This window comes from Paenibacillus sp. FSL P2-0322 (assembly GCF_037975315.1).
Lineage (GTDB): Bacteria > Bacillota > Bacilli > Paenibacillales > Paenibacillaceae > Paenibacillus > Paenibacillus polymyxa_B.
The window spans coordinates 3,507,745-3,738,430 of record NZ_CP150243.1; the positions used below are offsets into that span (position 1 = coordinate 3,507,745).

At 46.2% G+C, this 230,686-nt stretch carries 228 protein-coding genes, 1 riboswitch and 2 other annotated features (2 of these 231 running past the window's edge); of the genes, 32 read left to right on the plus strand and 196 right to left on the minus strand.

Translation table 11 applies throughout. From position 1 onward, the window contains the following. The 29 genes from MKY24_RS15300 to mtrB form a co-directional block, all read right to left on the minus strand. On the minus strand, positions 1-270 hold the 5' portion of the coding sequence (locus MKY24_RS15300) for a GNAT family N-acetyltransferase (protein ID WP_264453641.1). The gene continues 627 nt to the left of window position 1, outside the view; the window shows 270 of its 897 coding nt (coding positions 1-270); its start codon is at positions 268-270; the stop codon falls past the left edge of the window. Positions 271-272: 2 nt separating this feature from the next. Continuing rightward, a complete protein-coding gene (locus MKY24_RS15305; RefSeq protein ID WP_339200285.1) occupies positions 273-917 on the minus strand; it encodes a DUF1405 domain-containing protein in 645 nt (214 codons plus the stop codon). Positions 918-1,090: 173 nt separating this feature from the next. Continuing rightward, a complete protein-coding gene (locus MKY24_RS15310) occupies positions 1,091-1,270 on the minus strand; it encodes an IDEAL domain-containing protein (RefSeq protein WP_013371655.1) in 180 nt (59 codons plus the stop codon). A 22-nt stretch (positions 1,271-1,292) separates the two neighbouring features. Next, positions 1,293-1,799 (minus strand): gamma carbonic anhydrase family protein, encoded by a 507-nt coding sequence (locus tag MKY24_RS15315; RefSeq protein ID WP_025723088.1) that lies wholly within the window; start codon positions 1,797-1,799, stop codon positions 1,293-1,295. Positions 1,800-1,851: 52 nt separating this feature from the next. Then, the gene (locus MKY24_RS15320; RefSeq protein WP_053325667.1) at positions 1,852-2,961 is read right to left on the minus strand and encodes a hypothetical protein; all 1,110 of its coding nucleotides are present in this window, start codon (positions 2,959-2,961) and stop codon (positions 1,852-1,854) included. A gap of 165 nt (positions 2,962-3,126) precedes the next feature. Then, the gene (locus MKY24_RS15325; RefSeq protein ID WP_264453639.1) at positions 3,127-3,729 is read right to left on the minus strand and encodes a histidine phosphatase family protein; all 603 of its coding nucleotides are present in this window, start codon (positions 3,727-3,729) and stop codon (positions 3,127-3,129) included. A 68-nt stretch (positions 3,730-3,797) separates the two neighbouring features. After that, a complete protein-coding gene (locus tag MKY24_RS15330; RefSeq protein WP_071558551.1) occupies positions 3,798-4,424 on the minus strand; it encodes an anti-sigma factor in 627 nt (208 codons plus the stop codon). Then, a complete protein-coding gene (locus MKY24_RS15335) occupies positions 4,421-5,017 on the minus strand; it encodes an RNA polymerase sigma factor (RefSeq protein ID WP_013310707.1) in 597 nt (198 codons plus the stop codon). Before MKY24_RS15335 ends, MKY24_RS15330 begins: the two co-directional genes overlap by 4 nt. An 808-nt stretch (positions 5,018-5,825) precedes the next feature. Beyond that, a complete protein-coding gene (locus MKY24_RS15340) occupies positions 5,826-6,914 on the minus strand; it encodes a prephenate dehydrogenase (protein WP_339200287.1) in 1,089 nt (362 codons plus the stop codon). Between the two features lie 26 nt (positions 6,915-6,940). Continuing rightward, positions 6,941-8,044, minus strand: a complete 1,104-nt coding sequence (hisC, locus tag MKY24_RS15345) for a histidinol-phosphate transaminase (RefSeq protein WP_023989160.1) — start codon at positions 8,042-8,044, stop codon at positions 6,941-6,943. Between the two features lie 57 nt (positions 8,045-8,101). Next, entirely contained in the window at positions 8,102-8,908 is an 807-nt protein-coding gene (gene trpA, locus MKY24_RS15350; protein WP_023989161.1) for a tryptophan synthase subunit alpha, read from the minus strand. After that, positions 8,905-10,101, minus strand: coding sequence for a tryptophan synthase subunit beta (gene trpB, locus MKY24_RS15355; RefSeq protein WP_013310713.1), 1,197 nt, complete (start codon positions 10,099-10,101; stop codon positions 8,905-8,907). The genes trpA and trpB overlap by 4 nt, the downstream gene beginning before the upstream one ends. Beyond that, a complete protein-coding gene (locus MKY24_RS15360) occupies positions 10,098-10,769 on the minus strand; it encodes a phosphoribosylanthranilate isomerase (RefSeq protein WP_028540642.1) in 672 nt (223 codons plus the stop codon). Before MKY24_RS15360 ends, trpB begins: the two co-directional genes overlap by 4 nt. Next, a complete protein-coding gene (gene trpC, locus MKY24_RS15365; RefSeq protein ID WP_028540641.1) occupies positions 10,766-11,560 on the minus strand; it encodes an indole-3-glycerol phosphate synthase TrpC in 795 nt (264 codons plus the stop codon). The genes MKY24_RS15360 and trpC overlap by 4 nt, the downstream gene beginning before the upstream one ends. Next, the gene (trpD, locus tag MKY24_RS15370) at positions 11,550-12,596 is read right to left on the minus strand and encodes an anthranilate phosphoribosyltransferase (RefSeq protein ID WP_075154393.1); all 1,047 of its coding nucleotides are present in this window, start codon (positions 12,594-12,596) and stop codon (positions 11,550-11,552) included. The genes trpC and trpD overlap by 11 nt, the downstream gene beginning before the upstream one ends. A gap of 34 nt (positions 12,597-12,630) precedes the next feature. Continuing rightward, the gene (gene trpE / locus MKY24_RS15375; RefSeq protein WP_028540639.1) at positions 12,631-14,181 is read right to left on the minus strand and encodes an anthranilate synthase component I; all 1,551 of its coding nucleotides are present in this window, start codon (positions 14,179-14,181) and stop codon (positions 12,631-12,633) included. A 386-nt stretch (positions 14,182-14,567) separates the two neighbouring features. Continuing rightward, the gene (gene aroH / locus MKY24_RS15380; protein WP_013310718.1) at positions 14,568-14,942 is read right to left on the minus strand and encodes a chorismate mutase; all 375 of its coding nucleotides are present in this window, start codon (positions 14,940-14,942) and stop codon (positions 14,568-14,570) included. 2 nt (positions 14,943-14,944) lie between these two features. Next, entirely contained in the window at positions 14,945-16,039 is a 1,095-nt protein-coding gene (aroB, locus tag MKY24_RS15385) for a 3-dehydroquinate synthase (RefSeq protein WP_023989167.1), read from the minus strand. Between the two features lies 1 nt (position 16,040). After that, positions 16,041-17,210, minus strand: a complete 1,170-nt coding sequence (gene aroC / locus MKY24_RS15390; RefSeq protein ID WP_028540638.1) for a chorismate synthase — start codon at positions 17,208-17,210, stop codon at positions 16,041-16,043. A 228-nt stretch (positions 17,211-17,438) separates the two neighbouring features. Further along, the gene (locus tag MKY24_RS15395) at positions 17,439-18,239 is read right to left on the minus strand and encodes a protein-glutamate O-methyltransferase CheR (protein WP_023989169.1); all 801 of its coding nucleotides are present in this window, start codon (positions 18,237-18,239) and stop codon (positions 17,439-17,441) included. 30 nt (positions 18,240-18,269) lie between these two features. Continuing rightward, positions 18,270-18,713, minus strand: coding sequence for a nucleoside-diphosphate kinase (ndk, locus tag MKY24_RS15400; RefSeq protein WP_209942701.1), 444 nt, complete (start codon positions 18,711-18,713; stop codon positions 18,270-18,272). A gap of 110 nt (positions 18,714-18,823) precedes the next feature. Continuing rightward, entirely contained in the window at positions 18,824-19,798 is a 975-nt protein-coding gene (locus MKY24_RS15405) for a polyprenyl synthetase family protein (protein ID WP_013310723.1), read from the minus strand. Continuing rightward, entirely contained in the window at positions 19,795-20,661 is an 867-nt protein-coding gene (locus MKY24_RS15410) for a menaquinone biosynthesis protein (protein ID WP_279832730.1), read from the minus strand. The genes MKY24_RS15405 and MKY24_RS15410 overlap by 4 nt, the downstream gene beginning before the upstream one ends. Beyond that, positions 20,618-21,277, minus strand: coding sequence for a flavin prenyltransferase UbiX (locus MKY24_RS15415; RefSeq protein ID WP_339200288.1), 660 nt, complete (start codon positions 21,275-21,277; stop codon positions 20,618-20,620). Before MKY24_RS15415 ends, MKY24_RS15410 begins: the two co-directional genes overlap by 44 nt. After that, positions 21,277-22,149, minus strand: a complete 873-nt coding sequence (locus MKY24_RS15420) for a UbiA-like polyprenyltransferase (RefSeq protein ID WP_028540635.1) — start codon at positions 22,147-22,149, stop codon at positions 21,277-21,279. Before MKY24_RS15420 ends, MKY24_RS15415 begins: the two co-directional genes overlap by 1 nt. Beyond that, the gene (locus MKY24_RS15425; RefSeq protein ID WP_023989173.1) at positions 22,142-22,870 is read right to left on the minus strand and encodes a demethylmenaquinone methyltransferase; all 729 of its coding nucleotides are present in this window, start codon (positions 22,868-22,870) and stop codon (positions 22,142-22,144) included. The genes MKY24_RS15420 and MKY24_RS15425 overlap by 8 nt, the downstream gene beginning before the upstream one ends. Positions 22,871-22,879: 9 nt before the next feature. Beyond that, positions 22,880-23,749: a heptaprenyl diphosphate synthase component 1 gene (locus tag MKY24_RS15430; RefSeq protein ID WP_339200289.1), complete on the minus strand. Its 870-nt coding sequence runs from the start codon at positions 23,747-23,749 to the stop codon at positions 22,880-22,882. A gap of 116 nt (positions 23,750-23,865) precedes the next feature. Then, on the minus strand, positions 23,866-24,417 hold the full coding sequence (locus tag MKY24_RS15435) for a hypothetical protein (RefSeq protein WP_023989175.1): 552 nt from the start codon (positions 24,415-24,417) through the stop codon (positions 23,866-23,868). A gap of 98 nt (positions 24,418-24,515) precedes the next feature. Next, positions 24,516-24,746 (minus strand): trp RNA-binding attenuation protein MtrB, encoded by a 231-nt coding sequence (gene mtrB / locus MKY24_RS15440; protein WP_013310730.1) that lies wholly within the window; start codon positions 24,744-24,746, stop codon positions 24,516-24,518. Between the two features lie 37 nt (positions 24,747-24,783). Between mtrB and MKY24_RS15445 the strand changes: the two genes are divergently transcribed. Next, positions 24,784-25,077 (plus strand): hypothetical protein, encoded by a 294-nt coding sequence (locus tag MKY24_RS15445; RefSeq protein WP_339200290.1) that lies wholly within the window; start codon positions 24,784-24,786, stop codon positions 25,075-25,077. 71 nt (positions 25,078-25,148) lie between these two features. Here MKY24_RS15445 and MKY24_RS15450 read toward each other — a convergent pair whose 3' ends face one another. From MKY24_RS15450 to MKY24_RS15470, 5 genes are all read right to left on the minus strand, one after another. Next, the gene (locus tag MKY24_RS15450; protein ID WP_013310732.1) at positions 25,149-25,421 is read right to left on the minus strand and encodes an HU family DNA-binding protein; all 273 of its coding nucleotides are present in this window, start codon (positions 25,419-25,421) and stop codon (positions 25,149-25,151) included. A 247-nt stretch (positions 25,422-25,668) separates the two neighbouring features. Then, the gene (locus tag MKY24_RS15455; protein ID WP_013310733.1) at positions 25,669-26,655 is read right to left on the minus strand and encodes an ABC transporter permease; all 987 of its coding nucleotides are present in this window, start codon (positions 26,653-26,655) and stop codon (positions 25,669-25,671) included. Then, complete coding sequence (locus MKY24_RS15460; protein ID WP_339200291.1) at positions 26,652-28,169, minus strand: sugar ABC transporter ATP-binding protein; 1,518 nt, start codon at positions 28,167-28,169, stop codon at positions 26,652-26,654. The genes MKY24_RS15455 and MKY24_RS15460 overlap by 4 nt, the downstream gene beginning before the upstream one ends. A 66-nt stretch (positions 28,170-28,235) precedes the next feature. Further along, positions 28,236-29,351, minus strand: a complete 1,116-nt coding sequence (locus tag MKY24_RS15465) for a sugar ABC transporter substrate-binding protein (RefSeq protein WP_023989178.1) — start codon at positions 29,349-29,351, stop codon at positions 28,236-28,238. 333 nt (positions 29,352-29,684) lie between these two features. Beyond that, positions 29,685-30,617: a zinc-binding dehydrogenase gene (locus MKY24_RS15470; RefSeq protein ID WP_339200292.1), complete on the minus strand. Its 933-nt coding sequence runs from the start codon at positions 30,615-30,617 to the stop codon at positions 29,685-29,687. A gap of 131 nt (positions 30,618-30,748) precedes the next feature. On the opposite strand from MKY24_RS15470, the gene MKY24_RS15475 reads away from it, so the two are divergent. After that, positions 30,749-31,660 carry a hypothetical protein gene (locus MKY24_RS15475; RefSeq protein ID WP_023989180.1) on the plus strand — a complete coding sequence of 304 codons (912 nt, stop codon included), beginning with the start codon at positions 30,749-30,751 and terminating at the stop codon, positions 31,658-31,660. Between the two features lie 331 nt (positions 31,661-31,991). On the opposite strand, the gene spoIVA is transcribed toward MKY24_RS15475, so the two are convergent. The 16 genes from spoIVA to MKY24_RS15555 form a co-directional block, all read right to left on the minus strand. After that, positions 31,992-33,470 (minus strand): stage IV sporulation protein A, encoded by a 1,479-nt coding sequence (gene spoIVA / locus MKY24_RS15480; RefSeq protein WP_023989182.1) that lies wholly within the window; start codon positions 33,468-33,470, stop codon positions 31,992-31,994. A gap of 38 nt (positions 33,471-33,508) precedes the next feature. Further along, positions 33,509-33,646: a hypothetical protein gene (locus tag MKY24_RS15485; RefSeq protein ID WP_013371690.1), complete on the minus strand. Its 138-nt coding sequence runs from the start codon at positions 33,644-33,646 to the stop codon at positions 33,509-33,511. Between the two features lie 244 nt (positions 33,647-33,890). Then, on the minus strand, positions 33,891-34,241 hold the full coding sequence (locus MKY24_RS15490) for a 2Fe-2S iron-sulfur cluster-binding protein (RefSeq protein ID WP_076295283.1): 351 nt from the start codon (positions 34,239-34,241) through the stop codon (positions 33,891-33,893). A gap of 39 nt (positions 34,242-34,280) precedes the next feature. Next, complete coding sequence (locus tag MKY24_RS15495; RefSeq protein WP_264453634.1) at positions 34,281-34,931, minus strand: hypothetical protein; 651 nt, start codon at positions 34,929-34,931, stop codon at positions 34,281-34,283. 178 nt (positions 34,932-35,109) lie between these two features. After that, positions 35,110-35,385: a stage VI sporulation protein F gene (locus MKY24_RS15500; RefSeq protein ID WP_013310741.1), complete on the minus strand. Its 276-nt coding sequence runs from the start codon at positions 35,383-35,385 to the stop codon at positions 35,110-35,112. Positions 35,386-35,550: 165 nt separating this feature from the next. Continuing rightward, positions 35,551-36,591, minus strand: a complete 1,041-nt coding sequence (locus MKY24_RS15505; RefSeq protein WP_339200293.1) for an NAD(P)H-dependent glycerol-3-phosphate dehydrogenase — start codon at positions 36,589-36,591, stop codon at positions 35,551-35,553. Beyond that, positions 36,584-37,192, minus strand: a complete 609-nt coding sequence (gene plsY / locus MKY24_RS15510) for a glycerol-3-phosphate 1-O-acyltransferase PlsY (protein ID WP_023989186.1) — start codon at positions 37,190-37,192, stop codon at positions 36,584-36,586. The genes MKY24_RS15505 and plsY overlap by 8 nt, the downstream gene beginning before the upstream one ends. Before the next feature lie 11 nt (positions 37,193-37,203). After that, entirely contained in the window at positions 37,204-38,526 is a 1,323-nt protein-coding gene (gene der / locus MKY24_RS15515; RefSeq protein ID WP_013310744.1) for a ribosome biogenesis GTPase Der, read from the minus strand. Between the two features lie 147 nt (positions 38,527-38,673). Next, positions 38,674-39,900 carry a 30S ribosomal protein S1 gene (gene rpsA, locus MKY24_RS15520; RefSeq protein WP_013371699.1) on the minus strand — a complete coding sequence of 409 codons (1,227 nt, stop codon included), beginning with the start codon at positions 39,898-39,900 and terminating at the stop codon, positions 38,674-38,676. 120 nt (positions 39,901-40,020) lie between these two features. Beyond that, complete coding sequence (locus MKY24_RS15525) at positions 40,021-40,614, minus strand: lysophospholipid acyltransferase family protein (protein WP_013310746.1); 594 nt, start codon at positions 40,612-40,614, stop codon at positions 40,021-40,023. Then, positions 40,611-41,318 carry a (d)CMP kinase gene (gene cmk, locus MKY24_RS15530; RefSeq protein ID WP_023989187.1) on the minus strand — a complete coding sequence of 236 codons (708 nt, stop codon included), beginning with the start codon at positions 41,316-41,318 and terminating at the stop codon, positions 40,611-40,613. Before cmk ends, MKY24_RS15525 begins: the two co-directional genes overlap by 4 nt. Positions 41,319-41,446: 128 nt before the next feature. Next, positions 41,447-42,106, minus strand: coding sequence for a flagellar brake domain-containing protein (locus MKY24_RS15535; protein WP_023989188.1), 660 nt, complete (start codon positions 42,104-42,106; stop codon positions 41,447-41,449). Between the two features lie 165 nt (positions 42,107-42,271). Beyond that, complete coding sequence (gene ypeB, locus MKY24_RS15540) at positions 42,272-43,657, minus strand: germination protein YpeB (RefSeq protein ID WP_023989189.1); 1,386 nt, start codon at positions 43,655-43,657, stop codon at positions 42,272-42,274. Between the two features lie 264 nt (positions 43,658-43,921). Continuing rightward, complete coding sequence (gene prsW / locus MKY24_RS15545) at positions 43,922-44,617, minus strand: glutamic-type intramembrane protease PrsW (RefSeq protein ID WP_023989190.1); 696 nt, start codon at positions 44,615-44,617, stop codon at positions 43,922-43,924. A gap of 89 nt (positions 44,618-44,706) precedes the next feature. Beyond that, positions 44,707-45,321 (minus strand): genetic competence negative regulator, encoded by a 615-nt coding sequence (locus tag MKY24_RS15550; protein ID WP_013310751.1) that lies wholly within the window; start codon positions 45,319-45,321, stop codon positions 44,707-44,709. 197 nt (positions 45,322-45,518) lie between these two features. Then, complete coding sequence (locus MKY24_RS15555) at positions 45,519-45,896, minus strand: hypothetical protein (RefSeq protein ID WP_023989191.1); 378 nt, start codon at positions 45,894-45,896, stop codon at positions 45,519-45,521. A 94-nt stretch (positions 45,897-45,990) separates the two neighbouring features. Here MKY24_RS15555 and MKY24_RS15560 point away from each other — a divergent pair, with 94 nt between their 5' ends. After that, positions 45,991-46,923: a polysaccharide deacetylase family protein gene (locus tag MKY24_RS15560; protein WP_264453632.1), complete on the plus strand. Its 933-nt coding sequence runs from the start codon at positions 45,991-45,993 to the stop codon at positions 46,921-46,923. A 140-nt stretch (positions 46,924-47,063) separates the two neighbouring features. Here MKY24_RS15560 and MKY24_RS15565 read toward each other — a convergent pair whose 3' ends face one another. Beyond that, positions 47,064-47,405, minus strand: a complete 342-nt coding sequence (locus MKY24_RS15565; RefSeq protein WP_025723058.1) for a hypothetical protein — start codon at positions 47,403-47,405, stop codon at positions 47,064-47,066. Further along, positions 47,402-47,989 (minus strand): type II CAAX endopeptidase family protein, encoded by a 588-nt coding sequence (locus MKY24_RS15570; RefSeq protein ID WP_339200294.1) that lies wholly within the window; start codon positions 47,987-47,989, stop codon positions 47,402-47,404. Before MKY24_RS15570 ends, MKY24_RS15565 begins: the two co-directional genes overlap by 4 nt. A gap of 185 nt (positions 47,990-48,174) precedes the next feature. After that, positions 48,175-48,424: a binding site (T-box leader), on the plus strand. Between the two features lie 261 nt (positions 48,425-48,685). Here MKY24_RS15570 and serA point away from each other — a divergent pair. Next, positions 48,686-50,278 (plus strand): phosphoglycerate dehydrogenase, encoded by a 1,593-nt coding sequence (gene serA, locus MKY24_RS15575; protein ID WP_028540623.1) that lies wholly within the window; start codon positions 48,686-48,688, stop codon positions 50,276-50,278. 215 nt (positions 50,279-50,493) lie between these two features. Here serA and MKY24_RS15580 read toward each other — a convergent pair whose 3' ends face one another. The 6 genes from MKY24_RS15580 to MKY24_RS15605 all read right to left on the minus strand — a co-directional run bounded on the left by MKY24_RS15580 (position 50,494) and on the right by MKY24_RS15605 (position 56,202). Then, complete coding sequence (locus tag MKY24_RS15580) at positions 50,494-51,936, minus strand: ATP-binding protein (protein WP_023989196.1); 1,443 nt, start codon at positions 51,934-51,936, stop codon at positions 50,494-50,496. 1 nt (position 51,937) lies between these two features. Then, positions 51,938-52,654, minus strand: coding sequence for a response regulator transcription factor (locus MKY24_RS15585; RefSeq protein WP_013310758.1), 717 nt, complete (start codon positions 52,652-52,654; stop codon positions 51,938-51,940). A gap of 109 nt (positions 52,655-52,763) precedes the next feature. Continuing rightward, positions 52,764-53,522, minus strand: coding sequence for a pseudouridine synthase (locus MKY24_RS15590; RefSeq protein ID WP_023989197.1), 759 nt, complete (start codon positions 53,520-53,522; stop codon positions 52,764-52,766). Positions 53,523-53,600: 78 nt separating this feature from the next. Next, positions 53,601-54,131, minus strand: a complete 531-nt coding sequence (locus MKY24_RS15595; RefSeq protein ID WP_023989198.1) for a spore maturation protein — start codon at positions 54,129-54,131, stop codon at positions 53,601-53,603. A 7-nt stretch (positions 54,132-54,138) separates the two neighbouring features. Then, positions 54,139-54,882, minus strand: a complete 744-nt coding sequence (locus tag MKY24_RS15600) for a nucleoside recognition domain-containing protein (RefSeq protein WP_023989199.1) — start codon at positions 54,880-54,882, stop codon at positions 54,139-54,141. Positions 54,883-54,939: 57 nt separating this feature from the next. Continuing rightward, positions 54,940-56,202, minus strand: a complete 1,263-nt coding sequence (locus MKY24_RS15605) for a D-alanyl-D-alanine carboxypeptidase family protein (RefSeq protein WP_069079977.1) — start codon at positions 56,200-56,202, stop codon at positions 54,940-54,942. A 208-nt stretch (positions 56,203-56,410) separates the two neighbouring features. Between MKY24_RS15605 and MKY24_RS15610 the strand changes: the two genes are divergently transcribed. Continuing rightward, positions 56,411-57,133, plus strand: coding sequence for a protein-glutamine gamma-glutamyltransferase (locus MKY24_RS15610; protein ID WP_023989201.1), 723 nt, complete (start codon positions 56,411-56,413; stop codon positions 57,131-57,133). A 91-nt stretch (positions 57,134-57,224) separates the two neighbouring features. Here the strand turns inward: MKY24_RS15610 and ytfJ are convergent, their stop codons facing one another. The 20 genes from ytfJ to MKY24_RS15710 all read right to left on the minus strand — a co-directional run bounded on the left by ytfJ (position 57,225) and on the right by MKY24_RS15710 (position 76,805). Next, positions 57,225-57,716 carry a GerW family sporulation protein gene (gene ytfJ / locus MKY24_RS15615; RefSeq protein WP_023989202.1) on the minus strand — a complete coding sequence of 164 codons (492 nt, stop codon included), beginning with the start codon at positions 57,714-57,716 and terminating at the stop codon, positions 57,225-57,227. A 129-nt stretch (positions 57,717-57,845) separates the two neighbouring features. Then, positions 57,846-58,559 (minus strand): DUF2953 domain-containing protein, encoded by a 714-nt coding sequence (locus MKY24_RS15620; RefSeq protein ID WP_069079978.1) that lies wholly within the window; start codon positions 58,557-58,559, stop codon positions 57,846-57,848. A 167-nt stretch (positions 58,560-58,726) separates the two neighbouring features. Next, entirely contained in the window at positions 58,727-59,338 is a 612-nt protein-coding gene (scpB, locus tag MKY24_RS15625; RefSeq protein ID WP_069079979.1) for an SMC-Scp complex subunit ScpB, read from the minus strand. Beyond that, complete coding sequence (locus tag MKY24_RS15630; protein ID WP_034095057.1) at positions 59,307-60,101, minus strand: segregation/condensation protein A; 795 nt, start codon at positions 60,099-60,101, stop codon at positions 59,307-59,309. The genes scpB and MKY24_RS15630 overlap by 32 nt, the downstream gene beginning before the upstream one ends. Positions 60,102-60,273: 172 nt before the next feature. After that, the gene (gene ribE, locus MKY24_RS15635) at positions 60,274-60,738 is read right to left on the minus strand and encodes a 6,7-dimethyl-8-ribityllumazine synthase (RefSeq protein WP_209942716.1); all 465 of its coding nucleotides are present in this window, start codon (positions 60,736-60,738) and stop codon (positions 60,274-60,276) included. 79 nt (positions 60,739-60,817) lie between these two features. Next, the gene (gene ribB, locus MKY24_RS15640) at positions 60,818-61,501 is read right to left on the minus strand and encodes a 3,4-dihydroxy-2-butanone-4-phosphate synthase (protein WP_339200295.1); all 684 of its coding nucleotides are present in this window, start codon (positions 61,499-61,501) and stop codon (positions 60,818-60,820) included. A 60-nt stretch (positions 61,502-61,561) separates the two neighbouring features. Further along, entirely contained in the window at positions 61,562-62,227 is a 666-nt protein-coding gene (ribE, locus tag MKY24_RS15645; protein ID WP_028540619.1) for a riboflavin synthase, read from the minus strand. Between the two features lie 331 nt (positions 62,228-62,558). Then, positions 62,559-62,732, minus strand: a riboswitch (FMN riboswitch). Between the two features lie 68 nt (positions 62,733-62,800). Continuing rightward, positions 62,801-63,268 (minus strand): IDEAL domain-containing protein, encoded by a 468-nt coding sequence (locus tag MKY24_RS15650; protein WP_013310772.1) that lies wholly within the window; start codon positions 63,266-63,268, stop codon positions 62,801-62,803. 219 nt (positions 63,269-63,487) lie between these two features. Next, complete coding sequence (locus MKY24_RS15655; protein ID WP_028540618.1) at positions 63,488-65,776, minus strand: thiamine pyrophosphate-dependent enzyme; 2,289 nt, start codon at positions 65,774-65,776, stop codon at positions 63,488-63,490. Continuing rightward, positions 65,776-66,789: a 2-oxoacid:acceptor oxidoreductase family protein gene (locus tag MKY24_RS15660; protein WP_023989209.1), complete on the minus strand. Its 1,014-nt coding sequence runs from the start codon at positions 66,787-66,789 to the stop codon at positions 65,776-65,778. The genes MKY24_RS15655 and MKY24_RS15660 overlap by 1 nt, the downstream gene beginning before the upstream one ends. Before the next feature lie 251 nt (positions 66,790-67,040). Next, positions 67,041-67,475, minus strand: a complete 435-nt coding sequence (locus MKY24_RS15665; RefSeq protein WP_013310775.1) for a peptidylprolyl isomerase — start codon at positions 67,473-67,475, stop codon at positions 67,041-67,043. Positions 67,476-67,638: 163 nt separating this feature from the next. Continuing rightward, complete coding sequence (gene lysA, locus MKY24_RS15670; RefSeq protein WP_028540617.1) at positions 67,639-69,006, minus strand: diaminopimelate decarboxylase; 1,368 nt, start codon at positions 69,004-69,006, stop codon at positions 67,639-67,641. Positions 69,007-69,116: 110 nt separating this feature from the next. Beyond that, positions 69,117-70,811, minus strand: a complete 1,695-nt coding sequence (locus MKY24_RS15675) for a spore germination protein (protein ID WP_028540616.1) — start codon at positions 70,809-70,811, stop codon at positions 69,117-69,119. Positions 70,812-70,837: 26 nt separating this feature from the next. Further along, the gene (locus tag MKY24_RS15680) at positions 70,838-71,260 is read right to left on the minus strand and encodes a stage V sporulation protein AB (RefSeq protein ID WP_023989211.1); all 423 of its coding nucleotides are present in this window, start codon (positions 71,258-71,260) and stop codon (positions 70,838-70,840) included. Further along, on the minus strand, positions 71,257-71,910 hold the full coding sequence (locus MKY24_RS15685; RefSeq protein WP_053325683.1) for a stage V sporulation protein AA: 654 nt from the start codon (positions 71,908-71,910) through the stop codon (positions 71,257-71,259). The genes MKY24_RS15680 and MKY24_RS15685 overlap by 4 nt, the downstream gene beginning before the upstream one ends. Positions 71,911-72,086: 176 nt before the next feature. Beyond that, a complete protein-coding gene (gene sigF / locus MKY24_RS15690; protein ID WP_023989213.1) occupies positions 72,087-72,842 on the minus strand; it encodes an RNA polymerase sporulation sigma factor SigF in 756 nt (251 codons plus the stop codon). An 11-nt stretch (positions 72,843-72,853) separates the two neighbouring features. Then, the gene (spoIIAB, locus tag MKY24_RS15695) at positions 72,854-73,309 is read right to left on the minus strand and encodes an anti-sigma F factor (protein ID WP_023989214.1); all 456 of its coding nucleotides are present in this window, start codon (positions 73,307-73,309) and stop codon (positions 72,854-72,856) included. Next, entirely contained in the window at positions 73,306-73,659 is a 354-nt protein-coding gene (gene spoIIAA / locus MKY24_RS15700; protein WP_013310782.1) for an anti-sigma F factor antagonist, read from the minus strand. The genes spoIIAB and spoIIAA overlap by 4 nt, the downstream gene beginning before the upstream one ends. A 96-nt stretch (positions 73,660-73,755) precedes the next feature. Next, positions 73,756-74,949 carry a D-alanyl-D-alanine carboxypeptidase family protein gene (locus MKY24_RS15705; RefSeq protein ID WP_068941575.1) on the minus strand — a complete coding sequence of 398 codons (1,194 nt, stop codon included), beginning with the start codon at positions 74,947-74,949 and terminating at the stop codon, positions 73,756-73,758. 212 nt (positions 74,950-75,161) lie between these two features. Further along, on the minus strand, positions 75,162-76,805 hold the full coding sequence (locus MKY24_RS15710; RefSeq protein ID WP_076264834.1) for a glycosyl hydrolase family 28-related protein: 1,644 nt from the start codon (positions 76,803-76,805) through the stop codon (positions 75,162-75,164). Positions 76,806-77,010: 205 nt separating this feature from the next. On the opposite strand from MKY24_RS15710, the gene MKY24_RS15715 reads away from it, so the two are divergent. Next, a complete protein-coding gene (locus MKY24_RS15715; protein WP_076264833.1) occupies positions 77,011-78,222 on the plus strand; it encodes an O-antigen ligase family protein in 1,212 nt (403 codons plus the stop codon). A gap of 123 nt (positions 78,223-78,345) precedes the next feature. Here the strand turns inward: MKY24_RS15715 and MKY24_RS15720 are convergent, their stop codons facing one another. The 7 genes from MKY24_RS15720 to MKY24_RS15750 form a co-directional block, all read right to left on the minus strand. Further along, positions 78,346-79,170 carry a purine-nucleoside phosphorylase gene (locus tag MKY24_RS15720; protein ID WP_023989218.1) on the minus strand — a complete coding sequence of 275 codons (825 nt, stop codon included), beginning with the start codon at positions 79,168-79,170 and terminating at the stop codon, positions 78,346-78,348. A gap of 72 nt (positions 79,171-79,242) precedes the next feature. Beyond that, positions 79,243-80,187, minus strand: a complete 945-nt coding sequence (xerD, locus tag MKY24_RS15725; protein ID WP_053325686.1) for a site-specific tyrosine recombinase XerD — start codon at positions 80,185-80,187, stop codon at positions 79,243-79,245. A 102-nt stretch (positions 80,188-80,289) separates the two neighbouring features. After that, complete coding sequence (locus MKY24_RS15730; protein WP_023989220.1) at positions 80,290-80,532, minus strand: YqzK family protein; 243 nt, start codon at positions 80,530-80,532, stop codon at positions 80,290-80,292. Positions 80,533-80,698: 166 nt separating this feature from the next. Next, positions 80,699-81,196, minus strand: a complete 498-nt coding sequence (locus tag MKY24_RS15735; protein WP_023989221.1) for a Fur family transcriptional regulator — start codon at positions 81,194-81,196, stop codon at positions 80,699-80,701. Positions 81,197-81,295: 99 nt separating this feature from the next. Beyond that, entirely contained in the window at positions 81,296-81,949 is a 654-nt protein-coding gene (gene spoIIM / locus MKY24_RS15740; protein WP_023989222.1) for a stage II sporulation protein M, read from the minus strand. A 188-nt stretch (positions 81,950-82,137) separates the two neighbouring features. Then, positions 82,138-83,334, minus strand: coding sequence for an endonuclease Q family protein (locus MKY24_RS15745; protein ID WP_339200298.1), 1,197 nt, complete (start codon positions 83,332-83,334; stop codon positions 82,138-82,140). 4 nt (positions 83,335-83,338) lie between these two features. Continuing rightward, positions 83,339-83,950: an NUDIX hydrolase gene (locus MKY24_RS15750; RefSeq protein WP_076264831.1), complete on the minus strand. Its 612-nt coding sequence runs from the start codon at positions 83,948-83,950 to the stop codon at positions 83,339-83,341. Positions 83,951-84,075: 125 nt separating this feature from the next. Between MKY24_RS15750 and mciZ the strand changes: the two genes are divergently transcribed. Beyond that, positions 84,076-84,219, plus strand: coding sequence for a Z-ring formation inhibitor MciZ (gene mciZ, locus MKY24_RS15755; protein WP_076159536.1), 144 nt, complete (start codon positions 84,076-84,078; stop codon positions 84,217-84,219). A 71-nt stretch (positions 84,220-84,290) separates the two neighbouring features. Here mciZ and MKY24_RS15760 read toward each other — a convergent pair whose 3' ends face one another. After that, positions 84,291-85,424 carry a tripeptidase T gene (locus MKY24_RS15760; protein ID WP_023989225.1) on the minus strand — a complete coding sequence of 378 codons (1,134 nt, stop codon included), beginning with the start codon at positions 85,422-85,424 and terminating at the stop codon, positions 84,291-84,293. 85 nt (positions 85,425-85,509) lie between these two features. On the opposite strand from MKY24_RS15760, the gene prli42 reads away from it, so the two are divergent. Next, positions 85,510-85,614, plus strand: coding sequence for a stressosome-associated protein Prli42 (gene prli42, locus MKY24_RS15765; RefSeq protein WP_023989226.1), 105 nt, complete (start codon positions 85,510-85,512; stop codon positions 85,612-85,614). A gap of 121 nt (positions 85,615-85,735) precedes the next feature. On the opposite strand, the gene lipB is transcribed toward prli42, so the two are convergent. The 6 genes from lipB to MKY24_RS15795 form a co-directional block, all read right to left on the minus strand. Then, positions 85,736-86,434, minus strand: a complete 699-nt coding sequence (lipB, locus tag MKY24_RS15770; RefSeq protein ID WP_068941567.1) for a lipoyl(octanoyl) transferase LipB — start codon at positions 86,432-86,434, stop codon at positions 85,736-85,738. 45 nt (positions 86,435-86,479) lie between these two features. After that, positions 86,480-87,871 carry a dihydrolipoamide acetyltransferase family protein gene (locus MKY24_RS15775; RefSeq protein WP_076159528.1) on the minus strand — a complete coding sequence of 464 codons (1,392 nt, stop codon included), beginning with the start codon at positions 87,869-87,871 and terminating at the stop codon, positions 86,480-86,482. 89 nt (positions 87,872-87,960) lie between these two features. Continuing rightward, a complete protein-coding gene (locus tag MKY24_RS15780) occupies positions 87,961-88,947 on the minus strand; it encodes an alpha-ketoacid dehydrogenase subunit beta (protein ID WP_068941564.1) in 987 nt (328 codons plus the stop codon). 2 nt (positions 88,948-88,949) lie between these two features. Next, on the minus strand, positions 88,950-89,978 hold the full coding sequence (locus MKY24_RS15785) for a thiamine pyrophosphate-dependent dehydrogenase E1 component subunit alpha (RefSeq protein ID WP_339200300.1): 1,029 nt from the start codon (positions 89,976-89,978) through the stop codon (positions 88,950-88,952). Between the two features lie 140 nt (positions 89,979-90,118). Continuing rightward, positions 90,119-91,540, minus strand: a complete 1,422-nt coding sequence (lpdA, locus tag MKY24_RS15790) for a dihydrolipoyl dehydrogenase (protein ID WP_339200301.1) — start codon at positions 91,538-91,540, stop codon at positions 90,119-90,121. Between the two features lie 126 nt (positions 91,541-91,666). Further along, complete coding sequence (locus tag MKY24_RS15795; protein ID WP_013310799.1) at positions 91,667-91,900, minus strand: hypothetical protein; 234 nt, start codon at positions 91,898-91,900, stop codon at positions 91,667-91,669. Between the two features lie 208 nt (positions 91,901-92,108). On the opposite strand from MKY24_RS15795, the gene MKY24_RS15800 reads away from it, so the two are divergent. Continuing rightward, positions 92,109-92,705 (plus strand): thymidine kinase, encoded by a 597-nt coding sequence (locus MKY24_RS15800; RefSeq protein ID WP_023989232.1) that lies wholly within the window; start codon positions 92,109-92,111, stop codon positions 92,703-92,705. Between the two features lie 171 nt (positions 92,706-92,876). Next, a complete protein-coding gene (locus MKY24_RS15805; protein ID WP_023989233.1) occupies positions 92,877-93,653 on the plus strand; it encodes a sporulation protein in 777 nt (258 codons plus the stop codon). A 108-nt stretch (positions 93,654-93,761) separates the two neighbouring features. Here MKY24_RS15805 and MKY24_RS15810 read toward each other — a convergent pair whose 3' ends face one another. The 33 genes from MKY24_RS15810 to MKY24_RS15970 all read right to left on the minus strand — a co-directional run bounded on the left by MKY24_RS15810 (position 93,762) and on the right by MKY24_RS15970 (position 123,888). Further along, positions 93,762-94,166 (minus strand): hypothetical protein, encoded by a 405-nt coding sequence (locus MKY24_RS15810; RefSeq protein ID WP_023989234.1) that lies wholly within the window; start codon positions 94,164-94,166, stop codon positions 93,762-93,764. Positions 94,167-94,530: 364 nt separating this feature from the next. Further along, entirely contained in the window at positions 94,531-95,085 is a 555-nt protein-coding gene (locus tag MKY24_RS15815; protein WP_233903742.1) for a hypothetical protein, read from the minus strand. Between the two features lie 113 nt (positions 95,086-95,198). Next, the gene (locus MKY24_RS15820) at positions 95,199-96,899 is read right to left on the minus strand and encodes a methyl-accepting chemotaxis protein (protein WP_339200302.1); all 1,701 of its coding nucleotides are present in this window, start codon (positions 96,897-96,899) and stop codon (positions 95,199-95,201) included. A 299-nt stretch (positions 96,900-97,198) separates the two neighbouring features. Further along, positions 97,199-97,948 carry a class I SAM-dependent methyltransferase gene (locus MKY24_RS15825; RefSeq protein WP_068941555.1) on the minus strand — a complete coding sequence of 250 codons (750 nt, stop codon included), beginning with the start codon at positions 97,946-97,948 and terminating at the stop codon, positions 97,199-97,201. Positions 97,949-98,474: 526 nt separating this feature from the next. After that, positions 98,475-99,278 (minus strand): sporulation transcription factor Spo0A, encoded by an 804-nt coding sequence (spo0A, locus tag MKY24_RS15830; protein WP_023989239.1) that lies wholly within the window; start codon positions 99,276-99,278, stop codon positions 98,475-98,477. Positions 99,279-99,494: 216 nt separating this feature from the next. Beyond that, positions 99,495-100,655 (minus strand): SpoIVB peptidase, encoded by a 1,161-nt coding sequence (gene spoIVB, locus MKY24_RS15835; protein ID WP_023989240.1) that lies wholly within the window; start codon positions 100,653-100,655, stop codon positions 99,495-99,497. A 123-nt stretch (positions 100,656-100,778) separates the two neighbouring features. Next, positions 100,779-102,497 (minus strand): DNA repair protein RecN, encoded by a 1,719-nt coding sequence (gene recN, locus MKY24_RS15840; protein WP_023989241.1) that lies wholly within the window; start codon positions 102,495-102,497, stop codon positions 100,779-100,781. A gap of 58 nt (positions 102,498-102,555) precedes the next feature. Then, positions 102,556-103,005, minus strand: a complete 450-nt coding sequence (gene argR, locus MKY24_RS15845) for a transcriptional regulator ArgR (RefSeq protein ID WP_013310809.1) — start codon at positions 103,003-103,005, stop codon at positions 102,556-102,558. Positions 103,006-103,021: 16 nt separating this feature from the next. Continuing rightward, positions 103,022-103,498, minus strand: a complete 477-nt coding sequence (locus tag MKY24_RS15850; RefSeq protein WP_076264825.1) for a hypothetical protein — start codon at positions 103,496-103,498, stop codon at positions 103,022-103,024. Positions 103,499-103,653: 155 nt separating this feature from the next. Further along, positions 103,654-104,505: a TlyA family RNA methyltransferase gene (locus tag MKY24_RS15855; protein ID WP_023989243.1), complete on the minus strand. Its 852-nt coding sequence runs from the start codon at positions 104,503-104,505 to the stop codon at positions 103,654-103,656. 76 nt (positions 104,506-104,581) lie between these two features. Then, positions 104,582-106,480 carry a 1-deoxy-D-xylulose-5-phosphate synthase gene (gene dxs / locus MKY24_RS15860; protein ID WP_023989244.1) on the minus strand — a complete coding sequence of 633 codons (1,899 nt, stop codon included), beginning with the start codon at positions 106,478-106,480 and terminating at the stop codon, positions 104,582-104,584. 107 nt (positions 106,481-106,587) lie between these two features. Then, positions 106,588-107,511 carry a polyprenyl synthetase family protein gene (locus tag MKY24_RS15865; RefSeq protein ID WP_068941553.1) on the minus strand — a complete coding sequence of 308 codons (924 nt, stop codon included), beginning with the start codon at positions 107,509-107,511 and terminating at the stop codon, positions 106,588-106,590. Beyond that, positions 107,483-107,743, minus strand: a complete 261-nt coding sequence (xseB, locus tag MKY24_RS15870; RefSeq protein ID WP_013310814.1) for an exodeoxyribonuclease VII small subunit — start codon at positions 107,741-107,743, stop codon at positions 107,483-107,485. Before xseB ends, MKY24_RS15865 begins: the two co-directional genes overlap by 29 nt. Then, the gene (xseA, locus tag MKY24_RS15875) at positions 107,733-109,097 is read right to left on the minus strand and encodes an exodeoxyribonuclease VII large subunit (protein ID WP_023989246.1); all 1,365 of its coding nucleotides are present in this window, start codon (positions 109,095-109,097) and stop codon (positions 107,733-107,735) included. Before xseA ends, xseB begins: the two co-directional genes overlap by 11 nt. Before the next feature lie 12 nt (positions 109,098-109,109). Then, a complete protein-coding gene (gene folD / locus MKY24_RS15880) occupies positions 109,110-109,967 on the minus strand; it encodes a bifunctional methylenetetrahydrofolate dehydrogenase/methenyltetrahydrofolate cyclohydrolase FolD (RefSeq protein ID WP_071558532.1) in 858 nt (285 codons plus the stop codon). 37 nt (positions 109,968-110,004) lie between these two features. Next, positions 110,005-110,454, minus strand: coding sequence for a transcription antitermination factor NusB (nusB, locus tag MKY24_RS15885; protein WP_013310817.1), 450 nt, complete (start codon positions 110,452-110,454; stop codon positions 110,005-110,007). Positions 110,455-110,589: 135 nt separating this feature from the next. After that, on the minus strand, positions 110,590-110,823 hold the full coding sequence (locus tag MKY24_RS15890; protein ID WP_023989248.1) for a DUF2273 domain-containing protein: 234 nt from the start codon (positions 110,821-110,823) through the stop codon (positions 110,590-110,592). A gap of 15 nt (positions 110,824-110,838) precedes the next feature. Further along, positions 110,839-111,378, minus strand: coding sequence for an alkaline shock response membrane anchor protein AmaP (gene amaP / locus MKY24_RS15895; RefSeq protein ID WP_013310819.1), 540 nt, complete (start codon positions 111,376-111,378; stop codon positions 110,839-110,841). Between the two features lie 73 nt (positions 111,379-111,451). Then, positions 111,452-111,865: an Asp23/Gls24 family envelope stress response protein gene (locus tag MKY24_RS15900; protein WP_028540595.1), complete on the minus strand. Its 414-nt coding sequence runs from the start codon at positions 111,863-111,865 to the stop codon at positions 111,452-111,454. Between the two features lie 125 nt (positions 111,866-111,990). Next, positions 111,991-113,334: an acetyl-CoA carboxylase biotin carboxylase subunit gene (accC, locus tag MKY24_RS15905; RefSeq protein ID WP_339200305.1), complete on the minus strand. Its 1,344-nt coding sequence runs from the start codon at positions 113,332-113,334 to the stop codon at positions 111,991-111,993. Between the two features lie 61 nt (positions 113,335-113,395). Beyond that, positions 113,396-113,881: an acetyl-CoA carboxylase biotin carboxyl carrier protein gene (accB, locus tag MKY24_RS15910; RefSeq protein ID WP_068941548.1), complete on the minus strand. Its 486-nt coding sequence runs from the start codon at positions 113,879-113,881 to the stop codon at positions 113,396-113,398. 138 nt (positions 113,882-114,019) lie between these two features. Continuing rightward, on the minus strand, positions 114,020-114,844 hold the full coding sequence (locus tag MKY24_RS15915; protein ID WP_053325695.1) for a SpoIIIAH-like family protein: 825 nt from the start codon (positions 114,842-114,844) through the stop codon (positions 114,020-114,022). Between the two features lie 62 nt (positions 114,845-114,906). Continuing rightward, on the minus strand, positions 114,907-115,548 hold the full coding sequence (gene spoIIIAG, locus MKY24_RS15920) for a stage III sporulation protein AG (RefSeq protein WP_023989253.1): 642 nt from the start codon (positions 115,546-115,548) through the stop codon (positions 114,907-114,909). Between the two features lie 16 nt (positions 115,549-115,564). Beyond that, positions 115,565-116,335, minus strand: a complete 771-nt coding sequence (gene spoIIIAF / locus MKY24_RS15925) for a stage III sporulation protein AF (protein ID WP_339200307.1) — start codon at positions 116,333-116,335, stop codon at positions 115,565-115,567. A 39-nt stretch (positions 116,336-116,374) separates the two neighbouring features. Continuing rightward, positions 116,375-117,565 carry a stage III sporulation protein AE gene (gene spoIIIAE / locus MKY24_RS15930; protein WP_023989255.1) on the minus strand — a complete coding sequence of 397 codons (1,191 nt, stop codon included), beginning with the start codon at positions 117,563-117,565 and terminating at the stop codon, positions 116,375-116,377. 12 nt (positions 117,566-117,577) lie between these two features. Beyond that, a complete protein-coding gene (spoIIIAD, locus tag MKY24_RS15935) occupies positions 117,578-117,967 on the minus strand; it encodes a stage III sporulation protein AD (RefSeq protein ID WP_013310826.1) in 390 nt (129 codons plus the stop codon). A gap of 8 nt (positions 117,968-117,975) precedes the next feature. Next, complete coding sequence (gene spoIIIAC / locus MKY24_RS15940; protein ID WP_010345636.1) at positions 117,976-118,179, minus strand: stage III sporulation protein AC; 204 nt, start codon at positions 118,177-118,179, stop codon at positions 117,976-117,978. 12 nt (positions 118,180-118,191) lie between these two features. Continuing rightward, positions 118,192-118,710 carry a stage III sporulation protein SpoIIIAB gene (spoIIIAB, locus tag MKY24_RS15945; protein WP_023989256.1) on the minus strand — a complete coding sequence of 173 codons (519 nt, stop codon included), beginning with the start codon at positions 118,708-118,710 and terminating at the stop codon, positions 118,192-118,194. Continuing rightward, positions 118,703-119,698, minus strand: coding sequence for a stage III sporulation protein AA (gene spoIIIAA, locus MKY24_RS15950; protein ID WP_053325697.1), 996 nt, complete (start codon positions 119,696-119,698; stop codon positions 118,703-118,705). The genes spoIIIAB and spoIIIAA overlap by 8 nt, the downstream gene beginning before the upstream one ends. 411 nt (positions 119,699-120,109) lie before the next feature. Beyond that, complete coding sequence (locus tag MKY24_RS15955; RefSeq protein WP_071558530.1) at positions 120,110-121,363, minus strand: aspartate kinase; 1,254 nt, start codon at positions 121,361-121,363, stop codon at positions 120,110-120,112. A 197-nt stretch (positions 121,364-121,560) separates the two neighbouring features. Then, positions 121,561-122,118 carry an elongation factor P gene (gene efp / locus MKY24_RS15960; protein ID WP_023989259.1) on the minus strand — a complete coding sequence of 186 codons (558 nt, stop codon included), beginning with the start codon at positions 122,116-122,118 and terminating at the stop codon, positions 121,561-121,563. A 33-nt stretch (positions 122,119-122,151) separates the two neighbouring features. Next, positions 122,152-123,225 (minus strand): Xaa-Pro peptidase family protein, encoded by a 1,074-nt coding sequence (locus tag MKY24_RS15965; protein WP_053325698.1) that lies wholly within the window; start codon positions 123,223-123,225, stop codon positions 122,152-122,154. Positions 123,226-123,306: 81 nt separating this feature from the next. After that, on the minus strand, positions 123,307-123,888 hold the full coding sequence (locus tag MKY24_RS15970; protein ID WP_339200308.1) for a YqhR family membrane protein: 582 nt from the start codon (positions 123,886-123,888) through the stop codon (positions 123,307-123,309). 285 nt (positions 123,889-124,173) lie between these two features. Between MKY24_RS15970 and MKY24_RS15975 the strand changes: the two genes are divergently transcribed. The 3 genes from MKY24_RS15975 to MKY24_RS15985 all read left to right on the plus strand — a co-directional run bounded on the left by MKY24_RS15975 (position 124,174) and on the right by MKY24_RS15985 (position 126,746). Next, the gene (locus tag MKY24_RS15975) at positions 124,174-125,175 is read left to right on the plus strand and encodes an iron-siderophore ABC transporter substrate-binding protein (protein ID WP_339200309.1); all 1,002 of its coding nucleotides are present in this window, start codon (positions 124,174-124,176) and stop codon (positions 125,173-125,175) included. Between the two features lie 250 nt (positions 125,176-125,425). Further along, complete coding sequence (locus tag MKY24_RS15980; RefSeq protein WP_071641501.1) at positions 125,426-126,418, plus strand: DUF1385 domain-containing protein; 993 nt, start codon at positions 125,426-125,428, stop codon at positions 126,416-126,418. Positions 126,419-126,425: 7 nt separating this feature from the next. Beyond that, positions 126,426-126,746 (plus strand): hypothetical protein, encoded by a 321-nt coding sequence (locus MKY24_RS15985; RefSeq protein ID WP_339200310.1) that lies wholly within the window; start codon positions 126,426-126,428, stop codon positions 126,744-126,746. 117 nt (positions 126,747-126,863) lie between these two features. Here MKY24_RS15985 and MKY24_RS15990 read toward each other — a convergent pair whose 3' ends face one another. The 3 genes from MKY24_RS15990 to mntR form a co-directional block, all read right to left on the minus strand. Then, positions 126,864-127,853 carry a patatin-like phospholipase family protein gene (locus MKY24_RS15990; protein ID WP_023989266.1) on the minus strand — a complete coding sequence of 330 codons (990 nt, stop codon included), beginning with the start codon at positions 127,851-127,853 and terminating at the stop codon, positions 126,864-126,866. 95 nt (positions 127,854-127,948) lie between these two features. Beyond that, a complete protein-coding gene (locus tag MKY24_RS15995) occupies positions 127,949-129,691 on the minus strand; it encodes a family 10 glycosylhydrolase (protein ID WP_339200312.1) in 1,743 nt (580 codons plus the stop codon). Positions 129,692-129,827: 136 nt separating this feature from the next. Further along, entirely contained in the window at positions 129,828-130,253 is a 426-nt protein-coding gene (gene mntR, locus MKY24_RS16000; protein WP_007430946.1) for a transcriptional regulator MntR, read from the minus strand. Positions 130,254-130,505: 252 nt separating this feature from the next. Between mntR and splB the strand changes: the two genes are divergently transcribed. Beyond that, on the plus strand, positions 130,506-131,570 hold the full coding sequence (gene splB, locus MKY24_RS16005; protein WP_023989268.1) for a spore photoproduct lyase: 1,065 nt from the start codon (positions 130,506-130,508) through the stop codon (positions 131,568-131,570). Here the strand turns inward: splB and MKY24_RS16010 are convergent. The 8 genes from MKY24_RS16010 to adhE all read right to left on the minus strand — a co-directional run bounded on the left by MKY24_RS16010 (position 131,563) and on the right by adhE (position 144,359). Then, a complete protein-coding gene (locus MKY24_RS16010) occupies positions 131,563-132,279 on the minus strand; it encodes a cytochrome c biogenesis protein CcdA (RefSeq protein WP_023989269.1) in 717 nt (238 codons plus the stop codon). The two genes, splB and MKY24_RS16010, sit on opposite strands and share 8 nt — an antisense overlap. Before the next feature lie 157 nt (positions 132,280-132,436). Further along, complete coding sequence (metG, locus tag MKY24_RS16015) at positions 132,437-134,455, minus strand: methionine--tRNA ligase (protein WP_339200314.1); 2,019 nt, start codon at positions 134,453-134,455, stop codon at positions 132,437-132,439. A gap of 412 nt (positions 134,456-134,867) precedes the next feature. Further along, complete coding sequence (gene yidD / locus MKY24_RS16020) at positions 134,868-135,158, minus strand: membrane protein insertion efficiency factor YidD (protein ID WP_023989271.1); 291 nt, start codon at positions 135,156-135,158, stop codon at positions 134,868-134,870. Position 135,159: 1 nt separating this feature from the next. Beyond that, the gene (locus tag MKY24_RS16025; protein ID WP_013310843.1) at positions 135,160-135,651 is read right to left on the minus strand and encodes a Fur family transcriptional regulator; all 492 of its coding nucleotides are present in this window, start codon (positions 135,649-135,651) and stop codon (positions 135,160-135,162) included. 253 nt (positions 135,652-135,904) lie between these two features. After that, a complete protein-coding gene (locus MKY24_RS16030; protein ID WP_028540587.1) occupies positions 135,905-138,127 on the minus strand; it encodes a copper amine oxidase N-terminal domain-containing protein in 2,223 nt (740 codons plus the stop codon). Positions 138,128-138,346: 219 nt separating this feature from the next. After that, positions 138,347-139,105 (minus strand): pyruvate formate-lyase-activating protein, encoded by a 759-nt coding sequence (gene pflA, locus MKY24_RS16035; protein WP_013310845.1) that lies wholly within the window; start codon positions 139,103-139,105, stop codon positions 138,347-138,349. Between the two features lie 51 nt (positions 139,106-139,156). Continuing rightward, the gene (gene pflB, locus MKY24_RS16040) at positions 139,157-141,418 is read right to left on the minus strand and encodes a formate C-acetyltransferase (RefSeq protein WP_025722256.1); all 2,262 of its coding nucleotides are present in this window, start codon (positions 141,416-141,418) and stop codon (positions 139,157-139,159) included. Positions 141,419-141,746: 328 nt separating this feature from the next. Beyond that, positions 141,747-144,359 carry a bifunctional acetaldehyde-CoA/alcohol dehydrogenase gene (gene adhE / locus MKY24_RS16045; RefSeq protein WP_023989274.1) on the minus strand — a complete coding sequence of 871 codons (2,613 nt, stop codon included), beginning with the start codon at positions 144,357-144,359 and terminating at the stop codon, positions 141,747-141,749. Between the two features lie 258 nt (positions 144,360-144,617). Here adhE and MKY24_RS16050 point away from each other — a divergent pair, with 258 nt between their 5' ends. Next, positions 144,618-145,334 (plus strand): Crp/Fnr family transcriptional regulator, encoded by a 717-nt coding sequence (locus MKY24_RS16050; protein ID WP_013310849.1) that lies wholly within the window; start codon positions 144,618-144,620, stop codon positions 145,332-145,334. 139 nt (positions 145,335-145,473) lie between these two features. On the opposite strand, the gene MKY24_RS16055 is transcribed toward MKY24_RS16050, so the two are convergent. Beyond that, positions 145,474-146,241 carry a class III extradiol ring-cleavage dioxygenase gene (locus MKY24_RS16055; protein WP_075154407.1) on the minus strand — a complete coding sequence of 256 codons (768 nt, stop codon included), beginning with the start codon at positions 146,239-146,241 and terminating at the stop codon, positions 145,474-145,476. A gap of 317 nt (positions 146,242-146,558) precedes the next feature. On the opposite strand from MKY24_RS16055, the gene MKY24_RS16060 reads away from it, so the two are divergent. Next, positions 146,559-146,858 carry a hypothetical protein gene (locus MKY24_RS16060; RefSeq protein WP_226887755.1) on the plus strand — a complete coding sequence of 100 codons (300 nt, stop codon included), beginning with the start codon at positions 146,559-146,561 and terminating at the stop codon, positions 146,856-146,858. 125 nt (positions 146,859-146,983) lie between these two features. On the opposite strand, the gene MKY24_RS16065 is transcribed toward MKY24_RS16060, so the two are convergent. The 7 genes from MKY24_RS16065 to MKY24_RS16095 all read right to left on the minus strand — a co-directional run bounded on the left by MKY24_RS16065 (position 146,984) and on the right by MKY24_RS16095 (position 151,739). Then, positions 146,984-147,328, minus strand: coding sequence for a helix-turn-helix domain-containing protein (locus tag MKY24_RS16065; protein WP_013371810.1), 345 nt, complete (start codon positions 147,326-147,328; stop codon positions 146,984-146,986). 246 nt (positions 147,329-147,574) lie between these two features. Continuing rightward, positions 147,575-148,306: a ThuA domain-containing protein gene (locus MKY24_RS16070; RefSeq protein ID WP_339200317.1), complete on the minus strand. Its 732-nt coding sequence runs from the start codon at positions 148,304-148,306 to the stop codon at positions 147,575-147,577. Positions 148,307-148,326: 20 nt separating this feature from the next. Next, entirely contained in the window at positions 148,327-149,295 is a 969-nt protein-coding gene (locus tag MKY24_RS16075) for a sugar phosphate isomerase/epimerase (protein ID WP_013310854.1), read from the minus strand. Between the two features lie 77 nt (positions 149,296-149,372). Then, positions 149,373-150,455 (minus strand): Gfo/Idh/MocA family oxidoreductase, encoded by a 1,083-nt coding sequence (locus tag MKY24_RS16080; protein ID WP_339200318.1) that lies wholly within the window; start codon positions 150,453-150,455, stop codon positions 149,373-149,375. Further along, positions 150,448-151,215: a sugar phosphate isomerase/epimerase family protein gene (locus MKY24_RS16085; RefSeq protein WP_023989277.1), complete on the minus strand. Its 768-nt coding sequence runs from the start codon at positions 151,213-151,215 to the stop codon at positions 150,448-150,450. The genes MKY24_RS16080 and MKY24_RS16085 overlap by 8 nt, the downstream gene beginning before the upstream one ends. An 18-nt stretch (positions 151,216-151,233) precedes the next feature. Then, the gene (locus tag MKY24_RS16090; protein ID WP_023989278.1) at positions 151,234-151,404 is read right to left on the minus strand and encodes a hypothetical protein; all 171 of its coding nucleotides are present in this window, start codon (positions 151,402-151,404) and stop codon (positions 151,234-151,236) included. After that, positions 151,401-151,739 carry a Gfo/Idh/MocA family oxidoreductase gene (locus MKY24_RS16095; RefSeq protein ID WP_339200320.1) on the minus strand — a complete coding sequence of 113 codons (339 nt, stop codon included), beginning with the start codon at positions 151,737-151,739 and terminating at the stop codon, positions 151,401-151,403. The genes MKY24_RS16090 and MKY24_RS16095 overlap by 4 nt, the downstream gene beginning before the upstream one ends. A gap of 127 nt (positions 151,740-151,866) precedes the next feature. Here MKY24_RS16095 and MKY24_RS16100 point away from each other — a divergent pair, with 127 nt between their 5' ends. After that, on the plus strand, positions 151,867-152,685 hold the full coding sequence (locus tag MKY24_RS16100; RefSeq protein ID WP_023989280.1) for an AraC family transcriptional regulator: 819 nt from the start codon (positions 151,867-151,869) through the stop codon (positions 152,683-152,685). Positions 152,686-152,770: 85 nt separating this feature from the next. On the opposite strand, the gene MKY24_RS16105 is transcribed toward MKY24_RS16100, so the two are convergent. The 5 genes from MKY24_RS16105 to MKY24_RS16125 all read right to left on the minus strand — a co-directional run bounded on the left by MKY24_RS16105 (position 152,771) and on the right by MKY24_RS16125 (position 157,141). Continuing rightward, on the minus strand, positions 152,771-154,255 hold the full coding sequence (locus MKY24_RS16105) for an alpha-N-arabinofuranosidase (RefSeq protein ID WP_053325705.1): 1,485 nt from the start codon (positions 154,253-154,255) through the stop codon (positions 152,771-152,773). A 320-nt stretch (positions 154,256-154,575) separates the two neighbouring features. Next, positions 154,576-154,854 carry a hypothetical protein gene (locus MKY24_RS16110; protein WP_023989282.1) on the minus strand — a complete coding sequence of 93 codons (279 nt, stop codon included), beginning with the start codon at positions 154,852-154,854 and terminating at the stop codon, positions 154,576-154,578. Between the two features lie 96 nt (positions 154,855-154,950). Further along, positions 154,951-155,271 (minus strand): hypothetical protein, encoded by a 321-nt coding sequence (locus tag MKY24_RS16115; RefSeq protein WP_023989283.1) that lies wholly within the window; start codon positions 155,269-155,271, stop codon positions 154,951-154,953. Positions 155,272-155,343: 72 nt separating this feature from the next. Beyond that, positions 155,344-156,288, minus strand: coding sequence for a Gfo/Idh/MocA family oxidoreductase (locus MKY24_RS16120; protein WP_053325706.1), 945 nt, complete (start codon positions 156,286-156,288; stop codon positions 155,344-155,346). 163 nt (positions 156,289-156,451) lie between these two features. Beyond that, entirely contained in the window at positions 156,452-157,141 is a 690-nt protein-coding gene (locus MKY24_RS16125) for a TerC family protein (protein WP_025722249.1), read from the minus strand. 351 nt (positions 157,142-157,492) lie between these two features. Between MKY24_RS16125 and MKY24_RS16130 the strand changes: the two genes are divergently transcribed. Next, complete coding sequence (locus tag MKY24_RS16130; RefSeq protein ID WP_023989286.1) at positions 157,493-158,110, plus strand: VTT domain-containing protein; 618 nt, start codon at positions 157,493-157,495, stop codon at positions 158,108-158,110. Between the two features lie 179 nt (positions 158,111-158,289). Continuing rightward, complete coding sequence (gene msrA / locus MKY24_RS16135) at positions 158,290-159,261, plus strand: peptide-methionine (S)-S-oxide reductase MsrA (RefSeq protein ID WP_028540577.1); 972 nt, start codon at positions 158,290-158,292, stop codon at positions 159,259-159,261. A gap of 105 nt (positions 159,262-159,366) precedes the next feature. Here msrA and MKY24_RS16140 read toward each other — a convergent pair whose 3' ends face one another. Next, positions 159,367-160,170 (minus strand): lipid II flippase Amj family protein, encoded by an 804-nt coding sequence (locus tag MKY24_RS16140; RefSeq protein ID WP_023989288.1) that lies wholly within the window; start codon positions 160,168-160,170, stop codon positions 159,367-159,369. Positions 160,171-160,321: 151 nt separating this feature from the next. Here MKY24_RS16140 and MKY24_RS16145 point away from each other — a divergent pair, with 151 nt between their 5' ends. Next, positions 160,322-160,711: a DUF2188 domain-containing protein gene (locus MKY24_RS16145; RefSeq protein ID WP_053325707.1), complete on the plus strand. Its 390-nt coding sequence runs from the start codon at positions 160,322-160,324 to the stop codon at positions 160,709-160,711. A 66-nt stretch (positions 160,712-160,777) separates the two neighbouring features. On the opposite strand, the gene MKY24_RS16150 is transcribed toward MKY24_RS16145, so the two are convergent. Together MKY24_RS16150 and MKY24_RS16155 are read right to left on the minus strand one after the other, a co-directional pair. Next, a complete protein-coding gene (locus MKY24_RS16150) occupies positions 160,778-161,482 on the minus strand; it encodes a YitT family protein (RefSeq protein WP_023989290.1) in 705 nt (234 codons plus the stop codon). A gap of 463 nt (positions 161,483-161,945) precedes the next feature. Next, positions 161,946-162,836, minus strand: a complete 891-nt coding sequence (locus tag MKY24_RS16155; protein WP_023989291.1) for a DMT family transporter — start codon at positions 162,834-162,836, stop codon at positions 161,946-161,948. Positions 162,837-163,143: 307 nt separating this feature from the next. Here MKY24_RS16155 and MKY24_RS16160 point away from each other — a divergent pair, with 307 nt between their 5' ends. From MKY24_RS16160 to MKY24_RS16175, 4 genes are all read left to right on the plus strand, one after another. Continuing rightward, on the plus strand, positions 163,144-163,545 hold the full coding sequence (locus MKY24_RS16160; RefSeq protein WP_053325708.1) for a hypothetical protein: 402 nt from the start codon (positions 163,144-163,146) through the stop codon (positions 163,543-163,545). Between the two features lie 218 nt (positions 163,546-163,763). Continuing rightward, on the plus strand, positions 163,764-165,227 hold the full coding sequence (locus tag MKY24_RS16165; protein ID WP_339200322.1) for a spore germination protein: 1,464 nt from the start codon (positions 163,764-163,766) through the stop codon (positions 165,225-165,227). Beyond that, complete coding sequence (locus MKY24_RS16170) at positions 165,220-166,218, plus strand: GerAB/ArcD/ProY family transporter (protein WP_339200323.1); 999 nt, start codon at positions 165,220-165,222, stop codon at positions 166,216-166,218. Before MKY24_RS16165 ends, MKY24_RS16170 begins: the two co-directional genes overlap by 8 nt. A gap of 84 nt (positions 166,219-166,302) precedes the next feature. Next, a complete protein-coding gene (locus tag MKY24_RS16175) occupies positions 166,303-167,424 on the plus strand; it encodes a Ger(x)C family spore germination protein (RefSeq protein ID WP_339200324.1) in 1,122 nt (373 codons plus the stop codon). Between the two features lie 14 nt (positions 167,425-167,438). Here MKY24_RS16175 and MKY24_RS16180 read toward each other — a convergent pair whose 3' ends face one another. Then, complete coding sequence (locus MKY24_RS16180; RefSeq protein ID WP_339200326.1) at positions 167,439-169,964, minus strand: transglycosylase domain-containing protein; 2,526 nt, start codon at positions 169,962-169,964, stop codon at positions 167,439-167,441. 216 nt (positions 169,965-170,180) lie between these two features. Between MKY24_RS16180 and MKY24_RS16185 the strand changes: the two genes are divergently transcribed. Further along, complete coding sequence (locus MKY24_RS16185) at positions 170,181-171,449, plus strand: DNA polymerase IV (RefSeq protein WP_069080002.1); 1,269 nt, start codon at positions 170,181-170,183, stop codon at positions 171,447-171,449. 148 nt (positions 171,450-171,597) lie between these two features. On the opposite strand, the gene MKY24_RS16190 is transcribed toward MKY24_RS16185, so the two are convergent. The 4 genes from MKY24_RS16190 to MKY24_RS16205 form a co-directional block, all read right to left on the minus strand. Continuing rightward, positions 171,598-171,885, minus strand: coding sequence for a stage VI sporulation protein F (locus MKY24_RS16190; RefSeq protein ID WP_013310877.1), 288 nt, complete (start codon positions 171,883-171,885; stop codon positions 171,598-171,600). Between the two features lie 111 nt (positions 171,886-171,996). Beyond that, on the minus strand, positions 171,997-174,045 hold the full coding sequence (gene recG, locus MKY24_RS16195; RefSeq protein WP_034095059.1) for an ATP-dependent DNA helicase RecG: 2,049 nt from the start codon (positions 174,043-174,045) through the stop codon (positions 171,997-171,999). A gap of 1 nt (position 174,046) precedes the next feature. Beyond that, positions 174,047-174,916: a DegV family protein gene (locus MKY24_RS16200; protein WP_023989297.1), complete on the minus strand. Its 870-nt coding sequence runs from the start codon at positions 174,914-174,916 to the stop codon at positions 174,047-174,049. A gap of 49 nt (positions 174,917-174,965) precedes the next feature. Continuing rightward, positions 174,966-176,750 carry a DAK2 domain-containing protein gene (locus tag MKY24_RS16205; RefSeq protein WP_023989298.1) on the minus strand — a complete coding sequence of 595 codons (1,785 nt, stop codon included), beginning with the start codon at positions 176,748-176,750 and terminating at the stop codon, positions 174,966-174,968. A gap of 509 nt (positions 176,751-177,259) precedes the next feature. Here MKY24_RS16205 and rpmB point away from each other — a divergent pair. After that, positions 177,260-177,448 (plus strand): 50S ribosomal protein L28, encoded by a 189-nt coding sequence (gene rpmB, locus MKY24_RS16210; protein WP_013310881.1) that lies wholly within the window; start codon positions 177,260-177,262, stop codon positions 177,446-177,448. Between the two features lie 224 nt (positions 177,449-177,672). Here rpmB and spoVM read toward each other — a convergent pair whose 3' ends face one another. From spoVM to MKY24_RS16305, 19 genes are all read right to left on the minus strand, one after another. Beyond that, positions 177,673-177,753 (minus strand): stage V sporulation protein SpoVM, encoded by an 81-nt coding sequence (spoVM, locus tag MKY24_RS16215; RefSeq protein WP_010345573.1) that lies wholly within the window; start codon positions 177,751-177,753, stop codon positions 177,673-177,675. 391 nt (positions 177,754-178,144) lie between these two features. Continuing rightward, positions 178,145-178,813 (minus strand): ribulose-phosphate 3-epimerase, encoded by a 669-nt coding sequence (rpe, locus tag MKY24_RS16220; protein ID WP_023989299.1) that lies wholly within the window; start codon positions 178,811-178,813, stop codon positions 178,145-178,147. A 4-nt stretch (positions 178,814-178,817) separates the two neighbouring features. Then, entirely contained in the window at positions 178,818-179,735 is a 918-nt protein-coding gene (gene rsgA / locus MKY24_RS16225) for a ribosome small subunit-dependent GTPase A (protein WP_023989300.1), read from the minus strand. 73 nt (positions 179,736-179,808) lie between these two features. Then, the gene (gene pknB / locus MKY24_RS16230; protein ID WP_028540564.1) at positions 179,809-182,079 is read right to left on the minus strand and encodes a Stk1 family PASTA domain-containing Ser/Thr kinase; all 2,271 of its coding nucleotides are present in this window, start codon (positions 182,077-182,079) and stop codon (positions 179,809-179,811) included. Next, the gene (locus MKY24_RS16235; RefSeq protein WP_053325713.1) at positions 182,076-182,852 is read right to left on the minus strand and encodes a Stp1/IreP family PP2C-type Ser/Thr phosphatase; all 777 of its coding nucleotides are present in this window, start codon (positions 182,850-182,852) and stop codon (positions 182,076-182,078) included. Before MKY24_RS16235 ends, pknB begins: the two co-directional genes overlap by 4 nt. A 6-nt stretch (positions 182,853-182,858) precedes the next feature. Further along, positions 182,859-183,899, minus strand: coding sequence for a 23S rRNA (adenine(2503)-C(2))-methyltransferase RlmN (gene rlmN / locus MKY24_RS16240; protein WP_013310887.1), 1,041 nt, complete (start codon positions 183,897-183,899; stop codon positions 182,859-182,861). A 187-nt stretch (positions 183,900-184,086) separates the two neighbouring features. Beyond that, the gene (rsmB, locus tag MKY24_RS16245) at positions 184,087-185,502 is read right to left on the minus strand and encodes a 16S rRNA (cytosine(967)-C(5))-methyltransferase RsmB (protein ID WP_028540563.1); all 1,416 of its coding nucleotides are present in this window, start codon (positions 185,500-185,502) and stop codon (positions 184,087-184,089) included. Continuing rightward, entirely contained in the window at positions 185,499-186,458 is a 960-nt protein-coding gene (fmt, locus tag MKY24_RS16250) for a methionyl-tRNA formyltransferase (RefSeq protein ID WP_339200327.1), read from the minus strand. Before fmt ends, rsmB begins: the two co-directional genes overlap by 4 nt. 6 nt (positions 186,459-186,464) lie before the next feature. After that, the gene (gene def / locus MKY24_RS16255; protein WP_023989305.1) at positions 186,465-186,962 is read right to left on the minus strand and encodes a peptide deformylase; all 498 of its coding nucleotides are present in this window, start codon (positions 186,960-186,962) and stop codon (positions 186,465-186,467) included. Positions 186,963-187,094: 132 nt separating this feature from the next. After that, positions 187,095-189,671 (minus strand): primosomal protein N', encoded by a 2,577-nt coding sequence (gene priA / locus MKY24_RS16260; RefSeq protein ID WP_339200328.1) that lies wholly within the window; start codon positions 189,669-189,671, stop codon positions 187,095-187,097. Then, positions 189,671-190,975, minus strand: coding sequence for a bifunctional phosphopantothenoylcysteine decarboxylase/phosphopantothenate--cysteine ligase CoaBC (gene coaBC, locus MKY24_RS16265; protein ID WP_339200329.1), 1,305 nt, complete (start codon positions 190,973-190,975; stop codon positions 189,671-189,673). The genes priA and coaBC overlap by 1 nt, the downstream gene beginning before the upstream one ends. A 90-nt stretch (positions 190,976-191,065) precedes the next feature. Beyond that, positions 191,066-191,269 (minus strand): DNA-directed RNA polymerase subunit omega, encoded by a 204-nt coding sequence (gene rpoZ / locus MKY24_RS16270; RefSeq protein ID WP_013310893.1) that lies wholly within the window; start codon positions 191,267-191,269, stop codon positions 191,066-191,068. Positions 191,270-191,391: 122 nt separating this feature from the next. Next, complete coding sequence (gmk, locus tag MKY24_RS16275) at positions 191,392-191,964, minus strand: guanylate kinase (RefSeq protein ID WP_013310894.1); 573 nt, start codon at positions 191,962-191,964, stop codon at positions 191,392-191,394. Between the two features lie 14 nt (positions 191,965-191,978). Then, a complete protein-coding gene (locus MKY24_RS16280) occupies positions 191,979-192,239 on the minus strand; it encodes a DUF370 domain-containing protein (protein ID WP_005548256.1) in 261 nt (86 codons plus the stop codon). A gap of 56 nt (positions 192,240-192,295) precedes the next feature. Then, positions 192,296-193,183, minus strand: a complete 888-nt coding sequence (locus MKY24_RS16285; protein WP_013310895.1) for a YicC/YloC family endoribonuclease — start codon at positions 193,181-193,183, stop codon at positions 192,296-192,298. Positions 193,184-193,218: 35 nt separating this feature from the next. Further along, the gene (locus MKY24_RS16290) at positions 193,219-195,105 is read right to left on the minus strand and encodes a bifunctional homocysteine S-methyltransferase/methylenetetrahydrofolate reductase (protein ID WP_023989309.1); all 1,887 of its coding nucleotides are present in this window, start codon (positions 195,103-195,105) and stop codon (positions 193,219-193,221) included. 155 nt (positions 195,106-195,260) lie between these two features. Beyond that, on the minus strand, positions 195,261-196,286 hold the full coding sequence (locus tag MKY24_RS16295; protein WP_023989310.1) for a hypothetical protein: 1,026 nt from the start codon (positions 196,284-196,286) through the stop codon (positions 195,261-195,263). A gap of 207 nt (positions 196,287-196,493) precedes the next feature. Beyond that, positions 196,494-197,327, minus strand: coding sequence for a diaminopimelate epimerase (gene dapF, locus MKY24_RS16300; protein ID WP_023989311.1), 834 nt, complete (start codon positions 197,325-197,327; stop codon positions 196,494-196,496). Positions 197,328-197,436: 109 nt separating this feature from the next. Then, a complete protein-coding gene (locus tag MKY24_RS16305) occupies positions 197,437-200,235 on the minus strand; it encodes a calcium-translocating P-type ATPase, SERCA-type (RefSeq protein ID WP_220025420.1) in 2,799 nt (932 codons plus the stop codon). Positions 200,236-200,464: 229 nt separating this feature from the next. Here MKY24_RS16305 and MKY24_RS16310 point away from each other — a divergent pair, with 229 nt between their 5' ends. Continuing rightward, on the plus strand, positions 200,465-202,210 hold the full coding sequence (locus MKY24_RS16310; protein ID WP_339200331.1) for an NFACT RNA binding domain-containing protein: 1,746 nt from the start codon (positions 200,465-200,467) through the stop codon (positions 202,208-202,210). A gap of 93 nt (positions 202,211-202,303) precedes the next feature. On the opposite strand, the gene MKY24_RS16315 is transcribed toward MKY24_RS16310, so the two are convergent. The 9 genes from MKY24_RS16315 to MKY24_RS16355 all read right to left on the minus strand — a co-directional run bounded on the left by MKY24_RS16315 (position 202,304) and on the right by MKY24_RS16355 (position 211,606). Continuing rightward, complete coding sequence (locus tag MKY24_RS16315; RefSeq protein WP_053325719.1) at positions 202,304-203,173, minus strand: PHP domain-containing protein; 870 nt, start codon at positions 203,171-203,173, stop codon at positions 202,304-202,306. Continuing rightward, positions 203,173-204,129 carry a selenium metabolism-associated LysR family transcriptional regulator gene (locus MKY24_RS16320; protein ID WP_049828338.1) on the minus strand — a complete coding sequence of 319 codons (957 nt, stop codon included), beginning with the start codon at positions 204,127-204,129 and terminating at the stop codon, positions 203,173-203,175. Before MKY24_RS16320 ends, MKY24_RS16315 begins: the two co-directional genes overlap by 1 nt. 209 nt (positions 204,130-204,338) lie before the next feature. After that, complete coding sequence (locus tag MKY24_RS16325) at positions 204,339-204,776, minus strand: hypothetical protein (RefSeq protein ID WP_023989315.1); 438 nt, start codon at positions 204,774-204,776, stop codon at positions 204,339-204,341. Between the two features lie 230 nt (positions 204,777-205,006). Continuing rightward, positions 205,007-205,267, minus strand: a complete 261-nt coding sequence (locus tag MKY24_RS16330) for a YlbG family protein (protein WP_023989316.1) — start codon at positions 205,265-205,267, stop codon at positions 205,007-205,009. 39 nt (positions 205,268-205,306) lie between these two features. Continuing rightward, complete coding sequence (locus MKY24_RS16335) at positions 205,307-205,747, minus strand: YlbF family regulator (protein ID WP_013310906.1); 441 nt, start codon at positions 205,745-205,747, stop codon at positions 205,307-205,309. 109 nt (positions 205,748-205,856) lie between these two features. Further along, positions 205,857-207,881, minus strand: a complete 2,025-nt coding sequence (locus MKY24_RS16340) for a helicase-associated domain-containing protein (RefSeq protein ID WP_339200333.1) — start codon at positions 207,879-207,881, stop codon at positions 205,857-205,859. A gap of 6 nt (positions 207,882-207,887) precedes the next feature. Further along, entirely contained in the window at positions 207,888-209,711 is a 1,824-nt protein-coding gene (locus tag MKY24_RS16345) for a DNA repair helicase XPB (RefSeq protein WP_339200334.1), read from the minus strand. 176 nt (positions 209,712-209,887) lie between these two features. Continuing rightward, positions 209,888-210,316 (minus strand): CBS domain-containing protein, encoded by a 429-nt coding sequence (locus MKY24_RS16350; RefSeq protein WP_023989320.1) that lies wholly within the window; start codon positions 210,314-210,316, stop codon positions 209,888-209,890. Between the two features lie 84 nt (positions 210,317-210,400). Further along, positions 210,401-211,606 (minus strand): M20 family metallopeptidase, encoded by a 1,206-nt coding sequence (locus MKY24_RS16355; RefSeq protein ID WP_339200335.1) that lies wholly within the window; start codon positions 211,604-211,606, stop codon positions 210,401-210,403. Between the two features lie 250 nt (positions 211,607-211,856). On the opposite strand from MKY24_RS16355, the gene ftsW reads away from it, so the two are divergent. After that, the gene (gene ftsW, locus MKY24_RS16360) at positions 211,857-213,116 is read left to right on the plus strand and encodes a putative lipid II flippase FtsW (RefSeq protein ID WP_339202342.1); all 1,260 of its coding nucleotides are present in this window, start codon (positions 211,857-211,859) and stop codon (positions 213,114-213,116) included. A 225-nt stretch (positions 213,117-213,341) separates the two neighbouring features. Here the strand turns inward: ftsW and MKY24_RS16365 are convergent, their stop codons facing one another. Continuing rightward, positions 213,342-213,707 carry an Asp23/Gls24 family envelope stress response protein gene (locus MKY24_RS16365; protein ID WP_013310912.1) on the minus strand — a complete coding sequence of 122 codons (366 nt, stop codon included), beginning with the start codon at positions 213,705-213,707 and terminating at the stop codon, positions 213,342-213,344. Positions 213,708-213,899: 192 nt separating this feature from the next. Here MKY24_RS16365 and cax point away from each other — a divergent pair, with 192 nt between their 5' ends. Beyond that, positions 213,900-214,970 (plus strand): calcium/proton exchanger, encoded by a 1,071-nt coding sequence (gene cax, locus MKY24_RS16370; protein ID WP_028540551.1) that lies wholly within the window; start codon positions 213,900-213,902, stop codon positions 214,968-214,970. Between the two features lie 140 nt (positions 214,971-215,110). On the opposite strand, the gene MKY24_RS16375 is transcribed toward cax, so the two are convergent. The 5 genes from MKY24_RS16375 to MKY24_RS16395 form a co-directional block, all read right to left on the minus strand. Next, the gene (locus MKY24_RS16375; RefSeq protein ID WP_007431028.1) at positions 215,111-215,401 is read right to left on the minus strand and encodes a YlaN family protein; all 291 of its coding nucleotides are present in this window, start codon (positions 215,399-215,401) and stop codon (positions 215,111-215,113) included. Between the two features lie 141 nt (positions 215,402-215,542). After that, complete coding sequence (locus MKY24_RS16380) at positions 215,543-215,785, minus strand: HPr family phosphocarrier protein (RefSeq protein WP_013310915.1); 243 nt, start codon at positions 215,783-215,785, stop codon at positions 215,543-215,545. A gap of 89 nt (positions 215,786-215,874) precedes the next feature. Then, entirely contained in the window at positions 215,875-216,990 is a 1,116-nt protein-coding gene (locus MKY24_RS16385) for an aminopeptidase (RefSeq protein WP_013310916.1), read from the minus strand. Between the two features lie 76 nt (positions 216,991-217,066). Further along, positions 217,067-217,894, minus strand: a complete 828-nt coding sequence (locus tag MKY24_RS16390) for a hypothetical protein (RefSeq protein WP_339202344.1) — start codon at positions 217,892-217,894, stop codon at positions 217,067-217,069. A 219-nt stretch (positions 217,895-218,113) separates the two neighbouring features. Further along, positions 218,114-220,099, minus strand: coding sequence for a sensor domain-containing diguanylate cyclase (locus MKY24_RS16395; RefSeq protein ID WP_339200337.1), 1,986 nt, complete (start codon positions 220,097-220,099; stop codon positions 218,114-218,116). Positions 220,100-220,535: 436 nt separating this feature from the next. Here MKY24_RS16395 and rpsD point away from each other — a divergent pair, with 436 nt between their 5' ends. After that, complete coding sequence (gene rpsD, locus MKY24_RS16400) at positions 220,536-221,135, plus strand: 30S ribosomal protein S4 (RefSeq protein ID WP_025723468.1); 600 nt, start codon at positions 220,536-220,538, stop codon at positions 221,133-221,135. An 80-nt stretch (positions 221,136-221,215) separates the two neighbouring features. Here the strand turns inward: rpsD and MKY24_RS16405 are convergent, their stop codons facing one another. Both MKY24_RS16405 and tyrS read right to left on the minus strand, forming a co-directional pair. Further along, positions 221,216-222,085 carry an effector binding domain-containing protein gene (locus MKY24_RS16405; protein ID WP_069080012.1) on the minus strand — a complete coding sequence of 290 codons (870 nt, stop codon included), beginning with the start codon at positions 222,083-222,085 and terminating at the stop codon, positions 221,216-221,218. A gap of 201 nt (positions 222,086-222,286) precedes the next feature. Then, a complete protein-coding gene (gene tyrS, locus MKY24_RS16410) occupies positions 222,287-223,540 on the minus strand; it encodes a tyrosine--tRNA ligase (RefSeq protein WP_013310921.1) in 1,254 nt (417 codons plus the stop codon). A 66-nt stretch (positions 223,541-223,606) separates the two neighbouring features. After that, positions 223,607-223,873 (minus strand) — a binding site (T-box leader). A gap of 135 nt (positions 223,874-224,008) precedes the next feature. Here tyrS and MKY24_RS16415 point away from each other — a divergent pair. Continuing rightward, positions 224,009-227,032 carry a penicillin-binding protein 1A gene (locus MKY24_RS16415; RefSeq protein WP_023989330.1) on the plus strand — a complete coding sequence of 1,008 codons (3,024 nt, stop codon included), beginning with the start codon at positions 224,009-224,011 and terminating at the stop codon, positions 227,030-227,032. A 123-nt stretch (positions 227,033-227,155) separates the two neighbouring features. On the opposite strand, the gene acsA is transcribed toward MKY24_RS16415, so the two are convergent. Continuing rightward, positions 227,156-228,871, minus strand: a complete 1,716-nt coding sequence (gene acsA, locus MKY24_RS16420) for an acetate--CoA ligase (RefSeq protein ID WP_028540545.1) — start codon at positions 228,869-228,871, stop codon at positions 227,156-227,158. Between the two features lie 246 nt (positions 228,872-229,117). Between acsA and MKY24_RS16425 the strand changes: the two genes are divergently transcribed. Further along, entirely contained in the window at positions 229,118-229,750 is a 633-nt protein-coding gene (locus MKY24_RS16425; protein WP_028540544.1) for a GNAT family N-acetyltransferase, read from the plus strand. 12 nt (positions 229,751-229,762) lie between these two features. Here MKY24_RS16425 and MKY24_RS16430 read toward each other — a convergent pair whose 3' ends face one another. Next, positions 229,763-230,461 carry a 5'-methylthioadenosine/adenosylhomocysteine nucleosidase gene (locus tag MKY24_RS16430; RefSeq protein WP_028540543.1) on the minus strand — a complete coding sequence of 233 codons (699 nt, stop codon included), beginning with the start codon at positions 230,459-230,461 and terminating at the stop codon, positions 229,763-229,765. Between the two features lie 114 nt (positions 230,462-230,575). Then, positions 230,576-230,686, minus strand: the 3' end of a protein-coding gene (ccpA, locus tag MKY24_RS16435; protein WP_023989333.1) for a catabolite control protein A. 897 nt of this gene lie beyond the right edge of the window; the window shows 111 of its 1,008 coding nt (coding positions 898-1,008); the start codon falls outside the window, past its right edge; its stop codon occupies positions 230,576-230,578.

Consider the following 230,686-nt stretch of genomic DNA (forward strand, 5'->3'; position numbering starts at 1 on the left):
CGTCATTACAGTTCCGATTTGGATACACTTTCTCATTTCACTCGACAAACAAAAATCCATCAGACTTATAGATACATTAGCCACAACAACCTCCCCATCTAAAAGTACGTAAGGGATATATTTATCATTCCAAAAGCCCAATTGATACCAAGCCTCAAAATCAAAACCAAAGCTTTGTTTGGCTAATTGATTAAAGCTCTTTCTTATTTTAAGATCATCACGGATTCCTTTTTTAAATATATATTCTTTTTGGTTTATAACAATATTCATCTCTATTTCTCCACTTCTACTCCCTTTCGATTGCGCCCAAACATGGCAAGCCATGTCGCTATGATACTGACAAGGGTCAGCATATAGGTAAAAGCACGCACTTGCGGTACATCATCCGTTAGCGTCTTCGGAAGATACGGATATATGCCAAATGTATAATCCATCGTATCATTTAACAATGTCCAGAGTGCAGCTAGGCATAAAGCAGTCCATTTGCAGGTGAAAAAACGCACGAACAGTAACACTTCGACCGCCATTGCCGTGTGAGATGCCACCAGCATCCAATCCTGCCATATCATGTGTCCCCCCTGCGCGACTCCCCAAAAAATAATAGCCGAAGCCCAGATGCCATATTTTACACTCGTGACAACAGCCAACGCCTCCATGATCTGGCGAATGACCTTTAAGCTCTTGAGATGCGGAGAATAGAGCAAAAATGCTATAGAGATCGTAAAAAACAGACTCGCCGTCGGACTATCAGGCACAAATACAATCTGCCACAACTGGTGATAATTTAGTGTATATTCCAACTGCCCCCCATACCATATGTACCCATACACTGTTCCCACAAAATTACACCAGAACAGCAGCCACAAAAAAGGCCGGCTCGTCAAGAACGACCGGCTCCACAAATAAGATAACGACACGTCCTTCATCCTCCGTTCATACGACAGTTACCTTGTACAGGCTCCATCCTACAAAGACTATATCATATCCAAGCGTATCAAAAAAACCTGACCGCCGCTACAGTCAGGTTTGATGATTATAATCTCGAACTAACGATTTGTCTGAAATCCAACTTAGGGTTCCTAAAATTGTTCTAACTCATTGCTTTCAGCTCATCCGTAAGATGACGAAAAGCTACTTCATCTCCGGAGGCTAGCGCCTCATCAATATCCTTGTAGAGTTTTTCACTCCGGTGTTTACGTAATGCCTCGTCCAAAACCATCTCAGCAGACAGGCCCAACATTACTTCATAAGTAACCTTCATTTTATCCATAGGATGCACCTCCAACATGAGTTTAAGAGATCCTATATTCTTTTCCTTTCGCCACATAGCTGAGTGCCGTTCGTGACATCCGCTGCAAATCTGCATCTGTCAATTCGCGCACCACTTTGGCAGGTGTACCGAGAGAAAGAGTATAGGGTGGTATTTTGGTATTTTCCGTAACGACCGACCCTGCTCCTATTAAAGCATATTCACCAAGCTCCGCTCCGTTGAGTACAATGGCCCCCATACCGATTAAAGTGCCTTTGCCTACCGTACAACCGTGGATTATTGCAGCATGACCTACCGAAATGTCATCCGCCAGCAACAGGGGCTGATCCGTGTTCACATGTCCCACGACACCGTCCTGAATATTGCAGCGTTCACCGATGATGATAGGCGCCATATCTCCGCGCAGTACGGCATTAAACCATACAGAGGAATCTTGACCGATCGTTACTTTTCCGACAATTTTTGCTCCTTCTGCCACATAGACAGATGAATGGAGCTGTGGCATGTTTCCGTTATAGTGAATCAGCATCAACTTCACCCTCTCATTTTGGGTGAAATTCTATCAACATGTGTGCTGCTTGTCAATGGAGCCGTATACCCGAGTCGTTCCGCCCAATGCGGCACTCTCCCGCCAACTTCAGCCCCCAGGCCGTCATCTGTACAGATGGTCCTGTCGAATGTTCACCCTGACGAAGCATACCCAAGTGAAGCATCATTCGTATAATCCTCTGATCAAAGACCGAACGGGGCGTATCATAGTAAAACGGTCGAATCAGTGGGCCGATATGTACAAAAAGCGACTCTGAGGACGTCCAAGGCCTGGCACATTCTCCAATCCAGTAGACTAGAGAGAGCAAATTAGGAACGGCTCCTTTATACAATCTTAACCAAAACCTGAATAGCTGTATCATTTCCTGCTCAATTGTATGCTCCTGATGCGCTTCTCCCTTTGCCGTCAGCACAACTTGGTCCCCTTTCTCCTCAATGTACTTGGAGTGACGGGCATAATCATACAGTAGTGCCATTCGGTCTGGATAAAACTTAAAAGAGGAGCCATACCCGAAACGCCATCCTCCCTTACCCAAAAGCGGCTCCGCAATGTGCAAATGCTCCATCAGCTGCTGCTGATTGCGACGATACCAAGCTCCCTCGGGATTTAGCGGAACCTCATGCTGCCCCATGTATTGAAGGAAAAGCCGTAAATCCTCTGCCAGCAGATGCCCTTCATCCCGGTACGACGACGGTTCGCTCACCCGTGTCATTCCGCTTTGGAAGTCATGTACCATAACACGTCGAAAACGCTCCTTCATATCCAACGGAATTTGGAACAAATACCTCGTATTGTGCGTCGAACCATTGAACAACCAGCCACTAGAACGCAGACGGGTCACAATATCCCTTGGCCGCTCACCAGGACTTTCGTCCTCCTCAACAGACTGTTTGGCTATTGCAACCAATTCCTCCATGCTGAAATACGGTCGGTCATCGAACAGCAGCGCGTTCAAAAACCTTACCTCTGACAACCTCAGCTCCTTGACCTGCGTCTCAAAAAAACTACTGCTGCCGAGCTTCGTCAAAATCCCCTGGATCAACTCATGCTTGGAATTAGGTTTACAGTCACAATCGTAATACACCGCGATTCTGTTCAAATGCACAATATCCGCAAATGTCAGCATATCCGCCAGATTCATTGTTCCATCGCCTCGTCACTGGACTGTCATCCGGAATTGATTCTTACCTGTTGTACCCACAGCTTTGACGGATTGTTCAGACTCTAAACCTTTTTTTTGCAAAGCTATAATTAAAAAATAAAAAAGACCACGACTCCTACAATGAGTAGAAGCCATGGTCTTTTACTAACTTTTTGAGTTACAGTCACTTTTCTCTTGCAAATGCTTCGTGCAGTTATACAAAAGTGGTGCCCAATCCATATCCTCACGCTGGAGTACACTAAGTGACAAATTGCCGATTCGTTCCGTGAATTTTTCCTGATACAGAGCCTTATACAAATTAGCCAAAAAACCGCCGTGGGAAACGACCAGCAGATTCTTGTCCCGATTTCCCGTCCAAATGGCCTCCATAAAAGCTAGCCCACGAAGCTGAAGATCTGCATCGCTTTCCTGCCCGAGATCCAGCAGATGCCAGTCGACTCCCCACTTCTCTTCACGCTCGGCCTGCGTCATGCCCTCGACCTGACCATAAGCACGTTCTCTTAGTCGATCATCAGACTCTAACAACGGGAGATGCAGAGCAGAAGCAATAATCTCCCCGGTCTCTTTCGCTCTGGAGAGACTACTTGTAATAAGCCCGTCCCAATGATAAGGCTCTTCCTTTAATCGTTCTGCTAGCAAGCGTGCCTGTCGGCGCCCTTCCTCATTCAACGGAATATCACTGTGGCCCTGGATTTTCCCTACCGCATTCCAATCCGTCAATCCATGTCTGATCAAGCCAATAAGCATCGTGTCGTTTCCTCCGCTGTTTTGTTATTCAGTCATTGTTATGAATTCATATTGGACCAGCTGTCCTGCTAATTTCTGACCCTTCTCGCCCGATGGATCCAGCCCAGAGAAAATAAAGCAAGCGCAAGTGCCAATACAGACAACAGCATCCAGTATTGCGGATAAGTAGGAACAATGCTAGCAACCAGCGGGTCCATAATGCCACTATTCACATCTTTAATGTGGTATTGATATTGTGGAGATGTACTTGTAGTTTCCAACAGGCCTGTCGGTAAAATACCAGTGTCCATGACAGGAGCTGCTTGAGGGGGATTTTCCTGAGAGGAGCTTCCATTCCAGTTCAAAAACAAAAAGCTGCATAAAAATACGGCCAAGAAGCCGGCGATCCATACAGACATATACTTACGGGCTGCTGGGTTCACACGCGCACGTCGATGCTCGCCCGGAACAAGCCACGGTGATTCTTCATAAATTCGATCCATGACCCTGCGATTCATTGCCTCTAGCTTATCATCTGTTATTTCAAAGGAAATATCACGAATGGTGGATCGATTTTCTTTTGACAAATCCCACTCTTTTTCTTCCGAACCATGCTCCCACCCAGCAGACGAGCTTTTGGCCCGTCTGCGCTCCGAGTCTTGTTTCGATACATTTTTGCCTGTAGCGAACAAATCCTCAGTGTCCCTGGATTTCATTGGCTGCTCATCCCTTCGTTTTCCTCATAGAGAGGCTCAAAAAAATAAGGCTCCAACTGCGTCTTCACACTGGTTCTTGCCCGGAAAAGCAATGACTTCACCGCACTGACCGTCTGTCCTAAAATAGTCGCAATCTCCTGATAATCTAATTGCTCATATTCACGCAAAATCAGCGCAGATCGCTGCTTCTCAGGCAATCTATTGATCGCTTCACGAACCATCTCTACCTTCTCACCGCGAAGGACGGCCTGCTCCGGAATTACATCCGATGGAGCTACCGGTACATAACCGCTCTCCTCCAATGGAACCTGACCGCTACGGTGCTTGCGAAGCTCACTTAGCACCGTATTGCGTGCAATTGTATATAACCAAGTGGAGAACGATGCGTCTACCTCGCGAAAAGAGTGCAGGCTCCGATACGCTTTATAAAACGTTTCTGAGCATAAGTCCTCAGCAATCATTTCCAGGTTCGAACTTTTCAGCATATGATAAACAAAAGCTAAAATTTTACGTTGGTGCCGCCTCATTAATTCTGAATAAACCTCAACATTACCTTGTTTGATTTCCTGAATCATCTGGGAATCTGTCATCATCCGAGTGAGACCCTCCTCGCCCATACATGTGCTGTTTTCCCGTTCGATTCTGTCTATATATACCGAACAGGTCAAAAAAAGTTGCGCACTCTGCGCAAATGGATGAAACAGCATCATGGAACATTTGTTATTTTCTTACCCTATGTAGTGCCAACATTAACGGTGCTATCCCCAACAATATTCAACATCCAAAATGGACTTACCCATTGTACCACAAAATGACCGCCAGTAAAAAAGTCCAAAATCCCCACGATTTCCATCAATGCCTCCCTAACGCTGGCAACTAATTCATTTATACAGCTTTTCAATGGATTTTAAATTTTTTCAAGATTAAATGACTAACCGATTGAAAGTGTTCTATTCAAATGCACCAATAAGGATAAATACACAAAAAGAAAACGCTTTAAAAAATTATTGACAAAATGAAAACGTATACATATAATAAAAGTACAGTATGGTTTCTCTCCACTCCTATCCTACTCAGCTACTTCACTAAAAGTAGCTACCACCCGGGGCTTTACCCGGGTGGTCTTTTTTTTATTCAAAAAAAGGAGCTTTAAAAAAAGCGGACGAAGAAACCTTCGTCCGCTCTAAATCTTTTCTACTACTTCACTCCCAGAAAGTGCGTGTTGCTTTATAGGCGGTCAGTAGCGCAGAGGTTCATTTGAATCTGGAGAAGCGGAGCGTTCGCCTTTGCCACCGGATTTTCCCATTAAAGAATCTGATCGAAAAAAATCCGGCGGCAACAGCGATCGTAAGATTAAATGAATCGCGAAGCGGCCTCCTTACACAACACACACTTTCCTTTCTAAACCACCACTTTATAGCCCATCGAATCCAGCAGAGTCTTAGCACGCTCCCAATCCTGCTCTTGACGGAAGGAAAGCCGCATGATGCCTGGGACATCCTCCCGGCTTTCAATGATTTGCATATTGCTCAGATTAATGCTGTGATTACCGAGTTCCATAGCAATTCGCCCGATAATCCCTGGGGTATCCGGTACATCAATATACAGATCAAACGTGGAGACGATGACTCCTTTGCGACGCTCTGGCAGTTCACTGCGGAAGTGCCCAGCTGTCAAAAACTCGTCAGCTATTCCCTCACCGTCTTGTATTCTCAGTAAATGGGTAAAACGCTCAATCTGTCCGTTCCATTCTTCCAACAGACCTAGTAAAACTTCACGATTGCTCAGTAAGATGTCCCGCCACACAACCGGATCACTAGAGGCTATCCGTGTAATATCACGGAACCCACCGGCAGCCAATGTACGGTACAACGGATTTTCATCATTGTGCTTTCGCACCTGATTCACCAGCGCCGCTGCAATAATGTGCGGAAGATGGCTAATCGCGCCGACAATGTCATCGTGCATATCAGGTTGGACACGCACAACATGAGCACTAGTATATTTTAACAAACGTTCCAGTGAACTGTATGCTTCCTCTGGCACACCCTCTGCCGGGGAAAGCACATAATATGCGTTTTCAAACAGCAACGCGGAAGCAGCCTTTACACCGGAACGCTCTGAACCGGCCATTGGATGACCACCGATAAAGTAAGCGTTGCGCAAAGAAATTTCTGATGCTTTCTTGGCAATTGCCGATTTCGTGCTGCCTACATCAGTGATAATACAACCCGCTTTAAGCGGTAACTTGCTTAACAGTTCGAGATAATGCTCCAGTAAGCCCACAGGTACGCATAAAAAAATAAAATTGGCATCCGCTGCCGCTTCTTCAACCGAGAGAGTCGCGGTGTCCACGACACCACGGCTTAACATCGGTTCCATCAGTTCAGGGAGATGAGCATGGCCGACAACAGTAATATTCGGCTTCCCTTTAAAACAAAGTGCGAGGGACCCACCAATCAGTCCCACGCCGAAAATGGCAATCTTCATCAATTATCAAATCCCATCTGCGGAAATTATAGGCGTACTTTCGCCGCTTCCGCCCCCAGGACCTGTTCCAGCGCACGAATAAACAACTCATTTTGCGGCTGTGATCCAACCGACACCCTAATATATGTCGGATATTTGTGATGACCTGCGCGAATAATCACACCTTTACGAAGCAACTCCTGGAATACTTCACCGGATGGACGACGTACATCCAGCATAATAAAATTACCATGTGCCGGGAAAGACTCCAGTCCCAGACGCTTCAGCTCATTTTGCAAATAAGCTCTGCCCTCCGCATTACGATCCCGGCATTCTTGAACAAATTCCTGATCTTCCAAGGCAGCAATGGCCGCAGCCTGTGCTACCCGTGATGTATTAAACGGTTCACGAACCTGATTTATCAAGCGAATGATTGACTCAGCTCCCATACCATAACCAATGCGCAGCGAAGCAAGCCCATAGATTTTGGAGAAGGTGCGTAGTACAACCAGGTTTTCATACGCTGGCAACAAACGAATGCCGTCGGGATACGAGCGATCCGTCACAAACTCGGCGTAGGCTTCATCCAGTACAACCATGATATGCTTTGGTACTTGGTCCAAAAACGCAATCAGCTCTGCTTCGGGTACAATCGTGCCCGTCGGGTTATTTGGATTACAGATCCAAATAATTTTCGTACGGTCATTGATGTGGGACAGCATAGCATCCAGATCATGTACACCGTCACGCAAAGGCACCTCAACTGCAACCGCTCCCTCAATTTCTACGTTACTTTTGTATACGGAAAATGTCTGATCGGCCATAATGCTTTCTTCCCCGGGAAGGAGAAAAGCACGCGTAATCAACGCAATTATTTCGTCAGATCCGCAGCCATAGATAAACTGTTCCTCTTTTAAACCCGTCCGTTTAGCTAGTGCCTGTGTCAAAGCTACGGCACTTCCGTCAGGATATACACTAATGTTAGCAAACTCCTGCTGAATGGCCTGCAACACTTTGGGAGAGCTACCATACGGATTCTCGTTCGAGGCGAGCTTGATGACTTCATCGAGTCCCAGCTCACGTTTTACGTCTTCAATCGGTTTACCGGGCTGATATACTGGCAAATGTACAATATGCGGTTTAGGTTGCATGCCCCTACCTCCTCTATCCAATCAGAACATATTTATTACTTTCTATTTTGACAGCCATTACTGCTTTAATTGTGCCACAAAATTATGAATTTGCAAAAGACCTTCTTGCCTGCGCGCAGAATCATTCAGCAATGGAATGGCTTCTTCCACCTGACGTACAATAGCACTGCCGACCACAACTCCATCGCAAATGTTTGAAAACCGGGCTACCTGCTCTTGAGTAGAGATCCCAAAGCCGACCGCTACCGGAATATCCGTATGCCGTTTGACCTGCGCGATAAAGCCCTCTATACCTTCAAAAAAGGAAGCTCTTTCCCCGGTTACACCCAGCGAGGATACACAGTATACAAATCCTCTGGCCTGACGGACAATTCGCTCGATCCGCTGTTCAGAAGTTGGAGCCACCAGAGGAATCAGATGCACACCCACCTCTGCTGCCCGTCCTCCCAGTTCCTCCGCTTCCTCAAGCGGAAGGTCCGGAATAATCAGACCACTGATACCGTGCTCCTGCAAGCCTGCAAAGAAAGCATCCATACCCATCTGTAATACAGGGTTATAATACGTGAACAGAATAAAAGGCAGGCTTGAACCTGCCGCCCTAGCCAGAGAAGCTGTCTCCATGCACGTGCGGATGGAAATTTGCCGTTTCAGTGCACGCTCAGACGCGCGCTGAATTACAGGACCGTCAGCCAGTGGGTCGGAATAGGGTACACCCAGTTCCAATATGTCAGCTCCGGCCGACTCTAACTGCCTAATGATCTCTATTGTAGTATCCACATCCGGGTCGCCTACCGTCAGAAAAGGAATTAATGCCGTTTTGCCTTCATTTTTAAGGCGACCAAACGCCTGATCAATTAAATTCATGACGGATTTCCTCCCAAATACTTGATAATGGAGTCCACATCTTTATCCCCGCGTCCAGACAAACATATGACGATAATATCATCTGCCGTCAACGTAGGTGCCAGCTTGACGACCTGTGCAACTGCATGTGCCGACTCTAATGCAGGAAGTATTCCTTCGGTACGGCAGAGAAGCTGAAGCGCATCCAGCGCTTCCTGATCGGTAATCGGAACATACTTGGCCCGCTCAATATCTTTCAGGTATGAATGCTCCGGTCCAACACCTGGATAATCCAGTCCAGCCGAGATGGAATGCGCAGGCTGCACTTGTCCGTACTCATCCTGAAGCAGATAACTCATAGATCCTTGGAAGACCCCTTGTGTTCCCTTGGTCATTGTAGCTGCATGGAATTCCGTTTCGACACCTTTTCCAGCGGCCTCCACGCCAATCAAAGCGACGCCCTGATCCTCAATAAAAGGATAAAACATGCCGATGGCATTGCTTCCGCCACCGATCGCTGCCACGATGACATCCGGAAGTCTGCCTTCCTTCTCTAGGATCTGGCGACGTGTTTCATCACCAATCACACGTTGGAAGTCCCGCACCATCATCGGATACGGATGCGGGCCGACAGCTGAACCCAAAATATAGAACGTATCATGGACATGGCTGACCCAGTAACGCAAAGCTTCATTCCCGGCATCCTTAAGTGTACGTGTACCCGATGTCACCGGAATGACCTCTGCACCCAAAAGCTGCATCCGAAAGACGTTCAGCTGCTGGCGCACAGTATCCTCTTCGCCCATAAACACCTTGCATTCCAATCCGAGCAACGCAGCCACAGTCGCTGTCGCGACACCATGCTGTCCTGCGCCTGTCTCAGCAATGACCTTCTGTTTACCCATACGCTTCGCCAACAAACCCTGAGCTAATGCATTATTGATTTTGTGGGCACCGGTATGATTTAAATCTTCGCGCTTCAAGTAAATTTTAGCCCCGCCCAAATGCTGACTCAGACGCTCCGCATGATAAAGCGGCGTTTCCCGACCAGAATAGTCCTTTAGGAGCCCGTTCAACTCTGCTTTAAACTCGGGATCATCCGCGTACTTACGGTAGGATTCCTCCAATTCAATCAGTGCGTTCATCAACGTTTCCGGTACAAAACGTCCTCCAAATGTTCCAAAACGTCCGTTGTTATCAGGTAATTGTGTCATGCCTGCTTCACCCTTTCTACGAATGCTGTGATTTTTGCAATGTCCTTGACTCCGTTCGTCTCTACACCGCTGGATACATCCAGCCCATCGGGATGATACTCATGAACTAGCTTTTCCGCATTATCGGCAGTCAGCCCGCCGGCTACAAACAAAGGAATTCCATGTTGATGAGTCCAAGCCTGATAGGCAGGAATTCGATCCCACGCAAACGTTTTTCCGGAGCCGCCACCATACAGGGGATCGTATGTATCCAGCAGTAAAGCGTCAATTGTCCCGACATAGGCATCCAATTCGTCCGCCGAGCGTTCTAGCTGCCCTTGACTGTCCACAGACCATGCCTTGAATACCTGTATACCAAAACGCTCCCTGATCTCCCGACAGCGCTGCGGACTTTCCTGCCCATGCAGCTGTATGACATCCAAGGGTGCTTTCTCCATCACATCATTTAACAGTGCATCACCAGGGTTCACAAATACACCCACGCTGCGCGGTCTGCTGCCTGAGGTCCATTCATCCAATACGCGAAGCAGCTCTCCAGCCTGTACGCCGTCAATCCGGCGCTTGCTGTCGGCAAACACAAAACCTATATAATCGACCGGTAAGTTTACCATAGATTTTAGCACTTCAACGCTTTGAAGTCCACAAATTTTTATGCCCGTTTTGTTCATGCTTTAACCCCGTCCATCAATTCGGCTACAGCCTGTCCTACATCTTCCTTGCGCATCAGATGCTCCCCGACCAGGATACCGTGTGCACCTACCGAATACAGATACTTAACATCTTCCGGTCCCGCAATTCCGCTCTCACTGATGAACGTAATCCCTTTAGGAATTAGTGAGATCAGCTCCTCTGTCGTCTGGAGACGAGTCTCGAATGTCCGCAGATTTCGGTTATTTACACCAATCAAGGTTGCTGTCCCCAGCTCCAGCACCGCTTTAAGCTCCTCGCTGTCATGCACCTCTACCAATGCGTCCAGCCCGAGGTCCTTGGCGATCTGTAAAAAGGACCCTAATACACGCGGTTCCAGGATAGCGGCAATCAACAGCACCGCATCCGCTCCCAGCAGACGAGCTTCATATATTTGCCGTTCATCAATGATAAAATCCTTTCGCAGCAGCGGAATCTTCACCTGATCGCGAATTTGCTGTAAATATTTAGGGCTCCCCTGAAAATACGTCACATCTGTCAGTACAGAAATGCAATCCGCTCCTGCTCCCTCATATGCACGTGCAATGTCCACAGGATGGAAATCCGGTCGAATCAACCCTTTGGATGGGGAAGCCTTCTTCACCTCAGCAATCAGTCCGAGCGGACGGTTGCGTCCGCTCGCGATCGCATTTTCGAATCCTCTCGTCGCAGGTAAATCAGCAATTAATCGTTCAGCTTCACTTATTTGAAAATGCTTCTTAAGCTGCTCCACTTCTTGTCGCTTCGTCACCACAATTTTATCAAGATACATATTGATATTCCCCCGTTGCCTGTATTAATTGATCCAGCTTGGAGAGTGCCAGTCCCGAGTCAATGGCTTCTGCCGCTCGTGCTACTCCGTCCGTCAAGGTGTCTGCTGCCCCTGATACATAAATGCACGCTCCTGCATTCGCTAGCACAACATCCCGATAAGCTCCATGCTCTCCGTTCAAAATTCGTCGTATGATATCTGCGTTAACCTGTGCGTCGCCACCCAGCACCTGATCGAGAGAATGCGTCTGCAAGCCCAGATCCGACGGATGAAGCTCGAACGTGCGAACCTTGCCGTCCTTCAGCTCGGATACTCGTGTCGCAGCTGAAATACTAATTTCATCTAGCCCATCCAGACTACTGACAACCATGGCCCGTTTGGAGCCGAGCTGGTTCAATACCTCGGCAATGACTTCCGTTTTGTTGGCGTCATAAATGCCCAACAGCTGCCGATCCGCACCAGCCGGATTCGTCAATGGACCAAGCATATTAAATACCGTCCGTACACCCAGCTCGCGACGCGGCGCGGCGGCATGCTTCATAGACGGATGATACAGCTGCGCGAATAAAAAGCAGATGCCGATTCGGTCCAGACATGACCTAGCCTGATCACTCGTCAAATGAATGTTGACTCCCAATGCCTCCAGGACATCAGCGCTCCCAGCACGGCCACTTGCAGAACGATTGCCATGCTTTGCTACCCGCACTGACACCGAAGCTGCGATGATCGCGGATATCGTGGAAATATTAAACTTGTGAATACCCGAACCTCCAGTGCCACATGTGTCCAGCAAACGACCACTACCTTCTTCAGCTTGCACTGGACTAGCGTAGCTACGCATAGCCTCGGCAAAACCAGTGATTTCATCTACCGTTTCCCCTTTGAGGCGAAGAGCCGTCAGCAGCCCGCCAATTTGCGCCTGTGTAGCACTTCCACTCATAATCTGTTCCATTACGCTACGGGCCTCCGTACGCGAAAGATGCTGTCCCTCAATGATCCGGCTTAACCCCACTTGCATCATGTCATGTCGTTCCATTGTCGTCTCCTCCTCAAAATCAGATTTTTGTGTGTTACGGAGTATACAAATAATCCTGGTTGATGACGCTGTTATAGGGCTGTGTCGTTGCCGGGAACATCACTTCTGCCGTGCGGATTGCCTTCAGCAATGCCTTTGCTTTGTTTACCGTCTCCTGATACTCGCTTTCCGGAACCGAGTCCCACACAATTCCAGCGCCTGCCTGGACATAGGCCCGGTTCTTTTTAAACACAATCGTGCGAATCGTAATGCAAGCGTCCATATTGCCCGAGAAGCCCAAATATCCAATCGCCCCTGCATAGGGTCCGCGTGCTTCCCGCTCCAACTCAGCAATAATCTCCATGGCCCGTAGCTTCGGAGCCCCCGATACAGTGCCAGCTGGCAGACAAGACAGGAAGGCATCGAAGAAATCTTTGTCCTCACGTAGCTCACCTGACACATTGGAAACAATGTGCATGACATGGGAATAGCGTTCAATTTCCATAAACGTATCGCATTTGACTGTGCCAAACTGTGATACACGGCCCAAATCATTTCTTCCCAAATCGACCAGCATCAGATGTTCTGCACGCTCTTTTTCATCGTTTAACAGTTCTTCAGCAAGTGCCGCATCTTCTGTCTCCGTTACCCCACGCGGTCTCGTTCCTGCAATAGGACGGGTTTCTACCCGGCCGTTTTCCACCTTGACGAGTGCCTCAGGCGAGGTACCTACGATGATCTCGTCATCCATTTTCAAATAATACATATATGGCGACGGGTTCATCGTGCGCAGCACGCGGTATACCTGTAAAGGAGAGGCCTCTGTATCAATGTGAAAACGCTGGGATAGTACAACCTGAAAAATATCACCGGAGCGGATATACTCCTTCGCCTGCTCTACGTTTGATATAAATTGTTCCTTCGTCATATTGGATTGGATCTCACCTAGTTCCACATCATCAGGAATGGAAGCCGATCCTAATCGCTCAGGCGGGGTCTGCTTGCGCAGATACTGCGCCGTTTCCTCCAACCTGCGTTCCACATCAGCATAAGCAGCACGAATGTCCTCATCGCGAAACCCTTCGCCTATATGAACATTGCCGACCAGCAAAATTTGCTGTTTCACATGATCAAAGACAATTACTTGATCGCAGAACATAAAACGAATATCATCCATATTCAAATCATCTACCGAATGCTCTGGCAGCTTTTCATAGTATTGAAGCAAGTCATATCCAAAAAATCCGATAGCCCCGCCTGTAAATGGAGGCATTTCTTTCAGTTTCGGACTACGGTATTTACGAAGCAATGCTTTGAGCGCTTCAATCGGCTTGTCGTTTAATATTTGCCGTTTACCGTGTTGCTCCAATATCAAACGTCCTTTTTTACCCGAGACCATTAGAAACGGGTCTGTACCGATGAATGAATGTCGCGCCCACTGTTCGCCTCCCTCTACACTCTCTAGCAGAAAGGCACGGTCCCGCTCGGCATACCGACGGAAAATCCGAATCGGCGTCTCCATATCAGCCAGCACTTTTTTGTACACAGGAATCAGGTTAAATTCACTCGCCATCGTTATCACTTGCTCCACATGCGGCGTTAACATGAGATCACTTCCTTTCCAAATTGGCGCAGAACCAAAGGAGAGAATATAAAAAAGCCTCTACCGATAAGGTAGAGGCTGTCAGTTATCGAAATTATAAGAATGCTCCATATGTAAAATGACTACAGCAAATAGATAAGTATACACTCATCCCTTTTGTATAACCGCACAGGTTGCCTCAAATAAGCTTCTCTGTAGAAGAATATCTCTTCATAGACAAAAGCTTACCCGCTACCGCCGATCTCTGTAATCTCATATGGAATTGGCTAAGGCTGCACTCTTCTCATCTCAACTCTGTCTCTGGCTAACTCTACTCTACTTAACTCTGCTACACACACTATATCTCATGGGATGTTACTTTGGCAACCATCAACTTTAAAAACGGGCACTTATTTCCCTTGGGAAGCCAGATCCGGTCTTAACGCCTGTGCTCCGTTCAAATATACATGTTTAATTTCCCGCTGGGATTTATCGGTGTTCACCTGTACCATCAAACGGATGCACTTGGGTAAACTGCCTGCCACAGGAATTTCTAATGCACACATGAGCGGAACCATATCCCAGCCATCAAGCTGACGAATGGCCTTGGCTGGAAAGGCAGTATCCAGGTCATGGGTCACCGTAATCCATACGTTACTAATATCCTCCGGCTGAATTTCATTGTAGGATACAATTTCCTCCAGTAGTTGGCATGTTGCTTCCAAAATTTCGTTTTCTTCATTATTCACTACGGTCGTCGCGCCACGAATTCCCCGATTGTACATCGTTACGCCCCCTCTTTTAACTGTTCAATAACTCGTCGGATGTAAGAGACGGAAATATCCTTCACAACCTCCACGTGCCCGATGCTACGTGGGACGACAAAAGTAATGCTGCCTTCTTTGAACTTTTTGTCATGCATCATCGCGTCCAGCAGCCGATCTGTATCGAGATGTGACGGAAGGGAGGTCGGTAGCCGTAGCGAAGACAACATATCCTTCGTTTCATCTACCAAAGAAGGATCTGCCCCCAGCTTCACGCCCAAAAGTGCGGAGCCGACCATACCAATAGAAATGGCTTCCCCGTGTAAAAACTCACCATATCCCGCAATGGCTTCAATCGCATGACCAATCGTATGACCTAGGTTTAGAATAGCGCGTAAATCATTTTCTCGTTCATCGCGCGACACCACTTCGGCTTTTACGGAACATCCCTTTTCCAGACCGTACTCCAGAGCTGTCGCATCCAGCGCAAGTAAATCAGTCGCATGGTCACGGCACCACTGGGCGAAATCAGCATCCCAGATCAAACCATGCTTGATCATTTCAGCAAGCCCCGCAGATACCTCACGAGGAGGCAAGGTAGACAACGTATCTACGTCATATAACACAAGTTCCGGTTGATGGAAGGCTCCTATCATATTCTTCGCCAAAGGATGGTTGATGCCGACCTTACCACCCACGCTACTATCATGGGCAAGGATCGTAGTGGGGATCTGTACAAACTTGACACCTCTCATATAAGAAGCTGCCACAAATCCAGCCAAATCACCCACCACACCACCACCAAGTGCAATAACGGCTGAATTGCGATCCAAACCGCCCTCAATGGCTGCTGTTATGACCTGCTCAAATACAGCAAGCGACTTGGAGGTTTCACCTGGCTTAACGACAAAGGACACTGTCTTGTAGCCAGATGCCTGAAGATTGCTCTCCAATGTTGCCAAGTAGAATCCCGCTACATTTTCGTCAGAAACAATCAACAACGGGCTTTTTTGCGCAATTCCTCGTTCCTTCAACAACTCTCCGGCTCGATGTAACAGCCCTCGTCCGATATGAATAGGATAAGAACGTTCGCCAAGTTGTACCGTCAGCGTACTCATCTTAGTACCGCCCCAGTTGTTCTTCGTAGGATGCAATATTCGCGCGAATCTCTTCAATCGAATCCCCACCGAATTTTTCTAGCAAAGCTTTCGCAATCTCCCAAGCTACGACATGCTCCATGACTACGCTTGCCGCTGGCACTGCACATGCATCCGAACGCTCAACCTGTGCGGTGAACGCTTCCTTTGTATCAATGTCGACGCTTTGCAACGGCTTGTAGAGTGTGGGAATCGGCTTCATTACGCCACGAACCACAACTGGCATTCCATTCGTCATACCACCCTCAAAACCACCCAAACGATTGGTACGACGGTGATATCCACGTTCCTCATCATATAGAATCTCGTCATGCACCTGTGAACCGCGCAATTCCCCTGCTTCAAAGCCGATGCCAATCTCCACGCCTTTAAATGCATTAATCGACATGACGCCTTGTGCGATACGTGCATCCAGTTTCCGATCATACTGTACATGACTGCCCAGACCAATCGGAACACCTTCTACAATACACTCCACTACCCCACCGACTGAATCACCTTCTTGCTTGATCAGATCAATGTATGCTTCCATTTTCTTTTCGGTTTCTGGATCGGTTACTCTCACCGAGGAGGCTTCTGTCACGGCAATCAGCTCATCAATCGGCAAATCACGGTAAGGAGCTTCGATTTCCCCAATACGGATGACCTGACCTGCCACCTTGATTCCGAACTCAGCCAGCAATTGACGGGCCAAACCGCCGCATGCCACACGAATTGCTGTTTCACGTGCACTGGAGCGCTCCAGCACGTTACGAAGGTCCTTCAGGTTGTATTTCATTCCGCCATTCAAATCCGCATGACCCGGACGTGGCCGGTGAACCCGACGCTTGTCTTCATCACTGCCTTCAATAGGCTCAATATTCATAATGTTCTGCCAGTGCTTCCAATCGTTATTTTCCACAACCAGCGCAATCGGTGCACCTGTGGTATAGCCGTGACGTACGCCTCCGGCAATCTTCGCCGTATCTTTTTCAATCTGCATACGCCGACCCCGTCCATACCCTTTCTGACGACGGTGCAGCTGAAAATTCAATTCCTCAAAATCCAATTTTAAATTGCTCGGCATACCCTCTACAATGGCAGTTAGCTGGGGACCATGCGTTTCCCCCGCGGTTAAATAACGTAAACTCATGACGCGTTCCCCCTTTAAACTGTTAAACTGTGCATCGCTAAAATCTTTAACTGTGCTTCATTATAGTATACGCACCTTTCTTTGACAAGAAAAGCCACGTGTATGCAGATAAACAAAAACACGCCTCTTAGCCAAAGGGGCTAAAGGACGTGCTTTGCTGATAAGCCAACCATCAATTACTCAAGGATATAAATAAGTTCCTACAAACTTTGGATGATATATGCAGGCTTATGCTTTTTTGCGATAAAAAAAGGTTTCCGTCGATTCCAGACCATATTGGTTAGGAGAAAAGATTTGCTCTGTACTACCGACAAATAACACACCGCCGGGACGAAGACTGGCTGCAAACTTTTGATACAACGTATGTTTTGCCTCTTCTGTAAAATAAATCATTACATTTCGACAGATAATGAGATCATAACCATCCTCAAACCGATCCAGCAGCAAGTTTTGCTTTTGAAATTTCACGGCTTGTTTCAAACGGTCATCAATTCGATACATCGCACCATCCGGCTTAAAATATTTGCTAGCCACCTGCTCAGGTACATCCTTGAGCGAACGCTCCAAATATTTGCCTTCCTTGGCTTTTGCCAATGCACCGTCATCAATGTCGGAAGCTGTAATGGAACAATTTCCTAAAATCCCTTTACCGTCGAGAACCATAGCCAGGCTATAAGGCTCTTCACCAGTCGAGCAGGCCGCACTCCACAGCTTAAGCTTCTGCTTCCCCACAAGCAGCTGTGGCAAGATTGTATCCCGCAGCACTTCCCACCGATTGGGATTTCGCCAAAATTCCGAAACATTGATCGTCATTCGATCCAGAAATTCATAGAATAGAGGTTTTTCCTTCATCATGGCATCATAAAAAGAAACAAAACTGGGAAACCCGTTTTTGTTGCGAAGCGTAGTTAACCGCCTTTTCATCTGTGCTTCTTTGTATTGTGCAAGATCAATACCTGTGCTGTCCTTGATTTTGCGGATAAACGCTGTGTAATCGGGGTCCGTCTGACCCAGTTCCATATCCGTCATGCTACCATCCTTCTTCATACGTAATTTAACTTACATCCAGGTCGCCACACTTTTTTCATACCGAACGGATTCTTCCGGCATGAAAAAATTTGCAATCTCGCGCTCTGCGCTCTCCGGTGAATCTGAACCATGAATGAGGTTAAACGGTGTATGTGCTGCAAAGTCTCCACGAATTGTGCCCGGAAGAGCTTCAGTTACTTGTGTTTTACCAATCAACAAGCGGGAAAGCGTAACGATGTTATCCCCTTCCCATACCATAGCAAACACAGGACTTGATGTGATAAAACCTACAAGCTCTTCAAAAAAAGGCTTGCCCACATGCTCCGCATAATGCCGTTCTGCCTGTTCTCTAGATACTTGCACAAGCTTGCCAGCCGTCATTTTGAAGCCTTTGTCTTCCAGTCGACTGATGATACGTCCAATCAATCCACGTTGTACACCATCCGGTTTAACCATCAAAAAAGTACGATCCATCGGCTCACTCCCAATCCAATCTAATGTATTTATACAGTACTAAACTGTATTGTAACAGAAAGCTTGGAACCGGTTAAAGCATTTTGTCACAGCAAACCCAAAACACAACTTTAGTAGGAGCGGCGTGTTACAAAATGAGCAATATCGCGTAGCGTCTTTTTTGTTTTGACATCTGGTAGTAAGTCCAGCGCGTTTAGCGCTTTATTAATATATCGGTCGGCGAGAATTTCAGCTTTAGCGATTCCTTCACTTTTTTTGATCATATCCACCGCTTTGCGTGCGTCTCCTTGCCCATCTCCATCCTGAATGCGGCGGATTTCAGCCAGTAGATCGGCACGCAACTCAGGCTGTTCAAGCGCATAAATCACCGGAAGCGTAATATTCCCCTGTCTCATATCGCTGCCCGGCGGCTTGCCAATCTTTTTTTCCGTGCCACACAGATCAAGCAGATCATCCTGAATTTGAAAAGCCATACCTACGTTATAGCCGTAGCTGTACAGCAGGGAATTGACACTTTCTCGTGCCCCTGCAGCCATAGCTCCCAGCTGGCAACTAACCGCAATCAACAATGCCGTTTTTCGCCGTATGCGAAGCAAATAATTCCGCACACTCTGATCCACATTAAAAAAATCACGAATTTGTTCCATTTCACCAATGGACATCTGCACCAGCGCTTTAGACAGTACCCGGTGAATGTCGGGATTCGGCAGTCCAGCAGCAATAGACAGCGCACGTGCATATATGTAGTCTCCGGTGTACATAGCCACCCGATTGTCCCATTTGGACTTCACGGTGGGTTGACCGCGTCTCATTTCCGCATCGTCAATCACATCGTCGTGAACGAGAGAGGCAGAATGAATCAGTTCCAGAGGTACCGCTATACGCTTGAGCTTGTCCAGATCATATTCTCCAAACTTGCCTCCCAGCAATACAAATACGGGACGCAAACGCTTGCCCCCTGCTTTAAGCAGATGAAGCGACGTATCATTAATCAACGGCTCCGTACTGTCGATACTGCGATACAACTCTTCTTCTATAAAGTTCATATCCTTCTTTAATAAACCGAACAAATCCAATCGTTTCATTCTTTCACCCGTGTCAGCGTATTGTCACTCCAGAGAAGCGGCTTCACTCGTCGGTCAAGCAGCCCCAGTTCATGCGCATACTGAAAATAAAGCTCTAAACCTTGTTGTTGCTTCTCTCCAAAATCATAACACAGATTAGTAAAGTAGCGCTCCCAATAATCTCGCAGACCTCCAATTTCCTCGCATGCTTCAGAAATAACAGGCGTCAGGTCCGACAGACTATGCTGCTTGCTTGCGCGGAACGCACTTGCAATTTCAGCCACCGCCGCAGGATTTTGAGCAGCAACAGCACGTCGTACTGCCCATACAGCAAAAGTCATACTATAGCCCGTCCAGCGCTTCCACTCTTCTCCGAGGTCCGTAACATACAGACCTTCGCTTCGCCAAGATGCCTTAATCGCGTGATCTCCAATCAGTAGCCCTGCATCTGCCTGTTCCAGCATCAAGTCAAGATCCGGTTCACAGTCAAAATAGGAAGGCTGACCTTCCCATGCCTTTTGCATCAAAATTTTCAACAAATTCACGGATGTAGCAGACGTATTCGTTAGTGCAATGGTTCCGTTTTTGATTTCGTCCAGCGGCTTGCGTGAAAATAGTAAAATGGATTGCACAGGACCATCTGCACTGACGGATAAATCCGGCAACAATAGCATTTCCTCAGCACCCGATGCATACGCAAATGAGGACATCGCACTGATATCCAAACTCCCATTCAGCATACCTCGATTCAATTCAGCCGGAACTTTAGAAACCATCTCCGCCGAATGGAGAAGCTCAGAAGGATTAAAATAATGAAAAATAGGCCAAGCGTTTGTATATTTAATTTTTCCGATTGTGATTGTCTTGGTGTCCGGCGTCGGCATCGGAATCCCCCCATCTCGTAAACAGTTGATGTTCTATACGCAAGCTGTCCAATACTTTGCCTACGAGGAACAGCACAATATCATCCAGCGTCTTCGGATGAAAGTAAAAAGCCGGCATAGCCGGAATCATTTTGACGCCGAGTCTCGCAAGCTTAAGCATGTTTTCCAAATGAATGGCATGTAGAGGTGTTTCACGAGGCACAAGGATCAGCGGACGACCTTCCTTCATCATCACGTCCGCTGCTCTCGCCATAAGGTTATCGGACGAACCGTGTGCTACTGCTGACAACGTCCCCATCGAGCATGGCATAATAATCATCGCATCCACCAAATAAGAGCCGCTCGCAATCGAAGCTCCAATATCTGTGAACGGATGGTATACAAGAGAACCGGGAAGGCCTCCGAATTGTTCATTCAAAGCCCCTTCCCGGTCAGTCACATTCCAGCCCAACTCCTCTTTCAATACCCGCCAGCCAGCATTGGAAACGATCAGGTGAACTGTGTATTGCAAGTCCAGCAAAGTCTCTACCAGTCGCACACCATAAATGCTTCCGCTCGCGCCTGTAATGCCAATAACGATTCGTTTGCCTTGATGTCCGCTCACCTGATTATTCATTAGTATTGACGCACCACCAAATCAATCAGTGTAAAGGCAAACACGACAGTGCTAAGTACACCGTTCATAGTAAAGAATGCCGTCTGCAAACGACTCAAATCTTTTGGAGATACGATATAGTGTTCATAAAATAAAATAATGTACGAAATAATCATGCCCGCCAGATACCACCAGCTTAAATCTGCAATAAAGAACAGTACAATAAATCCGATTGCCGTAATGACGTGGAATGCCCGAGCGATGTTCAACGCACCTGCTACACCAAAACGGGCAGGAATAGAATAAACTCCTTCGTTTTGGTCAAAATCTATATCCTGACAAGCATAAATTACATCAAATCCCGCCGTCCAAAATGCAATCGTGAGATATAGTACGATAGCAGTCAAATCTATTTGTCCCGTTACTGCAACCCACGCGCCGAGTGGCGCCAAACCAATGGTCAGACCAAGCACAATATGGCAAAGCCAAGTGAAACGCTTGGTGTAAGAATAAAAAACGAGCATAAAAAAGGCCAGCGGGAACAGCTTGAACGCCAGCGGACTTAACTTGAATGATGCCCAGAATAACAACACCAAACTGACGATAATGAAAATCACCACTTCGCTCGATTTGAGCAACCCCGCCGGGATAGCGCGTCCTGCTGTGCGCGGATTTTTCCCGTCAATCACCCGGTCAATCATACGATTGAAGCCAAAAGCCGCGCTACGTGCGCCAACCATAGCTAGCAGAATCCAGCCGATCTGCGGCCAGGAGGGAAGGTTGCCTGTCACGATAACAGACCCCAATACAGCCCCCATGAATGCAAATGGGAGCGCAAATAACGTATGTTCAATTTTAATCATTTCCAAAAAAATAGCAATTTTCTTAAACATGCTGACTCTCCTTGATTCCAATGTGCAATGCCGCAATGCCTCCGGTGAGAGAATGAGCCTGAACATCCTTCAATCCGACTTCACGGAAGATGCCAGCCAACTCATCCCTTCCTGGAAAAAGCGCCAACGAATCAGGGAGCCATTTATACTGCTCATAACGTTTGGCGAACAATTTGCCGAGCATGGGCAAGATGTGTTGAAAATATGTGTAGTAAATTCCCTTGAACGGCTGCCAAGTAGGTTTGGACAATTCCAGACATACGACCTGCCCGCCAGGTTTGACGACTCGTTGCATCTCCTGTAACACGTGGCGCAGATCAGGCACGTTGCGCAGACCGAAACCAATCGTCGCATAATCAAATGAATTATCTTCAAAAGGTAGTTCCATCGCGTTGCCTTGAACAAGCTTAATTTGCTTTTCACGGGATTCTGATGTAATCTTACGCTCGCCAACATTGAGCATGTTCTGACTAAAATCGAGTCCTACGATGTGACCACTTTCACTTGCTCGTGCCATCGCAAGCGTCCAGTCACATGTACCACAGCAAAGATCAATTGCCGTATCGCCGCGATGCATGTTCATTTTTTTCATCGTAAATTTCCGCCAAGCCTTATGTCTGCGAAAGCTCAGTATATCGTTCATCAAATCGTATTTACCTGCTATGCTTTCAAACACGCCATGAACGAATTGCTCTTTCGGCTTGGTGTCGCTTGATCCCATCACGTTCACCTAACCTTCCCTCACAACTGGGTGCGGACTATTTAGCAGCTTCAGGTAAGGCTCAAGCATGCGTTCAAATTCCTCGATCCCCGTATTTTGATCATCTGACAGGATCTGCCGGATGTGTGTAACAGCCGTGCGAAGCTTGTCCAGTATCGCATCCTCGGCTTTGTATTTCAGAACAAGCTTACGCCATGCTTCAGTGTCAGTACCACTCTCTGAAAGCAATGCCTGCTCGTTCCGGTCCCCGTTACCATAAATATGCCAGAACATATATCCGAAACGGGACTTGTCCGGTTCTGTCCGCTTGCCCCATTCCTCCACCAAGGTGTCACAGAGGGCAAATTTGTTGAGAAGCTGCTTCCAAATTTCCTGATCCTGTTCTGCTACAAGTGAAGTGAATGATAAAAAAAGCTCCTTTTTGAAACGAACCATCTGAGTTAAATACTGAGTTGCATCCAATCGGAATTGCTTCATCCCCCAGTACAGACTCATTTTCCCTGCGTTCACTTCACATACAGCATCACTCAGCTTCGAAATGGCCGTGATGCGGCCTGCCAGTGCAAGTAGCTGATAGAAACGACTGCTAAAATAGTCCCCAGCTAACACTTTCAGCTGTCTGGAACGCATCTCCTTCGGGCTCCGTATACCCGATAAAGTATCAATCATATCATGCGTATCCAGCCCCATCTGCACAAGTGAGGTTACCAATGCGTACAGTTCGTCCTCACTGGCATGCAGCTCCTGCGCATTCCGGTTCAAAAACACAAACATCAAACGGGTACGGCTGTCAGGAAAAGCCGGCATTTCCGTATGTTGTTGAATCATGTCGTATTCCACATATTTCCTTGCTAATTGGGGTACGCGATACGGTTTCATCCTAAGCCTCCGAGACATGACTTTCTGCTATACTCAAATAATTGCAATGCCTTATATTATATCACAATTTAAAATGATTCGCGACTAAAGTACTGTAGGTCCACCGGCAGAAACATCTAATCTGTATATACACCGTTAAACCTGTTTTGCCACATGGGCGTTACCGTAATGCGGAAACGGGACTTCAAATCCTCTGGCAATTCCGCGCCTTCCCGGCTTCTCAGCTGTTCCAATGCCTCGTTCGTCCACTCGTTCCGGCGTATATCGGATGCAAGCAGCAAATGACGTTCTCCTGACCATTCATCCTGTGTCACCACCCGAAGCAGCAATTGCCGTACATTCGTCGTTCCGTAAAAGCTAAAAGCGGCAAGCTCCGCCATGTTTTGATAAATCTCTAGTGGGGCAGTTTCTTCCTTAGACAGCTTGACATCCAGGGTCAGGACTGAATGTTCCCAGCTTGCGCTTGCAATCGGTGTGGTCAACGGCAGCTCATTCAGCGTATCCACCAGATTGTCATCCGACAGCAGCACCCGTTGCTGAGGCGAAATCGTCGCCTGTGTCTCGCGAACTGCTGCGGTTCCTGAGTCCAGCACCTGTAAGGACGGCAGCAACACAGCTGCTGCGATGGTTATGAGAATGGAGCCACCGAATACAATCCAAGGTTTCATCAGAGCCTCCCCTGACCTCTACCTCATAATGTGGGTTTGCTACGGTAAAGGTCCTCACTCTCATTCTACAACAAAAAAAAGCAGGCTATGCCTGCATTTTAATCCTCCGTATCTACTACCCCGTGCTTGGTCATCACAACGGCTTTGCCGCGAATTTTAATAGCAGAAGTATGATCCGTAAATTGGACGATCAGTACTTCGCCCTTGTCCAATTTTTCTGAATGATGCAAGCGTGTATCCTGACCTCTGGTCAGACCAAAAACCTGACATCCGTTGCTTTTCGCTTTAATTACGACGTACTCACTACTACCCGTCACATTATCTTCCATGTCCTTTTCCTCCCTGAGAGCCGAAGCTATACTTTTTATGATGGAGATTCAAGCTTGTTTTGTCAACTACATGCTTCCTTCGCCACCTGCAACAATTAGCGTGTCCCGAGCCATACTATCCGTGCAGTCCCATCCATTAAAGAAAGGAACGGATCTGATGAAAAACTATCTTCCCGCCAATCTCAGTCCTGCCCAAATCGAACGACTTCAACAGCTGGAGCATGAATTTGCTGAGCTAACAGGTGAACCCCTAGTGCTGATCGCTTATGCCTCGCGAAACGGCAGAACAGCTTCCTCTTCTCCAGTCCATAGCACCTCTACCACGAAGTAAACAGGACAAAAAGAAAAGGCCGTGAATCAAATTCACGGTCTTTTCAGCGCATTGGGAATATGTAAGAAATCTTATTTAATTCCGTCTTTGAGCGCTTTACCCGGTTTAAATGCCGGAATTTTACTCGCAGGGATTTCGATTTCTTCTCCTGTTTGCGGGTTACGTCCTTTACGTGCGGAACGTTCACGAACCTCAAAGTTCCCGAAACCTACCAGTTGCACCTTATCTCCGCTTTGCAGCGCTCCAGAGATCGCCTCAAATACTGCATCGATTGCTTTGGTTACGTCCTTTTTGGACAATTCAGTGCTTTCAGAAACCTGATTGATCAAATCCGTTTTATTCATAATATTCACCTCCCAATTCAAGTGTAGTCCAGCATTAAGGTTATCGGTGTTAATGACCGATATGAGGTCGCCTGTATAAAATAACCCGGGCGGCGTACTGCCTTCCATAATGTTATCATCTGTTTCCGTTTCGTCGTTAAATATACATAGAATATACCTAACCTCCGCAATATAGGCCGAAACTGGCGTTTTATGGCACCCTTCTTGCGTGGAACAAGGTTTATAGTAATACAGTCCACAGACAATTTCAAGTACGACGACGGTTTAACACGTAAAAAGTAACGGCCAGCGCAAGTACCAGCACTACTCCTTTGACAATATCATGGGCAAAATATTGCACATTCATCATCGTTAGTCCATTAACCAACACACCGATCAACACTGCACCAATAAATGTACCAATGACATTGGGTTTACCAGCACCAAAGACCGAAAAACCGACGAATACTGCAGCTACCGCCTCCATGAGTAAGGGGGAACCCGCGTCAATTTGGCCTGAGCCTACTCGCGAGGCATACAAAATACCGGCAATCGCCGCAAATACGCCTGAAGCAACATAGGCCAAAGTACGGACTTTTTTTACCCGTATGCCCGACAGACGAGCAGCTTCCTCATTTCCACCCGTTACATACATTTGACGCCCATGCTTTGTATAGGTCAAGAAAACATGCACCGCTGCCACAGCCAGCAACAGTAAAATAACTGAAATCGGGATACCCAACCATTTACCTTGCCCCAGCAAAAGAAATGCAGGAGATATCTCCCCCGGCGCCTTGCTGCCATCGGGAAACTGCATATGATTGTATATGGTATAGCCCTGGGCGTACGTTTTGTGAATCCCGCTTACAATATACATGATTGCAAGGGTTGCGAGCAAATCAGGAATACGCAGTTTAATAATCAGTAATGAATTCAACAGTCCTACCAAAGCACCGACAACCAGAGACACAATAATGACCACCGCAACAGGCTGCTCATACCAGACCATCAAAGAAGCTGAAACGACCGTTGTCAAAGATACTGTAGCTCCCACCGATAGGTCAAAACCGTCCACAATAAGTGACAACGTCACACCAATGGCAACGAAAGTCACAATGGCAATTGAGCCAAGAATGTCCATTAAATTATCATACGTCCAGAAATAAGGTAATGTAGATGAAAAAAACGCTAACACACCTATAATGACAACTACGGCACCGTAACGAAATGAGACGTTTAACCATTTTTCCTTCATGAATGCACCTCTTCACCGCCGCTGGCATACAACAGAAGCTGTTCCTGTTCCACTTCGCCCCGCGCAAATTCCTTTATAATTTTGCCATCATACATCACTGCAATCCGATCACCAATACCAATCCCTTCAGCAAATTCACAGGTTAGATAAATGATCGCTTTTCCTTGCTCCGCCAACTCGCCAATGATACGGAAAATATCACTTTTTGCCCCTATATCTACACCTTTGGTTGGCTCGTCAAAAACAAATACATCCGCTCCAGAATGTAACCATTTTCCAATCGCAACTTTTTGCTGATTCCCACCACTTAAATATTTAACATTCTGGCGGAGCGATGGCGTCTTAATACCGAGAGAGGCGACAATCCCATTACCGTTATTTCGTTCTTTATGCCGACTGATGAAACCAAGGACACTCAGTTTGCCCAAAAGCGGAAGGCTGAGGTTTCTTTCCACACTCTCCTCAATTAGCACCCCCTGCTTACGCCGCTCCTCAGGTATGGACACAATTCCTTGAGCTACCGCGTCCGCTGGCTCTTTCAATCGAATGGAGCGACCTTTAAAGGTCAGCTCTCCCTTATCCGGCTTGTCTGCTCCTGTAAGAAGTCGTGACAGCTCTGTCTTGCCTGCACCAACCAAACCCACAATAGAGAGAATTTCACCACATCGGACCTGTAAATCAACGCCGTGCACTCGTAAGCCTTTGTGAAGCCCTTTCGCTTCCAATACCGTTTCACCAATCGGTGCCTCTGTTTTTGGGAACTCCTCTTCAAATGTTTTCCCAAGCATATGCGTTACGATGTCGCCTACACTTAAATCAGAGGCAGGCCCCGTGAACACGCGCTCACCATCACGCATCACCGTAACATGGTCACTGTGTTCGATAACCTCCGGCAATCGGTGTGTGATGAGGATACATGCAACTCCTTCATCCTTGAGTGTATGGATTGTGCGGAACAAACGTCGCGTTTCTTCCTCGCTGAGCGGCGCCGTAGGCTCATCAAAAATGATGGTATTTGCTTGCTGTGTCAGAATGCGTGCAATAAGCACAAGCTGTTTTTCTGCCAACGTCAATTCAGACACATATCGTCTTACGTCAATATCTACCTCCAGACGTGCTAATGCCTCACGCGCTCGTCTGCGCATAGAACCCGGTGCAGCCCACCATCGACCATCAGGTGCAGATAAATCGTCCATTACAATATTTTCAGCGACACTTAACTGAGGTACAAGCGCTGAATCGACCTCCTGATACACACAGTGAATTCCCGCCCTTTTGGCCTCCCACGGTGAACTAATGTTCAGTTCCTTCCCACCAACTACGATAGCTCCCTGATCGGAACGATACGCACCGGACAAAATCTTCATCAATGTGCTTTTCCCTGCCCCGTTGGCGCCCAGCAGAGCGTGAATTTCGCCACCCTGCACCGTAAAATCCACAGCTCGCAGCGCATCTACACCAGCAAACTGTTTGCTGATTTTTTTCATTTCCAATGTATATACTTGTGAACTCATGGTGCCCCCTCACGCCTGCTTATGATAAAAGCGCGCCGAAGCGCGCCTTTGCGTTATGCAAACATTTTATTTGGACGTTTCATATTCCTTCATCCAATCCTTATAGCCCTGCTCGCTTTGGCCCCATCCCTTCACATATTGGGACAGCTCGGATGTGGAAATTTGCTTATCTGGCAGCGCTTCGCGTTGCACATATACAGCCTTCAGTACGACTTTCTCCTCCGGATTATCCCCATGCAGCTTCTGATATGCATAGCGCACTTGTACGCGCCCGATATCTGTTGGATCTACGGCTGCCGAGGCCACCCAAGGATTTTTCGGGTCCTGGATCATTTGCAAGTCCTCGTCGCTCATGTCAATGCCGTAGACTTTAATTTCCGTACGTCCCGCTTGTTGGATGGCACGGGCTGCACCTTTGGCAAACTCATCCCACGCCGCCCAGACGGCTGTAATTTCGCCCTTAGGATATTGCTTTAATACAGCTTCCATTTTGGCTTGCGTATCCAACGCAGGATTCTGAGCCGAACCAAAAGTCGCAATTTCTTTAATATCTGGATTGGATTTCAAAAATGCACCATAAGCAACCTGACGACGTTCCATCGGTGCAAATCCGGCAACCCATACTTTCACAATGTTGCCTTTGCCACCGATATCCTTTTTCATTTGCTCCAGCGTCAGCTCAGCCATGCTTTGGTCATCCTGTGAGAGCACTACCGCACCCGGAACATTGACGGCAGCATCAAACACGATAACCGGAATATTGCGGGAAATTGCTTTTTTCAGCCCTGTCTCCAGCAATGCATCACCATGATCAGTCAAAATGACATCAAACTGCTGGTTAATCGCACTATCAAGCAGAGAAGCCATTTTAGCCTTATCGTTATCTGCCACAAACTTAGTCAGCGTACCGCCGAATTTCTTAACTTCCTCTTCCACACCTTGAACATACTGTTGCGAAAATGTGCCCGTGTTAAACTCCATGATCAACGCAACCCGTTTACCCTTTAGATTTAAATTGTCCGGTTTTCCGTTTGTTGTATTCGATCCCTCAGTGCTTGTCCCTTGAGTGCCGCTCTCTGTTTTCGGCACGCCACATGCAGTGACCAGCAAAACCAGCACCAGTAGCATGATAGCCCCCAGCCCTAGCTTTTTGTTTCTTTGGAGCTCTTTTTGGATATTCATAATTTCATTTCCCCCTCGTTCAATCCACAAAATAATTCAAATTTGATACTTAATATATCGCTTTAAACCAAGTATGTAAATAGGTTTTATGAAATATTGAAAAAATCCCGACTACATATGACAAAATACGACAATTCCACAAAAAAATTAAACAACCGCCCCCGATTGAATAACGGGGAACGGTTGCTGCATAGAGGTGTCTTTTTAGTTCTCTATTTGACAGGGTACGCCACAGGGTCGATTTTTGCTTATGCTTAAAATGTGAACATCATGAGCGGAGACTAGCCTGGAGATACAATCTCCTTGTCATTTTCAATATGAGGACGCTCCCATCTAACTTATTTGGAGCACTGCTTTACCAGAAAACTTCCGATCTATCAGTTGTTGGGCAATAGTTCCAATTTCCTTCCACGATGCCTCCACTTCGATCCTTGGTACTAACTGGCCTTTTGAAACAAGCTCACCTAGTAATTTCAGATCTTCCGCTGGCGAATAGCGATTTATCTCCTCTCCTAGAAAGAAGCTATACAAGGTCCTACCCCCTAAGCCCCTGATATTAATCGTTGCGTAAGGTGAGGACGAATGTCCCATAGATACACATATCCCCTCTGGCACAAGCTGAGGTAGTAATGCAGCTAGCGTATCACCACCTACTGAATCCAAAATTAGATGATAAGGTCCAAATGTATCAACCGATAAAATCGCCGTATCTCCAACGACAACCTCATTAGCACCAGCCTCTTGAACAAGTAGAGCCTTTTCCTTTGTTCTGGCTACACCTACTGTAAAAGCTCCTGATTGCGCTGCTAGCTGGTGTGCAAAAATCCCCACTCCGCCAGTCGAGCCAGTTACCAATATCCGCTTACCGAGCAGCATTCCTCCTTTTCTAAGCGTATAGAGCGCTGACAGACCGGCTACCGGTAAAGTAGCAGCCTGGGCGAAGGTAATATCATCGGGAAATTCAGCCAGTAATGAAGTAGGGGCAGCAACTTGTTCGGCCCATGCTCCCATTTGGAGAAGGCCTACCACACGGCTTCCTTGTTTCGGACCCGTGCCATCTTTGGCCTGCTCGATGACGATCCCAGCAAAATCCCAGCCTGGTCTGATCTGTCTTCCATTATTCCTTGCATCTACAACTTCACCCCGATTAAGAGAGAAGGCCTGTACTTGAACGATCGCTTCCCAAGGCTGGGCCTGTGGGGCGACAGCTTCCTTTATCGCGAAATATCCTGAAGCAAACGGATCTGTTACAATTGCACGAATCATACGATCTCCTCCATGATTATCATTGAGAACCTCTTGTAAATAGCTCACCTTTTTCACAATGTAGTATACTGTAGGGAATCATCTGCACCAAGTGTAGAACTACACCTCATTATGAAAAGGATTGAAAAAGGATGACCATGCACAAGGACGAGGACTTCCAATATAAAACATTAAAAATCGTATTGGGAGAGATTGAAGCTGTTCGCATGAAACGTCAACGGGAATATACTGAGCTATCTCACCCGTTATTGAAACGATTTACTCAGCAGGAGCTTAATGATGAGGCATGTCCTACGTATAAAAATCTATTGGTTGGACGGTCTCGTCGAATACCGGATCGGCAAACGATGATCCATATTGCTGAGTATCTGGAGTGCACTTCAGATGAGCGCAATGATCTTCTTCTCGCCGCTGATTATCTTCCGATCCATTACGAATTGGAGGGACGGTCTCTGGAGCTGGCTCTGGAGCAAGCGCAGCAGATCATGAGTAATTTGCCATTTCCGGCAATGATCGTTACTCATACCTTAGATATCAAGGGGTTAAATGAGCCGTTTCGCCATTTATTTGATATCCCCTCCGATTCTTTTATGAATGGAAAACTGAATAAAGTTGATTTTCATTTTAACTCCGATTTTTCCATTCGTCCCCGTTCTACCTTCGATGCTGAGTCGTTCGAAGAGTGGGAGTCTCATGCTATTTACGGGATACAAGCTTTCAAAAGGTATAACATGTTTTCCCGATACGACCATTGGTATAAAAAGTTAATTGACAGATTTCGAAAATACGACGATCTTAATAAATATTGGAGTATGCAGCCAAAGGACTCATCAAATGAAGTTGAGCACTCTAAAATCATTTTGGCCAGAATGGGAGCCATGGCCGATTTAGCCCCCATTCGCTACAAGCAAATTCATCTTTCTGTAAGCAGCCACATGTATCCTGGAATTGAAGTGTACTTACCGATTGACGAACCTGGACGCAGAGTATTTGAATATTTGGGGTGTCCTGCCGAATGCCAGAACAACGCTTTTAATAAATAGCCAGTCAATTGCTATATCGATTATAAGAATCGTTCATTGCAAATTAAATAAGCCTCGGTGCTACGTTGAAAGAGACCAAATATGAAAATGACTACCAGGGTAATCACGTTGTGAAACTCATTAATCGGATTGTTACATTTGAACCTAAATCCCGCTAGGAGAAACGAAAAGCTCAATAAAAACAGAGGTAGTCTAGGACTTTATTTTCTCGTCCATGGCTACCCCTGTCTGGTTTTAGAGGTCAGTCTAATATTTTGTTTTTGCGAACCATAGAGAGCCAATTGCTCTCCACGGTATTTCTCTTATACATTTTTTTGGGTGTGGCTTAGCCTTAAAGAATAATAGCAATGAGACCGCCGGAGCCTTCATTAATGATACGACCCAGCGTTTCCTGCAGCTTATAGCGTGCATTGTCCGGCATCATAGCGATTTTACCCTGAATGCCTTCCCGTACAATGGAATGCAGCGAACGTCCGAAAATGTCTGACTCCCAAATTTTGATTGGGTCATTCTCAAAATCCTGCATCAGATAGCGCATAAGCTCCTCACTTTGCTTCTCTGTTCCGATAATCGGAGCAAATTCCGATTCCACATCCACACGGATCATGTGTATGGAAGGTGCTGTTGCCTTGAGCCGCACACCAAACCTTGTGCCCTGACGAATCAACTGCGGATCGTCTAGTGCCATTTCGGACAATGACGGCGCTGCAATGCCATATCCCGTTGTCTTGACCATTTCCAGCGCCTCGGCGAAGCGGTCGTACTCCCGTTTGGCATGGGCAAAATCCTGCATCATTTGCAGCAAATGATCCTTGCCGCGAATCTCTACCCCGACGACTTCGACCAAAATCTGGTCATATAGCTCATCGGGAGCATACAGATCAATTTCAGCTACGCCCTGCCCCATATTCATCCCGCTCAATCCGGCCCTGTCGATGAATTCATATTCCATAAACTGGCCAACCACTCGATCTACATCACGCAGACGTCGAATATCTTTAACCGTATCGCGAACGGAATTTTCATAATTGCTACGCAGCCAGTGCTCTTCGTTCAGTACCATGACCCAGCTCGGCAGGTTTACATTCACCTCATGCACCGGAAATTCATACAATACTTCACGAAGTACGCCTGTAACATCATCTTCCGTCATAGTCGCCGCGCTGAGTGTCATAACTGGTATATCGTACTTGGCAGCCAGCTCACTGCGAAGCTGGAGTGTTTCATCACTGCGCGGATGCGTGGAGTTGATAACCAAAACAAATGGCTTGCCAACTTCCTTCAACTCCTCAATGACGCGTTCCTCCGACTCTACATAAGAGCTGCGAGGGATTTCCGCAATCGTGCCGTCTGTAGTGACTACCACACCGAGCGTCGAATGCTCCTGAATAACCTTGCGTGTACCAATTTCCGCCGCTTCCTGAAAAGGAATGGGTTCTTCGAACCATGGTGTGGAAATCATCCTCGGACCATTTTCATCCTCGTACCCTTTTGCTCCTTCTACTGCATATCCTACACAGTCAACCAGACGTACATTCACGTCCAGTCCTTCCGTTACTTTGATCTGGACGGCATTATTCGGTACGAATTTAGGCTCCGTCGTCATGATCGTCTTGCCTGCCGCACTTTGCGGCAACTCGTCTACGGCGCGGGCACGGTCCGCCTCACTTGTAATGTTCGGCAGAACAATCGTCTCCATAAACCGCTTGATAAACGTTGATTTTCCTGTTCGGACTGCGCCGACGACCCCAAGATAAATGTCTCCTCCGGTGCGTTCGGCAATGTCTTTAAAAATGTCCACTTTCTCCAATGAAATCCCCTCCTCAAAAGTCTCCGAAGGAAAAATGCTTAAAGAGCATCCGCTTCGTGTTCAACCAACTGCTTGATCCCAGATGCGGCAGAACAGCCTTTAAAATGCCCGGAAGTCGTCCGCCGCCGAGATTCAGGAGACTGATGGAATCGGCGAAACGGCGTAAACTCGTACATGCATTTGGACTGATACCATCATATGTATCCCCTCCGTAAAATATGTTTAGTTTTTTAAAAAATAGATTACGACACAGCGATCATTGCAGAAACGATATTTTACGTTTGGGTCCACTCACCTAATATATGCGGGGCAAGACTCTCCCATGACTTCGTCGCTAGATTAAATAAAAAAAGGATGTTTCTCCTGACCGTTTAGAGTCGTCGGAAACCATCCTTTTTTATTCTCCTGATATAATCGGCATTACCACAGTTCATCATCCATCGCCTGACGCTCCAGTTGCCGCCTGATAGCCGCCTTAAGCCTATCCTCCGGTACGGTTACCTGCATATCGCCTTGGACACGCACCTGGCAGGATAAGCGTATTCCCTCATCCAGTAAAGGTCCCAGCTTACGCTGCTCTGCATCGCTGGGTTGGCCTGCGAATTCAGCCCATTCCGGTGATATCTGTACCTTACACATCAGACAGGCTGCTTTTCCGTCACAACGAGTGGGAATATATACACCCGCTTTACGGGCAGCCTGAAGCAATGACGTACCCTGACCGACCTGTACGCGCCTGCCTGACGGCTTGAACATAATCTGCACATTCATGAACGGTCCTCCAGTCGTCTTTCTCCTAACACACACAGCTTATACTTCATTGCCCATCAGGATGACGGAGTGCAACTCTGGCCAAGGCAGAAGTTCTGCAAGCTTGTCCAATTGCTCCTCATTCCAAATATTACTGACTAGTAGCTGCTTCAGTACAATGATATGACGTCGCGGGTCGCGCTTCATAACATCTGCAATCGCTTTATATCGGTCGGGTCGATTTCGCAATATATTGAATAAAAGTTCATGACTGAGCGGCATCAGACGCAGTGGAGCACTCCCCAGCTCAAGCTGAACCCCAGCCGACCAAAGTAGTCGCTCGATCTCTAAGCGGTATAACGCTCCGCCACATAATACCTCAAATCCCCCCACCAACTCGACTGGAAATCCCTCCAAGTCATAGTGGCTCAGCAATGAAACGTAAGAGCCGCTACGGTCAACCTGCTGTCGATCTATACTCATACCCAGGGGGTGCGCATGGAGCTGCTTTGCAGCATGAATATCCGCATAAATATCAATGTCCCGAGGCAGGCGATCCAGTTCAACTTCTTGCACAAGTAGTGAACAGCTCCCCCCCAGCATCCACGGAACCGACACTGTTGACCAGCTCTCAGCCAAGCTACTCAGCGCAACTGCCAGATTGTGAGGAAGCCTGTCTACTAACACTGATGATATTGCCTCCTTCAACATCGTTTCCTCCTTTGCTGTCTTTCCTTCCGTTTCCTGATGGGCATCATTATAACATGTTCGACAGGGCAGTTCGATATTTTGTGTACTGAAAAAGAGGTTAGCTGCTCCAAAATATAAAAAAAACCGCGAACCTTCCCGGTTCACGGTGAATAATACTAACCGGCGTGCCGCCAGCGGTCTATTTTTTCATCATCATTTTCATCAACGCTTCCATATTGGAAGGATTCATTCCGCTCTTTTTGACGGCACCAACGATATCCCTTACTGTATCTTCCGACACCGGAATGTTGGCCATCGCAGACACCTGCTTGATAAGCTGACGCAGTTGCGCTTCGCTTTGAAGCGTGTCCGCCTTTACCGTGCCTGCCAGCTTTTTCACTGCATTTTCGGATATGTTTTTGCCACCTTTTTTGTTAATGGCCTTCAATGCATCTTTCGGAAAGTTTTTATTCACAATCTCCCCTCCTCCGCCATTGCTCAACTCAGTCTATGAGTGGCGGAGACAAAAGGTGATTAAGCGTACATAAGACATGCCAAACGCCTAACTAAAAAAGGCTATCTCATTATAGAAAAAATCTACCATGAGACAGCCTTTATATTATTAAAGCTCATCCGACCCTTAAGAATGCCATTGCTCCCAAGTTTGAAGTGGCATGACTTCCATCTCGGTCTTAGGATCGCGACCCATCAGCGCCTCAACGGCCTTACGGACGTCACGTCCTTCAAACAGTACTCCATACAGCACCTCTGTAATAGGCATCTGAACACCTAATTTTTGAGAGATGGCGTATGCAGCTTTTGTCGTTCGAATACCTTCTACGACCATGCCCATCGATTCTAGCACAGCATCAAGCTGCTGGCCCTGTCCCAATAGGGACCCTGCACGCCAGTTGCGACTGTGACGACTCGTTGCAGTGACCACTAGATCGCCAATACCAGCCAGGCCGGCAAAGGTTAATGGATTAGCACCCATCTCAACTCCGGCACGGGTAATTTCAGCCAATCCACGAGTCAATAAAGCCGCTTTGGCATTATCACCGAAACCAAGTCCGTCTGACATTCCCGCACCCAATGCGATAATGTTTTTTAGCGCCCCGGACAGTTCCACGCCGAGCAAATCACGGTTTGTATAGACGCGGAAATAGGAGTTCATGAACAGCCCCTGTGCGGCCTGTGCAGCCTTCTCATTGGAGGAAGCTACAACGACCGTTGTAGGACACTTCTTCACCACTTCTTCCGCATGACTCGGACCAGACAGCACGGTAATATCGCCCTCCGCGACTTCCAGTTCTTCCGAGATCACCGTGGACATACGTTTAAGCGTTTCAGTTTCAAACCCTTTAATGGCATGCACTACCAGCATATCCTTGCTAAAATGAGCTTTCAGACTACGTGCTACCTGACGAGCAGCAGCCGAAGGAGATACGATAATCACTGCTCTAGCACCAGATACCGCAGTCTGCATGTCAGTTGTAGCTGAAATGCGATCAGACAAAATGGAGCCTGGTAAATAATGCTCATTCGTATGCTTCTCATTGATTTCAGCTGCTTGCTGCTCGTTTCTCGTCCAGACAGAGACATTGTTGTTATTGGCCGCAAGAACGGAAGCCAGGGCTGTTCCCCAACTCCCCGCGACCAGCACAGCTATTTTCTCAGACAAGACGATCTCCTCCTTTGGAGCCAAGCTTATTCTCATTCCCCCGTACCAGCTTGACTATGTTGGTACGGTGTCTCCACACAGCGAACAGACAAATGATTAGAGCCGTCCAGAATAACGGCCATGCATAACCAAGCACGAGTAATATCCAGGGGGTCAAAATGACAAAAATGAGCGATCCCAAGGATACGTAACGCGTCATTACGATTGCAAGTATCGCAATGATTCCGGCATATAGTGCGGGCAGTAAGGCAAGCGATGCCAATACACCAATAGCAGTCGCAATACCTTTTCCTCCACGGAAGTGAAAATATACCGGCCAGTTATGGCCCGCAATCGCCGCAATGCCGCACAAACCCGGTCCCCAGGATGATTGTCCACCTAACCAGTGCCCTATTAGCACTGCAATAACCCCTTTAAGTACGTCCAGCAGCAGCACCAGAATAGCTGGGCCTTTTCCAAGCACACGCAGCGTATTCGTCGCACCGGCATTGCCGCTTCCATGCTGGCGAATGTCGATTCCTTTTAATTTTCCATACAGCAAACTAAAGCTGACAGAGCCAAGCAAGTAACTGAGTACGATGGCAACGATTTGTAAAATCAACCTATTCGCTCCTAACTTTCGTCAGACTTGCGCCGTGTAAAGATACGAATTGGAGTTCCTTCAAAATTGAAGGCGGCGCGAATTTTGTTCTCCAGATAACGCTCATACGAGAAGTGCATTATTTCTGGATCGTTTACGAATACAACCATCGTAGGCGGCTTAACAGCAACCTGGGTCACATAGTTAATGCGCAGACGACGTCCCTTGTCTGTTGGTGGAGGATTGATGGCAACCGCATCGGAAATTACATCATTCAGCAAATGTGTCTGAATACGCAACACATGCTGCTGCGCCACATGCTGTACAACAGGAAGCAGCTTTTGCAGACGTTGCTTCGTTTTTGCAGACAAGAACACAATCGGAGCATATGTCATAAACAGAAAGTGATCGCGAATTTTCGTTTCAAACTGGTGCATCGTTTTATCGTCCTTGTCCACGACATCCCATTTGTTAACGACAAACAGCGATGCTTTACCCGCTTCATAAGCATAGCCAGCAATGTGCTTATCCTGCTCAATAATGCCTTCCTCGCCGTTAATAACGACCAGTACAACATCTGCACGCTCAATGGCACGCATGGCACGCATTACACTATATTTTTCGGTCGTTTCATAAACTTTACCACGTTTACGCATACCTGCCGTATCAATCAGCACATACTTTTGACCGTCTTTTTCAAAAGGTGTATCAATTGCATCACGAGTCGTGCCTGCAATGTCACTAACGATAACCCGTTCTTCTCCCAAAATGGCGTTAACCAGTGAAGATTTACCTACATTTGGGCGGCCGATCAAGGCAACACGAATAACGTCTTCATCATAGTGATCTTCTTCCAGCTCAGGCAAATTGGACGTAATGGCATCTAACAAGTCGCCTATCCCTGTTCCATGACTACCAGAAACAGCGATTGGATCACCAAATCCATAAGAATAAAACTCATAAATCAGATCGGCGCGACTGAGGTTGTCCACCTTGTTGACAGCTACGATGATCGGTTTACCCGAACGATATAGCATTTGAGCTACCTCTTCATCTGACTGTGTAATTCCTGCTTTCGCATCACTCATGAATACAATTACATCTGCTTCTTCTATTGCGAGTTCGGCCTGCATACGGATGGATTTTAAAATGACATCCTCACCATCAATCTCAATGCCGCCGGTGTCAATAATACTGAAGGATTTACCATTCCACTCCGATATACCGTATATACGGTCACGAGTGATTCCGGGTTTATCTTCCACGATGGACAAACGATCCCCGATAATCCGATTAAAAATAGTGGACTTACCCACATTCGGACGACCAACGATAGCCACAACGGGTCTTGCCATAAATTCACTCCTCCTGTCAATTCTTCCGCTATCATCATAGCAAAAAACATACCTATTGGCGATATGGTCACGTAACAACAATCGGCGAACCCTCTGGGTCCGCCGATGGTGTACGTTATGCTTATTATAAAATGTATTGATTTAAACTCATTTAAATTTGTTCAGCTTATCGCCAAAACGCTCGCCGAGCGTAATGCTCAGACCGGAATTATTGAGGGAAACGTTAGGATTATTCAGTTCCTCACGAGGTGCACGAGATGCACGTGGTGCTCTTTCTGCTTTAGGAGCAGCTTCAGGAGCTTCCTCAGTTTCTTTAATGCTCAGGCTAACACGTTTTTCGGAAGGATTCATTTCAAGAATTTTAACTTTCACTTCTTGTCCTTCTTCCAGAACTTCTTGTGGAGTTCCAATGTGTTTGTGGGAAATTTGGGAAATATGAACCAAACCTTCCACGCCAGGAGCGATTTCAACGAATGCGCCGAAGTTAACCAGACGTTTTACAACACCTGTTACGATGTCATTGTTGTTGAATTGTCCAGCAGCCGATTCCCAAGGACCAGGCTGTGCAGCTTTCATGCTCAGGCTGATTTTTCCTTTTTCAGGATCTACTTTCAAGACTTTCACTTTCACTTGATCTCCTTCAGAAACTGCATCAGAAGGCTTATCGACATGAGTCCAAGCAATTTCAGATACGTGAACCAGACCGTCCACGCCGCCAACATCTACGAAAGCACCGAACTGTGTAAGACGTTGAACCGTACCTACGATTTCTTGACCTTCTTTCAGCTCAGCCATTACTTTAAGCTTGTTGGCTTCGAATTCTGCTTCCAGAACGTCTTTTTGAGAAAGGATCACTTTGTTATTTTCACGATCCAGTTCTTTTACAACAACACGCAATGTGCGGCCTTTGTAATCACTGAAATCTTCAACGAAGTGACGTTCTACCATGGATGCAGGGATGAATCCGCGCAGACCTACGTCTACCACGATGCCACCTTTAACGACATCATTTACAACGACTTCAAATACTTCTTTGCTTTCGAACAGTTGCTCCAACTTTTCCCAAGCATTTTCACTGTCGATTGCACGTTTGGACAGAACAAGTTTTTCTTTGCCATCGTCGATGCTGATAATTCTAGCTTCAACCTCTTGGCCTACTTGTACTGCTTCTTCTGCGTTATCCAGACCAGAAGACAACTCGCGAATTGGAATAACTCCATCGTATTTATATCCAATGCTTACTACCGCTTGGTTATCTTCCAATTTCACGATTGTACCCTTAACGGTGTCACCTTTTTTCAGGGAGACGATTTGATCGAGCTCGTCTTGATTTGCCGCTTCAGCAGCTTCTTGATTTTTAATTTCTTCCGACATGTCAATACCCTCCTCAATTCAAAAAAAACCATTTATTTAAACCTGCGCATGGCAGAGTTCAAAACATAAATAAACTTTTGTTCTAGTTTTCCGAGCTTAGACACAATTCATGCAAGCCTTTCAGTTATTCGTAGGCTTACCCGTTTCCTTCATCGTGCGAATACGAGACATAATTGCTTCTGTTGCCAGTTCAAGCGGATCTCCTTCGATATCGGCACCCTTTTGGTAAGCGTCCAAATTGACAGGTTTACCGTATAACACTTTCGTTTTACGGAAAAGCTTGTAATCACCAATGATGGCGACCGGAACGGCAGCCGCTCCACTGCGTAGCGCAAAGCTTGCAGCACCCTTTTTACCGATTCCCCCAGCTCCTCTGGAGCCTTCGGGAAAGATCCCCATAACCTTACCGTCACGCAAAATGTTCAATGCCAGCTTAATGGATTCCTTACTTACACCACCGCGTTTGACTGGAAAAGCTCCCAGTTTCCCAATTAGCGGACCTAGTACAGGAACATTAAACAGCTCGGCTTTTGCCATAAAGTGAACCTTTCGCTTCAACAAAATACCGACTGTAGGAGGGTCAAGATTACTAATATGATTAGAACACAACAGTACTCCGCCCTCGGCAGGAACATTTTCCCTGCCTACCGCCTCAAGTCTAAACAGAACGCGGTAAATGAGACGCAAAATACTGGCGCATACAGTATATATCATTGGCTGATCTCTCCATCCTTCTCCGTTAAGCAATAAGATACGATCGTATCAACGACATCCTGAATGCCCATATGGGTCGTATCGAGCACGATGGCGTCCTCACTGCAACGAAGCGGGGATACCTCCCTCTCCTCGTCAAGCTTGTCACGTGCCGCAATGTCACGTTCTAGCTGCTCCAGAGTGATATCATCAGTTTCGCTCAGTTCTTTAAAACGGCGAGAGGCACGTTCCTGAACACTTGCGGTCATGAACACCTTGACTTCCGCATCGGGAAGTACAGTTGTTCCAATATCGCGACCATCCATAACGACACCCTTGCGTGCAGCCATTTCACGCTGGTTTTCAGTCAAACGTGTACGTAAACCAGCAATACTTGAATACTGAGACACGTTGCTAGTCACTTCCATCGAACGGATCACAGTGGTTACATCTTCCCCGTTACAATAAACCTTTTGGCCTGTGGGGTCCGGTACTAATTCAATCACCAGCTCAGGTACATGCTGAAGCACTTTTTGTACATTTTCTGCAGGAATTTCCTTACACATCATGTACCACGTTGCTGCTCGGTACATGGCGCCGGTATCTACATATACATAAGAAAGTGCTTTCGCCACCAGGCGGGCCACTGTACTTTTCCCTGCACCAGCAGGTCCATCAATGGCTACATTTATTTTGTTACTTGAAGATACATGTTGCCTTGCCAACAGGGAATTCCTCCTAACCTAACCTCAAGAAAAAAGCAGGCATTGCCTGCGACGTGAAAATTATACCACACATTTATAGGCGATGCAAAATAAGCGACAGGTTACTAAAAAAGAAAAATTTCGGATGATTAAGATTTTTCCCTGAATTCCAGCTGCCGTTCAAAACAATATTTAATCAGTTTTTGGCGCTCCTGATCAGCAATTTTCTCATATTTCAGCATAATGAGTCTGCGGCCGTTTTCCATCTGCTGAATACGTACAATTTCAGATTGGAACGGAACATGCTCTTGAGTTCCGTTTTTATAAGGGACCAAAATCCAGCAAGATAATGATTCTCCTTCTTCAAGATGATGAGCTCCCTGGGTCTGAAAAGAAACGCCTCCGCCTCCCACATCATGTGTCTCTGCTACAAATCTGGACTCGTTCTCACCATGCTTTACCGCAATTTCCAAGTTGGCCTTAACCCGAAGAAAGTTTCGGCGCTGAATTTTGCTGATGCTGTCTGGAGCAGGTTTGTGGATGCGAACCATCCGGAGGATATCCTCTTTAAAACCCGTAACGTGGGTATTGAAATAATTTTTAATCCCACCCTCGCTCATAAAAAATATAGACAGCTCTTCCCCTAGAAACAATTTTTTCAAGTGTCCACTTGTTTGTGACATAGGAATTTCAATTAGAAAGTTCTGTGACTCCTCTTCCGCAATACGAGACTTAAATTCAAAAATCTCGTCCTTATGGTCAGTACCAGCCACTTGTATGTATAACACATCATTAATTTTGGGAAACAAATGATCCACCATCCTTGTCCATTAAAAGCTCTAATTAAGGTATATAATACCACGACTTTATGCCTATATTAAGCATTATATTTGTTCGAGCTATGACTAAAGCACAAAAAACCTCCTTCATGAAGGAGGTTTAGAGTGACTATTGATTCATTTTCATGTAATCAACTACGCATTACTTGCAGTAACCTGAGGTTCATCTGAATCTTTAACCTCTTCAATCGTTTCTTCCATCCCTGTATTGGCGTTAATGTATATCCGGTAAACGGAACCATTGATTTTACCACCAAATTCATAACACAGAACTTCATTCGAAAGTTCATTTTCAATTAAGGCTTTACGGTGGTAAGTTTCACGAAACTCAGGATTCAATTTTGCTCGTGCTGCATTCAAATTCAATTTCGCTTGCGGAATGCGGCGGAGATGACTATGCTCATACACATAATCACTGGATTGAAAACCGATCACTTGTCCGTTATCAAGGCCTGATCTGACTGTGATTTTTTCTGGATAGATAATCACGTCCCCTTGTTGGCTCGCAAATGTAATGTTAGCTAAATTCCCGCTTTCATCATATGCAACTGGCTTCATTCCTTTGTAACCTTTTTGTTCAAGGTATTCACTAGCATAGCGAATCGCTTCATTACGTGTTGCTTTTTTAGGACCTACTGCCCTCATGTCATGATAAGAAATAAGCTTGCCGCCTTTTTTCGTGAAATCCATACTGGCCACGGGTTGCTTCTTATTTAGCAGGGTAGCTGTATAAGATGCCCATTCCGTTCCTTTACCGTTTTCGTTCACACGAATCTGACTTTCCGGTTTTCCTGTAAATTCAGCGGCATTTCGTTTAATTTGTTCTGCATTCACTGCCGGAAGACTCAATTTTTTCACAGAGCGTTTATCATAGATGCTGGCTACAGACGGTCCCCAATCCAGCTCCTTGTAGTTTTCCACCTTTTTGTCCACGGTTTTAAAGCCATCAATAATGGTATTGTCCTTCGGCCCAGTTTGAGAACCTGCCGCCATATCTACATCCATCCATCGCAAATTTTTGCTAAGGACCTTTTGCTGCACTTCCTGCATGTTTTTCGAAATTTCTTTGGAATTGTTATATAACGTTTTCAGGTTCGAAATTTCTTTCTCATTTAAAGGCTCGTGATCCAGATCACGAACAGCGGTCTGATACGAAAATGCAGATAGATGTGACAGCAAATCCTTGGCATGATTAAAAGGCATTACATTGAGAGGCAACTGATTAACCTCATTTTGGGCCTCACTTGCAATTCTCCACACGTTCATCAAACATTTGCGGTGCATCGAGTGTGAAGTGTTATGGACAGCAACCGCGTTACCGAGTTGAGAATGCAGCTGATCCATATGAAACGACAAATCGTGAAACGCACGCTGGTATTGATTTTCCGCTTTAATCGACATGTTATCTGCCTGAAGAGACACCTCTTTTCTCATCTGGCTTTGCTGATAACCCCACACAAATGCTCCTATCATCATCAGGGTAACCACCGGGAACAATACGGCACTAAGTCGCTTATACATATTGGGAGTCTCCTTTCTTCAAGTACACTACCGATAGTGTGACAAGAAGAAAGCTCTCTTATGCATGCTTTTCCATGACTTCAACAATAAACTCACAGTTATCGCAAATGCAGCGTTTAAAGCCGGTCTGAATCTGTCCTTGCTCTATGCGTCCTCTTAGCACAAAGCGTTCCCCGCATCTTTTACAATGAATTCTTACTTTTATGCGCAAAAAAAGACACCTCTTTCTCTAACAGGTTTGTCAGATCAGTGTGTCCCATTTCGTTACATATTAACCTTTTCTTCCCGCTTTAACAAGCGAAAAGGAGAACGGTTATTGGCTCGACTAATCTTCGCCATTCCCCCATACCATAGAAATGCCATCAGTGGAATGATAAACCAGATCCAGTCATGCGAAAATTTCGTCAAAATCAAATCGTATACTCCGTGCCAGAACCATGGAAGCACCAATGACAGCAACAACATGTATTTGCTCCTCAAGCCCTTTGAAAACTTGGCCTTCCCCATGTAGTAGCCCATCATTACGCCAAACATCGCATGACCGGATACCGGTAGCAATGATCGCATCAGCATCATGCTAATCGAAGCATGCCCCGCCCAGGCATATAACAGATTTTCAACCGTTGCAAATCCGAGTGAGACTGCGGCTGCATACAAAATACCATCATAAGGCTCGTCGAACTCGGTATGATTATAGATGATGTGATACAACAGAAACCATTTAAAAAACTCTTCCACTCCGGCTGAAATGCCGAATACCTGGATTAACGTGTGATCCCCTAGCCAAAGCAGCAGCCCGCGTTGAAAAATCATGACAGGAAGAACCACCAAAAAGCCGAGCAAAAACACTTTAATAACCATGTGCAGTGGCTCCGAATCATACCTGTCCTTCAAGTAAAAATACATCAATAAGGCGAGACCCGGCGCTGTGGCTGCCGCTAAAACCGAAAACAGAAGCACCGATCATCATCCCTCCATAAAAATGAGTCGGCCCTGCTTTCAGCGCAGAGCCGACAAATTCACTTCGATATCACTTTCAATAGAACGAATCAAGAACGGCTGTCAAAATGAGTGCAGATGACAGCAACTGCCTGTTCAGGAATGACCAGCTTGCCGTACTCTTCCAACATAGCTGGTGTAACGGATGAGCCTTCTCCAAATTCAGCAAGAACCGCGATTAAAGCCGCAAGCTTGGACTCCTCTACTTCTTCTGGTTCCAAATGCAGAATCCATTTTCCTCTATAATGATACAGCTTACCTGCTTCCGTAGTGTTGCTACGAAGCATATGAGCCGCTTCTATGAGAACTTCGAAATCGCTAAACGCGTAAACGATGGAATCGCTATGCTCCAGCGTGACTTCCATTTCGTAGACTTCTTCTGGAAGCTCCTCATCGGGACCCGAACCATACTGTTGATGGTCATATTTTCCCCGGGTGACGATAACAACCATTCCTTGAGCAGGAAGCGCAAAGACTTCGACAGCTAACGGTCCCGTGGCGTCGAAGCCCAGTTCACTGTATGCCTGATCCATCATTTCGGTAAACAGCTCATGAACTCTTGGAATTTCTTGCCACATATCGTCTTTTTGAATACCGCGTTCGCTCAAATCGTCAAAGGTAAGGAAAATCCGTATCTTGTCCTGACTTAATCTTTCTATTTTCATACTGGACCCTCCTCCTGGCAGCCGAGTGTTATTAACAGATTATGATGCAATTATGATGCCTGTGATGAAAATGGTTCTATGTAATCATGTTATCATTTTATAATCGTAAATGCACGCAATAAAAAGATAAAAAAAAGAATCATTTGAACGGCTTTTACAAAAAAGCCGCAAAATGATTCGGAATAAAGGTTTCTGGGTTACAATCCCGGTACGGCTGTATGAGTTTCTTTCAAAATTTGCTCGACCTCACGTTTAACATCGGGACTTGTGCTGATGAAGTCTTTAATCAACTTCATATTCTCTTCTTTGTTCTTGGCAGTATGGGCGTTATGAGCGGTTTTATCTGTTTGTAAATGATGGTCTTGATCCTTATGGGTGTCTTCTTTATTGAGCGTTATCTCGCCCATTCCGGGGAATGCCGCGTCCATCATTTTAGTACGGGCTTTCTGCACTAAATTGCCGCCTTTTTTTCCACCCATGTCCATAGATAAGCCCAACATGTTGCGGTTGCGGGAGATCAAAGAGCTTGCGACAGCGCCCAAGACGATTCCCAGGAAAAATGAAGATGTTTTCACAATTAGAACCTCCCTTTGTGGTAGAATCAAGCATAGTGTTCGTCAGTAGTGACAAACTCATACGGTATAAAATACAGGAAGGTGAGATGAAATAATGGGTACAAAAACAGCAGCCATTTTGTTCACCGCATGTCTGCTGCTTAGTGCTTGCACTGCAACCAAGCCGGAATCTGCGGCAACAAGCAACCAGCAGGATTCGGCAGCGTCTGACTCAAGTAACAGCGCTAAAGATCAGAGCAACGTCTCTTCCCCAAAAAGCAGCAGTAAGCAAGCAGGCAGTGATGATCATAACTCAGCGGGTAAAACCAATGCACAAAATGATAAAACCAGCGAAAGCAACGAAACAGGAGCTGCGACATCTGCAACATCTGCAACTACCAATAACAAAATGTATCACTTGGATAAAGCCTACAATGTAATCCCTAACCAACAAGGTACCGAAAAAAAAGTCGTGTTACTGACCTTTGATGATGGTCCTAAGGAAGCAGCCATGATTAACAAAATCATAGATGTACTGGACAAACACAAAGCGAAAGCAATTTTCTTCGTAAACGGTTACCGTGTAAAAGAGCATCCTGAGTTGCTCAAGCTTATCCATGACCGTGGGCAGCCCATCGGCAACCATAGCTGGGATCACATCGTGCTGAAGAATAAATCTGAGCCCGAGGTCAAAAAACAGATTGAAACAGTACAAAAAGCTGTTAAGGACATTACAGGGCAAGCCCCTGTATTCTTCCGTCCCCCTCATGGTGCAGGCGGAGACGTAGGTCGCAAGGTCGCTAAGGAAAACGGTCTCCTATACATGACATGGTCCGTCGGTTCTCTGGACTGGACAATGAAAAAGAATCAGCCTAATAAAACGGAGGCACTCCTCAAAAACGTAACAGAACAACTCCATCCAGGCAGCAATATTTTGATGCATGAACTGCCATGGACAGCTGAGGCTCTGGACAGTCTATTGACACGCCTTGAGCAAAAGGGTTACCAATTTGTCGATCCGCAAGGCATTGAGGTTCCTGCCAGCTAATAGACACTTGCGTATACTCCGGATTAACTATAGATGATGCAATAAAGGCCTCCATTCTCCGCTATTCATGCGGAGATGGAGGCCTTTACCGTATCATTACGCGCCTTGACCTAAGCACAGACGTCCATAATAACTTTATATTACCAAAGCATTTCACTGATGGGTGGTGCACCCTTGATGCCCCACCACAGTAACGCTGCAGTAATCAGCACAAAAAGAGTGCTCAAAAAATTTAAAAACCACTTGCTTACCCGAATACGGCGGGACGGAAACATTTCCGCCCGCGTTCGGTACTCACTGGCAGGAGTGTCATCCTCCATCGTCACAGCAACTTCTGGTGCAGCGGCAACGTGAGCCAATTCTGGCACGGGCCGTGAAGCACGGGAGCGAACTGGTTTAGATTTTGACCTGTCCTCCTCCTTGCCTTTGCGACCATTTCGACGGCTACCATAGGTCTGCACTCTGCTAAGTTCCTGATTCATTCTTCATACCTCCGAAAACGTAACGCTAAACCAGATATAAGGTCAATCACAAAATGACAAATGATCGGTGCCCACAGACTACCAGTCTGCACATATATGTAGCCCAATCCATAACTGCTAAGAAAAACCCAGCCAGTGGGAATCCAATGCCGTAAATATCGGATATGAATCACCGCAAACAAAATGCTTGTCCAATAAGGACCAAAGCTGTACTGAATCGCACCTCTGAACAAGAGTTCCTCACAGATGGAGACGATAGCTGCTATACAAATAATATGCCAAACCGGACGATTTTGAAACAGCATTTGGTTAATACCACCGTCTTCCATAGCATCCTCAGGCATAATCCGGGATAGCAACAGATCCACAAGTAACATAGCGGCGGCCAATCCCAATCCCCACCATAAGACGTGCAGAGTGTTCGGCAATGCAAATAGTTCTAACACATTTCTTTTCTGAAAAATAATCCAGATTGCGCCAATCAGCAGGGTCAGCCCCTGAGTTAGATACAAATTGTAAAGCAGCAAGCGGTCATTCAATTCATGAATTTGCGCTCTTTTCCATTTCACTTTAAGCTTTTTCATAGTTAGTTAGTCCTCTGCATAGTCTTCTTTAGCATCATAGCCAAAAAGTCGGGCGGATTCAAGAAGACTTAAATCTTAATTTTCCGCATTCTGTAGCTATATATCTAGCCGGCTATCCACACATGTCGCATGTCCTATTGACATGCCCATGTAAGCCATGATACATTATGAAAAAATTATTAGCGACAACAACAATGATGGAGAAAAGGTATTGATTTCGTCCTCAGAGAACCGGTGCTTGGGTGGAAGCCGGTGACGAAGTAACTACTTTCAGCGCTCCTGAGTTATTGCACCGAGGTCTGGGGAATATTTCCCGGCATTAGATGCAATCGGCAGAAAACCGTTATCCTTTCGGTCATTTTATGACCGCTGAAGGCAGTCCATTGCGAAATGGCTGCGAATTAGGGTGGTACCACGATAACTCTCGTCCCTTACTATGGAGATAGTATGTGATTCGGGAGTTTTTTTGATGCCCGAAAACCGCAAAGTGTCTCCGCATAAGACTTTTGGTCGTTAGTTTGGTGCATAATGCTATTCCATCCCTTTTCTGCGTCAATGCGTTATCACACTAGTATTTCACACCGCTCTCCTGTACTTTTAGAAGCATTTCAAGTTTTTTCATGTTCTTTATGGAATGTATTTCAGTTTGAAGTACATCCTGTCCATAAAAGAAGTTAACTTTGAGGAGGAAACCAAATGTTTAAAGTGTTAGTATCCGATCCGATCAGTGACCTGGGCATCCAGCAACTGATGGATGCAGACGATGTCACGGTGGACAAGAACACAGGTCTCAGCGAGGATGAATTGGTTCAAATTATTGGTGATTATGACGCGTTACTCGTTCGAAGCCAAACTCGGGTAACCGAACGAATCATGACGGCAGGTAAGAACCTCAAGGTTGTAGGGCGAGCTGGGGTCGGAGTGGACAATATCGACCTTGAAGCAGCAACACAGCGCGGGATTATCGTTATTAACGCTCCTGACGGCAACACGATTACGACATGTGAGCACACTTTTGCGATGATGATGGCTCTAGCACGTCATATTCCACAGGCGTATGCCAAAACCATTGGCGGTACATGGGATCGTAAAACATTCCTCGGTGTCGAACTGCGTAACAAAACACTTGGAGTCCTCGGCATGGGACGTATCGGCAGTGAGGTGGCTAAACGTGCCAAAGCATTTGGCATGAGCATCCTCGGCTATGATCCATTTCTAACGGAAGAACGCGCTGAGAAGCTGGGCATTAAGCTGGCGAGCGTGGACGAAATTATCCGCAACGCAGATTTTATGACCGTACACACACCATTAACACCGGAAACGAAACATATGATTGCTCGTCCACAGTTTGAAGTGATGAAAAAAGGAATGCGCATCATCAACTGTGCCCGGGGCGGAGTTATCGATGAAATGGCTCTTGTTGAAGCCATTGATGAAGGTATCGTTGCCGGTGCAGCCTTTGACGTATTCGAGTCAGAGCCGCCAGCACAGGATCACCCATTCCTGAGTCATCCGAAAATTATCGTCACACCACATCTGGGTGCCTCAACTGTCGAAGCTCAGGAGAATGTAGCTATCGATGTGTCCGAGCAAGTGCTGCATATTTTGCGTGATGAGCCTTTTAAAAATGCGGTCAACATGCCTCCAGTACCATCCAACGTCATGACGCAATTGCAGCCATATTTCTCGCTTGGAGAGAAGCTGGGCAGCTTTGCCGCTCAGATCACGAATCAGGCTGTACGTGAAATTCAGGTAGATTACGCTGGTGATTTGTCCTCTGTGGATACACAGCCGCTGACACGTTATATTTTGAAAGGTGTACTTAGCCGTCATCTGGGCAGCGATGTGAACATTGTAAACTCTGTACATCTGGCCAAAACACGTGACATCCATCTTGTCGTGTCTCAGGCGCCCGCCACCAAGGGATTTACCAACCTGATTACCGTTACACTCAAAACCCAGAGCGGCGAAGAGCAACGTGTATCTGGCACCCTGCTGGCAGGCTATGGCGAACGTATTGTTCGGTTGAACCAGTTCCCAGTAGATGTGGCACCGGAAGCTCATTTCCTGCTCATCTCCCACAATGATAAACCAGGCATTATCGGTCGTGTCGGCACCTTGCTTGGGGAGAACGGCGTCAATATCGCTTCCATGCAAGTAGGGCGTAAAATTGTCGGCGGAGAAGCCATCATGATCTTGACCGTCGATAAAGCCGTGCCTAAAGATGTGCTGGTTCAACTCGTTGGTTTGCCAGAACTAAATACTGCCCAAGAAGTAGTGCTAGATTAGTTCCAGACAGTATTGAGAAGTCCAAGGTTTATAATAAAGAGAGGCGCCTGGCTACCCAGGCGTCTTTTTCTTATACCGTTATCTATCATGAGAGCAATTATCTTGAAACAGGATGTTCCACGTTGAACAAGATAAATGTTGATTTTTCAACAAAAAGCACCCTCTTCCGAGGATGCCTGCAAACCGGGGTATATCAGTTGGGGCTTATAAGCCTGTTACAGACCCAGCTTTGTTTTGTTGGAGATCGGCAGCAAAATAGTAAATTCCGTCCCTTCCCCCAATGCGCTGGCAGCAGAGACAGAGCCTCCGTGAGCCTCTACAATATTCTTGACAATAGCAAGCCCCAAACCAGTCCCTTTATCCTCACCACGTACTCTGGCCTTATCTGCCTTGTAGAAGCGGTCGAAAATATAAGGTAGATCCTCGCTGGCAATGCCTACACCTTCATCCTTAATCCGAATACGGATTAACTCATGCCGTTCTCCCAAAATTCGATCCGCCGCAATAGTAACCTTTTTCCCGCCGGGTGTATGTCTGAATGCATTATCCAGCAAATTGGTCAATACCTGCTCCAGTCGGTCTTCATCTGCCTCAGGCAGCAGCAAACGTTGGCCTTGCTCATGGTAATCGAGTGTCAGTCCCTGTTCCTTCGAACGTACCGTAAATTTACGATGAACACGCTCGATCAGCTCATTCACATCCACTTCCTGTCGGTGCATGTCTGTATGACCAGCCTCCATTCGGGCCAGATCAAGCAGATCTTTGACTAATCTTCCCATGCGTAATGATTCATCATGGATGACCTGTACCAGCTCCTCGGATTCTTCAGGTGAACCCGCCATACCATCCAGCAACGCCTCGCTGTAGCCCTGCATCATAGATAAAGGTGTACGGATTTCATGAGAGACGTTGGCCACAAAATCACTCCGCATCTTCTCAAGCTTCACTTCTTCCGTAATATCTCTAAGCACAGCTACTGCACCGCGGATTGCATTATCCGTATACAGAGGCGCCATCTGCACCGACCAGGAGCCCTTCTTGACATGGATATAGTCTCCGACATCCTCTCCCCTGTCCATAACGGTATGGAACAGAGACTGCAAAGGCTCAGGTACAGAAGCTCCAAACTCCTCCAGATCACGCTCCTGCCACTCCAGCTTTTTCCAGATATCCAACAGACTTTGTGCCGGCGGATTCGTCAAGATGATTTGTCCGCTTCTGTCGAAGGTGATTACTGCATCAGACATGCTTCGCAGTACACTGGATAAATGGTTTTTTTCCTCATTCAGACTGCGGATCGTTGCTTCCAGTTCCGTAGACATATGATTAAAAGTTTTCGCCAGTTCTCCAATTTCATCACTGGTCACCAGCGAAAGCCGAGTATCATACCTTCCCTCACGAATCGCATTCGCCGCCTGAATCAACAGCTGCATAGGCTGTGTGATTTTAGTAAAAAGGAATAGGGCAAAAAAGGTCGTCAATAAAAATCCGACAATGCATGTATAGGTGAACAAATGCTTGATTTCCGTCGATTCATACGCCGCAAAATTTCTGTTGATGTACGGCAATAAAAAAAGCCCTAGAAAAATAAGCACAGAGCCTACAAGACAAATGATGGTGATCCACAGCTTGCCTACCAGCGATCTCCAGAAGTTCACGTTATTTTGGAACCTCCAGCTTATAACCTACGCCCCACACGGTCGTAATCATAGCCGCTGCCTCTGGCGATACCTTATTCAGCTTTTCACGAAGCCGTTTCACATGCGTATCCACAGTGCGCAGATCACCAAAAAATTCGTAATTCCAAACGTCTTTCAGCAGTTCTTCGCGCGAGAAGACTTTATCTGGTGACACCGCCAAATAATGCAACAGCTCGTACTCTTTAGGCGTGAGACTGATTTCAATCCCACCCGCAGTTACCCGGTGCGCATCATGCTCAATGATAAGATTCGGAAAAACAATACTATTGCTTGGTACCGCCTCTTTCGTTAAAAAGGCAGTTTCCGACGAACGGCGTAAAATTGCCTTCACCCGGTAAATGACTTCTCGCGGGCTAAAGGGCTTAACCACATAATCATCGGCTCCGACTTCAAAGCCTTGTACACGGTTCACTTCCTCGCCTTTGGCAGTCAGCATAATCACAGGTGTAGCTTTGGTCTGACGCAGCCGTGTACATACCTCAATTCCATCCATCCCCGGAAGCATTACATCGAGCAAAATAATGCTGTAATCGCTTGCAGTCGCTTTTTGGAGGGCAATCTCACCATCCTCAGCTTCGTCAATTACATATCCTTCTTTTTCCAGATACATCCGCAGAAGGCGGCGAATGCGTTCTTCATCGTCTACAATTAATATGCGGTTGCTTTGTTCTGACATATTCCCAGCCCCTTCGCTAAAAAAAGCATTCTCTCTATTTTACTATTTTCCTGTGCTTGGTCAAACTTTACTCTCATCCAACAGTCTCTTTACACCAAAAAGGCCGGGGTTATGACCCCCGTCCTGTCCGTTTCTTTTTCGTGTTGTCTGATTTGGCAAGTTGAATGAGACGGTTGATTTCGTCCTTAGTTAGGGGTCTGGTCAGACCGCGCTTCAAGTTTTGTAGCAAAAGATCTCCGAAGGCAATCCGCTTGAGTCTGATGACTGGGTGTGAAATGGCCTCAAACATCCGTCTTACCTGGCGATTTCTGCCTTCATAAATGGTAATCTGGATCACAGACTCCTTACCATTCGGATCTACATCTTTATATTCTACCTCGGCTGGTGCAGTAATGCCATCTTCCAGCACGATTCCTTTTTTCAGCTTGTCCAGCTCAGTACCATGCGGAACGCCTTTGACTGTTGCCACATATGTCTTGGGCACATGATGCTTGGGATGAGTGAGCAGATTGGCGAACTCGCCATCATTGGTAAGCAACAGCAGTCCTTCGGTGTCGTAATCGAGACGTCCTACCGGATATACGCGTTCCTTAACGCCTTTCAGATAGTCTGACACAATTTTACGGCCTTCCGGATCGGAAGCACTCGTAATAACTCCTTTAGGTTTGTTCATCATCAGATAGATTTTTTTCTCGGTTTTGATCGGGCGTCCCTTTACCGTAATCATATCTTGATCAGGGTCTGCCTTCGTTCCCAGTTCAGTTACGACAACCCCGTTCACTTCCACGCTGCCCGCCTGAATAAGCTCCTCACATTTACGTCTGGAAGCTACACCAGCTTGGGCCAATATTTTCTGCAATCTTTCCATGTTCGCTAATTCACCTCATGCTAATGATACCCATCCATGAGCAAAATCACAACCCCCGTTCAAAAAACGATACAGAAATTAAAATATAAGCAGGCAAATCGCAATGGCTGCCACAAAACCAACCACATCTGAAAATAGTCCTACCTTCAAAGCATACCGTCCATTGCGGATACCTACCGCACCAAAATATACAGTTAGCACATACAGCGTCGTGTCTGTGCTGCCCTGAATCGTTGAAGCGATCCGACCGATCATGGAATCCGGGCCATAGGTGCGAATTAGATCCGTCGTAAACGCAAGTGAACCAGTGCCCGTCAATGGACGAAGCAAGCCTAAAGGCAATACCTCACCGGGGACGCCCCAGTGCTTAATCCATGGCGTTACCCAGGAGATCAAATAGTCCAAAGCGCCGGATGCTCGAAAAATGCTAATCGCCACCATCATGCCTACGAGATGAGGAATAATGCTGATGGCGGTAGAAAAGCCGTCTTTAGCTCCATCCACAAAAGAATCGTAGACAGGCACCTTTTTGGCATATGCATATAAAGGAATAAAAGCGAGAATAACCGGGATAGCCCAAGTTGATACGAGGTTAATAAAATAAAGCATGCCTCCCTCATCCTTTCCAAGTGGTGTCCCTGCCCTTGGCAGCCTTGATTCCCGTTCGCGGAACGGCAGGTGAAGATACGGACGACGTTGTTGAAGAGGCAGCAGATGTTGATGCTGGTGAGGTGAGTGGCGCCAAGGATGTCTGGGACGGCGGAATCGCTGGAGGACGGCGGCGCAATTCTCGACTACGGTACCAACGGTCCGCCGCAATTGCGGCAAAGGTGGCTATTGCGGTCGCTACCAGTGTTGTACCAACGATTTCTGCCGGATGTGCGGAATGAAAATTAAGCCGTATCGCGATCAACGTCGTAGGAATAAGCGTAATACTGGCTGTATTCAGGGCGAGCAGCGTACACATGGCTGGTGTGGCGGTTTGCTTATCTGGATTGAGCGTCTGCAACTCTTGCATCGCCTTGATTCCCATCGGTGTGGCTGCATTCCCCAGACCCAGCAGATTGGCGCTCATATTGGACAAAATGTAACCCATAGCGGGATGATTACGCGGAACATCAGGGAAGAGAAAGGCAACCAAAGGAGAAAGCAGCTTGGATATTTTCTGTAAGAGCCCGCCATCTTCAGCCAGCCTCATCATGCCCATCCAAAACACCAGCACACTTATCAGTCCAAAGCACACTGTAACCCCCGTAGTTGCCCCGTCAAAAGCCGCTTTCGTCACCACCTCAATATTTCCCTGCGCGGCAGCAAATACAAATCCAATACAAATCAAAGCCACCCATATGAGATGAATCATGGCTGATTCCTCCTTTACCCAATGATGTGACACGTGCAGCTCTATTTCCTGCTTGCCCTAGGCTCCAAACAAATTTTTAAGAATTTCGTTCCATCTGCTCGTCCAACCTCGTTGCTGAGTATTGTTCGCAGGATCTTGTGCAGTTGGAGCCTCCTGCTGTGGCCGTACGGTACTTTGAGCTGGCAGCTTACTCCCTTTTTCATACACAGGAACGGAACCAATAAGTTCACCATCCAATAGGAATTCGACCCGTCCTCGTAAGCCAAAAGATATGTCCGCTCTGTCTGTAGAGGCGGAATTTTTATACAACACTAGTCTTTTGTGCAACTGGGTCTTCTCACTATCATGTAAAGGATATGCAAAGCTTGTACCTGTTAATAGTGGGTAACCATCGATAGGTTGCTGCTTGTCCGTAATCGGAATGAGCGGATAATATCGAAATCCGTAATCAAGCATACGGGCATGATCGTTCCAATCGTCCCCGTCATTCAAGGTAACAGCAGCGAGCTGGCGACCGTCCCGTGTGGCCGAACTGACCAGACAGCGAAACGCTTTTTTGGTAAAGCCTGTTTTCACCCCGTCAGCTCCCTCATACAGCCGCAGCATTTTGTTCTTGTTGTGCCATGAGTAGTCCCAAGAATCGTTGGGATTCGGTGCTTTTTTCAGTTCTGTTTTTACGATACGGGCAAAAGTTGGATTATGCAGCGCATAAGCAGTAAGCCGGGCCATATCATTGGCTGAGGAATAATGTCCCTCGGCATCCAGCCCGTGCGGATTAGCAAAATGTGTATGGCTTAGCCCAAGCTGAACCGCCTTGTCATTCATCAAATGGACAAATCCCTCTTCTGTCCCCCCCACATGCTCAGCAATGGCAGAAGCGGCATCATTACCAGAACGGAGCATTAAGCCGTACAGCATATTTTCCAGCGACATTTGTTCACCCATTTGCAGAAAAAGCGAGGAACCTTCTTTGGCATACGCCGTTGGACTCACCTTTACCCGGTCCTGCAAGCGTCCATGTTCAATGGCCACGATCGCTGTCATAATTTTGGTCAGGCTGGCAATACGTAGCTCCCGGTCACCCTCGGTAGAATAAATGATTCTTCCTGATGTGACATCAATTAAAGAAGCAGCCTGTGCATGGGTTCCTAATGCGGGCGGTGCTGCTTCTGTTTTTATCGCTCCCCGAACGGGCTGCGGACTTAGCAACGTAAGCGGCAATGACGAAATAAGCAGAAGTACCAGCGGCAAAACAAATGCGCGTGCCTTATTCAAGAAATGGCTGTGGTCCGCGTGGATGTGTTGCTTTTTTTTAAACATTTGGATTCCTCCGGTTTTGAGCAAGTCTTGTACCATTCTATGTCCAAGCTGTTCAAAGTATGTCCACCTTTATAACAGAAAATTCCTTTACAGGACAGCCATTAGCTGCTCCTTTTTCGCTTTCTTTCTACACAAACTAAGCAACATCCCTCCCTGAATACATATATATTAGTTACTAAACGTTAAATATGGATCGAGGGGTTATAACATGCAGCGACTACAGTTTGAAATGATTTTAAGATCGCGGATTGTAGAGTCCGCAGAAGCATTACACCGTAGTGGTGTATCCTTTGCCACGTTTTCTACCGCACGTTGCAACCAGCAATTTTGGGATTTAACGGAAAAAGGTGGCTTTCAGATCAAAGCAGGTGTCACACCGGCACAGGGGATCAGAGATATCTTTTTAAACGGACATCAATACGCTTTTGAATGTGCAACAGCTATGGTTATTGTGCTGTACAAAGGAGTGCTGGATTCCATTTTGGAAAGTGAGTTTAATCGGATTTTTGCAGATATGCTGCTGTATGACTGGCACTATGACAGCGACCTCAGGCTCATACAGCAGGAAGGAAGTCATAAAGCGGCTCCTGGCGATATTCTGTATTTCAACAATCCGGATGTGTCGTCTGAAACATTGGAATGGAAAGGAGAAAATGTCGTTAAGCTGAAGGAAGACTTGTTTTATGGACATGGGATTGGCATCTTGCCGGCGAAGGGTATAATCGATTCCCTGAATCAACATCGTCGACCGGAAGCCACGGTATCTGCTTATTTGACGGATGAAGTGATCTATCCGGACTTCATCTACCTATCCCAGTTTGCTGCCGAAGGAAATCGAAAAAATGAAATCTCGCTGCATACTTTGTATCAACAGGAATACAGTCACCATATACATACTGTCATTGGGAGAAGGCAGTATATTCGGGGATAGGGCCAAGTACAAGCAGAAAAGAAGGTATTCCTTAGCCTATACTCGGCTTTGGGATACCTTCCTGAGAGAACGCTTTTAATTTCAATAACTTTTACAAGTAAGCCGGGCCAGAATTACTGTGATCCGTAGCAACATCTACAGGTACCTGTGGGGGTGGAGTCTGCAAGTTGCCGCCTGCGTTCTGGAAGATAGACTGAACCTTATCAATCAGGTATGGCGTGGAGTCAATGAGCTTCTCAATCAGATGCGTTTGATTGTCCAATGGAACGATTTGTGCCCCCTGTTTGCCAACAACCAGAAAAGCAATGGGATGAATAGATACACCACCACCGCTACCGCCTCCAAAAGGATGCCCTTCCTTCCCGCTATGATTACCCGACGCCGAGGAAGTATGAAGTGCCTCTTCGTCTACGTTAAAATCACTTCCTCCGGCAGCGAAACCAAATCCTACCTTACTGATTGGCAAAATAACGGAACCATCGGGTGTTTCCACTGCGTCTCCTACAATCGTATTCACATCTACCATGGCTTTGATGTTTTCCATTGCGGTTTGCATGAGCCCTTGAATCGGGTGATCTGACATGATTTATTCCTCCTCTGCTTATCTCAAGCGTAGACTGCCTTTTCTTTCGCTATTGTGCGCAGGGGTTCAAGGAAATATGTATGTCATTCGATAGTTCAGAAAGGATTGAGTCTCACCTCACTCCACTGTTTAACTTTCACTGGTAGCTTGAGGATCCTCAGTTTTTTTGGAAAAAACCCGTTTCCACGCCTCCGGTCCACCCGGAACGCGCCATATGCGGTAAGCTAACATGAGCATAGAGAAAATCAAATAACCAAGCGACATATTTGCTTCACAGGTCAAGGTGGTAGTAAAACGCAAGCGATCCACCCAATAGGGCACGACAAACAGCTTCGGGATACAGTCCACACGTACAAAGCTGGTAGCAAAACCGATCAAGGTCGTTTTCAATCCCCATAAAATACCGGTTGAGGTAGCTGTATAAGCCGCATCAGCAAGACTTATATTGGTAGACCATTCCATTTTGGACAACGTCACATGCGCCAAGGTATGTCGCAACCATCGATGTAAGGATTTCGTTCCCTTGAGCAAAACCCGTATATCATGTATAAATTGCTTTATTTTTTCTGTATCAATATTTCCGCTATCTACGGAAGCATCCGTTTTATGTATGTTTTTATTGCGGTCAAGCCGATAGAGAAGCCCTTTTTTTAAACCTGTTATGAGAATGGCCGGAATATCGTAATTCATTTTAATCATCCCGTATAGAAATCTGATCTCTAGATGCGCCCGATCATCATTGTCATGTTTGGCAATATCCAGCTTCAATCGAATACGAGAGAGCAGAATAGCCAGCACAAGTAATATAACGACGATGATGGCGATACTGATCCATTTCCACACTGGCGAGTCCTCCCTACCTTTTTGCTATAGATATCATGGCAAAAATAGTATGACCGTTCGCCGGAAAATCATGCATCTTAAAATACCAACAGCCAGCCCCCAACTACGTGAGGACTGGCTGAATGTTTGAGCTTTTACATAAGTGAGCCGCAAGATCCGGAGCAACTTTATTGGGATTCAAGATCCAAATCGTTGGCCGCAGGCTGGCTGTTCTCCAGACGCTCGAACAATAATTGAGTCTCTTCCTCCAAATTGTCCGAATCCTCGAACAACTCCGGTTGCGGTAGATCTGCCAAAGAGCCCAGACCGAAATAATCCAAAAATGATTTCGTCGTTCCGTACAATATTGGCCGTCCGATGGCTTCAGCTCGACCTTTCTCTTCAATGAGCTCCTTGTTGACCAGTGTATGTATGGCCCGCTCGGATTTGACACCCCGAATCTCTTCGATTTCAACTCTTGTAATGGGCTGGCGGTAGGCAACAATGGCCAGCGTCTCCAAAGCAGCTTGAGACAGTGAGGCACGTGCCGGAGAGTATGCGAGCTTTTCAAAGTAAGGTGCATGTTCGGATAAAGTTGCAAGCTGATAATGACCGGCAATACGGACAAGTTGCAAGCCCCTTCCCCCCTGCTCCATGTCCTGCTTCATATCTTCCAAGCACTGTTCAACCAGCTCTTGCTGCTGCTCTACAATGTCGGCGATCTGCTTGGTGGACAACCCTTCCTCTCCTGCGAGAAACAGCAGTCCCTCAATAATTGATTTCAGCTTCAGATAATCCATTAACCCGTAAATCCCCTCTCCACTCCATTACAATATCATCGAAAAGCTTCTCCTGATAACAGAAAATTTGTTTCATTTTCATCAGTTCAAGGATAGCCAAAAAGGTCACAACCACCTCATGCCGATACATATCCTCATGCATCAGCTTGGAGAACAGTAGCCGTCCTCCGTTCCCCAGCATCTCTAACGCCCCGATAACTTGCCGGATACGGTCCTTAACTGAAATTTCGTCTCGATGAACACGGGTTACCGTCGTACGTCGTTCTGCTTTGCGCAAAGCACGCTGAAAGGCCGCGACCAAATCGCTTGCATGCAGCCCATGCACCGGATTTGCGGGTTCAGTGGGCAGGAATGCGCTTAGATCTTCTGGCTCCTTGCCATAAATTAGACTCCGCTCCCACTCACGTTCACTTAGATGGCGAGCAATCCCTTTATATTTACGATACTCCACCAGCTTGCGGACCAGTTCCTCACGTGGATCATAATCCTCTTCCTCATAAAAATCCAAATCGTCATATTCCATCACAGGTGGCTTGGGAAGCAACAATTTACTCTTAATAGATAAGAGCGTCGCCGCCATCACCAGAAACTCGCTCGTAATGTCCAGTTCCAGCTCCTGCATACTGTGCAAAAAAGCCATATACTGATCAGTAATATCGCTAATCGGGATATCCTGAATGTCGATCTCGGCTTTATCAATCAGATGCAACAGTAGATCCAGCGGACCCTCGAATGTTTCCAGCTTGTAGTTTACGACTGTCAATGTGCTTCCCCCTGCCTTACTCCAATCATCATTCAACAATACCTTTCCCTATAGCACTTATGCTCTACGTTATCAATCCCTCTTTCTGTAGTATATACGTCATCGCCTTGCTTAACAATCCAATCCCTTTTCACCTTGCAGTTTATACCGTTCTATTCAGCTATTCCTATAATTAAAATTGCTTGCCGAGATTGGCCATTTCAATCGCAGCCAATGCAGAATCCCAACCTTTATTACCAGCCTTCGTACCTGCTCGTTCAATAGCCTGTTCAATGTTTTCTGTCGTCACTACCCCAAAAATAACAGGCACTCCCGTTTTCAGGCTGCTTGCTGCCACACCCTTGGCCACTTCATTGCAGACGATATCATAATGTGAAGTAGAACCACGGATGACCGTACCCAGCGTAATTACGGCATCATATTTGGCGCTTGCAGCCATTTTTTGTGCAATCAGTGAAATTTCAAATGCACCCGGAACCCAGGCTACATCAATTTCATCTTCCTGCGCACCATGTCGTTGAAGGGCGTCAATTGCGCCGCTTAACAGCTTGCTCGTAATAAACTCATTAAATCTACCCACCACAATACCATATTTTAAACCGTTCGATACGAGATTACCTTCTAGAAAACGTGCCATGTTTAATCAACCTCTCATAGTTTAATTATTTAGGGACTTCGGATAGTACTTCAGATTTACTTGGAACCGAGATGTATTTTTACAATGACAAACGACGACGGTAGTCCACCAAATGCTGAATACTGATCAGTTTCAATTGATGTCGCTTGGCGACCACTGCCAGATCAGGCAGGCGGGCCATTGAGCCATCTTCCTTTATAATTTCGCAAATGACCCCAGCAGGCTTGAAGCCACTGAGTCGGGCCAGATCAACAGCCGCTTCAGTGTGACCAGCACGCTGCAAGACACCACCATCGCGAGCAATCAGCGGGAACATGTGACCAGGCTTGCGTAAATCACTTCCTGTGACTGCTTCGTCTGCCAAGGCGCGTACAGTCAAGGAGCGCTCGGCCGCTGAAATACCCGTTGTTGTCTCCATATGATCTACCGATACCGTAAAGGCAGTACCGTGGAAATCTGTATTTTGCTCTACCATAGGATGCAATTCCAAAGCTTCGGCTCTTTGTCGTGTGATTGGCACACAGACCAACCCACGACCTTCTGTAATCATGAAATTAATGACCTCAGGCGACGCTTTTTCAGCCAAAGCGATAAAATCGCCTTCATTTTCGCGCTGTTCATCATCCACTACAATAACGACTTTACCGTTTTTTAAATCCTCCAACGCTTCTTCGATGGAATCCAAACGAATCTCTTCGTCATGTTCCAACTCGCCATGCTCCATGACGTTTGCCATTGCACTTGTTTGGCTACCTCTATCCATAACACTTTCCTCCTTATGTCTTGTGCCACGAATGCTCCTAAACAGGCTTACCATTCAATATCAGGCAAAGCCGTGTTTCGCCAAATAGTCCAAACTGAGAGGAGCTTTTTCTACTCTCTCCGCCTCCGCTGCACCTCTGTAATTTAAAAGCTGTTCTACATATTTGCCCAAAATATCACATTCGATATTGACGGTATCCCCCTCACGTTTGGCTTGTAAGGCCGTTTCGGATAAAGTGTGGGGAATAATGGATACGGCAAAGGTATCTCCCGTACGCTGTGCGACTGTGAGGCTGATACCATCAATTGTGATTGACCCTTTGAGTAGAATATATTTAAATAATGTTTGATTTTTAGGCTCAACTTCGAACACAACTGCATTCTGGTCTGATGTCACCCCGCGAATCGTTCCCGTCCCGTCCACATGTCCTTGCACGATGTGTCCTCCGAACCTTCCACTCGCCGCCATTGCTCGCTCCAGATTGACTCGGCTGTCGGATCTCAACTCTTTCAGATTAGTGCTGCGAAAGGTTTCCGGCATCACATCAACCTTAAAGTCTTTCGAACCAATCCGTATCGCGGTCAGGCAAACGCCATTCACCGAGACACTGTCTCCTATTTTCAAATCGCCCAACACTACGGAACCCGAAATCCCCAGCACCATCGCTTCACCGCTTTTGGAAATAGTTTGAATGCGACCCACTTCCTCAACTAATCCGGTAAACATGCCTTCACTCCTTTCCACTACATTTCAGTTTATCCCTAATTCATCAGCTATAAGCGCAAAAAACCCCCAGTTCGGATTCAATCCGTCATGGGGGTGATGAGAGTCACATTTGTAGTATACAAGCGCAGTTCATATGCATCTTAAGACGACATGAAATCATAGGTTTGCCAATAGAAAGCATGACTGAGGATACAACCAAATACGCTCAGAACACCCATCAAAAAGAAAGCTTAAGCAAGCTATCGCCCGATGCTGTCCTACAACGAAATAAGCCGTACGCACAATTGGGTATGCTAAAAATCGGCACATGTCACGTCATGCACATGCGCTTCGTATCCTTCTCCCATCCAGACTATACTGTCGGTCCCGGATTTGCACCAGGTCCACCTTCTGCCGATCATTCAGCATCCGGGTCACGGACTAAGCCATGCTGTTTCTCACAAAAACGATCCACAAACATGTCATCACCGCCGGTGGGGAATTTCGCCCCGCCCCGAAGGATCTTGCTCTTATTTAATTGAATTAACATTAAACTTGTTACGTATATTAGCACCGACTTCTAAAAAAAGCAAGTTATCTAATAGAAGCGCCTGCTTTGGTTTTGACGTATTGGCTGGAGAGTTCTTCAAACCAGGTTTTATCATTCATATGAAGCGCCAAGTCAATCAGATCGGCCAGCTCCTCGACTCCCAACTCTGTTGCATGATCAAAGGTAATTACGGCTGAAGCAACAGGTCCCCGCCCTTCCTCAGAACATGCCTCATAATCCAGTCGCACATCAACATGTCCGTCAATAAACTCGCATTTCAGAAAATAAATAATTTCGCACATTAAAATGGGGCGTACCTGTGTTTCTAACACGCAATCCATCACCTTGGCAGAATAGTGCTGGTTCGTCAGCGTGAATTTGTGTTCTGTCGCTGCTAGCGATGCCCGTCCAAAATCGTCCGTAAACTTTAGTTCTACTGGCTTGATGTTCATAACCTTAGGGATCTGCTTCTTTATAATTTCGATTATTTCAACTGTATTCAGCTTAATCATTACCTGCACCTCATTGCATCTTAAAATTCAGAAGAAAACTTTTTAACGTGCCTCTTATAGGCCTCCACTCCTATATCGGAAATCATTACCTGTTTTTTTATGCTTCAACCCATAAACGACAAAAAAGATTCTTTGCGCAATAAGCGCAAAGAATCTTGATCGAACCACTACAGTAACAGCGGCTAACAATGCTAATCGATGATTATGCAAAAAACAGAATTATAGCTCTGAAATTTCATGTTTCTTTTTCAGGGTAGTCCAGCGACGCTCAATCTCCTGCTCAAAGGTAGCCAGCGTAGCCTCTTCCTTGAGAAGATGCTTCGTTTTACCCATCAATTTCAACCATTCTGCAGCTGGAATCCGTTTTCCCTTGTCTTCCGGATTATACGTAATCGTCGTACTGCCTTGCTCTATTTCGTACAAAGGAAAGAAACAGGACTCGACTGCGGCGCCCACAATGCTGGTGCCCAGTCTGTCTTCGGATTTCCAATTCAGCGGGCAGGCGCACAGGATCTTACCATAGGCCGTACCCACGTTGTTCGCATACCATTGAGCTTTGGCTGCTTTACGCAGCATATCCTGCGGATGACTTTCAGCTGCTGTAAAAGCATAAGGAATGTTACAAGCAGCCATGATTTGCACGGTATCCTTGTGATGCCCTTGCTTTCCTTTTTGCATTTTCCCTACACCCGACGTACTGGTCATGTGACCGAGCGGAGTGGAGTACGATTGCTGTGAACCTGTATTCATGTACCCTTCGTTATCATATTCCAACATGATCAGCTTATGATTACGCAGAGCCGCACCAATCGCAGAACCCATACCAATATCCATCCCACCGTCACCACTGATCATGATAAAGGTCGGATCGTCCGACATCTCAATTTCATTGCGGCGCTTCATTTCCATATAAGCTTCCAGCGCTCCCGAAAGTGTAGCGGCCCCGTTTTGAAAAAGATTGTGGATCATCGGTTGTTTGTGTGATGTATATGGATACCCTGTCGTCGTCACATATACGCAGCCTGTCTGGAACAGCACGACAATATCCCCTTCAATACCTTTGAAAAACAGTTCCAGCGCAGACAATGCCCCACATCCTGGGCAAGCCCCGTGACCTGGTGTAAGACGGCGTGGTTTGGTCGTCAACGATCGCAGGGGTGGTACCTTGACTTTGAGCTTCCCGGTCGCCTCGTCCGGCGTAACCTGAATCAGACCCGTACGGTATGCATTGCCACGTGGCGGTTGCATAACTTGCGGCATCACCTTGTCCGGTGAACCCGGATTAATTCCGTAATAATCAAAGGGCTTCTCGGCTCGTCCGGCCTCTGCCGCCTCAATCGCAAGCTGGAAGAACGCCTCTGCATCTTCCGCATAAAAATCCTTGCCGCCCAAGCCAAAGATACGACTCAACACGAGTGTCCGGTTCAGCGGGTCCTCCTGCAAGGCCGCTTTAATTTCATGCGTTAAATTACCGCCGTCTGCCCCATACGAATCTGCACGTTCACCTACCAGCAGCGCCTTGACATCGCGTAATGCTTCCCGCAGTTGTGCAGCTGGGAACGGTCTGATGATATTCGGACGTATCACACCAGCTTTAATCCCGCGCGCGCGGAGTTGATCCGCCACATCCTTGGCCGATTCAGCCGCCGAATTCAACAGGAATACCGCGACCTCAGCATCCTCCATATGATACAGATCCAAAATCGGGTATTCCCGACCGGATAAAGCGGCATATTCTGCTGCTACCTGCTCATATACTCCTTCTGACAGCTTCAGTGCTTCGGATAGCTGAACATGATTATTCGTCAGGTCATCACCGTTCATATGCGCACCCACGGTAACAGGATGATCAAAATCCGTAATATTCGGATAATTCAAGTTCGGGTTAGGACCTACAAAACCGCGCACGGTCTCAGCATCGGCAAAATATTGCACTTTACGTTTTTGATGGGACGTATAAAAACCGTCATATGCGACCATTACAGGCAGCCGAACATCGCTATGCTCTGCGATTTTTAGTGCCATGATGTTCATATCATACACAGCCTGTGGTGTACTTGCCGTCAAAATGACCCAGCCTGTATTCAAACCATAGTACAGGTCCGAATGATCCCCGCGAATATCCAGGGGACCACTAACAGCTCGTGTCACCAGATTCATAACCATTGGAAAACGGGTACCTGACTGAACAGGTAACTGCTCCAGCATGTACAGGAAACCTTGCGAACTAGTGGCGTTCACAACCCTCGCTCCCGCTGCGGCAGCTCCATAACAAATCCCTGCCGATCCGTGTTCTCCGTCTGCTGCAACCAGCTTAATATTATGCTGACCTCTCGTTCTCATCTGATCCAGATACTGCGCTACCTCGGTAGATGGAGTAATCGGGAAATATCCCATCATATGATAATTAATCTGCGCAGCCGCCGTAGCTGCCATTTCATTACCGGATTCGAACGTTGTCACTTGCGCGGCGCCTGTCTGTTTGAGTTCTTCCTCCAGTTTTGCCATTACGCACGCCCTCCTTCATATGCCGGAAATTGGTGGGCAACTCGATTCTGTTCCGCCCATCCCCATTGTTCGCGACGCGAGCTTAATGCCCCCGACGGGCAAATATCTACACATTTCAGACATCCTTTGCAATACTGGTAATCAATTCCTTGCAAAAATGGCATCATTCTTCCGCGTTTGTCTGCTTGCTCTTCCCATACAAAACAGTAATCCGGGCAAATCGAATCACACTTGGCACAATGGGTACATTTATCAGCTTCATATTCAGGCACATACCCCTGACGTGAACCACTAACATCTCTCGTCATGCTGTTTCCCTGAGTTGCAATAACGCCCCCCAGTAGTTGGGTTTCGTATCCCAGCAATGGCTGCGGACGTTCAAAAACCCGATCCTCTGCGTCATCAGTAACTGGATATACGTGCAGTTCCATTTCATCATAACCACGGTTAAACGTACGCAGATTAGGTTCCACTAACAGTGGATTTTTCTTTTCAAAGGTACTGCGAATAACCGATCTCATCGCTTCCGGGTCCAGGAAATCACAGACACGGAACAAGGCACCGAGCATGGACGTATTTAGTTTGGTTCGCTCTTCCAGTGCGATGCCCATCGCATCCACCACCGCTAATGTACCGGATACCAGTCCCAAATCAGCCCGTATTTCTTCTGCTGGACGCGTGGAATTAACCACTACAATCCCATCCGCTGGCAGTCCGCTGATTACATTTACCGTTTTGTATAACGTTTCATGGAAAATGCCTACCACATGCGGTTGCTCAATCGGACTGTGATCCCGAATATCGACCTCCGGCTCACAGAAGCGGACGAAGCTTTTAACCGGAGTTCCCTTTTTTTCCGAACCGTAGGACGAAAAATTTGAAGCATTCAGCCCCAGACCAAGCACCCCGGTTTCGGCCAACATTTTGCCAGCCAGATTAGCGCCGAGTCCACCAATGGATTCCAGCCGGATTTCAAAAAATCCGAGTCGATTTGTGCGCGTTAAAATAGACAATGTGATAAGCCCCCTTCTTTTCCAATCCTTACTGAGTTTGAATACTCATATAAAATAAATGGAAAATGCATTCTTATGAAAAGGCTATCACAACACTTACTTTTCGAATGTGATCTTACGCACTGTAATGCCTACGTGATTGCGAAAATCAATAAACCGTCAAACAAAAGACAACAAAAGCCGCCCTGTCCAAAGACAGAACGGCTTAGGTGCAACGCTATTTAAAAAAGATCATGTAATTAACGGTAAAATTACACGTCAAATACTTTAACCTCTTTCATTTTGTCGCCTTGTTTTACAGCATCAATGAATTCCATACCTTTGGTTACTTTACCAAATACAGTATGTACTCCATCTAAATGTGGTTGTGGAGCGTAGCAGATAAAGAATTGGCTGCCACCTGTGTTGCGACCTGCATGAGCCATGGACAGAACGCCTTTGGCATGCTTTGTTGTATTCGTAGCTGTTTCACAGTCAATCGTGTAACCAGGACCGCCTGTACCGTTACCGATTGGACAACCACCTTGAGCCACAAAGCCCGGAATGACACGGTGGAAGCTCAAACCGTTGTAATAACCGCTGTTTGCCAGCTTTTCAAAGTTAGCAACGGTGTTTGGAGCTTCTTCTGGGAAAAAGTCAATTTCGACGATACCGCCGTTTTCAAGATCTATTCTACCTTTTTTCATTGTTTGTATCTCCTTTTCAACCTGTTTTGAGAACTAAATAACATCAAGTTCCAGTTTACTATGAATTGCCGCGCTTAGCAAAGTCTTGTCCAAAAAAAAAGGGCCATTGTCCCCGGTGTATTATTACCGACTCAATGGCCTGCTTGATCTTACAATGCTAAAATCAGGACGAAACCGTAATCTTGGCGTTAGGCTGAACCGCCGGACTGGCTTGATCACGAATCAAGCGCTGTGGCACAACATCGTTGCGTACGATATCCTCGTAGGTTTCCCGACGCACCACCAACTCGGCCTCACCGTTGTTGACAAATACAACTGCTGGTCGACGTATTCGGTTATAATTACTCGCCATGGAGTAATTGTAGGCTCCGGTTGAGGCAACAGCGAGCAAGTCGCCGCTATTTATACGAGGTAGTTCTACATCCCAAATAAGCATATCGCCGCTTTCGCAGCATTTGCCCGCAATGGACACCGTCTCTTCGTCCGTATCCTGCGCTCGATTAGCCAGCATCGCTTCATACTTGGCCTGATACAGTGCAGGACGTGGATTATCTGTCATCCCGCCATCTACCGAGACATATTTACGTACCTGCGGAATATCCTTGATGCTCCCTACCGTATATAAGGTCGTGCCTGAATCGCCTACAATACTGCGTCCCGGCTCAATCCAAATTTCTGGAAGTTCATCGTAAAGTCCTGAAAAATAGGTTTTCACCGCTTCGCCGATAGCCTGCACATAGGTGGATACTTTCAGCGGTGTGTCCTCCTCTGTGTAGCGAATGCCAAATCCCCCACCCAGATTAATCACTTTGAAAGAAAACTGAAGCTGTTCTTTAATTTCTCTGGAAAAAGCTGCAACCCGTTCAGCAGCCATTTGAAAGCCATTCACTTCGAAAATTTGCGAACCGATATGAGAATGTACCCCTAACAGGTTAAGATGGTCCAGCTCGATAGCCTGTTCCACTGCTTGGCGTGCTGTACCATTCCCAATGTCAAAGCCAAATTTCGAATCTTCTTGACCTGTGGCCATATATTCATGCGTATGCGCCTCAACCCCTGGTGTAACACGCAGTAAGATATTCACCTGCTGTTCTTTCTCGGAGGCAAGGGCCTGCAACAAATGCAACTCCATTTCGCTATCAACGACGAAGCAGCCAATTTTCGCATCTAACGCCATTTCAATTTCTTCCGGTGTTTTGTTATTGCCGTGAAAATGGATTCGCTCTGCCGGGAACCCTGCTTGTAGCGCAGTAAACAATTCTCCACTGGAAACTACGTCAAGCGACATTCCTTCTTCAGCAGCTAAAGCACACATCGCCATAACACAAAACGCTTTGCTTGCATAAGCAACTTGAAACTTCAATCCGGTTTCACGAAAAGCTTCTATGAATTCCCGGCAGCGCCGGCGGACTAACTGTTCGTCAACAATATATAGCGGCGTGCCAAAACGCTCTTTCAAAAGCGTTGTATCACAACCGCCGATCTCCAAATGTCCATTGCTGTTAATTTTACTGCTTCCATGCAAATACATGTTCTGGCGCCTCTCTTTCTGGAACAAGCTAGTCATATTCCATCGAATGTTTACACCAGTATAGCAAAAAAAACATCAAGAACAATGGATTTTTATGCAGATCATTTATATTAATGCTCCTGTCCATTGCCTGAGTTCGAATCTGTGTCGGCATCCGTATGGGGCATACGCGTATTGTCCCTCGTTTTGTTAGATGACGGGCGGTTAGGCGCATCTAGTACAGGCATACGGAACAAGATGGAAGCTAACGCTTTGGCATTAAAAGGAATGAACGGCCACAAATACGAAGAATTATATGACCGATGCAGCGTCAGCATCAAAATGATCAGTGTCGTACCCACGACAAAGCCCGGTACGTGAAAAATTGCAACAGCAACCAGCAGGAATAGTCGAATCAGTCTATTCGCCAACCCCAGCTCATAGCTCGGTGTTGCGAACATTCCTATGGCAGCGACAGCCATATACAGCACGACCTCATTCACGAAAAGTCCCGTCTTAACCGCTATATCACCGACCAGAATCGCTGCGATCAAGCCCATAGCGGAAGCCAGTGGTGTCGGAGTATGCACAGCCGCCATTCGCATAAGATCGACCCCTAGTTCTACAATGATAAACTGGGCAATCAGCGGAAGATGTGCTTCCTTTTGAGGACCAATAAAATCAAGAAACGCCGGTTTTAATTCGGGATTGATGACCATTAGCAGCCACATCGGAAGCAGAAACATCGAGGCGAATATACCTATAAAACGTACCCAGCGCAAATAACTTCCCATAAAAGCGGTTTGCCGATTCTCTTCTGCATGCTGACACAAGTCAAAAAAAGTGGTAGGCAAAATCATCACGCTGGGTGAGGTATCGACGAAAATAACGAGCCTTCCTTCCATGATATGCGATGCCACGACATCTGGTCGCTCCGAATATCGTACTAATGGATATGGATTCCAACCTTTATTGATAATCGTCTCCTCTAATTGCTTGTCGGCCAGCGGAATACCATCCAAATTAACATTTTTAATTTTGTCTCGTACAGTATCCACCATCACCTTATCCACAATATCGTCAATGTAACCCAAACATACGTCTGTTCGGGTTCGACGTCCGACCTGCATAGCCTCAAATTTAAGCCCTGGGTCCCGCAAACGCCGGCGCACCAGACCTACATTTGTAAGCATTGTTTCAGTAAACCCGTCGCGAGCACCGCGCACAACCCGCTCCAAAGAAGGTTCCTCCGGATTACGCACCGGGTAATTACGAGTATCCAGAATAAGGGAAAAACGCTCGCCTTCCATGAAAAAGGCACTCAGTCCCGTCAGCACCTTGTTAATGACCACAGACATCTTATCCGTCTTCTCCACCTGAATATGTGGAATAAAATTTTCAAAATACGCTTGTAGTCCATCCGAAGAGAGATCATCCGGCGTCAGATAGGTGAGCCGCTTTAGCACTTCAAGCATGATCTGATCCTTCGCAAAGGAATTTAGGAACAGATATCCAGTATGACGCCCACCCAGTGTCATTTCCCTGAATACGACATCAAAGGTCTCCCCCAAACCTAATACTGTTTCAAGTGTATTCTTATTATCCTTCATCCTCGGCGATATATCATCTTCGGCCTGCCAGTAGCGAACGGACTCCTCTACGTTATCAGACCGCTCACTCTCTTTTTTGTGTTTAAAACGTGCTGATTCCTGCGCCTGCTTTTTCTGCCATGGACTCAACTCTTCTCCGCCGGTATGGTTTTCCTTTCCAATTCCCCCGTCTTCTTGATGCTGCTCCTGATGCTCTTGATCCGCTCTGTGATCCATATTCCTTGCCCCCTTCGCTTTCGTTGTTAACGGTTGTATACAAACCAGTCAAATAAGGAACCCGTCACCTTGCCAAGCACCATTGCCATCAACAGACCGAGCATATACACGGTCATGTGGAGTCGCTTGGCGAGTATAGGCAGGAGATTCAATACCTCCGTTAGAGCCGCGGCGAGCAAGCCAATAAACACTCCGCAAAATAACCCAGGTATCCATGTAAATATGCCCGGTAGTGGCAAGCAAATGTTCCAAAAATCGACCACAGTTCCCAGTACTGAGCCTACAATCATTGCCTTTTCGTATGCACGTGATTTTTTATACGTACGGGTAAGTTGTGCTAATCGCGGCATGATATCCAGCACAATAAAAAAAGCAATTACACCGCTACCCACCGCAAGGCCCCCAGCAATACCTAAAATAATCTGAAGTGCAGCCTGTACAAATATCATGGTTTCTTATCCTTTGTCTGCAGAAGGGCCATCTTTTCATATTCCTCTGCCACAACATACTGATCCACATTTTCCTGATACAGATACATTTCCACCTCCAGCGGCGTCGGCTCCTCGTTCCAATTTTTCTTGAACAAGTGATTAAAAAAAACGATCATGCCAAAGCCGATGCCGATCGAGTAAGCAATTTGAAACAGGTACGGATGCTCATCCTTATGTCCCGTAATCATCTCCACAATCCGAACCTGTACCTCCATCATGCTAACGTCGGCATGAAAATTCATAATTGTCAGCGCAGAGCCAAAAAACAGAAGCACCCATACCAAAACAAACAGTATTTTGGACGGCTTACGGGGTTTCTCCACAAGTTCCACAAGTACATGCGGCTTCCCGAGAGATTCAACTACGACCCCCGGAATATGATCTCTAATTTTTGCTATAATCTGCAGCATGTCTATCAGTATCAGATTACCGTCCTGGTGCTGCGGCCGCTTGAGAACAAGCTCAAGCAAATCCTTTTCCCATTCAGGATTAGTCAGCAGTTGGGCTACATCACCCAAATGTAAATCCTGCCCTTGTATCATGCGGACACGGCTGCGGAGCCGCAAGTAGACAATAGGAGCTACTGTAGGAGCCGGACTATGAGTCATCCGATCCCCTCCTTATCCTCGTAATTATCGATTAGTATGGAACGAAGCAAGGAAACCTATTCTGTGTATTGTCTTTTATCCCACGCAAAAAAGAGTACCCCTTGCCATTAAAATGGCTTTGGAATACCCTTTAGTAATACGTAAGCATAAGGATGTCACTAAGATCCTGACTGTTATTATTGGGCAATCTGATCGCGGATCAGTTGTAAAATCTTTTTTTCCAGCCGTGATACCTGCACCTGAGAAATACCAAGCCGACTTGCAACCTCTGATTGAGTCTGATCCCGGTAGTAGCGCAGGTACACAATCAACCGCTCCCGCTCAGATAGTCCGCCAATGGCCTCATTGAGTGCCAGCTTGTCGAACCATCTTTCCTGTGATTCGTCAGCAATCTGATCCATAAGTGTAATCGGATCACCGTCATTTTCGAAAACCGTTTCGTGAATTGAAGTAGGCGGCTTATTGGCCTCCTGCGCAAAAACAACATCCTCCGGTGTCACTCCCAGCTCATCAGCAACTTCCTTGACTGTAGGCAGGCGGTTGAGTCGTTTGGATAGCTCGTCCTTCATTTTGCGGACCTTATTGGCCGTTTCCTTCAAGGAACGGCTAACCTTGAGTGTACCGTCATCACGCAGAAACCGTTGAATCTCACCGATAATCATCGGTACTGCATATGTTGAAAATTTGACTTCGTAGCTGAGATCGAATTTATCCACCGATTTTAACAAGCCGATGCAACCAATTTGAAAAAGATCGTCAGGTTCATACCCCCGGTTCATAAAGCGCTGCACGACAGACCAGACGAGCCGGATATTACTATTGACCAGTGTCTCACGAGCCTCATTATCACCAGATTGACTCAGTGCAATAAGCCGCTTGACTTCCGCATCCTCCAAATAGCTGTGCGAAGTTTTTTTTCCTCCTGCTTCCATAGGATCAACTCCTAATTGTATAAAGCTTTCTTGGATTCAATCCTTTTCTTCATCCGGACCGACGTGCCTCCGCCCGGCTCACTGACTGCTTCAAACTCATCCATGAAATTTTCCATAATCGTAAAGCCCATGCCGGAGCGTTCCAATTCAGGTTTGGACGTATATAGAGGTTGCTTGGCTAGCTCTATATCCTCAATTCCTCGCCCTGCGTCCTCAACAACCAACGTGATCACGTCCGCTTCAATCCCGACTTTGATCGTTACGACACCTGACGGATCGCTGTCATAACCGTGAATAATACTGTTTGTCACCGCTTCAGACACCACGGTTTTCAAATCGCTTAGCTCATCCATTGTGGGATCAAGCCTGGAAATAAAGGCCGCGACAGCCACACGAGCAAATGCTTCATTCTCCGATTTGGCAGCAAACTGCAAGCTCATGAAATTGTTTCCCGTGCCTTCTCTCATGACACAACCTCCAGTTCCGTGAGCGCATTTCCCTCGTTGTCATATATGGGCATGATTTTGAACAGCCCTGACATATCCAGCAGTCGGTGTACTGGCGGATTGACATCACAGACTGCCATTTTTCCGCCCTTTTGCTTGATCAGTTTGTACCGTCCCAAGATAACGCCAAGGCCGGAGCTATCCATAAACTGAAGATTCTTCAGGCTGAGCACAATATGCTCGCATTGCCGGCGCTGAATCGCCTCGTCCATTTGCATACGGACCATGTCCGACGTATGGTGATCAAGCTCACCAGACAGCCTTACAATCAGTACCCCCCGGTGATGCTCCATTTCAATTTGCAGGTTCATGCTTACTCACTCTCCTCCCGGTCTTGGACAAGGATTTCTACGTAGCCGCAGACGATTCCTGCCCTCCGACAAAACTAGAAGAAAACCCCGTAAAATCTACAAAGAAAATAGGTTCGACATGGTACGTTTAAACAATTTCCACCATCCGGCCTTTTCGATAGCCACAGGCGAAGTGATATTAAACTCCTTAAGCTGTTGTCCATCCTGATAGACGACCAGCTTACCGATTGGGTCACCAGCCCGGACAGGAGCTTTGAGGCTTGGGGCCAGTTGCAATTCATGACGCAACGTTTGTTTGTTGCCACCTTTTTTCACCAGTACACTGTAAGAACGGTCAGCCTGAATTTTCAGCTCTGGCAATACGCCTTTTTCAACTTTTACGCTGCCCAGCAATTCACCCGGCTTGTATATGGATTTCATTGTATATTGAGAAAATGCATAGTCGAACATGGAAGATACTTCATTGTTGCGTATCTTCGTATTTGGCTCCCCGAGCACCACAGCTACGACACGCAAGCCATCACGCTTCGCAGTAGCGGAAAGACAGAACTTTGCTTCTGCCGTATAGCCTGTTTTCAGCCCGTCTGCTCCAGTATAGAAACGGACAAGCTTATTCGTATTCACCAGCCAAAAGGGTTTGACTGAGGATTTGCGCAAATAGTCCTGATAGGCTCCCGTATATTTCGTAATTTGCGGGTATTTCAACAACTCTCGGCTCATAACCGCAATATCATGCGCAGAAGAATAGTGATTCTCTACGGGTAAACCGTTGCAATTGGCAAAATGCGTATCCTTGAGCCCGAGCTGTTGCACCTTCGCATTCATCATCTCGACAAAAGCCTGTTCAGATCCTGCAATTTTCTCAGCCATCGCCACAGAGGCGTCGTTGCCGGAAGCCATTGCAATTCCCTTCAGCATCTCATCGACCGTCATTTCTTCACCGGGCTCCAAGAAAATTTGCGAGCCTCCCATTGAAGACGCATATTCGCTGGCCCGAACTTTATCGGTCAGCTTGAGCTTGCCATCTTGAATAGCCTCCATTGTCAGCAACATCGTCATAATCTTGGTGATGCTCGCTGGAGGAAGCTTTTCACGACTGTTTTTTTCATAGATGACTGTGCCCGTATCTGCATCCATCAGGATCGCCGAGAGAGCCTCGGGAGCCAGCTCAGCCGCTGATCCCTCTTTGGGTTTGCTTTCAGGTCTGCTTTCTTCGGCCCAACCGCCGACAGGGACGGCAGTCAAGGCTACCAGACAAGCCAGGATGAACGCCACCACTTTTTTCTTCACAATCGGTTCCCTCCTCAACATATTGGCGTAAAGCACCGGAGCCCATTTACTTACCCCTCCGGCCTATTCGCGTGCTGCTAACCATTGTCGTCAGAATGAAAGAAAAATATTCCATATGAATAAAAACATCAAATAGCACCAAGCTGACTCAGCATGGTGCGCATATTCCAATATATAAATGACAGAACATCTATCGTCTGTGAAATAATTGTTTAAATTCGGCTTATAGTGAGATATGTGATTCCTCCACCGGGTAGAATATCCATCGTATTTTGACTGAACACCCGTATATCAATAAAAGAATTCGCTTCCAGTCTAAGTTCCATTGCTCCACTCAATGCACTATAGTTCAGTCCGCCAATTACCCTATCATCGAGATAAGCATAGGCGGAACTCCCGGCAAGCTGCTCATCATTCAGATGAAGTGCAAGCCGTGTACGATTGCCATCCACTTGAGGATCGGTCGAAATGTAGACTTGTATTCTGTATTTCCCAGCTCGCTTGGCTCGCCATCGGCTATTCACCGCATCGAATTCGATCAGCTCATCATGGTTGATTTGATTAAACTTCACCTTCTGCCAGCTACCTGCGGGAAGATTTTGCCTTGCTCCCAGGTAGGCTTTAACAAAGGTTTCGTCCAAATGCTCAATCCCGTTGTTTGAGTATTTCTCGACAAGCAGCAAAGCCTGCCCTGTCCCATTATTCTCGTCATAACGATTATTGCTATAGCTAAAATCCAAATGTGAGCGAAGTGTCACCTGCTGTGTGGAAGAGCTACCAGAGAAAGAAATAAGCTGCTTTAGATTACGGGGATACCCTCCCACCTCGTCCACCAAAACTTTTTTGCCAATGACCACATCCACAAAATAGTTACATACGGATTGGGTGTCATCGAATTTGTCCGCTATCGCTAAAATGGAGTCACGCAAGGCCACATTTTTTGTTTCTTTGGTAGCACCAATTTGAATAAAAGAAGGCACTGTCATCTTATGCTCTCTGCTTAGTCCCTCAAACCAGCAACCTATAAATTCAGCGTTCATAAAATCATTAATTAGAATGGGAATATCATTGGAGCTTCCATCCTTAATGTGCTGGCTAGCCAAAAATCTGGCCCCATTGGAGCTATTCAGATCCAATGCCGTATCGTTCCCCAATGTAAAAAGCGCTATGCTAGTAAACTGTGAACTTCTGTTCTGCAAGTGAATCCCTGTTTTATTGTAATTAATCTCCGTGCATTTAAATAAATTCACATCACTTTCATAGCCCCAAAAAGCCGTTTCAAAATGCTCAATTAGGACGTTATCCAGGACAACTCCGCCACCCTTCCAATCCTGAATACCCAAAGTACCTTTGCCATAATATCCACGCTTCACTGACTGCGAAAACGGATTATTTAATGTGCCTATGTCAGCCCCCTCGTACCGGATCGATAAGTCATGAAACTGCACATTTTGATATCCGCTAAACGATGGTAGACTTTCATCTCCAATTTGAAAACAAGGACCCGTACCATAATATTCAATCGACGTAACACCTTTGCCTTGTCGGTATCTGCCCTTATGAATGCCAAAAATGCGCACACCCTGCTTGCGAATCTGTAAGGTAGAGGTTATTTTGTATCGTCCACTGGGGATGTGAAGAATGGAATAATCGGGGGTCTTATTAATCAATTCCTGTAAAGCTGCCGTGTCATCCTGAATACCATCACCAGCAGCTCCAAACCAGCTTACGTTTACACTTCGTTCAATGAATTCTTTTTCAATGGTTTTAAAATTTTCATTTAATTGCTGCGGCGTTAACTCTTTGCCCGTACCACTCAAATTCAACTTCAAACGGTCTGTAAAATGATCCGCCACCCGAACACCCCCATGTTTAAAAACGTAAAAATTTCCTTTTTTGACCAAGTTGAAGAATTCTTCATTTTCTTAGCATGGACTGAGTATATGCACAAGAGGGCTTGCTCTAGGCTTGAGAAAAATGAAAATAAATATTTTATTATTATTGTACAAGAAGATACGTTTTGTATATTATAGATACATAATGTATCCAGGTGGTGAAATCGTGAAACATGTACTTACAGTAGCTGGTTTACTGGCTTTTTCGATTCCTTATGCTTGTCAGGGTTTGTCCCCCAGAGTTATCACGATTTCCGTGCTTATCCTGTTGTTCAGCTATACCATGCTACTACCTTCACTCAAGTCATTGATCGCAACCTTAGCCGACAATCCGTTACTGACTCTACTCACGCTGTACATCGCTGCCTCCTGCTTATGGGCTGAACAAGAGCAGACCTCTTCCTTGCTGATGGTTCTCAAATTCCTTGCCTTCTCTACCTTTGGGCTCTATTTGGTCACCCATTATACAACTCAGGGCTGCATTCGCCTCTTAGTCGTTACGTTAAGTATTTTGAGCATACTCAATCTACTCGCCGTTTTGCTCGTTCCCTCCTTTGCCATTCATGGTGGAGTAGAACATACTGGGCTATGGAAGGGCATCTCTGGTCATAAAAATACACTTGGAACTGTCTCTCTGTTAAGTTTTGTTTCACATGTCATTTATTTTTTCAGGGGTAAACGTAAAGTTTTGCATATTGGCTTTATCTTACTCAATGCCCTATTGCTCATCGAGTGTCAATCTACCACCTCTTTGGTACTTACATCTTCGCTCTTCGTATTTATATTGTTTATACTGCTATTCAAGAGAATCCGAAGCATTGCGTTGCGCGGTTTCTTCATTAGCTGTTCCTGCTTGCTCGTTCTTTTGGGTTTGGTACTCACCTTTACTTATGGAGATGCGATTGCGTCGGAATTCGGAAAAACAACGACCTTAACTGGAAGAACGGAAATCTGGCAGGGGATTGGTGGTGCTATTCAGAGCCATTACTGGTTCGGACATGGTTACGGCTCCTACTGGGCAGCCCGACCCAGTATCTATGCGAACGGCATCCGATTTGATCTGACAAGCAGCCATAGCGGTTTCCGTGATCTGTGGATCGATGTGGGCCTTACAGGACTACTGGCAACAATTACACTCGCCATAACAACTTTATTTAAATTCAGAATTGGCAAAGCAGATATGTATACATGGCTGACGGCAGTGGTTTTTTTCCTATTTATTGTATTGAACAATATAACGGACAGCCGTTTCCTGAACTCGCTAGCCATTTACTGGATCATTTTTATGGTTATTGTGATCAAGGTGCAAGAACGACATAAACTGGCTGTAGCAGAAAAAGCGAATTCAACTGCATTGAGCACACCCCCTCTTCATTAGGAGATCATACTCAGCTCAACCGCTGATGGAAAAAAGAACCCCATACCCACGCCATCAAAAGGCGATCGGATATGGGGTTCTTGGGATATATGTCCACCGCTTCGGTTGAACATGATCCCCAATCTACATTTGTGGAATAATCGCTAGCACAAGTTTTAAAAATTGCTCACGTACTTTCTCTGCCGTCTCCATCACTTCACCATGGGACAAAGGCTGATCCAGAATGCCTGCGGCCATATTCGTGATACAGGAGAAGCCCAGTACCTCAATACCTGCATGACGGGCTACAATAACCTCAGATACGGTCGACATACCCACCGCATCTGCACCCAGTGTACGCAGCATAACGATTTCAGCAGGCGTTTCATAGTTAGGCCCCAGCAATCCAGCATATACACCTTCCTGCAGACTGAAGCCCTGTTGGTTAGCCGTTTGCTTGGCAATTTCACGCAAGCGGCGGCTGTACGCCTCCGACATGTCTGGAAAACGAACGCCTAGACCAGCATCGTTCGGTCCGATCAATGGATTTTGTCCTGTCAGATTAAGATGATCCGAGATGACCATCAGATCGCCTGCTTCGTAGGAAGTGTTTACACCACCTGCTGCATTCGTCACCAGCAGACTTTGAATCCCCAATTGCTTCATCACCCGAACTGGGAAAGCCGTCAGCTGCGGGCCATATCCCTCATACATATGAAAGCGCCCTTTCATCATGACGACAGCGCGACCTTCAATCGTGCCTAACAGTAATTCTCCCTCGTGACCTTCTACCGTCGATACAGGAAAATGGGGAATATCCTGATAAGGAATACTAATTCCATCCTGAATTAAATCGGCCAGAATACCGAGACCTGATCCCAGAATAAGACCAATCTCTGGACGTATTCCGCTCTTGGCACGGATATAATCTGCTGCTTCCTGAATTGTAGATTGGTTGGCTGTTGACATTAATATCTCTCCTGACTTGTACAATCGTAAAGTTATAGTCATTATCACATTTTCTATGAAAGCAAAGTATCGTTACGTTCGATCTTTGCTTTCATGAGAAGTGCGGTTGCCGCCGTGCGGGTGATGCTTTTCATATACTTCCTTCATATTCCGTCTGGCCGTCTGCGCATATACCTGCGTCGTTGACAGATCAGCATGACCCAGCATTTCCTGTACAGAGCGTAAGTCCGCTCCGCCCTCCAGCATATGTACCGCAAAGGAATGCCGCAACGTGTGGGGCGTGATATCCTCGCTTATGCCTGCTTCCTGGCCGTACTTCTTAATCATTTTCCAGAAGCCCTGTCTACTGAGACGCTGACCAGATACGTTCAGGAACATGGCTTCCTGCTCTACCTGAGCTTCTTCACCCTGCCCGGATCTCAGCAATAATAGACGCTGCTCGTCCATGTAGGCTTGTGCCCACTGTGATGCCTCACGGCTGATAGGTACAACACGCTCCTTGCCTGCCTCGCCGCCACAGTGCACAAAGCGCAGATCGGTGCGGACATCACGCACGTTTAGGGCAATCAGCTCCGATACACGAATGCCCGTCGCATACAGCAACTCCAGCATCGCCTTGTCTCGCACCCCTTGCGGGGCAGTCACATCCGGCGCGTCCAGCAAACGCTCTATCTCATCCTGCGTTAGCACCGAGGGCTTCTTTTTAGTCGCTTTGGGCAGCTCCAGCAGAACGGACGGATCATGGATCGTAATTCCCTCCCGAATAAGAAAATGAAAAAAGGAGCGAATGGAGGCGACGCTACGTGATATCGTCGCCGCAGCTTTTCCCTGTTCCTTCAAACGGCCCAAATACAGTACCAGATGTGACCGTTGGACGTTATCCGGCTGCTCAATACCACAGCTTTCTGCGAACTCGGCAAACTGCTGTACGTCCCGTTGATACGCTTCCAATGTGCTGTGCGACAAACCTTTTTCCTCTTCCATATATTGAACGAAAGGTTGAATGTACATTTTCATGAGTTCCAAAAGTCTCCTTGTTCTGCATACAACGGTTCAGTCTCAGCGTCTGCTTCTTCGTGTGCGTTCATATCATAAGCTCATCAAGACCGATTACTTAGACTATTCACCATACCAGTAAAAGAAACGTAAACGTTCCAACACTGCTATTCGATGCTCGGACCCTTCATTTACTTTTTGCCCGCCAAATACCTTAACTGCATGTCCTTCCGGTATTCGGTAATGATCTACAGGTGTTATCCAATCTGTAAACAGCCTGAGGCTATAAAAGAACATACATGCCAGCACTCCGAACAATATTACCAAACGCAGCCATTTTAGTCCTCTCCGCAACGATAGTACCATGTGGATCAGCCGCCTTTTCCTCAGAATATAGTCCCTATTAGGACTCTCTATGGAAGGGTATGACAAGCTATTCCTTTTTATACCACTTAATCTCGAACAACAGATTCCTAACCAAAAAAGCTCTCCCGAACGCATCTTCGTCGGTGAGAGCTTGGGTAGTCAGCTTTTAGTCCTGAGATTTGTGTTTTCTGGATTTGCCCAAAGATTTCTGAGCCGTCGTATCGTTCTTCGCCTTACAACGATAACAGATACCGTGGAAGTCCAAACGATGATCCACTACGGTAAAATTATATTCCCGTTCCAGACGCTCCTCCAATGGTCCAAGCCAATCTTCCAGTATTTCATCTACACTGCCACACTGCACACATATCAAATGGTGATGGTGATGTTTGGTTGTATCGCCGCGCAAATCATAACGCGCAACGCCATCACCAAAATTAATTTTCTCCACGACATGCAGTTCACTTAGCAGTTCTAGGGTACGGTATACGGTTGCCAGACCGATTTCGGGAGCTTTCTCTTTGACGAGCATAAATACATCTTCCGCACTCAGATGATCATCTTCGTTCTCAAGTAAAACTCTGACGGTGGCTTCCCGCTGAGGCGTTAGTTTGTAGCCCTGGGATTGCAGCTGCTGCTTAATTTTTTCGATCCGTGCTTCCATGTGTCTCCCTCCCCCTGCAAAGCTACTGCCTACTGCACTTTTTTCACTCCTATTATTATAGGGGGTCTATACAAATAAAGTCAAACATTTTGAAACGGATCAAGATGATACGGAAGCTGTCAGCATAGGAGTGACCCATTGCATCATAACCGGGGTGATCCAAGTTTCAAAGGACGCGCTACCGATAAGAAGCACCATCATCACAGCAGTCAATCCTGCATAAGACAGCAACGGACGCAGCATCCCGTCTGACGGCCGGGTAGCGAGTATTTTGGTTTTGATCATATGGATGGAAAAAGTCATCGCAGCCACGCTGCAGACGAGCAGTACCGGAATGACGAGCAGGTTATGGGGAGCAACTGAAACCAAAGAAAATAGCAGTCCTTTCCACGAATATTGCCCCACCATATAACCTACTGAAAATCCGATTAGCACACCCTTGAGGAAATTCAATACAAGAATGCCCGGTAGACCAATAACCGAAAGGCCACACACCCAAATTAGGCCGACCCATTTCAGATGTAAAGATACGCTATCCCAAAAGGTCGAAGCCGCCTGCGAATCAGCGAAGCCCTGTTCGTTTTGATTGACTGTTACAAAAAAATCCTTCAGGTAACGGGACAAATCCTGTAACTGCTCCAGCGAGAGTGCGTTTACCATAAGTGCGCCAAAGACGACTCCCACCAGAAACAGCACAGCCAAGAAAACATAATACGGCGTCTGATCTTTTAACGTATGACGAAACCATTGCATCGGCGTCCTGCCCCTTTCATCTGCTTGTTTGTCCAAAAAACAACCGTAATCCGACGGCTGATGGCTAGAAATGGGGCAGCTTTCACTGCAGATCAAGCATCACGAATGATGTGCCAAGCCAGCGGCATAGATAATTTATGGTTATGAACAAGCAGACGCTGATATGCCTTTAGAGGGACAAGACTTTACTAGGACTTAGCTATTTTGCCGTATGTTCCACCACCACCGGATACAAGCGACAGTCTCCCCTCGCGTGAAAGCACAATTTGCTCTGCTAGCACTTTTCCGACGACTGCTGCTAACTCCTCCTGCGTAACCTCATGTAAAATATTCATTTCTGTTCCAAATGCAACCAATAGCTGGTTCAGCTTGGCTTTGCCCAGACCTGGAATAAACTCCAGTGGAATCTGGTAAATGTATGGCGGACGATGGGAAGGAATCATGGACTGTTCACGGTCGGCAATGCTCCATATTCGATCCAGCACACCTCGCACCAGCTTGGTATGACCACAGTCAGGACAACGTTCATCCGCCATCTGTTGCTCGTCAATAATCGTACCGCAGCTTTGACAGTAAGAACGATGGTATTTGCCCAGTTTCGGATTTAATCCGTAGTTGGCACGCACCCGTCGTCCTTCCCGCCGCTCCAAAGCCATTCTGAATTCATCAAAACACGGCTTTGCCAGTGATAATTTGTTGTATTCTCGTCCTATTTTCCCAAGTGAATGGGCATCTGAATTCGTGAGAAAGCTGAAGCGATCCAGTTCCGAAATCAAACCGGCCATAGATGAATCTGCGCTCAGCCCCAGCTCCACCCCGCTAACGAGCTCCATATCCAGCAATTCCTCCATACGGGCCGCTGAGCTGCCGTATATGCCCTTATGAGGAGTAAACACGTGCGCAGGCACCATAATGCCTCCACGTCCGTAAATTTGCTGCTGCAACTCGCGTGGCGGCGCATAGATTCGTTGTGAGCTAAGATTAACATTTTTCATATGCCGGGCCAGCCATTGGGTAAAATCCTCCATCGCCGCCAGATCTGGAAAATAGGCCAGTACGTGCGCCTCAGGGCGACCTTCAGCACGTATTTCCAGCTCCGTGCCAAGGAGAATAACCGTATCCCGGTAAACGATACCGCCGCCGCTGATTTCCTTCATTTCACCCGTATGTAAATAGGTACGAATATCCTCCTGTACATTAGGTGCATGGCAGTCAATGATACCGATCAGCCCAATTCCTTTACGACCGGAGGCTTCCTTAGCTATGTTGGCAAAGGTCAGATCGCGGCTGCCACTAATTTTGACCGGATTTCCCTTCTCTGTTCTGCCAATATGAATATGCAAGTCTGCAAAGTAGTCGTTAAGTTCTACTATATTTTCATCCATCCGCTTAGAAGCTCCCTGTATGTTGGCGGTGTTGCCACGCATAGACGGCCAGAATCGTTTTGGCATCACTAATCCGTCCTTCACGAATGAGCGTCTGTGCTTCTTCCAGCGTCACCTCAAACAACTCCAGAAATTCATCCTCATCCGGTTCCATCTCACCTAACTCCAGTTCTTCGGCCACATACAGATGGATGATTTCATCCGCAAAGCCAGGAGAGGTATAAAAGGAGTGTAGCAGCTTCAACGACTTGGCAGTATAACCTGTCTCTTCTCTCAGCTCACGCCCCGCTGCTTCCATCGGGTCTTCACCCCGCTCTAGCTTACCTGCAGGAATTTCTACCTCACAGCGCCCCATCGCCTGTCTGTACTGGTCCACGACCAGCATTTTCCCTTCATGTAGAGCCAAAACAGCCACCGCACCTGGATGCTTTACGATCTCACGCTTTCCAGTGGAGCCGTCGGGAAGCTCTACCGTGTCTACCTGTAATGTAATGACCTTTCCCTCAAAAATAGGCTGTGTGGACACGGTCTTTTCCTCCAGCGCAGGATTGGAATAAGGCTTGCAATGTGCATCGTTTGTTGGATTGTTCAATTGTCCGTTCGTTTGCTCGTTCATCGGTAAGTTTCCTCCTTCATATCTATCTTTCTTTATTAATTATCACCAAAGTTAGTCTAACTTGTCCACTTTGTACATATGCTGGTGGTAGGATAACAAACTTCCTGTCATGAGGAGATGCAGAAATGAAAAGCTACCGTACTGAAAGCACCCTCCATATCGTTGGTAAAGCCTGGCAGATTCAAGCACTCTTGCGTCAGTGGCAAAAGGAACACGGACCTACCGCCACCATCGCTTCGCTAGCTGTTCCAAAAAAGGTTCAGGTCTAAAGACGAAGGAACGCTGTTCCTGTCTTTAACCTGAACCTTTTTTCAGTATGTTGCAAGTGTATGATACAAGTTTATTTTGTGGTTTCTTGAATCAGAGCTATGACAACTTCAGCAACCTTCACCAGGTCATCAGCCTTGATTTTTTCCTCTGTTGTATGGATGTTCTGGTAGCCCACAGCCAAATTCACCGTTGGAATTCCAAGCCCGTTGAATACATTAGCATCTGAGCCACCACCGGAATGGAAGGTCGGCGTTGCCAGTCCCAGTCCTTGAATTGCACGCTGTGCAACCTGTACAACTTCGTCATGCTCCGTAAAGCTGAATGCCGGATAGATGACTTCACTGCGGAACTCTCCCTGTGCACCAAATTCGCGTGTGGTGGTTTCCAGCGCTTCACGCATATGCTGGATTTGATGATTAACCTTTTCCTGCACAATACTACGTGCCTCTGCACGGATCAATACAAAATCGCATACCACATTCGTCGCGCCGCCGCCCTCGAAACTGCCGATGTTAGCGGTCGTTTCCTTATCAATCCGTCCTAGTTTCATTTTAGAAATGGCTTTAGAAGCGACCTGAATGGCACTAATGCCATCTTCTGGATTTACCCCCGCATGAGCGGACTTCCCAGTTATCTTCATTTCAATACGTGCCTGCGTTGGGGCAGCTATACAAATAGAGCCAACTTCACCATTCGAATCCAAAGCATATCCGAAATCAGAATCTAGCACTTCTGGCTTCATCGCCCGTGCACCCATCAAACCAGATTCCTCGCCAGCCGTAATCACGAACTGGATTTGACCATGGGGAATATTCTGCTCGCGCACGACACGAATCGCCTCGAACAAAGCAGCAATTCCCGCCTTGTCGTCAGAACCCAGAATCGTTGAACCGTCACTACGAATCCAGCCATCCTCACCCAACTGTGGCTTAATGCCTTTACCCGGAGTAACGGTATCCATATGGCAGGTAAAAAATAATTTGGGTGCTTGCTCCACACCTTCCGCTTTCCAGGTGACGATCAGATTGCCTGAACCATGTCCGGTTCTTTCACGAGAATCGTCTTCCATTACTTCCAGCCCGAGTGCATTAAACTTTTCTTTTAGAACACGTGATATTTCCTGCTCATTTTTCGTTTCACTATCCACCTGTACGAGTTCCATAAATTCCTGTACAATTCGGTCTTTTACTACTTTTACTGTCATTAAACTTTCCTCTCTTTCCCGATTACGCTACAATACGGATAGATGTTCTTATCTATGACTTAAACCTATCCTAAAGGAGTTACACATGTCGAACAAAAAATGGGTTCGTTTTTTCGTCTACATTATGCTCGCAGCTATGATTGGTTCTACGCTGTTCATGGTAATTGAGCCGTTTATTATGCCACTATAATAACTATACCGCTCAAGGTATCCGGCTGCTCTAAGGCACTATTGAAGCCTTGAGTGGACGAGCTGTTACGTAAAGCAAACAGGCGGGCTTTCGTGTACATACACAATAGCCCGCCTTACCTTTATTGGAAAGAATGCGTTTGCCATTGCGCAGCAAATGAAAATTGCTGTTCAAAGAACGGTACAATTTCCTTCGCAATCTGCTCCACCGACATAGGCTTCTGTATGCAGTCCTCCAATGATGTCACACCGTATTCCTGAATTCCGCACGGGACAATGCCCTCAAAGCCCTCATGCTGTATCCCTGATTTGATGTTAAAGGCAAAGCCATGGCTGGTTACGAAGCCCCGACGGTGCTTACACTTGTTGAATTTGACGCCAATGGCCGCAATTTTTAGATTCCCGATCCATACCCCCGTATATTCAGGCTTACGGCTTCCCTCAACCCCATAAGATGCCAACAACTGGATGATCACTTCTTCCAGACTTCGAAGGTATCCGTGCAGATTCAGCGCCTCCCGGTTGCCGAGCATAAGTAGAGGATATCCGACAAGCTGCCCCGGCCCATGATATGTAATGTCTCCCCCACGGTCAATCTGAAAGACGCTGATTCCCTGCTCCTTCAGTTGCTCTGGTGTGAGGAGCAAATGTTCAGGATGCCGCTGAGAACCAATCGTGTAGGTCGGTGGATGCTGGAGAAGCATAAGCGTTTCTCTTGCCTCTCCCGCATCCAGCTTTCCCACAATCTCCTTCTGGACATCCCATGCATGGGCATATTCCATCCTATTCGTATAGGTTACATCAAGCGGTCGTCTGTTCACGGCCTATCACTTCCTCTCCGTACATTTCCCCCACTGTTCGGATGATTAGTACAGCTTCGTATCCAAAGTGTAGCCTTCTAGATTTTCTTTAACCCGTTGCAGGAATCGTCCGCAAATCACTCCGTCCAAAATGCGATGATCCAGCGACAAGCACAGATTAGCCATCGAGCGAACCGCAATCATATCATCAATAACCACTGGTCTTTTGACAATGGATTCAAAGGTAAGAATTGCAGCCTGCGGATAGTTAATTACCGGATAAGATAAAATCGAACCAAAGGAGCCTGTGTTGTTTACAGTGAACGTTCCGCCTTGCATGTCGTCCAGTTTGAGCGTGCCTTCCCGGGTTTTACGTGCCAAATCGTCAATTTCACGAGCTAATCCAGCAATATTTTTCTGGTCCGCTTTTTTAATAACAGGAGTAAGAACGGAGTCCTCTGTACCCACGGCTAGCGAAATATTGATATCTCTTTTGACGATAATTTTGTCCACAGCCCACACCGAATTCATGATCGGATATTCTTTGATTGCATTCACGACTGCTTTCATGAGGAAAGCCAGATACGTAATATTAATGCCTTCTTTTTGCTTGAACTCGTTTTTGATCTTGTTGCGGAGCATTACCAGGTTGGTCACATCCACCTCAATCGTCGTCCATGCATGTGGAATTTCGGAAACGCTTTGTCGCATATTGCGAGCAATTGCACTGCGAATGGGTGTAACATCAATAAAATACTCGGATCTGTTATTGTTGCCACCCTCAACTTCGATCACAGGAGCCTTTGGAGCCTCCGTCAAATGAATCCCACTGTTACGAACCGGAATAGCAGGGTCCATATTTTGAATCGGTGTGCTGTGCTGAGTGGCAGACTGCTGTCTTCCTGCAAAAGGAGAGCCTTGTCCTGATGTTGTCGCAGTCGGCTGTCCAGATACTCCAGTGGGAGCAGAACCGCCCTGCTGCACATAATTCAGCACGTCTTTGCGGGTAATTCTTCCCCCCATGCCCGTGCCTGGTACTTGGCTTAAGTCGACATTATGCTCAGCAGCCAGGGTTTGCACCGCTGGGGAAAAACGTCCTCTCATGGACTGGTCCGATCCAGCACTCTGCTGAGATTGTGTTTGTACGGTACTTTGAGATGCTGGTGCAACAGGTGTCGCTCCTGTTGCCGCCGAAGGTGCAGTCGACTTCGTCTGGATACGGCAAATTAACTCGCCTACCGCTACTGTCTGACCTTCCTCTGCCAACAGATCACCCATAATGCCGTCCAATGTGGATGGGATTTCTGCATTCACTTTATCTGTAATAACCTCGCAAATCGGCTCGAATTGCTCTACCGTTTCACCAGGTTGTTTGAGCCATTTGGCAATTGTCGCCGATACGAGCGATTCTGCCAATTGTGGCATGGTCACGTCGTTCCATTGTGTTTGGTCTGACATTTTTTTCAACTCCTTAACATCATAGGAGGGCGCGTTTTACCGCTGCCCCCGCTATACTTTTGGAATGCTTTCGTCCAATCTAGCTTTTATTAATACATTGCAAGACGGCGCATGGCTTCCTTAACTTTATCCTTGTTTAACATATAAAACTTCTCCATCGGTGGACTGATCGGCATGGCTGGTACATCAGGAGCACATAGACGCTCAATCGGCGCATCCAGCTCGAACAGACACTCCTCATTAATAATTGCCGATACCTCGGCACCGATGCCGCCCGTTTTGTTGTCCTCATGCACGATTAATACCTTACCTGTATGTCGTGCAGCCTCAATAATGGCTTCGCGGTCCAGCGGTTGGAGTGTGCGCAAATCCACAACATGTGCGGTAATGTCCTCTTCCTTCTCCAATTCCTCAGCAGCCTGCATGACAAAATGCAAAGGCTGGCTATATCCGATGACCGTAATATCGTCACCCTCACGTAATAGATTAGCCTTGCCAATCGGAACGATATAATCATCCTCAGGCACTTCACCCTTGATCAGCTTGTAGGATTTTTTATTTTCAAAAAACAGCACTGGATCAGGGTCACGAATAGCTGCTTTCAACAATCCTTTTGCGTCATAAGGTGTAAATGGAGCAACAATTTTCAAACCCGGCGTACCAAAAAAGATAGATTCTGGACACTGAGAGTGATACAAACCACCAAAGATACCACCACCGATTGGCGCGCGGATTACCACAGGACAGTTCCAATCGTTGTTAGAGCGGTAACGGATTTTAGCTGCTTCACTAATAATCTGATTCGTAGCCGGAAGCATGAAGTCCGAATATTGCATTTCGGCAATCGGCTTCATTCCGTACATGGCTGCACCAATCGCAACCCCGGCAATAGCCGACTCAGCCAATGGCGTATCCATGACACGTTGCTCACCGAATTGGTCCATAAGCCCCTTTGTCGTTGTAAAGACGCCGCCCTTCACCCCGACATCCTCACCTAATACAAAAACCGTTTCATCCTGCTCCATCTCTTCTTTCATGGCAAGACGAATCGCATCAATATATTCCATAATCGCCATCGTTACCGGCCCTCCCCATCGCTATCTGCATACACATGCAGCAGCGTATCTTCGGGCTTTGGAAAAGGCGCATTATCTGCATATTCAATCGCTTCCTTGACTTCGAGCAGCAGCTCAGCCGACAGATCCGCATCCTTGGACTCATCCCAAATGCCGCATTCAATCAAGTAGTTTTTCATACGGGCTACGCCATCCTTGGCCCAGTTCTCATCCACTTCCTCCTTGGTCCGGTAAGCCAGATCATTATCAGAGGTGGAGTGAGGAGACAGACGGTACATCATGGCTTCGATCAGCGTAGGACCTTCACCGCGGACAGCACGTTCCCGTGCTTCCTTCACCGCCGCATATACCGCCAACGCATCATTACCATCGACTCGAATCCCTGGAAAACCATATCCCAAAGCACGGTCGCTTACCTTGCCTGCCAACTGTTTATGAATCGGAACCGATATCGCATATTGATTATTCTCGCACATAATGATGACTGGCAGCTTCTGTACACCAGCAAAGTTACAGCCTTCGTGAAAATCTCCCTGATTGCTGGAGCCTTCCCCAAACGTAACAAACGAAACAAAATCCTTTTTCTGCATTTTGGCAGCCAAAGCTACACCTACTGCATGCGGAACCTGTGTCGTTACTGGGCTGGAGCCTGTCACAATACGCAGCCGTTTACTACCAAAATGTCCTGGCATCTGGCGACCGCCGCTATTGGGATCATCTGCCTTGGCAAATGCCGACAGCATTAGTTCGCGCGGCGTCATTCCTACCGCAAGCACGAATCCATAATCCCGATAATAGGGAAGAAAATAGTCCTTTTCCCGGTCAAGGCCGAAAGCTGCACCTACTTGTGCCGCCTCCTGTCCAATGCCAGAAACGTGGAAATTAATTTTCCCTGCCCGTTGCAGGAGCATGTTGCGCTCGTCAAATCTTCTTGCGAGCAACATATATCTGTACATATCAATAACTTGTCCGTGAGTAAGTCCCAGCTGTTCATGTCTGAAGCCAGCGTCTACAGCGCCTTTAGAACTCATTGAGGCACCTCCTTAAGTGTCAAACATCCTACTTCCAGTACCTAGTACCATCTTGTCTTAAAACCTGGTACTAAACTCTGGCTAACCCCATTATAATCCTTTTCTCCCCAAAAAGAAAAGCACCGATTTATTTGAAACGTTTATATGCCAATCGCCTGTCCATCAACGGCCAACATCGCTTCTCCCAAAATCTCCGACAACGTCGGATGCGGATGAATAAGTTGTCCGACTTCCCATGGCGTAGCATCCAGCAGTTGCGCAAGAGCGGCCTCGCTGATCAGATCCGTCACATGCGTACCGATCATATGTACACCGAGAATATCATTGGTCTTCTCGTCGGCCACTACTTTGACGAAGCCGTCCCGACTGCCGTATACTAGCGATTTTCCGATAGCTTGAAAAGGGAACTTCCCTGTCTTCACCTGATGTCCACGCTCACGGGCTTCTTGCTCCGTTAAGCCGACGCTCGCGGCTTCAGGACGTGTATAAATACACCGCGGAATCAGATGGTTAGGCACACTGTGAAACTCTTCGCCCGCCATATGATGAACCGCCTGCAAACCTTCATGGCTCGCCGCATGCGCCAGTTGTAAGCCGCCGATGCAATCTCCAATGGCGTAAATATGTGGTTCATTCGTCTGCAAATGCTCATTAACCGAGATAAAGCCACGCTCTACGCGGATATCCGTATTTTCCAGCCCGATATTTTCCACATTTGCCTGACGCCCTACAGAAATGAGCAATTTGGAAGCGCTGAGGGTTTCGGTTTCTTCCCCTTTTTGCACCTCAATCTGTACGCCTTCCTCATCTTTGCCGTATGTTTTAGCCAGCACTTGTGAACCCGTCAGCACCTTGACACCACGCTTGGTTAACAAGCGCTGCATTTCACGCGAAACGTCTTCGTCTTCCGTGGGAATAAGTCGATTCGCGGCTTCAACCACCGTAACCTCCACGCCAAAATCATTTAGCATGGAAGCCCACTCTACGCCAATAACACCACCGCCCACGATAATCAGGGATGCTGGTAGCTCCTCCATAGTTAGCGCTTCGTCACTGCTCAGGATAAATTCGCCATCTGGCTCCAGTCCGGACAGCACACGCGGGCGTGATCCCGTTGCGATAATGAGATGTGTAGGAACAATCGTTTCCATCTCACCATTTTCTAGTTCCACAGCAACTGCCCCGCTTTTTGGAGAAAATATAGACGGCCCAATCACGCGTCCCTTACCGCTCAGCACCGTAATTTTATTTTTACGCATCAAAAATTGAACGCCTTGATGCAGTTGCTCCACAACGGCTTCCTTACGCTCCTGAACCTTAGGAAATACAAGCTGTGCTCCCGATGTCTCAATACCGTATTGTGCACTTTCCTTAATCGTCGCATATACTTCCGCACTGCGCAGCAAGGCTTTACTCGGAATGCAACCACGGTGCAGACAGGTTCCGCCAAGCTTGTCCTTTTCGATGATAACCACTTCCTTGCCTAGCTGGGCGGCACGAATGGCTGCTACATACCCCCCGGTTCCTCCACCCAAAATAGCGACATCACAATGTATAGTCATGTTTCTCCTCCATTAACAATTGATTATATATAGCTTATTGTACTCTCTTTATTTCACTGTACAAAATATAGCATTTAGGCATAGGCTACAAAAAAGATAACCCTTTAATCCAGATATCTTTCCATATCATTCATACAGCGCATCTCGTAATTTAGTAGACATCCTTGGACTTTGTGCTGATTTGGCTCGCAGCGCCTTGCGAAATGATTCATTTTGCTTGCGCAGAAAGTTCAGCTCTGTCTCCAGCTCAGTGATGAGTTCTAGAGCTTGCGGGCTGATCAGCCCTTGCTCCAGTAATGCTCCTTTTTTGGCACTATAATCCGTATTTTTTTCGTCCATGCCTTTCACTCTTCCCTTCATTCCACTACGCTTCACCATATCATGCCAGAGGCGGCAGAGCAATGACGACCACATTTACGTTTTAGGAATAGACATACAAAAACATGTCGAAAAACAATATATTTTCTCTAGTCTGTATGCGGCTGGTTATGGTAATCTATAATGGCGTTTTCTTTCGGAGAAGAAGTTTTACAGTGTTATGTACATGTTACAGAGAGGGGAATTCGCTTTGCCTACAGGACGAATTACGATTATTACAGGCCCCATGTTCAGTGAAAAATCCGGCGAATTGATTCGCCGCTGTCAAAAACTAATCCAATACGGGCATCGTAAAGTGGTCGCTTACAAACCCGCTGAAGATAACCGCTATGCCGAGGACGAAATAGTAAGCCGGATCGGATATCGGCTGCCCGCTATCTCTATCCCCAGAAAACTCACAGATGAGCTCGTTCAGCGTATTTTACAAGAAACAAAAGATGCCGACGTGGTTGCCTTTGACGAAGTCCAGTTTTTCAGTCGTCATATTATGTCGCTCGTACAAGAGTTAGCTTATTGCGGCAAGCATGTAATTGCCGATGGGCTGAATCTGGATTATCGGGGCAAGGAGTTCGGCTATGTCGGTGGTCTGCTCGCCATGGCGGATGACATCGAGAAGCTGACTTCCTTTTGCGCTGTATGCGGTAGCTCGGAAGCAGTATTTACGCAACGTATGGTAAATGGTAAACCTTCCACTGTAGGACCTATTGTGATGATCGGTGACTCTGAGGCTTATGAGCCTCGCTGTCGAAATTGCTTTATACCTCCTCATAAAGTGAACTGCGATTAGTAGACAGATAGATCGACAAGCTGCAATATGCCTACGTGAGTACCAGTTACTTTTTTCTTGCATTTTTTTGGAACGATTCGAACCATTGCCCCGTATATCCGGTTAAGCTGTACAAGTTTTTAGTTTTCGTTTGTATATCATGACCATGAGGTTATCTGGGGGGACGGAATAATGAGTTTTTTCAACAAAATCTTAGCAAGCGCAGGAATCGGTTCAGCTAAAGTCGATACACTGGTAGATCAAGCCGTATATGTGCCTGGGGAAGAACTTAGTGGCATCATGCGCATCAAAGGCGGCAAAATTGATCAGGAAATCGGCAAAATTGACATTGAGCTCAAGACTGAATATATCGTGGAGCACGATGATAAAAAAACTACCACCACCTGCTGCATTGCACGGATCAAGGTATCAGATGGCTTTCATCTACAGCAAGGACAGGAGCTTGAAATTCCTTTTTCCTTCAGATTGCCGTTGGAAACTCCTGTTACTCATGCCAAACAGCCCGTCTGGCTGGAAACAGCATTAGATATTGGCATGGCTTTGGACCCAACCGATCGTGATTCACTCAAAATCGAGCCACATCCCTATATGAATACAGTCTTTGAGGCGGTTCACCTGTTGGGCTTCCGATTCCGTTCCTCCACCTGCGAACGTCACCCTAAGCTGGGACGCGGTGTTCCGTACGTACAGGAATTTGAATTTACGCCCGGATCAGAGTATGCACGTGATATCGAGGAGCTGGAGCTGATTATGCAGTTGGAACCCGAGGGTGTGCATGTGCTTGTAGAAGTAGACCGCAGGGGCAGAGGGTTATCTGGTTGGCTGGAGACTGCCTTTGATATGGATGAGCGTCATGCCTGGTTGAGCTTAAGCCGGGAAGAGCTATCCTATGGACCAGATCACATAGCAGATGCGCTTGAGGAATTGATTGACAGGCAAATTAGATAACAATGTAAAGCACAAACAAAAAAACTCCTAACCAATTTACTGCATCGGTTGGGAGTTTTTATTAATTATAAGAATTTTTTAATGATGGTCCTCAATCGTCTGTATAGACTAAAGTGGCAACATATCCTGTCTTTCCGCCTTATGCTTACACTCTTTGCATACCCCATACAGCGATCCATTGTCATCCGCATAGAAGGTTAATTTGTCTTCTTTTTTACAAAAGGAGCATTTTTGCTTGCCTGTGCCCTGGATAGAGTCAGACAGTCCAAACCCAGTTTGCGCCTGAATACCTGCTGCTTTTTCATTCGCGCGTGAACCGGAAGACACTTTAGACTTAGATTCATTTCCTGTGCGGGATTGTCGAGCGGACTTACGAGGACGAAATTCAACGACATTACTGCCCCGCTGTTCATGCACTTGTTTGTTGCTGCTGCGACTACGCCTTGCTTTAACAATCCAACCCAACGCCACCAACAACACGCCGAAGAACACCCAAGTCAGACTATTCCACATGCTCTCATCCCCGCCTTTGCTTTAGAATCAATTGGGTTAATACCACTAGCCCGTTCAATGCGATGACTTAGCCTATAGCTTTATTCATTGAAATTATACCCGTTATACAGCCTCTGTGCTGTTCATCCGATTGTCTACCCATATAAAAAACGTACCCTCCAGTGCAATATCCGACTCGCCTCTAAGCAAGAAATTGAGCATATTAGGTAAATCATCTTTTCCTAAGGAGTACATTGCCCCGTTTTACAAATTGTACATCATCCTTTTGAAAAACGATAATATCCCCCCCATTGAATTCGTTCTCCTTATCAAAATGCTTACCTACTGCCCAATGGTGAGAACAAAAATGTCCCAGATGGCTACATTACTCCCCTTGATAATAAAAATCAATGAATCTTTTCGTCAAAGGATTAAACTTATCAAAGCGTTTGCGATGCGGTAAAAAGCCTGACTTATGTACTTGTTCTGCTAGTGTTTCTACATGTTCAAATCGCTTGAAAAAGGGCAACGCGAAAGTGTAGATATCTTCAATAATCTCTTGGATCACCCGTTCTCTTTCTGCTTCTGTGGACACAAGGTAATCCCTGTTTCCCGTATATTTCTTGGTGAGAGCAATCAGCTCACTGTGAAAACAAGCCCCAGTACTATACTTCTTTTTTATTCTTTTGGATTCTACGATAATATAAACTTTTAATGCACCATATTTCGTCGCACCAAAACAAATTCCAAATATAAATTCCTTGGTTTCTTTTTTCAAAACTTTTCTGCTTTTCAGATATTTAAAATCATTCAAAAACGGTGTAGCTATGATTTTTTCTATCGCTAACTGACGTAGGTCACTTGCTTTAAGTTCAGTCTTATTGTCCATGATGTCACTCCAACCCAAAGAAGTTCCCACCATTATATCATATCTTTCCAATTACAGATTCCTCATATCTCCACCCTTTAATCACAATATATTAATAAAAAAAGAAAAAAGCCGCTCACAATAGAGCAGCTAGTTCCTCTGAAACATAAAAAGCAGTATACGAATTATACTTTGAATTTACCAATTTGCCCTTGCAGATCCTCTGCCATCGTAGACAGGTTTCTTGCAGATGAAGCAATTTCCTCCATGGACGCCAGCTGTTCCTGAGTTGCGGCAGATACGTGTTGTGTCCCTGCTGCGGCTTCCTCAGCAATCGCTGAAATTTGTCTGACAAAACCAACAATCTCATCTGTACTTGCAGACATTTGTTCTGATCCGGCAGAAACCTCTTCAATTTCACTGGCCACTTTATTTACGGTTTCCTGAATGAGTTCAAAGGATGCGCCTGCATTTTGTACAACTTCACGACCTGTCATGACATCCTTCCCGTTAGACGCTACCGCCTCAATAGCATGGGTAGTATCCTTTTGAATCAATCCCACTAGCTCCGTAATTTGTTGAGCTGAATGAGCCGATTGTTCAGCCAACTTGCGAACTTCGCCTGCAACTACAGCAAATCCGCGACCATGTTCTCCTGCACGGGCCGCTTCAATCGCAGCGTTCAAGGCAAGAAGGTTGGTCTGACTAGAAATATTGGTGATAACATCAATGATCTTGCCAATTTCGTCTGAGCGCTCTCCCAATCCAGCCATGAGATCTGCCAATCCATTCATCGAATCATTCACGGCATTCATCTGCGTAACTGCCTGTTGAATCATCTGGTTACCTTCAGCCGATTTATGGGCCGCATCTTGCGCAGATGCGAATACATTTTGCGCGCGGATGGCGATTTGCTCAACACCGATAGACATTTCCTCAATAGCTTGGGACGATTTCGTCACCATATCTACCTGGTCTCCTGTTCCAGTAGCTACTTCTTGCACCGTTTCGGTTATTTGTGCAGAAGCTTGGCTATTTTGCTCTGCGCTGGCCGTCAATTCTTCTGAGGAAGTGGTTACCAACTCAGTCGTCTTACTCACAGATTGAATCAGTTGACGAAGGTTCTCAACCATGACATTGAAGGAATGTGCCAACGTATTGATCTCGTCCTTGCCCTTCACAATGATAGCTTCACTTGTAAGATCACCCGATGCAATACTTTCAGCAGCACGACTGATCCGCAAGATAGGTTTAGAAATAATTTGGGCTATGATGATTGCCATGATCAATGCTAATATAACGGCTGCTATACTCAAAACGATGATCAATTGTCTCCCTGAAATAAAGTTGTCAACAGCTTCTTTCGTAGTCTGTTTAGATCCATCTGCATTCAATTTAATGAGCTGACTGATCATATCGTTTGAACTATACCATAACTTATAGGACTCTTGATGAAGGATGCTTGATTGAGCATAATCATTAGCTTTACCTGCTTCGATCACTTCAGGCAACTTAGCCAAATACTCCGTATAATTTTTGGAGAATTCTTCGTACATTTCGCGTTCTTTAGGGGTAGCAATTAATTTTTCGTATGTTTTGCGGCCGTCCTCGACCTTTTTTAAAACCTTATCATATTCGGCCTGAACCTTCTCCATTTCCTCTGGGTCACGTTCTACAATAATGTTTAATGAAATCCGCTCTACATCAGATACATCACCATTTAGTGTTCCCAGTATGGTCACACTTGGCATCCAATGGCTATCAATTGCCATCGAAGTGTCACCTAGGTTTTTCATTTTTGAGATAGATACTGTACTAATCACGATCAGCAGGATTATTACCGCAAGAAAACCCAATATCAATTTTGTTCGAATGTTAAATTTCATATATTCGCTCCTCAGTTCTCTTTATATTAGATACTATATCGACAAGAAACGACACTTTGTTTATATCAAAATTAAAGAGAATTTCAGAACTGTTTACAAAAGGAAAATTTCCCTTCGTGATGGTTGGTGCAACTGATTCAGGTTTATTTTATAACCTCGTGGAGAGCATTATGTTTTAGAATCCCCAACAATTGTATCGTCATATAGCGAGGGAGATGCTGAAAATCTTTATTCACTTATTCCATCAAACTTATAAGTTCTAAAAAAAGGATACCCAGAAACGGGTATCCCTTTATGTTTTACTTCCTAGCAATCACCATAAATCGTTCTGAATTTGTTCTTATTCCTATTTCGGTTTGATTGTCCACAATAAATTGTTGGAGTATTTGAAAATCAATTTCTTTTTCTCCGAAGTTAGGAATAATTGGAGTGTGTTTCAAGAGGAATATTAAGTCTGCAGGAGTCTGATAATATTCGTTTGCATTGAATTCAAATGACTGTATATCGTTAAAGCCCGCATCACTTAATTCGGTAATATATTTAGCTTTTAACGAGTCTTTCTTAGCACCCCATGCCTGTCCTCTTCCAAACGCTTCTTTAATATTTAATTTGTCGTTTTCGCTTACTTGCTGTGTCAGGAACATACCACCCTTTACTAACACCTTTGCTATTTCTTTTGCATAAAAACATGAATGTCGAGAAGAGGTTACATTAAAGAAGTTCTCAGGAAAATTCAGATTTTCAGCATCCATCTGGAGAAAACGAACATTTGCTATGTCTGATTCAGCAGAATTCTTGGTTGCTGTTTCAATCATTCCGGTGGAATGGTCAATCCCAACTAGAAGTAATGCAGAATCTGCTATTGATAAAATTGCTTCCCCGCCGCCAGTACCGATATCAAGCAATATATCCGACTTCTTGCATGTCTTCGCCACTTCATTGTAGAAGTCCCATTTTACTCCTTTGGAGATACATTTCACATTGCTGAAATCCCATCCGTTGATTTTTCCAACCTTATCATAAAACTCTTTATATTCTATTGAATTCATTTTTCTTCCACCTTCCAATTAAGGATAAAAACTACGAGTTAGCAGACCGATATCATTCAGAATTTTAGTTTTTGTAGCCAAAAGGATAGACTTCTCCCTTGACGGCTGGTACGCGTTTTTTCCAGCCCGGAAACTAAATACCTCGAACAATACGGAATGACATCCGATTCACCTCATTTGAAAGATTGTTTTAATTATATTTCTTATAGAGCTTGTCGATCAAGCAATAGTTCAATAACAATTCCAACTCTCTCCCTTGGTAGAACGACGACTGATAGCAATGAAATGACGATAATTGAAGAAAACTTTAAATTGTCCAGTTGAAATTGAAAATCGTTCATAAAAAATACCGCTCCTTTACTGGTTCTTGGAAGAACCAATAAAAAGGCGGTATTAGTTTTCTACTATTCAGAAGTTTATCGGTAATCTGGGCGGCTGTTTTGGAGATTAGAAGCCATCCCTGCAATTATCATTGATAAACGTCAAACCCCAAAAATCCCTTGCTTCATCAATCATTCTGACTCTTTCAGGACACCTTATTCTCAATCCGCAGCTTATCTGCCACCATCGCTATGAATTCACTATTGGTTGGTTTGGACTTACTGATATTAATGGTGTAACCGAACAGGTGTGAAATGCTGTCGATATTTCCACGGGTCCATGCTACCTCGATAGCATGACGAATGGCGCGTTCTACGCGAGATGCCGTCGTTTTGAACTTTTCGGCGATTGCCGGATATAATGTTTTGGTGATGGCTCCCAAAATTTCGATATTATTGTACACCATCGTAATGGCTTCACGTAAATATTGATAGCCCTTGATGTGAGCTGGTACACCAATTTCATGTATGATGGCTGTGATACTGGCATCCAGGTTTTTCGTCTTACCCATAGGTACTACGTTGGACCGCATGGATGAAATGGTCACCGGACTGCTGCTAACTAACTGCGGTCCCACCAATTGGCGAACACGGTTAGCCAGCACTTCCATGTCAAACGGCTTCAAAATATAATAAGATGCCCCGAGCTGTACGGCCCTTTGTGTAATATTTTCTTGACCGAATGCAGTCAGCATAATGATTTTCGGCTGTGGAGTCAGGTTCATTTCTCTCAAACGCTCCAACACACCGAGACCATCCAGGTGAGGCATAATAATATCTAAAATAAGTACATCAGGTATGTTGCGGGATTCTGCGATGCGTTGGAGCACTTCTTCGCCGTTATAGGCGATTCCTGTAACTTCCATATCCTCCTGATCGGAAATATATTCAGCAAGCAAATTCGTAAATTCCCGGTTGTCATCAGCCAACAATACCTCAATTTTTTGCAATGTACTTCCTCCTCATTGAGTGATATTCCATTGTGATATCTGTTTACAGTATATAAATATTTCTTGTCGGAGTATATGATTTCGACATCGAATTATGAATTCCTTCTGTCGAAAATTATTTTTATTTATTTTTTTTAGAGTTTCTATTATAATTGATTCTTTATCTTGCAATTATGAGTTATTCCCCTGCTTTTCGACAAAAAAATCTTAAGGCCACTAGCTCGCCTTAAGATTAGAAGATGATTTCAAGCTTACGTTATTCTGCATGATTCCTGCATCGCGCAGCATCCATTCGATAAAACAACCGTAACCTGATTTAGGATCATTCACAAATACATGTGTCACAGCCCCGATAAGCTTACCATTTTGGATAATCGGACTACCGCTCATTCCTTGCACGATTCCCCCGGTCTTATCCAGTAGCTTTGGATCTACAATGCGTATCACAAGTCCTTTGGTTGCTGGTTTGTCCTGCTGAGAGATGTGTACAATTTCCGCCTGAAACCGCTGAATTTGTTGACCTTCCAGCACAGTTAAAATTTCTGCCGGTCCTTCTTTTACTTCATTCGCAAGAGCCACTGGAATAGGAGTCGAATACAATCCATATTGCGGCTCATCTGACATTTTCCCAAAGATTCCGAAATTCGTATTTCGTTCAATATTTCCTAATACCCGATGATCTTTGAGAAAATGAGCGCGTTTTTCTCCTGGTTCCCCACTTTGGCTTTTCGCAATTGACGTCACATTGGATTGCACAATCTCTCCGCTCCCCACGACAATAGGGGTTTGGGTATTCATATCGGTAATTACGTGACCCAAGGCCCCGTATACACCCTGGTCCGGTGCGTAAAACGTTAATGTACCTACACCTGCAGCCGAGTCCCTAATATACAACCCAAGCCGCCACGCTTTATCATCTTGATCATATGCTGGTGTTAACTTGGTGGAAATGGTCTGCTCCCCTCGACAAAGCGTGATGTCGAGCGGTTTTTTGTTCTTACCTGCTTCGTCTACTGCCTCAGCAACCCTTGCCAGGCTATTGAGTGGCTTGCCGTTCATGTGTGTAATTCGATCCCCTAGGCGAATCCCTGCTGTTTCACCAGGTGACACCTTACGATCATTACTTTCCTGAATGATATGGTGACCGACGACAAGCACTCCTGAAGATTTTACTTTGACCCCAATCGTCTGCCCCCCCGGGTATACTTTTAAATCGGGGACTACACTTTCTTGGGTTGTCCTCATGCTTTTAGAGCCGAACAAATCCAAAGAAGCTTGTGGAGGCAGCGCTGCTTGCACATACTGAGCGTTACCGATAGAACACATAAGAAAAACAAGCAAAAGACCGAGCAATTTGATCCTGGAGTAAAAATTCAATGGCTGTCACGCTCCCTTTGCTTCTTTCGCTTGACGAGTAAAGGTGGTCGCCAATTGCGTACCTATAAGGTAACCTTGCCCCCAGGCTTTTATAACTGTTAAACATTACGCCAGCCGCTCTTTTCAGGCTTTCTTTCCTTCCGCCAAATTCAGCATTTCCTGTGCGTGATGCAATGTTTTTTCGGTAATTTCCACGCCGCCCAGCATCCGTGCCAATTCCTTGACACGCCCGTCCTCCGTAAGTCCCTCAATTTGAGTCATGGTCCGTCCATCATGAACATTTTTCTCAATAAGGTACTGATGATCTGCCATACATGCCACCTGTGGCAAATGAGTAATGGAAAACACCTGACAAACGGAAGATAAACGATATAGCTTCTCGGCAATGGATTGAGCTGCACGACCACTCACCCCGGTATCCACCTCGTCAAAAATGAGTACTGGAATTTGATCATGACGCGCAAAAATACTTTTCATCGCCAACATGATACGTGATAGCTCACCGCCTGAAGCGATCTTACCAAGTGGACGTAGTGGCTCACCTGGATTGGGGGAAATAAGAAATTCCGCATTATCTATGCCTTGCTTGGTAGGTCTTACCTTCAGACCTTTATACTCATATCCGCGTGGATCTTCAATTGGATCAATACGCACCTTGAGTGACGTTCTTTCCATCTGCAGGTCTTTTAACTCCTGCTCCACTTGCTCTGCAAGCTCTTCAGCACAAATTTCACGTGCTTCTGTAAGCTCTTCCGAAATCTCCAGCAAATCGGAAAGCAACTCATCCCGTTTTGCAATGAGCTGCTCCAGCCGCTCATCTTTATTTTCCAGCAGATCGGTTTCCTGCTCAATACGGCTATAGTATTCCAAAATCTGCTCTATACTATCACCATATTTTCGCTGTAATCCGGTAATTTGATTCAAACGTTGCTCCACTTCATGCAGCTTGCCTGGATTAAATTCAATATCCTCACGATAAGAACGTAATTGGAATGCTGCGTCCTCTAACTGGTAAAAAGCAGACTGAATCTGCTCCGCAATAGGCTGAAGGCTTTTGCTGTCATAGCTTTGGACATCGTTCAATCTGGACAATACGTTATTGATCGTATCCAGCCCACCTCTGCCGCTTAGCAGTTCGTATGCTCCTGATATCCCATCCATCATTTTCTCACTATGGGATAGCTTGACCCGTTCCTCTGCCAATAATTCATCTTCTCCCAATTTCAACTCCGCCGCAGCGATCTCTTCTAATTGAAATCGGTACATATCCAAAAGCTGATAAGCCTTTTGACTGGAGCTTTGCAGTTCTCTTACTTCTTTTTCCGCTTTGACAAAAGCATTGTAACGCTCACGGTAAAGCGTTTTGACTGGACCGATCACCGAATCACCGAACGTATCCAGAAGCGCCAGATGGCGATCTGCACGTAGCAGGCTTTGATGCTCATGTTGCCCGTGGATATTGACGAGCTGCTCACCTACCTCACGCAGCATTGTTAAATTAACCATCTGGCCGTTAATTCGAGAAGAGCTTTTCCCCTGAACCGTAAGTTCGCGACGAATCAGCAAATGCTCCTCCGCATTGGCCTTAATCCCTTGTTCCTCAAGTGTTTTCCAAACTGGATGTTTTACCGGCAGCTCAAACAAGGCTTCCATCTCTGCTTTATCACAACCGTAACGTACTAGATCAGCAGAGCCCCTACCGCCTGCAATCAGCCCAAGCGCATCGATAATAATGGATTTACCAGCACCTGTTTCCCCGCTCAAGACATGAAACCCTTTATAAAAATGAACATCGACGGCCTCTACGACCGCCAAATTCCGTATAGACAAAGTGACCAGCATCGTTCTTTCACCTCTATGATGTACAAATTAAAACGCCTAATATGCGTAGCCATTATAATTAGGAAATGTAGCCCATAAGACGATTCACGATAGCTTCGCTGTTTTCTTCCGATCGGCAAATAATCAAAATGGTGTCATCTCCGCTAATCGTACCCATAATCTCGGACCATTCAATATTGTCCAATAAAGCAGCAATCGAGTTGGCTGTTCCCGGCAGACACTTCATCACAATCAGATTGGTTGTGTAGTCAATATGCAAAAAGTTATCGACCAACGTACGTTTCAGTTTCTGGGCCGGATTGTAGCGCTGATCTGAAGGCATTGAATATTTATATCTGCCATCGTCCATTGGAACCTTGATCAGCAGCAGCTCCTTGATATCACGCGATACGGTCGCCTGTGTGACCTGAAAACCAGCCTTACGCAATGCTTCAACCAGATCATCCTGCGTCTCAATCTCATGTTGTGAAATAATTTCCCTAATTTTAATATGTCGTTGACCCTTCATATAATCCTCCTATGGATTAACCTTCATATTCCTCTTCTTCGAGGTCTTCCACTAATGTAATAAGGCGAATACTTCGCTCGTCCGTATCAACGTACAATACACCCGCGCAACCCGGATAGAGCAACAAATACGGCATGAGCCTGTCCCGTAAATCAGGACCACTCCACTCCATTGGTTTCTTGCGGCGTGACGTTTTGACCATATATGTCGAACCGTTTCGTACAGCCACGTAGTCTATAAACAAACGGCTATACACGGTATGTCCATTCACTTTAAAAGCAAGCGGTATTTTCATTTTCCCACCCACTACTGCATAACCTGCTTCTTCGAGTATATCTATAGCAGGCCCTTCATCCAAATCCTCGTTAATCGGTATTGTCTTTAGCACAAGCGGCCCTGGCTCCTTCAACCAGGCACGCAGGCTATATAAAGCCCATATCCCTAATATCACCCCGATTACAGCGATGATAATCGTATCATATCTTGTGTCCATGGACCGATCACCTCATGGACATATTCTAGGACAAGATGTAAAATTCCTTTTCCTTTGTACATCTCATTATAGGCGAACGTGAGTTCTATAATCAATCCCTCACACCAAAAAGAGGTTCCCTTAAGTTCACAGAACTCATGGAGAACCCCTGAATGTTACTTACGCGATGGACCATTATTAAAAGTCTGCCCTGCTTCCTGAACAGTACGTTCAATTAGTGGTCTGAAATCCATCTTCTCCAGCTGCGATTCTGCAGCAGGAAGCCCATCCAAACGCCAATGCGCTAAAAATTCAATATTGCCTTCTCCACCTGTAATAGGCGAATAAGCCAAACCTTGCAGCGTAAGTCCAAGCTCATGCGCAAACATCAGAATGGTCTGCAACACTTCTTTATGCGTAGCAGGATCACGGACCACACCGGATTTTCCAACCTTTTCGCGTCCAGCTTCGAATTGCGGCTTGATTAGAGCTACAATATCAGCAGGTTGATGCAATAAGGCAAGCAACGGGGGCAAAATAATACGTAATGAAATAAACGAAACGTCAATACTTGCGAAATTCGGGACAGAACCATTCAAATCCGCAGGTGTCATATATCTGAAATTCGTTTTTTCCATTACGCATACTCGTTCATCATTACGAAGCGACCAATCCAGCTGATTATAACCCACATCAATGGCGTATACGTATTCCGCTCCATGCTGAAGTGCACAATCCGTAAAACCTCCAGTGGACGAACCAATATCCAGCATTGTCCTGCCCTTCATATCCAGCTCAAATTGACGAATGGCCTTCTCTAGCTTTAATCCTCCACGGCTTACATACGGATGCACCGAGCCCTTAACTTTAAGCTCGCTGGCGCGTGGTACCTTCATACCCGCTTTCTCTATCCGTTCGCTGTCCGCCAGCACTAGACCAGCCATAATCGCAGCTTTAGCTTTTTCACGGCTTTCAAAAAAGCCTTGTTCTACAAGTAATACATCAATGCGTTCCTTCGGAACAGACATGTTAATCTCCCTTTAGGCAGCCAGGCTGCTCTTGTCATACTTTTTATAAACGTCATGGTCTTCGCTTCAAGTTACCCTATACGGACTGTCCCATGCCATATGCTGGTTCAGCAGCCCATTTACGCAGCTTTAAGCATACATCTTCAATGGTAAGCCCTACTTCAGCACGCTGCTCTTTAATGGAGCCATGCTCCACGAACAGATCGGGAATCCCCATTAGGCGCACTTGCGCCTCTTGGATTTCGGCTTTGGCGTAAAATTCCAGTACAGCGCTACCCAAGCTTCCTGCTTCAGAAGCTTCTTCCAATACGATCAGCTTCGTATGCTGACGAGCCAGCTCACGCAACATATCCTCGTCCAAAGGCTTCAGGAAACGGGCATTCACTACGCCCACTTGCAACCCTTCACGTTTCATCGCCTCCGCAGCCTCTGTCGCCACCTGGAGCATCGGTCCTGATGCAATTACAGCAAAGCCCTCACCCTTACGCAGGAGCTCCCAACTGCCGATGGAAATAGCCTGTAATTCTTTATCCAACGGCACGCCAACCACATTAACACGCGGGTAACGATAAGCAATTGGACCGTCTTCATAATCGAGCGCTGTTTTCATCATATGGCGTAGCTCGTTCTCATCCTTTGGCATCATAAGCACAAGATTCGGGATATGACGTAAGAATGCCACATCAAACACGCCATGATGAGTTTCTCCGTCAGCCCCAACAAAACCTGCACGGTCAATCGCGAACATTACGTTCGCATTATGACGACAGATATCATGCACAATCTGGTCATAAGCACGCTGCATAAAAGTCGAATACACCGCAAACACCGGTTTCAGCCCTTCCATTGCCAACGCAGCACACATGGTAGCTGCATGCTGTTCAGCAATGCCGACGTCAATCATACGGCTAGGAAACTCTTTACTAAACGGTACCAGTCCTGATCCACCAGGCATAGCAGGCGTGACCGCAACGATGCGCTCATCCTGCTCAGCCAGCTCAATCAGCGTTCGGCCGAAAATTTCCGTATACATCGGATTACCTACAGCTTTGAGTACCTGACCCGATTCAATCTTGTAAGGGCTGATTCCGTGCCATTTGTGTGAATCTGCCTCTGCAGGTTTATAGCCCTTGCCCTTGGTGGTTACGACATGCACCAATACAGGGCCAGTGACATTATCAGCCTGCTGGAAGGTTTCGATTAGCTTCGGCAAATCATGCCCGTCCACTGGACCGAGATACGTAAGTCCCAGTTCCTCAAACAGTACACCAGGCACCATCATATATTTAAGACTGTCCTTGACACGGCCAGCCGATTTGGCAAGTTTACCGCCGATCGCGGGTATTTTTTTCAGCAAAACTTCCAGCTCATCTTTTGCTCGCAAATAATGACGGTCCGAGCGGATTTTACTCAAATAATTATGCATGGCCCCCACATTAGGTGCTATGGACATTTCGTTGTCATTCAGAATGACCATTAAATTTTTGCGCTCATGTCCGATATGATTCAACGCTTCGAAGGCCATCCCCCCAGTCAACGCGCCGTCTCCGATCATTGCAATGACTTTATTGTCCTCGCCCTTCAAATCTCGAGCCAAAGCCATTCCCATTGCGGCCGACAGAGAAGTGCTGCTATGACCGGCTTCCCAAACATCATGCTCACTCTCGCTTCTTTTTACAAAACCACAAAGTCCATCACGCTGACGAAGTGTATCAAAACGATCCATTCGCCCTGTCAATATTTTGTGTACGTAGGCTTGGTGCCCAACGTCATAAATCATCTTGTCCTTCGGACTGTTATAGCAATAATGCAGGGCGATCGTGAGCTCAACCACTCCCAGATTCGATGCCAGATGCCCCCCAGTCACGGACAGCTTCTCAATCAAAAAGCTCCTGATTTCCTCGGCCAGAGAAGCCAACTCCTCAACCGACAGTGATTTCAGATCGCCTGGTTGCTTTATGTGTGGAAGCAGCACGCATATCTCCCCGCTTTCCTTCAAGTTTGTGTGTAAAGTTAACAAGTATTATATCACACTTTTTGACTGTGCTTAAACGCAGACAAGTCAAAACAGCTCTAAGGCAACTAATGATCACGCTTCATCAGGTAATCGGCTATCTCCAGCAAACGAGAAGAATCGGGAATACCGCTCTCTGTTATCACTTTTTTAGCAGATGCGGTGAGTTTCTCCACCTGCTGCAAAGATGCGTCCATACCAATGAAATACGGATAGGTAACCTTCTCCTGTTCAACATCACTTTGCGTTTTCTTACCCATTTTGCTCTCATCGCCTATGAGGTCCAGTATATCGTCCTGTATCTGAAAAGCCAGCCCCAAGTCTCGTCCAAAACGGCGAAGCGCCTCTAATTGACTCTTGTCCGCCCCACCAATCCGTCCACCTGCCAAGAGCGAGAAAATAATCAAATCAGCAGTTTTATGAAGATGGATATATTCCAGTTCCTCGATCCCCGTCATTCCTTGCTCGCCTGACATATCGGCAACCTGTCCGCCTACCATGCCCCGCGCGCCACTCATTTCGGACAAATCCTCGACAATGGACAATAGCGCATCGGATGAAACACCGTGACGCCGTCCTGCTTGCACAATGCTGTAAAAGGCATGGGTCAACAAAGCATCACCCGCAAGGACAGCAACCGCCTCGCCGTATACCTTATGATTCGTCAGCTTACCTCGCCGATAATCATCATCATCCATGGCTGGCAAGTCGTCATGAATGAGGGAGTACGTATGTACCATTTCTACCGCACATGCCACTGGCAGCGCAGCTTCCCTACTTCCACCGAATGCTTCAGCAGCAGCGATCACAAGCAGAGGCCGCAGCCGTTTTCCGCCTGCGGTGAGTGAGTAATTCATGGATTCTCGAAGAACAGCGGGAATGTTCCAATCGACCGGGAACTGCTCGATCAGTGCGGATGAAACTACATCCGTCGTCCCGGTCAAATATTCCTTGAACGACGGTCTATTCAAGCCCTTCACCGCCGTTTTCATCCAATCCACCGCCAAAAGGCTTCTTGCGCAAATCTCCATCCTCTTCCACGATCATTTCAATTTTACGTTCAACCTGCTCCAGCTTCTGACTGCAAAGCTGAGACAGCTTCATCCCCCGCTGGAACAAATCAATGGCTTGCTCCAGAGGAACGTCTCCATGCTCCAGTTGTCCGACAATTTCTTCAAGAGCGGCCATAGCCGCTTCAAAATTCAATTCCGTTTCATTCGCCACCGTGCTTCGCGTCCTCCTTCATTCCCCATACTTGGCAGTCCAACTGCCCATCACTTACTTTAATCTTGATGGAATCTCCCGGCTGTACGTCTTTGAGCGACTTAATTAGCCGTTTCTCCTGCTCATCGTATACCAAGCTATAGCCTCGGGCCATGACTTTGAGTGGGCTCAGCGCATCCAGCTGACGAATTCCCGTGTGCAACTGCTGCCGTCCCGTTTTCGTAATAGCACGCATCGCAGACTCCAGCTGACGTTGCGCCATATCCGTCTGCTTGCGTGCCGAACGAATTTGTTCACGCGGATTAAACCGCTCTAGTACCTGACGCATACGTGCGTTCTTTTCTGCGTTCAAACGCGAACGGTTACCCGCTGCGCGAATCAGCCGCTGATGCAGCATGTCCATTCGCTCTGCATGCTGTAGCATATAACGGCGTGGGTGCAGCAGGACTGGCGAACGCTGAAGCCTCGCCAAGCGTTCACGGCTGGTTTCCAGCCGCTGCCGGAGGGCGTTGCGCAACCGTTGCTCACGTTGGAGCAGCTGATCCCGTAGCTCTGCCTGATTAGGCACAGCCAACTCGGCTGCTGCGGTTGGCGTTGCCGCACGCAAGTCAGCCACAAAATCGGCAATAGTAAAATCCGTTTCGTGTCCAACTGCCGAAATAACCGGAATGACCGATGCGTAAATGGCGCGCGCAACCGCTTCCTCATTAAAAGCCCACAGTTCTTCCAACGAGCCACCTCCCCGTCCGACGATCATCACCTGAACCTCTTGCATACGATTCATAGCTTCAATTGCCTTGATTATCGAGGGTGCGGCACCTTTTCCTTGTACGAGCACAGGATACAACACAATTCCAGCCTGCGGGTATCGCCGTTGAAGTGTCGTAATAATATCACGCACAGCCGCTCCGGTCGGTGACGTAATCACGCCAATGGTTGCCGGATGGGCAGGGAGATTACGCTTACGAGCAGTATCAAACAGTCCCTCTGCATCCAGCTTTTGCTTGAGCTGTTCGTAAGCCAGATAAAGGCTTCCTATGCCGTCAGGCTGCATTTGAGTTGCATAAAACTGATATTGTCCATCTCGTTCGTACACGGATACGTTTCCCCGGGCAATAACACGCGTACCTTCTTTCGGTACGAAAGGGAGCCGCTGATTATGGGTTGCAAACATAATCGAACGTATGCGACTCCCCTCATCCTTGAGCGTAAAGTACATGTGACCACTCGAATGATGCGTAAAATTAGAAATTTCCCCGCGTATCCATACATCAGATAGCACCTGATCCGATTCCAGTTTCATCCGGATATAACGATTCAGGTCCTTTATAGAGTAAATACGTTGTTCAGCCACAGGCAGCTGCCCTTATGCCAAACCGTGCGACCGCTTGGCCGCTACAAGCGTATTTTGCATCAGCATCGTAATTGTCATCGGGCCTACTCCGCCGGGAACAGGCGTAATCGGACCAGACACTTGCTTCACGCTCTCAAAATCAACGTCCCCCGCCAACTTTCCGTTCTCCAGACGGTTCATCCCCACATCTATCACTACCGCTCCGGGCTTCACGAACGAAGCATCAATAAAGTTGGCTTTGCCGATCGCAACGACTAAGATATCCGCTTGTCGACTTAGATCCGCGATATTCGCTGTACGGGAGTGGCACATCGTAACCGTAGCATTTTCACGCTGCAACAATAAAGACACTGGCTTGCCTACGATATTACTGCGACCAATAACTACCGCATGTTTACCAGCTATCTCCACTCCAGCACGCTTGATTAACTCAATGACTCCAGCAGGAGTACAAGGCAATAGACTATCGTCACCGATGACCAAATTTCCTACGTTCACCGGATGAAATCCATCCACATCCTTCTCCACTGCAATCGCGTCAATGACAGCTTTTTCATGAATATGCTTTGGCAACGGCAGTTGTACCAAAATTCCATGGATAGTACTTTGATGGTTCAGCTTGTCCACCAGTTCCAGCAATGCTTCCTGCGAAGTATCTGCTGTTAACCGGTGAACCTCTGAGTAATAGCCGAGATCATGGCATGCCTTTTCCTTGTTTTTAACATATACCTGCGAAGCGGGATCTTCGCCTACCAATACAACAGCCAGTCCCGGCTGAAACCGGTGCTCTTTCAGACGAATGACCTCTTGCTGAATGCTTGCGCGAATATCCTGAGAGATTTGTTTACCATCAATGATCGGTGCTGACATGTTTATCCACTCTCCAACCTGATTCAGTAGTCTCTACTTAAAAACGTGCTTTCAATTGCTCCAGTTCTTGAATCACTCGTCCCAGTACACCATTAACAAATTTACCGGATTCCTCGGTACCAAAGTGCTTCGACAATTCAATCGCTTCATTAACAGCTACCTTAGCTGGAACATCCTCACGGAAAATCATCTCATATGCCGCAAGTCTCAAAATTTGACGATCTACACGTGAAAGTCTGCTGATCTGCCAGCCTTTAAGATAATCCACCAACAGCCCATCAATGGCTTCCTTGTGCTCCCACGTACCCCGCACATGCTCCAAAACATACGCTCTTAAAACTGCCGCGTTTTTAACGACAACTTCCGCTTCGTTTTCCTCAGCGGCTTCCTGAAGCAACATGTCCACGGCTGCTGCCGCATCCACTTCATTCATTTCCATATGGTACATACTCTGTACCGCTAATTCCCTCGCCAGACGTCTTTTCATGCCCTGCCTCCTACGCTTGCCTATATCTATTTTTCATTCTAACCAATTTCCACAAAAAAACCTGTGAACGCATCCTCCAAAACGTTGGGCGCAAAGAAGCTACAGCTCTATTTTGGAGAACACGTATCACAGGGTTCATTTAAAAGGACGCCAACGCTGCGACAACCAATCGCCCCATTCCTTCCAAGGGAGGAATGAACCAAGCGCTGAATCGCTACGTCTTCCTAGCGTATATCCGATGAACACCATCAATGCAAAGAACAACATATTCCAAAAGCCTGCCCACAAATAAATAAAACCGAAAAAAATACCAGCCGTGATCCCCATGATCCGGCCCTTGTAACTTCCCCATATTTCTTTCCAGGGCATCAGGGAAAATCACCTCTATTCCACACGACTCTTAAAGCTGGGTGACTGAGAAACATTAGCGATGTACACCGACACATTGGACACAGGAATTCCTGTAATTTCTTCCACATGATCGTGTACCCCCTTTTGTACCTCGGAGGTTAACACCGGAATGGAGCTTTCCCCGTCTACAACCGCCCGAATCGTAATATCAAGTCCCGATTCCAACACGCGAACGCGTGCTTTCAAATCCTGCATCCCGCGAAATCGGGAAGCTGCTTTGAGGCACAAATTTTCAATGGTGTCCACTGAAATCTGAATGTCACCATATTCCGTTCGTTGATCAATAGAATGCTGTACGGTTTGGTTCCGTCGAATAGAGATATAAAAAAAACGAAGACTCAATAACAACAGAACCCCTGCAATAATCAGGCTGGTAAACCACACCACTCGCTCATCCTCAATACTTAAAACATACGGAATGGCCCCGCTCAGGAGGAGGATGGCGAGAATGGAAATAATTCCGATACTTAAGCTGTACAAGAACAGCAGAAGTCTGTCCATAACTTTAGCCACGAAACGCACAGCCTCCTTAAATTAGAGTAAACCCTCGACCCATAAGGGTCGGGGGTTTGTACAAAGTATCGCTCTATTTAACCCGTCCGGCGCCCAGCACTTCCGGCTCTTCTACTTTTTCGGCACTTTTGAATTGAACATCATGAATTTGCACGTTCACTTCAACAACGTTAAGACCTGTCATGTTCTCAATCGAACGCTTAACATTATGCTGAATAGCAGCAGCCACCTCAGGCAGACGGTTACCGTACTCAATAATGACGGAGACGTCTACAGCAGCTTCACGCTGTCCGACTTCCACTTTTACACCTTTAGATAAATTTTTGCGGCCTAGCAATTCGGCAAACCCACCAGCAAATCCGCCACTCATTCCCGCAACGCCCGGTACCTCAACGGTAGCCAGTCCGGCAATGACTTCAATAACTTCTGGGGCAATTTGAATCTCCCCAATTTCTGTACGTTCGAATTCGGTTGGCACTGTGCTCATACCTTCAACACCTTTCGGTCAAAATAAGTTTCATTCCAGCTTTGGATTTCAAAGCAGACATGCTCACTTATTATCCATACTATATCATTTGGCGTTCATTATGACAAACTGAGGAAATATACCGATTAAACTTCGTTTTCCTCCAAAAATTTAATATCAAAATCGCCTTTAATAAAGGTAGGATGCTCTAGCAAGCGCTGATGAAAAGAAATCGTTGTGGGTATGCCCTCAATAGCAAACTCAGACAAAGCCCGCTTCATTTTGGCAATTGCATCTTGCCGTGTAGGTGCCCACACAATCAGCTTGGCGATCATAGAGTCATAATAAGGAGGAATGCTATAACCTGGATATGCTGCGCTGTCTACCCGTACTCCAGGACCGCCTGGAGGCAGATAAAATCCGATTTTACCCGGTGCAGGCATAAAATTACGATCCGGATCCTCAGCGTTAATACGGCACTCTATCGCCCAGCCATTGATGGTGACTTCTTCCTGCGTAAAGGAAAGCGGATGTCCTTCAGCGACAGAAATCATTTCCTTAATCAGGTCTACACCAGTAATCATTTCTGTTACTGGATGTTCTACCTGAATACGTGTATTCATTTCCATGAAATAGAAATTATTGTCCGGGCCAAGCAAAAATTCGAGAGTACCTGCACCAGAGTATTGAACGGCCAAAGCTGCACGAACAGCTGCCTGACCCATTTCTTCACGAACATCCTGCGATAGTACAGGACATGGTGCTTCCTCCAATAACTTCTGACGACGACGCTGCACAGAGCAGTCCCGTTCGCCCAAATGGGCAACATTACCATGCTTGTCCGCTATGATCTGTATTTCCACATGTTTCATACCGGTCAAATATTTTTCCAGGTACACACCCGCATTGCCAAATGCTTTTTGCGCCTCCTGCTGAGCAGTAGTGATTTGCTGAATGAGGTTATCCTCATCTTCGGCGATACGAATACCTTTACCTCCGCCACCTGCTGTGGCCTTGATAATTACCGGATATCCGATATCACGTGCGATGATGATCGCATCCTGCAAATCCTCAACCAGCCCGTCTGAACCCGGAATAACCGGAACTCCGGCATCCTTCATGGTCTGCTTGGCTACGGCCTTATCTCCCATTTTGTTAATGGCTTCAGGAGAAGGACCAATAAACGTAATATTACACGATTCGCAAATTTCAGCGAAGTCTGCGTTTTCCGCCAAAAATCCGTAACCTGGATGAATGGCATCACATTCAGTCAATGTAGCAACGCTCATCAGATTCGTAAAATTAAGGTAGCTGTCCTTAGATAGCGTCGGTCCGATACAGTAAGCCTCATCTGCGAGACGCACATGTAACGAATCCTTGTCAGCTTCCGAATATACGGCAACTGTCGAAATATTCATTTCGCGGCAAGCGCGAATGATACGAACCGCAATTTCTCCACGATTCGCAATCAATACTTTTTGAAATGTCATGACTTTATCCTCCCTGGGAGTAGTCTTGCCGAACCCTCAAAAGAGGGTTCAAACAAGCTTTTTACTCCGGTTTCACAAGGAACAATGGCTGGCCATACTCGACCAACTGTCCGTTTTCGGCCAAAATTTCCACAATTTCGCCCTTCACTTCAGCTTCCAGCTCGTTCATCAGCTTCATCGCTTCAATGATACATACCGTTGTTTTTTCGCCCACTTTGCTGCCGATACTCACATACGGAGCCGTATCCGGAGATGAAGAACTATAGAAAGTGCCTACCATCGGAGATACGATTTTATGTAGATTGCTTGCATATTCCCTCGGTTCCCCAGCAAGTCCAACATCGGACTGTACTTGTGGATTTGGAATAACAGCTTGTGGTGCCACTGCATAAGCAGGTGTTGCCACAGGAGCCTGTACCGTAACGATCTCGCTTTTGCCCGGTTTCCGGATCAACAGGCGAGTTCCTTCATTTTCAATTTCAAGCTCATGCACAGACGTTTCATCCACCAGCTTGATCAATTCCTTAATCTCGCTTAATTTAAACATCTCTATTAATCACTCCTTCAGCATTTTGCCGGTTGCTGATAACATTGTTGAAACAGCTTTATGTATTATATCACAATCATTAAAAATAGAAAGAGCCCGGAATAATGCAGAAATCCGGGCTTTTTCGCGTTTTTTGTCTTATTGTGTAACATACTGGACACTGATCTTATCCTGCGTTACATTCAGTTCCTTCATGACTTTATCGACAATTGTTACCGCTTGCTTAGCATCCAATTTTTCACTCAGAACCACTACTTTGTATTTATCAGCATCTTCCTCACGGACGACCGCATTGGCGAACTGCTGCTGAAGCTCTTCTTCAATTCCAGTAATTTTAGCCTGTTTATCTTCAAGTACATGTAATTCCTTTTGAGCCTCCGCAGCTTTCTTTGGTGTGCTGTCGTTCATTGCGGTAGTCAGTTCATCATTTTTCTTCTGATTTTCCACATCCCGTTCCAGCAAATAGTTGTCAATCACTGCTGCTGCTGTAGGTTGGGCAGCTTGATCGGTTGCCACTTGATCCAGTACCTGCTGGTCGGTTTTGGCTGTAGAGGTTGCTTTGTCGTCACTTTGTGCTGTCGCGTCCGTCTTCGTCGCAGTTGTGTTTTGATCGGATGTCGCCGGTTCAGTAGTAGGGGCAGCTGCCGTATCTTTATCGCCTTTTGAGTTTTCCGTTGCTGGGTCAGTTGTGGAAGCTGTATCCGATTTTGTGGAAGTTGCTGATGCTCCATCAGTTACTTCGCCATTCGTCACTACTTCATTTACCTTCAGTTCGTTCAATTGTTCCTCTGCCTTCGTCGTTGCTTCCTGTGCGGCATCCTGCTTAACCTTGCTCACTTGCTCACTATCGGCTACTGGTGGATTTGCAGGGCTCGAGTCCTCCGTAAACAAATAATACGCAGACAGCACGACCATTAAACTCAGCATGGACACCAGCCAAACGGTTTGTCTTTTATTATTCATGTTCCGTCCTCCATATTCATTAATGGTTTAAAATATAAACTTCTTTGTTCCTCAATTCCATATTATCCCTGCTTGCGCGGTACGACTGAAATTTTGTAGGAAGGTACATTTAGTCCCTTCTGTACAGCATCGACAATTAGCTGCTTCACTGTAGGGTTTTCTGCCCCCATAGCCACAACAAGCACTCCCCTCACCTGCGGTTTTACTTTTTTTGTCACAATCGGGGTGTGCTGACCACCTGATGACTCATAGGTGACAATCTCGCCATCACGTGTATATTGAGTAGTGTGCCGTTGTCCACCATTGGCGTCCGTCTCGTTGTTCTCTTCCTGCATATCTTTTACATTGCGTTGAACGATAACTTCTTCGGTGGAATCTACCGTAACCATGACATCGACGGTTCCTACGCCAACAATTTGCTCCAGCATCTGTTTCATATTGTCCTCAAAAACCTTCTCGATCCCGGCAAAGGAACTTTCTTCACCTGTTGTTGTCTCTAACGTAGGCTCATTTTTCATCACGCCAGGCGGCTCACGCCCTACGTTTTCTGGATCGACCTTTTTCACATTAACGAATGAATTAAAAAGCATGATCGCTACACCGATAAGGCCAAGAATAAGCAGCCAACGAAATGAGTTGAATCTTTTCGCCCCATCCGCCCCTCCACCCAGCCATCGCTCCAGCTTTTTCAGCCATTTGCTCATTTCTGCTCACCTCCTGTTACCATTCATGTGTTCCATCCTGCGAAGAAACCACCTGAACATTTTTGCTGTCTATCCCCCATTTTTCACGTAGAAGTCCTGTAATTAAGCCAAAAGCTTTCGTATCCGTTGGCTTTCCGTCCTCAGCAGTTTTATCAGGATTACGATCATCTTCTCGCGTTCCTTCATTAAAATCTGAAGTTTTTGTATGTGTCGGCTCCACACGAATATTCACTGTCTTTTCGGCCACAGGCTCCACCATAATCGGCTTAGCATCTGCACCAGGCGAGACGTCTGTGTTTTTCTTTTCTTTTTCTGGCTGCTGCTCCGCCAATTTGACCACTACCGACTGGACACCCGTTCCTGCCTCCAGCCCCGATTCCTTCTGTTGAATCTTTGCAAGGGTAACCTGGACCGACTGAATTGCTAACCCAGTATACTGTTCCAATTGTCCTTTCATTTCCTTAGCTACCTCTTTGCCAGCCCATTGCATGGAGCTTTGTTCTTGCTGTTGCTTTAACTGGCTGCCTTTTGCCAAAATCTCCTCCAATGTCGGTTCCCTCTTGCCTGTCTCAGCCTGACGTTGAAGATCCAATGCTCGCCCTAAAACCTCGGAGGGGCTGCTGCTCAGTAAGCGCACGACCGGAGACAGCAACGTCAGCAGAATAAGCAGGCTGAGAACGAGTTTGACATACCTTTCCATAGATCGGCTCGGTAAGATCATATCGACAAAAGAAGCCAGCAACACGATTAGCACCAGTTCCTTAAGCCAACTCCCCAGCCAGGTCACGTCACTCCCCTCCCCCCTTGTTGGTTTACGTGCATTGGTTCACCTCATCATGACCGTCATATTTCCTGCTGCGAGCATGATTGTAATCGCAAGGAAGGACATTAAACCCACTGCCGCCAGTGCCGCGAAAACATAAATCATGCTCTTGCCGATCGCATCGAGACATTCCACGATAGGCGTATCACCCAAAGGCTGCATGATCGCTGCTGTCACTTTATAAATGAGAGCCAGTGTCAGAATCTTGAGAGCAGGAAATGCGCACAGGAACAAAATAATAATGACTCCTACCAGACCAATGGCATTTTTAACGAGCAGCGAAGCCGAAATGACTGTATCTGTCGCATCTGCCAACGCCTTGCCGACCACCGGAACAAAGCTACCTGTAATATATTTGGCTGTGCGGATCGTTAATCCGTCAGTAACTGACGATGTCAAGCCTTGTACCGAAATGACTCCTAGAAATATGGTCAGCAACACTCCCAGCACTGCTACTCCAGCGTTCCGCAACAGGTCGGCTAGCTGGGTCAGTTTGTATTTGCCTGTCAGCGAGTTGACCAAGTAGAGCACAGCCGAGAAAAACAGTAGCGGGAAAACCAGCGTATGAATGACTGTTCCGACTGTGTTGATCATAAATACAATCAGCGGGTGGGTCACCGAAACTGTTACGACGTTACCCATCGAGGCTAACATGGTAAACAACAAAGGCAACATTGCCATCATGAAGTGAATCATACTATCAATCGCTTCTTTGGCATAACCAATCGCTACACTAAAGCTATTAATCGCCAGAATGATAATGACCATGTATACGATAGCGTAGGCCACTTTGCTGACCTGTTTGCTTTCAAAAGCACTTTGCAGCGTTTCCAGCACCATACTCATAATGCTGAGCATGACGATGGTGACGAGCAACTTGGCATTTACCCGGATTTCATGGATGAAAAAATCAGCTATAGCGCTCAATACACCCTTTATGCTGAACCCTTCACCTCCTGGAAGCAGCATGTCCATGAAGGAAGGCGTTTTCTGATCAGGGAAAAATCCGCCGTATTGCTGCATGAGCCCGTCCCAATAATGTTCTACTTCATCTTTGGGCATTTGCTCCGCCTGCTGTCTGATCCATTCGTTTGTCGGTGTATCTGCAAAGAGGACCGCAGCTGAGGCACACCAGAGACATAGCAGCAACATTGCAATTACTTTGAGATTCGGCATGCCCCCTAGCCTTTTCATGGCATCACCCCCTCAGGCGGGCATCAGCTTCAGAATGGTATCAATAATAATGCTGATAATCGGGATTGCGAGCACCATAATGAGTACCTTTCCGGTAAGCTCAATTTTGGAAGCAATCCCGTCTTGTCCTGCATCCCGAACGATTTGCGCTCCAAATTCAGCAATATAAGCGATACCGATTATTTTCAATACGGTTTTAAAATAGATCATATCCATGCCTGAAGACCGGGCCAGTCGCTCCAGTACAGCAACCACAGATCCGATCTTGCCAATCAGCAGCAAAAAAATGACGATTCCCGCAGCTGTTGCAATCAAAAAGGCAAACATCGGCTTCTGTTCCTTAATGACTAAAATGAGGACTGTGGCAATGAGGGCGAAGCCCACCACCTGAATGATTTCCATGTGTCCACCTACTGAAAAAGAAAGATAGATTTGATCTCTTGCAGAAGGTTATCCAGCATTCGCACCACCATGAACAGGACCACGACGAAACCAATGACCGTTACCCAGTGGGCCATGTCTTCTTTGCCCATTTGCTTTAATACGGTATGAATCATAGCGATAATAATGCCAATTCCAGCAATCTGGAAAATTGCGTTCACTTCTAAATTCATTCGAGCACCCCGCTAATAGATCAAAATGACGATCAATGCTCCGATCAGCAGTCCTAGGCTCCTGCTCATACGCTCGTACCTCACCTGATCTGCCTGCGCCTGCGCTTCCTCATGGGATAACTGTTGGATGGTCAGCGCAATGTGCTTGATCTGGTCTTCACGGTCGCTGGTTCCAAGACTGTAAGCAAGCTGCCGCATCGCTTCCTTCTCGGCTTGCTTCATAGAGGAACGGTTCCACGAGTCTTCAATAGCTTTATGCAAGCTTTCTCTGGCAGTCAGGCCAAAAGAGGGGTGCATCCAGCGTGAGGCTTGCTGAAACAGAGTGCGCAGCGGCTCTCGCAAGGGCTCTCCTGTCTTGGCGAAAGCATCTGGTAGCGGAGACACCCCGTAGGAAACCTCGGTGGTCAATCTTTGCAGCGCAAGAATCAACTCCCTGATTTGCCGCGGCCTCATCGCAAACTGTCTTGCCCGCTGCCAGCCTGCCAGCGTAGCGGCCAGTATAACCAAGGCTGCACCTAGCAGCTTAAGCATAGGAGATGCCCCCATTCTGCCCTTCTCCAGGCAGTGTAAGCCTGCGCTGCTTGGCATCTGCCAGCCGGAATGAGACGCCCCGGCTCGTCCGCTCCAGCATGACGTAGAGTTGAAACAGCTCTTGTCCTGTAGTTAATCCAGCAAACGCAGACCGGGTCGCCATTTCAGCCACATCGCGGCCATGTGCGGAAGCAATGACTGCAATGCCTGCATGAAGCGCTTCGCGCACCGCCTCCGCATCTTCCGGTCGTCCGATTTCATCAACAATGAGGACATCCGGTGACATCGAGCGGATCATCATCATCATGCCTTCTGCTTTCGGACATCCGTCCAATACATCGGTGCGAGGCCCGACATCAAAACCGGGGATACCTTTGTGACTACCAGCGATCTCAGAGCGTTCGTCTATAATGCCTACCTTGAGTCCATTCCGTCGCCCCCCGTTGCTTTCCATCCCTCCGTAACTGAGTTGCCGAGCCAAGTCCCTAAGCAGTGTCGTTTTGCCATGCTGAGGAGGGGACAAAATGAGGGTGTGCCGGATTCTCCCGGACATTCGATCTGCTACATAAGGCAATATCCGATCAGCTATGCCGGGAATTGCACGAGCAATTCTTACATTAAAGCTGCTTATATCCCTCAAATGCTCCACTCGTCCTCGGTTGAGCACGGTTCTCCCTGCCAAGCCAATACGATGACCGCCAGGGATCGTAATAAACCCTTTACGAAGCTCCTCTTCCATGGTATACAGGGAATGATTGCTGATAAAATCCAGCAGTCGGTGGGCATCCTCACGGTCAGGCTTATAGGCTTCCACATGGTTCAAAGTCAGCCGACCAGCAGACGTTACAAAATGATGATCACCATTTGCATTAATTTCCAACGGCCTTCCTTCCCTGACCCGGATTTCTTCCAGTTGCTTAAATACCGTTTCTGGAAGCCTTCCGAGTATACCGTGCAACGGTTCGGGAAATAACTCCAGCCATTCCATACCGATGCCGCCCCCTCACAGTTGTCCTTTTTCTTTAAGACAAGTCTATGGTTGACTCTCGCTTTTTATGCCGAAAATATATTGAAAACCTAGGCAAACTTTTGCTAACTCCTATCAACACTCAACAGACCTTTCTCCCGCTTGTTTAAGCACCATTCTCTAATTCGCACAAATAAAAAAGGGCCTCTCAAAGCCTTGTCAGCTAAGGGATACCCTTGGGTAGAAAAGATAGATTCAGCAAAAAAAGAGGCTGCCCCTCAGTCTAACTCTCACTGATGGAACAACCTCTTAACCTACTGCTGTATTCTATGATTTATCAAACTATAAATAGAGGGCCTGTATCAACCTTTACCTATCATAAGCATCGTTCACATTAGACATATTCAGTGTCTAGATCTCACGTTGCAGTTATTAACGACGGTCCTGCGGTCCACCCACAAACGCTTGCTCCTCGGTGTCCAGGTTATAAGCTGTATGCAACGCCTGAATAACCTCATGAAGTTTACCCGCTTCAATTACACACGATACTTTGATCTCAGATGTGCTTACCATTTTAATGCTAACGCCTTGCTCTGCCAGTACGGCAAACATTTGCGCAGCAACACCCGGATGACTAACCATTCCTGCACCTACAATGGACACCTTCACCAGGTTTTCCTCAGACGTTACTTCACGGTACGGAAGCTCTCCACGAATACCTTCCAGCGTCTTCAGTGCTGCTTCACGATCCGTCAGAGCTACTGTAAAGGAGAAATCCGCTTTACCAGCTTCAACCCCGCTTTGTACAATAATGTCTACATCAATTTTGGCTGCCGCCAGTGTTCCAAATACTTTCGCCAGTACACCGGGGATATCGGCGACGCCCAAAATACTGATTCTTGCTACATTTTTATCATATGCAATCCCACTGACTACAACGCCTTGTTCCATTACTGCATCCTCCTTTACGACCGTTCCTTCATTATGGTTAAAACTGGACCGCACAATCAGCGGTACCCGGTTATGTTTGGCATATTCTACCGCACGAGGATGCAATACAGCTGCACCCAGATTAGCTAATTCCAGCATTTCATCATAAGAAATTTCTTTTAGCTTACGAGCAACCTTCACGATCCGTGGATCTGTTGAATATATGCCGTCCACATCCGTGTAAATTTCACAGGCGTCCGCTTGAATTGCCGCCGCCAGCGCAACCGCCGTCGTATCAGATCCACCACGTCCCAGCGTCGTAATGTCTCCCTCTGCAGACATCCCTTGGAAACCAGCTACAACAACGATCTTGTTGCTGCTCAGTGCATCCAGCACACGCTGAGGTTGAATATCCGTAATCCGTGCTCGACCAAAGTCAGATTCAGTACGGAAACCAGCCTGCCATCCCGTAAACGATACCGCTTCATGACCCAACTGCTGAATAGCCATCGACAACAAGGCGATTGAAATTTGTTCACCTGTCGTCATCAACATATCCAGCTCACGTGCAGGCAACTCCTCATTCAACAATTTGGCCTGGTCAATCAGTTCGTCTGTCGTGTCTCCCATTGCGGAAACGACCACTACACATTGATGCCCTTCACTCTGTTTCTCCACAACGCGTTTTGCCACGCGTTTCATGCGCTCCGTGTCACCGACGGAACTGCCTCCGAATTTCATGACATACAATGACAACGATATTCACTCCCTCAGACTCAACAGTATGTAACCTTGAGATGGCACCAAACGACTTGAACGTGACATCCTGCGGCATAACTTTAGTACAGTATAATACGAAAGTGCTGTACGGAGCCATTGTTTTTTAATATTAGTGCTTATAAAAATATCCCCTGCCCTTAACAAGGACAGAGGAAATCTAAAAGCTGCAAAATTTATGCGCGGGAAATGTATTTACCATCGCGTGTATCAATCAGCAATACGTCGTCCTGGTTGATAAACAATGGAACCTGAACGTTCAGTCCTGTTTCAACTTTTGCATTTTTAGTAGCACCTGTAGCGGTGTTACCTTTAATACCCGGCTCAGTGTCAATAACCTTCAGCTCTACGCTGTTAGGCAGGTTAATCCCGAGAATTTCACCATTATAGCTAATGATGTTTACATTCATGTTTTCTTGCAGGAAGTTAAGTTCCCATTTCAGTTGATCGCTGGAAAGTGTGAATTGATCGTAGGTTTCGTTATCCATGAATGTATGCTCGTCTGCGCTCGCATAGAGGTAAGACACACCACGGTTTTCAATTTGCGCGCGGCCGATCGTTTCACCCGCACGGAATGTACGTTCAACAGTGTTGCCGTTACGCAGGTTTTTAAGCTTGGAGCGCACGAATGCCGCACCTTTACCCGGTTTTACGTGTTGGAAATCCAGCACCGTAAAAATATCTCCGTCTACCTCGACGGTCAATCCTGTTTTGAAATCATTAACGTTAATCACTAAAATACCCCTCCTACAGGACTGTTATCGTTATTAAACGACTGTAAATTCTTTGCTCGAATGTGTTAATACCTTGATGCCGCTATCTGTAATAACGATATCATCCTCGATCCGTACACCGCCCAATCCAGGCACATAAATACCTGGCTCGACCGTTACCACCATACCCGGCTCCAGAATATCATCGCTTGCCTTAGACAGGCGTGTTGATTCATGTACTTCCAGACCCAGACCATGACCTGTGCTGTGACCGAAATTGTCTCCATAGCCATGGCCAGCAATAATATCCCGGGTCAGTGCATCCGCTTCACGGCCTGTCATGCCCGGCTTAATATGTTCGAGTGCGTGAAGCTGCGCCTTAAGCACAATATCGTAGATCTCACGCAACTGAGGCGCTAAATCCCCTTGTGTAGCCACTGTACGTGTCAAATCGGAGCAGTAGCCATCCAGCAACGCACCAAAATCAAACGTAATTAGCTCGCCTGCTTGTACTAACTTAGCACTGGCTACGCCATGAGGCAATGCCGAACGAACCCCGGAAGCCACAATTGTGTCAAATGAAGAGGATGTAGCTCCCTGCTTGCGCATGAAGAATTCCATTTCCAGATCCAGCTCACGCTCGCTGACACCCGGCTTGATGTAAGGTAAAATGTGTGCAAATGTAGCATCTGCCAAATCCGCTGCCCGCTGCATCACTTCCAGCTCTTCTGCATCCTTGTACACCCGTAGCTTCTCCACAATGCCCGACACCGGAACCAGTGAAATAGGTGACAAATCTTCGCTATAAGCTTTATGCGTCGCAACAGTTACAGCGTCTTGCTCGAAGCCTGTTTCGCTGATCTGATGGGAAGACAGCAATTCTTTCACCGTTTCCATGACCTGTGCAGCGTGCTGCACCACCGTGAAGCCTTCGGCTTGTTCGGTCGCTTGCGTCATATAGCGAAAGTCAGTCAGCAAATAGCTATGGGATTCCGTAATCAGCACATAACCCGCCGAACCTGTGAAGCCTGTCAAATATCGACGATTGACAGGGCTAGTAATCAGCATAGCCCGCAGATTATGCTCGCCCAGCGCCTGCCGCAGCTTTAACACCCGGTCATTCTTCATCTTTCATTCCGCTCCCCTCTGTCAAATAACCAAATGCTATTTTAACACAGGGGATAGGCGCTTGAGAAGTTTTTGTTACGTTCAGCCCTCAGCTTTCTCAGGCTCGCGCTTTCTTTCATCCGTATACTCGACAGCAACGGTATATCCGATAAATAGTCCCCACAGTATAAACACACAAATTTCTGTATATAAGGAATTCCATGTTAACCGATCAGGAGCATTCATCATTCCTAGCTTAGGACCTGTTAATACAAATAAAACAACCCACCAAATCAGACCATACACAATTCCGGGTAAAGGACCCTTAAATCTGCGCAGCAACAGAGTGTACACCAGTGAAGCTACGACGGATAATCCAATAAAAAAAAGTAGCCCTACCAGATGTCCCGCCATCGTGTTCATAAACGAATGCTTGAAAAAAGGCTCCGCGAGAAAGCCAGGCGCTACTACCGTAAAGTGCAACTTATAAAACAGCCAGCGTAGCAATCCCCAGAGCAAACCCGCAAAAAAACCCAACTCAAGTGCAAAAGGAATGAGAGGCGTATGTATTTTGCCTGACTGCTGCCTGCCTCTACCACTGTCGTTATGATGACGTTGATCCTGAGATCCGCGAGACTGCTCCTGTTCATGTCCTATCTTGGGTATAGAGTAGGTTTCACTCATGTTGTTTAATCCCCTTTCAATATGCAAACTTTTCCCATCGTAAAGACAATTGCAATCGGAAATGCATGTACGTCCATCGGATTCTGCATTCCATTTTGCTAGGTAGTATGCTCCAAGGGGGAATAGTTTAACAATGAACAGGAATGCTGAATAATGGCAGCTTTCCAATTGAGGGTACGGACTCGTTTTTTACATTGACAAAATTTCAATCCTCTATCATAATATAATGATGAAAATGATAATCATTATCATTTCCTAAAAACATATATACGGGAGAACGCTTCTATGAAAAAGGGATTAATCGGGATTTTATTGTTAATGGTTTTTACGCTCACTCTGGCAGGTTGCGGAGCAGCCGACAAAGCATCGGATAAAGATCAGACAGCCACGTCGGGTAGCAAACCGACTGACACAGCGACTGGTCCTGTGACGGTAAAGCATAATCGTGGTGAGGTCACGCTCAACAAGCCCGCACAGCGTGTCGTAGTGCTGGAATGGACATTTACAGAGGATTTGATTGCGCTGGGCGTTCAGCCGGTTGGTAATGCAGACAATGCCAACTACAAGGTATACGTGACACCGGAGGCGGCTCTCGATAGTAGCGTGGTCGATGTCGGCACGCGTAACGAGCCGAATCTGGAAGCGATTGCTGCATTGAAGCCGGATCTGATCATTTCAAATGTTGATGGAAATGAGGCTATCTATGAGCAACTCAAGGCCATCGCTCCAACGATCGAATATAATCTGAACGATGGTAACGGCTACGATCATGATAAAATGGTAGAAATTTTTAATAGCATCGCAGGTGCTCTTGGAAAAGAAGACAAAGCTAAGCAGGTGCTTGCCGAACTGGATCAGCATTATGCTGAAGCCAAAGAAAAGCTCACCGCTGCTGGCAAGTCGGATTATCATTATATACTGACACAGGCTTTCACTTCGCAAAATGCGGCCAGCCTTCGTATGTTTTCAGATAACTCAGTCGTCGTGGCAACACTGGCGAAGATCGGCATGATTAACGATTGGAAACCGAGCAAAGTTGAACAGTATGGCTTTTCAACCGTAGGCATTGAAGCTCTGTCTGCCGTTCAGGACAGCAACTTTATCTATATTGTTCAGCCGGACGATAATGTTTTCGGCGCACCCATGAAAAATAATTCGGTCTGGAACGGTCTGAATTTCGTTAAAGAAAAACGTACCTATTCACTGAGCGGTACGACATGGACATTTGGCGGCCCTCTCTCTTCAAAAGGGCTGGTTGACCAGGTTGTCGAGGCAATTTCGCAATAGGTTGTTTCCGAATATTCATTCGGTTTTATAATGAGTAGCATTTATGTGAGCAGTCCGAGCTCCATAAATGCTTTTTTTATAAGCCTGTGGCATGAGCTTTCTCCACGATAAGAATTTCTACCTTCTCCTTTAAAAGCAGAATCTTAGCTTGGAGCGGCCTAATTACTACACTCAGTTTCATCTAACTAGATATTCCCTTCCAAATTCGATACAATATACAAAAAAGCATGTATTAAGAGAGGTGAGACGGTTGTCACAAGCATCCAAGCCTGTAAGCTACGGCGGTCAGGCAGTCATTGAAGGTGTCATGTTCGGCGGCAAGCGTGTCAATGTCACGGCAGTTCGCCGCAAAACTGGCGAAATCACATATTTGGAAGTACCACGCAAGGAGCAATCCTGGGTATCCAAATTCCGCAGAATTCCTTTATTGCGGGGGATTGTAAGCATCATCGACTCCAGCGCCAAGGGTACCAAGCATTTGAACTATTCAGCCGATGCGTATGCTGATGATGAAGTAGATCCGGAAGAACGCGCTGAGCAAAAGAAAAAAGAAGAATCTCGCTGGAGTCTGAGTATGATGATCGGTGTGGCGGCGGTCGGTATTTTGTCATTCCTGTTTGGCAAAATTGTATTGACACTCGTTCCGGTTATTGTAGAGAATTTCCTATTCGGTAGCTTGTTTCACAGCCAAATTTTGCATAACCTCGCAGAAGGAGCTATTAAGCTGATTCTGCTACTGGCTTATTTGTGGGGTATTTCCCAAACTCCGTTAATTAAGCGACTGTTTCAATATCACGGCGCAGAGCATAAAGTAATTACAGCATTCGAAGCAGGGGAAGAACTAACCCCGGCCAATGTACAAAAATACAGCCGTCTGCATTACCGCTGCGGTAGTAGCTTTATTATGCTGACCGTGATCATCGGAGTACTTGTCTATTCCCTATTTACCTACGATAATCTGTGGGAGCGCATGGGGCAACGGCTTCTACTGCTTCCGATCGTACTGGGGCTTTCTTTTGAATTTCTCAAGCTGACCAATGCTCTTCGTGAAATTCCGGTACTTCGTTATTTAGGTTACCCCGGTCTGTGGCTGCAACTACTTACCACCAAAGAACCGACTGATGATCAAGTGGAGGTATCCATTGCCTCATTTAAGCGTATGCTTGAATTGGATGCTGAGTTGGAAAACGTACCTGTAAAGGAGACCTTCAACAGTCCGGTCCTTGATCCTGTGAAAGGATGAGTGAATAATGAACAGACATGCCGTTATTTTCTGGCTTACCCTTGCTTTGGGTGCATATGGGATTGTGGATATGCTATGGAGAGGAAGCTGGGGCTTTATCATGAGTTTACTAATTCCCGTCCTTGTTTTTGCAGTTATATTTCTGCTATACAAATACCTGCCAGGGCAACACAATCGTACTCCCAAAATCAAACCCTCTGTGCGCACCATGGCCAAAACAGCCAACGCACGTAAGCAGCAGACTACAGGCAAGCGCAAAGCGTATCCTTTTCATGTAATTGAAGGTTCCAAGGGCAAAAATGAAGAAGAACAACCTAAATATCATTAATGATAATCATCCTTTAAAATGTAGCACAAAGGAGCCATCACCCGCGTATTCAAATATGACCGGGAAGAGGCTCCTTTTTTACACCCTTTTAAATTAACTTTAACTGCGAGTTAGTGTTTATTTCATAGCGTACATGGTATCCTTCATCAATTGGTACTTGCTATACTGCTGCTGGTAAGAAGTGATGCTCCATTTGTGGAAAAAAGCATCCCCTGCCTGCACACCGGAAGCATACAACAAATCACTTTGCTCTGTAGAAATGTTAAATTGTGCAGTGCGGATACCCAATGTTGGAATTTTAATCGTCCGATACCGATTCTCCTGCTCAATATATCGTTCATCGTGTGCTGATAGCATGGTATCAAAAATAGCCTGCAGCATGGTCAATGGACCCCGTATATAAGAAACTTTGGTCTCCGTCCCCGTTTTGCCCACCATTTGAAACCCTACCGTTGGAATCGTTTTGGCCTCACGTTCATTTACAGGCTCATCAAAAAGCCACAACGGCAAATTGCTTAGTAAAGCCCCATCAACTACAAATACAAATTGCTGAGAAAAAGTCTTTCCCTTGGCAAGTGCAGAATCAAGCCTTAACATAACGGGATCAAAAAAATAAGGGATACTTGTGCTCATCCGAATGGCTTTAGCTACCTCCAGTGAAGAGGGATTGATACCAAAACGTTTGATATCCTCAGGAAGCACCAGAATGCGTCCATTCGTGATATCTGATGCAATAATGCGCAGTTTGCCAGGAGGTAAATCCGCGAACGTACGCACTCCCTTAGCTCGTAACAGCTCACGTACCCAGTGCTCCAGTGCCTCCCCTGAGTAGAGCCCTTTTTTAAGAAAGATACGAGCTGCTGGTCCAACCCACTTAATATTGAACACTGGAGAACGTCGTAACAACTTGACCAAGGGGGTTTTCTCAATTACGGCTTTCATTTCATCCGCAGAGTATCCCGCAGCCAATAAAGCAGCTACAATAGCACCTGATGATGTACCTGCCAAACGATTGAATACAATTCCATGCTCCTCCGCAGCCTTAACTGCACCCGCCAGCGAAATTCCCTTAACCCCTCCACCCTGGAACACAGCATTGATCAGCATAGATCAAAAAACCTCCGTTCTCTTGGGAGTAAGCAGTTCTACTGCTTATGTATGAGAACGGAGGCCCAAATAGAACCTATATGATCCAATTTATATCACATTTGATAATAATTTTGAAGAAGCTGAATGAGTCCGTATGGATTTTTACGCAGATGCTGTGCACTAAAGTAAATATCCCCTTTGACCTGTTTATAATCTTCGTTCAGTTCAAGCTGCTTAATTAGCTCTTGAGCCGTTTGCCAGCCCTTTTCAGGGGTGCCGATCTTATAAGGAGAATGACCGATATACAGCTTAACATCTGAGTTTTTGACCTCATTGGACCACCATGCGACAAGCTTGTCATATCCCGCCGCTGGGAAACCGATACTCCAGTAAATTTGTGGAGCTACATAATCAATCCATTCTTTGTTAATCCAGGTTCTTACATCCGCAAACGTCGTATCATACGCTGTAACGCCTGCCTTCGTGTCTGAACCCGTTAAGTCCTGAGATTTGTTACGCCATACCCCAAAAGGACTAATTCCGAATTGAACTTTAGACTTGCTGGCATGAATGCTTTTGCCCAAATCGCGAACAAAACTGTTCACATTATCTCTCCGCCAGTCGCCCTTGTTAGAGATTTTGTTGGCATTATATGCTTTAAAGGTCGCATCATCATCAAAAGTCCCGCTGTAAGGATAAAAATAATCGTCCAAATGGACGCCGTCAATATCATATCCGCTCACGACCTCCATAATCGCCGCAATGACATGCTGACGTGCAGCCGGAATTCCTGGATTGATGTACAATTGGCTACCATTCTTAACAATCCAGTCCGGATGTTGATTAGCCACATGATTTGCAGCCAAACCGCTGGTTGTTCCTGTAGAATTCGCACGGAACGGATTAAACCAGGCATGGAATTCCATCCCTCGCTTATGCGATTCGCTAATCATAAATTTCAAGGGATCGTAGCCTGGATTTTTACCTTGGGTGTTGGTCAAATACTTGCTCCATGGTACAAGACTCGATGGATAGAGCGCATCACCGCTGGCACGAACCTGAACAAATACCGCATTGATGCCCATCCCCTGCAAATCATCGAGCATTTTAGTAAACTCCTGCTTTTGCTTCTCTGAGCTGCTTCGGGCAGCGGAAGAAGGCCAATCTCCGTTAATGGTAGAAATCCATGCTCCACGCATGGAAGTTGAAGCCTTTACCTGAACAACATTTGCCTGTGAAGAACTTGAACCGTCCTCACTAGTAGACGTTGACGGTGAAGTGACAACCGCCTGCTCATCATCGATGGCTCCCTGATCTGTACTTACACTGTCCTGATTGCCAGATGCAGGCGTATCTGATATAGAGCCGCTGCTTCCTGCAGAAGTGTTCCCGCCAGTAGAGACACCTTCCTTACCACTGCTTAACGTAATAACTCGCTCTGAAGCTTGCCAATCCACTTTTAATCCCAACTCTTCCCCAACAAAACGCAGAGGCACCATGACTCTTCCGCTTGTCATACGGGCAGATGCATCCAGTCGAACTGACTTGCCATTCACAGTAGCGCTTTGTGCACCGTTCTCCATAGATATATTTTTGTTCTGTGCTTTAATCGTTACCGTACCGGACGATTCCGACCAGTTGACCTGAGCGCCCAATCCCTCACTAATCACTCGCAAAGGAACCATCGTAACATTGGCTCCCTGTACAATATACGGTGACGCGTCACTTTGCAGGGACTGTCCGTCCAATATAATTTCAATATTACCAGTTGGAGCTGCTTGAACTCCAGGAACGATGGCAGTCTGCACTGCTAAGAGTAGGCCAGCAGCCAATGCCACTATTTTCTTTCGATTCATATTATTACAATCCTCCGCTAACCCTGTTAATTTTAACCCCTATCTTGTCCTGCTATATAATGGATAGACGCTAATAACCGGATATTTGTTGCGGTCGGGACAAATAAAAAAGCATCGTCCGTAAGGACAGATGCTTTTAGGAATCTCCACTCAATTCCTTGTGTATGTCATGAAGCTGGCGCAAGCGATCTTCATCCCGACGAAAATACTCAACCAATGTTTCGATACGGGTGATGGAATCCCAGCTCAAATGATGCTCAATACCTTCCACATCTTTATATATCAGGTCCTTGTCAACCCCAATCATATCCAGAAATTGCTCTAATAACTGATGGCGATCAACCAACCGTTTGCCGACCTTTTTCCCTTTCGGTGTCAAAATCAGTCCCCGATATTTCTCATATACAAGATAATCGTCCTTATCCAACTTCTGAATCATTTTGGTGACGGACGAAGGATGCACCTCTAACCCCTCTGCGATATCCGAGACACGAGCATAACCCTTCTCATCAATCAGTTGGTAAATGCGTTCCAAATAATCTTCCATGCTTGGCGTTGGCACTTGTTTCCCTCTTTTCTGTTATTGAACGGGCGCTTACCGCCTTCATTTCCTGCGTTAAACCTACTATGTAATGATACATGTTATCATTGCCCATTGGCAAGTCTCATCCCTCCACTCACAGCTATTGCCACGATTTGTTCAATTTAAGCGGGACACACTAATATCGTCGTCCCTGTATCGTTTATTTCTGCGGCAATATGTTAAAGTTGGACACCAGAGCACTGTGGATTTATTTCGAAAGGAGCGTTAGTCATGTCTACGCTTGAGCGTACTCCTGTCCAAACCAGAGGAACCAAGCCATTTTTGCCTGATCTGGTGTTTTTTGAGCCAGACGCACTGAATTATCCTAAGGGCCAGCGTATTATGGATTGGGTTAAAGCCAAGGATATTCCGTATCGGATGACTACCTCTCACAACCGAATTACCAATTTACCAGGTGAAACTGAAGTTGAAAAGTACCGAATGGCAAAAAAAACTTTGGTTGTCGGTATCCGTAAAACGTTAACTTTTGACCAATCCAAGCCCTCTGCCGAATACGCCATCCCCATTTCGACTGGTTGTATGGGGCACTGTCACTACTGTTATTTACAAACAACCTTGGGAGCAAAGCCGTATATTCGTGTATATGTCAACACTGACGATATCTTATCAGCAGCTAAAGCTTATATCGAGGAGCGTGCGCCTGAAATTACCCGTTTTGAAGCAGCTTGCACCTCCGATCCAGTTGGTTTGGAGCATATCACCGGAACGCTTGGAGACTTGATTCGTTTCATGGCAGATGAAGAATTTGGTCGTCTGCGTTTTGTTACTAAATATCATCATGTTGATCCATTACTGGATATTAAACATAATGGTCATACTCGCATCCGCTTTAGCATTAATTCCGATTATGTTATTAAACAGTTTGAACCTGCAACTTCACGCTTCGAGGAACGTATTGAAGCCGCTGGCAAAATCGCACGAGCCGGTTATCCACTGGGGTTCATCATCGCACCCATCATCTGGTATGACGGCTGGGAAGAAGGTTACGGCGAGTTGCTGCGAAAATTGGGAGAAACCTTGCCACAGCATGCTACAAAAGATTTGACGTTCGAATTAATTCAGCATCGCTTCACCAAAACATCCAAAGCTGTCATCGAGAAACGTTATCCGAAAACCAAGCTGGAGATGGACATAGAGAAACGCAAGAAAAAATGGGGCCGCTGGGGACAAAACAAATATGTTTATCCCGATGAACAGCAAAATGCACTGCGAGAGTTTATCACAGAGCGCATTTTTGAACATTTCCCTTTAAGTCGTATTGAATATTTCACATAACTAGCATCCAATCTGGGGTAATCCGTTGTAAAAATAGCGTTACATGGGTCATATGATCCGTTACCAGTAAAATGCCCGTAATAACTAGTAGTATGCCACCTGTCTTGATGAGGATGGAGGTATAGCGAGAGGATAGTCGAACAGAGCCTACCAGCAAAGCTAATACAAAAAATGGAATCGCAAAGCCAAGCGCATAGCCTGTAATCAGTTTGAACCAAATGTGATGCTCTACTGCCGCCAAAGCGATAATAGCTGTTAGCATGGGACCGATACAGGGCGACCAGCCTGCCGCAAATCCAATTCCGATTACAAAGGAACCGGCGTACCCGGCAGGCTTCCATGTCCAGCGAAGCTTATGCTCCCTCATTAGAATCAAAGGACGCACCACACCAAGAGATACCAGCCCCATTAGTAAAATAAGTGATCCCGCTACCATTCTTAGCGTGTCCCCATAATTGGCAAACCATTCTCCAAGCAACCCGACACTTGCACCCAGTGAATAGAAAACGACCGAAAAGCCCAATACAAAAGCAAGCGTATGTCCCATCGTACGATAACGAACCTCAGCCTTGTGCCGTCCTTCAGCCAGTTCACGCGCAGACATCCCTGTCATATACGATAAATAAGATGGATACAGCGGTAAACAACACGGTGAAAAAAAAGAAACCAGTCCGGCTATGATCGCCAACCCAGCGTTGATATTTGTCATCATCATTTCCTCCCACCTGTCTTAAGTGAACACAAGCAAACAAGCCCTGCCTACTAAAACATACGTATAACGGGAGCAAAATATGATGCAAGCCAAAAAGCGCATGCCCAGGAAGAATAATTCCTGGACATACGCTCTTTTATTTTTACATAGCGTTCTACTTTACAACCGCACCATTCGGCATACCTTCCGGTACGGTGGCCAGCGTAAGCTGATCTCCATGTGATGCTGCCAAAATCATACCTTGCGACAGCTCTCCCCGAAGTTTTACTGGCTTCAGATTGGTCACACAGATCACCTTGCGCCCAATGATATCTTCAGGTGTATAAAACTTCGCAATCCCTGATACTACTTGCCGCTGCTCATAACCAAGGTCAAGCTGGAGCTTCAATAGTTTATCGGCCTTCTTCACAGGCTCGCAGGCGACGACCTGAGCAACGCGCAGTTCCACCTTGGCAAAATCCTCAATGCCAATCTCTTCCTTTGCCTCCGGTGCTTCCTGACTCGTCTCAGATGCATTCTGCGGTTGAGCTTGTGTCGTAGCTTCCTCCGGCTTCTTACCTCCAGTCATCGCTTCCACGATAAAAGCAACCTCTTGCTCTGAATCCAGACGCGGGAAGATCGGATTACCTTTGACTAGCTGCGTTCCTTCCGGAATACGACCGAACTGTTTGCCGCTATCCCATGTAGTCAACTCACCTTGGCTAATACCGAGCTGCTCCCAAATTTTATGAGGAGCACGGGTTAAGAATGGCTGGAGTAAGATGGAAGCGATGCGCAAGCTTTCTACCAAATGCAACATAACAGATGACAATTCGCGACGTTTTGCCTCATCCTTAGCCAAATTCCATGGTTGCGTCTCGTCAATATACTTGTTGCTACGGCTAATAAATTGGCTAATCGCCGTTAATGCCACGGAAAACTCCATGTTTTCCATGGCTTCTTCTACTTTACTATAAGTCGATGTTGCCATGTCTTCCAAAGCTCCGTCGAATGCTGTTACATTCGCTTCATAAGCTGGAACCTTACCATCAAAATATTTATCTACCATCGCCACGGTACGATTCAACAAGTTGCCCAGATCATTTGCCAAATCCGAATTAACTCGATCTACAAAACTTTCTGGTGTAAATGTTCCGTCTGCCCCAAAAGGCACTTCGCGCAGTAAGTAGTATCGTAGTTGGTCCAGACCATAACGGTCAATCAACGTCACTGGGTCTACAACATTGCCTTTAGATTTCGACATTTTACCGTCTTTCATGAGCAGCCAACCATGTGCAAATACTTTTTTAGGCAACGGAAGATCCAGCGCCATCAGCATGATCGGCCAATATATCGTGTGGAACCGTACAATCTCTTTACCTACGATATGCACATTTGCAGGCCAGAATTTATCATACAGCTCGGTATTGGAAGAGCCATAACCCAAGGCTGTGATGTAGTTGGAAAGTGCATCAATCCACACATACACGACATGCTTCGGATCCCCCTTCACCTTAATGCCCCAATCGAAGGTAGTACGGGATACAGCCAAATCCTCCAGACCCGGCTTGATGAAGTTATTGATCATCTCTTTTTTACGTGATTCCGGCTGGATAAACTGCGGATTCTCTTCATAAAATTGCAGCAACCGATCAGCATACTTGCTCATACGGAAAAAGTAACACTCTTCCTTGACCAGTTCTACAGGGTGTCCACTATCCGGGCTTTTTCCTCCAGCCACATTGCCTTCGGCGTCCTTCACCACGTCAACCAGCTGAGTTTCTGTGTAGTACGTCTCGTCAGGGATGCTGTACCAGCCTTCGTATTCTCCCTTGTAAATATCGCCTTGCTTCAGCAAACGATCAAAAATTTCTTGTACAACAGCCTTATGACGTTCCTCCGTAGTACGGATAAAATCGTCATTGGAAATGTCGAGCTTCCGCCACAGTTCTTGAATACCTGCCACAATATCATCTACGAAACGTTGCGGCGTTTTGCCTACTGCACTTGCTTTCTGCTCAATCTTCTGACCATGCTCATCCGTTCCTGTCAAATAGCGCACTTCATAACCGCGTAGCCGCTTGTAACGGGCCATTGCATCTCCCGCAACCGTCGTGTAAGCATGACCTATATGTAGCTTGTCGCTCGGATAATAGATCGGTGTCGTAATGTAAAATGTGTTCTCATTGGACATGTGTGTTGCCTCCTGTTTTGTTCACGGCAGCTATAAGACCTGCTGACATGATGGTACTCCAATTCATGTATTTGGCACAAATTGGGCACAAAAAAGACCCCCGCCCCTATGGGACGAGAGTCACCTCACGCGTTACCACCCAATTTTCCTGTATCCTCGCAGACTACAGGCTTCACCGGTCACATCTGACCGCCCATTAACGCTGGAACACGCCTCCCCCTTACGATTGCCTCCCAAGCACTAATAATTGTGGCAAATACGCTCGAAAAAGGTTCCTCCAGGACCATATTCAGGCTTCGCTCCAGACCGGTTTGCAGCTAACCCCGGCTCTCTGTACTGGGCGTTTTACCCTACTCATCCCTTCGCAGGAAAACAATATTAACCAAAATATAACCAAATCCGCATAGCGCTGTCAAGTCAGACCCTTTTCAGAGTGGGTAGCCAAACGATCTTCGCTAGACCTATCTGTTCCCTTTTTTGCAGGAGGGACCAAATCTACGCCGCCCGGATGAAAGGGATGGCACTTGGCTATACGCTTAGCAGCAAGCCATGAACCTTTGAGCGCACCATGCATCTCTACCGCCTCCAACGCGTACGCCGAACACGTTGGATAGAATCGGCAGGTAGCCGGCTTTAACGGTGAAATATAGGAACGATAAAACTTAATCGGAGCCTGTACCACTCTGCGTGTGGTGATTTTCATTTCAGTAGCCCCCGTGGCTGTGAGTGTGACTGCTCGTCTGTCTGAATCCCCCATCCGAATTACTGTCAGTATGCCCATTCTTCTGTTGACAATCTTTGCAATAACCAAAAATTTCAAACTTGTGCTCGACGATTTGGAATTGATCCGTTGTATCCGTCATTTGCATTGGGCAAAAAGAAATCGGTAATGTTTTCTGACAGCTCAAGCAAATCATATGGTGATGGTGATGATGCTCATTACAGCTCACCTTGAACTTCATTCCATCCTCAAAAGATACCTGTTCCAGTACACCCAATTCCTGCATTACACGCAGATTACGATAAACCGTATCAAAACTAAGTCCACTGTACTTCTTACCCATATATTCATAAACGTCTTTGGGGGACAGATACCCTTCATTCTCGGAAAATAACGTGGCCAACGTCTTGCGCTGATCTGTAATACGCAGCCCCTGAGCGGACATTGTTGCAATAATTTCATCCTTTGTCAGCATGCGTTTCACCCTCCCCTGTCTGTAGTTTCAGGTTTTCTGATGCAGGCTTAGGCTTGCATCTATTTATTATACCACGATTAAAGTCAATATTATAAGAGATATTCGTATCTATACATAAGAAAAAGACGCTCTCCGGCGCTACGATTAAATTCGCAGCAGGAGAACGCCTATATTCTGCAAGTGACATCGACTTTTAAACGGTGAATGACGAGACCCAAGGTCTAAGCCGGTAAACAGCACCGGTTAATTCATATTAATTTTTAATAGCTGGTAAAGGCATGACTACTACGGAAACTGGCAAGTTACTTCCTGCAGCAGCAGTGAAATACATCTCTACACTTTCCTCGATATGCCCTGTGCGATACAGCACACTCATCTCATTTGGAGCCCATACCGCGCCGTTCGTCGGGATACCCACAACCTGATTGTTTACCATCGCATAGCCGGAATATTCGCCCCCACGCGGGTTGAACGTAATCAGTGAATACGGCGCTACATGATCCAATTTAACTTTATATACAACACCAAAATTACCGGCATTGGAAGCAGAAGAGCCGTCCAGACCGTCCGTACCAATCAGGTTCGGGTCTACCTTATTATCACCAAGAACGATACGTTGAGCTGTTTTACCAACCTCTTCGGTATAATTGAGCGAGATATCAGCATTAGCGTACGTTCCACGGTTGTGAATACCGTCCTTAGGCAGTTTTGCCAGAGTAGGCATCACGGTCAACGGATCTACATTTGCATCTAACACAATAACCGTGTATTGAATAGGTTGATCCGTATATAAATCGGATAACAGAGAAATGACCTGTTTTTGCTTGATTTTTTGTGCATTCAAATCCTCTAAAATAATGCGATTTTCGCCAGGATTTAGAACTGTGCTAGAACGCTTGCTTCCATCCTGCATGGATTGAAAATATCGTTGAATCGAGACTTTACCCGCAGCCGTGGCAAATTCAGATGGTCCAGCAAAACCGGAATTTTCGACATTTATATTGGCAGGAGTGATATTGTTGTTGGTCGCAATCACGTACATCTTCACATCTCTACCCGTTTCATTGACATGATGGACGAGTATGCGCGTGCTGCCTGATCCGGTTTCTTGATACACGATACCATCCTGGAACACACGTTCTGGGCTGTTAGCACGGATCAAAAGACGCGGTGAAGAAGTACTTGTCACTGGAATAGTAGCCATGGTAGGCACCTGACTGCCGTCTACTGTATATTTATCACCATATGGTGTGAAGATTTTATTGAAATCATCTTCGTTGTACAGCAGTTCATTTGTAATTTTAATCGTTTCACTTTTGGTACCTGTTGCGCCGTGCTTATCAGTTACGGTGAGCGTAATTGTTACATCACCTGGTTGGAAGAAGGCAAGTTTCTTATTCTCCCAATCACGCTTAGTGATAGCATTCTCATCATCTGTACTCAGGTCGGTAATGGTGATTTTCTCGCCCATCTTGTACTCTTTTTTATCAGTTGTAAACAGAGCCACTGGCGGCTGATTTGGTGGTCTTACTGTAATTGTAACTGAGTAAGGATCACTCCAGTTCCCAGCAGAGTCAAGAACAGAATAGGTAACTACATATGTACCCGGCTCCTGAAATACGTCCTGCTTACCTTCCCAACGTTGGTTTACAATCGGAAGACCTGTAGGAGAAGATTCCTTCGTCAAATACGTAACTTGGGTTTCGCCCGCATAGATATCTTTTTGCTGAACCGTGAAGGAAGCTTTAGGTTTCTGATTCAAATCCATGATAACTTGTTTAGTCGTATTATTCACAGTATAAGGAATATTTAAGGCCTGTGTAATCGAGGTCAATGGCACCATAAATACGTTCTTTTGCTGAAAAGCCGGTCCCTTCATTTGTCTGGCTTCACCGTTAACCGTATAAACCTTGCTGTCTGTTTTGAAGCGCATGACATTTGTTCCTTGTGTGATTACGGTTTCTTTGGTGGCAGTGTCATAACTAAACTGCAATCCGACACGGCTGACAAGAGAACGGATAGCTACATAGGAAACTCCGTCCTTAACAGTCATCGGCTGAGTTGCTGTGTACACCTGTCCGTTTTGTTCCATTTTCGCGCTGTTTAAGTACAAAATCAATTGATTAGCACCCATGGATGTTGGAGCTCCACCAGGATTGGTGATCGTTCCGTCTCCACCGTATACATCATTGGAAACGTTCGATCCGTTGGTTGTATCCGTAGGCAGGCCAGTCAATGGATCATTGGAAACGCCTGTGTTATTAGGTGTAACCGTGTCATTTTGTGTGCTAGTTCCATCTTGATCTCCGATGCTATTCTGAACGCCTGAATCAGCAACATTGGCCTGAGCCTGCTGTGCGCTAACCGAATCGGTGGATTGAACGGTTGTTGATGCTGCTTCTGCTCCTACAGGGGCTACTGCGGCCACCTGAGCCACCGCAAGGGCGGTGAGCATGGTCCATTTCTTGAAATTCATTGTCTGTCTCCTTCTATCACCAAATTATTATCATTCCCGTAAAAAGTCATACTATTAGACGCGTCAGTTGTTAAAAAGTTTCTGGAAATTTTGCTGATCATGAAAAAAAGGGAACTTTCTCCTGTGACTGCAAAAAATTCAACAACAAAAAACCGCCGCCCATCTGACCTGATGTGGCGGCGGCTTCATTACTAGGAAATAGCTTTTGAACCATTTACATTATGATGGACGACAGACAGCATTCTTTCCTGCAGTCTCCAGACGACCCTCTTCAATGAGTCGGTAAGCACGTTGAACTTCTTCATCTGTAGGAGATGGAACTCCCTCCAACGGATACTCCTTACCAAGCATTTCCCACTTGTAAACACCCATTTGATGGTAAGGTAATATTTCGAATTTCTCGACTCCGTTCAACGTTCCGATAAACCGTCCCAAATTCAATAAATCTTGCTCGTCATCATGAATACCCGGTACAAATACGTGTCTAATCCACATTTTGCGCCCTTGCTCAGACAACCAGCGAGCCGTACTTAACATACGGTCGTTAGACTTGCCTGTAAGCTTAATATGCTTGTCATTGTCAATATGCTTAATATCCAGTAGCACCAAGTCTGTTACGTCCAGCAGTTCATGGATACGGCCCGCGTCATTAAAGCCGTTACTGTCCAGTGTCGTGTGCAAATTCCACCGACGTTTCACTTCTTTGAACAGCTCTGCGACAAAATGAGCTTGCAGCGTCGGTTCTCCACCGGATACGGTCAATCCGCCTCCTGAAGAACGGTAATAGGCTAAATACGGCTCAATCTCAGCCAATACCTCCTCCAACGTCATCGGATTACCTTCATTCAAGGCCCAAGTGTCCGGGTTATGGCAATATTGACATTTCAACAAGCATCCTTGCATAAAGAGCACGAAGCGGATGCCGGGACCATCGACGGTCCCGAAGGTTTCCAATGAGTGTATGTGACCTTTCAACATGTTGCATCATCCTTCCCGCATCCGCTATGCGTGCGTCATTGTAATACTTATTTACATTGTACCGTGGAAAGTACGGTTAATAACATCCAATTGTTGTTCACGAGTCAGCTTGATAAAGTTAACGGCATAGCCGGAAACACGAATCGTCAGCTGTGGATAGTTTTCTGGGTGTTCCATTGCATCCAACAGTTGTTCGCGAGCAAACACATTGACATTCAGATGATGTGCGTGGCTTCCAAAGTAGCCATCCATCATCGAAACAAGGTTTGTTTTGCGTGTTTCTTCTTCTTTACCCAGTGCTTTAGGCACGATGGAGAAGGTGTTCGAGATACCATCTAGACTGTGTTCATAAGGCAATTTAGCCACGGAACTCAGAGATGCCAAAGCACCTTTTTTATCACGGCCGTGCATTGGGTTTGCCCCTGGTGCAAACGGTTCGCCTGCTTTACGTCCATCCGGTGTTGTACCTGTTTTCTTACCGTACACTACGTTGGAAGTAATAGTCAGTACAGATTGAGTAGGAACCGCATTACGATAAGCTTTATGCTTGCGAATCATGCTCATGAAGCTTTCTACCAGTTCCACAGCGATGTTATCTACACGGTCATCGTTGTTACCGTAGCAAGGGTATTCGCCTTCGATTTCAAAGTCAACAGCAATCCCTTTTTCGTTACGGATTGGTTTAACTTTTGCAAATTTAATGGCACTCAAGGAGTCGGTAGCAACTGACAGACCCGCAATACCACAAGCCATGGTGCGGAGAATATCACGATCATGCAACGCCATTTCAATGCGTTCGTAGCTATATTTATCATGCATGTAGTGAATAACATTCAAAGTGTTCATGTACAGTTTTGCCAACCATTCCATCATAGGTTTGAAGCGGCTCAACACTTCTTCATATTCCAGAACTTCGCCTGTAATGGCTGGGAATTCAGGCCCTACTTGGACGCCAGATTTTTCATCTTTACCACCGTTAATTGCATACAGCAGAGCTTTAGCCAAGTTGGCACGAGCACCAAAGAATTGCATTTGTTTACCGATTTTCATTGCCGATACACAACAAGCAATACCATAATCGTCTCCATAAATCGGACGCATCAGATCGTCATTCTCGTACTGAATGGAGCTAGTTTCAATAGAAACTTTCGCACAATATTTTTTGAAGCCTTCAGGCAATTTTTCCGACCACAGTACAGTCAGATTCGGCTCCGGTGCAGGTCCCAGATTGTAGAGGGTGTGCAGGAAACGGAAGCTGTTTTTAGTTACCCGAGTTTCTCCAGTTACGGACATACCACCAATGGACTCAGTAACCCAAGTTGGATCTCCACTGAACAGTTCATTATAGTCAGGTGTGCGCAAGAACTTAACAATACGCAATTTCATAACAAAATGATCGACCAGTTCTTGAGCTTGTTCTTCTGTCATTGTACCCTCTTCCATATCACGTTGAGAGTAAATATCAAGGAAGGAAGATACACGTCCTAAGGACATTGCTGCACCATTTTGTTCTTTGATTGCTGCAAGATATCCAAAATATACCCATTGGAAAGCTTCTTTCGCATTGTTAGCAGGTTTTGAGATATCAAAACCGTGTTCAGCAGCCATTTGTTTCAGTTCATTCAAAGCACGAATTTGTTCGGAAATTTCCTCACGCAGACGAATTACATCTTCTTCCATGGAATCAACTTCAAGGCTTTTCAGTTGCAGTTTTTTATCTTGGATCAAGAAGTCTGCACCATACAAAGCTACACGACGATAGTCACCGATAATACGACCACGACCGTATGCATCTGGCAGACCAGTAATGATACCAGCTTTACGAGCTGCTCTCATTTCATCTGTATAAGCGTCAAATACACCTTGGTTGTGAGTTTTACGAATATGAGTGAAGATATCAATGATACTTTCTGGTACTTCAAAACCATAGGCTTTGCAAGCGTCGATCATCATCCGAATTCCACCAAACGGCTGCAAAGAGCGTTTGAATGGAGCATCTGTTTGTACACCGACAATTTGCTCTTTATCCCGGTCCAGATAACCCGGCTTATGTGAAATAATAGTGGATGGCGTATTCACGTCTACATCAAGCACGCCGCCGTTTGCCAGCTCTTTTTTGGTAAGATCGGATACAATATCCCACAGTGCAGTTGTGTTGGCGGTAGGACCAACCAAAAATTCTTCATTGCCAACATAAGGTAAGATATTGGTTTCAATAAAATCGTTGACGTTGACTTCTTTAGTCCATTTGCCTTTTTTAAAACCTCTCCAGCCAGATTGTTGCTCTTGTAATTCTCTCTCAATCACCGACATGTAAATCCCTCCAAATTGTTTGGTCTTCCGGACTTGTGATTTTTTTCACGATAAAGCTATTTCTTGAGCCCGGCCTGTTCACCGATGCCTTACGCTCAGTGTCGGGACCTTTCTTACACCCTTATTGTAGAATAATGATAGAGTGTAGTATGTGATAAAAATCACAACATGAGTGATTTTTATCACTTTATTTTCCCTAGCTTCGCGCCTATATCCTTAGCCTTGCCGTTCACCTCCCTTCCCAAACCAACAGGCCCTCTATATAGAGAGCCTGCATCGGTATTGAACGAGAAAATGCTTTTTCACAAGCCTCTTCGTACCTATTATATTATTGGTCAAAACGTCCGTAGAAGGCATTGCGATAGACATCAGCCAACTCCGTAACCAGTGGCAACTTCGGATTCGCAGTTGTACATTGATCTTCAAATGCGCGGTCAGCCAGATAGTCTACACGTGATTCGAAATCCTTCGCATCGAAACCGATTTGTTGGAACGATTCCTCGATACCGAGTGTTTTGTTCATCTTACGGATTGCTTCGATCAAGCTGTTAACCCCTTCTTCGGTGGTGCGTGCAGGCAGTCCCAGTATGCGCGCGATTTCTGCATAACGCTCATCCGCAACAAAGTGCGAATATTTAGGGAACGAAGCAAATTTTGTCGGTTTTTTCGCATTATAGCGAATAACGTGCGGCAGCAAAATGGCATTCGTGCGGCCATGCGCTGTATGGTATTGTCCACCCCATTTATGTGCAAGACTGTGGTTAATACCCAAGAATGCATTAGCAAACGCCATACCAGCAAGTGTGGAAGCATTATGCATTTTTTCACGAGCCAGCTTATCACCGATCAGAGCCGATTGTTCTAGGTATTGGAATACCAATTGAATGGCTTTAATTGCCAGACCATCTGTGTAATCATTAGCCATTACGGACACGTAAGCCTCGATAGCATGTGTCAGAACGTCCATACCTGTGTCCGCTACAGCTGTTTTAGGCAGCGAATATACAAACACTGGGTCAATAATTGCCACATCAGGAGTCAACTCATAGTCAGCCAGCGGGTACTTCGTGTTACCCAGGTTTTTGTCCGTAATTACTGCAAACGATGTAACTTCGGAACCTGTACCCGAGGTTGTAGGGATAGCTACAAATTGTGCTTTTTGGCCCAGACGTGGGTACTTGTAAATCCGTTTACGGATATCCATGAATTTTTGTTTTAAGTTATTGAAATCAGTATCTGGATATTCATAGAACATCCACATGCCTTTAGCCGCATCCATTGGCGAACCGCCGCCCAGTGCGATGATGCAATCCGGTTGGAAACGTCTCATCATTTCTGTACCACGTTCTACCGTAACTGTCGATGGATCTGGCTCTACTTCAGAGAACACTTCGATAGCTACCGGTGTTTGGCGTTGATGCAGATAATGAATAACACGATCCACATATCCCAGTTTTACCATCATAGGGTCCGTGATAATGGCTACACGTGTGATATCAGGCATTTTAGCAAGATACTGTGTCGAATTTTTTTCAAAATAGATTTTGGAAGGTACTTTGAACCATTGCATATTCACCGTCCGTTTCGCCACCCTTTTCACATTAATCAAATTGACTGCCGATACGTTCGACGAAGTCGAGTTACGACCGTACGAACCGCAACCGAGTGTCAACGAAGGAAGATTGGTGTTGTAAATGTCGCCAATCGCACCATGTGTGGAAGGTGCATTTACAATGATACGTCCTGTTTGCAGACGGTTTGCGAAGCGGGCGATAACGTCCTCATCGTTCGAATGAATAGCGGACGAGTGGCCCATGCCCCCGAATTCCACGACTTCAGCAGCGCGTTGAATACCTTGTTCCGCATTTTTTACTTTATAGCAAGCCAATACAGGACTCAATTTCTCCGCAGACAATGGGAATTTTGTTCCTACCCCTTCAATCTCAGCGACCAAAATTTTAGTTCCTGCTGGTACTGTGATACCACTCATTTCAGCAATTTTCACAGCAGACTGCCCGACGATTGCTGGGTTCACTGCACATTTCTCGACATTCATAGCTCCTTGAGTGAGCTTAGCTGCTTCTTCTTTATTTACAAAATAGCAGCCGTTAGCGATCATCAATTTTTTCACTTGTTCGAAGATTGGCTCTTCGATAATAACCGCTTGCTCGGAAGCACAAATCATACCGTTGTCAAAAGATTTAGAGAGGATAAGATCGTTCACGGCCTGCTTGATGTCTGCTGTTTTTTCAATAAAGCAAGGCACGTTACCTGGGCCTACACCCAGAGCAGGTTTACCGCAGCTATATGCCGCCTTAACCATGCCTGATCCACCAGTTGCCAGAATCAGAGCCACATCCGGGTGATTCATGAGTGAATTTGTCTTATCCATCGATGGAGCTTCAATCCATTGAATACAATCAGCTGGAGCACCATGTTTGACGGCTGCTTCGAGCAAGACGCGGGCTGCTTCCGCACTACACGATTGAGCAGATGGATGGAAACCGAAAATGATTGGGTTACGTGTTTTAATGGCAATCAACGCTTTGAACATCGTAGTCGAAGTCGGGTTTGTCACTGGAGTGATCCCCATGATAATGCCGACTGGCTCTGCTATCTTTTGAAAACTGTCAAAATCATTGTCTTCAATGACACCGACGGTTTTTTCATTTTTGATACTATGATAGACATATTCTGTTGCAAACATGTTTTTGGTGATTTTGTCCTCGTACACACCGCGTCCTGTTTCTTCAACAGCCAACTTCGCCAGGTACATGTGTTTATCCATCCCTGCGAGTGCCATAGCTTGTACGATTTCGTCAATCTGTTCCTGATTCATACTCATGAAAGCTTGCTGTGCCCGGTTCCCCCGGTCAATCAGCGTTTGAATATACTGCTCTGCGCTTTGCTCTTTTTGGATAACCTCGTTTTTAACAGCCATTTCCCTCATCCTCCTGTTATCTCGTGTACTATCTCTTGTTCACGCACTGATCGTAACACAGCTTTTCAAGATATATTGTGATTTTTTTCACAATCTATTTAAAATTTTATTTTATGAAGTGAATTAAATCACAAAGTTTGGAATTCTGCCACTTTTACCCCCTCTTCTTGCCCCAAAAACGCATTGCGCAGGTATATAATGAATTTGAATTGATCAAGTTGCAGATAAAAAACATAGGATACAAAGGGGAAATGGACGATGAGAAACCCTACAAATGTAATGGAAGCCCGCGGCAACACCTGTTGCTTCTCGGAGGCCAGCTTCAACCGGTTGCAAGTGATGATGAAAGATCGAGTTATGCCAGAAAGCTCGCATCTGTTCTGGGAAGGAGATACAGCGGATAAGCTGTTTTATATTAAGCGCGGACGCGTGAAAGTAACCAAAACAACGGATGAGGGTAAGGAACTTATTCTATATATGTATCAAAGCGGCGATCTTGTTGGTCAAGCCGATCCATTTTTCGGTACTAAGCATTCCTTTTCTGCTGAGGTTCTGGAAGACAGTGATATTGGCGTAATCGATCATACAGATCTGGAGCTACTTATTTGCCAGCATTGTGATTTTGCGATTGACTTTATGAAATGGATGGGTTCGCATCATCGCATTACTCAGACTAAGTTCCGCGATTTGATGATGTACGGCAAGCCTGGCGCTTTATGTTCAACACTCATCCGTCTATGCAATACCTATGGTGAGCCTCACGGCGAACATATCCTGATTCATAAAAAAATTACTCATACTGACTTATCAAATATGATCGGTGCGACTCGGGAAAGCGTAAACCGGATGCTTAGTGATCTACGTAAGAAAAATGCAGTTGAATATGATAATGGCATGATTGTTGTCAAGGATTTGGAAATGCTGCAAGGCGTATGTCATTGTGAATTGTGCCCTCGTGAGATTTGCCGCATATAATAAATCGTTTTTTATGTAAAAGGGAGTGTTATAAGCCATTATAGCTTATAACACTCCCTAATTTATTTCCACTCCTCTACTTATACAGAAGCAGTTGCGAAGCATTTTAACACTAGTCCTTCTTCTGGCAACACACTTTTTAAAACTGTAAGCATAGATAACTTAAATTCCCCATCTCATAGCTTCTATGGATGACCTTGGCTTTGTTTGCAGGATTGCCACTCCCCATTGCAATAAACAACGGTACAAAGTGCTCTGCTCTTGGTACGGCCTGGCGAGCATACGGTGCTTCGCTTTCATAGTGATCCAAAGCCTCTATATCTCTACTTTGAACTTTTTCAATAATCCAATCATCAAAATCTATAGCCCAAGGTTCTGTTTTCGTTTCCCCCCATTTGACGATACGCAGATTATGAACAGTCACTCCACTGCCAATGACCAGAATATCTTGTTCTCCCAGTCCACGCAGCACTTCACCAATGGCATATTGTGCTTTGGGCGAAAGATATGGATTTACTGAGATCTGAACTACCGGAATGTCTGCCTCAGGATACATACGATGCAACAATGTCCAGGATCCATGATCCAGTCCCCTCACCCGGTCAGTTTGTACGTCAATGCCCTTTTCTTCATATAATTTTTCCAGCTTATTGGCCAGTTCCACAGAACCATGTGCTGGATATTTCACCGTGTACAGTTCCGGTGGGAAACCGCCAAAATCATAAATGGTATCGTACACGTCATCCATCGAACTGATCGTCAACGTTTGCGCTTCCCAATGAGCAGTAAAGATAACAACCGCTTTAGGGCGAATGCTTTTCCCCAGTTGCTCTAAAAATGAAGTATAGTCCGTCTGTTCAATAGCAAGCATCGGTGAGCCGTGGGCCAAAAATAAAGATGGCATCATATAAAGATCCCCTTATCAGTAATAGTTTATTTTATTCATTAAGTAACTTTATGTAAGTAATAATACATAAGTAACAAAGTAATGTCAACACAGATTTCAACATACACTTAAAGATCAGAGATTCCATAAATAAAGATTGATATAGGTATAAGGTCATAGTAATATATAACTAATAAATTTAAAATTTCACTATGTTTCGATACAAAGGACTGGTTTCTATGGAGATACATACTTCTAATTGCCCAAAATGCGGTTCCGTTTTTCGTCAAAACCTTAGAAACCTGTGTAGTTCTTGTATTCAGGAAGAAAATATATTCTTGGACCGCTGTTCTAACTATCTATGGAAGCATCCTTCTACTCATACTCGTCAGCTCAGTGACGTAACCGGCACACCTATAGAATTGCTCACAGATTGGGTAAGAGCAGGCAAGTTTCCCTCCACATACAGTCAGCTTGATTATCCTTGTGAATCCTGCCGTTCCCCCATTTATGCAGGAAGACTTTGCCATTCCTGCTTGGGTACATTCCGTTCGGCCGCGCTGGATATTCAAACCCGTGTGCCCCGCCGTGCAACAGCAGGATTATTCTCAGTTGCAGGGCGCGTCAAAGGCTATTAAGCCGTCCTGCCTATGCAGATCATTTCTGTAAAATGGATAAGTAGTCCTATACACAAAATAAAAAAACAGCCTTTTTCCTAGGAAAAGGCTGTTTTGCTATGAGAAACGCTTATTTAGTTTGGTGCTCATCTAATCCATTCCTCAGCCCAAAATTGAATCTGTTCCATAACCGGCTGAAGCGCACGGCCTTTGGTTGTTAGCTCGTATTCAATGCGGACAGGAGTTTCCGGATATACATGACGTGTAAGTATTCCTTCATTTTCCAAATCTTTCATCCGCTCTGATAACATTTTGTCACTCATTGTGGGAATCAGATTGGAAATATCCTTAAACCGCTTAGGACCGCTCATCATGGATTGAATAATTAATCCATTCCAACGCTTACCCAAACATGAAAAGGCGGTTTCAAAACGCGGACACATTTTTGTAAATTGCGGTTGACTCTCCAAATTTTTCACCTTCTTTTGCATTTCGGTTTGATAAAGCTTTCCTTTTGTTAGTATATATCATTTTAGCATACTTTATCCCGAAAGAAAACACTTTCTTCTTAAATTAAATACCTGCGCTGATAAAGTTGCCATGACCAAAACTGATTATACAACAAACCAACACAGCAGGTATATGTCTAAATCGTTAAATACAAAAAGGCGGAATCCCTAGAGGTTCCGCCTATCAATCTGTTCATTATACAGCTCATCAAAATGTGATGATTGTTATTATACCAACACTCCACCGAGAGGTCTTACAGGTTCGCTTCTTCCATATATTGGTTTGTTAATATTTGTCGGAGAAGTCCAACGAATGCTGTTGGCGATAACTTTCAAAATATCAGGCTGGTAATAAGTCGGATAGGTCTCATGACCTGGGCGGAAATAGAATATCTTACCGCTACCTCGGCGGAAAGTACATCCGGTTCTAAATACTTCGCCGCCTTCAAAGTTACTAACAAATACCAATTCATCCGGCGCTGGAATATCAAAGAACTCGCCATACATCTCTTCCTGCTTCAACAAAATTTTGGCGTCTATGCCTTCTGCAATAGGATGTGACGGATTCACCGACCAAATAATCTCCTGTTCACCTGCCACCCTCCATTTCAGATCACAGCTAGTGCCCATTAGGGCTTTGAATGGCTTTGAAAAATGGCCCGAGTGTAGCACGATCAAGCCCATTCCTCCCTGCACTCGCTTTACAACACGCGCCGTAACTTCATCGCTCACCTGATCGTGGGCTTTATGCCCCCACCACAGCAGCACATCTGTGGAATTCAGGATCTCTTCTCCCAAACCATGCTCGGCATCATCACGAAGAGTAGCTGTTCGAATGGAAAATCCCTCTCCTGCCAGGCCGTCAGCCAACGCTTTGTGTATCCCGTCAGGATATATCTGTTTGGCTTCATCATTCAACTTTTCGTTCAAAAATTCATTCCAAATGGTGACGTTAATCATCAACATTTCCCCCTATTAGGTTAGACCCACCACATCTCGCTCAGCGGTTCTTCAATTAATACCTGGCGAAGATTGTGGACAGCCTTAGTAAAGCCTTCCTCCACGGACATCAGACCATCTTCATGCTCAATACTCACTACATAATCGTATCCCACCAGACGCAGAGCACTGATAATATCTGCCCAGGTTTTTACATCATGTCCATAACCCACAGTACGGAACTGCCAAGCGCGATCTAGCATTTTGGTATATTCCTGCATATCGGTAAGTCCATATTTATTTACATTGACCGGATCAATCGTCGTATCCTTGGCATGAAAATGGTGAATGGCTCCCTCTCGGCCCAAAATTTGAACCGCCTGCACTGGGTCAATTCCCTGCCACCACATGTGGCTCGGATCCAGATTAGCACCAATGACCTCTCCCGCAGCTTCACGCAAACGAAGCAAGGTCGCTGGTGTATGAACGGAGAAGCCTCCGTGTAGCTCCAGCCCAATTTTAACATGATGATCTGCTGCAAATTTTCCCGTCTCAGTCCAGTAAGGAATAATTTTATTCTCCCATTGCCACTTCAACACTTCCTGAAAATCATTAGGCCACGGAGCCACAGGCCAATTTGGATATTTCGCATCCTCATGATCACCCGGACAGCCAGAGAAAGTGTTCACAACTGGAACTTCCAGCTTTTCTGCCAATCGAACGGTTTTAAGAAACGTTTCATGATCAGCTTGGGCTAAATGCTTTTGCGGATGAAGAGGATTGCCGTGACAGCTAAGCGCACTAATCGTTAGTCCACGGGACTCTACTGCCTTTTTAAAATTTTTGAGCGCTGTATCATTCTCCAGCAACTCATCCGGCTTACAATGCTTATCTCCTGGGTTGCCGCCTGTACCGATTTCTACAGCATCTAATCCTTGAGAAGCCACATAATCCAGCGCCTCCTCCAGCGAACGTCCGCCGAACAACACCATAAATACTCCAAGTTTCAAAAGAAATCCCTCCCTGTATCATATGTGAAAAAAGCTGCTTTCATTATAATGATGGTCTATTCGAGATAATTACGGGCTTAGTCAAAATAGACAGCTTTCCCGGTACGGGCCGATTCATAGATAGCTTCCAAAATTTCAGTAACAACCAGTGCCTGTTCCGGCTTCACAAGAGGTTCTTTGTCGTCCAGAATAGATTCGATCCACAGACGAGCTTCGCGGTCTGCTTCATTTTCCGTTTCTCCAGAGTAAAAGGCAACACCACCTGCATCCAGATCTATTTTCGTATCAAACAAGCGGCTGTTCTTTTCCCCGTTAATGCGCAATCCATCCTGCATATCAGCTCCGCCTTCGGTTCCGCATAACAGCGTCTTCGCTTCGCCAAACTCTACAACGTTCAATGCCCAGCTGGATTCCAGTACAATCGTAGCTCCATTTTGCATCGTAATAAAACCAAAAGCTGAGTCCTCTACCTTAAATTCCTCAGGATTCCAAGGCCCAAAGGCATTTGCCGCATCTTTACGATCCCCTAGCTTATGGAAGGTTGAACCTAGTACACTTTTAGGCTTGTAATTATCCATCAGCCAGAGTGTCAGGTCGAGTGCATGCGTGCCAATATCAATAAGAGGACCACCGCCCTGCTTCTCTTCATCCAAGAATACTCCCCAAGTCGGAACCGCGCGACGGCGTAGAGCAATGGCTTTGCCCAGATAAATGTCTCCAAGCTCTCCTTGCTCAACCAATTGCTTCAGATACAAACTGTCATCACGATATCGGTTTTGATACGCAATAGACAGCTTCTTACCTGTACGGTTGGCTGCATCGAGCATCTCCCGTGCTTGCTCAGCAGTTTTAGCCATCGGCTTTTCACACAGCACATGCTTACCTGCCTCAAGCGCCGCTACGGTAATTTCTGAGTGCGAGTCATTGGGTGTACACACATGTACGACTTCAATGTCTTTATTTTCTAGCAACTGACGGTAATCACTATAAACTTGCGACCCTTCAATTCCAAACTTTTCTGCTGCCTCTTCAGCGCGCTCCTGAATGATGTCACAGAATGCAACGATTTCTGCACGCTTCTGCTTGGCAAGACTCGGCAAGTGTTTGCCGTTGGCAATGCCTCCACAACCAATAATCCCGATTTTGAGTGTTTTAGACATGAATATTTCCTCCCTGAGCTGCGTATTGTTGGAGCCATTTAATGCTGGTTTCAATGCTTTCGATTGGAGGGTTTGAGCAGAAATCCTGTTCCACGACGACCCAATCCACACCTGCCTGAATAGCGGCGTCTGTAATGGCCTGAAGCTGCACTTCGCCTTTGCCAAGCTCTACAGTCACTGCTTTTTGTTGCTCGTCACGTGCCATATCCTTTAAGTGAATGATAGGCAGGCGTCCATTATAACGTCCGATGTATTCCACTGGATCATAGCCCCCATAGTATACCCAACAAGTATCCATTTCGACCTGTAACAAATCATCGGAAACCGCATCATATAAAGCATCGAATACCGGGCGATCATTGATTTTTTCTGTCAATTCAAAATCATGATTATGATAAGCCAGTATCAAGCCCTGTTCTTTCACTTTTTCACCAATACGATTCAAATTAGCAAAAATTTCATCCCACTGTCGCTGTTCTTCGGTTAAATAAGGAACGATTAGGTACTTATTGCCCAATTCTTTGTGGTATGCAATCTCCTCATCCAAATGATCCAACAAACGAGAATATTGTATATGAGTTCCGACAACTTCCAGATTTAGCTCATCCAAAAGCGCTCTGACATCCTTGGCATTGCGTCCGAAAAAGGTATGAAATTCTACCCCTTTATAGCCAAACTCAGCTACCTTGCGCAATGTACCTTCAAAATCCTGTTCAAGCTCTTCCCTTACTGTGTACAATTGCAATCCTACTTTAGCCATTACCCTTCACCTCTTTAATTAGGATGAATTTTCCATTATATCTGTTCCATAATACAAATCCTCGTCCGGCTTGAACGTGCTTTCCAGCGTAATGTGATTGCCTTCCAATGATGAGCGCTGAAAAGCATGCATGGCTTCTAACACATGGTAGGCCAGCTCAGCATTAGCACGATGGTCCGTGAATTTCAATGCGCCAAAGGCTTTTCACTGTACACATGCTTGCCTGCCTCTAGTATCGCCACATCTGTCAGTGCATGGCTGCCAGGCACGGTCAGATTAAATACAAGCTCAATCTCAGGCTGACGAAGCAATTCACCCACCTTGTATACGTTTTCAATGTTGAATTCATCGGCCCTCTCCTTGGCCCTCTCATCTAGTAAATCAGCGACGGCCACTACTTCAATAAGTGGGCTCTTTTGGAGATTTTCAAGATATACCGAGCTAATAGTACCGCATCCGATAATCCCGGCCTTCATTCGTTCCACGTCGTCACACTCCTTGGCCTCCAACATGTACTTTCTCATCTAACATGTAAGCTTTACAGTTCACATAGTATTCTATTTCTGTTTCGTTTAAAATGAATAATATGATTAAAACATGAACAATCTGGTCAATATTTGAAACAGCCATATGTCCAAAGGAGTCATCATCATGTCTATCGTCGAGCCTTGTCAGGTTCTTACCGCAGGCTATTCCTTCCATCGAAAGCCCTTTTATTCGAACCAGCCTGATGGGATTAAAAATTATTTATTCCGTTTGCAAACAGATGGACGCTGCCAGGCCCGCATTAACGGGGAAATGACACGGATTGAGGCGGGTGATCTACTGCTATTCAATCCTACCGAGCCTTATGAACTGGATATTCATAGTGAGTTGAATCCCATGGGAGATCTGGTCGTGGAAAGTGGAGATTATCACATTTTTTTCGGTGGTTCCTGGGTAGATGAGTGGTGGAACCATCATAAACGACCCAACAGAATTAAGGTTCAGCTCACAGAAGCCCTGCTTGGCCTATTTCGTCAGCTTGTGATGGAGCAACGACGTATTTCTAATCCTTACCCGGAAATATCAAGTTATTACATGCGCATTTTATGTTTGGAGTTTGACCGTATGCTATCCGATCATCCTATCGCTACTCATCATAACTATCTTGCGTATCAGATTAAAAATTATATTGAAGAAAATGCATCCTCTAACTTCAAGCTGGATGACGTGTCTTCACACGTAGGTATCAGCGTATCCCGAGCAGTACATCTGTTTAAGGAAACATTCGATACGAGCATTATGCAGTACACGCTGGACATCAGGCTTAACATGGCGAGAGAACGAATCATTTTCAGTCCCATGTCACTGGAACAAGCCGCCGAATCGTCAGGATTTGCAAATTACACGTATTTTCATCGTGTATTTCGTTCCCGCTTCGGTATGTCGCCCAAAGAATTCAGGGTGATTCACCGCGAGCAATTGTAGGTAAAAGAGAGCGTTCACCTGAACGCTCTCTTTGTTCATAACCAATAATAATGAAATTGTGCTTACATACCACAACCCAGCTTTTTTACGGAGCAATTGTCAGCATCACTACCGACATTGGTGGCAGTGTAACATCCAAATGCTGACCTTGCAGCTGATAGGATGTGAAAGCTTCCTTTTTCACACGCTCTGGCTGATCAAACGTATTATGTGCCTGCATATCGTCGCTGGCAAGAACAACACCGCTGATCTTTTTAACCTCTTCCAGTCCTCTTAGCTCCAAATTCAAGTTTGCCGACTCGCCCGGATGGATGTTGCAAAAGCTAATATGAATATTGTCATCCTGCGCCTTGGAGGCGGACACGCTTACTTGTGGGATGGAATCCCCATCATATTCATAATCGCCCACCTTTACATGAACAGCCAGTGCTTGTGCATCCTGATGCACCTTAAACATTTCAAATATATGGTATGTCGGCGTCAACAGCATAGCAGGGCCTTCGGTCAGAATCATGGCCTGTAAAACATTGACCATTTGAGCGATATTCGTCATCTGTACTCGGTCATGGTGATTATGGAAAATGTGTAGGTGCAGCCCAGCTACCAGCGCATCGCGCATCGTGTTTTGCTGATACAGGAAGCCCGGATTGGTCCCCGGCTCAGTCAGGAACCAGGTTCCCCATTCATCGACGATCAGTCCGACCCTTTTGTCAGGATCATATTGGTCCATAATGGCTGAATGACGAGTAATCAATTCATCCATATGCAATGATTTTTTCATCGTCTCGAACCATTCCGCTTCATCAAAGCCGAGTGCTTGCCGTTTCCCTTCCCAGTTTCCCGGGATCGTATAGTTATGCAGGCTCAAACCGTCCATAAGATGCCCAGCTTCACGCATTAACACTTCGGTCCAACGATAATCATCCACATTCGCCCCCCCTGCAATCCGATAAATGCGGTTCTCGCCATAGTTACGGACATATGTCTGATAGCGGCGATACAGGTCGGCATAATATTCTGGGCGCATGTTACCGCCACAACCCCAGTTTTCGTTACCCACTCCAAAATATTTGAGCTTCCATGGTTTCTCACGACCGTTTTCCTGACGCCATGCAGCCATAGGAGACTCTCCATCGAAGGTCATGTACTCTACCCACTCCGACATTTCCTGAACTGTACCACTGCCGACATTTCCACAAATATAAGGCTCTGCATCTAACAGTTCGCACAATTGAAAAAACTCATGTGTGCCAAAATGATTATTTTCAACCACACCGCCCCAATGCGTATTTACCATTCTCTTACGGTTTTCTTTTGGTCCGATACCATCTTTCCAATGATATTCATCGGCAAAACAGCCTCCCGGCCAGCGCAATACAGGAATGTTCAGCTTTTTCAGGGCTTCCACTACATCATTTCGAATTCCGTTTGTGTTTGGAATCGGTGAGTCCTCTCCAACCCATATGCCTTCATAAATGCAACGTCCAAGATGCTCAGCAAATTGTCCATAAATATTTTTATTAATAATGCCTTGTTTCCAATCGGTATTAACAACAATAGAACCCTTCACAACAAACCCTCCCCAAAATATTAAGATTGTTGGAACACCCTTACGAATGTTTGCGCTTTCATTTTTGGTCTAAATATCACTCATACCACCGATCTTCTTCCGATCTTAATTTTTACGCAACATCACATCTAGAAAATATTAATATAAATATTAATAATTAAATAAAAACATTTCACGTGTTTAATATATTTTATTGCCTACTTTTTGTCAATCGTTAAGAAAAGGTCCAATCAAACCAAAAAGCCTGCCATTAGGGCAGACCAAGGTATGACTACTTTAACCCGTAATCCAAGTTCAGCCGAGCCTGAGCATTGTATCTTTTAGGCTGTTCCTATCCAGCGTGAACCATGGTAACTGGGACAATTTTGAGCTGCCGCCAAAGCACGTACACGAACAATACTTCCGCTGATGCCACATGTATGCCCGGACATTAACTCTTCACATTGTGAGCAGGCCAACAGTCTGGCTTCGTACACTTCATCGTTTACACATTCCATTTTGGGTCTCATGTTGGTTAGAATTCTGGTAATTTGCTCTTCCGATATCGAGATATCTCTTTCACAGCCTTTACAGGTACTTGGCATAGGTATATCTTCCATCGTAAGCTTACCCTCCCCATCAACAATGTCTTAAGTAAATACAGTGAGTCCATGATGCCATAAATGATAACAGTATATTGTTTATTCTGGCTAGCCCTATTTCCGTTCCGACGAAAGGCTGGCAGCCGCCTCAGATACGACCATCGCCAAGTCCTCATTTCCGAACATGGACAGTACCCCTAATACCGTATCCAGCGGAATATCACCCGCTTCTTCACGCGATACAGTCAACTTGCGTACTCGTAGCAGACGCTCGTTACTATCCTGATGCGGATACGCTACACGATATAATTCCTCTGGCTCCAACCCGTGATTGATACACCATTGCGCAAATACAAGGATCATCATATCTTCTTCTTGCTTATAATTTTCAATGATGGCTTCTTCTAGCTGTTTACCACGGTTATCTTCTTCCATTCATTCATTTCTCCTTCAACCTAATTCTTGATGTCTGTCTGGACTGTTAAGATCACGTTCGGACGTTCCATATTAAACACTCAAACGGCTGATCAGTTCGTCAGCCAGCATATGGCTTTCCAATACTTTTCCAGCCCGTACAGCACACTCCTCCGGACGATGAATATGCTCCAGAAAATGATTCACGACTCCGGTGAATCCCCGTCTTTCCAAAATCGTATCCCAGCTTCCAAATGTTTGCGTTAGTGGTGAATGATTTTTTTGCATAAAAACAGCCTGTTCCATATTTATTACTTCAACAGACCGTCCTGCCCCGTGAAGCTCCAGCTTCTCTATGTCAGCCCCTGCCTGTCTACTCATACTGTAGCTTCCGGTAGCATTCCCCAAACGTACGGTCCCGAACGCAGCATCCATATATCCATCACTCGTCGTATTCATACTACTATGCAGCAGCTCATAATCATCGCCACCCAACCACAAAAGCAAATCAAGCATGTGAATTAAATCATCATAAACCGTCTGTGCCGCCGGTCCTCGATCATATCCAGTACGGTGTTTAATGGCCGCACATTGACTGAATCCACCTGCTTCCTCTAACCATGCTTTAGCAGCTACATAATGCGGGGCAAAACGTCGATTAAAGCCTACCGCCAGCAGCACGGCCTGCGCTTCCGCAAAAGCGGTCATTTCCAGATTCTGACGAACATCATAGGACAACGGTTTATCCACATACACAGCAATCCCTTTTTCAATACACGCCATAACTAGATCAAAATGAGCTTCGGTCGCGGCATGTATAAATACAGCTTCCGGTTCCCATGCTAGCATCTCCTTCACATCAGTCGTTCCTCTTGGCAACCTATATTGCTCCATAATGGAACTCACCGGCTCCTGTGAACGGTTCATGACACCTACAATGTCTACACCTTGGTGTGCTGCCAGTAACGGTAAGTATACTTTTCGAGCAATACCACCCAGTCCTGCAATAGCTACCCTTGTCTTCGTTTGCTTGTCCATTTCGCTCCCACCTTTAATCACTCATTCATCTGTTGTCTAGTTTACATGGAAGTCTGCTGACAAGCAAAGAAATGAGACTGCTCCGGGTCCAATTGGACCTAACAGAACAGCCTCTACGGCATGAACGTTCAGCTTCAGCTAAGTTTACTTAATGTAAGTTAGCTTAGGCGTGCTGCGCTTGCTTTCTTGTTTTTTCACTTTTAATTTTTTTAACACGCATCCCAATGGCTACAACCAGAACCACAACCAGAACCTCAAAGCCGTATTTAACGACCCCGTTCATAAACCAGTGTGCAATCAGCGGTTCCGCCACCACCATTTTGGCGGCAGTATAAGCCAGTACAGCAGCACCAATCGTAATAACTACTGGGTAACGTTCAGTCAGCTTCAAGATAATCGTACTTCCCCACACCATGATTGGAACGGAGATTGCCAGACCCAGTATAACAAGCAGCATGTTTCCATGAGCTGCTCCCGCAACAGCAAGTACATTGTCGAGGCCCATCATCGTATCCGCGATAATAATCGTGCGGATCGCTGCCCACATTTGATTCGTAGCTGAAATTTCATGTTTTTTCTCTTCGACCAGCAGCTTATAGGCAATATAGATAAGTGCGAGTCCCCCAATCAAACGCAATCCATAAATTTGCAATAAATACGTGACCAGCACTGTAGCAATCACACGAATGATGACCGCTCCGACCGTCCCCCAAATAATGACCTTCTTTTGATTGGCCTTATCAACATTGCGAGCCGCCAAACCGATTACGATGGCATTGTCACCAGCTAGCACCAGATCAATGATAATGATGGATACTAATGCGGTTAAAAACTCAATTGACAAAAAATCCATACGTTTCTCCCACCTTTTTTATTTATTTGTTATACTGTACATAGTTCAGCGCTTTATACTAAAAAAGCGCCATTTCACGGAATCCGGAAACGGCGCTTGACCCAAATTTGGCATCAAAAAAAGACCATTTACCCGGATTCCTAAAATCCTGGCAAAGGTCTCGCTTACAACATTACGTTGCCAATAAAGCCGGGGATTAAAAATCCCGTAATGACGACTTTACTCGTTGAGCTACTCCCCTTTGGGAACTATTCTATTAGTGGCAGTATAGCACACATTATTGGGAATGTGAACCCTATTTTTTTCTGTATAAGCGATAAGCCGAACAGGGATATTGAAAGAGGTATGTAAATGAAAAAATGGCTACTCGTCGCGGCTTATGTTTCGCTGCTTTGCATCGCGTTTATCTACAGATATGATTGGCTCGCCTGGGCGGACAAGCAAACCTCCTTTCCAGTTTTGCTACTGCTCGCATTTTTATTCGCGTTAATACCGTTTGTGCCGTACAAGCTGATTATCGCTTCTATTGCTTATGCCGCAGGCCCCTGGCAAGGTGCTCTGATCTGCTGGCTGGGCACTACCTTGGCTGCGCTGGTCGTTTATAGTGCCGTACGTACCCTGTTCCGTGACAAAGGACGTGCCTATTTGGAGCGGGTTCCCGCATTGGAGCGCTTCAATCGGGTCATGGAGAGGGAGCCTTTTGCTGCTGTGCTGCTGGCTCGCCTGATTCCGGTCATCCCCCAGGCAGCGGTAAATGTATACGCTGGAGTAGCAGGGTTTCCGTTCTGGAGCTTTATCCTAGGTACAGCTATTGGCAAGCTTCCCGCAATTGCGGTGTATGCTTATGCAGGCGGCACCTTTGCAGAACATCCAATCACCGGTTTGCTCATTTTGGTGCTATATACTGCACTGGTGGGCGGCGGCTTTATACTCTACCGAAAAAGGCTTCAACGCGCCAATAGAATATAATGCGATAGTTTGCCACCGTCTCTGTAGGATGTTTCGTTGCGATTTTTGAGGACAGAGCCAGTTACACTGCTGTTTGGTTTCTGACGTTTCGTTGGATTTTGCAAAAATCTCGTATATAATTTAATTGTAAGCTATTTAAATAACAACTAATTAAACATTCTCAGATTGGAGTGACAAATATGAGCACCAACAATCCACACACAGTAGAAAAAGCAACTTTTGCAGGTGGCTGCTTCTGGTGCATGGTTTCCCCTTTTGAGGAATTACCCGGTATTTTGAAGGTTAGATCTGGATACACAGGGGGACATACCGAAAATCCTACCTATGAAGAGGTGTGTTCTGAAACAACGGGGCATGTGGAAGCCGTACAGATTACATTTGACCCACAAGTTTTCCCGTATGAAAAACTGTTGGAGCTATTCTGGCAGCAGATTGATCCGACGGATGAAGGTGGACAGTTCCACGATAGGGGTTCATCCTACCAAACGGCTATTTTCTATCATAATGAAGAGCAACGAATCAAGGCAGAAGCGTCTAAAGAAGCTTTGGCTCAAAGTGGCCGCTTCGACAAGCCCATTGCTACACCGATCCTGCCTGCGGCCACTTTTTATGAAGCAGAAGAATATCATCAGGACTATCATAAGAAGAACCCCGCTCATTACAAGCGCTACCGCAAAGGTTCGGGACGTGAAGATTTTATCGAGCAAAATTGGTCCGGCAAGATTGATAAATCCGATCTTAAAGATCGGCTGACGCCTATTCAATACGAAGTAACACAAAAAAACGCGACCGAGCGCCCTTTTCAAAATGAGTTTTGGGATCATGAGGGTGAAGGCATTTACGTGGATATCGTATCAGGAGAGCCTTTGTTCAGTTCATTGGACAAATTTGACGCAGGTTGCGGTTGGCCCAGCTTTACCCGTCCATTGCGCAGCTACAATGTCAAAGAAAAAACTGATCTCAGCCATTTTATGATCCGTACCGAGGTGCGAAGTCGTGAAGCTGACTCCCATTTAGGGCACGTATTCGATGATGGTCCTGGTCCAGATGGTTTGCGTTATTGCATAAATTCCGCCGCGCTCCGCTTTGTGCCTCAAGAAGACTTGGAACGTGAAGGATACGGAGCATATAAGTCATTATTTGAACAGTAAATAGCCATGGAATCATTGGGGCTGACCCGCGATCTATCTTTAATAGATGATCACGGGCCAGCCTTTTTTGGGATGTGGCAGCACATCATTACGTAAGCTAGCCATTTAACTCATTACCCATCCAAGCCAAATGGCTAGCGGTACTAGCAATAGCTGGGCTAATAAAGTACCTGCCAAGCGCGAGATGATCATCCAGCCGTACATGCTGTTCATCCGAGTTAAGGGTAGCTCCCCTCGTAGCGTTTTCTCCGACAGAACCGCCAATCTTGGATCAATTAACAAGGTTAATAATACCGTTGCGACGCCATTGATTAGACCTGACGACATTGACATTGCTGTACCTTGAGCAGGCCACAGGAATGATGCATATAAAGCAGATACTACTCCTGTTGTATAAATCGCAGTGACAGCTATATTCAGAATAATTAGACGCTTGGGTATCGCTCCACTAATCAGTGAAGTAAGCATTGACCAGGTGGGGCGCTTTATGTAGTAGCCTGCATGTTTCCAGCGACTTCGCAGCATTAAATGACGCACCAAAGCCGGAATAGATCCGGTATGCTCCAAATGCACAATCCATCTGGCTGACATGCGTACCACTGTTGGATACAGTAATATAGCAAGCATAGTTCCAACGGTTGCTGCCAGCAGTACCCCATGCATATATAGTTCCAGTCTAATATCCGTTCTGCCCACTTGTGTTGCAGCTTTAGCCTGATCGACCATCCCTCCAAGTAAAGGCCCCTGCGCCATGTTAGAGGTGCGTGAAACCAACAGCAGCATCCCCGCAACGGTTAACGCCAATCCAATCCGACGCGCTCGCAAACCACCAAGCCGAAGAGCATAGGACAAGCTATCTGTAGTATGAATGATGATAGTCAGCAAAAAAACAAAACCCCAGGCAAGCAAATACTTCACTCCTTTTTCTGGTATTCTGCACACCATTATACGCTTTTTCTCAAGATACATTTTACAATATATTCATTTTTTTGATTTCCGTTTGTTTAAGCCGACAACGGGTAATACATAATACATCATCTGTTATAAGGAGTGTGCAACTATGCCTTGGAACAAACATGATTACCCTCCATCCATGAAAAACCTGGGGCCTCGTGTGCGAGAAAAAGCCGTCGATATTGCTAACGCCCTACTCCGTGACGGCTATGAAGAAGGGCGCTCGATTGCGATTGCCACTTCCCAAGCCGAGGAATGGAACGAAAATATGCACAACCATCATTCCGCTTCTTCCGATGCAAAGGAACCCATTCATGTGGTGCCGCACGAGGATCGCTGGGCAATCAAAGAAGAGGGACACAACCAGCCCATTTCAACCTTTAAACACAAAAATGAGGCGATTGACGAAGCTCAAAGTTTTGTAGAACACCAACAGATTTCTGCAATTATTCATGACCGGAATGGACGCATTCATTCAACTTTAAAGCCTTCCTGATAGAAGCTGAATACAGCGAAAGGGTGTTACGTAAGAAGATTTCTCTCCTGACGTAACACCCTTTCCTTATTGACGAAGGCTGTGGACGACCGGCACTGTTTTGGCAACCACCTTTTTAGCGGGAATAGCCGCTGGCAGTACCTTTTTCACAGGTCGGTGCAGTTGGAACGTGGTCGTCCATGTAATTATTTTTCCGGCAAGCCACACAGCCAGTATTGTAAACATTGTTTCCTTCATAGGCAGATACAACAATGATAATCCCAGTACGATGATGTCACTGACAATAAACACGTTGCCGATTTTCCACCCGCGCCACTCACTGATCAGCAGAGATAAGATATCATCGCCCCCGGTTGCTCCACCGAATCGCAGTACGATTCCGGCTCCCAAACCTGTAAGCACCCCACAAAGTAGAGCAGCTATCAGCAGATTTCCATGTAGATCTATAACCAGAGTCGAATACTTCTCAAATCCTGCATAAAACAGTGAAAAAGCGATGGCTCCGATTAACGCAAGCAGCATAAATCTTCTGCCCTTCAGTACCCATGCCAGCAATATGACGGGAATATCAAGCAGCAACATACTCCATGCTGGAGATATGCCAAACGCGTAATGTCCCAGCAGGGCCAAGCCTGCAAATCCGCCTTCTGACAAATGATTTTGAGCATTAATGTGATAATACGTAAAAGCTAAAATGCATGTTCCGAGCAACATGACAGCAATCTGTCTCAGTGCTCCATTGTTCACGATAGATTCGTAAGTTTTCCTCATACAGGCTCCCTCGGTTTCTCGTAAGTTTAGATGTGGATGAACCCACTCTTACGGAAGCTACCGGGTAAGATGTGCCTGGAGGACTTGGTCCTTCGCATGTACAATCCCCTCTTCCGCAGAGTTGGCTTTCGCAACTTGACGTTACTCCGCGGAAAAGCTAAGTATAAGACAGATCAAATCGTTTCCAAATCGTCCTTTGGGGAAGTATCCTTCGGGGACACATGGTATCCTGATCCTTTCTTTTGTGGAATAAAACTCCGACATTTCTGTGGTACATATAATTCTATAATTTATTATACCACACCTTGTCACCTGCTAAACAGCTTGCTTTTTTGCTGCACCATATTTTATTTTATGTGTGAGCATGCTTTATTGTATGTGCGAATTAACGCATTATACCGTAGGTTTGGCGAATGCACATTTAATATAATAACCAAAGCGTATTTTATTTCTGTTTAGATTATTATCCACTTAATTTGGCGGTTCTACGCTGGTTGGCCATAAACACGCCTCCAAGTATAAGGACCAGCCCGGTCAGAACGTTCCAGCCGATATGTTCATTCAAGAGCAAAAAGCCCCATACGATGGCACTTACTGGTACAAAATACGTCACCGAAGAAGCAAATTCCGCACTCCCCCGCAAAATCATGTAGTTGAACAAAATATATGCTACTCCTGATCCCAAAACTCCCAGTCCTATAAGAGAACCCAATACACCTGGGTCAGAAACAATCGACAAATCAGGTCTCTCCACAATTGCCATCATAATGCCACCCCCTACCGCAGCACCAAACAGTGTCGAAAAAGTAGCCTGATACATGGAAAGATTGGAGAGAAAACGTTTGGAGAGCTGTGTTCCAAATCCGTAGCAGAGAGTCGCAAGCAGCATACATCCAAAACCCACAGGATCAACAGAAATAATAGATGCAGGATTAATACCCAATAAAATAATGATTCCTACAAAAGCGAGACCCATTCCTAACCACTGCATTCGATGAAAAATAGCCCCGAAAAAAACAAGCCCCACCAACATGGTCCATATTGGCGTGGTGGCATTCAATACAGAAGCCATGCTGCTAGCTATTCTGGTCTCGCTAAAACCGATCAATGTCCATGGCAAAACCATGTTGACCAAAGCTACCAGAATAACCGATTTCCACGGAATGCTTTTGATTTTAAACGGCCTGCGCATAAGTAGCATTAATAAGACGATAAAAATAAATCCAAAGCTGGATCTGAGAAATACAATCGTCCATGGCCCTACTTGATGTAGCAACAACACCTTGATAAACATAAACGAACCGCCCCAAATGAGGCTCAACAATAATAAAGCTGCATATAACGAACGTGACAATATGTATACCTTCTTTCTCCACTTTCTTAATTTAAATAGTAAAGGCTGACCGCAGCCAGAACGATCTCCCCTTTTATGTAAGTTTTTATCCATTAGCTTAACATAAACTCTGTTTAACTGTCATTGGCGATAAACGCATGAATTCTTTACAGAATGGCACATAGGGTATCGCTCCCTACCACTTTTCCAATAATTGATGATTGCTTTAGCTATGGAAAAATTCCTATGATGAGGGAGGTATAAACAGAACATATGTTCTGTATACTAATTATATATTGTATTCTTACTCGGAGTAAAGGAGATTTTTATGCCAAGCGAAAAGACACTGAAACACAAGAATAAAGCTCCCTTGCCTTCTGAAGAAGACGCAGGGCTGGTCAAGAACTGTGTACTTCTAACTCTTGTGCTGGATGTGCTGGAACGAGACATTCGTATTATAAATACCTCTCCTCTAAAAATGCCCGATTTGTATGTTCGTAGCCTGACTGGAGTACAACAGCGCGTAGCTGTTCAATTAGCAGAGACAAAGGCGCGAATGAAAACACTAGGAGTTAAAATATACAGCGAAATCCGAAATCATGAAGGCGTAGAGGTTTTGTATGTATGCCGCGGCTATCAAAGGCGATTTTTCATGCTTTCATCCTTTGCTCGCAGCGAGGTCCGACGGAAACTGGGACATTATCTGGGAATTGACCCCACCCAAGATTAAGCCCCCTTGTAATCTCGTCTCTAGTTCTTGCACGATTAATTTTCAATCCCTGCAAAACAACCCACCCACCTCCCATTTATCAACCTAAATTCTAGTATAAAACTATTGCGTTACGTGAAGTGAAGGTGATTCGAGAATGGATAAGTCACCAGATCATGGATAAACTCAATCCATTTGACACACATTATGCCTATCTCATCCAAAAAGGAGGTGCTCTCTTGGCTGGACATGACGCAGCTTCCGTTGAATTAAGTAGGAATGTTTCCTTTATTGAGCAAGCACTTTTTTACACGGATGATTTAAAAAAGCAGGCGATTTCCGTTGACGACAAAGACGGTATGCTGCTCTATATTGATTCGCTCGTAGATCAGGAGATGATTCAAACTCATATCCTGAGTGCCTTATATGAGAAAACCGATGCAGTCTCTCATCAAATGTTCACCACCTTAAGCAGTCAAAAAGACACCGACCTTCAAAATGCTGCTGATTCGCTTATTCAGGGATATTGCATTTTTATGATAAATGGAGCGGAAGGATTTTTTATCCTTTCTTCCGAAAAAACGTATGCTCGCAGTACGGACGAACCAGAAAACGAAGGGATTATTCGCGGACCGCACAATGGATTCATTGAGCAGTTATCCATCAATCTGAATCTGATTCGCAAACAAATTGTCACACCGTCACTGGTTGTACGCTACTTTTATGTGGGATCTAAAACCCGGACTAAAATCGCTATTGTCTATGTTCAAGACTTGGCTAATCCTGAGCTAGTGGAAGCAGTGAAAACGAGAATTAAAGCGATCTCCTCCGATATGGTGCTCCCCCCCGGTTTTATTCAAGAGTTTATTGAGGACAACCCTTTTTCCCTCTTCCCTCAACAGCTCAGCACGGAACGACCGGATCGTGTGACCGCCAATCTAATGGAGGGACGCATAGCGATTTTGGCTGAAGGTAGCCCAACTGCTCTAATAGCTCCCGTCTCTTTTTTTGCATTTTACCAAAGCCCAGATGATTATCACGGCCGTTGGATTATTAGTTCATTTCTAAGAACGATTCGAATGATGAGCTTTTTGATCGCTTTTACGCTACCTGCCATTTACATTGCGACGATTGCTTTTCATCCAGCTATTTTGCCATTAGAGCTGGCGCATACCATCAAAAAATCACTGGAAAATGTTCCATTCCCAGCGATTGTGGAGGCTATGCTGCTTGAATTGATCTTTGAGGTGCTACGAGAAGCCGGGGTTCGTCTACCCAGTCGGGTTGGTCAAACTATTGGAATCGTTGGCGGTCTCGTCATCGGAGATGCTATCGTTCGGGCTGGTCTCGTGTCGTATACGATGATCATCGTCGTCTCGTTAACAGCCATTTCTTCTTTTTTAGTGCCTTCTCATGAAATGAGCTCAGCGGTTCGTATCCTTCGTTTTCCGATGATGATTGCTGCAGCCTTGTTTGGATACATTGGCATTGCTTTCGGTTTACTTTTTCTTACCATCCACCTTTGCAAGCTGGAGACCTTTGGTACGCCCTACTTTGCTCCTCTTGCACCATTCCGGCTCGGTGATATGAAAGATGTTTTTATCCGCTTTCCGATTTGGACATTCCATCAGCGACCATATGATTCCCAAGCCCAAAAATTGAAGCAGCAGAACGACTCTAGGAGCTGGAAAAGACGTGAATAAAGAAAGTACCATTGCATCGGGTCAACTGTTTTTTCTCATCATTAAGTTTGAGATTGGCGTAGATATTTTGTCACTTCCCTATCAGATGCACCTTTCAGCTAAAGGAGGGGGTTGGATATCTGTCATTATTGGTGGCCTTTTGATTCAACTCATTATTTTGATGTGCTGGCTCCTGCTAAGACGTTTTCCCTCCTCTTCGATTTATCAAATATTAACCCAGATTACTGGTTGCTGGATTGGAAAAGCATTGACTGTGGCTTACATTGCTTACTATCTGCTCATGGGTACCTCGGTTCTTGTGAACGCTTATGACGTCATTAATCGCTGGATGCTGCAATATACTCCCCGTTGGGCTATACTTGCCCTGTTTTTGTTCAGTAGCATATATCTGGTTCGCGAAAATTTAAGAACGATTGCCCGAGTACTTGTTTTAATTTCATTTCTGATTTTTCCCATGATGCTGTTAATTAGCTATGGTATAAAGCAGTCCAACCCGCTTTATCTGCTACCTCTGACTGAGGCGGGATGGCCCCGTATTATTGTCGGTTCAAAAGAAACGCTCCTAGCGATGTTTGGTTTTGAGTTCATTCTTGTCGTCTTTCCCATGGTTGAGGGCAAAAGTACAAGCAAGCTCAAGTCAATTCTGGCAGCTAACGCGATCGTGGTACTATTGTATTGTTTTACCGTATTTACCTGTACAACCGTATTCAGTCCCCAACAGCTTGAATTAATGCCGGAGCCAGTCATTTATTTGCTCAGATCCATTCCAATGGGGACGATGGATCGGGTCGATTTTATTTTTCTGCCGATTTGGCTCATTTCGATCTTTGGCGCTATAAGTGGATATTATTGCGTCTTACGGAATAAGCTATCTATTCAAGCAAAAAAGTCACAAAAAGGCGGTTCCCTTTGTTGTGCTCGCCTCATGTTGTATTGCCTATTTGCCTCAACGAAGAGAAGATTTCGAGCTTATTGGTTCCATAGCCAATAATTCTGCTTATATTTTCCTAATTGTGTTCCCTTTTCTGCTGCTGATCCTATCCTATCTCTTCAAAAAAAAGGAGGGACCTGAAACATGAAAAAAAAGAGCAGAGCGCTTGGAATGCTAACTCTACTCATTTTTATAACAGGCTGCTGGGATCAGGACAATTTGAAGGATGCCCGATTGGCAAATGCATCGGCTTATGATCTCACTCCTGAAGGCATGTTGTTGCAAACGCTAGAGGTTGTAGACGATTCTCAAAGCAATCAAGGTAAAAGCACCAATGAAATTCACTCAGGCACCGGCCATTCCGTTCGGCAAAGTACAGACAAAATCCGAGCCAAAGTAACCGGGGATATCCGCTTTTTCAAATACGGAGTTATTCTGTATGGTACAAGCTTGGCCCGAAAAGATTTATATCCCTATCTGGATGTGCTGTATCGTGAGCCTGACCATCCGACTTCCCATGTCAAGGTAGCTATTGTAGATGGATTAGCTGGGGAAATAATAGATCAAAAAAGCATAGGTAGCCTCTTGATTGGCGAATTTATAACCAAAAAAATCAGAAGCCTTGAGGAAATGTGTATGTTCCCGGAAATGACACTGGAGACACTGCTCCCCCCAATGCTTGATCCGGGTCAAGATTTTGTACTTCCCTATCTTTCCAAAGAAGGAGAAGATATTACAGCACGTGGAATTGCCCTATTTCACGGACAAAAATTCACAGGAAGCCTAAGTAGTGAGCAAGGTGTTTTATATGTCTTAATGACTGGAAAGTGGAAAAACACAGCTCGCTTTGTAAAAAGGATACATCCAGGACCTGTCGGTGATGTGCAAAACTTTATTACGTATCAGGCTAAAATCCAGAATGTCAAACGTAGCCTTAAAGTGAACGTTCAGTGCGATGGACAAATTGATGTGGAGCTTAACCTAAAATTGCCTGTCGATATTGTTGAATATGCACGAAACCATCTTCAAGATAAAGCTAACGTACAGCGTCTGAACCGTCAACTTTCCGAAATCATGACCCAGGATGCGAAACAAATTATCCGTACACTTCAGGAAAATGGATGTGATGCCTTTGGCGTAGGCAGACAGTTGATCGCTCATTATCCAGCAGTATGGAAAAGTGTAGATTGGAATAAAGAATACCCCAATGTCCGTTTTCATCCGCAGGTCACTGTAGACATTGTCAGGAACGGCATTTTAAACTAGGCCGTTCCCGTCGTTTAGTTTTTGGGTTGATCAGATATTATTTCAGGATAAATAACTTCATCAGATTTGGTTTTTGGAGTCTCACTCTGGCTTTGTGATTCAGAAGGAGTCACCTGCTCGTTCTCAACAGAAGGTTGCGGAGTATCTGTAGATGGCAAATCTTTATTCTCATCAGGCATATCTATCTCTGTGTCTGCGTCAGGAACAGTAGGATCCGTTTCCTCTGGTGGAATTTTCTCTTTATCTATTGCAGGTACCTCAACCTCTGGGACTTCTTTTTCCTTGATATCTGGTTTAGACGGGACCACTGGTCTAGCAGAACGCGGAAGCTGTTCTCTTCCAACTTCGGTAGGCACATACTTTTGATTAAACCAGTCAGTCACGAGTTGACCCGATTGACGGGAATAACGCCCTGGTAGCTTACCTGTAAGGCTAGAAACCGTAACTCTTACAACACCTTCCGGCCGTATAAAGTGCTTTTTCTTAAAAAGCTCAGGCTGGTCCTTGACCGCCTCATTCATGATCAGTGCCCACACTGACTGTGCTCTGGAATGGCCTTCTTGAGATAATGTATTAACCTGTTGGCGGTAACCAGCCCAGACGCCTAGTGTAACGTCAGGTGTGTACCCCATAAACCACACATCACCAAAGTTTTGTGTCGTACCGGTTTTACCGGCGATATCAATGGCACCGTAGCTTTTAAAAGCATTTTGCAGGCGTTTGCCGGTTCCCCTCGGATCTGATATAACCGTTTTGAGCATATCCGTCATCAAAAATGCGGTTTGCTGCGAATATACACGCTTCGTCTGCGGTTTAAATTCATATACGATCTTCCCGTTGGCATCCGTAATTTTGCTGATCAGATGAGGTGCATTATATACACCCATATTGGGAATCGTTCCATATGCTGCGGTCAGTTCCTCGACGGATACCCCTTTGCTTAGTCCACCCAAAACCCCTGTCTGAGCATGTTCATCCTGCGGCTGAATCGTCGTAATTCCAAGAGAACGCACAAAATTCCAAGCATTTGGAATTTTAACTTCATATAGGAACAGCCTCAGCGCAGGGATGTTGATTGACCGATTGAGTGCTTCACGGGCTGTCATAAGCCCCTCGTACCGTCTGTTATAATTTTTAGGAATATGATAACCTTTACGCCCGTCTTTCAATATGATTTGTGAATCATCAATAAGACCGGCTGGCTGAGTGTAGCCCTTTTCCAAAGCAGGTAAATAAGCAGCAATAGGCTTCATGGCAGAACCGGGCTGACGTGTCATTTGAGTTGCATAGTTCATTTGCTCGGTATTAAAATCCCTGCCCTCGATCATACCGAGTATAGCCCCTGTTTTATGATCAATCATGATTGCTGCAATCTGCTCTAATCCCTTCTTCTTACTGTATGGAGAAAAATTTTGTGGATTGGCTGCAATCTGCCGCATATTGTTATAAATTTTCTTATTTATCGTTGTATAAATTCGATAGCCGGACCGTTGCAACTCTTCTCGCGTATTTTGAAGAAGCTCGGCATGCTCAGGCTTGGAAATCTCGGCTGCCGTGATATCGGGATTTTGCTGGAGCGCTAACAATTGGGCGGCTTCCCGCTCTGTCTCCAGCATCAAATAAGGGAATGTGTTATAACTTTTTTCGCGATGTGGCGCAAGAGTGGCTTTCACATCAAATTGAAGCGCCTCGTTATATTCGGATAGCGTAAGTTTACCTGTTGCCAGCATTCTTCCCAACACGACACGTTGGCGCTCCATCGCTTTATTGAAGCCTTCTTCATCGAAGTTCCCTTTACCATCAAAAGCGGAATAAACAGATGGCAGTTGCGGGAGACCTGCCAAATAAGCCGCCTGAGCAATATGAAGCTTATGTAGATCACTTACATTGAAAATCCCTAACGAAGCAGACTTGATTCCATATAAATTGTAACCAGCGGAACCATTACCAAAAGGCATTTTGTTTAAGTAAGCCGTTAATATTTTATCCTTGCCCATAAACCGCTCCATACGCAGTGCCAGCAGCATTTCCTTCACCTTGCGACTGTCCGTCTTATCCAGACTGAGAAAAACCCTTCGGGCTACCTGCTGCGTCAGTGTGCTGCCGCCTGTTTGGCGGTTTTCATTCAAAAGCTTCTGCTTAACGGCACGAGCAGTTCCCTTTAAATCCACACCACGATGCTCATAAAATTGGCTGTCTTCCGTTGAAATGAGGGCGTCCACAATAGACTGAGGAACATCCTTCAGATCAACGAGCTGTCGATCCTCCTCCATGCGCATTCTTCCAACCGGAGTTACCTGATCATTAAAAAATACAAAGCTGGTCAGAGCGTTCTCATTTACCTTTTCATATATCAACTGACGTGATCGTACAGGTTCATCATGAACCAGTGCCGCCACATAACCGGATATAAGACCTCCAGCAAACAGCACTCCAAGTACACCCGCAAACGAGAACCACTTGATATTAATCAGCAAAACTCTGCCAAAAATACGCCACCTACTGCGTTTTTGAGATGATGGTCGACGTTTTGGGTTCATAAAAATGGTTTTCTCCCCTCAATATTCATTCATTTCCACTTGTTTTTGCTCAAGATATTATGATACGCCATGTTAGGTTTTCCGTAAACTGTAACGTTCCAAAAAATACATTTGTATTAGGAACACTTGTTCTGTATATAATACTACTATAAGAGTATACATTCAAGAATATTTTGGAAGGATGACCCACACATATCAGGAGAGGAGGTCGGATTTTTGAAGGAAAGCAGAAATAGAACCATATTCTTATCGGACTGCCAAAGTTTTTATACCAGCATCGAAAAAGCAGATGATCCCAAATACCAACATAAGCCACTCGTTGTGGCCGGTGACCCTGCACTTCGTTCAGGCATTATTTTAGCTGCGTGTCCGCTGGCCAAAAAATACGGTATATCTACAGCAGAACGCCTGGGAGAAGCGGTGAAAAAATGTCCTGACCTTATCATTGTACGCCCACGTATGCAGCATTATATCGATGTCTCATTAAAAATAACAGAAATCTATAATGAATATACGGATTTGGTTGAGGTTTTCAGCATTGATGAACAGTTTCTGGATATGAGCGGAAGCCTCTCCCTGTTCGGGGATCCGGTGAGTATTGCAAGTGAAATTCAGCAAAAGGTACTGGCACAAACAGGAGTATGGATTCGAATTGGCATCAGCTCCAACAAAATGCTGGCTAAAACCGCAACAGATATATGGGCTAAAAAAAATGACAGTGGCATTTTCTTGTTGCCTACATCCGATATTGCAGCGTTGCTGTGGCCTCAGCCAGTACGTCTTATGTTCGGCATCGGTTCGCGCATGGAACGGCATTTGGAGAAGCTTGGACTACACACCATTGGAGATATTGCACGTACTCCCTTACCCCGGCTACAGGACAGATTCCGGTCTCATTTCGGCAAGCAGTCCGATATTCAGGCAGAGGTGATATGGCGAACTGCTAACGGGATCGATCACAGCCCGGTCAAGCCGGAAACATTTAATACACCTCCCAAATCCATCGGTCATATGATGACTCTTCCCCGCGACTATCTCCAGCCTGCGGAAGTGGAAACCATCCTGCTTGAACTAACAGAGGAGGTGTGTCGGGACGCCCGCCGCAAAGGATATATGGGCTCGGTTGTGACTGTTCATTGTATATGCAGTCCCTACGAGGCACCAACCGGATTCTCCCGACAAATGAAGATACCCGATCCTACAAACCATACCCAAAAGGTATATGAAACCGTTAAAAAAATCTTTTATACTTTTTGGAATCATATGCCCGTGAAGCGCGCAGGGGTTACTTTAAGCGGATTGGTGGATGATCAACTGTATCAGCTGGATTTTTTTGAGGATCTGGAGCGATCCCGTGCTTTGGAAAAGGTGACGGACACTTTAAAGGATCGGTACGGTCAGTCCATCATCATGCGCGCATCGTCGTTAACAGATGCCGGGCAGGCCATGGAACGGTCTATCAAAATTGGAGGTCATTACAAATAAAAGTCTCATGATAAGCACACACTAGCTATTGCCCGGGGAATGAACTAATACAAACCAAAAAGGATTGCCTGATATCAGGCAATCCTTTTTCATCTCTGCTTCACAAAAAAACATGGAGAGCGCTTTGAAGCACCTCTTCAAATAGCAATCAACGGAACATTCCCCACAGCTTGATTAGATGGAATGTATTGGACGGATCAATTTTTTGTGCCAATACGAAGGCGGTCAATTGCTCCTCCTGTGCAGCCGTCAAACGCTCGTTTAAAATAGCAGAAGTGGACTTCACAAGATGACGCACCTTAGCTTTATTTTGCAGGTCCGCTTTAGTCACACCTTCAATCTGCTGCTTAACCCGCTCCTTGAGCGCACGATTCTTCATTTTCAACTTAATCCGCTCCACCAGTTGCGGACTAATTCCATATTGCTGATAGCTCAATGTTGCCACACCTCCCATATCATTCGGTCATTCCCAAATATATGACGGCCAGCCTGTCCATTGTGCCTATCTGTTTAAAACGTTTAGAACAACCTCATGATTCATGGTGGATTAGTCGATGAGATCCCCCTGGAAAATCTGTTCTTTTTGCAAATAACCGCGCAGTGCTTCATACTGCGGAGATGTCCAAAAGGACGAATCCTTAATCAGATCGGTTGCATCCTCCCGCGCCTTTTCCAGCACCTCAAAATCCGCTACCATATCTGCTAAACGAAACTCGGGTAGCCCACTCTGCTTGGTGCCAAAAAAGTCACCCGGCCCTCTCAAATCCAGATCGCGTCTAGCCACCTCAAAACCATCGTCCGTATCGGTCATAACCTTCATCCGCTCCTGACCAACCTCCGACTTAGGATCAGCGATCAGTACACAATACGAGGCATGTGCTCCCCGTCCGACACGTCCACGTAATTGATGTAACTGGGACAGCCCAAAACGATCCGCGTCCATAATGATCATTAGCGTCGCATTGGGAACGTCTACCCCCACCTCCACAACCGTCGTTGAAACGAGTAACTGAACCTCATTCGCATAGAAAGAACGCATAACTTCTTCCTTTTCTGCGGGAGTCATTCGTCCATGTAATAGCCCAACGCGGTAATGTGGAAAAGCCTGTTGCATTTGAATATGCAAATCGATGGCATTCTGTACGTCCAGCTTCTCCGACTCTTCAATCAACGGGCAAATCAGATAAGCCTGCCGTCCCTGATCTACCTCGCGGGAAATAAAACCAAGTACCCGATCCATCAGTTCGTGCTTCACCCAATAGGTGGAAATTGGAATACGCCCCTTCGGCCGCTCTGACAACGTAGAAACATCCATATCGCCAAACGCAGTGATGGCCAGCGTACGGGGGATCGGTGTGGCCGTCATCGTCAGCACATCGGGATTATAGCCTTTGCGACGCAGTACACTACGCTGATTCACTCCGAATCTATGCTGCTCATCCGTTACAACAAGCCCAAGCTGGCGAAAATATACATCCTCCTGAATGAGAGCATGGGTGCCTACTACAATGTCCAGCAGACCCATTTGGAGAGCAGCTAGGAGCTCCTTACGCTTCTTCCCGGTTGTACTCCCAGTCAATAGGCCCACACTGATTCCAAAGGGCTCAAACAGCTTGTGAAGCGATCGCATGTGCTGCTCGGCCAATATTTCGGTTGGCACCATCAGCGCTCCCTGAAAACCGGAACGTACTGTGGCAAATAAACCGATGGCAGCAACAACTGTTTTACCCGACCCAACATCTCCCTGAAGCAGACGATTCATACAATAAGGTGAGCGTAGATCGTGCAGTATTTCAAGCTCTACCTTCTTCTGTGCATCCGTTAATTCAAAAGGCAAAGCCCTTACAAATTCACGAATCGTGGCGTTATCCACGGTATGTACCACCCCGTCCGCTCGACCACGATTTAGCGCCCGGAATGCCTGCATTTTCAGCTGAAATAAAAATAGCTCCTCATACACCATCCGCCGACGAGCCTCTTGCCCCTCGCGGTTGTCCTGAGGCTGGTGTATACCTGCAATAGCCTGCTTGCGCGGCATCATACTATATTTACGCACAAGCAACTCAGGCAATATTTCGGGGATCATTTCACCAAACTGCTGGAGTGTCTGGCTCATTGTTTTTCGCATCCAGCTTTGCGTAATCTTGCCGCCTATAGAGTACACCGGTTGAAGTGTCCCCGAGCGGGCTACTCCTTTATCAGGAAACTCAGAATCTGCAACAGTCATCTGCATCCGTTTGAGATCCCATTTACCAGTCACCACAATTTCACGACCAGAGGTTAGCTGCTCCTTCATGAAATGCCGATTAAACCACGTCGCGGTAAACATCCAATCCTCGGCCATCAATTTACAAGTCAACCTTGATTTGCGCCCGTAACGCTGAAGCACCGGAATGCCCATAATTTTGGCCTGTACTGTAATCTTATCTCCATCCTTCACTTCGCTTAGCGAGCGCAGTCGGTAATCTTCATACCGAAACGGATAATATTCCAGCATGTCCTGTATGTTAGAAATGCCAAAAGCGTGAAGCTCTCCCTCTTTGAGAGCACTCACGCCATGTATTTGTTTTAAAGGTATTTGATCCAATTGCAGCATATTACCTCTCATCTCCGGCCGGCCATACAAAAATGCCAATCGTTCCTGGCCCTACATGGGTCCCAATCACAGCGCCAAGTTCAGTATATATTCGATCTCCCAGCTCAAAATGCTCTGCCAGCTGAGCCACGAACGCTTCTGCCGCTGAGCGATCTGCCGTATGACCCACAGCAATATTAATTTTTTGGCCTTTTAAATCCCGCTCCAGTAGTTCAATTATACGTGCTGTCGCTTTTTTATGCCCTCTCGCCTTATCAACCGAATAAATAGTGCCTTCTTTGTCAATCGAAAGAATCGGCTTAATGTTAAGTAACGTACCAACCATTGCCGCTGCCTTGCCAATACGTCCGCCTTTTTGTAAGTATTCCAGGGTATCCACCAGGAAATACAAACGACGGCGCTCCCCACGACGTTCCACAGCCCGAACGATATCAGCCGGGGAATGCCCGGCAGCCGCCAGCTCTGCCGCATAAACCACTAGCATGCCGTATCCGTATGAAGCTGATTTGGAATCCACCACAGTCACTCTATGTTCATGCTTCTCCAGCATGGATTTGCCCAGCAGAGCAGACTGATACGTTCCGCTCACACCCGAGGATAAATGGATAGAGATAACCTGGCTCTCGGGGTACTGCTCCAACAGCGTCGTGTATGTCTCCAAAAAACGGGCTGGTGAAGGCTGTGATGTCGTAGGTAGCTCATCAGCCCGTACTAGTTCGCTGTAAAACTGCGACGCTGACATCTCAATGCCGTCCAGGTAAGCTGTGCTGCCGAACATCACTGTCAATGGTACAACAACTATACCGAGACGGTCTGCTAATTCCGGTGGAATATCAGCCGTGCTATCCGTCAAAATGATGGTACTGCTCATCAGTCAGACCTCCTTTTGTTGTGGACTTCCATGGGCGTGCTAAAGCACATCAGGTTTCCACTGAGAACAAATAAGGATAAATCGGCTGACCACCTTCATGAACTTCCACTTCAGCATCCGCATAATTTTCTTTAAGCCATGCAACAAGCTGATCTGTGTCTTCTTGATTCGCGTCTGAACCTGTGAGAATCGTAACAATTTCATCGCCATTCACCAGCATTTTCGCTAGCAAAAGACGGGACGTTGCCATTAAGTGTTCCTCGGTCGCTACAATCTTGGAATCCTGAATACCGATGTAGTGCCCGGCTGTAATATGCAGGTCATCCAGTGTCGTATCCCGTACCGCGTAGGTCACTTGCCCAGACTTCACCCGAGTGACTGCGTCACGCATATTGTCCTGATTTACCTCAAAAGCCTCTTCCTCCTGGAAGGCAAATGCTGCCGCAATCCCCTGAGGAATTGTTTTGCTCGGAATAACCGACACCATACGTTCCATCTCTAGCAGTTCACGTGCTTGTTCTGCCGCCAAAATAATATTGGAATTATTCGGAAGAATAAAAATATGTTGAGCCGCAATCGAACGCGCCGCATTAACGAAGTCCTCTGTGCTCGGATTCATTGTCTGGCCGCCAGAAAGGACAACATCGACGCCTAAACTTCTGAAAATATCAGCAATTCCTTCACCGGAAGCCACAGCTATAAAACCAAAGGATGCCAGTTCATGAGCGGGGGGCTCAGACGGCTCTTCCTCACGTGCAGGCTCTGTTGGTATTTCAGCAAACCACTCAGGCTCAGGAGCAACATCCATACCCGCAGACAACAAATCACGATGCTGCTCGCGCATATTTAAAATACGAATCTGTGTAATTTCTCCGTAGCGCAGTGCCAAATTCAGCACTTCACCAGGAGCCTTAGAATGCACGTGAACCTTGATGACATCATCGTCTGAAATTACGATAATAGAATCACCATCTACTGCTAACGCTTTCCGGAAGGCTTCCTCATCAAAATCGGTACCTTGCGCTTCGCCCAATTGTCGATTAATAAAAAACTCCATATCATACAAAAATTCAATATTATCCGTTTCGAGCTTCGCTTGCGCAGAAATCGGCGCATCTGGGGAAGGAACAACTGCAGTAGCAGTAGGTCTCTCCGATACGTGAGGAGCAAAAACCGTGCGTACATTATCACTTTTTGCAGTTGAAGACGTCACCAAGCCGCTTCCAAGATGCTGCATAAAACCTTCATAAATGTACACAAGACCTTGCCCACCCGAATCTACAACTCCTACTTGCTTCAATACAGGGAGCATGTCCTGCGTCATGGCAAGCGTTTCCTTCGCTTTGGCAAGCACTTCTTCCATCAGTTCCGTGATGTCGTTCGTCCGGCGCGAGAAAAACACAGCATGCCTGGCCGCTTCCTTCGCCACGGTAAGAATTGTACCCTCCACCGGCTTAACAACCGCCTTGTAGGCCGCATCCACCCCGCTCTGCAATGCCGATGCGAACTGAAGGGTATTCAATTCCTCGTATGGGGCAGCGTAACGGCTGAAGCCACGAAACAACTGAGACAGGATAACCCCTGAATTGCCGCGGGCTCCCATCAGCAAACCTTTGGATAATATGCCGGACATGACACCGATGGAGGAAGAGTCCCCCCTCTTTAATTCCGTTACGCCCGCGCTCATCGTCAAATTCATGTTGGTTCCCGTATCACCGTCTGGCACTGGGAATACATTTAGTGAATTGACATGTTCCGCATGCTGCTGTAATTGTTCCGCCCCGGCTAAAACCATTGCGGTAAAATCTGTTCCATTCAAAGAACGATTACTCAAGAGAATTCCCCTTCCTAGCTTAATACACTTGTTTTACTATCAACCTTCACAACACCTTATTCAACTGTGCGTACAGGTTCAATTGAATTATACTAAAGCCAGACGACGAATACGAATATCACACTTTCGTAAGCTCTTGTACTCACGTCTGGTCGTTCTTCTACAGGTCATATAAAATGAAAAACCAGTCAACTGCCTAACAATAAATCATCGGCTGGAATGATGACTATAGTCCCGCCTCTGAACTGCCGGCATGACTGGAATAAGAATTCACATTCCATTTTAATACAAAATAATCGCAGCAATAACTATCCCATATTGTACTATAATGCGAAAGAGAAATAAATAAAGTTTTTGAATCAGTTGACGGAGCTTTTTTGACTATGATATTATATTTAAGTATTGTTTTGTTCAGGTTAGTGACTTACAAAGTCCGGCTGACCCAGTCGGCCTGAAGAGAGACCCGTTCCGTATGGAATTTGGTTATTTTCAGAATAGGAGGTGGAATCATGTCTCGTAAATGTTCTGTAACAGGCAAAAAGCCTGGCAGCGGTAACCACGTATCTCACGCTAACAACCGTAATCGCCGTACTTGGGGCGTCAACGTACAAAAAGTTCGCATTCTCGTTAACGGTAAACCGAAACGCGTTTATGTCAGCACTCGTGCATTGAAAGCCGGTAAAGTGACTCGCGTGTAGTCGTAAAAAAATATCGTTATAAGCAAAAGGCACCTCGTTTTAAACGGGTGCTTTTTTGGTTATTCGAAAAGTAATATCCATCTGGTTCAGGAGAACAAAATGTCAGGCACCTTCCCGTGCGTTCCTATCTTTTACTGCCGAGCTACCTATCTGTTGTGCCCGGGAAGCGTGCCCTGTGTACCTCCAGTTTTCATCCTACATCCTGTGTTTACATTACGTTGAATTCAGTTTTTCTGGAATGTATTCAAAATGGCTTTAACGAATCCACCCAGAAATTTTGGCAGCTTGATTGTGTAAAACTTCATGCCTCACCCTCCCCATCATCCTCCTGCATCCGTTCTCTGTAGTTTATGCAACCTGTCAAGGGTTGTTGCCCCACAAAAAAAAGGCTACATGAGAATCCCGCTCATGTAACCATATTTATGCACAACCATCCCAGGCTATACCATCAGACAAGTCCGCGAACATAGAGATATGCTGAGAGTATGAAAATAAACAGGATATAATAAAGTACGCTGCACACCACAAAACCTATTCGTAAACCCCGCCGTTCATTTTTTCGAAAATAAAACAGTACAATTAGAACAGCCAAAAGTGAAAGAACAGCATTCCAAGGAGCCTTCACTAGCGAGAAACAGCTAAGGGTCAACCCCGTCGCCATGCTCGCTACAGTCATCCACAATGCTTCAGTCAGCTTCACTTGGACAAACGAGCTGCACTGTCCCGAATCGCAGCAATAGCCGCTGCGCGGTCTGCTCTGCCAAATACCGCACTACCAGCCACTAACACGTCAGCCCCCGCTTCAAATACGGCTGGTGCCGTCTCCTCCGCAATACCTCCGTCTACCTCGATATGTACATCTGGACGGCCCAATTCGTTCAGCCAAGCACGGATTTGTCTGATTTTATTTAACGTCTCTGGAATGAAGGACTGACCTCCAAAGCCAGGATTGACCGTCATCACCAGAATCATATCCACATTTGGCAGCACTTCCTTGATCGCGTATGGTGAAGTACCCGGATTGAGAGCCACTCCAGCCAGAGCGCCTTGCTGCTTGATCAAGTGAAGGACACCATGCAAATGAACACAGGCCTCAGCATGAACAGTGATGATGTTGGCTCCTGCTTTTACGAAATCGCCAATATAGCGTTCAGGATGCTCAATCATCAGATGAACATCCAAGGGAAGAGTCGTATGCGGACGAATAGCCTGAACGATAGGTGGGCCCAGTGTAATATTGGATACAAAATGTCCATCCATTACATCCACATGAATCCAGTCTGCCCCTCCTGCCTCAGCTTCCGCAACTTCACTGCCCAAGCGAGCAAAATCAGCGGATAAAATCGACGGTGCTATTTTTAACATATACTCAGTACCTCCGCTTTTTTTCTTTTAATTCCTGATAGAACTGCAAATAGCTATCATATCGTCCCTGTGAAATATGGCCTTCTTCCAGGGCCTCTCTTACTTTACAGCTAGGCTCGTGAATATGGGTACACCCCCGAAATTTACATCCTTCCGCATACTGCTGGAATTCACGAAAACAGGGAGATAACTCATCCACACCTAGCTCCAGAAAATCTAGCTGGCTAAACCCTGGTGTATCTGCTACAAACCCTCCGTTGTCTAGAGGAATCAGCTCCACATGACGAGTCGTATGTTTTCCTCGGCCCAGCTTATTGCTTATGGCGCTCGTCTCCAGCGTTAACCCAGGCTCCAGAGCATTAAGCATGGAAGACTTTCCTACACCTGACTGCCCGGAAAACACGCTGATTTGACCAGCCAACAGCTTCTTAAGCTCAGCCGTCCCTTCTCCGGTACGGGCACTGGTTACCAGCACCTCATAACCGATCTTCCGGTACATTTCCTGAACGGCCAGCACGGTGTCATCCTCTGAAGGACTGCCTTCATACAAATCGCGCTTAGTCAAACAGATAATCGTATCCAGTCCGGCGTGCTCAATATGGACTAAAAATTTGTCCAGTAAAGGCAGGTTTAAATCCGGCTCACGCAAGGAAAACAGTAGCACGGCTAGCGTGGTATTAGCTACTGGAGGACGAATTAGCTCTGTCGTACGCTTTCTAATCTCCTCGACCATACCTTCCCCGTTCTCAGTCAGTTCGTAAACGACCCGATCACCGACAAGAGGCGTAATCTCTTTTTTCTTAAAAATGCCGCGTGCTCTGCATTGTACCGTAGCTTCGCCAGATACCGGACGCCCATCCTGATCCAGGCTGGAGACATAATAATATCCGCTAAGCGCCTTGACGATCAGACCTTCAGGCATGTGTAAGATGTCCTCCTTCATAATGTTCAAGTTTCATTGCGTATAACAGGTTGAGCATCTTCCTATTGCAAGTTTACTGATGCTGAACAGCCTCAATCACTTTTTCCTTCTTTGCGTGGCCTGGGTTGTTTTTATGACTAACCGCCAACTCACTGCGCGTACTCCCCGTGGAATTCGTTCCAGGAACAAAGGCGGAAGGGTCACCATTACCTCCTGTGCCCTCCTGATTGTTCGAGTCGCCTCCACTATTGCCAGTATCATTAGAAGATCCCCCGCTATCACCTTCCTCGCCGTTTCCACTTCCATTCTGCGAGGAAGTACCATCAGGTGTATCCGTTGGTGAAGTTCCAGCAGGCGGAGCAATTTGGGGCATCGTCACCGTTCCATTTTTCGCCTCAATATAAGAGACTGGATACGTATCAATAAAGTCACCATCTCTAAATACTGAGACAACACTGTCTTTGTTCGGAGCCATTAGCAGATTGATAGTGAACATCTGTGTCGTATTAATCGTACGGCTTCCCCATTCCTGATTTTCTCCACGCGCATCCGTATAAGTGATACGAATTTTGCTGTTTTTGCCCTCTTCCTTCGGCGCAACAGGCACATTAAATGGTAGTGTAATCGCTTCTGGCGGGTAACCCGTGCTTACATAAAACGTAATTTCCGTATTTGGTGGCAACTCACTGCCTGCCTCTGACGGCCACTGTTTGGTTACTCTTCCTTTTTCCTGCTCATAGCTAAATTCTTCTTTAATCGAGCCAACCTTCAGCCCTGCCTTTTTAACCTCATTTTCTGCTTGGTTCTGCGTCTTCCCTATCAGGCTTGGCATTTTCACAGTATCAGCGCCCTTGCTGACTGTGAGCACAACCTGGACTGAGTCCTTATCAAATGGCTCATTTGCAGCGGGTGTCTGACTAAGGACGGTCCCCGCGGCCTGATCACTGAACTGCTCATTTTGCTGAATCTGCGTCTCCTTAATTTGCTGGGCGGTCAGCAGCTTAACAGCATTCTCGTAGCTTTGGCCTTTGACATCCGGCATCGGGGTGAGCGGCTTGGCAATCCCGACTTTCAGACTAATCTTGGTTCCTTCCTTGACTAAAGAATCTGCAGGATAGCTTTGATAAAATACAACTCCAGGCGCGATTCCCTCTTTGTATTCATGCTGGATTGGCTCCTCAATGAGTAATCCCGCTTTACTGAGATTAACCTTCGCTTGGTCTTCTGTTTGTGTCAATACACCTGGTACTTTTACCTCAGGCACGACAAGTACACTTTGCACATAGTACACCACTCCGCCCATGCACAGAAGTAACACCAACACTAGTGTTACCCACAAGATCGCTTTTTTTCTATTATTTTTGGACGATTGCTTGCTCGGAAGCTGTTCAGACTCACGCGGTTGAGCAGGTACATCATCGCCACTAGAAGACATCCCTAATTGTTGAGGCTTAATAGCCGGAATAACCCGTGTTTGATCCTCATCATCCAAATGTGTAAACTCCAGCTTGGATTCATTACGCCGTCCCGGCAGCAAACAGGTTTCCAGATCTTTTAGCATTTCGTCTGCCGATTGATAACGCTCTTCTGGATTTTTGCGCATGGATTTTAGAATGACATTTTCCACACTTTGCGGAATCAACGGATTAATTTTACGTGGTTCCTCAAATTCCTCTTGCAAGTGCTTGAGCGCTACACTAATTGGACTTTCTCCCAGGAAAGGGAGCTGCGCTGTCAGCATTTGATATAAGACAATACCTAAAGAATATAAGTCCGATTTTTCGCCGGTGACGACACCCTTTGCATGCTCAGGTGAAAAATAATGAACAGAACCCACAACAGAACCCGTCTGGGTAATGGTCGTTGACGTAACAGCTCTAGCAATCCCAAAATCAGTTACCTTAACCCGTCCATTACGTCCAATTAATATATTATGAGGCTTAATGTCTCGGTGAATGATCTGATTTTGATGGGCATGCTCCAGCGCATCACAAATCTGGGAAGCAATCCGTACTGCTTCATCCACTTGCAATGGCGCACGTTCTTTAATAATCTCATTCAAATTTTTACCTTCGATGCACTCCATTACAATATAATGGATTTCATCCTCTTGGCCGACATCATAAATACTGACCACATTCGAATGCGAAAGCGAGGCCGCAGACTGCGCCTCACGCCGAAATCGGCGAATAAATTCCTCATCATGAACAAATTGCTGGCGCAACACTTTAACTGCGACATTGCGATTCAGCAAAATGTCTTGAGCCTTATACACCAGCGCCATACCGCCGCCACCGATACGCTCAATAATTTCGTATCTTCCCCCTAGCAGGTGCCCGATCATGCGTCACACCCCTTTTCACTCAATGAAACCGTGTCGTCGGGCAATTCAAACAAAGCTACAGTAATGTTATCGTCTCCTCCGGCAAGCAACGCCAGATGTAGCAGACGATCCGCGCGCTCCTGCAAAGGATTCTCTGCGGCACCTACTACTTTGCTGATTTGTTCTTCCGTTACCAGATTGCTTAATCCGTCGCTACACAGTAACAGTACATCGCCTTTTTCCAGCGCAATGGAGTCAATATCCACTTTCACCTCGGAATCAGTGCCCAGCGCCCGTGTCAGTACATTGCGACGAGGATGGTTCTCCCGTTCTTCCTTACTGATCTGACCGTTTTTGAACAGCTCATTAACCAAAGTATGGTCTTCTGTAAGCTGACGTACCGCTCCTTTGGAAATGACATAGGCACGACTGTCACCGATATGTCCGATAATTCCGGATGCGTCGTTTAATAAAACCGCAACAACTGTCGTTCCCATATTATGATACTTTTCATCGCGTGCAGCCGTCTGGAAGATGACTTCATTGGCATGCAAAATAGCGTCGCTGAGCGCCGCCGTCAAAGAATGTGCGGATAATCCGCTCTCCAGCGTCGCCAAATCAGCGGCAAGTGTCTCTACCGCAAGGCGGCTGGCCGTATCACCGGCCAAATGCCCCCCCATACCATCGGCAACAATCCCAAGAATATAGCCTTGCTCCAAGTGCCTGATCCAGGCAGAATCCTCATTCACCGAACGTACACGTCCGACATGGCTGACATGAACTGTTTTGATCAAATGGTTTCACCCCAACTCCATATGCTTTGCACGCAACTGACCGCAAGCAGCGGCAATATCGTGACCCTGTTCACGCCGGATCGTCACATTGACGCCTTTTTCGGCAAGAATACGTTGGAAATTAAAAATATCACTGCGTGATGTGCGTACATACTTGCGCTCAGGCACATGATTGACTGGAATCAAATTGACGTGACACAGCATGTCCTTTAACACATCCGCTAGCTCTTCAGCATGTTCTGCCTGATCGTTTACACCACCAATCAGGGCATATTCAAACGAAATTCTCCGCCCCGTCTTAGCAAGATAGTAACGTAGAGAATCCATAACATCCTTAAAGGGATAACGCCGATTTACAGGCATCAGCTTCGAACGAAGCGCATCATTAGGCGCATGAATGGATATTGCCAGATTAATCTGGGTATCCTCGTCGGCAAATTTATAAATATTCGGTACAATACCGCTGGTCGACACTGTGATATGACGTTGACCAATGTTCAGACCTTTTTCATGAACCATTGTACGTAAAAACGTCATGGTCGCTTCATAGTTTTCAAAAGGCTCGCCCGAGCCCATAATCACGATGCTACTCACTCGTTCATTGGTTTTATCCAAAATTTTCTGAGCCTGCACCACCTGTGCAGTAATTTCACCAGCCGTCAGGTTCCGTTTGAGGCCTCCAAGCGTCGAAGCGCAGAAAGTACAACCAATCCGGCACCCCACTTGAGTCGTTACACAAATGCTGTTTCCGTAATTGTGTCTCATAATGACCGTTTCAATGGCATGATCATCGTGCAAACCGAACAGGAATTTTACTGTACCGTCCTTCGATTCCAACTTTGTAATTTCACTAAGCGTCACAAAACTAAATTGCTCCTCAAGCTTCTCTCTCAGCGCCTTGGACAAATTCGTCATCTCGCTGAAATCATTGACTCGCTTCACATACAGCCAGTCAAAAATTTGTCCTCCACGAAAAGCAGGCTCGCCATTGTTCTTGGCCCAGTCCTGAAGCTCCTCCAGAGTTAAATCATATATAAAAGGTTTCATCAATGTTTGCACCCGTTCCTTCTTCATTAAGTTCTGTTTGATCGCAGATAGTATTTTTCATTCTTCCTATTTTAGCACAAATCCCTGAGGGGGTAAAAATTTTTCGTCTTCATGCAAAAAACCGCCGGAAATGTTCCGGCGGAATGTGGAAATACTGGTGGAAAGCTGCCTGGAATTCTCTTCCGCGCTATTTCACCCGACGCAGGCGCGCGATATAAAATCCGTCGCTGTGGAAATGCTGCGGTAACAGCTGTACCGAGCCTCCCTGTATACTATCCTTTTCGCGGCTCACGTCTGGGAAGGAATGACCCTCTGCCAATTCATACTCTGGATGTTCGCTTAAAAATTGAGTCAATTGTCCTTCATTTTCGTCCGGTTCAATCGTGCATGTGCTGTATACCAGAATACCACCTGGCTTCAACAGTCCCGCCACACTATCCAGCAGCTCATGCTGAAGCTGTGTAATGTCGCGTACATCCTGCGCAGTTTTGCTCCAACGCAGGTCCGGTTTACGACGAATCACTCCAAAGCCAGAGCATGGCGCATCCAGCAAAATACGGTCAAAAGAAGCTGGAGCATATCGTTCCTTCAGTTCTAGCGCATCACCAGTGACTGTTTCCACGGCATCCAGGCCAAGTCGATTAGCCTGTTCACGAATTAATTGATGCTTATGGGCATGCAGATCATTCGCAACTATCCGTCCGTGATCCTTCATCAGCTCAGCCATATGAGCTGTTTTGCCACCTGGAGCGGCACAGCAATCCAGTACCAGCATGCCAGGCACAGGAGCGACTGCTTCGGCAACGAGCATGGAGCTTTCATCCTGTACGGACAGCAAGCCGTCCGTATACCACGAGGTAAGCGCCATATTTCCACCGCTACGAACAACAATCCCATAAGGACTAACTGCTGAAGGAACGGCATCAAGCCCTTTTGAGTTCATCTCGTCCAGCAGCTGATCACGGCTGATCATTGTCGTATTCACCCGTACGCTGACCGCAGGGGGCTCATTATTAGCCTGACAGATAGCCTCAGCAGTATCTGCACCGTACTGCTTAATCCAGCGCTTAACCAGCCACTGTGGATGGGAATGTTCTAATGAAATCCGTTCCTCCGGTGACAAATCGTCAGGAATACGCAGCTTGTCCGGCTCACGCAGCATGCTGCGGAGCACGCCGTTGACCATACCGGAAATACCCTGATGCCCACGCCGCTTGGCAATGGTCACCGCTTCACTAACGACTGCATGATCCGGAACTCGATCCAGATACACCACCTGATACACACTCATCCGCAGCAACGAACGTACCCAAGCCTGAAGCTTGGCCGTTCCTTTTTGAACAAATTTATTCAAAAAATAATCTAGTGTATTTCGGCGTGCGACTGTACCGTATACAAGTTCCGTCGCCAAACCAGCATCACTTGCAGACAAACCTGCCTGCTGAAGCCGACGATTTAGCTCAAGATTGCTATACGCACCCTCTTGCTCCACACTGGTCAACACATCAAGTGCAACTTCCCGCGCCGTCTGATTGCGAGTCTTGCCGGTTCTGGCACCCACTCCCTTGCCTTGGCCTCCCTGGCGGGAGTGACTCCCGCTCATCCGAGCACCATGCCTGGCTTCATCTGTCCGCCGCGTGCAAAGGTTCCAGCATCCATAACTTTTTTGCCAGCCGGTTGAACCTGAGTCAGCCAGAGAGTTCCTTCGCCTGTCTGCACCTCAATGCCACGAGCGGTCAATTGAAGAACCGTCCCGGGTGCTGGAGCATTTGAGCCACTCACGTCATTATTTATGAAAGGCTGCTCAGCAGCCCATATTTTAAAAACATTTCCCTCCCAAAGCGTAAACGCGCCGGAAAAGGGAACAAGGCCGCGAATCCGGTTGTATATCTGCTGTGCATTGTCACTCCACGAAATACGCTCATCGTCGCGGTTCAGGTTAGGGGCATAGGTAGCCTCGTCCTCATTTTGCGGCGTACGGTCTGATTGGCCTGCCAGCAACTTAGGCAGCTCGTCCTGCAAAAGCTTTGCTCCAGCTACGCTTAATTTCTCAAAAATCGTACCGGAGGTATCCTCCGGCTCTATAGCAACCTCAACTCGCGATATCATATCGCCAGTATCCAGTCCTTCCGCCATATACATCAGCGTCACACCCGTCACGGTCTCACCGTTAATAATCGCACGCTGGATCGGTGCACCTCCCCGATAACGGGGAAGTAACGAACCATGCACATTCAGACAGCCGAACCGAGGCAAGTCTAGTACGGACTTAGGCAAAATTTGCCCATAGGCTGCGGTTACGATCAGATCAGGACGCAGCTCTGCCACCTGAGCCACCGCTTCTGGCTGGCGCAGGCGGGTCGGTTGCAGTACAGGTAATCCGCGTTTTTCTGCCGCTTCCTTGACTGGTGTAGGCGTCAATATTTTTTTTCGTCCCTGTGGCTTATCGGGCTGTGTAATCACACCGACCACGTTATAACCGTTGTCCAGTAACATGTTCAGCGATGGCACTGCAAACTCAGGCGTACCCATAAAGATAATACGAATGTCTTGACTCATCGAACCTCACTCTCCTATCTGACGGTTCGGTCCTGGCTGTTCCAGCGCAACCTCATATACTTTTTCTGCAATATCCGTGAATAAAATTCCATTTAAATGGTCAATTTCATGCTGAAAAGCACGAGAAAGCAACCCTGTCGCTGTAATGGTAATGGCCTTACCCTCGCGGTCCAGTCCCTTGACTGTAACCTTCTCGGCACGACGCACATCCCCGTTCAACCCAGGTATACTCAGGCAGCCTTCAGGACCCAATTCCTCCCCTTCTTCGGCTACGATTTCTGGATTGATCATTTTAATCAATCCATGCTCATCTCCAGCATCTACAACAATGAGACGCTTCAAAATACCTACTTGCGGAGCAGCAAGACCTACTCCCTCCGCTTCATACATCGTATCTGCCATATCGTCGAGCAGCTTTTGCACGTTAGGCGTAATTTTAGTGACTTCCTTTGCTACTTTGTGCAATACGTCATCCGGCTCCAACACTATAATTCTAATTGACATGACAACAGAACACCTTCCTCTTTATGTTTCATTTAGGCTTAACTGTATTCATCACACACGCGACTGCTACATTATCCTATGTACGGACGGCTTGTCCGCATTAATTGTGATAATAACTTTTGTGGCAACACTCTACATAAGCATTTGCGGATCAACATCCAGACTAATCAGCAACTTTTGTGCCTGTGCGGATTCGGCCATTTCATCAGCTACTTGCTGAGCCAAACTAATCGCATCGATATTTCCACGCCATTTTATCATACATTGAAATCGGTATCTATTCTTGATTCTCGAAATGGGTGAAGCTACTGGCCCCAAAATGTCGAGTACATCCGATGTAAGACGATCCATATTCCCGAACCAGCCCCGTTGTCTGGCCCGTCCCTGTAGTGTTGCTGAATAATTCTCAGCCAATCGGACCAGCACCGGGAGTTGTTCATGAGAAAAGGTCACCAAAATAAGACGACAATATGGTGGATAGTGCAAATTGCGGCGGTGTTTCAATTCTTCCCTCACAAAAGAAGCATAATCATGGCGACTTGCGTGAATCACCGAATAATGCTCTGGAGTATAGGATTGTACGAATACTTCCCCCGGCAATTGATGTCTCCCAGCCCGTCCAGCTACTTGTGTTAACAGCTGAAATGTCTTTTCCGCAGCCCGAAAATCCGGTAAATTGAGAGCCGAATCCGCAGTAATGACACCAACCAGTGTCACATCGGGAAAGTCCAGGCCTTTGGCAACCATTTGAGTACCGAGCAGCACGTCCGCTTTTTTATCACGAAATTGCTTGAGAAGCTTTTCGTGGGCATTTTTTTCTGTCGTTGTATCAACATCCATTCGAACAACACGTATACCGGGGAATAGCTTCGCCAGCTCTTCTTCCACTCGCTGGGTACCTGTACCGAAATAACGAATATGCTCACTACCGCACTCAGGGCAAGTCTGAGGCACGGGCTCGGAATAACCACAGTAATGGCAACGTAAATTGTTCGACCGCTGATGATACGTGAGCGAAATATCACAATGCGGACAACCCGCGACATAGCCACAGCTACGGCACATGACGAACGTGGAGTGCCCACGCCGATTCAATAGTAGTACCGTCTGCTCCTTACGCTCTAACCGCTCTGCAATTCCATTATGCAATGCACGGCTGAACATAGAGCGGTTGCCAGCACGCAGTTCCTCACGCATATCCATGATATGTACTTCGGGTAACGTGTTCCCCAATGCGCGAGTTGGCATTTCAAGCAGCAGCGGCGCAAACTCGTCGTTGCTTTGTGAGCGAGCCGCATAGTAGCTTTCCAGCGACGGTGTTGCCGAGCCGAGAATAACGACAGCCCCATGCTGATGGGCTCTGCGAATGGCAACATCACGCGCATGGTATTTAGGTGTCTCTTCCTGCTTGTAGGACGTTTCGTGCTCCTCATCCATAATAATAAGACCTAACTCACGAAAAGGCGCAAATACTGCCGAGCGAGCACCAATCGCCACTTTCACACGGCCTTCGCGTATTTTGCGCCACTCATCGTACCGTTCCCCCCCGGACAACCTACTGTGCATCACTGCTACCTGATCGCCAAAGCGGCCTTTAAAACGTTCTACCATTTGTGGGGTTAACGATATTTCAGGTACCAGTACAATGGCCTGACGATTCTGCTCAATACAACGCTGAATCGTCTGTAGATAGATTTCCGTCTTACCGCTCCCTGTGACTCCATGCAACAAATAAGCTCCCTGCTCACGCGTGTCCAGCTGGCGAATAATCCGTTCATATACCGACTGCTGCTCTACTGTGAGAGGGAGTGGCTCTGTAGGCTTGAAGTGTCTGCCCCGGTACGGGTCGCGGAACACTTCGACATCCTCCAGCAACACATAGCCCTTATCTTCCAGCGCCTTAACCGTTGCAGCAGACACACTCAGTGAGGTCATGACTTCCTTCAGCGACAGAGGCAGAAACTCGCTACGTTCCAGCAAAAAAGCAAGTACCTCCCGCTGACGCTGCGCTTTGGCAGAAAATTGCTCCAGCGCCGTTGATGCCTCGTCTATGCCGATAGCCAGATCAACGGATTTCATGGTCTTTTTGCCAAGTTTGTCTTTAATAACTTGACTTTCCTGAAGCACACCCCGGCGTAACAGTGATTTAATAACCTCTGCTTCCTCAGGGAAACGTCGACTGAGTTGCTGCAATGGGACTTGCTCCTTCTCCTGAATGAAGCTAACAATCCGACGCTCCGTCGGATCACTCATACCATCGTCGGTCAGAAGTGCCCATTCGAGTTCATCGCCCTGATTCGGTTGTATAGTACGCTGTGGATGTGTTAACTCATGCTGTTCGGCAATTGAGATATAACGTTCTGCCTTGCCCTTGAGCGCGGTAGGAATCATCACTTGCAGTGCCATAATTTGATTACAAGCATAACGTTCGCTCATCCATTTGCCCAGTTCGACTAGGTCGGCAGATAAGGGTGGTACCAAATCCAGCAACTCCTGGATCGCTCTCATCCTGTATTTCGGTGGATCATCAGCTGGGACTACCGAGATGACAAAAGCCTGCACCGTCCGTTTGCCAAATGGTACAGCTACCCGGCTACCCGGCTCAATCCAAGGTCTCATTGAGTCTGGTATCAGATAATCGAAGGTGCGGTCCGTATCCTTGGCAGGTACATCGACAATGACCTTGGCAACTAAATTGCCCGTCTCCATTAATGCAGCACCCCACCCATGCGTCCCGCGGCTATAATAAGCAACTTACGCGCAACTTCTTCCTTTGACTGTACAGGAATACGCTCTACGATCCCGCTTCGGTCATAAATTTGAACAGCATTCGTATCGACGCCAAAACCAGCACCATTCACAGTTACATCGTTTGCCGCGATCAAATCACAATTTTTACGTTCTAATTTATCTATCGCATACGTCTCCAAATGTTCGGTTTCAGCTGCAAAGCCAATTAAAAATTGATGTTTCTTACTCTGTCCGAGTGATTCTAGAATATCGACGTTCTTCACTAGCTCTAGCGTAAATACACTATCTTTTTTCTTGATCTTGGTCTGTGCAATCTCACGTGGTCGATAATCTGCAACTGCAGCAGCCATAACGACCATATCGCTCGTTTCCCATTGCTTTAATACAGCGGCGTACATGTCTTCAGCTGACTGGACTCTTTCAAGCATAATACCAGCTGGCGGTTCCGCGCTGGTATTGGCAGCAATCAAGTGCACCTCTGCACCCATCTCCTGAGCCACTTTTGCAATGGCAAAGCCCATTTTGCCAGATGAATCATTTGTGATATAACGCACTGGATCAATTCGCTCGATCGTGCCTCCAGCCGTTACAATGACTTTTTTGCCTGAAAGCACCGATTCATTCTCATTCACAAGTGACTCAGGCACTTGAACCTCCATAGATTCGCCACCAAACCATCGTGGTTCAGACTTGATGTTGGTTTTTTGTTCCTGAGCTTGCTGATCAAAAAAGCGCTCTATGGTTTGCACAATTGTGTCCGGCTCTTCCAAACGTCCTTTGCCAACGTAACCGCAAGCCAGTAATCCTTCACCAGGCTCAATCATCTTCACGCCACGTGATACAAGCGTCTCCATATTTTGCATGACTGCCGGATGAGTGTACATATGTACGTTCATCGCAGGGGCCACCATAATAGGCGCTGTTGTAGCCAGCAGCGTTGTAGACAGCATATCATCAGCAAGACCATGCGCCATTTTCCCGATAATATTCGCAGTTGCAGGAGCAACAAGCACCAAATCAGCCGCATCCGCCAGATGAATATGGGATACGACTGACGGCTCTCTTTCATCAAATGTGTCACTGTACACCGGATTACGAGAGAGCGACTGCAACGTAAGTTCGGTAATAAACTCCTTGGCAGAGGCCGTCATAATCACATGAACCTCGGCTCCCTTTTGCGTCAACCTACTGCACAGCGCAGCCCCTTTGTAAGCAGCAATTCCGCCAGTTATACCAAGAATAATAACTTTTCCCTTCAACATCGTTAACTCCCCCTGACCTAAAAAAATAACAACCTTGCGGTTGTCAAAGGAATTGGCATTGCGCCCGGTTATAATAGTTGTGTATAATTCTTACTCGTCTTCGCCGCTTTCAAGACGCAGATGATCCGCGTAAATCTCTTCCAACGCCACTCCAACCTGTTTGTGGGATTTAGGATTCTTGAGAGTCGTCTTTTCACCCTCGCGCAACTGTCTGGCACGACGTGAAGCCGCTACAACCAACGAATACTTACTATCTGCCTTTTTCATCATTTCATCAATGGAAGGATACAGCACGAATAGACACCTCTTCATGTAGTTTTGGGACTGTATAAGCTGAACTCCAGTGTACACCTTCAACCTCAGCTTATACAGTATTATTTCTCTTTAGGTACGCTTGGCATATGTAAAGCCCTCGTTTAAGGATGAACCTTACAATGTTCGGCGATAATAATGGATTCTATTCGTTTACAAGCGAAATCAATCTCATCATTGACGACCGCATAATCATAGTGACGCAACAAATTCATTTCATCCACAGCTACCGACATACGGTGGTCTATGGTCGCTTGAGTTTCTGTGCCCCGTCCCCGGATTCTATCCTTTAATTCGTCTAGCGAAGGCGGAAGCAGAAAGATGAATATGCCTTCTGGAAATTTTTCTTTAACCTTTAGCGCTCCCTGAACTTCAATCTCCAGAAAAATATCTTTTCCCTGCGCAAGCGTCTGATCTACAAAATCACGTGGAGTACCATAATAGTTCCCTACATACTCAGCATACTCCAGCATTTCATCTCGTTCAATCATACCCAAAAATTCTTCACGCGTTTTAAAAAAATAGGTCACTCCATCCTGTTCGCCTGAACGAGGTGTTCGAGTTGTAGCAGAAACGGAGTATGTTATCTCTGGTAGCTTATCACGCAATGCGTTGCCTACCGTCCCTTTACCGACACCCGAAGGTCCGGATATTACAAATAATAATCCCTTAGCCATAGTACACTCCATTTTTATTCGTCATTGTCATCATCTTTAGTGGATAGGCGATGAGCGACCGTCTCCGGCTGCACCGCAGACAGGATTACATGATCACTGTCTGTAATAATAACAGCCCGCGTCCGGCGGCCATAGGTAGCATCAATTAGCATATGACGGTCCCTGGCTTCCTGTATAATCCGCTTGATCGGAGCAGACTCCGGACTGACGATGGAGATAATTCGGTTGGCCGACACGATATTGCCGAAACCAATATTGATCAATTTGATTGCCATATTCAGGTCCTTCCCCCTATACATGTGACTCTTGCAGCCGTGCCGCTACCAGGTAGCTACTCAATATTTGCAGCCTGCTCACGAATTTTCTCGAGCTCTGCTTTCATCTCAACGACCAAATTAACCAATGTGAGATGATTAGCCTTGGAGCCGATCGTGTTGACTTCCCTGTTCATTTCCTGGATTAAAAAATCTAATTTGCGACCGGCCGGCTCGTCTGACAGCAGCAATCCCTTGCACTGTCCAAAGTGACTTTGAAGCCGGGTAAGTTCCTCATCAATATTGCTGCGATCCGCGAATAACGCAATCTCCATTCCGAACTTATGTTCATCAAGCGTAAATGAACCGTCCTGAAGCTCTTTAAGCCTGTGTTTCAGCCTGTTACGGTAGTCGCTCACAACATGAGGAGCCAGCACCGTCATTTCATGATGCAGGGATTCCAGCCGTAAAATACGGGATTCCACATCTTGCGCCAAATGCCCGCCTTCTCGCCTTCTCATCTCCAGTAAACCTTGCAAAGCTTCATTCAAAGCTCGCTGTAGTTGCTCTTCCCAGTCCTCTTCGTCTCCATGGCAAGCCTCTCCAGGCTCACCCAGAACGTCAGGCAAAGCAAGAATATCGCTTATCCCTAACGTTCCTTTCACTCCATAACGATCCGCCAGCTGCTCCGCTGCATGCAGGTAAGCCTGCACCACAGTGTCATTCAACCGCGCGGCGGGCATCTGTTCTTCATCACGTTCTCTGTGGATGAAGACATCGATACGACCGCGTTTAATCTGCTGTTGAACCGTTCTTCTCAAGCCATCTTCGTAACGAGTCCATTCGCGCGGAATTCTCATCATCACTTCGCAATAGCGGTGATTCACCGATTTCAATTCCAAGCGCACTTTATAGCCCTCATAATGAAGGATGGCTTGACCGTATCCGGTCATACTCAATGACATCGGCATCACATCCATTATACTATTGTAATTGATTATTATAGTCGAAACAAGGGGGCCTGTACGCGGCCTGATTTTTGCCATACGTAAGAAGTCAATTCAGCTGTCATTTCATAGAACATAAATGGAGTCATAAAATAGATACCATTAAAATGTTCCATTGCCGTATCGAGTAACTCCTTGGCAATAGACACGCCCATTGCTCGTCCTTCCGGACCCTCAAGACCAGACATACGTGCACGTACCTCATCGGATAACTGAATGCCTGGCACTTCATTGTGCAAGTATTCTGCATTGCGCCCACTAGCCAGCGGCATAATACCGATAAAAATCGGTACTTCCAAATGTCGTGTCGCTTCCGCGATGGCTGCAATGAGCTCGTGGTCGTAAACGGGCTGAGTCATAACATAATCAGCTCCGGAGGCAATTTTCTTCTCTAATCGCTGCACGGCTTTACCCAAATGCTTGACGTTAGGATTAAATGCGGCACCTACCACAAAATTAGCCTTCTGCTTCAGTGGCTTACCGGAAAATGCAACACCATCATTTAATTGCTTGATCATGCGTATGATTTCAAAAGAGGTCATATCATACACCGAACTGGCGCCTGGCAAATCACCAAACCGCGCCGGATCGCCAGTAACCGCCAGTACATGGTCAATACCGAGCGCGTCAAAACCCATCATGTGGGATTGAGTACCAATCAGATTGCGATCACGACAAGCTATATGAATTAATGGGCGCAAACCTGTTTCAATACTGACCAAATGTCCAAGCGCCATGTTGCTCATACGAGTAACTGCAAGCGAGTTGTCAGCCAGTGTAAGTGCGTCGGCCCCGGCTTTCTTCAACGCATGAGCACCTTGCATAAACCTCGTAATGTCCAGATCGCGCGGAGGATCCAGTTCTACAATGACCGTATGTCGTTCCTTAACCAGATCCACAATGTTGGGCTCGCTGGTATGTCTGCCATTTCCTCGTTCCCCTTCATCTGCAATCTGCTCCGCCACTTGAAAGGACTCTTTCGACAGAGCTTCTTTTGAAGCCAGCGGAGGCGGTTGCAAACGGTTCAAAGCTTTTGAGATAGCTGCAATATGGTCCGGTGTAGTTCCGCAGCAACCACCGAGCAGCCTCGTCCCCAGGTCTACAAAGGACTTGGCACATTCCCCAAAATACTCAGGTGATGCACCGTATACATAGTGACCGTCCACATAATCTGCTAGTCCCGCATTCGGATATACGGACAGCGGTACAGACAAAGGGCCATCCAGCTGCTCCATTACACTCATAATTCCCTGCGGACCCGAGTGACAGTTAAATCCAAGGATGTCTGCCCCCTCATTACGCAGCACCGAAAAAGCTTCCGCAACTAAAAAACCATCCTGGGTACGACCAACCTGATCAACTGCAAACTGACAAATTACCGGAATGTCACTGTATTTACGTACACTGTGAAGCGCAATGCGTATTTCATCCAGTGAATAAAACGTTTCGCACAAAATGCCGTCGACTCCTTCGGAGAGAAGGGCATCAATTTGCTGCTCATAGTTTCTTGCCAGCTCCAGCTTGGATATGTTAAGCCGTTTGCCCCCACATATGGAACCCACCGCACCTACCACATAATGTTCAGGTCCGGCCGCAGCTCTGGCAATTCTCACACCGGCACGATTGATCTCTTCTACCTTAGATTCCAGTCCAAACCGGGCTAACTTATAATCATTTGCAGAAAATGTATTAGTCTCCAGCAATCGAGCTCCTGCACTTAAATATTGACTATGCACGTCTGATATAACGTCAGGCGAAGTGATGTTCAGTTCTTCGAAAGACGTATTGACTGGAAATCCTAGCTGATATAAAAAAGTCCCCATTGCGCCGTCTCCGACAATAATTTCACGATTCAGCACAGTACGCAAATCCGGTTTCATGTCCTCTGCTCCACCCCGCTCTTTATTTTCATACTAATGTAACATAAAGAGACTATAAACATAAGCCAAAAACAAAAAAAGCCGCCCCACTCCCCGACAAAATGATCTCAGGAGTGAAACGACTTGATTTATCTTTTCTATTTCCTACTACATTTTCATGGCATTTTCCCATCAGAAGAATGAAGAGAGTAAGCGTAAAAAGTCCCTTTTTTATTCACTTTAGCCACAATAGAATCCGTTCCCTTTTGCTGCTTCGAGAACGTATATTGATTTCCTTGAACTTTCACTTTATAGCCCGACAAATTGATATTAAACAACATTTGAGCCTTGGGCTTGACTAGCTTCAAAGCTTCTGAGGCAGTATATTTCGGGCTTGCAAATGTTTTTTTGAAATCTGCGTCATCATTCCAGTCCACCCCATAGGTGGATACGGCCAGCACTTTACCGGTTACCGCGCTAATTTTGACCTCACTCGCCTCGTTTGCATCCTCGAACGACCAATATGAAAGTCCCTTCGTCTCGTCCTTGTACCGTGAAGCGTGCTGTACCTTGATTCGCTGTCCACTCACACGCTTAAATGTGTTCATTGCACGGTTCAGTAACAAAGGGTCCACCTGCTTCAGCGCATAGTCCGCGTTGATGGTAATAGCGTTACCTCGATCCACATCCACATACAACGAGGAAGCTTGTTCTCCTGCGCCCCAAAATACCCAGTAATTTGAAGGCTTGTTGGACTGATAAGGGGATTTGACCCGCCAGAATGCTTCAAATTGCAAAGGACGCTTGCTGTCAAACGCTTTGGCGCTGTTTAGCACTTTCGTCTTGAGTGGCGCGTTCATCGCCTTTCCTAAGCTGCTTATTTTATATCGTATTGTTGTAGAATCCACTCTGTTTTTTTCTTTATTATATTCTGTCTGCAACGTAGCAGTTCCATCTTCCAGTTCGCCTTCTACAATCCAAGTTTTCCCCATATCTGTCACATCGTCAAATTGAAATGCTGTCTTTGAACCGATGAGTTCTTGCACCGCTTTTTCTAAACGGCTTACCACTGTCGGAGTTAGCGAGCCAACCTGCTTGTCCGTCGTTTCCGCGCCAGCAGGAATGGTCGCCGCCTGAACCGGAAGCGCGGTGGCTACAAATATGAGGACTGCAACTGCTGAAATCCAACGAAATTTCCGCACTATGAACGGCCTCCTTATTGTTTTCTCATTTTCTATATTATACATCGTTCAGGCGCCAAAAAAAGACAGAATGTTGCTTTGTTCATCGTATTCCTTGTATACAGCGGCATGTAAGTCCAAAAAAAGAAGACCTACTAAGGTCCTCTTTTCACTCACTTCTATACGATTCATAGGCCAGTTGCACGCTATTTTTAAAGTTCACATGATTTAGAACAGACGACCTTCGTACACGATCTCAGCCGGGCCCGTCATATATATGTGATTATCGTCCTCGCTCCATTCGATATCCAGGTCGCCGCCCTTCAGGCTTACAATGGCGTGACGGTCGCTGTATCCATTTAGTACAGAAGCAACAAGTGTAGCACAGGCTCCGGTTCCACAAGCTAGCGTTGGTCCGGCTCCCCTCTCCCATACTCTCATATCTATATGCTTCCGGCTACGTACCGTGGCGAACTCAACATTTGTCTTTTTAGGGAACAGCGGATGGCATTCCAGCTTCGACCCCCAGGCTTCCAGATCAAAGCTTGGCGCATCCTCCACATAAATGACACAGTGCGGATTCCCCATAGATACAGCCGTAAAACGAAAACCACTTCCGCCAGCTTCAATGGGCTCATTAATTACGCTAGACAGATCCAGTGTAGTTGGAATCTTCAAACCCTCAAGAATCGGCTCTCCCATATCCACCTTCACCATACGAACAAGTCCGTTCTCTACAGTTAGTTCGACCTGCTGTACCCCTGCACCCAGTGTCTCGATCGTGATCTGTTCACGGTTGATGTGCTTACGGTCATATACGTATTTAGCAGCACAACGGATAGCATTACCGCATTGCTCGGCCTCCGAGCCGTCCGAGTTAATGATACGCATGCAGAAATCCGCTTTTTCTGACGGCAATATATATACCAACCCATCGGCACCAATACCAAAATGTCGATCACATAGCCGAACAGCTAATTCCGAGGCGTCAGACGGCAAATCCTGATGCCCAAACCAAACGATAAAATCATTACCTAGACCGTTCATTTTTGTGAATTCCATAGCTTACCTCCGCCGTTGCTGCTGATATCATGTTCCTCATGAAGCTTTGATCCCATGATATCATACAGGGCAATAGTGGGAAAGCGATGCGGTATACATGACCTGATTTCTAGGCTGAAAACTTCGTACGTCCCGCTGAAAAGTGTGTATTTCCGCCGCGACGACGGTTGCGTCGACCGCCCCATACACTTCCCGCTCCCATCAGAAACGTGGGAATCCCGGCTGCCACAATGGATAGCGCCCACTCACGCAAACCGAGCGGTACCGTTTTGAAAATAGGTTGCAGCATTGGCACGTACATAACCACCAGCATTAACACTACGGAAGAAAGCACCGCAAGCACGAGATAACTATTTTGAAACGGATTACGATGGAAAATAGAACGGGAACTACGGCAATCAAATACATGAATTAACTGTGCCAGAACTAGCGTAGCAAAGGCAACGGACTGTGCTTTGATCAATTGTCCTGCGTCATCCGGTGCAATACGTAATGTCAGCCAGAAGGCCGCTAGCGTACATAAACCAATCAACAAGCCACGACTAATGATTTTCCAGCCCAGTCGACGAGCAAAAATATTTTCCTTTGCGCCACGAGGTTTGTGCTCCATGAGATCCTTTTCTGGCTGGTCCACCCCCAGAGCCATCGCTGGTAGGCCATCTGTCACCAGATTCACCCATAAAATCTGGATCGGTAACAAAGGTAATGGCAGCCCGGCCATCATGGCAAAGAACATCGTCAAAATCTCACCAACATTGGAGGCGAGTAGATAACGGATAAATTTACGGATATTCTCGTAAATATTCCGTCCTTCCTCAATTGCGGCTACAATCGTTGAGAAATTATCATCACTCAGTACAAGCGCAGCCGCTTCTTTGGTCACGTCCGTCCCGGTAATGCCCATCGCAATACCGATGTCCGACGCCTTTATCGCCGGAGCGTCATTGACGCCATCACCGGTCATGGCTACGACATGTCCGCGTCTTTGAAGTGACTTGACGATCCGTAGCTTGTGCTCCGGCGAAACCCGTGCATACACAGAGACGGTATCAACAGCTTTGTCCAGCGCCGCATCATCCATCACAGACAATTCCTGTCCTGTCAACACATGGGAGCCGCGCTGAAGAATGCCCAACTGCTGTGCTATGGCTTCTGCAGTTGTACCGTGATCTCCGGTAATCATCACAGTGCGAATGCCAGCACGACGGCACTTGCCAATGGCTTCGCGAACCTCGCGACGTGGCGGATCAATCATGCCTGTCAGCCCGATAAAGATCAGCTGTGCTTCAGCCTCCTCAACCGTGGAGACACGCTCATGCGAGCGGATATCACGGTAAGCGACACCAAGTACACGCAGCGCCTCTGAGGCCATTCCTTCGTTAGCTGCCAGTACCTTTTGGCGCAGCGTGCCCGTTAACGGAACGACATTTCCTTCCCATAAAATGTAGGAGCACTGACCCAGCAGCACATCCGGCGCACCTTTGGCAAAGACGATGTGTCCTCCCTGGTGGCGTACGAGTACCGACATTCGCTTCCGATCCGAGTCAAAAGGGAATTCTCGCTCCCTTGTGTACAGCTCATATAGCCCTTGTCTCGTGACCCCGCCCTTGGCAGCTAACGTGACCAGTGCTCCTTCCGTCGGGTCACCCTTCAGCTCCCAAACGGCGGACGGCGTCGGCTCTTTGGTCTTCTTTTTCGAACGCAACTCCTCTGTATCAGCTTGAACAATTTCAGCATTGTTGCAAAGTACACTGGCTTGTAGCAGTCTACGCAGAGATTGTCCGTTTTTAAGATCAGCAGGAAGGTCTCTATCCATAATATGCCCGTGTGGGTCGTAGCCCTCTCCCGTAACTCCCCAGAAGCGACCGTCCAGCCATAGCTTGGTGACTGTCATTTTATTTTGGGTCAGGGTGCCCGTTTTGTCGGAACAAATGATAGATGCACAGCCGAGCGTTTCAACAGAAGGCAGCTTACGCACAATCGCCTTTCGTTTAATCATACGCTGCACACCCAATGCGAGCGCAATTGTCACAATAGCCGGCAACCCTTCCGGTATGGCCGCCACAGCCAAGCTCACTCCGGCCAAGAACATGCTCATGGCTGGCTGTCCATGTAAAATGCCTGCTACGACAACGAGCACCGTTAACGCCAACGCTACGATAATCAAAATTTTGCCCAATTGCTCCAATCTGTGCTGCAACGGTGTCTCCTGCGACTCCGTATTTTCAATCAAGTCTGCGATCTTACCCATTTCGGTACTCATACCTGTACGTATAACCATTCCTTGTGCGGTTCCTCTGGTCATCATCGTGCCCATAAAACCGATGTTTTTTTGATCCCCGAGTGGTACTTCGGCGGCATGAATAGGACGGGAATGCTTACTCACCGGAACTGATTCCCCCGTCAGGGCAGACTCCTCTACATCACAGCCGTTCGTACTCAACCACCTTACATCTGCGGGAATGCGATCACCACTTTCCAGCAGCACAATATCACCCGGAACCAGCTCTCTGGCCTGAACTTGAATTCGTTTGCCGCCCCGCAACACTTTGGCGGTTGGAGCCGACAGTTGTCTCAGAGCTCGCAATGAACGCTCAGCTCTGAATTCCTGTACAAAGCCGAGAATTCCATTCAGTACAACAATAGCAATAATGGTAATCGCGTCCAAATATTCGCCAAGCAGTCCGGATATCAGGGTCGCTCCCATCAATACGAGCATCATAAAATCCTTGAACTGGTTGAGCAGCAGCAAGATTGCCGAAACTCGCTTCCCCTCACTCAGCTCATTCCATCCTGACCTTTCTCTTCGTTCCGCAAGCTGTTCCTCCGAAAGACCCTGCTTCGGGTCGACTTCCAGACTTGTTGAAAGCTGTTCATTGCTTAATTGGTGCCAGTGTGCTTGTTCCATTCTCCCCAATTCCCTCCCGGTCAGATAGTCCGTTTCCGTCGGTTGTGCGTAGGATGGCTGTCCGTTATTATATTTTTGTGCCGCGATTGCTGATAAGCTGGACAGACTTTCTAGATTCAATCTATTCGGACAGGACCTGAAATATCACAAAGCCGCTTAAGTTTTGTCCCAAAGTTATGTATCATAGAAGGAAGGCGAAAATACATTTGCTTCAAAGGAGAACATAATTATGGCATTGGACGGAATCGTAACCCGCGCTATCGTACACGAACTGCAAGGCATCCGGGGCGGGCGCATTAATAAAATACATCAGCCAAATGATCGCGATATCGTGCTGAATCTGCGGGCACAAGGCGGAAGCGTAAAGCTGCTGCTGTCGGCTAATCCGACCTTCCCGCGTGTACATTTTACAGAACAAAGCTTTCTTAATCCGACAGAAGCCCCTATGTTTTGTATGCTCCTTCGCAAGCATTGCGAAGGAGGCGTTATTGAGAAAATCACGCAGGTGGGCATGGAGCGTATTATTCACATGGATATACGTCAACGTGATGAACTGGGAGATATTTCACTCAAACGAATTATCATTGAACTGATGGGTAGACACAGCAACATTATTTTGCTTGACCCGGAAACAGGCGTGATGCTGGATGGCATTCATCATGTCACACCGTCTATCAGCAGCTATCGGGTCATTATGCCTGGCTTTCAATACACGGAGCCTCCTGAACAAAACAAGCTGAATCCACTAGAAACGGAAGAGGCAGGCTTCATATCCTCGTATCAAACAGCGATCGAGGCCGAAGAAGCTCCCAAACGCTGGATCGTGAACACTTTTACTGGACTCAGTCCCCTCATTGCTGAAGAGATACTAACTCGAGTAACTAATGAAGTATCTGGTGATAGTGATCGTTCACTATGGAGGACATTCAGTCACATCATGGGTGACGTGCGGAATCATCGTTTTCAGCCGGTATCTGGACTAAACGCACAAGATAAAGTGATATTCTCAGCCATTCCACTGACGTTGATCCAAGAAGGACGTAAGGAGTACGCTACTATCAGTGAGTGTATGGAGGACTTCTTCGGTGAAAAAGCAGAAAGGGATACGGTTAAGCAAAAGGTCAGTGACCTACTGCGGTTTCTGCAAAACGAGCGGAGTAAAAACCTAAAAAAACTCGACTATCTCCATCAGGATTTGGCCGAGGCGGAAGATGCCGATCAATTTCGCATTTATGGAGAGTTGCTGTTCGCTTCGCTGCATGAGGTGAAAAAAGGGGACAAAGAAGTGACGCTCACTAACTTTTATGATGAGGAACAGCGTCCAATGACCATCCCACTGGACCCACTACTCAACCCGTCGGATAATGCACAACGGTATTTTAAAAAATACAACAAATATAAAAACAGCTTGGCTGTCATTGATGAACAACTGGAGAAAACGCACGAAGAAATCCGTTATATGGACAATCTTCTTCAGCAGCTAGCCCATGCCTCTATGAATGACATTGAGGAAATACGTGAAGAACTGGTTCAGCAGGGCTATCTCAGAGATCGGGTCAAAAAAGGAAAGAAAAAGAAGAAAAACGACCGTCCAACCCTGCACGTCTATACATCATCCGAAGGTATCGAGTTACTGGTCGGCAAAAACAACTTGCAAAATGAATATGTGACAAATCGACTGGCCGGACCAAATGACACCTGGTTGCACACAAAGGATATTCCGGGGTCACACGTCGTTATACGTGCTGAGCAATTCGGGGATACGACGCTGGAGGAGGCAGCTCAACTCGCTGCCTATTTTAGCCAGGCCAAGCAATCCAGCAGTGTACCTGTGGACGCCACCCTGATTCGGCATGTACGTAAGCCCAGCGGAGCCAAACCCGGCTTTGTCATCTACGACCATCAGCGTACGCTCTTCATTACACCCGACGAGGAGCTGATCAAAAAGCTGCCGAATCGCATCAAAAACGGCTAAGTATCACTAGCCTATTGAATCCACAAAAAAAGCCCTTTGTTCTTTGCACGGTACACTTCTTGTGTTCCATGCATAAGGCAAGGGGCTTTTTATTTACTTTTGTCCAACAGCAGCCTTCCTCAATTCCTCGACAACCTGACCTTCCACACTACGGCTACCCAGATCACCGTGGAAAATAACACCTTGGCGTGCGCCGTGAAAATCCGAGCCGCCAGTTGCAATAAGCCCATATTGCGCCGCCATCACAGTATATCGGCTCTCAGCCTCAGCATCATGGTCCGAATGTCGCACCTCCAAGCCCACAGGCTTCGCCTCCTCTATAATTGAGCGAACCAGCTCATCATTTCCGTACAAGCCAGGGTGGGCCACCACAGGTACCCCTCCTGCTTCACGAATCCAGTTTATGGCCTCCGCAGGCTCTACACGGGGTACAGACACATATCCGGGCGCTCCTTCCGCCAAGTAACGGTCAAACGCGTCTCGCATATCCTTCGCATATCCCTTTTGAACCAGCGTATCCGCCATATGCGGACGTCCAATGCTTTCATCTGGTGCCAGCGGTCTGCCCATCGTAGCCACCACTTCATCCAGTGTGATTTCCACGCCCAGACTACGCAATTGACTTAAAATCAAATCATTACGGGTATCCCGCGCCTGGCGAAGCTTTTCCAACCGCTCCAAAAACACTTTATTGCGGTAATCCATAAAATAACCGAGTATATGAATATCCTTACCGCCAGCTCGAGTACTAATTTCCACTCCTGGCACCACAGTAATTCCTATGCGTTTTCCCTCCTCCAGAGCTTCTTCCAGGCCAGCTACCGTATCATGATCTGTAATGGCCACACCTGCCAGTCCTTTTTCCTTGGCCCAGCGCACATTATCTACAGGTGGCTGCATACCGTCAGATGCTAGGGTGTGTGTATGTAAATCATATCGTTTTACGCTAATCTGCTCCTTCATTATGCATCCTCCTTCTCTTTCAGCTTTGCAAGCTCGTCCTGCGAGTCCCTCTGCACGTCCGTTCCCTGATCATGACGACGCAAGTAAGACAGGAAGGTTACTACCGGAATCGGCAACAACGCCGACTTCAAATGAATTGCATAAAATTCTCGTTTGAACGTGATATCTGAAATGTTTACAATTTTCAACAATCCGAGCGCAACTTCATGCTTCACCGAAGAAGGTGATAGCATGGTAATACCCAGTCCAGCCTCTACCGCCGATTTGACCGCTCCAGTGCTCCCCATCTCCATTACAATACCAAGTCGAGAGGCATCCACACCACGACTTTTCAGCTCATCTTCTATCACTTGACGTGTACCAGATCCCTTTTCTCTGGCTACAAAGGGATGCTTAAACACATCTTCCAGAACCACTTTTTTAGCCTTGGCCAGCGCATGTCCTGAAGGCACAATCAGTTTCAGTTCGTCCTGCATCACAGGTTCCACCACGATATCTGGATGCTGGACTGGGGCCTCAATCAGTCCTAAATTCAACTGATGTTTTAGTATATCATCCATAATTTGAGTCGTATTCATCACATTCATCGCCATACGTATATGAGGGTATTCCTGGCCAAACGGCCCCAACATTCTTGGTACAATATACTCACCAATCGTTAGGCTGGCGCCAATATGCAATCTTCCCTCCAGCATGTGAGTAAAAGCAGACATCGCCTCGTCAGCTTCCCTGATCAGTTGCATGCTTTTTTTCGCGAAAGGCAATAGTGTCGCTCCCGCCTCTGAAAGCTCGATTTTTTTAGTCGAACGTTGCAGCAGCTTCGTGCCGAAATAATCTTCTAAAGACTGAATTTGCATCGTCACCGCAGGTTGTGTCATATGCAGCGCTTGTGCCGCCGCCGAGAAGCTTCCGCGCTCCGCTACGGTATAAAAAATGTGCAACTGATGAAAGTTCATACTGACAGCCCTCTCCCCTCTGATCTCCCTATTTTAACATAAGAAAAACATCTGTCGAAGCATTTCCAAGTAAACTTACCGAATTGGAGAGTTATATTGTTGGAAATAAAAAAAGCATGCAGCTAATAACTGCATACTTTCTACTTAAAGTTGACGGTAATCATAAGTTCGGAGATTTTTTCGCCTAGGGCCGACCGCCCAATCACCGTCTATTTTTGCTTACGAGTGCTTTTCATCAGTGTCATGCGCCGCGAATGGCGTAGCCATGAATAGTATGACTTCAAATCCCTTAATTCAATGGTCTCCGACATCCGGCCCAAAAAGGTAATGACAATCATCTTGTGCAGCGGATTCCCCGCAATATCCATCTCGCCGGGCAACTCTCCAAATTCGGCCACGACGACCAGATCACCATCAATTAAATATACATCCTCTTCGTTATGATAGTAGGACTCCATCCTGTTTTGCTTCAGGCATTCCCAAAGCCAGGCGGCGATATGATTCGTCTCGGACTGTTTCTGCTCTATCCGATCTAAGTAGCGAGTTTTCGCATGATTTGTAATCACGATATCGGCGACTTTTTTATCGCCCATCTCCACGTAGAACGGTTCGTATGTACTCCATCGCTGCATTGCTTTGTCACGCACGGGATCACTCTCCCCACCAGATAGGTCTTTATATCTACCAATATATTCATATGTTACCTCAACAGACCCGGGACTACAAGTTACAAAATTGAAGTTTATGGGTGATTTTTAAAGATTTTTTAGGTCTAACAGCATTAAGACCATTATGCAAAAGTCCTGGCTTTACAAAAAAAAGCCAGCCCGTAGGCTGACCTTTTAAGAATATTTTACAATTTATAGACATTAGAAACTTATATTTCATATTCTTTCATCTTTTCCTTATCGTCGTTGTACTCCGTCCTAATCTCATTTCGAAAAGAGCGCTCGACCTTACGCACATAGGAAAGTCTGCGAATATTTTTAACGGTATCTTCTGCCCGATCCGCATTCATATATATAACTACATAATGCATACGCTTTGAAATAAAGTGGACATTTCCGTATTTCTCCAGATTGCGGGCAGCCTTGATATCGCTTACCCAAATGATGTACCCTGTCCGCTCGGCAAACATTCGCTTCATCTCCCCTCCACTCGGTATCATTCCTATGACCTATCCACAGGAGCATTTCCCTCCGCTGCCACATCCGCCCTTTTTCACATTCGGATCATTGCTCGGCACCTTAATGGTCTCGGACACGGAATATGCAATCGTTTCAGACATGGCATGAAGCATATCATCCAGCGCCTTTTCGGCTCGTTTGAACTCCTTAACATCCACGAATTGTTCCAGTTCCAGCTCAACGACCTGCACTGCATCCTTCGCTTCATGATAGTTCGGATGAAAATGCCCAAAACGCTCCGTTTCCGCGAATAGCTCCTTTTTGGCATCCAGCTTGCGTACACACGCCTGAATAGACGGGTTCAATTCCACACGCTGTTTCCAATATAAATAATCCGATACCTCAAAGGATCGGTTGACCATATCGCCCAATTCATAGGCGTTAATAAGCACTTCTGCCATATTGACCGTATTCAATTCGGCTACGCTCATGAATGTTCATCTCACTTTATATAAAGTTCTACCCTGTAAAAAGTAGACTCATTTATCATACCACATCCTTCTTTTGAGAAGAAGGAGTTTCATGCACTTCCTGGCTCTACTATGTAAAAGGAACCAGCAGCCGCATGTCTGACCATTCACTTGGCTGTAAAGTCGCAGGAGAAGGTGCTTCGTCATCCATTCCTGAGGCGTACCAGCCTGTGACACTCCATGGTGCACCGGGAACCACCGCCTCCGGTATCCATTTAACCTCTTTCCCACCGATTCGCAGTCCCACAGCAGCCTGCCAACGAATCGCTTGCTCGATTAACTGCCGGGCAGTGGAAGTATGGTAACTCCTCCATTCTTTTGTCCATGAGGAGGGGACTGTAGATCTTTCTGGAAAATAGTCAGACGGATCAGGCAGCGTGTGCTCTTGTTCGTAAAAATGCAGCGTGCGCCCAGTATAAACAAAACCTGCTCTTCCCTCTTGGGAAAATATAGAACGGGCTTGAGTAGGGTCGGACTCCATTTCACTGTTGGGGCTGCCTGAACTTATGTTCTCTGGTTCCAAAATCAATGGATAATGATGAGTCGGATCGTCCACACCTTCCAGTTCACGACGTGGACCTAATCCAATTGCAGCAAGCGTTTTTCGTATTTTGACAGCAGAGCTCGCCGGAATAATAAAGTCCCTGTCACCGAGCCGTTCCAGCAATCCTTCCAGCGCGGGATGGCGTGCAACCATGTCTGCATCCTCCTGTGTGCCACATCGCAAAAGTGTTACCGTTGCAAAAGCCGTCCGTCCGACATCGCCTGCCCACTGTTCTACCGTCATGCGTACATGATCAGGCACACCTGTCCGGCTGAACTTGTGCAGAAGAGCAGGAATTGCTTTGGCCTCCATTCCTAACTCGATTGCCTCTGTAACACTTTCTCTGGTGATCCGGTATACTACCATCCGATCTCCTGTCACACGTTCACAGCAGCATTCCAGTCGCCAGCGCACATCATATGCCACATCTGGTGGAACCAATATTTCAAAATCAGGTTGTACATAAAAAGTACCTTGTTCTTGATGTGTATCCTCGTAATTATTGGGACGAAGCATATCTATCACAGATACATCCCAGCGAAAACACAGTTCGCCCGATGCAGTCTGGCCCCAATCGCCCATTCCAAAAGCAGTCAGTGCCTTCAGCCAACCCTTCAATTCCTCCATGAAAGGTCCATTGAAATTAAAATCAGATACCGTTTCTCCCGCAAACCCTTCCGTATTTGAGATTGTAGGAACAAGGTCTAAAAGGGCACCGTTCTTGGGATCAGCTCCGTTCGTACTCTCCTGCTGGATCAGACCTACCTGAAGCATCCATTGCAGCAAACACTTGATAGATATCCACCCTTCTGATCGTACATACTGGGAGACGGCACACAGCATATAGCGAAAATGCTGCATAGACGCTTCGGCCTTGCCGTATCTTTCCATGAGTGTAGCAAAAATATGCTTGCGCATTTGCCAAGCAGACAAACGAATCCAAGTCTCCAGTTCCGTTTCCTGAACGCGAAAAGACACAGTTTCTTTCACTAACAGACCCAAACTGAGTAGCAAATCCATCATTACCACCGTTTGCACTGGATACAGCTCTGCATGCGCATAATGCAACCCAAGACCTATCAGGTCCTCTGGGCGAAAGGGGGTCAGTTCATTCAATTTTTGCAATGACCGCTTATGTATGGTTCCTTTGGCCGTCAAAGGAACGCCCTGTACCGCAATACGTGACAACGCATGCAGCAAATCCGACTCCAGGCCTGTCATTGATTCATGTACCATTATCGGATGATCCGAATGCATCATGTTCATTGGATTTTGCTCTAACAACATATCGTACAGATCCGGTAGCCGATGAACCGGAATATATAAAATTCGTTCGCCCCACGATTTGGTAACAGCCTCCAGCCAGCCCCGGGCACGTAATCCACGCAGTGCCAGTTTCGTTTCGACTCCGCTTAACGCTCCCCGGGTAAGCTGTATAGGTTCTTCTTCCTTCATGGGCTGTCCCGCGTACCGGATAAAGCATTGTCTAAGCACCAGCAGCTCATCTGATGAAAGCTCATTCCAGCTGTCTTGCGTGTTCGTTACGCCCATTCTTGATTAGGCCTCCTTTTTCTTTCCACGATCTCCAGGCTTATCATCCCGGCCTACGATAGCCTCTGTCACACTAAATCTGCGAACCGCATATTCATAGCCTTGCTCAATCAGAAACAGCTGACGACGAGCTGCAAAATCCGTCTCCTTGCTATTCTCCGTCACTAGCGCATAAAAATAAGCTTTATTCTCGCCCGACTTTGGTCGCAAAATGCGGCCCAGTCGCTGCGCTTCTTCCTGACGAGAGCCAAAGCTACCCGATACCTCTATGGCTACTGCCGCATCCGGCAGATCCACCGCAAAGTTTGCAACCTTGGATACCAATAGGGTCCGAATTGTACCCTTGCGGAACGCATCAAACCAACGCACCCGCTCCGTCTGGCTCATTGAACCCGTAATCAGTGGGACACCGAGCTCCTGAGCCAATATACGCAATTGGTCCAAATATTGACCAATAATAAGCGTGGGCAAGCTGCTGTGCTGCTGCATCAGGCTACGTACCGCCTCCAGTTTGACCGGATTTTCGGCTGCAATTCGGTACTGCTGTCTACCCTCGGCACGCATACTGCGCTCCAAAAGTTCAGCTGTCATTGGAAGCCGTAGCTCCACACAATCGACCTGAGCGATCCAGCCCTGTCGCTCCAGTTCCTTCCACGGCATATCATACCGTTTGGGTCCAATTAAAGAGAACACATCGCGTTCACAACCATCCTCTCGAACCAGCGTGGCTGTTAACCCCAAACGACGGGTAGCCTGAATGTCAGCCGTCGCCCGGAATACTGGCGCGGGCAGCAAATGAACCTCATCATATATAATGAGTCCCCACTTCCGCTCACTCAGCAGTTTCATATGCTCAAAATCCCCATCTTTGGTGCGACGGTGTGTCAATATTTGGTAGGTTGCCACCGTAATCGGACGCACCTCTTTTTTCTGACCACTATATTCCCCAATGGAATCGGCAGGAATATCCGTCTTTCGTTTTAACTCTTCTACCCATTGCCGTACAGAAGTAGTATTAGATGTTAGAATAAGCACCTCGCACTGAAACCGATTCATTACCGCCATACCTATCACTGTTTTTCCGGCTCCGCATGGAAGCACCAGTACACCACTACCCCCTAAGCCGTCCGCTCCTTCAAACGCATCAGCGGCCTTTACTTGATAATCACGAAGCTGCAACTTCGTTTGTCCCTTTCCCAAGGTGAAACTAAGCTGATTCCCCTCAAGATAGCCTGCCGTATCCACAACGGGATATCCCAAGCGCGTTAATTCCTGCTTGAGCAAGCCTCGATTTTCGGGCGGAACCGATGCGCTTTCCTCATCAACTCGAAGTAAACCAAGCTGTTTAAGCTCTTGCTTGGTCAGTAGCTCACCCAGTAAAGCGGGGGTCTCTGCTGCCAAGATCAAGCGATCACCCATTGTATAGCTGTTGGCTTTCCCTGTCTTTATACCTCCGTCTGGCTCATGCTCAGCACGGTATGCGCCAATCGTATCTGTGCTATAAGTTCGCTTTTCTTCCGTACCCTCCCGTGAAAGCGTCAACGTCCCATAACGAGAAACGAGCTGTTCAATATCCTTCAACAAATCACGTGGAATATCCCAACGGGACATGGAGTGCAAACTATTTTGAATGTCCTCAGCACTCCATCCGAGGGCAGCTGCGTTCCACAAAGACAATGGAGTGATGTGGTATGTATGAAAAGCGGACGGGCTTTTAACCAGCTCCGCATAAATCTGCAACTGTGAACGAGCCCATTCTGAACCGGGCAAGCCCATTTCCAGCAGAACGGTAAAATCACGTTGTACAATACAAGGATGATCTGGATTCATAACTACCTCCTGATAATCTAACAATACATCATTTTAAACTTATATAATAAATAGCTTATCCGTTTATTGGCATATCAACCAGAATAGCAAGGAGCCCAACCCATATTCGGGTTGAACTCCTGATTAGAAGCTCGGGGTAAAGATCTCCCCAAACTAATGTTACCTTAATTATTCTTCTAGTGGACCTGCTCGGAAATATGACTAAGCGCCTCTCCAGCGTTGTCTGCAAAAATATTACGAACAGCCAAATCACCGATCGAGACAATCCCGATCAGACGGTCTCCTTCCGTTACGGGCAAACGACGGATTTGCTGTTCTGCCATCAGTTCAGCTGCTTGGTCCACCGACATGTCCGCACTGGCTGTACGAATACCTGTCGTCATGACGGTATCGACCGAACCCGAACCCGAATTTTTAGCCGCATAACCGCGAACGACAAGATCACGGTCCGTTACTACACCGATCAACTTATCACTGCCTTCGCTTTCCACAACCGGAATAAAACCAGTATCATTGTCCTTCATTTTGACCGCAATTTCATAAATATTGTCCTGCGGGGTAACCGTTACGCATTTTTTAGTCATAACTTCCTGAACCTTTTTCATGGGTACTCCCTCCTTTTCAACAGTAGGGTACCCCATTTCATTAACCTCATACTCCAGATTGAACCGTTCCCAATTCAACTCATTTTAGCCCATAATTGCCCCTGCGTTTCGTTCCGCAGCGTATCCCATAGACATCGCAATAAACAAACGAACCGCGTTAATCATAGCATCCTCATCAAAATCAAATTTTGGATGATGGTGTGGATAAACTGCTCCTTTAACTGGGTTACCCGCTCCTACGAACATGAAGCAACCTGGCACACGTTCCAAATAATACGCAAAATCTTCAGCAGGCATCAGCTTCGACGCTTTCTGCACATTCTCCTCGCCGAAAACAGATTTTGCTTCATTAAAGAAACGAGATGCTTCATGTGTGTCATTGACAACTGGTGGGTACCCCATAATATAGCGAACCTGTGCTGTTGTACCGTATGTTGCGGCTGTAAGCTCCGTCACCTCATGCAGTCGCTCCTTCATTACCGTTCGTGTCTCCTCATCAAACGTACGAATCGTTCCACTCAAGCGACACGTTTCTGCGATCACATTTTGCGCAGAGCCCCCTTGGATGGTTCCCACCGTCAGCACGGCAGGTCGTAATGGGTCGACTGAACGGCTTACAACACTTTGCAGTTGCATAACAAGAGCTGAACCCGCCACGACACTATCATTAGTGGACTGGGGCATCCCACCATGCCCACCCTTACCTGTGATTTCAATATAAAAATCGTCTGCCGCCGCCATCAACGGCCCTGCGCAACTCGCGGCCGTCCCGACCGGAAAAGGTGTCCATAAATGGATGCCATAAATGACATCCACACCTTCCAATATACCATCCTTTATTACACTGACCGCTCCGCCAGGCAGCAATTCCTCCGCAGGTTGGAACAACAAACGAATTTCTCCTTGCAGCTCGTCCCGATTCAGACTGAAATAGTAAGCCGTTCCAAGCAACGCGGATGTATGTCCGTCATGGCCGCAAGCATGCATGGCTCCGTCCACGCCGGAGCGATATTCACATTCCTTTTCATCCTGAATAGGAAGAGCATCCATATCGGCGCGCAGTAAGACGACAGGCCCGGGTTTAGCACCACGAATGGTGCCTACAACACCGTGTCCCCCTACCTGACGGCGAATCTCGATTCCCCAACTCTCCAACTTATCCGCTACAAAAGCTGCGGTTTTGCTTTCTTGAAAGGAAATTTCGGGATTCTTATGTAAATGTCTACGCCACTCCACCATGTTTTCTTGCAAACGATCAAACCAGATCTTATCTATCGCATGTTGTGTCATTCTGCTCCACCTCTCCTTTTAAAGCACCGGGCAAGTTCCCGAATTAATCATGCAGCGTCACCACGTATGCACCGCTGCTCTCAAGTCTTCATTTTCATCCTATTGTAGCAGATATGGAATTGTTGCGATATCTGTTGCTCCAGGGAGGTTGCAGAAGCCCAACAAACATAATATGATAAAATGGATAAACGATAAAATGATAACCGTCTGCGAGGAATATACCTTGTGGCGAATACCGGGGGAAGCTGATATGAGAAATACGAAGCCGGAGACTCGAAGAAGAGGCACACCGGATTTTCAATTGCTGATCCTCACTTTGTTATTGGTTGGATTCGGTGTAATTATGGTATTTAGTTCCAGCTCCAGCGTAGCTCTGCTGAATAAAGAATACAATTTTGACTCTTTATATTTTGTGAAGCGCCAATCTGCATTTGCTGTACTTGGACTTTTTATTATGTTGGTAGCTATGAATATTAAGATGGAAAAATATAAAAAGCTTTTTGTACCTTTATTTTTCATAACTATATTACTGCTAATCATCGTTCTTTTTACAGGCTCACTTAACGGCGCAAAAAGCTGGCTCAGGTTTGGTAGTGTTGGCTTCCAGCCAACGGAGCTTGCGAAAATTTCCATCATTCTTTACTTATCCGCACTTATTGTCAAAAAAGGAGATCGCTTTAGAGATCTGCGGACTGGCTACATACCTGTAACAGTCATTGTAGGCTGTGTTGCAGGACTCATCATGCTTCAACCTGATTTAGGCTCCTGCTTCATTTTGGTTGCTACCAGTGGTCTGATTATTTATGCCGGTGGAGCCAGTGTCAAGCATATTACAGCATCAATTGTTCTGCTCGTGCTAGGCGCTTCCATCGTATTTGGCATTGGGTCGTTGTTTGGAGGAGATTCTGGAACCACAGATGGACAAGCTGCTGCCCAGCAAGATTATAAAATCGGACGCTTTCAAGCCTTTCTCAATCCCGAAAAATATAGACAAGGAACAGGATACAATCTGGTACAGTCCTTGCAAGCTATAGGTGAAGGCGGTTTAAACGGGTCAGGATTTGGTAAAGGTATTATCAAGCTTCACTATCTTCCTAATTCATTTAATGATTTTATCTTTTCTGTAATTGGTGAAGAATTCGGATTTGTCGGAACAGCCATATTCCTGATGCTATATTTGTATTTCATTTGGCGAGGCATGATCATTGCTCTGCGTTGCCATGATCCGTTCGGAACGTTGGTAGGCACTGGCATCATGGGTTTGATCGCTATTCAGGCCTTCATTAATATCGGCGGTGTAACCCAAACGATTCCAATCACTGGCGTAACGCTTCCATTTATCAGCTTTGGTGGCTCCTCCCTACTTGTCATGATGTTTTCCATGGGCATTATGCTCAGTATTTCTCGTGAGAACACCAAACAAGCGGTGCAGGAACGCACCACAGGGGTAGCTGTCCGTAATGAAGTACCCAATCGCTTTCAAACGCGTAGAACCAACCGTTTTCGTTAAAAAAAGAACTTCCATGGACCACTTACAACGGTGGCTTTGGAAGTTCTTTTGGTTATGTATAAAATATGGGAACCCTCTGCAAAAATGGCTATACTGTTGATTCACAAAACGAAAACTGGCGATTCTATAACCACCAGTTTTCGTGTTTTTATTCGGGTTATCCCACGGAATTCCCGGCATGTATACAATTGGTGAAAAACGTCAATTTATCGGTTCCTGATTCTTTTACACTGCGTCGTCCTTGAACGCGACACCTTCCACTTTTACGTTCACTTCCACGACCCGCAAACCCGTCATACTTTCGACGGCTTCTCGCACATTTTGCTGAAGAATTCGGGACACCTCATGAATAGGTGTTTCGTAGAGCACGATAATACGTAGATCAATGGCAGCTTCCAGCTGTCCAACCTCCACTGATACGCCTTTTTGCACATTTTTACCGCTCAGCCTTTTGGCCCAGCCTTCCGATAAACCGCCTGACATTGCAGCAATGCCCGGTGTCTCTAATGCGGCCATCCCGGCAATTTTACCTACGACATCGTTGGAAATCTTGATGTTTCCTGCTTCCAGTTGTTGAATTTGCTCTGCCATGACCTATGTCCCCCTTCATCCATCCTTTATTTGTATTGTAAAGCCTCAGCCACTCCAAATGCAAACCCTACGTATGAAAAACAACTTTCGTTTACAACCTATATCATTTTGGGTATATTAATTTAGAAAATCCATACAAGTGACAGCTTTCACCAAACTTGTACACATCTATTGATATCGAGGTGCTCTTCATTGAAAAAATGGTTATCTCCCGCTTTGCTTATAGTGACATTTGCTCTTAGCGCAGTCGCTCATTACACGCATTGGAACGCTATAGCCCAATTTGTCATTTGCGCAATTTCTGTTGTATTCGTAGCCGGTTTTCTCGGCAGGGCGACCGAAAGTGTCGCGCATTATGCTGGCCAACGTTTAGGCGGATTCTTAAATGCCACCTTTGGTAACGCAGCCGAACTGATCATCGCCATCTTTCTTGTTAAAGAAGGTCTTTACGATATGGTAAAGGCCAGTCTTACCGGTTCCATCATCGGTAATCTGCTGCTGGTGCTCGGAGCAAGTCTGTTCGCTGGCGGTTTAAAGTACAAAGTGCAAAATTTCAATATATCGCTGGCTGGATTAAGTGGTTCTCTGATGATTGTGGCTGTTATTGCCTTGTTCGTTCCAGCTGTCTTTCTGAACACACACGTTATCACGGACAACGAATCAGATACGCTCAGCCTCATTGTCGCAGGCACGCTCATTGTCGCGTATATTGCGTGGCTTATTTTTTCTATGATTACGCATAAGGACTATTTAGCTGATGTGACCGAACAAAAAGATGAAGAATTGCCACATGAGCATGCCCCTGTATGGTCCAGAAACAAATCCATTGCCTATTTGGTACTCGCTACCGTCATGGTCGCTTTTGTCAGCGAATGGCTGGTAGGTACACTGGAGGTATTTACGACCCAATTTGGGCTCAGCGAATTGTTTGTAGGTGCCTTCCTCGTCGCTATTATTGGTAATGCAGCCGAACACAGCGCTGCTATTTTACTGGCGATGAAGAACAAAATCGGTGCATCTGTCGAAATAGCTATCGGCAGCAGTTTGCAAATTGCACTATTTGTTGCCCCTGTGCTGATTTTTATCAGTTACTTTATGGGAAACACGATGAATATTGTTTTCACCACAATTGAGCTGGTCGCCATTGCTGTCGCTGTATTTATCGCCAAATCCATCACCCAGGATGGCTCAACCAACTGGTATGAGGGACTCATGCTACTGGTAGTGTATGTATTGTTAGGTGTATCCTTCTTCCTTGTGTAGCTTTTAAGGTTTTAAAATGTGCATTAGGATGGTGGAAGGGCGATGCGCTTTTACCATCCTAAAAGAACATTTTTTAAAAAAAGGCATCAAAAAAAGCATGCTCTCAAACTCCGCATGCTCTCATCAATTCAACCGTCTTCCTAATTGGCCTTATTATTCATGGCCTCATATAGAATAGCCAGATTGCGTTCCAGCTCACTGACCAGCTGTTTACCTACCATTTCCGGAAGAAGTCCAGCGCGAACCGCAAAATCCACTTCCTTGGAAAATCCGTACATCTGAGTATCCAGCACTTCCTCATAGAGAGGGCAATAACGGGTTGCCAGATTCTCCATCTGTACTTCAATAAGCTTCTTTATTTTATCTGCATCTTCCTGAAGCAGATTAATAGCCTTGATATTCAATTGTTCCTGCAAATCAGATGAAGTCATGGATTCTTCCCCCCTATGTCTCAATGTCGCACAAGACGTCCTATCCTTAATATTAGACCAAATTGCAGGCTAATACAAGAACCTGACAAAAAAAGCATCCCTACAGTTACAGGTAGGGATGCTTTTGCTTCAAGAATAAAGTTAGCTGGCTACTGAAATATGAAGTCCGTGCTTCTCGAACACCTCGATGATCGCTTTCTTAGCTTCCTCCGCATCTGGTCCATGAACGTGTAGTTCATAGCTATGGCTGCTGACTAGGGTCGTAAACAAGCCCAGTATACTTTTCACATCAATATACTTATTTTCGGAATGAAGGACGATGGAAGAGGTGAACTTGCTCGCCGTCTGTGCAATTTCAACAACAGCCGCGTTATTATTGGACATAGAGATCCCTCGCTTTACTGAATTGTCATGTATCGTTACTCATCCATAATAATACATTGAAATCGCTTTCTCAGCAAGAACGGATATCGTTATTTTAAATTTTCAGGGTTTAATGGCTCCAGCTCAGGCAGTACAAAGATGCCGTCTTTACGAATCAAAACATCGTCAAAATAAATTTCACCACCGCCATATTCTGGACGCTGAATCAACACCAAATCCCAGTGGATGGATGAACGATTACCGTTATCCGCTGTTTCATAAGCTTGACCTGGTGTAAAATGCAAGCTGCCAGCGATTTTCTCGTCAAACAAAATATCCTTCATTGGATGTAAAATGTGCGGATTAAACCCGATGGCAAACTCGCCAATATAACGTGCTCCCTCGTCAGAATCAAGAATATCATTCAGCCGCTTCGTATCGTTACTCGTCGCTTCCACGATCTTACCATTTTCAAAACGGAATTTAACATTTTCAAAAGTAATACCATTATACAGGGTTTGTGCATTGTAGCTGATAGTTCCGTTAACGGAATCACGTACAGGTGCGCTGTATACTTCGCCATCCGGGATATTGCATTGACCTGAACACTTGATAGCTCCGATTTGCTTAATAGAGAAATTCAAATCCGTACCCGGTCCGCTGATCCGTACCTTGTCCGTCCGATTCATCAGGTCTGCCAATGCATCTTGAGCTTTGTCCATTTTTGCATAATCCAGATTACACACATCGAAATAAAAATCTTCGAATGCTTCTGTGCTGATATTCGCCAATTGAGCCATGCTGTCATTCGGATAACGCAGCACTACCCATTTGGTGTGTTTCACCCGTTGTTCGCTATGTACCGCATGCTGATAAATGGAATTATACATTTTCATTTTATCTTCCGGCACATCTGACAGATCATTTACATTTTCCCCTGCACGAATTCCGATGTAGCAGTGCATTTGCTTCATCCGGTTAAGGTCAATCTCAGCCCAGGTCTCCAGCATTTCCTTTGTCGCGTGACGAAGCATGGCGCTCTGTACCTTACGGTCTGTAAGTTGTACAAAAACATTTCCACCTTTTTTACCAACTTCATGAATGATGGCGTTAAGCAAGTCGCGCTCTGTACCAATCATTTCGATCAATACATTTTCTCCAGGCTGCACCTCAACAGAGTAACCTACCAAATTTTCCGCCAGCTTAAGTATTCTAGGATCTTTCATGTAGTGTCTCTCCTTCTCTATTTCATTCTTTTTGAACAATGGTTAATTCAAAATTCATTGTATCACGCCCGCTCCGTTACTTGTAGTCCTCAAAAGTAACTCTGGTTATCAAAGCCTCTTGATGCAGCTCTTCATTCACTCCCTGTCGGGAAATCCTGCATTCCGATGAAAGCTTTAAGGGTAAACCTGTTTGGCGATCTATGGTCAGATGATACACAGTACGCACAATGGATTGCTCCAACTGGTTGCTCATATCCTCACAACTTTGTGACCATACTTGAGTCAGCTTCTTTTGCAGTTCTCGATTCGTTCCTGTATGCTGCGTTTTTAATATCCCGATTTGAGGGTTTAACGTATTCATTTCTTTTATTAAACGATCTTTCAACCAGCGCTTTGCCGAAGCAGATTCCGGTTCAATCCTCAACATCCAAGTTCCCCGGGCAGCTCCCGTTTCCATACGAATGCTCTTATTCAGTGTATTTAATTCCTCAAGCTCCTGAATCGGATTGAAGCGATTTAACATACCATTTCCACCCAGAGGGGGATAACCGGATGTCAGCGCAACCCATTTTCCACTCTGACGAAGAAAATGTTCTTGTGTAACATCATGCTCGGACTTACCTTGTTGCAGGACTACGTAGCCACCTTGCTTACGAAAAGCTTCTGTAGAGCCCCAATGCATGATCAATTCATCGTGATTTCTTAGCCTACCGCGATATTCAAACTGCTTATTCGTTGGCAGACCACTGTCAGCTCTAATTGCAGTCCGTCCAGTAAACGTTACCATCTCTTTGCCAGCCATTCCTGCAACAGATCTCTTAAAAATCTGCTCAGGAGTATATTGTCGATCCAGTGCACAACCACTTAACACACCTATCACAAGGAACACACCACAAACCTGCATCACCCATTGCTTTCTCCAATGCATCCCATCATCCGTCCTATCCTGAACATAACTGTACTCATGAGCAATAATCCTGCTTCAAGGCAGTTATGCTACCTGGTTCACTTTATCGTGTTTTCCCTATAGTTCAAACATACACACGATAAAGCTACGTTTAGGATTACCTGTCTGCAATGGGTTATGCAAGACAAAAAGAGAACATTCCCTAAGAAATATTCTCTACACATTGGCTACATGATCAACAACTATTCGATTGCGTCCTTCATTTTTCGCTTCGTACAAGGCCATATCAGCCCTATAAAATAAAGATTCAATACTGATCTGCTCGTCCAGCCAGTTCCATTCAGCAATCCCGCAAGAAACAGTCACCTGAGGCTCGGTTTCATGCTGTACACGGTAACGTATTTTTTCTGCATATCCGAGCGCCTGCTGTACCCCCAGCTGCGGTAAATAAATGGCAAGCTCCTCGCCGCCCCATCTGGCACATACATCCTCATCGCGAGTCGCCGAACGAACGATATTGCTGACGCTTTTCAGAATTTCGTCACCCGTCTGATGCCCATACGTATCGTTCACCTGTTTGAATTGATCAATATCTACCAAAATAAGAGATCCACAGAAATCCTTTTCCTGATGTTGCTGAATGATTTGGTCCACATAATGACGTACATACAGACCTGTTAACATATCCATATTAGCCAAACGTCGCACCTCAGCGTGCAGCATAGCATTGGTTACCGCCAACCCGATATGAGGGGCTAGCATTTGCAGCATTTTGTAATTATCATAAGAGAAAAAGTGTGGAAGCTTGCTGGACAATAGTATAACCCCTCTAGGAGTACCGCTGGTCTTCATAGGTACAGCCATCAAAGACTGGGAGTCCGTCGCATCCATAAAATGAGAGGTTATCTTCCCATCCTTTCTATAGTCCGACACAATCACTGGTTCTCCTGTTTTGCGTATCAGTCCAGCAAATCCCTCTTCATGAGGGTAACTTTCTAATCTTAAGCTTTCCACATTACTCGACATGACCTTAAAACAGCTTCCATCCTGATCAAGCTGTACAATACAACAAAAGTCAGCCATGAACATTTTTAATAACTCCTGCACGGCAAATTCAAATATTTCATTTAACTTCAGGCTCTGATTCAAGCGCTGAACCAGTTCATTAATGAGACGCAATTCATGAATAAGTACATTAGATTGCTCAAGCAGCTTCGCATTTTCAAATGCAGTGCCAGCCGTATCCGCCATCATGGCAATCAGCTCTACATCCACTTTTTTCATACTATCCGCACCCGATGGAAGGATCATATGGAAAACACCGTATACACCCTGCTTGCCACGTAATGGGATGCCGATTTCAGTCATTTCATCTTGTGTACCGACAGGCTCATTCACAGCCATTTGCCCTTTCATAAATGCACGGACGCATACATCTTCGTCCCGTTCATGCAGCAGCAAAGGTTTGACCTGCGGATTGCGACTGTGTCGATCCTGACTCATATACAAGGTGATATCTACATGGGGAAACAAATAGGCGATGCTCCCGAATACCTCATCCAGCACGCCTTCCACGTCAATTTTGTCATGCATCCGTTTTACAATCTGAAATAAAATAGAACGGCGTCTACCTTCACGATCGCTTCGATTCTGCATCCCAAGGATATCTTCCATAAATATATACTCAAACTTCGAGTAAAAGCAGGATTTAAAATGTAAAGCAGCTGCTAACAATGTGGCCTGATTTGAGACAGAATGTTGAGCAGGCCGTGTAAAACGAAGAGCGGCAAAGGGCTCCCTCTTGTAATTACGGCATAGTATGGGAACCATATACACAAACGCAAGGCTTCCATCACGAAGTTTGCGCTGACTCACTTCCATCTCTCTAGATATGCAACAACGTTCGACCAAATCCAAATCCTCGTCATCATCTTCTTCCCTACCAGCAACACGAACACCTATAAAATTAAAAACAGCAGTATATTCTTCGTTAATCCAGGATATACCATTGCTCTGCTGTAACCAACTCCGATATCCTTGGACAAGCAGCTGGTTAATATAGGGGAAATCATAGGGTGTCATATCCATGTTCTGGAGCCAGGCAAAAGACGTATATCCTTTATCATCAAACAGCGGAGCACCGCCAGCCTGGACTGTTTTACTGTCAAGCATTTGCTGATCCGTTGTTGAAAATTCCGACATATTAAGGCGCTCCTTCACAGCAAAATTAGCTGTACCAAGACAGCGGCTATACACCACTATAGCTCATAATATGATCTATTTTACTCTCAACTCTAGAAATTTGCATCCATTTTTCAGAAATTCGTCCCACTTTTTTAGTTCTTAAGCCCTATCGACAAATTCTGACGTTTTCATTCTTTTTCTTTTCTTGACATTGACCCACTCTTACATATAGTATATATTAATGAAAAAGACTGTACGGCAGAACTATCTACTGTGCGGATCTTAAATTTTGGGCGTAACAGTTTGTGTCACCCTCATCTTTTTTGTTGCTGACAGGACAGCGGCTGAACTTTTCTGTCAGTAGTGCGTCTTACCTTAATTGGTAGCGCCGAACAAATTGGAGCGCAAAGAGAGCCCCAACTCAAATTTTAATTATGAAGGAGTTAACTCTATAATGGCACGTTACACTGGTCCTAAATTTAAATTGAGCCGTCGTCTCGGTATTTCCCTGAGCGGCACAGGTAAAGAATTGAAACGCCCTTTCCCTCCGGGACAACATGGTGCAAACCAACGGAGAAAAATCAGCAACTACGGTATGCAGCTTCAAGAGAAACAAAAGCTGCGTCACATGTACGGCTTGGGTGAAAAACAATTCCGTACCCTGTTCAACAAAGCTCAACACATGCACGGTATCGCTGGTGAAAACTTTATGTTCTTGCTGGAAAGCCGCCTGGACAACCTTGTGTTCCGTCTTGGCTTTGCTAATTCCCGTGCAGGCGCACGTCAATTGGTAGCTCACGGTCACGTTACTGTGAACGGTAAAAAAGTTGACATCGCTTCTTACCAAGTAAGTCTTGGCGACGTGATCGGTCTTCGTGAAAGAAGTCGTTCCCTGTCTTCCATTAAAGAAGCTTTGGAAAACCGCAACCACTTGGCAGCTTACCTGGAGTACAATGACGCAGCTCTGGAAGGTAAATTCATTCGTTTGCCTGAGCGTGGCGAATTGTCCCAAGATATCGATGAAAAACAAATCGTCGAATTCTACAACCGCTAATCCTTGTATTAGCACCAAAAAGCACCCGAATTTATTCGGGTGCTTTTTTTTATATTCCCTATGCATCGAGCCTGAGGGTTTTATTCAATGGGGATGTATACCTTCATACTCAAGTGATCTGGATAGGAGGAATTCATCACGTCCGTAATTTCAAAATCAGGCCCCTCCCTCCGTTCAAAATTAGAATTAGGAAGCCATGTGCCATAGATAAAGTCTCGTATATTCTGAACCCGTCCATCTGAACCCGAAGCGTCAAACTCAGCATACTTCCCTGCTGGAATCTCCATATATACGAAACCCTCTGCCAGTTCTTTTGACTCTTCTTCAACTGCCTCGCCCACCACAAATGAAAATGCACCGTTGTCTTCAAATCGACAGGCAACCCCATATGACATTCCCGGTGCAATTTTGTTCGGGATAAACATAAAATATTCATTTGCTCCAAAGTGCCCATAAAACCCTGGGATTTCTTTATAGTGCTGCTCATTATTCAGATTTGTTTTATATTCATATCCTACAATTTTAACTGTTTCGAGCTGCAATATCACCGGCTTATTCACATCCAAATCCCCTATCGTATTTTTTTGGTAATCCAGAAAATTGATTTTACTTTGCGCAGGAAACTCGATATCACCGTTACGATACTTCCCAGGGGTGATCCCAAAATTCTTTTCAAAAGCGCGGGTAAAAGCTTCTTGTGAGTTGTACTGATACTCAATAGCAATGTCCAACACTTTTTGATTGGATTGTTTTAGCTGTTCAGCCGCCTCGGACAATCTTCTCCTTCTTATATATTGTTGAACCGTAAAACCCGAAATGGCCTGAAAAACCCGTTGGAAATGAAAAGCTGAAAAACAGGCCTGTGAAGCAATCTCGGCAATTTTTAAATCCTCCCGGAGATTCAATTCAATAAACTCAATCGCACACTGAATTCGTTTAAAATAGTCCATATAATCCTTCCCCGCACTTGTAATTGTTTTGGTTATCTATCCTACACCCAAATTGTGCAACCCACGTTTTCATTATGTATAACTCTTTACCTACATGTTTGATTATTTGTGCTAAGTTTACCATGACTTTTCACTTGTCAGAAATAAAAAAGCAGCGCTGAGATCGATACAATCTCAGCGCTGCTTTTGAAAATATTTTCATTATCCAAGCTTGATTTTAGCAAATTTCCGTTTACCTACCTGCACAATGTCGCCTTCCTTCGGCGTGTATGCTTCGTTCACATCGGTCCATTTCTCTTCGTTAATTTTGACCGAACCCTGCTGAATACTGCGCTTGGCTTCACCATTAGATGCTGCAAAGCCCAGATGAGTCAGCAACTGGATTACACGAATGCCACCTTCTTCTAACTGATCAGCCGTCAAGGTGAACTCTTCAATATCGTCAGGCAGCGCACGTTGCTGGAATACGGTCACAAAATGCTGCTTTGCTGCTTCCTCTGCTTCTTCACCGTGGTACATGCGCACTAACGTTCCAGCCAGCTTCATTTTGGCATCACGTGGATGTACTGAGCCGTCCTTAACACCTTTCGCCAGCTCTGCCAGCTCCTCGTTGTTGATATCCGTTGCAAGCTCAAAATATTTCAGCATCAGCTCGTCAGGAACGGACATGGATTTCCCGTATATTTCGTTCGGCTCCTCATCAACACCAATGTAGTTCCCCAAACTTTTGCTCATCTTCTGGACGCCATCCAGCCCTTCAAGCAATGGTAATGTAATAGTAGCCTGCGGCTCAACTCCGTATTCTTTTTGCAGGGTTCTGCCCATCAGCAGATTAAACTTCTGATCCGTCCCCCCCAATTCAATATCGCTTTGGAGAGCCACGGAATCCATGCCCTGCATCAGCGGGTAAAAGAACTCATGGATGCTGATCGGCAATCCGTTTTGGTACCTTTTTGTAAAATCATCTCGTTCCAACATACGGGCAACCGTTACTTTGGCCGACAGGGTTACTACATCAGCAAAAGACATTGGCCCTAACCATTCGGAATTGTAGAATACCTTTGTTTTTTCAGGATCGAGAATTTTAAAAATTTGTTCCTTGTACGTTTGTGCATTACGCTGTACATCTTCCTCAGTCAGTTGCTTACGAGTCTCCGATTTACCTGTCGGATCACCAATTCTGCCTGTAAAATCTCCGATAATCAGTTGCACTTGATGGCCTAATTCCTGGAACTGGCGCAGTTTGTGCATAACAACCGTATGTCCGATGTGAATGTCGGGCGCAGATGGATCAAGACCCAGCTTAATTTTGAGCGGCTCGCCGCTAACGACCGATTTGATTACCTTACGCTTCAGCTCATCCTCCGGTACAATTTCCGCCACACCCCGCTGTATCACCTCTAGCTGTCGCTCGACCTCTACCTGTTGCTCCGGCTTCAATTCTTCCCACTTCATCCTGTATACCTCCTATTTTTCATCCAAAATATTACATATTAGACAAACCAAAAAGCCCCTTTCATCCCAAGGGACGAGAAGGAGCTACTCGCGTTACCACCCTAATTAAAGAAACGCATGTCAAAGACAGACATTTCTTTCACTTCATTCCTATAACGGGCCTACACCCGGTACTGGATTACTATGGTAGCTTCGCAAACCTGCAAATGCTTTCCATTCATCCAGACAGCTCCAGACGGTAATTCAAAGGAGGGACGCTACCGATTCACACCACCCATCGGCTCTCTGTACAACGTGAATCCGCCTTCTACTGAAGTCTTTCTCTGCTTTTCACGATATTTACTTTGACCTATTTATAACACACTGCTTTTATGTAGTCAACGACACCAAAAGACAGGCTTTTTAGCATATGGGTTCATTTTGTAATTTTATGCTATAATAATGGCTGTTATAAAGGAGGAAGACTTAATGGTTGAAGAAAAAAACAATGTATCAGCGCCAAAGCCTTCCCGCTTGAGGACAACCATGCGAAGGCTCGGCCGTGTCATAAAGTGGGTCATCATCATCGGTTTTATGGGGGCACTATTTGCAGGGGGGGCCGCCGCTGGCTATGTCGCTTCTATTGTAAAAAGCGAACCCGTGCGTTCCAGATCCATGATCCTACAGGAAGTAGATAAGAATGCAATTACAGGCTTCGCTTATTTCAATGATGGCTCTCCCATCGGACAACTTCGGACAGAAGAAGATCGAAGACCTGTCACGTTTAAGGAGATTCCACAACTCGTCATTGACGCAGTCATTGCCATTGAAGATAATCATTTTTATGAGCATAAAGGTGTCGATTTGTCGGGAACGCTGCGTGCTGTGAAGCAAAAGGCGCTGCATGAATCCGTACAAACCGGGGGTAGTACCCTCACCCAGCAGCTTGCGCGTCGTGTCTTTCTAAATCTCGATCGCACGGATGACCGCAAGGTCAAAGAAATTTTGCTGTCTCTGCGCCTTGAGCGCTTCCTGAGCAAGCAGCAAATTATTACGGCCTATCTCAATAAAGTACCTTTTGGTAACGGTTCAAGCGGTTACAACGTCTTTGGCATTAAAGCAGCGGCCAAAGGTATTTTTAATGAGAATGATCTGAACGAGATTAATGTAGCCCAGGCCGCCTATCTGGCAGGTTTGCCACAGCTTCCTTCTTCTTATTCTGCTTACAACGGTAAGGGCGAGTTTAATGAAGCTGGCTTTAAAAGAGCCATCAACCGCCAGCACCTGGTGCTCAGTCGAATGCTGGAGGAGAACAAAATCAATAAAGCACAGTATGATGAAGCGATGGCTTTTGATATCAAAAAATCTCTCGCACCACGCACTGTTAAAGCTTATAACACCTATCCATACCTTATGATGGAAACAGAACGACAGGCTGCGCAGGCACTCATGTCTGTCACCAATCCGGGTCAAGCAGCTAATGCCAGTGCAGATGCCAAGACCAAGGACGATAACGATTTACTCAAAGAAGCTGAACAGCAGCTTCGCACAGGCGGTTATATGGTGTACACCACCATTGATAAGAGCGTCTACAAATCTATGCGTCAAATTGCAGAAAATAAAAACAACTTCTCTGCCACTAGTAAAACCAAGGGTGACGAACAAGCAGCGGCTATTCTGATTCAGCATAAAACAGGCGCCATTCTTGGAATGATGGAAGGTCGGGACTTCCAAAAGGAGCAGATGAATTATGCCACGCAGATGGTACGTCAGCCAGGTTCGGCAATGAAACCGATTGCTGCCTATCTCCCTGCATTGGACAGCGGTCTTGTGCAGCCTGGTAGTATCGTGGATGATGCCCCTATTATTTTGAAAGATGGCAGTAATGGATATCACATTCCGAAAAATGCTAACAACCGCTATCAAGGATTGGTTACGGCGCGTTATGCACTGAATCAATCGCTAAATACGATAGCACTCAAGCTGTTTAACGAAAAAGTAGGGATTAGCAATGCTTGGGCTTTTGCTAAAAAACTGGGTATCACCACCTTGGAATCCAGTGATAACAACGCTCAAACGGGTGTACTTGGCGGCTTGGCCCATGGGGTGACTGTCGAGGAACTCACGAATGCATATGGAGCCATTCCAAATGGCGGTGTGTTTAATGACGCCTATATGATCGAAAAGATTGTGGATTCGCAAGGCAATATTGTATATAAGCATCAGGCTAATCCTGTGCAGGCCTTCTCACCGCAAACCGCCTACCTGATGACGGATATGTTGCGTACAGCCGTGTCGGAAGGCACAGGCAGACTGGTGAAGCGGAACTTTGATCAATCCGGCAAGATTCCGATTGCCGGCAAGACAGGCACAACGCAATCCTACACTGATGTTTGGTTCGAGGGCTTTACGCCTGACGTCACGCTGGGTGTATGGGTTGGTTACAAGCAACCTGTCAATAAGCTTGAAACGAAAGTCCAAAAAGAGCGGGCTCGTCGCTTATGGGCTCTAATCATGAATGAAGTAACAGCTAAAGATGCCCAGCTGTTCCAAACGGACAGCTTCAAGAGACCTGACGGCATTGTAAGCCGTACAGCATCCGCGTATGGTTCGGACATTTATAACAGTAAGTATCCACCTAAAAACAGTGAAAATGGTGTGAGCCGTGCGAAATATATTACCTACCAAGGTGTGAATTATATTCCACGCGATGGTACACCGGATGATATGTTATATGAACGGACCGTTAGAAAACGGGAAAAGCCCATCTCAGAATTGATTAAAGAGCTTCAGCAAGCCTTTAAGGTGATGAGACGACATAATTCGTTGTCCTACTATCTGCCTCAGGATGCAGATAAGGAAGCTCCTACTCAGATTGATCCACGCAAGGACGATGGAGCAGCCCCTAACGCTCCATCTAGCATCAACGTAAGCTATAGTGACGGCAAAGCCATAATCAGCTTTAGCCCAAGCGGAAACAGCGACGTCGTAGGATACCGTCTGTATCGTTCTACAGATGGGGGCAGCTTCCAACGGCTTGGCAAGGTTGTTATGGCTGACGGCTCCAAGGTGTTCTCTGACAGCCCTGGGGGCAGCAGCTCCAGCTACTACGTGACCGCCGTTGATGTAGGCGGCCATGAGTCTGGGCCAAGCACGAAAGCAAGCGCAGCACCTGTGGTGCCACCTGCAGATTCTGAGTCTCCAGACGTTCCGGGCGAGGGAGATGGAACAGGTGCACAGCCTACAGAGGTTCCTACTGCCCCTGGACAGCCTCAAGCTAAAGCCGCTGGCTCATCCGTAGCGCTCCAATGGAGCGCAGGTAAGTCTGCGGACGCTATTACAGGCTATAACGTGTATTACAGCGAAAGCGGTGCGGAGCCTTTTACAAACATAGGCTCTACCGCATCTCCCAGCTTTGAATATAAGTCGGGGAAAAAGCCAAAAGGCTGGTTTCGTGTCACTTCCATGAATACCATAGGGGAATCGGCTCCTTCCGGAGCCGTCCGTCCATAACTGAAGACAAAAGCAGAAAGTGATAGGTTGGGTGAATATGAGATTCACCCTAACAAAAAGGGAGTCCCCTTAGCCATTAAGGCTTTGGAGACTCCCTTTTTTAATTCTAATATGCACAGCACTTCAATCCTCTATGGTAGATAAGTCACCTGTAGGAAGGTTAAGCTCCCAGGCTTTCAACACGCGCCTCATAATTTTACCGGAACGGGTTTTGGGTAGCTTTTCCTTAAACTCAATTTCGCGTGGAGCAGCATGAGCAGACAGCCCTTCCTTAACGAAGCGATAGATGTCCTGCTGTAAAGCTTCAGACGGTGCATAGCCTTCACGCAGTGCAACAAAAGCCTTGATAATCTCTCCCCGCACGGTATCTGGTTTTCCAATGACTCCGGCTTCCGCTACTGCAGGATGCTCCAGAAGCTTGCTCTCCACCTCAAAAGGGCCGATTCGCTCCCCGGAGGAGTTAATGACATCATCAATCCTACCCTGAAACCAGAAATATCCGTCCTCATCCATGTAAGCTGAATCACCCGATACATACCAACCGGGAAAGCGGAAATATTCCTGAAACTTGTTCGGATTGTTCCATATACGATTCATCATGGATGGCCATGGTGTACGGATCGCCAAGTGGCCCATCCGGTCAGGAGGCAACACCTGCCCTCTGTCATCCAAAATAGCAGCCTGAATACCTGGGAGTGGCTTTCCCATCGAACCCGGCTTAATTGGCAGCTCAGGGTAATTACAGATCAACTGTGCTCCTGTTTCCGTCATCCACCAAGTATCATGAATGCGCTGTGTATACACTTGCCATCCCCATCGCACCACTTCTGGATTCAGCGGTTCCCCAACGGATAATACATGCCGCAGACTGCTGAGATCATATTTGGAAACAACCTGCTCCCCTGCGCTCATCAGCATTCGAAACGCTGTAGGAGCACTATACCATATGGTCACTTCGTGACGCTCAATCGTGCGGTACCAGTCTTCCGGGCTGAAACGCCCCCCACGAATGACATTCGTCGCTCCATTTAGCCATGGAGCAAAAATACCGTATGATGTTCCCGTGACCCAGCCAGGATCAGCAGTACACCAATACACATCATCTTCCCGCAAATCCAGCACCATTTTGCCAGTATAGTAATGCTGAATCATCGCATTTTGCACATGATACACGCCTTTGGGCTTGCCTGTTGAGCCTGATGTATAGTGAATAATTAATCCATCTTCACGATTCAACCATTCTGGCTCAAGTTCCTCTGAGGACATAAGCATTTCTGTCTCGAAATCGATAATTCCCTGCTCACGTGCATCCATATCACCAACCACAAAAATATGTCGCAGCTCAGGAAGCTCCTCACGTTTTACCCGTGACAGAAGCGCAGGTGTGGTCACTAATGCCACCGCCCCACTATCCTCCAATCGATCCTTAACCGCAGTTTCCATAAACGCCTCAAATAATGGACCGACAACAGCTCCAACCTTTAGAACACCAAGTAAACTAATAACCAGCTCGGGTGAACGTGGCATGAAAATAAACACCCGCTCCCCTTTACCAATACCGTATTTCCGCAGCACATTTCCGAACCTGTTAGAACTAGCACGAAGCTGAGAGAAGGTGTAGGTTTCGTGACGGTTTGCGTCACAATACAATAGTGCCGCTTTCTCACCTCGTCCTTCCTGTACATGTCGATCAATGGCTTCATGTGCCATATTGACCTTGCCTGTTTCATACCACGTAAAATGACGCTCTGCATCCTCCCACTGAAAGTTGTTGTAAGCTTGTTCATACGGGCCCATGTTGGATGTGGGAACTACAGTCTGGAGTTCTTCAATCTTCATGCGTTAAGCCTCCTCACAATGGATTAATGAGAATCACACAGGACAAGATAACGCTTACAAAATCAATAAAGCAGATGAAGTCCTTTGGTGTACTGGTTGATTTAAGTACTTAATTGTGAACATTTTATGTCTAAAACAGTATATCATAGGTCAGGATGTGACGACCATCCTTTTCATTTAATTGTTTTTTTGCTATAAGTAGGGGATATGAGGAACGAGCTCATGGCGAACAAGGAGGGCGTACACATGCAGCATTTAAAACTGTACCACTTGGACACGCTGGATCATAACGGACAAACAATCTATGTAGAAGGCCCCGTATCCGCGGATCAACTGCGTTCATTTCAAATGCACAAGCAATTAGATGCCTTTCGCAAACCAAAGGAACAGTTCGACGCGTTGGTGGATATTTCAGAACTGCCAGAAGGCAGAATTATCATTGCCCACAACGGGGAAACCCTTCTGGGATATGTTACTTTTCATTACCCAGATGAGATGGAGCGCTGGTCGGAAGCTGGCATGAAGGATTTACTGGAACTTGGAGCTGTTGAGGTAGCCGATGACTATCGTGGTCTGGGCCTGGGTAGCCGAATGATTCGGATTGCCTTTGAGGACAGACAACTTGAATCCTATATTATTTTTACCACCGAATACTATTGGCATTGGGATTTAAAAGGCAGCGGTCTCTCCGTATGGGAATACCGCCGCATGATGGAACATCTGATGAAAACTGTAGATATGGTCTGGTACGCCACGGATGATCCTGAAATATGCTCACATCCTGCTAACTGTCTGATGGTACGAATGGGAAAGGATGTGCCCCTCGCATCACAGGAGCAGTTTGACCATATCCGGTTTGTCCGAAGATTCATGTATTAAAAAATTATACCCTTATCCCAAATGCTTGAGCATGAACTCCACAATACGATGCGAACGATGTGAAGCTTCTACCGTAAATTCAGCATAATTAACGTGAGCCGATCCATCAGCCTTATCTGACATAGATCGTAGGACAACATAAGGCACAGCGTTCATATGAGCTGTCTGAGCCACAGCTGCACCCTCCATTTCGGTACAAGCACCGTCCATTTCCTGATGCAATGCAGTCACTAACTCACGATTTGCAACAAATTGATCGCCAGAAAGTACCTTGCCGACAATATACCGATCGCCAAACGATTTGCAGGCTTGCTCAGCTAGACTTACAAGCTCGGGATCAGCTACAAACTCTGAGGTGTCCTGATAAGGAATGACCCCTCTGGCATAGCCCAAAGGCGTTACATCCATATCATGCTGCATACATGTTGATGAGATGACAATATCCCCAATGTTTAAATCGGGATGAACTGCCCCTGCCACTCCCGTAAATATAATCTGTTCTACACCAAAATGATCAATCAGGATTTGTGTTGTTACCGCAGCATTAACCTTGCCTACACCGGATTTGCAGACAACGACTCTTTGCCCGTGAATGATTCCTGTAGTGTACGTGATTCCAGTCTTGACCGTCTTGCTCGCTTCCGTCATCGCTGCCAGCAGCAATTCAATTTCTTCATCCATAGCACCCATTAATCCATAAAGTCGGCTCATTACGCATCCCTCTATTCTTGGTTTGATGATGATGTCCATAAGAAGCTTTATATCCGCGAAAAAAGCTCCATCAAAGGAGCTTTCATCGAAGGTATATCCTATTCAGCACTGCGTCTAGTCTAAATAATTAACTGACAACCGCAAAATAGTTTCATGCGGCAAAATAACGCGAGGGTTCTCCACGTTTTCCTTTTTCATCAGCTTGGTCAGCAAACGCATCGCTAC

Coding starts and splice junctions, on each gene's coding strand:
- MKY24_RS15310 (WP_013371655.1), bottom strand. CDS start 1,270: ATGGATAAAATGAAGGTTACTTATGAAGTAATGTTGGGCCTGTCTGCT.
- MKY24_RS15315 (WP_025723088.1), bottom strand. CDS start 1,799: ATGCTGATTCACTATAACGGAAACATGCCACAGCTCCATTCATCTGTC.
- MKY24_RS15320 (WP_053325667.1), bottom strand. CDS start 2,961: ATGAATCTGGCGGATATGCTGACATTTGCGGATATTGTGCATTTGAAC.
- MKY24_RS15325 (WP_264453639.1), bottom strand. CDS start 3,729: ATGCTTATTGGCTTGATCAGACATGGATTGACGGATTGGAATGCGGTA.
- MKY24_RS15330 (WP_071558551.1), bottom strand. CDS start 4,424: ATGAAATCCAGGGACACTGAGGATTTGTTCGCTACAGGCAAAAATGTA.
- MKY24_RS15335 (WP_013310707.1), bottom strand. CDS start 5,017: ATGATGACAGATTCCCAGATGATTCAGGAAATCAAACAAGGTAATGTT.
- MKY24_RS15340 (WP_339200287.1), bottom strand. CDS start 6,914: ATGAAGATTGCCATTTTCGGCGTGGGACTGATTGGTGGGTCCCTCGCA.
- hisC (WP_023989160.1), bottom strand. CDS start 8,044: ATGCAACCTAAACCGCATATTGTACATTTGCCAGTATATCAGCCCGGT.
- trpA (WP_023989161.1), bottom strand. CDS start 8,908: ATGAATTTAATTGATCAGGCGTTTGGTCGCCTTAAAAATGAAGGCAAA.
- trpB (WP_013310713.1), bottom strand. CDS start 10,101: ATGACACAATTACCTGATAACAACGGACGTTTTGGAACATTTGGAGGA.
- MKY24_RS15360 (WP_028540642.1), bottom strand. CDS start 10,769: ATGAACAAAACGGGCATAAAAATTTGTGGACTTCAAAGCGTTGAAGTG.
- trpC (WP_028540641.1), bottom strand. CDS start 11,560: ATGTATCTTGATAAAATTGTGGTGACGAAGCGACAAGAAGTGGAGCAG.
- trpD (WP_075154393.1), bottom strand. CDS start 12,596: ATGGAACGACATGACATGATGCAAGTGGGGTTAAGCCGGATCATTGAG.
- trpE (WP_028540639.1), bottom strand. CDS start 14,181: ATGTTAACGCCGCATGTGGAGCAAGTGATAACGATGGCGAGTGAATTT.
- aroH (WP_013310718.1), bottom strand. CDS start 14,942: ATGTACAATCGGGGAATTCGTGGCGCGACGACCGTAGTGAATAATGAA.
- aroB (WP_023989167.1), bottom strand. CDS start 16,039: ATGAGTACGCTGACGGTACAACTTGGCGAACGTTCTTATCCTATTCAT.
- aroC (WP_028540638.1), bottom strand. CDS start 17,210: ATGAGTTTACGTTATTTAACCGCGGGGGAAACGCATGGTCCCCAGCTA.
- MKY24_RS15395 (WP_023989169.1), bottom strand. CDS start 18,239: ATGACGGATATGGAACTGGGTCAGACGGACCCCGATTACACAGCGTTT.
- ndk (WP_209942701.1), bottom strand. CDS start 18,713: ATGGATCGTACTTTTTTGATGGTTAAACCGGATGGTGTACAACGTGGA.
- MKY24_RS15405 (WP_013310723.1), bottom strand. CDS start 19,798: ATGAAACGATTGGATTTGTTCGGTTTATTAAAGAAGGATATGAACTTT.
- MKY24_RS15410 (WP_279832730.1), bottom strand. CDS start 20,661: ATGCCGACGCCGGACACCAAGACAATCACAATCGGAAAAATTAAATAT.
- MKY24_RS15415 (WP_339200288.1), bottom strand. CDS start 21,277: ATGAATAATCAGGTGAGCGGACATCAAGGCAAACGAATCGTTATTGGC.
- MKY24_RS15420 (WP_028540635.1), bottom strand. CDS start 22,149: ATGTTTAAGAAAATTGCTATTTTTTTGGAAATGATTAAAATTGAACAT.
- MKY24_RS15425 (WP_023989173.1), bottom strand. CDS start 22,870: ATGGGATCAAGCGACACCAAGCCGAAAGAGCAATTCGTTCATGGCGTG.
- MKY24_RS15430 (WP_339200289.1), bottom strand. CDS start 23,749: ATGAAACCGTATCGCGTACCCCAATTAGCAAGGAAATATGTGGAATAC.
- MKY24_RS15435 (WP_023989175.1), bottom strand. CDS start 24,417: ATGAAACCTTGGATTGTATTCGGTGGCTCCATTCTCATAACCATCGCA.
- mtrB (WP_013310730.1), bottom strand. CDS start 24,746: ATGGAAGATAATGTGACGGGTAGTAGTGAGTACGTCGTAATTAAAGCG.
- MKY24_RS15445 (WP_339200290.1), top strand. CDS start 24,784: ATGATGGAGATTCAAGCTTGTTTTGTCAACTACATGCTTCCTTCGCCA.
- MKY24_RS15450 (WP_013310732.1), bottom strand. CDS start 25,421: ATGAATAAAACGGATTTGATCAATCAGGTTTCTGAAAGCACTGAATTG.
- MKY24_RS15455 (WP_013310733.1), bottom strand. CDS start 26,655: ATGAAGGAAAAATGGTTAAACGTCTCATTTCGTTACGGTGCCGTAGTT.
- MKY24_RS15460 (WP_339200291.1), bottom strand. CDS start 28,169: ATGAGTTCACAAGTATATACATTGGAAATGAAAAAAATCAGCAAACAG.
- MKY24_RS15465 (WP_023989178.1), bottom strand. CDS start 29,351: ATGAATATCCAAAAAGAGCTCCAAAGAAACAAAAAGCTAGGGCTGGGG.
- MKY24_RS15470 (WP_339200292.1), bottom strand. CDS start 30,617: ATGATTCGTGCAATTGTAACAGATCCGTTTGCTTCAGGATATTTCGCG.
- MKY24_RS15475 (WP_023989180.1), top strand. CDS start 30,749: ATGACCATGCACAAGGACGAGGACTTCCAATATAAAACATTAAAAATC.
- MKY24_RS15485 (WP_013371690.1), bottom strand. CDS start 33,646: ATGTACGAGTTTACGCCGTTTCGCCGATTCCATCAGTCTCCTGAATCT.
- MKY24_RS15490 (WP_076295283.1), bottom strand. CDS start 34,241: ATGAATGTGCAGATTATGTTCAAGCCGTCAGGCAGGCGCGTACAGGTC.
- MKY24_RS15495 (WP_264453634.1), bottom strand. CDS start 34,931: ATGTTGAAGGAGGCAATATCATCAGTGTTAGTAGACAGGCTTCCTCAC.
- der (WP_013310744.1), bottom strand. CDS start 38,526: ATGGCAAGACCCGTTGTGGCTATCGTTGGTCGTCCGAATGTGGGTAAG.
- rpsA (WP_013371699.1), bottom strand. CDS start 39,900: ATGTCGGAAGAAATTAAAAATCAAGAAGCTGCTGAAGCGGCAAATCAA.
- MKY24_RS15525 (WP_013310746.1), bottom strand. CDS start 40,614: ATGATATATACTGTATGCGCCAGTATTTTGCGTCTCATTTACCGCGTT.
- ypeB (WP_023989189.1), bottom strand. CDS start 43,657: ATGTATAAGCGACTTAGTGCCGTATTGTTCCCGGTGGTTACCCTGATG.
- MKY24_RS15550 (WP_013310751.1), bottom strand. CDS start 45,321: ATGAAAATAGAAAGATTAAGTCAGGACAAGATACGGATTTTCCTTACC.
- MKY24_RS15560 (WP_264453632.1), top strand. CDS start 45,991: ATGGGTACAAAAACAGCAGCCATTTTGTTCACCGCATGTCTGCTGCTT.
- MKY24_RS15565 (WP_025723058.1), bottom strand. CDS start 47,405: ATGAATCAGGAACTTAGCAGAGTGCAGACCTATGGTAGCCGTCGAAAT.
- MKY24_RS15570 (WP_339200294.1), bottom strand. CDS start 47,989: ATGAAAAAGCTTAAAGTGAAATGGAAAAGAGCGCAAATTCATGAATTG.
- serA (WP_028540623.1), top strand. CDS start 48,686: ATGTTTAAAGTGTTAGTATCCGATCCGATCAGTGACCTGGGCATCCAG.
- MKY24_RS15585 (WP_013310758.1), bottom strand. CDS start 52,654: ATGTCAGAACAAAGCAACCGCATATTAATTGTAGACGATGAAGAACGC.
- MKY24_RS15590 (WP_023989197.1), bottom strand. CDS start 53,522: ATGGAAAGATTGCAGAAAATATTGGCCCAAGCTGGTGTAGCTTCCAGA.
- MKY24_RS15595 (WP_023989198.1), bottom strand. CDS start 54,131: ATGCTTTATTTTATTAACCTCGTATCAACTTGGGCTATCCCGGTTATT.
- MKY24_RS15600 (WP_023989199.1), bottom strand. CDS start 54,882: ATGATTCATCTCATATGGGTGGCTTTGATTTGTATTGGATTTGTATTT.
- MKY24_RS15605 (WP_069079977.1), bottom strand. CDS start 56,202: ATGTTTAAAAAAAAGCAACACATCCACGCGGACCACAGCCATTTCTTG.
- MKY24_RS15610 (WP_023989201.1), top strand. CDS start 56,411: ATGCAGCGACTACAGTTTGAAATGATTTTAAGATCGCGGATTGTAGAG.
- ytfJ (WP_023989202.1), bottom strand. CDS start 57,716: ATGTCAGATCACCCGATTCAAGGGCTCATGCAAACCGCAATGGAAAAC.
- scpB (WP_069079979.1), bottom strand. CDS start 59,338: ATGGATTATCTGAAGCTGAAATCAATTATTGAGGGACTGCTGTTTCTC.
- ribE (WP_209942716.1), bottom strand. CDS start 60,738: ATGGCACGTTTTCTAGAAGGTAATCTCGTATCGAACGGTTTAAAATAT.
- ribB (WP_339200295.1), bottom strand. CDS start 61,501: ATGGATAGAGGTAGCCAAACAAGTGCAATGGCAAACGTCATGGAGCAT.
- ribE (WP_028540619.1), bottom strand. CDS start 62,227: ATGTTTACCGGATTAGTTGAGGAAGTGGGTCGCATTCAAACTATTTCC.
- MKY24_RS15650 (WP_013310772.1), bottom strand. CDS start 63,268: ATGATTAAGCTGAATACAGTTGAAATAATCGAAATTATAAAGAAGCAG.
- MKY24_RS15655 (WP_028540618.1), bottom strand. CDS start 65,776: ATGGCAAAACTGGAGGAAGAACTCAAACAGACAGGCGCCGCGCAAGTG.
- MKY24_RS15665 (WP_013310775.1), bottom strand. CDS start 67,475: ATGAAAAAAGGTAGAATAGATCTTGAAAACGGCGGTATCGTCGAAATT.
- lysA (WP_028540617.1), bottom strand. CDS start 69,006: ATGTATTTGCATGGAAGCAGTAAAATTAACAGCAATGGACATTTGGAG.
- MKY24_RS15675 (WP_028540616.1), bottom strand. CDS start 70,811: ATGGATCACAGAGCGGATCAAGAGCATCAGGAGCAGCATCAAGAAGAC.
- MKY24_RS15680 (WP_023989211.1), bottom strand. CDS start 71,260: ATGATATTTGTACAGGCTGCACTTCAGATTATTTTAGGTATTGCTGGG.
- MKY24_RS15685 (WP_053325683.1), bottom strand. CDS start 71,910: ATGACTCATAGTCCGGCTCCTACAGTAGCTCCTATTGTCTACTTGCGG.
- sigF (WP_023989213.1), bottom strand. CDS start 72,842: ATGGAAGCAGGAGGAAAAAAAACTTCGCACAGCTATTTGGAGGATGCG.
- spoIIAB (WP_023989214.1), bottom strand. CDS start 73,309: ATGAGAGAAGGCACGGGAAACAATTTCATGAGCTTGCAGTTTGCTGCC.
- spoIIAA (WP_013310782.1), bottom strand. CDS start 73,659: ATGAACCTGCAAATTGAAATGGAGCATCACCGGGGGGTACTGATTGTA.
- MKY24_RS15720 (WP_023989218.1), bottom strand. CDS start 79,170: ATGTCAACAGCCAACCAATCTACAATTCAGGAAGCAGCAGATTATATC.
- xerD (WP_053325686.1), bottom strand. CDS start 80,187: ATGAAAATGTACATTCAACCTTTCGTTCAATATATGGAAGAGGAAAAA.
- MKY24_RS15730 (WP_023989220.1), bottom strand. CDS start 80,532: ATGGTACTATCGTTGCGGAGAGGACTAAAATGGCTGCGTTTGGTAATA.
- MKY24_RS15735 (WP_023989221.1), bottom strand. CDS start 81,196: ATGGAAGCACGGATCGAAAAAATTAAGCAGCAGCTGCAATCCCAGGGC.
- spoIIM (WP_023989222.1), bottom strand. CDS start 81,949: ATGCAATGGTTTCGTCATACGTTAAAAGATCAGACGCCGTATTATGTT.
- MKY24_RS15745 (WP_339200298.1), bottom strand. CDS start 83,334: ATGGATGAAAATATAGTAGAACTTAACGACTACTTTGCAGACTTGCAT.
- MKY24_RS15750 (WP_076264831.1), bottom strand. CDS start 83,950: ATGAACGAGCAAACGAACGGACAATTGAACAATCCAACAAACGATGCA.
- mciZ (WP_076159536.1), top strand. CDS start 84,076: ATGAAAAGCTACCGTACTGAAAGCACCCTCCATATCGTTGGTAAAGCC.
- MKY24_RS15760 (WP_023989225.1), bottom strand. CDS start 85,424: ATGACAGTAAAAGTAGTAAAAGACCGAATTGTACAGGAATTTATGGAA.
- prli42 (WP_023989226.1), top strand. CDS start 85,510: ATGTCGAACAAAAAATGGGTTCGTTTTTTCGTCTACATTATGCTCGCA.
- MKY24_RS15775 (WP_076159528.1), bottom strand. CDS start 87,871: ATGTCAGACCAAACACAATGGAACGACGTGACCATGCCACAATTGGCA.
- MKY24_RS15780 (WP_068941564.1), bottom strand. CDS start 88,947: ATGGCGATTATGGAATATATTGATGCGATTCGTCTTGCCATGAAAGAA.
- MKY24_RS15785 (WP_339200300.1), bottom strand. CDS start 89,978: ATGAGTTCTAAAGGCGCTGTAGACGCTGGCTTCAGACATGAACAGCTG.
- lpdA (WP_339200301.1), bottom strand. CDS start 91,540: ATGACTATACATTGTGATGTCGCTATTTTGGGTGGAGGAACCGGGGGG.
- MKY24_RS15795 (WP_013310799.1), bottom strand. CDS start 91,900: ATGAAGGGAAGAGTGAAAGGCATGGACGAAAAAAATACGGATTATAGT.
- MKY24_RS15805 (WP_023989233.1), top strand. CDS start 92,877: ATGAGTTTTTTCAACAAAATCTTAGCAAGCGCAGGAATCGGTTCAGCT.
- MKY24_RS15810 (WP_023989234.1), bottom strand. CDS start 94,166: ATGTGGAATAGTCTGACTTGGGTGTTCTTCGGCGTGTTGTTGGTGGCG.
- MKY24_RS15820 (WP_339200302.1), bottom strand. CDS start 96,899: ATGAAATTTAACATTCGAACAAAATTGATATTGGGTTTTCTTGCGGTA.
- MKY24_RS15825 (WP_068941555.1), bottom strand. CDS start 97,948: ATGAATTCAATAGAATATAAAGAGTTTTATGATAAGGTTGGAAAAATC.
- recN (WP_023989241.1), bottom strand. CDS start 102,497: ATGCTGGTCACTTTGTCTATACGGAATTTGGCGGTCGTAGAGGCCGTC.
- argR (WP_013310809.1), bottom strand. CDS start 103,005: ATGAAGGGTCAACGACATATTAAAATTAGGGAAATTATTTCACAACAT.
- MKY24_RS15850 (WP_076264825.1), bottom strand. CDS start 103,498: ATGGACACAAGATATGATACGATTATCATCGCTGTAATCGGGGTGATA.
- MKY24_RS15855 (WP_023989243.1), bottom strand. CDS start 104,505: ATGTCTGTTCCGAAGGAACGCATTGATGTATTACTTGTAGAACAAGGC.
- MKY24_RS15865 (WP_068941553.1), bottom strand. CDS start 107,511: ATGAAAACGGCGGTGAAGGGCTTGAATAGACCGTCGTTCAAGGAATAT.
- folD (WP_071558532.1), bottom strand. CDS start 109,967: ATGTCAGCACCGATCATTGATGGTAAACAAATCTCTCAGGATATTCGC.
- nusB (WP_013310817.1), bottom strand. CDS start 110,454: ATGAAAAGACGTCTGGCGAGGGAATTAGCGGTACAGAGTATGTACCAT.
- MKY24_RS15890 (WP_023989248.1), bottom strand. CDS start 110,823: ATGCCCTGGAAAGAAATATGGGGAAGTTACAAGGGCCGGATCATGGGG.
- MKY24_RS15900 (WP_028540595.1), bottom strand. CDS start 111,865: ATGAGCACAGTGCCAACCGAATTCGAACGTACAGAAATTGGGGAGATT.
- accC (WP_339200305.1), bottom strand. CDS start 113,334: ATGACATTTCAAAAAGTATTGATTGCGAATCGTGGAGAAATTGCGGTT.
- accB (WP_068941548.1), bottom strand. CDS start 113,881: ATGTTTAAATTAAGCGAGATTAAGGAATTGATCAAGCTGGTGGATGAA.
- MKY24_RS15915 (WP_053325695.1), bottom strand. CDS start 114,844: ATGAATAATAAAAGACAAACCGTTTGGCTGGTGTCCATGCTGAGTTTA.
- spoIIIAG (WP_023989253.1), bottom strand. CDS start 115,548: ATGAGCAAATGGCTGAAAAAGCTGGAGCGATGGCTGGGTGGAGGGGCG.
- spoIIIAE (WP_023989255.1), bottom strand. CDS start 117,565: ATGAAAAGGCTAGGGGGCATGCCGAATCTCAAAGTAATTGCAATGTTG.
- spoIIIAD (WP_013310826.1), bottom strand. CDS start 117,967: ATGGAAATCATTCAGGTGGTGGGCTTCGCCCTCATTGCCACAGTCCTC.
- spoIIIAC (WP_010345636.1), bottom strand. CDS start 118,179: ATGAATTTAGAAGTGAACGCAATTTTCCAGATTGCTGGAATTGGCATT.
- spoIIIAB (WP_023989256.1), bottom strand. CDS start 118,710: ATGCTTAAGCTGCTAGGTGCAGCCTTGGTTATACTGGCCGCTACGCTG.
- spoIIIAA (WP_053325697.1), bottom strand. CDS start 119,698: ATGGAATGGCTGGAGTTATTTCCCGAACCGTTGCACGGTATACTCGGA.
- MKY24_RS15965 (WP_053325698.1), bottom strand. CDS start 123,225: ATGAAGAATGACCGGGTGTTAAAGCTGCGGCAGGCGCTGGGCGAGCAT.
- MKY24_RS15970 (WP_339200308.1), bottom strand. CDS start 123,888: ATGAGTGAAACCTACTCTATACCCAAGATAGGACATGAACAGGAGCAG.
- MKY24_RS15975 (WP_339200309.1), top strand. CDS start 124,174: ATGAAAAAGGGATTAATCGGGATTTTATTGTTAATGGTTTTTACGCTC.
- MKY24_RS15985 (WP_339200310.1), top strand. CDS start 126,426: ATGAACAGACATGCCGTTATTTTCTGGCTTACCCTTGCTTTGGGTGCA.
- MKY24_RS15990 (WP_023989266.1), bottom strand. CDS start 127,853: ATGCTGATCAATGCTGTGTTCCAGGGTGGAGGGGTTAAGGGAATTTCG.
- MKY24_RS15995 (WP_339200312.1), bottom strand. CDS start 129,691: ATGAATCGAAAGAAAATAGTGGCATTGGCTGCTGGCCTACTCTTAGCA.
- splB (WP_023989268.1), top strand. CDS start 130,506: ATGTCTACGCTTGAGCGTACTCCTGTCCAAACCAGAGGAACCAAGCCA.
- MKY24_RS16010 (WP_023989269.1), bottom strand. CDS start 132,279: ATGACAAATATCAACGCTGGGTTGGCGATCATAGCCGGACTGGTTTCT.
- metG (WP_339200314.1), bottom strand. CDS start 134,455: ATGTCCAATGAGAACACATTTTACATTACGACACCGATCTATTATCCG.
- yidD (WP_023989271.1), bottom strand. CDS start 135,158: ATGAAAATCACCACACGCAGAGTGGTACAGGCTCCGATTAAGTTTTAT.
- MKY24_RS16025 (WP_013310843.1), bottom strand. CDS start 135,651: ATGCTGACAAAGGATGAAATTATTGCAACAATGTCCGCTCAGGGGCTG.
- MKY24_RS16030 (WP_028540587.1), bottom strand. CDS start 138,127: ATGAATTTCAAGAAATGGACCATGCTCACCGCCCTTGCGGTGGCTCAG.
- pflA (WP_013310845.1), bottom strand. CDS start 139,105: ATGTTGAAAGGTCACATACACTCATTGGAAACCTTCGGGACCGTCGAT.
- pflB (WP_025722256.1), bottom strand. CDS start 141,418: ATGTCGGTGATTGAGAGAGAATTACAAGAGCAACAATCTGGCTGGAGA.
- adhE (WP_023989274.1), bottom strand. CDS start 144,359: ATGGCTGTTAAAAACGAGGTTATCCAAAAAGAGCAAAGCGCAGAGCAG.
- MKY24_RS16050 (WP_013310849.1), top strand. CDS start 144,618: ATGAGAAACCCTACAAATGTAATGGAAGCCCGCGGCAACACCTGTTGC.
- MKY24_RS16055 (WP_075154407.1), bottom strand. CDS start 146,241: ATGATGCCATCTTTATTTTTGGCCCACGGCTCACCGATGCTTGCTATT.
- MKY24_RS16065 (WP_013371810.1), bottom strand. CDS start 147,328: ATGCAAAAGAAGGTGAAAAATTTGGAGAGTCAACCGCAATTTACAAAA.
- MKY24_RS16070 (WP_339200317.1), bottom strand. CDS start 148,306: ATGATTAACGTCACCATTTGGAATGAATTTTTGAACGAAAAGTTGAAT.
- MKY24_RS16080 (WP_339200318.1), bottom strand. CDS start 150,455: ATGTCTAAAACACTCAAAATCGGGATTATTGGTTGTGGAGGCATTGCC.
- MKY24_RS16085 (WP_023989277.1), bottom strand. CDS start 151,215: ATGGCTAAAGTAGGATTGCAATTGTACACAGTAAGGGAAGAGCTTGAA.
- MKY24_RS16095 (WP_339200320.1), bottom strand. CDS start 151,739: ATGAGAAAGTACATGTTGGAGGCCAAGGAGTGTGACGACGTGGAACGA.
- MKY24_RS16100 (WP_023989280.1), top strand. CDS start 151,867: ATGTCTATCGTCGAGCCTTGTCAGGTTCTTACCGCAGGCTATTCCTTC.
- MKY24_RS16110 (WP_023989282.1), bottom strand. CDS start 154,854: ATGGAAGATATACCTATGCCAAGTACCTGTAAAGGCTGTGAAAGAGAT.
- MKY24_RS16115 (WP_023989283.1), bottom strand. CDS start 155,271: ATGGAAGAAGATAACCGTGGTAAACAGCTAGAAGAAGCCATCATTGAA.
- MKY24_RS16120 (WP_053325706.1), bottom strand. CDS start 156,288: ATGGACAAGCAAACGAAGACAAGGGTAGCTATTGCAGGACTGGGTGGT.
- MKY24_RS16125 (WP_025722249.1), bottom strand. CDS start 157,141: ATGGATTTTTTGTCAATTGAGTTTTTAACCGCATTAGTATCCATCATT.
- MKY24_RS16130 (WP_023989286.1), top strand. CDS start 157,493: ATGAAAAAATGGCTACTCGTCGCGGCTTATGTTTCGCTGCTTTGCATC.
- msrA (WP_028540577.1), top strand. CDS start 158,290: ATGAGCACCAACAATCCACACACAGTAGAAAAAGCAACTTTTGCAGGT.
- MKY24_RS16145 (WP_053325707.1), top strand. CDS start 160,322: ATGCCTTGGAACAAACATGATTACCCTCCATCCATGAAAAACCTGGGG.
- MKY24_RS16150 (WP_023989290.1), bottom strand. CDS start 161,482: ATGAGGAAAACTTACGAATCTATCGTGAACAATGGAGCACTGAGACAG.
- MKY24_RS16160 (WP_053325708.1), top strand. CDS start 163,144: ATGCCAAGCGAAAAGACACTGAAACACAAGAATAAAGCTCCCTTGCCT.
- MKY24_RS16175 (WP_339200324.1), top strand. CDS start 166,303: ATGAAAAAAAAGAGCAGAGCGCTTGGAATGCTAACTCTACTCATTTTT.
- MKY24_RS16180 (WP_339200326.1), bottom strand. CDS start 169,964: ATGAACCCAAAACGTCGACCATCATCTCAAAAACGCAGTAGGTGGCGT.
- recG (WP_034095059.1), bottom strand. CDS start 174,045: ATGCTGCAATTGGATCAAATACCTTTAAAACAAATACATGGCGTGAGT.
- MKY24_RS16200 (WP_023989297.1), bottom strand. CDS start 174,916: ATGAGCAGTACCATCATTTTGACGGATAGCACGGCTGATATTCCACCG.
- rpmB (WP_013310881.1), top strand. CDS start 177,260: ATGTCTCGTAAATGTTCTGTAACAGGCAAAAAGCCTGGCAGCGGTAAC.
- spoVM (WP_010345573.1), bottom strand. CDS start 177,753: ATGAAGTTTTACACAATCAAGCTGCCAAAATTTCTGGGTGGATTCGTT.
- rpe (WP_023989299.1), bottom strand. CDS start 178,813: ATGTTAAAAATAGCACCGTCGATTTTATCCGCTGATTTTGCTCGCTTG.
- rsgA (WP_023989300.1), bottom strand. CDS start 179,735: ATGCCTGAAGGTCTGATCGTCAAGGCGCTTAGCGGATATTATTATGTC.
- pknB (WP_028540564.1), bottom strand. CDS start 182,079: ATGATCGGGCACCTGCTAGGGGGAAGATACGAAATTATTGAGCGTATC.
- rlmN (WP_013310887.1), bottom strand. CDS start 183,899: ATGAAACCTTTTATATATGATTTAACTCTGGAGGAGCTTCAGGACTGG.
- rsmB (WP_028540563.1), bottom strand. CDS start 185,502: ATGAGCGGGAGTCACTCCCGCCAGGGAGGCCAAGGCAAGGGAGTGGGT.
- fmt (WP_339200327.1), bottom strand. CDS start 186,458: ATGAGTCAAGACATTCGTATTATCTTTATGGGTACGCCTGAGTTTGCA.
- def (WP_023989305.1), bottom strand. CDS start 186,962: ATGTCAATTAGAATTATAGTGTTGGAGCCGGATGACGTATTGCACAAA.
- priA (WP_339200328.1), bottom strand. CDS start 189,671: ATGGAGACGGGCAATTTAGTTGCCAAGGTCATTGTCGATGTACCTGCC.
- coaBC (WP_339200329.1), bottom strand. CDS start 190,975: ATGTTGAAGGGAAAAGTTATTATTCTTGGTATAACTGGCGGAATTGCT.
- gmk (WP_013310894.1), bottom strand. CDS start 191,964: ATGGCTAAGGGATTATTATTTGTAATATCCGGACCTTCGGGTGTCGGT.
- MKY24_RS16280 (WP_005548256.1), bottom strand. CDS start 192,239: ATGGCAATCAAATTGATCAATATTGGTTTCGGCAATATCGTGTCGGCC.
- MKY24_RS16285 (WP_013310895.1), bottom strand. CDS start 193,183: ATGTCATTGAGTATGACCGGATACGGTCAAGCCATCCTTCATTATGAG.
- MKY24_RS16290 (WP_023989309.1), bottom strand. CDS start 195,105: ATGAAACCGGATTTGCGTACTGTGCTGAATCGTGAAATTATTGTCGGA.
- dapF (WP_023989311.1), bottom strand. CDS start 197,327: ATGGAATTCACAAAAATGAACGGTCTAGGTAATGATTTTATCGTTTGG.
- MKY24_RS16305 (WP_220025420.1), bottom strand. CDS start 200,235: ATGGAACAAGCACACTGGCACCAATTAAGCAATGAACAGCTTTCAACA.
- MKY24_RS16310 (WP_339200331.1), top strand. CDS start 200,465: ATGGCATTGGACGGAATCGTAACCCGCGCTATCGTACACGAACTGCAA.
- MKY24_RS16315 (WP_053325719.1), bottom strand. CDS start 203,173: ATGAAGGAGCAGATTAGCGTAAAACGATATGATTTACATACACACACC.
- MKY24_RS16320 (WP_049828338.1), bottom strand. CDS start 204,129: ATGAACTTTCATCAGTTGCACATTTTTTATACCGTAGCGGAGCGCGGA.
- MKY24_RS16330 (WP_023989316.1), bottom strand. CDS start 205,267: ATGTTTGCCGAGCGGACAGGGTACATCATTTGGGTAAGCGATATCAAG.
- MKY24_RS16335 (WP_013310906.1), bottom strand. CDS start 205,747: ATGAGCGTAGCCGAATTGAATACGGTCAATATGGCAGAAGTGCTTATT.
- MKY24_RS16340 (WP_339200333.1), bottom strand. CDS start 207,881: ATGGGCGTAACGAACACGCAAGACAGCTGGAATGAGCTTTCATCAGAT.
- MKY24_RS16345 (WP_339200334.1), bottom strand. CDS start 209,711: ATGAATCCAGATCATCCTTGTATTGTACAACGTGATTTTACCGTTCTG.
- MKY24_RS16350 (WP_023989320.1), bottom strand. CDS start 210,316: ATGAAAAAGGTTCAGGAAGTTATGACTAAAAAATGCGTAACGGTTACC.
- MKY24_RS16355 (WP_339200335.1), bottom strand. CDS start 211,606: ATGACACAACATGCGATAGATAAGATCTGGTTTGATCGTTTGCAAGAA.
- ftsW (WP_339202342.1), top strand. CDS start 211,857: ATGAGAAATACGAAGCCGGAGACTCGAAGAAGAGGCACACCGGATTTT.
- MKY24_RS16365 (WP_013310912.1), bottom strand. CDS start 213,707: ATGGCAGAGCAAATTCAACAACTGGAAGCAGGAAACATCAAGATTTCC.
- MKY24_RS16375 (WP_007431028.1), bottom strand. CDS start 215,401: ATGACTTCATCTGATTTGCAGGAACAATTGAATATCAAGGCTATTAAT.
- MKY24_RS16380 (WP_013310915.1), bottom strand. CDS start 215,785: ATGTCCAATAATAACGCGGCTGTTGTTGAAATTGCACAGACGGCGAGC.
- MKY24_RS16385 (WP_013310916.1), bottom strand. CDS start 216,990: ATGAAAGATCCTAGAATACTTAAGCTGGCGGAAAATTTGGTAGGTTAC.
- MKY24_RS16390 (WP_339202344.1), bottom strand. CDS start 217,894: ATGCAGGTTTGTGGTGTGTTCCTTGTGATAGGTGTGTTAAGTGGTTGT.
- MKY24_RS16395 (WP_339200337.1), bottom strand. CDS start 220,099: ATGTCGGAATTTTCAACAACGGATCAGCAAATGCTTGACAGTAAAACA.
- rpsD (WP_025723468.1), top strand. CDS start 220,536: ATGGCACGTTACACTGGTCCTAAATTTAAATTGAGCCGTCGTCTCGGT.
- MKY24_RS16405 (WP_069080012.1), bottom strand. CDS start 222,085: ATGGACTATTTTAAACGAATTCAGTGTGCGATTGAGTTTATTGAATTG.
- tyrS (WP_013310921.1), bottom strand. CDS start 223,540: ATGAAGTGGGAAGAATTGAAGCCGGAGCAACAGGTAGAGGTCGAGCGA.
- MKY24_RS16415 (WP_023989330.1), top strand. CDS start 224,009: ATGGTTGAAGAAAAAAACAATGTATCAGCGCCAAAGCCTTCCCGCTTG.
- acsA (WP_028540545.1), bottom strand. CDS start 228,871: ATGAAGATTGAAGAACTCCAGACTGTAGTTCCCACATCCAACATGGGC.
- MKY24_RS16425 (WP_028540544.1), top strand. CDS start 229,118: ATGCAGCATTTAAAACTGTACCACTTGGACACGCTGGATCATAACGGA.
- MKY24_RS16430 (WP_028540543.1), bottom strand. CDS start 230,461: ATGAGCCGACTTTATGGATTAATGGGTGCTATGGATGAAGAAATTGAA.